The sequence below is a fragment of the Azospirillum sp. HJ39 genome (assembly GCF_041507355.1).
GTDB classification, from domain to species: Bacteria; Pseudomonadota; Alphaproteobacteria; order Azospirillales; family Azospirillaceae; genus Azospirillum; species Azospirillum thiophilum.
In genome coordinates this window covers 505,993-730,808 of sequence record NZ_CP167913.1, presented here as the reverse complement: position 1 = coordinate 730,808, position 224,816 = coordinate 505,993, and the positions used below count along the sequence as shown (strand labels likewise).

Annotated in this window: 213 protein-coding genes, 1 tRNA gene and 1 riboswitch (2 of these 215 only partly in view); of the genes, 100 read left to right on the top strand and 114 right to left on the bottom strand. The window is 66.5% G+C overall.

Features of this window, described 5'->3' with window-relative positions:
• On the top strand, positions 1 to 228 hold the end of the coding sequence (locus tag ABMY26_RS34790) for a DedA family protein (RefSeq protein WP_372400005.1). Its footprint begins 390 nt before the window's first position; only the last 228 of its 618 coding nucleotides appear in the window; its start codon lies off the left edge, out of view; its stop codon occupies positions 226 to 228.
• A gap of 107 nt (positions 229 to 335) precedes the next feature.
• Positions 336 to 1,022: an alpha/beta fold hydrolase gene (locus tag ABMY26_RS34785; RefSeq protein ID WP_372400004.1), complete on the top strand. Its 687-nt coding sequence runs from the start codon at positions 336 to 338 to the stop codon at positions 1,020 to 1,022.
• On the opposite strand, the gene ABMY26_RS34780 is transcribed toward ABMY26_RS34785, so the two are convergent.
• The 4 genes from ABMY26_RS34780 to ABMY26_RS34765 all read right to left on the bottom strand — a co-directional run bounded on the left by ABMY26_RS34780 (position 1,019) and on the right by ABMY26_RS34765 (position 3,712).
• Positions 1,019 to 1,786: an AraC family transcriptional regulator gene (locus ABMY26_RS34780; RefSeq protein WP_372400003.1), complete on the bottom strand. Its 768-nt coding sequence runs from the start codon at positions 1,784 to 1,786 to the stop codon at positions 1,019 to 1,021. The genes ABMY26_RS34785 and ABMY26_RS34780 overlap by 4 nt on opposite strands.
• 240 nt (positions 1,787 to 2,026) lie before the next feature.
• A complete protein-coding gene (locus ABMY26_RS34775) occupies positions 2,027 to 2,401 on the bottom strand; it encodes a hypothetical protein (RefSeq protein ID WP_372400002.1) in 375 nt (124 codons plus the stop codon).
• A 98-nt stretch (positions 2,402 to 2,499) separates the two neighbouring features.
• Complete coding sequence (locus ABMY26_RS34770; RefSeq protein WP_372400001.1) at positions 2,500 to 3,333, bottom strand: hypothetical protein; 834 nt, start codon at positions 3,331 to 3,333, stop codon at positions 2,500 to 2,502.
• The gene (locus ABMY26_RS34765; protein WP_372400000.1) at positions 3,326 to 3,712 is read right to left on the bottom strand and encodes a hypothetical protein; all 387 of its coding nucleotides are present in this window, start codon (positions 3,710 to 3,712) and stop codon (positions 3,326 to 3,328) included. Before ABMY26_RS34765 ends, ABMY26_RS34770 begins: the two co-directional genes overlap by 8 nt.
• Positions 3,713 to 4,066: 354 nt before the next feature.
• On the opposite strand from ABMY26_RS34765, the gene ABMY26_RS34760 reads away from it, so the two are divergent.
• The gene (locus tag ABMY26_RS34760; RefSeq protein WP_372399999.1) at positions 4,067 to 4,984 is read left to right on the top strand and encodes a DMT family transporter; all 918 of its coding nucleotides are present in this window, start codon (positions 4,067 to 4,069) and stop codon (positions 4,982 to 4,984) included.
• Between the two features lies 1 nt (position 4,985).
• On the opposite strand, the gene ABMY26_RS34755 is transcribed toward ABMY26_RS34760, so the two are convergent.
• Positions 4,986 to 6,362, bottom strand: a complete 1,377-nt coding sequence (locus ABMY26_RS34755) for a nucleobase:cation symporter-2 family protein (protein WP_372399998.1) — start codon at positions 6,360 to 6,362, stop codon at positions 4,986 to 4,988.
• Between the two features lie 279 nt (positions 6,363 to 6,641).
• Between ABMY26_RS34755 and ABMY26_RS34750 the strand changes: the two genes are divergently transcribed.
• Both ABMY26_RS34750 and ABMY26_RS34745 read left to right on the top strand, forming a co-directional pair.
• The gene (locus tag ABMY26_RS34750) at positions 6,642 to 6,980 is read left to right on the top strand and encodes an acyl carrier protein (RefSeq protein WP_372399997.1); all 339 of its coding nucleotides are present in this window, start codon (positions 6,642 to 6,644) and stop codon (positions 6,978 to 6,980) included.
• Position 6,981: 1 nt separating this feature from the next.
• Positions 6,982 to 8,346 (top strand): GH1 family beta-glucosidase, encoded by a 1,365-nt coding sequence (locus ABMY26_RS34745; RefSeq protein WP_372399996.1) that lies wholly within the window; start codon positions 6,982 to 6,984, stop codon positions 8,344 to 8,346.
• A gap of 14 nt (positions 8,347 to 8,360) precedes the next feature.
• On the opposite strand, the gene ABMY26_RS34740 is transcribed toward ABMY26_RS34745, so the two are convergent.
• From ABMY26_RS34740 to ABMY26_RS34725, 4 genes are all read right to left on the bottom strand, one after another.
• Positions 8,361 to 8,903 (bottom strand): cyclic nucleotide-binding domain-containing protein, encoded by a 543-nt coding sequence (locus tag ABMY26_RS34740; protein WP_045583464.1) that lies wholly within the window; start codon positions 8,901 to 8,903, stop codon positions 8,361 to 8,363.
• 19 nt (positions 8,904 to 8,922) lie between these two features.
• Entirely contained in the window at positions 8,923 to 11,817 is a 2,895-nt protein-coding gene (locus ABMY26_RS34735) for an NHLP bacteriocin export ABC transporter permease/ATPase subunit (protein ID WP_372399995.1), read from the bottom strand.
• Positions 11,818 to 11,881: 64 nt separating this feature from the next.
• On the bottom strand, positions 11,882 to 14,077 hold the full coding sequence (locus tag ABMY26_RS34730) for an NHLP family bacteriocin export ABC transporter peptidase/permease/ATPase subunit (RefSeq protein WP_372399994.1): 2,196 nt from the start codon (positions 14,075 to 14,077) through the stop codon (positions 11,882 to 11,884).
• 11 nt (positions 14,078 to 14,088) lie between these two features.
• Positions 14,089 to 15,369 (bottom strand): NHLP bacteriocin system secretion protein, encoded by a 1,281-nt coding sequence (locus ABMY26_RS34725; protein ID WP_372399993.1) that lies wholly within the window; start codon positions 15,367 to 15,369, stop codon positions 14,089 to 14,091.
• A 306-nt stretch (positions 15,370 to 15,675) separates the two neighbouring features.
• Here ABMY26_RS34725 and ABMY26_RS34720 point away from each other — a divergent pair, with 306 nt between their 5' ends.
• Complete coding sequence (locus tag ABMY26_RS34720; protein ID WP_372399992.1) at positions 15,676 to 16,434, top strand: GntR family transcriptional regulator; 759 nt, start codon at positions 15,676 to 15,678, stop codon at positions 16,432 to 16,434.
• Between the two features lie 30 nt (positions 16,435 to 16,464).
• Here the strand turns inward: ABMY26_RS34720 and ABMY26_RS34715 are convergent, their stop codons facing one another.
• Positions 16,465 to 16,911: a methylglyoxal synthase gene (locus ABMY26_RS34715; RefSeq protein WP_045583468.1), complete on the bottom strand. Its 447-nt coding sequence runs from the start codon at positions 16,909 to 16,911 to the stop codon at positions 16,465 to 16,467.
• Between the two features lie 302 nt (positions 16,912 to 17,213).
• On the opposite strand from ABMY26_RS34715, the gene kduI reads away from it, so the two are divergent.
• The 3 genes from kduI to ABMY26_RS34700 all read left to right on the top strand — a co-directional run bounded on the left by kduI (position 17,214) and on the right by ABMY26_RS34700 (position 19,329).
• Positions 17,214 to 18,050: a 5-dehydro-4-deoxy-D-glucuronate isomerase gene (gene kduI / locus ABMY26_RS34710; protein WP_045583469.1), complete on the top strand. Its 837-nt coding sequence runs from the start codon at positions 17,214 to 17,216 to the stop codon at positions 18,048 to 18,050.
• 59 nt (positions 18,051 to 18,109) lie between these two features.
• Positions 18,110 to 18,868: a 2-dehydro-3-deoxy-D-gluconate 5-dehydrogenase KduD gene (kduD, locus tag ABMY26_RS34705; protein WP_045583470.1), complete on the top strand. Its 759-nt coding sequence runs from the start codon at positions 18,110 to 18,112 to the stop codon at positions 18,866 to 18,868.
• 71 nt (positions 18,869 to 18,939) lie between these two features.
• Positions 18,940 to 19,329, top strand: coding sequence for a cupin domain-containing protein (locus ABMY26_RS34700; protein ID WP_372399991.1), 390 nt, complete (start codon positions 18,940 to 18,942; stop codon positions 19,327 to 19,329).
• Here ABMY26_RS34700 and ABMY26_RS34695 read toward each other — a convergent pair.
• Positions 19,299 to 20,081: a GntR family transcriptional regulator gene (locus ABMY26_RS34695; protein ID WP_372400504.1), complete on the bottom strand. Its 783-nt coding sequence runs from the start codon at positions 20,079 to 20,081 to the stop codon at positions 19,299 to 19,301. The two genes, ABMY26_RS34700 and ABMY26_RS34695, sit on opposite strands and share 31 nt — an antisense overlap.
• A 305-nt stretch (positions 20,082 to 20,386) precedes the next feature.
• Between ABMY26_RS34695 and uxaC the strand changes: the two genes are divergently transcribed.
• The 4 genes from uxaC to ABMY26_RS34675 all read left to right on the top strand — a co-directional run bounded on the left by uxaC (position 20,387) and on the right by ABMY26_RS34675 (position 25,379).
• Positions 20,387 to 21,787, top strand: coding sequence for a glucuronate isomerase (uxaC, locus tag ABMY26_RS34690; protein ID WP_372399990.1), 1,401 nt, complete (start codon positions 20,387 to 20,389; stop codon positions 21,785 to 21,787).
• A gap of 75 nt (positions 21,788 to 21,862) precedes the next feature.
• A complete protein-coding gene (locus tag ABMY26_RS34685) occupies positions 21,863 to 23,386 on the top strand; it encodes a UxaA family hydrolase (RefSeq protein WP_372399989.1) in 1,524 nt (507 codons plus the stop codon).
• 44 nt (positions 23,387 to 23,430) lie between these two features.
• Positions 23,431 to 24,417: a DMT family transporter gene (locus tag ABMY26_RS34680; RefSeq protein WP_372399988.1), complete on the top strand. Its 987-nt coding sequence runs from the start codon at positions 23,431 to 23,433 to the stop codon at positions 24,415 to 24,417.
• 41 nt (positions 24,418 to 24,458) lie between these two features.
• Positions 24,459 to 25,379, top strand: coding sequence for a sugar kinase (locus ABMY26_RS34675; protein ID WP_372399987.1), 921 nt, complete (start codon positions 24,459 to 24,461; stop codon positions 25,377 to 25,379).
• A gap of 21 nt (positions 25,380 to 25,400) precedes the next feature.
• On the opposite strand, the gene ABMY26_RS34670 is transcribed toward ABMY26_RS34675, so the two are convergent.
• Complete coding sequence (locus ABMY26_RS34670; protein WP_372399986.1) at positions 25,401 to 25,952, bottom strand: helix-turn-helix domain-containing protein; 552 nt, start codon at positions 25,950 to 25,952, stop codon at positions 25,401 to 25,403.
• A gap of 124 nt (positions 25,953 to 26,076) precedes the next feature.
• On the opposite strand from ABMY26_RS34670, the gene bdcA reads away from it, so the two are divergent.
• Entirely contained in the window at positions 26,077 to 26,790 is a 714-nt protein-coding gene (bdcA, locus tag ABMY26_RS34665) for an SDR family oxidoreductase (protein WP_372399985.1), read from the top strand.
• 15 nt (positions 26,791 to 26,805) lie between these two features.
• Here the strand turns inward: bdcA and ogt are convergent, their stop codons facing one another.
• A complete protein-coding gene (gene ogt / locus ABMY26_RS34660; protein ID WP_372399983.1) occupies positions 26,806 to 27,366 on the bottom strand; it encodes a methylated-DNA--[protein]-cysteine S-methyltransferase in 561 nt (186 codons plus the stop codon).
• A 344-nt stretch (positions 27,367 to 27,710) separates the two neighbouring features.
• Here ogt and ABMY26_RS34655 point away from each other — a divergent pair, with 344 nt between their 5' ends.
• The 5 genes from ABMY26_RS34655 (at position 27,711) to hydA (ending at position 33,873) form a co-directional block, all read left to right on the top strand.
• Complete coding sequence (locus ABMY26_RS34655) at positions 27,711 to 29,045, top strand: NAD(P)-dependent oxidoreductase (protein WP_372399982.1); 1,335 nt, start codon at positions 27,711 to 27,713, stop codon at positions 29,043 to 29,045.
• A gap of 17 nt (positions 29,046 to 29,062) precedes the next feature.
• Positions 29,063 to 30,361, top strand: coding sequence for an NAD-dependent dihydropyrimidine dehydrogenase subunit PreA (gene preA / locus ABMY26_RS34650; protein WP_372399981.1), 1,299 nt, complete (start codon positions 29,063 to 29,065; stop codon positions 30,359 to 30,361).
• 22 nt (positions 30,362 to 30,383) lie between these two features.
• Positions 30,384 to 31,634 (top strand): Zn-dependent hydrolase, encoded by a 1,251-nt coding sequence (locus ABMY26_RS34645; protein WP_372399980.1) that lies wholly within the window; start codon positions 30,384 to 30,386, stop codon positions 31,632 to 31,634.
• Between the two features lie 80 nt (positions 31,635 to 31,714).
• Positions 31,715 to 32,416: a TetR/AcrR family transcriptional regulator gene (locus tag ABMY26_RS34640; RefSeq protein ID WP_372399979.1), complete on the top strand. Its 702-nt coding sequence runs from the start codon at positions 31,715 to 31,717 to the stop codon at positions 32,414 to 32,416.
• A 14-nt stretch (positions 32,417 to 32,430) separates the two neighbouring features.
• On the top strand, positions 32,431 to 33,873 hold the full coding sequence (gene hydA / locus ABMY26_RS34635; RefSeq protein ID WP_372399978.1) for a dihydropyrimidinase: 1,443 nt from the start codon (positions 32,431 to 32,433) through the stop codon (positions 33,871 to 33,873).
• Between the two features lie 58 nt (positions 33,874 to 33,931).
• Here the strand turns inward: hydA and ABMY26_RS34630 are convergent, their stop codons facing one another.
• The 8 genes from ABMY26_RS34630 to ABMY26_RS34595 form a co-directional block, all read right to left on the bottom strand.
• Complete coding sequence (locus ABMY26_RS34630) at positions 33,932 to 36,472, bottom strand: DUF4347 domain-containing protein (protein WP_372399977.1); 2,541 nt, start codon at positions 36,470 to 36,472, stop codon at positions 33,932 to 33,934.
• A 379-nt stretch (positions 36,473 to 36,851) separates the two neighbouring features.
• Complete coding sequence (locus tag ABMY26_RS34625; protein WP_045583485.1) at positions 36,852 to 38,135, bottom strand: TRAP transporter large permease; 1,284 nt, start codon at positions 38,133 to 38,135, stop codon at positions 36,852 to 36,854.
• Positions 38,126 to 38,665, bottom strand: coding sequence for a TRAP transporter small permease (locus ABMY26_RS34620; protein WP_372399976.1), 540 nt, complete (start codon positions 38,663 to 38,665; stop codon positions 38,126 to 38,128). Before ABMY26_RS34620 ends, ABMY26_RS34625 begins: the two co-directional genes overlap by 10 nt.
• Before the next feature lie 64 nt (positions 38,666 to 38,729).
• Complete coding sequence (locus ABMY26_RS34615; RefSeq protein WP_372399975.1) at positions 38,730 to 39,734, bottom strand: TRAP transporter substrate-binding protein; 1,005 nt, start codon at positions 39,732 to 39,734, stop codon at positions 38,730 to 38,732.
• Positions 39,735 to 40,248: 514 nt separating this feature from the next.
• Positions 40,249 to 40,887 carry a TerC family protein gene (locus ABMY26_RS34610; RefSeq protein ID WP_372399974.1) on the bottom strand — a complete coding sequence of 213 codons (639 nt, stop codon included), beginning with the start codon at positions 40,885 to 40,887 and terminating at the stop codon, positions 40,249 to 40,251.
• A 318-nt stretch (positions 40,888 to 41,205) separates the two neighbouring features.
• Positions 41,206 to 42,261, bottom strand: a complete 1,056-nt coding sequence (locus ABMY26_RS34605; protein WP_372399973.1) for a Gfo/Idh/MocA family protein — start codon at positions 42,259 to 42,261, stop codon at positions 41,206 to 41,208.
• Entirely contained in the window at positions 42,261 to 43,064 is an 804-nt protein-coding gene (locus ABMY26_RS34600; protein WP_372399972.1) for a GntR family transcriptional regulator, read from the bottom strand. Before ABMY26_RS34600 ends, ABMY26_RS34605 begins: the two co-directional genes overlap by 1 nt.
• 147 nt (positions 43,065 to 43,211) lie before the next feature.
• The gene (locus ABMY26_RS34595; RefSeq protein WP_372399971.1) at positions 43,212 to 45,257 is read right to left on the bottom strand and encodes an FAD-dependent oxidoreductase; all 2,046 of its coding nucleotides are present in this window, start codon (positions 45,255 to 45,257) and stop codon (positions 43,212 to 43,214) included.
• A 303-nt stretch (positions 45,258 to 45,560) separates the two neighbouring features.
• Between ABMY26_RS34595 and hyi the strand changes: the two genes are divergently transcribed.
• The 5 genes from hyi to ABMY26_RS34570 all read left to right on the top strand — a co-directional run bounded on the left by hyi (position 45,561) and on the right by ABMY26_RS34570 (position 50,472).
• Positions 45,561 to 46,355, top strand: coding sequence for a hydroxypyruvate isomerase (hyi, locus tag ABMY26_RS34590; RefSeq protein WP_372399970.1), 795 nt, complete (start codon positions 45,561 to 45,563; stop codon positions 46,353 to 46,355).
• A gap of 36 nt (positions 46,356 to 46,391) precedes the next feature.
• Entirely contained in the window at positions 46,392 to 47,276 is an 885-nt protein-coding gene (gene glxR / locus ABMY26_RS34585) for a 2-hydroxy-3-oxopropionate reductase (protein WP_372399969.1), read from the top strand.
• Between the two features lie 235 nt (positions 47,277 to 47,511).
• The gene (locus ABMY26_RS34580; RefSeq protein ID WP_372399968.1) at positions 47,512 to 48,786 is read left to right on the top strand and encodes a glycerate kinase; all 1,275 of its coding nucleotides are present in this window, start codon (positions 47,512 to 47,514) and stop codon (positions 48,784 to 48,786) included.
• Between the two features lie 88 nt (positions 48,787 to 48,874).
• Positions 48,875 to 49,873, top strand: a complete 999-nt coding sequence (locus ABMY26_RS34575) for an aldo/keto reductase (protein ID WP_372399967.1) — start codon at positions 48,875 to 48,877, stop codon at positions 49,871 to 49,873.
• Positions 49,874 to 49,884: 11 nt separating this feature from the next.
• Entirely contained in the window at positions 49,885 to 50,472 is a 588-nt protein-coding gene (locus tag ABMY26_RS34570; RefSeq protein WP_372399966.1) for a TetR family transcriptional regulator, read from the top strand.
• Between the two features lie 13 nt (positions 50,473 to 50,485).
• Here ABMY26_RS34570 and ABMY26_RS34565 read toward each other — a convergent pair whose 3' ends face one another.
• Positions 50,486 to 51,241 (bottom strand): cyclic nucleotide-binding domain-containing protein, encoded by a 756-nt coding sequence (locus ABMY26_RS34565; protein ID WP_372399965.1) that lies wholly within the window; start codon positions 51,239 to 51,241, stop codon positions 50,486 to 50,488.
• Between the two features lie 76 nt (positions 51,242 to 51,317).
• Positions 51,318 to 51,935: a TlpA family protein disulfide reductase gene (locus ABMY26_RS34560; RefSeq protein WP_372399964.1), complete on the bottom strand. Its 618-nt coding sequence runs from the start codon at positions 51,933 to 51,935 to the stop codon at positions 51,318 to 51,320.
• Positions 51,936 to 52,024: 89 nt separating this feature from the next.
• Here ABMY26_RS34560 and argH point away from each other — a divergent pair, with 89 nt between their 5' ends.
• The 4 genes from argH to ABMY26_RS34540 all read left to right on the top strand — a co-directional run bounded on the left by argH (position 52,025) and on the right by ABMY26_RS34540 (position 56,889).
• Positions 52,025 to 53,455, top strand: a complete 1,431-nt coding sequence (gene argH / locus ABMY26_RS34555) for an argininosuccinate lyase (protein ID WP_372399963.1) — start codon at positions 52,025 to 52,027, stop codon at positions 53,453 to 53,455.
• Positions 53,452 to 53,649, top strand: coding sequence for a hypothetical protein (locus ABMY26_RS34550; protein ID WP_372399962.1), 198 nt, complete (start codon positions 53,452 to 53,454; stop codon positions 53,647 to 53,649). The genes argH and ABMY26_RS34550 overlap by 4 nt, the downstream gene beginning before the upstream one ends.
• A gap of 47 nt (positions 53,650 to 53,696) precedes the next feature.
• A complete protein-coding gene (lysA, locus tag ABMY26_RS34545; protein ID WP_045583935.1) occupies positions 53,697 to 54,956 on the top strand; it encodes a diaminopimelate decarboxylase in 1,260 nt (419 codons plus the stop codon).
• A 151-nt stretch (positions 54,957 to 55,107) separates the two neighbouring features.
• Positions 55,108 to 56,889, top strand: a complete 1,782-nt coding sequence (locus tag ABMY26_RS34540) for an ATP-binding protein (protein ID WP_372399961.1) — start codon at positions 55,108 to 55,110, stop codon at positions 56,887 to 56,889.
• Positions 56,890 to 57,024: 135 nt separating this feature from the next.
• Here the strand turns inward: ABMY26_RS34540 and ABMY26_RS34535 are convergent, their stop codons facing one another.
• Positions 57,025 to 57,450 (bottom strand): TerB family tellurite resistance protein, encoded by a 426-nt coding sequence (locus ABMY26_RS34535; protein WP_372399960.1) that lies wholly within the window; start codon positions 57,448 to 57,450, stop codon positions 57,025 to 57,027.
• Between the two features lie 241 nt (positions 57,451 to 57,691).
• Between ABMY26_RS34535 and ABMY26_RS34530 the strand changes: the two genes are divergently transcribed.
• The gene (locus ABMY26_RS34530) at positions 57,692 to 60,445 is read left to right on the top strand and encodes a response regulator (protein ID WP_372399959.1); all 2,754 of its coding nucleotides are present in this window, start codon (positions 57,692 to 57,694) and stop codon (positions 60,443 to 60,445) included.
• Positions 60,446 to 60,502: 57 nt separating this feature from the next.
• Here ABMY26_RS34530 and ABMY26_RS34525 read toward each other — a convergent pair whose 3' ends face one another.
• The 3 genes from ABMY26_RS34525 to ABMY26_RS34515 form a co-directional block, all read right to left on the bottom strand.
• Positions 60,503 to 60,817, bottom strand: coding sequence for a hypothetical protein (locus tag ABMY26_RS34525; RefSeq protein WP_372399958.1), 315 nt, complete (start codon positions 60,815 to 60,817; stop codon positions 60,503 to 60,505).
• 178 nt (positions 60,818 to 60,995) lie between these two features.
• Positions 60,996 to 62,009: an anion permease gene (locus ABMY26_RS34520; protein WP_372399957.1), complete on the bottom strand. Its 1,014-nt coding sequence runs from the start codon at positions 62,007 to 62,009 to the stop codon at positions 60,996 to 60,998.
• 10 nt (positions 62,010 to 62,019) lie between these two features.
• Entirely contained in the window at positions 62,020 to 62,664 is a 645-nt protein-coding gene (locus ABMY26_RS34515) for a DUF47 domain-containing protein (RefSeq protein WP_372399956.1), read from the bottom strand.
• A gap of 278 nt (positions 62,665 to 62,942) precedes the next feature.
• On the opposite strand from ABMY26_RS34515, the gene ABMY26_RS34510 reads away from it, so the two are divergent.
• The 3 genes from ABMY26_RS34510 to ABMY26_RS34500 all read left to right on the top strand — a co-directional run bounded on the left by ABMY26_RS34510 (position 62,943) and on the right by ABMY26_RS34500 (position 64,453).
• Entirely contained in the window at positions 62,943 to 63,476 is a 534-nt protein-coding gene (locus ABMY26_RS34510; protein ID WP_372399955.1) for a hypothetical protein, read from the top strand.
• 343 nt (positions 63,477 to 63,819) lie between these two features.
• The gene (locus ABMY26_RS34505; protein ID WP_372399954.1) at positions 63,820 to 64,068 is read left to right on the top strand and encodes a hypothetical protein; all 249 of its coding nucleotides are present in this window, start codon (positions 63,820 to 63,822) and stop codon (positions 64,066 to 64,068) included.
• Positions 64,069 to 64,162: 94 nt separating this feature from the next.
• Positions 64,163 to 64,453 carry a hypothetical protein gene (locus ABMY26_RS34500; RefSeq protein WP_045583505.1) on the top strand — a complete coding sequence of 97 codons (291 nt, stop codon included), beginning with the start codon at positions 64,163 to 64,165 and terminating at the stop codon, positions 64,451 to 64,453.
• Positions 64,454 to 64,571: 118 nt separating this feature from the next.
• Here ABMY26_RS34500 and ABMY26_RS34495 read toward each other — a convergent pair whose 3' ends face one another.
• Positions 64,572 to 64,820, bottom strand: a complete 249-nt coding sequence (locus tag ABMY26_RS34495; protein ID WP_045583506.1) for a hypothetical protein — start codon at positions 64,818 to 64,820, stop codon at positions 64,572 to 64,574.
• Between the two features lie 536 nt (positions 64,821 to 65,356).
• Between ABMY26_RS34495 and ABMY26_RS34490 the strand changes: the two genes are divergently transcribed.
• The 3 genes from ABMY26_RS34490 (at position 65,357) to ABMY26_RS34480 (ending at position 71,019) form a co-directional block, all read left to right on the top strand.
• On the top strand, positions 65,357 to 69,007 hold the full coding sequence (locus tag ABMY26_RS34490) for a PAS-domain containing protein (protein ID WP_372399953.1): 3,651 nt from the start codon (positions 65,357 to 65,359) through the stop codon (positions 69,005 to 69,007).
• Between the two features lie 52 nt (positions 69,008 to 69,059).
• A complete protein-coding gene (locus tag ABMY26_RS34485) occupies positions 69,060 to 69,740 on the top strand; it encodes a LuxR C-terminal-related transcriptional regulator (protein WP_372399952.1) in 681 nt (226 codons plus the stop codon).
• A 64-nt stretch (positions 69,741 to 69,804) separates the two neighbouring features.
• On the top strand, positions 69,805 to 71,019 hold the full coding sequence (locus ABMY26_RS34480; RefSeq protein ID WP_372399951.1) for a DNA polymerase IV: 1,215 nt from the start codon (positions 69,805 to 69,807) through the stop codon (positions 71,017 to 71,019).
• 7 nt (positions 71,020 to 71,026) lie between these two features.
• Here ABMY26_RS34480 and ABMY26_RS34475 read toward each other — a convergent pair whose 3' ends face one another.
• Positions 71,027 to 71,506 carry an Lrp/AsnC family transcriptional regulator gene (locus ABMY26_RS34475; protein WP_372399950.1) on the bottom strand — a complete coding sequence of 160 codons (480 nt, stop codon included), beginning with the start codon at positions 71,504 to 71,506 and terminating at the stop codon, positions 71,027 to 71,029.
• A 204-nt stretch (positions 71,507 to 71,710) separates the two neighbouring features.
• Here ABMY26_RS34475 and ald point away from each other — a divergent pair, with 204 nt between their 5' ends.
• The 10 genes from ald to ABMY26_RS34425 all read left to right on the top strand — a co-directional run bounded on the left by ald (position 71,711) and on the right by ABMY26_RS34425 (position 85,100).
• Positions 71,711 to 72,835, top strand: a complete 1,125-nt coding sequence (ald, locus tag ABMY26_RS34470; protein WP_372399949.1) for an alanine dehydrogenase — start codon at positions 71,711 to 71,713, stop codon at positions 72,833 to 72,835.
• A 735-nt stretch (positions 72,836 to 73,570) separates the two neighbouring features.
• Entirely contained in the window at positions 73,571 to 74,476 is a 906-nt protein-coding gene (locus ABMY26_RS34465; RefSeq protein ID WP_372399948.1) for a branched-chain amino acid ABC transporter permease LivH, read from the top strand.
• A gap of 4 nt (positions 74,477 to 74,480) precedes the next feature.
• Positions 74,481 to 75,974, top strand: coding sequence for a high-affinity branched-chain amino acid ABC transporter permease LivM (gene livM / locus ABMY26_RS34460; RefSeq protein ID WP_372399947.1), 1,494 nt, complete (start codon positions 74,481 to 74,483; stop codon positions 75,972 to 75,974).
• Positions 75,975 to 75,982: 8 nt separating this feature from the next.
• Positions 75,983 to 76,894, top strand: a complete 912-nt coding sequence (locus ABMY26_RS34455; RefSeq protein ID WP_372399946.1) for an ABC transporter ATP-binding protein — start codon at positions 75,983 to 75,985, stop codon at positions 76,892 to 76,894.
• A gap of 3 nt (positions 76,895 to 76,897) precedes the next feature.
• Entirely contained in the window at positions 76,898 to 77,608 is a 711-nt protein-coding gene (locus ABMY26_RS34450) for an ABC transporter ATP-binding protein (protein ID WP_372399945.1), read from the top strand.
• A 1-nt stretch (position 77,609) separates the two neighbouring features.
• Complete coding sequence (locus ABMY26_RS34445; RefSeq protein ID WP_372399944.1) at positions 77,610 to 77,963, top strand: DUF6867 family protein; 354 nt, start codon at positions 77,610 to 77,612, stop codon at positions 77,961 to 77,963.
• 361 nt (positions 77,964 to 78,324) lie between these two features.
• The gene (locus ABMY26_RS34440; RefSeq protein WP_372399943.1) at positions 78,325 to 79,998 is read left to right on the top strand and encodes a methyl-accepting chemotaxis protein; all 1,674 of its coding nucleotides are present in this window, start codon (positions 78,325 to 78,327) and stop codon (positions 79,996 to 79,998) included.
• A 535-nt stretch (positions 79,999 to 80,533) separates the two neighbouring features.
• The gene (locus tag ABMY26_RS34435; protein WP_372399942.1) at positions 80,534 to 81,532 is read left to right on the top strand and encodes a hypothetical protein; all 999 of its coding nucleotides are present in this window, start codon (positions 80,534 to 80,536) and stop codon (positions 81,530 to 81,532) included.
• A gap of 17 nt (positions 81,533 to 81,549) precedes the next feature.
• Complete coding sequence (locus ABMY26_RS34430) at positions 81,550 to 82,656, top strand: hypothetical protein (RefSeq protein WP_372399941.1); 1,107 nt, start codon at positions 81,550 to 81,552, stop codon at positions 82,654 to 82,656.
• A complete protein-coding gene (locus ABMY26_RS34425; RefSeq protein ID WP_372399940.1) occupies positions 82,653 to 85,100 on the top strand; it encodes a hypothetical protein in 2,448 nt (815 codons plus the stop codon). Before ABMY26_RS34430 ends, ABMY26_RS34425 begins: the two co-directional genes overlap by 4 nt.
• Before the next feature lie 227 nt (positions 85,101 to 85,327).
• Here ABMY26_RS34425 and ABMY26_RS34420 read toward each other — a convergent pair whose 3' ends face one another.
• The gene (locus ABMY26_RS34420; protein WP_372399939.1) at positions 85,328 to 86,122 is read right to left on the bottom strand and encodes a DeoR/GlpR family DNA-binding transcription regulator; all 795 of its coding nucleotides are present in this window, start codon (positions 86,120 to 86,122) and stop codon (positions 85,328 to 85,330) included.
• A 52-nt stretch (positions 86,123 to 86,174) separates the two neighbouring features.
• Here ABMY26_RS34420 and ABMY26_RS34415 point away from each other — a divergent pair, with 52 nt between their 5' ends.
• Positions 86,175 to 86,426 (top strand): hypothetical protein, encoded by a 252-nt coding sequence (locus tag ABMY26_RS34415; RefSeq protein WP_372399938.1) that lies wholly within the window; start codon positions 86,175 to 86,177, stop codon positions 86,424 to 86,426.
• A gap of 193 nt (positions 86,427 to 86,619) precedes the next feature.
• Here the strand turns inward: ABMY26_RS34415 and ABMY26_RS34410 are convergent, their stop codons facing one another.
• The 3 genes from ABMY26_RS34410 to ABMY26_RS34400 form a co-directional block, all read right to left on the bottom strand.
• Positions 86,620 to 87,114: a transposase gene (locus ABMY26_RS34410; RefSeq protein WP_372399937.1), complete on the bottom strand. Its 495-nt coding sequence runs from the start codon at positions 87,112 to 87,114 to the stop codon at positions 86,620 to 86,622.
• A 167-nt stretch (positions 87,115 to 87,281) separates the two neighbouring features.
• Positions 87,282 to 88,151, bottom strand: coding sequence for a type 1 glutamine amidotransferase domain-containing protein (locus tag ABMY26_RS34405; protein ID WP_372399936.1), 870 nt, complete (start codon positions 88,149 to 88,151; stop codon positions 87,282 to 87,284).
• Between the two features lie 71 nt (positions 88,152 to 88,222).
• The gene (locus ABMY26_RS34400) at positions 88,223 to 89,020 is read right to left on the bottom strand and encodes an SDR family NAD(P)-dependent oxidoreductase (RefSeq protein WP_372399935.1); all 798 of its coding nucleotides are present in this window, start codon (positions 89,018 to 89,020) and stop codon (positions 88,223 to 88,225) included.
• 113 nt (positions 89,021 to 89,133) lie between these two features.
• Here ABMY26_RS34400 and ABMY26_RS34395 point away from each other — a divergent pair, with 113 nt between their 5' ends.
• Positions 89,134 to 90,111, top strand: coding sequence for a GlxA family transcriptional regulator (locus ABMY26_RS34395; protein ID WP_372399934.1), 978 nt, complete (start codon positions 89,134 to 89,136; stop codon positions 90,109 to 90,111).
• Between the two features lie 109 nt (positions 90,112 to 90,220).
• Positions 90,221 to 91,312, top strand: a complete 1,092-nt coding sequence (locus tag ABMY26_RS34390; RefSeq protein ID WP_372395669.1) for an IS1595 family transposase — start codon at positions 90,221 to 90,223, stop codon at positions 91,310 to 91,312.
• A 15-nt stretch (positions 91,313 to 91,327) separates the two neighbouring features.
• Here ABMY26_RS34390 and ABMY26_RS34385 read toward each other — a convergent pair whose 3' ends face one another.
• The 9 genes from ABMY26_RS34385 to ABMY26_RS34345 all read right to left on the bottom strand — a co-directional run bounded on the left by ABMY26_RS34385 (position 91,328) and on the right by ABMY26_RS34345 (position 102,535).
• Entirely contained in the window at positions 91,328 to 94,327 is a 3,000-nt protein-coding gene (locus ABMY26_RS34385) for a Tn3 family transposase (RefSeq protein ID WP_372399932.1), read from the bottom strand.
• A gap of 299 nt (positions 94,328 to 94,626) precedes the next feature.
• A riboswitch (cobalamin riboswitch) is annotated at positions 94,627 to 94,856 on the top strand.
• 250 nt (positions 94,857 to 95,106) lie between these two features.
• Entirely contained in the window at positions 95,107 to 96,378 is a 1,272-nt protein-coding gene (locus tag ABMY26_RS34380; protein ID WP_372399931.1) for a multidrug effflux MFS transporter, read from the bottom strand.
• 2 nt (positions 96,379 to 96,380) lie between these two features.
• Positions 96,381 to 97,121, bottom strand: coding sequence for an SDR family oxidoreductase (locus ABMY26_RS34375; protein ID WP_372399930.1), 741 nt, complete (start codon positions 97,119 to 97,121; stop codon positions 96,381 to 96,383).
• 28 nt (positions 97,122 to 97,149) lie between these two features.
• Positions 97,150 to 98,139: an aldo/keto reductase gene (locus ABMY26_RS34370; protein WP_372399929.1), complete on the bottom strand. Its 990-nt coding sequence runs from the start codon at positions 98,137 to 98,139 to the stop codon at positions 97,150 to 97,152.
• Positions 98,140 to 98,207: 68 nt separating this feature from the next.
• Positions 98,208 to 98,609: a cupin domain-containing protein gene (locus ABMY26_RS34365; RefSeq protein ID WP_372399928.1), complete on the bottom strand. Its 402-nt coding sequence runs from the start codon at positions 98,607 to 98,609 to the stop codon at positions 98,208 to 98,210.
• A gap of 175 nt (positions 98,610 to 98,784) precedes the next feature.
• The gene (locus ABMY26_RS34360; protein ID WP_372399926.1) at positions 98,785 to 99,615 is read right to left on the bottom strand and encodes an SDR family oxidoreductase; all 831 of its coding nucleotides are present in this window, start codon (positions 99,613 to 99,615) and stop codon (positions 98,785 to 98,787) included.
• Positions 99,616 to 99,736: 121 nt separating this feature from the next.
• Positions 99,737 to 100,543: an SDR family oxidoreductase gene (locus tag ABMY26_RS34355; RefSeq protein ID WP_372399925.1), complete on the bottom strand. Its 807-nt coding sequence runs from the start codon at positions 100,541 to 100,543 to the stop codon at positions 99,737 to 99,739.
• 43 nt (positions 100,544 to 100,586) lie between these two features.
• The gene (locus ABMY26_RS34350) at positions 100,587 to 101,435 is read right to left on the bottom strand and encodes a formylglycine-generating enzyme family protein (RefSeq protein ID WP_372399924.1); all 849 of its coding nucleotides are present in this window, start codon (positions 101,433 to 101,435) and stop codon (positions 100,587 to 100,589) included.
• A gap of 50 nt (positions 101,436 to 101,485) precedes the next feature.
• A complete protein-coding gene (locus ABMY26_RS34345; RefSeq protein ID WP_372399923.1) occupies positions 101,486 to 102,535 on the bottom strand; it encodes an NAD(P)-dependent alcohol dehydrogenase in 1,050 nt (349 codons plus the stop codon).
• Between the two features lie 138 nt (positions 102,536 to 102,673).
• Here ABMY26_RS34345 and ABMY26_RS34340 point away from each other — a divergent pair, with 138 nt between their 5' ends.
• Positions 102,674 to 103,567 carry a LysR family transcriptional regulator gene (locus ABMY26_RS34340; RefSeq protein ID WP_372399922.1) on the top strand — a complete coding sequence of 298 codons (894 nt, stop codon included), beginning with the start codon at positions 102,674 to 102,676 and terminating at the stop codon, positions 103,565 to 103,567.
• 19 nt (positions 103,568 to 103,586) lie between these two features.
• Here ABMY26_RS34340 and ABMY26_RS34335 read toward each other — a convergent pair whose 3' ends face one another.
• The 3 genes from ABMY26_RS34335 to ABMY26_RS34325 form a co-directional block, all read right to left on the bottom strand.
• A complete protein-coding gene (locus tag ABMY26_RS34335) occupies positions 103,587 to 103,760 on the bottom strand; it encodes a hypothetical protein (RefSeq protein ID WP_372399921.1) in 174 nt (57 codons plus the stop codon).
• A 253-nt stretch (positions 103,761 to 104,013) separates the two neighbouring features.
• Entirely contained in the window at positions 104,014 to 105,459 is a 1,446-nt protein-coding gene (locus ABMY26_RS34330; RefSeq protein ID WP_372399920.1) for a sensor histidine kinase, read from the bottom strand.
• Positions 105,456 to 106,199, bottom strand: coding sequence for a response regulator (locus ABMY26_RS34325; protein ID WP_372399919.1), 744 nt, complete (start codon positions 106,197 to 106,199; stop codon positions 105,456 to 105,458). The genes ABMY26_RS34330 and ABMY26_RS34325 overlap by 4 nt, the downstream gene beginning before the upstream one ends.
• Positions 106,200 to 106,487: 288 nt before the next feature.
• On the opposite strand from ABMY26_RS34325, the gene ABMY26_RS34320 reads away from it, so the two are divergent.
• From ABMY26_RS34320 to ABMY26_RS34310, 3 genes are all read left to right on the top strand, one after another.
• Positions 106,488 to 106,730, top strand: a complete 243-nt coding sequence (locus ABMY26_RS34320; protein ID WP_372399918.1) for a hypothetical protein — start codon at positions 106,488 to 106,490, stop codon at positions 106,728 to 106,730.
• 154 nt (positions 106,731 to 106,884) lie between these two features.
• A complete protein-coding gene (locus tag ABMY26_RS34315) occupies positions 106,885 to 107,352 on the top strand; it encodes a (2Fe-2S)-binding protein (protein WP_372399917.1) in 468 nt (155 codons plus the stop codon).
• Between the two features lie 13 nt (positions 107,353 to 107,365).
• Positions 107,366 to 109,576 carry a molybdopterin cofactor-binding domain-containing protein gene (locus ABMY26_RS34310; RefSeq protein ID WP_372399916.1) on the top strand — a complete coding sequence of 737 codons (2,211 nt, stop codon included), beginning with the start codon at positions 107,366 to 107,368 and terminating at the stop codon, positions 109,574 to 109,576.
• A 230-nt stretch (positions 109,577 to 109,806) separates the two neighbouring features.
• Here ABMY26_RS34310 and ABMY26_RS34305 read toward each other — a convergent pair whose 3' ends face one another.
• Complete coding sequence (locus ABMY26_RS34305) at positions 109,807 to 110,796, bottom strand: alpha/beta hydrolase (protein ID WP_372399915.1); 990 nt, start codon at positions 110,794 to 110,796, stop codon at positions 109,807 to 109,809.
• Positions 110,797 to 110,930: 134 nt separating this feature from the next.
• Positions 110,931 to 111,923, bottom strand: a complete 993-nt coding sequence (locus tag ABMY26_RS34300) for an aldo/keto reductase (protein ID WP_372400522.1) — start codon at positions 111,921 to 111,923, stop codon at positions 110,931 to 110,933.
• A 357-nt stretch (positions 111,924 to 112,280) separates the two neighbouring features.
• Between ABMY26_RS34300 and ABMY26_RS34295 the strand changes: the two genes are divergently transcribed.
• Complete coding sequence (locus ABMY26_RS34295; protein WP_372399914.1) at positions 112,281 to 113,177, top strand: LysR family transcriptional regulator; 897 nt, start codon at positions 112,281 to 112,283, stop codon at positions 113,175 to 113,177.
• 9 nt (positions 113,178 to 113,186) lie between these two features.
• Here the strand turns inward: ABMY26_RS34295 and ABMY26_RS34290 are convergent, their stop codons facing one another.
• The 11 genes from ABMY26_RS34290 to ABMY26_RS34240 all read right to left on the bottom strand — a co-directional run bounded on the left by ABMY26_RS34290 (position 113,187) and on the right by ABMY26_RS34240 (position 124,110).
• Entirely contained in the window at positions 113,187 to 113,873 is a 687-nt protein-coding gene (locus ABMY26_RS34290) for a DUF4405 domain-containing protein (protein ID WP_372399913.1), read from the bottom strand.
• Between the two features lie 16 nt (positions 113,874 to 113,889).
• On the bottom strand, positions 113,890 to 114,375 hold the full coding sequence (locus tag ABMY26_RS34285) for a cytochrome P460 family protein (RefSeq protein WP_372399912.1): 486 nt from the start codon (positions 114,373 to 114,375) through the stop codon (positions 113,890 to 113,892).
• Positions 114,376 to 114,465: 90 nt separating this feature from the next.
• Positions 114,466 to 114,861 carry a cupin domain-containing protein gene (locus ABMY26_RS34280; protein WP_372400521.1) on the bottom strand — a complete coding sequence of 132 codons (396 nt, stop codon included), beginning with the start codon at positions 114,859 to 114,861 and terminating at the stop codon, positions 114,466 to 114,468.
• Between the two features lie 117 nt (positions 114,862 to 114,978).
• Positions 114,979 to 115,410 carry a carboxymuconolactone decarboxylase family protein gene (locus ABMY26_RS34275; RefSeq protein WP_372399911.1) on the bottom strand — a complete coding sequence of 144 codons (432 nt, stop codon included), beginning with the start codon at positions 115,408 to 115,410 and terminating at the stop codon, positions 114,979 to 114,981.
• Between the two features lie 106 nt (positions 115,411 to 115,516).
• Complete coding sequence (locus ABMY26_RS34270) at positions 115,517 to 116,536, bottom strand: alpha/beta hydrolase (protein WP_372399910.1); 1,020 nt, start codon at positions 116,534 to 116,536, stop codon at positions 115,517 to 115,519.
• Positions 116,537 to 116,695: 159 nt separating this feature from the next.
• A complete protein-coding gene (locus ABMY26_RS34265) occupies positions 116,696 to 117,778 on the bottom strand; it encodes an alpha/beta fold hydrolase (RefSeq protein ID WP_372399909.1) in 1,083 nt (360 codons plus the stop codon).
• A 284-nt stretch (positions 117,779 to 118,062) separates the two neighbouring features.
• Positions 118,063 to 118,404, bottom strand: a complete 342-nt coding sequence (locus ABMY26_RS34260; protein ID WP_372399908.1) for a hypothetical protein — start codon at positions 118,402 to 118,404, stop codon at positions 118,063 to 118,065.
• Between the two features lie 129 nt (positions 118,405 to 118,533).
• The gene (locus tag ABMY26_RS34255) at positions 118,534 to 120,192 is read right to left on the bottom strand and encodes an ISL3 family transposase (RefSeq protein ID WP_372394616.1); all 1,659 of its coding nucleotides are present in this window, start codon (positions 120,190 to 120,192) and stop codon (positions 118,534 to 118,536) included.
• Positions 120,193 to 120,686: 494 nt separating this feature from the next.
• The gene (locus tag ABMY26_RS34250) at positions 120,687 to 121,457 is read right to left on the bottom strand and encodes an SDR family NAD(P)-dependent oxidoreductase (protein ID WP_372399907.1); all 771 of its coding nucleotides are present in this window, start codon (positions 121,455 to 121,457) and stop codon (positions 120,687 to 120,689) included.
• Between the two features lie 28 nt (positions 121,458 to 121,485).
• Entirely contained in the window at positions 121,486 to 122,685 is a 1,200-nt protein-coding gene (locus ABMY26_RS34245) for an arabinose transporter (RefSeq protein ID WP_372399905.1), read from the bottom strand.
• 84 nt (positions 122,686 to 122,769) lie between these two features.
• Positions 122,770 to 124,110 carry an amidohydrolase family protein gene (locus tag ABMY26_RS34240; protein WP_372399904.1) on the bottom strand — a complete coding sequence of 447 codons (1,341 nt, stop codon included), beginning with the start codon at positions 124,108 to 124,110 and terminating at the stop codon, positions 122,770 to 122,772.
• Between the two features lie 132 nt (positions 124,111 to 124,242).
• Here ABMY26_RS34240 and ABMY26_RS34235 point away from each other — a divergent pair, with 132 nt between their 5' ends.
• On the top strand, positions 124,243 to 125,148 hold the full coding sequence (locus ABMY26_RS34235; protein ID WP_372399903.1) for a LysR family transcriptional regulator: 906 nt from the start codon (positions 124,243 to 124,245) through the stop codon (positions 125,146 to 125,148).
• 365 nt (positions 125,149 to 125,513) lie between these two features.
• Here ABMY26_RS34235 and ABMY26_RS34230 read toward each other — a convergent pair whose 3' ends face one another.
• From ABMY26_RS34230 to ABMY26_RS34220, 3 genes are all read right to left on the bottom strand, one after another.
• Positions 125,514 to 126,335 carry an ABC transporter substrate-binding protein gene (locus tag ABMY26_RS34230; RefSeq protein WP_372399902.1) on the bottom strand — a complete coding sequence of 274 codons (822 nt, stop codon included), beginning with the start codon at positions 126,333 to 126,335 and terminating at the stop codon, positions 125,514 to 125,516.
• Positions 126,336 to 126,568: 233 nt separating this feature from the next.
• Positions 126,569 to 126,691 (bottom strand): hypothetical protein, encoded by a 123-nt coding sequence (locus ABMY26_RS34225; protein ID WP_372399901.1) that lies wholly within the window; start codon positions 126,689 to 126,691, stop codon positions 126,569 to 126,571.
• A 120-nt stretch (positions 126,692 to 126,811) separates the two neighbouring features.
• Entirely contained in the window at positions 126,812 to 126,991 is a 180-nt protein-coding gene (locus ABMY26_RS34220; protein ID WP_045583528.1) for a DUF3553 domain-containing protein, read from the bottom strand.
• A gap of 125 nt (positions 126,992 to 127,116) precedes the next feature.
• On the opposite strand from ABMY26_RS34220, the gene ABMY26_RS34215 reads away from it, so the two are divergent.
• Positions 127,117 to 127,809: a histidine phosphotransferase family protein gene (locus tag ABMY26_RS34215; RefSeq protein ID WP_372399900.1), complete on the top strand. Its 693-nt coding sequence runs from the start codon at positions 127,117 to 127,119 to the stop codon at positions 127,807 to 127,809.
• A gap of 21 nt (positions 127,810 to 127,830) precedes the next feature.
• On the opposite strand, the gene ABMY26_RS34210 is transcribed toward ABMY26_RS34215, so the two are convergent.
• Entirely contained in the window at positions 127,831 to 128,004 is a 174-nt protein-coding gene (locus ABMY26_RS34210) for a hypothetical protein (protein WP_167543404.1), read from the bottom strand.
• 203 nt (positions 128,005 to 128,207) lie between these two features.
• Between ABMY26_RS34210 and ABMY26_RS34205 the strand changes: the two genes are divergently transcribed.
• From ABMY26_RS34205 to ABMY26_RS34185, 5 genes are all read left to right on the top strand, one after another.
• Positions 128,208 to 131,018: a chemotaxis protein CheW gene (locus tag ABMY26_RS34205; protein ID WP_372399899.1), complete on the top strand. Its 2,811-nt coding sequence runs from the start codon at positions 128,208 to 128,210 to the stop codon at positions 131,016 to 131,018.
• Positions 131,015 to 131,515: a chemotaxis protein CheW gene (locus ABMY26_RS34200; protein ID WP_045583531.1), complete on the top strand. Its 501-nt coding sequence runs from the start codon at positions 131,015 to 131,017 to the stop codon at positions 131,513 to 131,515. The genes ABMY26_RS34205 and ABMY26_RS34200 overlap by 4 nt, the downstream gene beginning before the upstream one ends.
• 76 nt (positions 131,516 to 131,591) lie before the next feature.
• On the top strand, positions 131,592 to 131,957 hold the full coding sequence (locus ABMY26_RS34195) for a PleD family two-component system response regulator (RefSeq protein WP_045583532.1): 366 nt from the start codon (positions 131,592 to 131,594) through the stop codon (positions 131,955 to 131,957).
• Positions 131,958 to 132,062: 105 nt separating this feature from the next.
• Positions 132,063 to 133,226 (top strand): chemotaxis response regulator protein-glutamate methylesterase, encoded by a 1,164-nt coding sequence (locus ABMY26_RS34190; RefSeq protein WP_372399898.1) that lies wholly within the window; start codon positions 132,063 to 132,065, stop codon positions 133,224 to 133,226.
• A complete protein-coding gene (locus ABMY26_RS34185) occupies positions 133,223 to 134,062 on the top strand; it encodes a protein-glutamate O-methyltransferase CheR (protein ID WP_045583534.1) in 840 nt (279 codons plus the stop codon). Before ABMY26_RS34190 ends, ABMY26_RS34185 begins: the two co-directional genes overlap by 4 nt.
• A 132-nt stretch (positions 134,063 to 134,194) precedes the next feature.
• On the opposite strand, the gene ABMY26_RS34180 is transcribed toward ABMY26_RS34185, so the two are convergent.
• The 4 genes from ABMY26_RS34180 to ctrA all read right to left on the bottom strand — a co-directional run bounded on the left by ABMY26_RS34180 (position 134,195) and on the right by ctrA (position 135,944).
• Entirely contained in the window at positions 134,195 to 134,419 is a 225-nt protein-coding gene (locus tag ABMY26_RS34180) for a hypothetical protein (protein ID WP_045583535.1), read from the bottom strand.
• 35 nt (positions 134,420 to 134,454) lie between these two features.
• Positions 134,455 to 134,646: a hypothetical protein gene (locus ABMY26_RS34175; RefSeq protein ID WP_045583536.1), complete on the bottom strand. Its 192-nt coding sequence runs from the start codon at positions 134,644 to 134,646 to the stop codon at positions 134,455 to 134,457.
• Positions 134,647 to 134,775: 129 nt separating this feature from the next.
• The gene (locus ABMY26_RS34170) at positions 134,776 to 134,985 is read right to left on the bottom strand and encodes a cold-shock protein (protein WP_045583537.1); all 210 of its coding nucleotides are present in this window, start codon (positions 134,983 to 134,985) and stop codon (positions 134,776 to 134,778) included.
• A gap of 221 nt (positions 134,986 to 135,206) precedes the next feature.
• Positions 135,207 to 135,944, bottom strand: a complete 738-nt coding sequence (gene ctrA, locus ABMY26_RS34165; RefSeq protein ID WP_372399897.1) for a response regulator transcription factor CtrA — start codon at positions 135,942 to 135,944, stop codon at positions 135,207 to 135,209.
• Positions 135,945 to 136,195: 251 nt separating this feature from the next.
• Here ctrA and fliI point away from each other — a divergent pair, with 251 nt between their 5' ends.
• Entirely contained in the window at positions 136,196 to 137,533 is a 1,338-nt protein-coding gene (gene fliI / locus ABMY26_RS34160; protein WP_372399896.1) for a flagellar protein export ATPase FliI, read from the top strand.
• Positions 137,530 to 137,964: a flagellar export protein FliJ gene (locus ABMY26_RS34155; RefSeq protein WP_372399895.1), complete on the top strand. Its 435-nt coding sequence runs from the start codon at positions 137,530 to 137,532 to the stop codon at positions 137,962 to 137,964. The genes fliI and ABMY26_RS34155 overlap by 4 nt, the downstream gene beginning before the upstream one ends.
• 40 nt (positions 137,965 to 138,004) lie before the next feature.
• Here ABMY26_RS34155 and ABMY26_RS34150 read toward each other — a convergent pair whose 3' ends face one another.
• The 3 genes from ABMY26_RS34150 to ABMY26_RS34140 form a co-directional block, all read right to left on the bottom strand.
• Positions 138,005 to 138,580: a hypothetical protein gene (locus ABMY26_RS34150; protein ID WP_372399894.1), complete on the bottom strand. Its 576-nt coding sequence runs from the start codon at positions 138,578 to 138,580 to the stop codon at positions 138,005 to 138,007.
• A gap of 75 nt (positions 138,581 to 138,655) precedes the next feature.
• Positions 138,656 to 138,880, bottom strand: a complete 225-nt coding sequence (locus tag ABMY26_RS34145; RefSeq protein WP_372399893.1) for a hypothetical protein — start codon at positions 138,878 to 138,880, stop codon at positions 138,656 to 138,658.
• A gap of 209 nt (positions 138,881 to 139,089) precedes the next feature.
• Complete coding sequence (locus ABMY26_RS34140) at positions 139,090 to 140,082, bottom strand: LysR substrate-binding domain-containing protein (RefSeq protein WP_372399892.1); 993 nt, start codon at positions 140,080 to 140,082, stop codon at positions 139,090 to 139,092.
• A 168-nt stretch (positions 140,083 to 140,250) separates the two neighbouring features.
• Between ABMY26_RS34140 and ABMY26_RS34135 the strand changes: the two genes are divergently transcribed.
• From ABMY26_RS34135 to ABMY26_RS34120, 4 genes are all read left to right on the top strand, one after another.
• Positions 140,251 to 141,423, top strand: a complete 1,173-nt coding sequence (locus tag ABMY26_RS34135) for a mandelate racemase/muconate lactonizing enzyme family protein (RefSeq protein WP_372399891.1) — start codon at positions 140,251 to 140,253, stop codon at positions 141,421 to 141,423.
• A gap of 121 nt (positions 141,424 to 141,544) precedes the next feature.
• Positions 141,545 to 141,724, top strand: a complete 180-nt coding sequence (locus ABMY26_RS34130) for a hypothetical protein (protein ID WP_372399890.1) — start codon at positions 141,545 to 141,547, stop codon at positions 141,722 to 141,724.
• 260 nt (positions 141,725 to 141,984) lie between these two features.
• Positions 141,985 to 142,058, top strand: a tRNA-Gln gene (locus ABMY26_RS34125).
• Positions 142,059 to 142,149: 91 nt separating this feature from the next.
• The gene (locus ABMY26_RS34120) at positions 142,150 to 143,754 is read left to right on the top strand and encodes a DUF6538 domain-containing protein (protein ID WP_372399889.1); all 1,605 of its coding nucleotides are present in this window, start codon (positions 142,150 to 142,152) and stop codon (positions 143,752 to 143,754) included.
• A 1,009-nt stretch (positions 143,755 to 144,763) separates the two neighbouring features.
• On the opposite strand, the gene ABMY26_RS34115 is transcribed toward ABMY26_RS34120, so the two are convergent.
• The gene (locus ABMY26_RS34115) at positions 144,764 to 145,318 is read right to left on the bottom strand and encodes a hypothetical protein (RefSeq protein WP_372399888.1); all 555 of its coding nucleotides are present in this window, start codon (positions 145,316 to 145,318) and stop codon (positions 144,764 to 144,766) included.
• Between the two features lie 290 nt (positions 145,319 to 145,608).
• On the opposite strand from ABMY26_RS34115, the gene ABMY26_RS34110 reads away from it, so the two are divergent.
• The gene (locus ABMY26_RS34110; protein ID WP_372399887.1) at positions 145,609 to 145,989 is read left to right on the top strand and encodes a hypothetical protein; all 381 of its coding nucleotides are present in this window, start codon (positions 145,609 to 145,611) and stop codon (positions 145,987 to 145,989) included.
• 48 nt (positions 145,990 to 146,037) lie between these two features.
• Here ABMY26_RS34110 and ABMY26_RS34105 read toward each other — a convergent pair whose 3' ends face one another.
• From ABMY26_RS34105 to ABMY26_RS34095, 3 genes are all read right to left on the bottom strand, one after another.
• Positions 146,038 to 146,463 carry a hypothetical protein gene (locus tag ABMY26_RS34105; RefSeq protein ID WP_372399886.1) on the bottom strand — a complete coding sequence of 142 codons (426 nt, stop codon included), beginning with the start codon at positions 146,461 to 146,463 and terminating at the stop codon, positions 146,038 to 146,040.
• Positions 146,464 to 146,545: 82 nt separating this feature from the next.
• Positions 146,546 to 146,950, bottom strand: coding sequence for a hypothetical protein (locus ABMY26_RS34100; protein ID WP_372399885.1), 405 nt, complete (start codon positions 146,948 to 146,950; stop codon positions 146,546 to 146,548).
• A gap of 563 nt (positions 146,951 to 147,513) precedes the next feature.
• Complete coding sequence (locus ABMY26_RS34095; protein WP_372399884.1) at positions 147,514 to 148,566, bottom strand: hypothetical protein; 1,053 nt, start codon at positions 148,564 to 148,566, stop codon at positions 147,514 to 147,516.
• A gap of 746 nt (positions 148,567 to 149,312) precedes the next feature.
• Here ABMY26_RS34095 and ABMY26_RS34090 point away from each other — a divergent pair.
• The 3 genes from ABMY26_RS34090 to ABMY26_RS34080 all read left to right on the top strand — a co-directional run bounded on the left by ABMY26_RS34090 (position 149,313) and on the right by ABMY26_RS34080 (position 151,030).
• On the top strand, positions 149,313 to 149,615 hold the full coding sequence (locus ABMY26_RS34090; RefSeq protein ID WP_372399883.1) for a hypothetical protein: 303 nt from the start codon (positions 149,313 to 149,315) through the stop codon (positions 149,613 to 149,615).
• Between the two features lie 78 nt (positions 149,616 to 149,693).
• Positions 149,694 to 150,479, top strand: coding sequence for a hypothetical protein (locus ABMY26_RS34085; RefSeq protein WP_372399882.1), 786 nt, complete (start codon positions 149,694 to 149,696; stop codon positions 150,477 to 150,479).
• A gap of 137 nt (positions 150,480 to 150,616) precedes the next feature.
• Positions 150,617 to 151,030, top strand: a complete 414-nt coding sequence (locus tag ABMY26_RS34080) for a hypothetical protein (RefSeq protein WP_372399881.1) — start codon at positions 150,617 to 150,619, stop codon at positions 151,028 to 151,030.
• A gap of 18 nt (positions 151,031 to 151,048) precedes the next feature.
• Here ABMY26_RS34080 and ABMY26_RS34075 read toward each other — a convergent pair whose 3' ends face one another.
• From ABMY26_RS34075 to ABMY26_RS34065, 3 genes are all read right to left on the bottom strand, one after another.
• Positions 151,049 to 152,053, bottom strand: coding sequence for a hypothetical protein (locus tag ABMY26_RS34075; RefSeq protein ID WP_372399880.1), 1,005 nt, complete (start codon positions 152,051 to 152,053; stop codon positions 151,049 to 151,051).
• A gap of 108 nt (positions 152,054 to 152,161) precedes the next feature.
• Positions 152,162 to 153,040 carry a hypothetical protein gene (locus ABMY26_RS34070; RefSeq protein WP_372399879.1) on the bottom strand — a complete coding sequence of 293 codons (879 nt, stop codon included), beginning with the start codon at positions 153,038 to 153,040 and terminating at the stop codon, positions 152,162 to 152,164.
• Positions 153,041 to 153,144: 104 nt separating this feature from the next.
• Positions 153,145 to 153,399 (bottom strand): multiprotein-bridging factor 1 family protein, encoded by a 255-nt coding sequence (locus tag ABMY26_RS34065; protein WP_372399878.1) that lies wholly within the window; start codon positions 153,397 to 153,399, stop codon positions 153,145 to 153,147.
• Between the two features lie 238 nt (positions 153,400 to 153,637).
• Between ABMY26_RS34065 and ABMY26_RS34060 the strand changes: the two genes are divergently transcribed.
• Positions 153,638 to 155,116 (top strand): AAA family ATPase, encoded by a 1,479-nt coding sequence (locus ABMY26_RS34060; RefSeq protein ID WP_372399877.1) that lies wholly within the window; start codon positions 153,638 to 153,640, stop codon positions 155,114 to 155,116.
• A gap of 406 nt (positions 155,117 to 155,522) precedes the next feature.
• On the opposite strand, the gene ABMY26_RS34055 is transcribed toward ABMY26_RS34060, so the two are convergent.
• The 3 genes from ABMY26_RS34055 to ABMY26_RS34045 form a co-directional block, all read right to left on the bottom strand.
• The gene (locus ABMY26_RS34055) at positions 155,523 to 157,136 is read right to left on the bottom strand and encodes a hypothetical protein (RefSeq protein ID WP_372399876.1); all 1,614 of its coding nucleotides are present in this window, start codon (positions 157,134 to 157,136) and stop codon (positions 155,523 to 155,525) included.
• A gap of 1 nt (position 157,137) precedes the next feature.
• A complete protein-coding gene (locus ABMY26_RS34050) occupies positions 157,138 to 157,488 on the bottom strand; it encodes a hypothetical protein (RefSeq protein WP_372399875.1) in 351 nt (116 codons plus the stop codon).
• Positions 157,489 to 157,677: 189 nt separating this feature from the next.
• Positions 157,678 to 158,547 carry an alpha/beta fold hydrolase gene (locus ABMY26_RS34045; RefSeq protein WP_372399873.1) on the bottom strand — a complete coding sequence of 290 codons (870 nt, stop codon included), beginning with the start codon at positions 158,545 to 158,547 and terminating at the stop codon, positions 157,678 to 157,680.
• Positions 158,548 to 158,768: 221 nt separating this feature from the next.
• On the opposite strand from ABMY26_RS34045, the gene ABMY26_RS34040 reads away from it, so the two are divergent.
• Positions 158,769 to 159,899: a Na+/H+ antiporter gene (locus tag ABMY26_RS34040; protein WP_372399872.1), complete on the top strand. Its 1,131-nt coding sequence runs from the start codon at positions 158,769 to 158,771 to the stop codon at positions 159,897 to 159,899.
• Positions 159,833 to 160,405: a hypothetical protein gene (locus tag ABMY26_RS34035; RefSeq protein WP_372399871.1), complete on the top strand. Its 573-nt coding sequence runs from the start codon at positions 159,833 to 159,835 to the stop codon at positions 160,403 to 160,405. The genes ABMY26_RS34040 and ABMY26_RS34035 overlap by 67 nt, the downstream gene beginning before the upstream one ends.
• Before the next feature lie 265 nt (positions 160,406 to 160,670).
• On the opposite strand, the gene ABMY26_RS34030 is transcribed toward ABMY26_RS34035, so the two are convergent.
• A complete protein-coding gene (locus ABMY26_RS34030) occupies positions 160,671 to 162,854 on the bottom strand; it encodes an ATP-dependent RecD-like DNA helicase (RefSeq protein ID WP_372399870.1) in 2,184 nt (727 codons plus the stop codon).
• Between the two features lie 54 nt (positions 162,855 to 162,908).
• A complete protein-coding gene (locus ABMY26_RS34025) occupies positions 162,909 to 163,646 on the bottom strand; it encodes an SDR family oxidoreductase (RefSeq protein ID WP_372399869.1) in 738 nt (245 codons plus the stop codon).
• A gap of 99 nt (positions 163,647 to 163,745) precedes the next feature.
• Here ABMY26_RS34025 and ABMY26_RS34020 point away from each other — a divergent pair, with 99 nt between their 5' ends.
• Positions 163,746 to 164,651, top strand: coding sequence for an AraC family transcriptional regulator (locus ABMY26_RS34020; RefSeq protein WP_372399868.1), 906 nt, complete (start codon positions 163,746 to 163,748; stop codon positions 164,649 to 164,651).
• Between the two features lie 46 nt (positions 164,652 to 164,697).
• Here ABMY26_RS34020 and ABMY26_RS34015 read toward each other — a convergent pair whose 3' ends face one another.
• Both ABMY26_RS34015 and ABMY26_RS34010 read right to left on the bottom strand, forming a co-directional pair.
• The gene (locus ABMY26_RS34015) at positions 164,698 to 165,084 is read right to left on the bottom strand and encodes a VOC family protein (protein WP_372399867.1); all 387 of its coding nucleotides are present in this window, start codon (positions 165,082 to 165,084) and stop codon (positions 164,698 to 164,700) included.
• 100 nt (positions 165,085 to 165,184) lie between these two features.
• Complete coding sequence (locus ABMY26_RS34010; protein ID WP_372399866.1) at positions 165,185 to 166,183, bottom strand: trans-acting enoyl reductase family protein; 999 nt, start codon at positions 166,181 to 166,183, stop codon at positions 165,185 to 165,187.
• A 141-nt stretch (positions 166,184 to 166,324) separates the two neighbouring features.
• Here ABMY26_RS34010 and ABMY26_RS34005 point away from each other — a divergent pair, with 141 nt between their 5' ends.
• The 3 genes from ABMY26_RS34005 (at position 166,325) to ABMY26_RS33995 (ending at position 168,466) form a co-directional block, all read left to right on the top strand.
• Positions 166,325 to 167,206 carry an AraC family transcriptional regulator N-terminal domain-containing protein gene (locus tag ABMY26_RS34005; RefSeq protein ID WP_372399865.1) on the top strand — a complete coding sequence of 294 codons (882 nt, stop codon included), beginning with the start codon at positions 166,325 to 166,327 and terminating at the stop codon, positions 167,204 to 167,206.
• Between the two features lie 105 nt (positions 167,207 to 167,311).
• Positions 167,312 to 168,055, top strand: coding sequence for an SDR family NAD(P)-dependent oxidoreductase (locus tag ABMY26_RS34000; protein WP_372399864.1), 744 nt, complete (start codon positions 167,312 to 167,314; stop codon positions 168,053 to 168,055).
• A 9-nt stretch (positions 168,056 to 168,064) separates the two neighbouring features.
• Positions 168,065 to 168,466 carry a VOC family protein gene (locus ABMY26_RS33995; RefSeq protein ID WP_372399863.1) on the top strand — a complete coding sequence of 134 codons (402 nt, stop codon included), beginning with the start codon at positions 168,065 to 168,067 and terminating at the stop codon, positions 168,464 to 168,466.
• 45 nt (positions 168,467 to 168,511) lie between these two features.
• On the opposite strand, the gene ABMY26_RS33990 is transcribed toward ABMY26_RS33995, so the two are convergent.
• Positions 168,512 to 169,369, bottom strand: a complete 858-nt coding sequence (locus ABMY26_RS33990; RefSeq protein WP_372399862.1) for a restriction endonuclease — start codon at positions 169,367 to 169,369, stop codon at positions 168,512 to 168,514.
• On the opposite strand from ABMY26_RS33990, the gene ABMY26_RS33985 reads away from it, so the two are divergent.
• The gene (locus tag ABMY26_RS33985) at positions 169,368 to 169,685 is read left to right on the top strand and encodes a hypothetical protein (RefSeq protein WP_372399861.1); all 318 of its coding nucleotides are present in this window, start codon (positions 169,368 to 169,370) and stop codon (positions 169,683 to 169,685) included. The genes ABMY26_RS33990 and ABMY26_RS33985 overlap by 2 nt on opposite strands.
• A 35-nt stretch (positions 169,686 to 169,720) precedes the next feature.
• Here ABMY26_RS33985 and ABMY26_RS33980 read toward each other — a convergent pair whose 3' ends face one another.
• From ABMY26_RS33980 to ABMY26_RS33965, 4 genes are all read right to left on the bottom strand, one after another.
• The gene (locus ABMY26_RS33980) at positions 169,721 to 169,855 is read right to left on the bottom strand and encodes a hypothetical protein (protein ID WP_372399860.1); all 135 of its coding nucleotides are present in this window, start codon (positions 169,853 to 169,855) and stop codon (positions 169,721 to 169,723) included.
• Positions 169,856 to 169,986: 131 nt separating this feature from the next.
• Complete coding sequence (locus ABMY26_RS33975; RefSeq protein ID WP_372399859.1) at positions 169,987 to 170,670, bottom strand: hypothetical protein; 684 nt, start codon at positions 170,668 to 170,670, stop codon at positions 169,987 to 169,989.
• A 60-nt stretch (positions 170,671 to 170,730) separates the two neighbouring features.
• Positions 170,731 to 173,019 carry a Mov34/MPN/PAD-1 family protein gene (locus tag ABMY26_RS33970; RefSeq protein ID WP_372399858.1) on the bottom strand — a complete coding sequence of 763 codons (2,289 nt, stop codon included), beginning with the start codon at positions 173,017 to 173,019 and terminating at the stop codon, positions 170,731 to 170,733.
• A complete protein-coding gene (locus tag ABMY26_RS33965) occupies positions 173,016 to 174,188 on the bottom strand; it encodes a metallohydrolase (RefSeq protein WP_372399857.1) in 1,173 nt (390 codons plus the stop codon). Before ABMY26_RS33965 ends, ABMY26_RS33970 begins: the two co-directional genes overlap by 4 nt.
• Positions 174,189 to 174,510: 322 nt before the next feature.
• Here ABMY26_RS33965 and ABMY26_RS33960 point away from each other — a divergent pair, with 322 nt between their 5' ends.
• Both ABMY26_RS33960 and ABMY26_RS33955 read left to right on the top strand, forming a co-directional pair.
• Complete coding sequence (locus tag ABMY26_RS33960) at positions 174,511 to 174,687, top strand: hypothetical protein (protein WP_372399856.1); 177 nt, start codon at positions 174,511 to 174,513, stop codon at positions 174,685 to 174,687.
• A 476-nt stretch (positions 174,688 to 175,163) separates the two neighbouring features.
• Positions 175,164 to 175,877 (top strand): hypothetical protein, encoded by a 714-nt coding sequence (locus ABMY26_RS33955; protein ID WP_372399855.1) that lies wholly within the window; start codon positions 175,164 to 175,166, stop codon positions 175,875 to 175,877.
• Positions 175,878 to 175,970: 93 nt separating this feature from the next.
• On the opposite strand, the gene ABMY26_RS33950 is transcribed toward ABMY26_RS33955, so the two are convergent.
• The 4 genes from ABMY26_RS33950 to ABMY26_RS33935 form a co-directional block, all read right to left on the bottom strand.
• Complete coding sequence (locus ABMY26_RS33950; protein WP_372399854.1) at positions 175,971 to 176,582, bottom strand: hypothetical protein; 612 nt, start codon at positions 176,580 to 176,582, stop codon at positions 175,971 to 175,973.
• A 277-nt stretch (positions 176,583 to 176,859) separates the two neighbouring features.
• On the bottom strand, positions 176,860 to 178,842 hold the full coding sequence (locus tag ABMY26_RS33945; protein ID WP_372399853.1) for a replication initiation protein: 1,983 nt from the start codon (positions 178,840 to 178,842) through the stop codon (positions 176,860 to 176,862).
• Positions 178,843 to 179,141: 299 nt separating this feature from the next.
• Positions 179,142 to 180,059 carry an SRPBCC family protein gene (locus ABMY26_RS33940; RefSeq protein ID WP_372399852.1) on the bottom strand — a complete coding sequence of 306 codons (918 nt, stop codon included), beginning with the start codon at positions 180,057 to 180,059 and terminating at the stop codon, positions 179,142 to 179,144.
• The gene (locus ABMY26_RS33935) at positions 180,056 to 180,397 is read right to left on the bottom strand and encodes an ArsR/SmtB family transcription factor (protein WP_372399851.1); all 342 of its coding nucleotides are present in this window, start codon (positions 180,395 to 180,397) and stop codon (positions 180,056 to 180,058) included. The genes ABMY26_RS33940 and ABMY26_RS33935 overlap by 4 nt, the downstream gene beginning before the upstream one ends.
• Positions 180,398 to 180,887: 490 nt before the next feature.
• Between ABMY26_RS33935 and ABMY26_RS33930 the strand changes: the two genes are divergently transcribed.
• On the top strand, positions 180,888 to 181,259 hold the full coding sequence (locus ABMY26_RS33930) for a hypothetical protein (protein ID WP_372399850.1): 372 nt from the start codon (positions 180,888 to 180,890) through the stop codon (positions 181,257 to 181,259).
• Between the two features lie 62 nt (positions 181,260 to 181,321).
• Here the strand turns inward: ABMY26_RS33930 and ABMY26_RS33925 are convergent, their stop codons facing one another.
• The gene (locus ABMY26_RS33925; RefSeq protein WP_372399849.1) at positions 181,322 to 184,321 is read right to left on the bottom strand and encodes a DotA/TraY family protein; all 3,000 of its coding nucleotides are present in this window, start codon (positions 184,319 to 184,321) and stop codon (positions 181,322 to 181,324) included.
• A gap of 605 nt (positions 184,322 to 184,926) precedes the next feature.
• Between ABMY26_RS33925 and ABMY26_RS33920 the strand changes: the two genes are divergently transcribed.
• A complete protein-coding gene (locus ABMY26_RS33920; RefSeq protein WP_372399848.1) occupies positions 184,927 to 186,618 on the top strand; it encodes a hypothetical protein in 1,692 nt (563 codons plus the stop codon).
• Complete coding sequence (locus ABMY26_RS33915) at positions 186,593 to 186,910, top strand: hypothetical protein (RefSeq protein WP_372399847.1); 318 nt, start codon at positions 186,593 to 186,595, stop codon at positions 186,908 to 186,910. The genes ABMY26_RS33920 and ABMY26_RS33915 overlap by 26 nt, the downstream gene beginning before the upstream one ends.
• Positions 186,911 to 186,984: 74 nt before the next feature.
• On the opposite strand, the gene ABMY26_RS33910 is transcribed toward ABMY26_RS33915, so the two are convergent.
• Complete coding sequence (locus ABMY26_RS33910; RefSeq protein WP_372399846.1) at positions 186,985 to 189,297, bottom strand: hypothetical protein; 2,313 nt, start codon at positions 189,295 to 189,297, stop codon at positions 186,985 to 186,987.
• Between the two features lie 54 nt (positions 189,298 to 189,351).
• Positions 189,352 to 189,852 (bottom strand): hypothetical protein, encoded by a 501-nt coding sequence (locus tag ABMY26_RS33905; protein WP_372399845.1) that lies wholly within the window; start codon positions 189,850 to 189,852, stop codon positions 189,352 to 189,354.
• A 563-nt stretch (positions 189,853 to 190,415) separates the two neighbouring features.
• On the opposite strand from ABMY26_RS33905, the gene ABMY26_RS33900 reads away from it, so the two are divergent.
• Positions 190,416 to 190,748, top strand: coding sequence for a hypothetical protein (locus ABMY26_RS33900; protein ID WP_372399844.1), 333 nt, complete (start codon positions 190,416 to 190,418; stop codon positions 190,746 to 190,748).
• Positions 190,749 to 190,904: 156 nt separating this feature from the next.
• On the opposite strand, the gene ABMY26_RS33895 is transcribed toward ABMY26_RS33900, so the two are convergent.
• Positions 190,905 to 191,234, bottom strand: coding sequence for a helix-turn-helix domain-containing protein (locus tag ABMY26_RS33895; RefSeq protein ID WP_372399843.1), 330 nt, complete (start codon positions 191,232 to 191,234; stop codon positions 190,905 to 190,907).
• 131 nt (positions 191,235 to 191,365) lie between these two features.
• On the opposite strand from ABMY26_RS33895, the gene ABMY26_RS33890 reads away from it, so the two are divergent.
• From ABMY26_RS33890 to ABMY26_RS33855, 8 genes are all read left to right on the top strand, one after another.
• Entirely contained in the window at positions 191,366 to 191,671 is a 306-nt protein-coding gene (locus tag ABMY26_RS33890; RefSeq protein WP_372399842.1) for an SH3 domain-containing protein, read from the top strand.
• Positions 191,672 to 191,716: 45 nt separating this feature from the next.
• The gene (locus ABMY26_RS33885) at positions 191,717 to 192,112 is read left to right on the top strand and encodes a hypothetical protein (protein ID WP_372399841.1); all 396 of its coding nucleotides are present in this window, start codon (positions 191,717 to 191,719) and stop codon (positions 192,110 to 192,112) included.
• Positions 192,113 to 192,273: 161 nt separating this feature from the next.
• The gene (locus ABMY26_RS33880) at positions 192,274 to 192,705 is read left to right on the top strand and encodes a hypothetical protein (RefSeq protein WP_372399840.1); all 432 of its coding nucleotides are present in this window, start codon (positions 192,274 to 192,276) and stop codon (positions 192,703 to 192,705) included.
• A 749-nt stretch (positions 192,706 to 193,454) separates the two neighbouring features.
• A complete protein-coding gene (locus tag ABMY26_RS33875; protein ID WP_372399839.1) occupies positions 193,455 to 193,922 on the top strand; it encodes a MucR family transcriptional regulator in 468 nt (155 codons plus the stop codon).
• 396 nt (positions 193,923 to 194,318) lie between these two features.
• Positions 194,319 to 195,116, top strand: a complete 798-nt coding sequence (locus ABMY26_RS33870) for an ImuA family protein (protein WP_372399838.1) — start codon at positions 194,319 to 194,321, stop codon at positions 195,114 to 195,116.
• Entirely contained in the window at positions 195,004 to 196,581 is a 1,578-nt protein-coding gene (locus tag ABMY26_RS33865) for a DNA polymerase Y family protein (RefSeq protein WP_372399837.1), read from the top strand. Before ABMY26_RS33870 ends, ABMY26_RS33865 begins: the two co-directional genes overlap by 113 nt.
• Positions 196,578 to 199,838: an error-prone DNA polymerase gene (locus ABMY26_RS33860; protein ID WP_372399836.1), complete on the top strand. Its 3,261-nt coding sequence runs from the start codon at positions 196,578 to 196,580 to the stop codon at positions 199,836 to 199,838. The genes ABMY26_RS33865 and ABMY26_RS33860 overlap by 4 nt, the downstream gene beginning before the upstream one ends.
• 195 nt (positions 199,839 to 200,033) lie before the next feature.
• The gene (locus tag ABMY26_RS33855) at positions 200,034 to 201,026 is read left to right on the top strand and encodes a helix-turn-helix transcriptional regulator (protein ID WP_372399835.1); all 993 of its coding nucleotides are present in this window, start codon (positions 200,034 to 200,036) and stop codon (positions 201,024 to 201,026) included.
• A 46-nt stretch (positions 201,027 to 201,072) separates the two neighbouring features.
• Here the strand turns inward: ABMY26_RS33855 and ABMY26_RS33850 are convergent, their stop codons facing one another.
• The 5 genes from ABMY26_RS33850 to ABMY26_RS33830 form a co-directional block, all read right to left on the bottom strand.
• Entirely contained in the window at positions 201,073 to 201,336 is a 264-nt protein-coding gene (locus ABMY26_RS33850; RefSeq protein WP_372399834.1) for a DUF3892 domain-containing protein, read from the bottom strand.
• A gap of 51 nt (positions 201,337 to 201,387) precedes the next feature.
• Positions 201,388 to 201,942, bottom strand: a complete 555-nt coding sequence (locus ABMY26_RS33845) for a DedA family protein (protein WP_372400520.1) — start codon at positions 201,940 to 201,942, stop codon at positions 201,388 to 201,390.
• Positions 201,943 to 202,266: 324 nt separating this feature from the next.
• Positions 202,267 to 203,235: a zinc metalloprotease HtpX gene (locus ABMY26_RS33840; protein WP_372399833.1), complete on the bottom strand. Its 969-nt coding sequence runs from the start codon at positions 203,233 to 203,235 to the stop codon at positions 202,267 to 202,269.
• A gap of 330 nt (positions 203,236 to 203,565) precedes the next feature.
• Positions 203,566 to 204,063: a ferritin-like domain-containing protein gene (locus tag ABMY26_RS33835; protein WP_372399832.1), complete on the bottom strand. Its 498-nt coding sequence runs from the start codon at positions 204,061 to 204,063 to the stop codon at positions 203,566 to 203,568.
• 273 nt (positions 204,064 to 204,336) lie between these two features.
• Positions 204,337 to 205,371: an aldo/keto reductase gene (locus tag ABMY26_RS33830; protein WP_372399830.1), complete on the bottom strand. Its 1,035-nt coding sequence runs from the start codon at positions 205,369 to 205,371 to the stop codon at positions 204,337 to 204,339.
• Between the two features lie 140 nt (positions 205,372 to 205,511).
• On the opposite strand from ABMY26_RS33830, the gene ABMY26_RS33825 reads away from it, so the two are divergent.
• Positions 205,512 to 206,414 (top strand): LysR family transcriptional regulator, encoded by a 903-nt coding sequence (locus ABMY26_RS33825; protein ID WP_372400519.1) that lies wholly within the window; start codon positions 205,512 to 205,514, stop codon positions 206,412 to 206,414.
• A gap of 100 nt (positions 206,415 to 206,514) precedes the next feature.
• Here ABMY26_RS33825 and ABMY26_RS33820 read toward each other — a convergent pair whose 3' ends face one another.
• Positions 206,515 to 207,003 (bottom strand): hypothetical protein, encoded by a 489-nt coding sequence (locus ABMY26_RS33820; RefSeq protein ID WP_372399829.1) that lies wholly within the window; start codon positions 207,001 to 207,003, stop codon positions 206,515 to 206,517.
• Positions 207,004 to 207,161: 158 nt separating this feature from the next.
• Between ABMY26_RS33820 and ABMY26_RS33815 the strand changes: the two genes are divergently transcribed.
• Positions 207,162 to 207,905, top strand: a complete 744-nt coding sequence (locus ABMY26_RS33815; protein WP_372399828.1) for a GNAT family N-acetyltransferase — start codon at positions 207,162 to 207,164, stop codon at positions 207,903 to 207,905.
• A gap of 17 nt (positions 207,906 to 207,922) precedes the next feature.
• On the opposite strand, the gene ABMY26_RS33810 is transcribed toward ABMY26_RS33815, so the two are convergent.
• Positions 207,923 to 208,993: an IS630 family transposase gene (locus ABMY26_RS33810; protein WP_372399827.1), complete on the bottom strand. Its 1,071-nt coding sequence runs from the start codon at positions 208,991 to 208,993 to the stop codon at positions 207,923 to 207,925.
• 131 nt (positions 208,994 to 209,124) lie between these two features.
• Here ABMY26_RS33810 and ABMY26_RS33805 point away from each other — a divergent pair.
• Positions 209,125 to 209,882 (top strand): IS5 family transposase gene (locus ABMY26_RS33805; RefSeq protein ID WP_372399826.1). Its coding sequence is split into 2 segments (ribosomal slippage): positions 209,125 to 209,458 and positions 209,458 to 209,882, totalling 759 coding nucleotides; the frame shifts between segments, so codons are not numbered across the junction.
• 70 nt (positions 209,883 to 209,952) lie between these two features.
• Here the strand turns inward: ABMY26_RS33805 and ABMY26_RS33800 are convergent.
• The 7 genes from ABMY26_RS33800 to ABMY26_RS33770 all read right to left on the bottom strand — a co-directional run bounded on the left by ABMY26_RS33800 (position 209,953) and on the right by ABMY26_RS33770 (position 216,197).
• Positions 209,953 to 210,789, bottom strand: a complete 837-nt coding sequence (locus ABMY26_RS33800) for a hypothetical protein (RefSeq protein ID WP_372399825.1) — start codon at positions 210,787 to 210,789, stop codon at positions 209,953 to 209,955.
• Positions 210,789 to 211,655 carry a hypothetical protein gene (locus tag ABMY26_RS33795; RefSeq protein ID WP_372399824.1) on the bottom strand — a complete coding sequence of 289 codons (867 nt, stop codon included), beginning with the start codon at positions 211,653 to 211,655 and terminating at the stop codon, positions 210,789 to 210,791. The genes ABMY26_RS33800 and ABMY26_RS33795 overlap by 1 nt, the downstream gene beginning before the upstream one ends.
• 101 nt (positions 211,656 to 211,756) lie before the next feature.
• Positions 211,757 to 212,422 (bottom strand): His-Xaa-Ser repeat protein HxsA, encoded by a 666-nt coding sequence (gene hxsA, locus ABMY26_RS33790; RefSeq protein ID WP_372399823.1) that lies wholly within the window; start codon positions 212,420 to 212,422, stop codon positions 211,757 to 211,759.
• On the bottom strand, positions 212,419 to 213,606 hold the full coding sequence (gene hxsC / locus ABMY26_RS33785) for a His-Xaa-Ser system radical SAM maturase HxsC (protein ID WP_372399822.1): 1,188 nt from the start codon (positions 213,604 to 213,606) through the stop codon (positions 212,419 to 212,421). The genes hxsA and hxsC overlap by 4 nt, the downstream gene beginning before the upstream one ends.
• The gene (gene hxsB, locus ABMY26_RS33780; protein WP_372399821.1) at positions 213,606 to 215,114 is read right to left on the bottom strand and encodes a His-Xaa-Ser system radical SAM maturase HxsB; all 1,509 of its coding nucleotides are present in this window, start codon (positions 215,112 to 215,114) and stop codon (positions 213,606 to 213,608) included. Before hxsB ends, hxsC begins: the two co-directional genes overlap by 1 nt.
• 9 nt (positions 215,115 to 215,123) lie before the next feature.
• On the bottom strand, positions 215,124 to 215,483 hold the full coding sequence (hxsD, locus tag ABMY26_RS33775) for a His-Xaa-Ser system protein HxsD (protein ID WP_372399820.1): 360 nt from the start codon (positions 215,481 to 215,483) through the stop codon (positions 215,124 to 215,126).
• Positions 215,484 to 215,627: 144 nt separating this feature from the next.
• Complete coding sequence (locus tag ABMY26_RS33770; RefSeq protein ID WP_372399819.1) at positions 215,628 to 216,197, bottom strand: hypothetical protein; 570 nt, start codon at positions 216,195 to 216,197, stop codon at positions 215,628 to 215,630.
• Positions 216,198 to 216,550: 353 nt separating this feature from the next.
• Between ABMY26_RS33770 and ABMY26_RS33765 the strand changes: the two genes are divergently transcribed.
• The 3 genes from ABMY26_RS33765 to ABMY26_RS33755 all read left to right on the top strand — a co-directional run bounded on the left by ABMY26_RS33765 (position 216,551) and on the right by ABMY26_RS33755 (position 218,984).
• The gene (locus ABMY26_RS33765) at positions 216,551 to 217,405 is read left to right on the top strand and encodes an HNH endonuclease (protein WP_372399818.1); all 855 of its coding nucleotides are present in this window, start codon (positions 216,551 to 216,553) and stop codon (positions 217,403 to 217,405) included.
• A gap of 175 nt (positions 217,406 to 217,580) precedes the next feature.
• On the top strand, positions 217,581 to 218,249 hold the full coding sequence (locus ABMY26_RS33760; protein ID WP_372399817.1) for a hypothetical protein: 669 nt from the start codon (positions 217,581 to 217,583) through the stop codon (positions 218,247 to 218,249).
• A 63-nt stretch (positions 218,250 to 218,312) separates the two neighbouring features.
• Positions 218,313 to 218,984 (top strand): hypothetical protein, encoded by a 672-nt coding sequence (locus ABMY26_RS33755; protein WP_372399816.1) that lies wholly within the window; start codon positions 218,313 to 218,315, stop codon positions 218,982 to 218,984.
• On the opposite strand, the gene ABMY26_RS33750 is transcribed toward ABMY26_RS33755, so the two are convergent.
• The 3 genes from ABMY26_RS33750 to ABMY26_RS33740 form a co-directional block, all read right to left on the bottom strand.
• On the bottom strand, positions 218,896 to 220,653 hold the full coding sequence (locus ABMY26_RS33750) for a class I SAM-dependent methyltransferase (RefSeq protein ID WP_372399815.1): 1,758 nt from the start codon (positions 220,651 to 220,653) through the stop codon (positions 218,896 to 218,898). The two genes, ABMY26_RS33755 and ABMY26_RS33750, sit on opposite strands and share 89 nt — an antisense overlap.
• Positions 220,654 to 220,718: 65 nt before the next feature.
• A complete protein-coding gene (locus ABMY26_RS33745) occupies positions 220,719 to 221,648 on the bottom strand; it encodes an HNH endonuclease (RefSeq protein ID WP_372399814.1) in 930 nt (309 codons plus the stop codon).
• 201 nt (positions 221,649 to 221,849) lie between these two features.
• Positions 221,850 to 222,707 (bottom strand): LysR family transcriptional regulator, encoded by an 858-nt coding sequence (locus ABMY26_RS33740; RefSeq protein WP_372399813.1) that lies wholly within the window; start codon positions 222,705 to 222,707, stop codon positions 221,850 to 221,852.
• A 94-nt stretch (positions 222,708 to 222,801) separates the two neighbouring features.
• Here ABMY26_RS33740 and ABMY26_RS33735 point away from each other — a divergent pair, with 94 nt between their 5' ends.
• On the top strand, positions 222,802 to 223,182 hold the full coding sequence (locus ABMY26_RS33735) for a tautomerase family protein (RefSeq protein WP_372399812.1): 381 nt from the start codon (positions 222,802 to 222,804) through the stop codon (positions 223,180 to 223,182).
• Positions 223,183 to 223,436: 254 nt separating this feature from the next.
• Here ABMY26_RS33735 and ABMY26_RS33730 read toward each other — a convergent pair whose 3' ends face one another.
• A complete protein-coding gene (locus ABMY26_RS33730) occupies positions 223,437 to 223,649 on the bottom strand; it encodes a DUF4287 domain-containing protein (RefSeq protein ID WP_109096119.1) in 213 nt (70 codons plus the stop codon).
• Positions 223,650 to 224,002: 353 nt separating this feature from the next.
• Between ABMY26_RS33730 and ABMY26_RS33725 the strand changes: the two genes are divergently transcribed.
• Positions 224,003 to 224,816: the 5' portion of an alpha/beta fold hydrolase gene (locus ABMY26_RS33725; protein WP_372399811.1), read on the top strand. The gene runs 56 nt beyond the window's last position; only the first 814 of its 870 coding nucleotides appear in the window; its start codon is at positions 224,003 to 224,005; the stop codon falls past the right edge of the window.

The following is a 224,816-nucleotide window of genomic DNA, read 5'->3' as shown; positions in this document are numbered from 1 at the left end:
GGCGTGTCGGGGATGCCGCTGGTCCCCTTCCTGCTCTACACCACGGCCGGAACGGCGATCTGGACCACCCTGCTGGCCGGCGCCGGCTATCTGCTGGAGGACGGCTACCAGCAGGTCTCCGGCTGGCTGAACCCGCTCTCCAACATCGTCGTCGCCGGCATGGCCCTCTGGTACCTCTACCGCGTCGCGACCTTCGGCCGGCGCACCGCCGGGCAGCCGGCGGAATGAGGCGCGGGCCGGTTTCCGCCAAGAGGAAAACTTCGCCGTCCCGGCTGGACGGATCGGCCACCCGCATGCACTGACCGGAGCGTCATGCCGCCAGCGGGAGCCGCTCCATGGGTACCAACGCCACCGTCATCCTCGTCCACGGCGCCTTCGCCGACGGCTCGTCCTGGAGCCGGGTGATCCCCCGCCTGCAGGCGGCAGGCTTGCTGGCGGTCGCGGTGCAGAATCCGCTGGTGTCGCTCGACGACGACGTCGCCCATGTCCAGCGCGCCATCGACCGCACGAAAGGGCCGCTGGTGCTGGTCGGCCATTCCTGGGGCGGGGCGGTCATCACCCAGCTGGGCGACCAGGACCGGGTGACGGCGCTGGTCTATGTCGCCGCCTTCGCCCCCGACATCGGCCAGTCGCCGAACGACACGCTGAAATCCTTCCCGCCATCCGCCGGCCTGTCGGGCGTCTCGGTCGACAAGGGCCGCTTCCTGACCCTGACGCCCGAGGGGATGGCCCGCAATTTCGCCCAGGATCTGCCGGCGGAGGAGGCGGCGCTGCTGGCCGCCACCCAGGGGCCGGTCGCGGCCTCCTGCTTCGCGACGAAGGTGAGCGCCGCCGCCTGGAAGGCCAAGCCCGCCTGGTATGTCGTCGCCGCCAAGGACCGCATGCTGCCGCCCGACTTCCTGCGCGCCACCGCGTCGCGCATCGGCGCCCGCAGCGTGGAGGTCGACAGCGGCCATGCCCCGCACCTGTCGCGGCCCGACGCCGTGGCGGCGGTGATCGTCGAGGCGGCGCGGACGGCCTAACCCCCGTTGCGGACCGCCCCCGGCGTCGTGCCGCGCTGCCGCCGCAGGCTACGGGTCAGCGCGCTCTGGTCGGAGAAGCCGACCGCCAGCGCCACCTCGGCCAGCGGCAGGGTGCCGGCGCGCAGCAACGCCTCCGCCCGGTCCAGCCGCAGGTCGGCCAGCCGCCGCGCCGGGGTGGTGCCGGTGCGGATGCGGAAAAGCTCGTGGAAGCGGCTGGGCGCCAGCCCGACCGCGGCGGCAAGCTCGGCCACGGTCGGCGCCTCCTCGCAGCGCTCGGCCATCAATGCCAGGGCGCGCTCGATGGGGTCGTCCGGGGGGTCGTCCGGGGGGGCGGCGGCCTGCCGGCCGGTTCCCCGATGGCGGGCTTCCAGGGCGCGCAGCAGCAGCCCGGCCGCATGGTGGGCCAGCACCGGGTCGAGCGGCCGGTCGGCCGCCTCCGCCGCCAGATAGCGCACCAGCCCGTCCAGCGCATCGTCGATGGCGAAGAAGGCGCCCGTTCCCCGGATCGCCGCCTCGGGCAGCGGCCCGCCGGCCGGCAGGTCGAGCACGACGAAGCGGTTGGCCCCGCCGCTGCGGAAGCTGTGCGGCGCTCCCTCCGCCACCAGCACCCCGCAGCCGGCGCCCACCCGCCCGCAGGCCCCGCCGACCTCCATGTCGAGGCCCCCGGCGACCGGCAGGACGATCTGGTGATGCTCGTGCGCGTGCCGCCGTTCGTGCCCGTCATAACTGCGGGTGCTGACGGTCGGCCGATGCGGGGACGCCACGCGGCGGACTCCTAAGGGGTGGGATTTGGAGATGGAAAAGCCATGCTACGCTCGCGGTCCCGACACGTACAGGCGCACGTATGATTTTCTTCCCCGGAGAGGCGACGGACCGGACCGGCAAGGGAAAGCGCCTTGGCCGGCTTGCCGCCTGCTCCGAAGGGCGTGCCGTACCCATCCCCCGACGGCCGATTTTCCCGCAGTCGGCGATGTTGCCGCCGATTCAGTATTCGGACTGTACTGTCAGCGCATGAGGAGTACACGCGGGGTTTCCGTCTCGAACACCCCCCCCACCTTCCGGACAGCGAAAACCGGTTTGCCGGTCGGCATGCTCCTGGAAACGATCGGTCCCCACGTGCCTTGCAGCCATAGGCGGCAAGGATAGGCCTGGCAAATGCTCATCAGATGCATGGGAAGATCAAGGGAGAGCGCCCCGGTATCGAGACGTATCTCGATACCGCCCTGCCTGGAAATCAGATGGGTTGACTTTATGATAAGTGGCTGCCCATCTATCTCGACAGGAAGATAGATCACGCGATTCCCGATATTCTTATCCAGCCACTCGATGATGCCGTGTCCTGTTTCCGGTCCCATGTCGACATTTTCCGGAATCACCATCGGTCTCCATGCTGTGTTGTCTTGGGATTGAGCCGGGCTTCCGATCCTGCCCGTTGCGAAAAATTTACGAGCGGCCCCGCCGGTGCGAGTTTTATCGCTTACGGCGGCCCCGTTCCACCGCTGGATGTCTGATAATCATATGGGGTGATGGCCGTCGCCGGATGGTTCCAGACCCAGTGGTCTGCAATCCCCTGCTCGATTTTCCTGGCTGTCTCGGTCGGGCTCAATGAAAGTTTGGTTTGCGCTTGACCGGCTTCAGTCAACGAAAGACCGGCATTCAGCATTTCTTGTTTGTAGTCCCTCGCATCGCCCTGGGAGCTGGAAATATTCAGGATTGGACTTTCTTTGGAATATGGAAAGGCAAAATGGTCCTCCCACAAGACAGGCGTCGGATTCGTCGGCCACGCATCGGCGATGACCACCTTGTCTGCGCCCTCTTTGGTCGGATCTCCAATCATCACAAACGCATGATCGAAATCCTTGACTTGAGTAATTTGGATATATTCATCTGGAAACTTCTTTCTTAGATAATCATAAACGACAAAAGCATGTTCTCCGCAATTTCCACCCTGCGCCAGCTCCGCCTTTGCAGCGATATACGAAGAAATGCTCTGAGATTTCAGCTTTTCGATTTCCGGATTTGTTGTAAAATATCCATCGTCACGTGCAACCTGCATGCGGAAATAGGAATTGAAATTGCTACTATCCAGGGATGGCTTCTGGTTTCCAGCACCATAGGACAGTTTATTCTTTGCATATGCAATGGCTTCTTGAGCAGCATCAAGTCTATCCTTGACCTTGTCAGAAACCGTCTTGCAGTTACCCCCAGCCAACGGACAGGACGCGACCGGCGAGCCGACTGGCGTATCTGAAAACAAGCCATGAACACGCTGCCAGGCAGCAGCCAAGCCAGTTCGCAGTGACTCAAGCATGGTCGCGGCCTGTCATTGGAGACATGTTACGCTGCTCATTTCCCATCAGGGTTTGATAGACAGCTTCCAGCCTGTCTTCCGCCGTCCGCCGCTTGTCGGTAAGCAGTGACCGTGCCCAGGCCATGTTGGGATCGGTATCGAATTTAGGGTGCAATGCAATCATAAGAGTTGCAAATTTTGCGACGTCCCGTTCCAGAACAATGTCATAAGTACGGGATTTTGCGATCGCAAAGCTAGCGAACTTGCGCATGGTCTGATCGTCGGCTTGCTCACAACGCATTGGAAAGGAATCGCGCAAATATTTTGCCAGGCGGCTCTCGAAGATTTCCTGTCTTGATTTTCCAAGAGAGGCCAATACGGCATTTGACAGTTGAAACATTCCCCCCTCCCCAAAAAATTCTCGCAAAAATAGATTTATTGCAACGAAACCGTTTAAATGAGGGTTCCTTCCATATTTGTACCACTTTCAGAGACATGCAGAAAGAAGGGTTGCCGTATGTCATGCCAACGGCTTTTGACGGTGCCCCATCGAAAGCCGTTTTCTCGAACGCCGGCGCGGGCGGCCGCCGGGCCACTGGATTTATTGGGCTATCGACGGCATCTGCGGGCAGGTCGTCCTTGGCAAAGGGCCAGCCCCGGAGTTCCGGTCAATCCGCACCGGAGTCCCGGTCAAGACAGCGCCCGGCCCGCCGGCTATGGTCGCGCCCTCCGTGTCAACCGACCGATCCGCACCATGACCGTCTCGTCCCCCGCTTGCCCCCGCCGCTCCGTCAACCGCGCGACCGCGGTCGGCTTCACCGCCATCCTGATGTGGGCGACGCTGGCCCCGCTGGCGACGCTGGCCTCGGTGGTGCCGCCGTTCCAGCTGGTGGCGACCTCCTTCCTGCTGGCCTTCCTGGTCGGCAGCGGCTGGACCGCGCTGCGCGGCGACAACCCGTTGCGCTATTTCCGCCAGCCGCCTGCCGCCTGGGCGCTCGGGGTCGGCGGGCTGTTCGGCTTCCACTTCCTCTATTTCATGGCCCTCCAGGCGGCGCCGCCGGTCGAGGCCAACCTGATCAACTATCTGTGGCCGCTGCTGATCGTGCTGTTCTCCGCCCTGCTGCCGGGGGAAAAGCTGCGGGCATGGCATGTCGGCGGCGCGCTTGCCGGGCTGGCCGGCACCGTCCTGCTGATCGCGCGGGGCGGCAGCGGCGGCCTGTCGGTGGATCCGGCGCATCTGCCGGGCTATGCCGCGGCGCTGGGCAGTGCCGTCACCTGGGCCGGCTATTCGGTGCTGCGCCGCCGGCTCGGCCAGATCGGCGAGGCGCCGACCGATGCGGTCAGCGCCTTCTGCCTCGTCACCGCGCTCCTGTCGCTGCTCTGCCATCTGGCGCTGGAGCGGACGGTGTGGCCTTCGGGCGCCGCCGGCTGGGGGGCGATGCTGCTGCTCGGGCTGGGGCCGGTGGGGGCCGCCTTCTTCGTCTGGGACCATGGCGTCCGCCACGGCGACATCCGGGCGCTGGGGGCGCTGTCCTATCTGGCGCCGCTGCTGTCGACCCTGCTGCTGGTCCTGTTCGGCCTCGCCCCCAACCAGGGCATCATCTGGGTGGCCTGCGCGCTGATCGCCGGCGGGTCCGTGCTGGCCAGCAAGGATCTGCTGCTGCGGAAGTGACTCACGCCTCCGCCCCATGCGCCGAGGCGGCGGCGTCGCTGCGGGCGCGCTCGCCGCCCTGGAGGCCGTTGAAGTACCAGTTCAGCGCGACCGCGGTCAGGGTGCCGAGCAGGATGCCGCTGTGCAGCAGCGGCGACAGGAAGGCCGGCATCTGCGAGAAGAACTTGTCCGACACCAGCGGGATCAGCCCGACGCCGATGCTGACCGCCACCACGATCAGGTTCTCGCGCCGGTTGGCGTAATCGACCTGCGACAGGATCCTCACCCCGGTCGCCGCCACCATGCCGAACATCACCAGCCCGGCCCCGCCCAGCACGAAGGCGGGGACCGAGGCCACCACATGGGCCAGCTTCGGCAGCAGCCCGAGCAGCAGCAGGATCAGCCCGCCCGCGGCGCAGACCCAGCGGCTGCGCACGCCGGTCACGCCGACCAGCCCGACATTCTGCGAGAAGGAGGTGTAGGGAAAGGTGTTGAAGACGCCGCCGATCAGCGTGCCGAGCCCGTCGGTGCGCAGGCCGCGCACCAGATCCTCCCGCGTCACCGGACGGCCCACCATGTCGCCGACGGCCAGGAACATGCCGGTCGATTCGATCATCACCACGATCATCACCAGCGACATGGTCAGGATGGCGACCGGATCGAACACCGGCAGGCCGAACTGGAAGGGCCGGACCAGCGCCACCCACGGCGCCTCGTCGAGGCCGGCGAAGCTGACCATGCCCAGCGCCATCGCCAGCAGCATGCCGGCCACCAGCCCCAGCAGCACCGCGACGTTGCGGACGAAACCCCGCCCGTGCTTCATCAGCGCCAGGATCGCCAGCAGCACGAAGGCCGCCACCCCCAGGAAGGCCGGGTCGCCGAAGCGCGGGTTGCCCACCCCGCCGCCGGCCCAGCCCACCCCAACCCGCATCAGCGAGATGCCGATGATGGCGATCACGCTGCCCGTCACCACCGGCGGGAACAGCGGCAGCAGCCGGCCAACCAGCGGGGCCGCCAGCATGGCGAAGATGCCCGACCCGATCACCGCGCCATAGATGCCCAGCAGCCCGAGCGACGGGTTGCCCGCCATCGCCACCATCGGCCCGACCGCGGCGAAGGTCACCCCCATCATGATCGGCAGCCGGATGCCGAAGCGCCAGACGCCCACCGCCTGGATCAGCGTGACCACGCCGCAGGCGAACAGGTCGGCGTTGATCAGCATGGCGATCTGGTCCTTGGGCAGCTTCAGGGCCCCGCCGACGATCAGCGGCACCGCGATGGCCCCGGCATACATCACCAGCACATGCTGCAACCCAAGCGCCAGCAGCCGCCAGGGCGGCAGCAGCGCGTCGACTGGATGGGACTCGGTTCCGGGTGCGGCGGATGTGGCGGGTGTCATGGCGAAAGCCTCGCTGTCCAGTCTTGCGCCGACGCTTTGCATAGCCCGTGCCGCGCTTGCCTCCCCACCAACGGCACCGCCGGCCGGCCGCTCCTGCACAGGATTTGGGCAGAGCCGGCCGGTCATGCCCGCGGAGGTGGCAACCCTTTGTGGAATTCCGCGCGTTTTTTTGCCGCGCCTGGGTGGAGACCATGAGCGGGGCTGCGTTATTCTTTAACGATCCGTCCGTACAGTCCCATTCGCCATACCCCTTTCGCGCAACCTGAACCGAGCGTCGCGATGAGCAAGTCGATCGAGGGTGTATCCAACTGGATGCACATGTTCCGCTGGATCGTTAAGCTGATCCGCGACGAATACGGGGTCGACGAGGCTCTGCTGACCCGCAACGCGACGCTGGAAACCGATATCCAGCTGTCGATCGACCAGGTCGAGCAGGTGCTGGAATACATCTCCGAAAGCTTCGGCGTCCGCTTCCCCGACGGGACGCTGGACGAGCTGGTGAAGCTGGAGGAGCTCTGCCTGCTGGCGAGCTGGATCAAAGGCTATTACAAGCGCCCGGAATTCATCTCCGACGCCTTCGAGGCCCGTTGCCGAAGCATCAACCAGATCGCGGCGTGAGATGACCGTCCCGGCCTCCCCCCATCCGCCAGGCGTCACGTATCCCCCCGGCTTCACCTGGGGCGTCTCCACCTCCGCCTACCAGATCGAGGGGGCGGCGGCCGCGGACGGGCGCGGTCCCAGCATCTGGGACGTGCGCTGCCGCACCCTGGGCGGCGTGGTGAACGGCGACAGCGGCGATGTCGCCTGTGACCATTATCACCGGATGCCGGAGGATGTGGCGCTGATGCGGGGGCTGGGCGTCGACGCCTACCGCTTCTCCGTCTCCTGGCCGCGGGTGATGCCGCGGGGCAAGGGGGCGGTCAACCAGCCCGGCCTGGATTTCTACGACCGGCTGGTCGACCGGCTGCTGGAGGCGGGGATCGAGCCCTGGCTGTGCCTCTACCATTGGGATCTGCCGCAGGCGCTCCAGGATCTGGGCGGCTGGGCGGACCGCGACTGCGCCGGCTGGTATGCCGACTACGCCGCGCTCTGCGCCCGGCGCTACGGCGACCGGGTGAAGCGCTGGATCACCTTCAACGAATTCTCGGTCTTCACCCTGTTCGGCTACGCCATTCCCTGGGCCGCCCCCGGGATCGTCGACCGGGCGCAGCATCTGCGCGCCATCCACCATGTCAACCTCGCCCATGGCGCGGGCGTCGACGTGCTGCGCGATCTGGTGCCGGGGGCCTCCATCGGCGCGATCCACAACCGGCAGGTCGTGATCCCGGAAACCGACACGCCGGAGAACCGCGCCGCCGCGGCGCTGCTGGACGAGCATTGGAACCTCGTCTTCTGCGATCCCCAGATCCTTGGCCATTATCCGCCGCAGACCGCAGCCGCGATCGAGCCCTATGTCCAGGCCGGCGACATGGCGCGCATCGCGCGGCCGGTCGACTGGTTCGGGCTGAACCATTACGGCCCGATCTTCGCCAAGGCCGACCCGGCACGGGCCTGGGGCTATGGCTGGGGCGACGCGCCGCCCGATTCGCCGACGCACGGGGTCGGCTGGGCGATCTTCCCCGACGCCTTCCGCGACGAGCTGCTGACCATCCAGCAGCGCTACCGCCTGCCCATCGTGGTGACGGAGAACGGTTGCGGCGGCAGCGACAGCGTCGGCCCCGACGGCGCCGTCGTCGACCCGCACCGCATCGCCTACCTGACCATCTACAACGCCGCCATGCGCGAGGCGATGGCCCGGGGGGCCGACGTGCGCGGCTATTTCGTCTGGTCGCTGCTGGACAATTTCGAATGGGGCAGCGGCTATGGCCAGCGCTTCGGCATCGTCCATGTCGATTTCCAGACGCTGGCCCGCACCCCGAAGGACTCGGCACGCTGGTACGCCGACCTGATCAGGGCGGCGAAGACGGATATCGCCGCCGCATGAGCGCCTGACGGTCCCTAACCCCGCGCGGACATCAGGGTCCGCAGCATCCGCTCGAACCGCGCGCCGGCCAGCGAGACCTGATCGAGCAGCCCCTCGTCCAGTTCGTCCTCCATGATCCGGCCGGCGTCCATCGCCTGGCCCTTGCCGAATTTCAGCCGGTCGACGGTGCCGCGCAGGCGGTCGGCAAGGAAGATCGCCAGCGCCTTGTAGAAGCGGCCGGCGAAGCCGCCGTCGCTGCGCAGCCGCGCCTCGATCTCCCGCTTGGCCAGCGCCAGCACGATGCAGCGGCCGTCGGCCGATACGGTGGCCGACGGCGGGGCGCTGTCGACGAAGGACACCTCGCCGATCACCTCGCCGCTGCCGAGCCGGGCGACGGTGCCGACCCCGGCGACATCCACAGTGGCGTGGCCCTCCAGCACGATGTAGAGCGAGTCCGCCGGCTCCCCCTGGCGCACCAGCACCTGCCCGCCGGCCAGATCGAGCCGCCGGCCGGCGCGGGCCATCCATTCGACGTCCTCGTCGGTGAGATTGCCCAGGATGTACAGCACCTTGCGCATGGCTTTTCCCTTTGAATTCCTAAAGCAGCTGCCGGCTGGCGATGGTGCGGAACGGCCCGTCCACCGCCATCAGATCCTCGTAGCGCCCGGACTGCACCAGCCGCCCGCCCTCCAGCACCAGGATGCGGTCGACGTCGCGGATGGTGCTGAGCCGGTGGGCGATCACCACGCGGGTGACGCTGAGCTTGGCGAGCGACGCCGTCACCACCGCCTGGGTGCGGTTGTCGAGCGCGCTGGTCGCCTCGTCCAGCAGCAGCACGCGCGGGCGGTGGACCAGGGCGCGGGCGATCATCAGCCGCTGGCGCTGGCCGCCCGACAGGGTGCCGCCGCCGTCCATCAGCACGGTGTGCATGCCCATCGGCATCTGTTCGATGTCCTGGTCCAGCCCGACCAGCCGCGCCGCGTGCCAGGCGTCGTCCAGCCCGAGCGGCGCGGTGCCGACGATGTTCTGGAACAGGCTGCCCGAGGTGATGCGCCCGTTCTGCAGCACCACGCCGATCTGCCGGCGCACCGCGGCGAGGTCGAGCCGCTCGGCGGCCCGGCCGTCGAAGAACACCTCGCCCTGCTCCGGCCGCTCGAACCCGAGCAGCAGCCGCATCACCGTGGATTTGCCGCTGCCCGACGAGCCGACGATGGCGACGAACTCGCCCGGCTCGATCGACAGGCTGAGGTCGTGCAGCACCCGCGGCGCGTCGGGGGCATAGCGGAAGCCGACCCGGCTCAGCGCGATGCCGCCCTGCAACGCGCCCGGCGCGTCGCGGCCGGCCGGCACTTCGGGCGCCGTCTCCAGGATCGGGCGGGCGCGCTCCAGCAGCGGCAGCACGGTCAGGCTCTTGGTCAGGGCGTGCGCCATCTCGGTCAGCGCCGCCAGCAGCTGGCCGAAGGCGGTGATGAAGGCCAGGAAGCTGCCGGTGGTGAAGGCCGCCGCCGCCTCGTCCCCCGGCGTGGCCGCCAGCGCCTGGAGCGCCTGCTGCTTGGCGTCATGCTCCATCAGCAGCGCCACCGCCAGGAACACCGCGATGGTCGCCAGCGTCGGGAAGGCGGCGTGGAAGGTCTCCAGCGCGTTGCCGAAGCGCTGGGCGGCCACCGCGCGCGACTTCTGCCCGGCGAAGCCGCGCGCCCATTCCGCCATCGCCCGCGGCTCGGCCCCGGCGACGCGCAGCTTGCCGATGCCGACGATCAGCTGCAGGACCAGCCCGTCGAGCCGGCCCTGCCGCCGGATATGCTCGCGCTCGTGGCGCAGCTGGCCCCAGGACAGCGCCGCCGTGACCAGCGCCGACAGCAGCGCCAGCCCGGTGGCGACCAGCGCGAGGCGCCAGTCGTAGATGGCGAGCAGCCCCAGGCTGACCGACCCGAACAGGGCGCCCAGCAGGCCGGTCATCGTGCTGGCGGCCAGGATCTCGCGCACGGTCTGCAGCCCGAGCGCCCGGTCGGCGAGGTCGCCGGCGGTGTAGCGGCGGAAGAAGCCGACCGGCAATGCCAGCAGCCGGTCGATGAAGGCCGCCTGCATCACCCCGTCGATCCGGCTTTCCAGCCGCAGCACCGCCATCACCTTGACCAGATCGAACACCGCGCCGCCGATGGCGGCGGCGACCAGCCCGGCGACGATGAAGACCAGCTGGCCGGTGTCGGCGCGCGGAATGGCGCTGTCGAACAGGAAGCCGGTGGCGACCGGCACCAGCAGCCCAAGCACCGCCGCCGCCAGCCCGCACAGCCCAAGCCGCAGGCCGTCGCCGCCCAGGCCGCGCAGGGGAAAGCGGATCGCCTCCACCGCCGACAGCGCGCGGGCCGGCAGCGGGCGGTAGAGGTGCAGGCCGTCCGCCGCCAGCCGGTCGGCCAGATCCTGGGTGACGCGGCGCCGGCCCGCCGCATCCAGCATGTCGAAGCCGGACGGCGTCGGCAGCAGCGCCACCGGCAGCCGCCCCTCCTCCAGCCAGCCGAGCATCGGCGCGCCCTCGCCATGCCACCAGCCGTCGCGCAGGATCACCTTGCGCCCGCGCAGGCGGGCGGCGGCCAGCAGCGTGTCGAGCATCTCCGGCGGCGCCTTGCCGGCGGCGTCGATGCGTGGCAGCGCCTCCTCCATCCCCATATGCGCCATCAGGGCGGCAAGGGCGGCCGACAGCGGATCGGCGGCGGCCGGCAAGGCTGCTCCGGCGGCACGGCTCCCGGCGGAACGATGATCGACGAGATCGGACAGGCCGCCCAGCGCCTGGGCCAGCGCCGCCTCGGCCGATTGCCGGCTGCGTTCGGCACGCTGCGCCTCGCCTTCCGCCTGCCGGGCGAAGCGGGCGCCGATGCGGTCGAGCGCCAGCGCATGGAAGCGGTCGAAGGCCGGCCACAGCAGGCCGCCGTCGGGCCAGGCCTCCGTCACGCTCACCGCAACCGGCGCGTCACCGGCCGCCCCGATCCACGCCCGGTCGGCCAGCGGCAGCGGCGGTTCGCCCGCCGGTGTCGCCGGGCCGCCCAGCCAAGCGGCCGCCCCCTCCTCCACCGTCAGCCACAGCGGGCGGCGCGGGTCGGCATGGAGCCGCTCGCCGGGGCCGAGCCGGCGCTCGCCCGGCTCGGCCACCCGGTCGGGCCACACCGCCTCGCCGCCGGTCGCCGCGTCGGTCAGCCGCAGGATCCAGGCTTCGGCGCGCGGCAGGAAATCGGCATCCCCGGCCAGTTCCTCCCGCTCCACCCCGCGCAGGCGCGAGCCGATGGAGCCGACCGCGACCAGCTCCGCACCGCCCGTCCGCTCCACTCCGAACAGCAGAGCCCCGGCTTCCGCCCGGAACAGGTGGCGGCGCCGGCCGCTGCCGGCCGCAAGGTGGAAGAGGTCGACATAGCCGTCCTCGACCCGCCAGCCCAGCCGGGACTCGTCCAGCGTCAGCGGGCGATGGTTGCCGCCCTCCACCAGGAGGGGAGCCGGCATGGGAGCCGGCATGGGAACCGCCGGGGCCGGCACCGTCGCTGGACTGTCGAGAAGGTCCATCGCCTCACCCCGCCGCGATCAGCGAGGCGTATTCGCCGCCGCGCGCCAGAAGCTCTTCATGGCTGCCACGCTCCACCACCCGGCCGCGGTTCAGCACGATGATCTCGTCGCAGTCGCGGATCGTGCTCAGCCGGTGGGCGATGATGATGCAGGTGCAGCCGCGCCGCCGCAGATTGTCGTCGATCAGCTTCTCGGTCGCCACGTCCAGCGCCGCCGTCGCCTCGTCCAGCACCAGGATCGACGGGTTGCCGGACAGCGCGCGGGCGATCTCCAGCCGCTGGCGCTGGCCACCGCTGAAATTCACCCCGCCCTCGGCCACCGGCGCGTCGAGCTGGCCGGCGCGGCCGGCGACCTCGCCCAGGATGGCGGCATCCTCCAGCGCGCGGGTCAATGCCGCCTCGGGCACCGTGCGGTCCCACAGGGTCAGGTTGTCGCGCACCGATCCGTCGAACAGGAAGACATCCTGGTCGACATAGGCGATGGAGGCGGCGCGCAGGGACACCGGGATCTCGTCCGGCGGCTGCCCGTCGAACAGGATCCGCCCCGACCAGGGCTGGGCGAGGCCGCAGATCAGCCGGCCGACGGTGGATTTCCCGCTGCCCGAGCCGCCGACCAGCGCCACCCGCATGCCGGGGGCCAGCGACAGCGACAGCCCGTCGATCAGCGGCGGGTCGAGCACGCTGTAGCCGAAGGAGACATCGGCCAGCTCCACCGCCCCGCTCAGCCGCACCGGCTCCCCGGCGCCGAGAGCCGCCACATCCCCCGCCGCGGAATCGGCGAGGCCGGATTGCGGGTCGGGCGCATGGTCCAGCGTGTCGTTCAGCCGTTGCAGGTCGGCCTTCACCCGTTGCAGCGTGCCGCCCATGCCGACCAGCTTGGCGACCGGGGCGGAGAAGCTGGATGCCAGGCTCTGGAACGCCACCAGCGCGCCGACGGTCAGCGCACCGTCCATCACCCGCACCGCGCCCAGCCCCAGGATCGCCGCGGTGCCGAGCGCGTTGAGGAAGGTCGGCGCCACCGTCAGCAGCGCGGAATGCACCCCCAGGATCTGGCGCACCGTCAGCAGCCGCGCCTGATATCCCGCCCAGCGCTCGAAGGCCTGCCCCTCCAGCCCGGCGGACTTCAGCGTCTCGATCGCCTGGATGCTGCCGACAGTGACGGCGCCCAGCTTGGCCTGTTCCGACAGCAGGCGGCGCCCGGCATCCTCACGCCCGCGCGAGGCGCCGCGCAGGAACAGCATGTTGCCCAGCACCAGCAGGATGGTCACCGCCGCCAGCGCCGGGTCGTAGGTCAGCATGACCAGCCCGAAGAAGACGATTGTCAGCAGGCTCATCGCCGCGGTCGCCATCTCGCCCGACAGCAGCCGCGCCACCCGGTCGTTGGCGGCGACCCGGCCGGCGATGTCGCCGGGATGGCGCTGGCCGAAGAAGGGCACCGGCAGTTGCAGCAGCCGCCAGACATAGCGGCTGGCCATCACCATGGCGAATTTGGTTTCCAGCTTCAGCAGCGCCGATTGCTGGAGCGCGGTCAGCAGCCCGCGGACCAGCGCCGTGGCCGCCATCCCCAGCAGCAGCGGCACCAGCCAATTGCGCTGGCCGCCGATCAGCACCTCGTCGACGAAGGCCTTGGTGAAGGCCGGCAGCGCGATGCCCGGCAGCACCAGCGCCAGGCTGGCGGCGAGCGCGAAGCCGACCGCGGCGTGCGAGCGCTTCAGCTGCCGTCCCAGCATGCCGGCGAGGCCGGGCGGCCTCGCTCCGGCAACGAACTCCGGCCCTTTCTCGAAGGCCAGGGCCACGCCGGTGAAGGCTTCGGAGAACTCGGCTCGGGTGACGCGGCGCGGGCCGGTGACCGGGTCGTTCAGATAGGCATGGTCGCCCTTGAAGCCCTCGAAGACCAGATAATGGTTGAAGTTCCAATGGACGATCATCGGCCAGGGCATGGCGGCCAGCGCGTCCGGCTCCTTCTTGAAGCCCTTGGCGACGAGGCCGTAGCGGCGTGCGGCGCGCAGCAGGTTGCTGGCCTTGCTGCCGTCGCGCGACACGCCGCAGGCGGCGCGCAGCTCCTCCAGCGGCACCCAGCGGCCGAAATGGGCGAGGATGATGCCGAGCGAGGCGGCCCCGCACTCCACCGCCTCCATCTGGAGCAGGGTCGGCGTGCGGACGCGGGCCTGCCGGCGCTTCCCGGTCGCCTTCGCGCTCACCGGCGTTGCACTCACAGGCCGGTCGCCTTGCGCAGGGCCGGGATGACGAAGGCCAGCGGCGGCTGTTCGCGCACCGTCACCTCGCCTTCGGCCGGGGTGCCGCTGGTGACGGTCATCGCCGGCCCGCCGCCCGACGACCAGCGGTAGCCCGACGGGGTGCCGGCCTCCGGGATCAGGTCGACGCGCACGGCGAAGGGCGGGCCCTTGGCCGAGAACTGCGTCACCAGCCGGTCGTTCTGCAACACCGCCTGCATGCCCTGGGGGGTGGAGGGGAAGTCCGACACCTCGGCGACGCGGCCGACCAGCGTGCCGTATTCCTCCTTGCGCACCGTCGACGGCGCGATGCGGACATCCATGCCCGGCTTCAGCTTCTTGCCATGCTCCGGCGGGACGTAGAGCACCAGCTGCAACCCGCGCGAGCCGCTTTCGATGCTGACCACCGGCGTCCCGGCGCCGACGCGGGCGCCGTCCGCCAGCTTCCATTCGGTGACCCGCCCGTCGGTCGGGCTCAGGATGCGGGTGTCCTGCTCAAGCTGCAGCGTCAGCTCGTCGACCCGGCGGCGGGCGTCGGCGATGCGGTCGCGCGCGCCGGTCAGCGTCTGCTCGGCGCGGCTGGCCATGTCCAGTTCCTCGGTGTCGATCTGGAGAAGCTGGCTCCTGGCGTCGCTCACCTTCTGGCGGGCGGCGGCCAGCTCCTGGCGCGTGTCCTCGACCCGCTGGCGGGTGGTGAAGCCGCGGCTGGCGATGTCCTCCTGCCCGCGCAGCATGGTGTCGAGGAACTGCACCCGCGTCTCCGCCGCTGCGACCACCTGCCGCAGGGCAGCGCGGCGGGCGGTGAAGTTGGCGCGGCGGGCCTGCGCCTCGCGCTCCAGCTGGGCGGCCCGGCGGGCGAGGTCGTCCTCGCGCTCCCCCACCACCGCCTTCGCATGATCCAGGGTCTGCTCCAGCTCCGCCTTGTCGATGCGGGCCAGCAGCTGGCCGGCGGTCACCGTATCGCCCGGCTTCACCAGCGGGGCGACCAGCGTGCCGGACGCGGTGGCGACGGCGTCGAACACCCGGCCGCCGCTGCTGACCAGCAGGCCGGGGCCGGTCACCCGCGTCTGAATGGTGCCGATCACGCTCCAGGCCAGCGCCAGCGCCAGCAGCCCCAGCACCGCCGCCAGCGCCAGCCAGCCGCGCGGCGTGGTCAGCACGACCAGCCGGTCCAGCTCCTCCGGCGAGGACAGGCGGTCCAGCGCCGCCTTGCGGAACAGGCGCTCCGACGGCGATGAGGTGGTCGGCGCGGCAGTCATGGACGCAACATCGGCGAAGGGGGCTCCGGTTCGGCTCCGTCCCGCGGTCCCCGGCCGGGGGCTCGCAATGGGCAGTGCATCGGGGGGTATACGAATGGGCAGGTTGTGCAGAGTGGTACAGGCAGCCGGGACAAGGCAACCCTCCAGTCCGTCCGGCAGCCACTTGACACGGGGCTGGGTTGAAATTCCGGCGGCGAAAGTCGTTCCGCTCATGGAGTCACAGCGATATATTAGTAAGCACGGCGTCACACTGTTGAAATGCAGCCGAATTGCCGCCGAATTGCCGATGACATGAACGGAACGACCATGGACTCCGACGCGGGCGAAACGAACATGGTGGCCGTGGCCGCACCGGCCCGCCGCCGCCGCCGCCGGCCCGCCAGCGCCACCGCAAGGCCCGCCCACCGCGGCGCCACCGTGTCGGGCACCATCTACCGCGACCTGCGCGACGACATCGTCTCTCTGCGCCGCAAGCCGGGCGACCCGGTGATCGAGAAGGAGGTGGCGGACAGCTATGGCGTCAGCCGCACGCCGGTCCGCGAGGCCATGCTGAAGCTGGCTGACGAGGGGCTGGTGGAGGTGTTCCCGCAGTCCGGCACCTTCGTCGCCCGCATTCCCCTGAGCGCCCTGCCGGAAGCCATCGCCATCCGCCGCGCGCTGGAGGAGGCGACGGTGCGCTATGCCGCCGAACAGGCGACCGGCAGCCAGATCGCCCGGCTGCGCGCCAACCTGGAGCTTCAGCGCGAGATGCAGGAGGCCGGCAACCTGGACGGCTTCCACGATGCCGACGAGGATTTCCACGCACTGCTCGCCGAGATCTCAGGCTATCCCGGCTTCTGGACCGTCACGCAGCAGGTCAAGCGGCAGGTCGACCGCTACCGCCACCTGACGCTTCCGGTCGTCGGCCGGATGAACAAGGCGCTTGCCGAACATGGCGCCATCGTCGAGGCCGTCGCCGCGCGCGACCCCGACCGCGCGGTCGCCCAACTGCGCCACCACCTGACCGACCTGCAACTCGGCATCGCCGACGTCCAGCGCGCCAATCCGCATTACTTCACCAGTTGAGAGGACGGTGCCCGGAAGGGCGGCCGCTCCTCAGACCTTGCGCGTCTCGTAGCCGCTGAAATTCGCCGCGCGCGGGGTGTAGCCGCCGGCGAAATGGGGCGAGGACACGATCATGTCGGCGGTCGCCTCGTTGCAGGCCATCGGGATGTTGTAGAGCGTCGCCAGACGGGTCAGCGCCTTGACGTCGACATCGTGCGGCTGGGCGGTCATCGGGTCGACGAAGAAAACCAGCAGGTCGATCCGTCCCTCGGCGATCATCGCGCCGATCTGCTGGTCGCCGCCGAGCGGCCCGCTCTTCAGCGGTGTCACCTCCAGTCCGGGATGGGCGTCGCGCACCTTCTGGCCGGTGGTGCCGGTCGCCCAATAGGCATGGCCGTCGAGCGCGCCGATGTTCGCCCCGATCCAGGCGATGAGGTCGGCCTTGCGGGCGTCGTGGGCGACGAGGGCGATGCGCTTGCGCGGCGGCTGGCTGGTCATGGACGTGGTCTCCGAAGGATGTCCCCTCACTAATATATTACCACGGGGACCGGCGCAACGCGGGCGCCCCGTCTCCGCGGTTTCCGGCCTCCGCCACGCGATTTTGCCGCGCATTCTCCGCCCGGTGAAATGTCCGGAACTCCATCATTAGAGCTTGCCCGTCGTACTAGTATATTAGTATGATGGCTGCGAACCGACCATCCGGCCGCTGCCGGGAGGATCGCCATCGTCTTATCCAGGCGCGACCCGCGGGACCGTTCCGCCGGATCGCCGGCCGCCCAGACGCCGAAGGATCTCCCACCATGAAAATCTCCGTCCGCCACGCTTCCCACCCCGACGCGGTGCGCAACTTCGATTCCGAGACGCTGCGCGACCATTTCCTGGTCCCCACCCTGTTCGAGGCGGACGAGACCGTCTTCACCTACAGCCATGTCGACCGCTTCGTCGTCGGCGGCGCCATGCCGGTGGCCGGACCGGTCAAGCTGGAATCGGCCAAGGAGATCGGTTCGCCCAACTTCCTCGACCGCCGCGAGCTGGGCGTGGTCAATGTCGGCGGCCCGGGCCGCGTCACCGTCGACGGCGCGGTGTACGAGCTGGCGCCGCGCGACGCCCTCTATGTCGCGATGGGCAGCAAGGACGTCGTCTTCGAGAGCCTGGACCGCCGCGAGCCGGCCAAGTTCTACCTGAACAGCACCCCGGCCCATGCCCGGTTCGAGACGATGAAGATCTCGATCGGCCAGGCCAAGGCGGTGCATCTCGGCGACCCGTCTCAGTCGAACGAGCGCACCATCTACCAGATGATCCACCCGGACGTGGTGCGCACCGCGCAGCTGGTGCTGGGCATGACGGTGCTGAAGCCGAACAACATGTGGAACACGATGCCGTGCCACACCCATGACCGGCGCTGCGAGATCTATTTCTACTTCGACCTGCCGAGCGACGCCCGCGTCATCCACCTGATGGGCGAGCCGGAGCAGACCCGCCACATCGTGGTCGCCAACGAGCAGGCGGTGATCTCCCCGCCCTGGTCGATCCATTCCGGCGTCGGCACCCGCAACTACACCTTCATCTGGGCGATGGGCGGCGACAACCAGGACTTCACCGACATGGACTTCGTCGCCATGGACCGCCTGCGCTGACACCCGCCGGACAAGACGCCCGACAGACAAGAACCAACCGACAAGAACGGGATCCGACCATGAGCAATTCGTTCGACCTGAGCGGCAAGGTGGCGCTGGTCACCGGCGCCAACACCGGGATCGGCCAGGGCATCGCCGTGGCGCTGGCCAATGCCGGCGCCGACATCGCCGCCGTCGACGTCGTGTCGCTCGACGAGACCAAGGGGCTGGTCGAGGCGACAGGGCGCAAGTTCCACGCCATCCACGCCGATTTGACCAGCATCGCCCCGGTGGCGGGCCTCGTCGAGGAGACGGTGGGCACGCTCGGCCAGCTCGATATCCTGGTCAACAATGCCGGGACCATCCGCCGCGCCGACGCCGTCGACTTCAGCGAAGCCGACTGGGATCTGGTGATGAACCTCAACCTCAAGACGGTGTTCTTCCTCTGCCAGGCCTTCGGCCGCTATGCCATCGGGCAGGGCCGCAAGGGCAAGATCGTCAACATCGCCTCGATGCTGTCCTTCCAGGGCGGCATCCGCGTGCCGTCCTACACCGCGTCCAAGAGCGGCGTCGCCGGCATCACCAAGCTGCTGGCCTGCGAGTGGGCGTCGAAGGGCATCAACGTCAACGCCATCGCGCCCGGCTACGTCGCCACCAACAACACCGCGGCGCTGCGCGCCGACGAGAACCGCAGCGCCGAGATCCTCGGCCGCATCCCGGCCGGGCGCTGGAGCCTGCCGTCGGACATCGGCGGCCCGGCGGTGTTCCTGTCCTCCGACGCCGCCGACTACATCCACGGCACCATCCTGCCGGTCGACGGCGGCTGGCTGGCCCGCTGACTGACGCAGCCCCGTCCCGCCGCCGGAATGCTGTCGGCGGGACGGGGCATCCGATGGGAGGAAACCAGACGATGACGACCCAAACGAAGGCGACCGACGTGTTCGTGACCGCGGGCGACATCCCGTGGCAGGATCTCGGCGACGGGGTGCGCCGCAAGATCCTCGGCTACAACGACGCCATGATGATGGTGCGGGTCGAGTTCGAGGCCGGCGCCATCGGAGCCCAGCACCGCCACCCGCATGTGCAGTGCGCCGTGGTCGAGAAGGGATCCTTCGACGTCACCATCGACGGCCGAACCCAGCGCCTGAACACCGGCGACGGCTATATGGTGCCGTCCAACATCCTGCATGGCGTGGTGGCGTTGGAGCCGGGCGTGCTGCTCGACATCTTCACGCCGATCCGCGAGGATTTTCTGGGCGAGCCGGTGGCCTACGCGGCATCTCCGGGTGCGGTGAAGTAACGCGGGAAGTCCCTGCGGATGTCGGCCACCGAGATCTGCAGATCGTCCAGATGGTTGTCGAGCGCGCGGATGGCGGCCGCCGGATCGTTGGCCGCCACCGCATCGACGATGGCGCTGTGCTCGGCGATGACCTCGGCGACGCGGCCCAGCACCGGCAGGGTCAGCAACCGGTAGCGGTCGATCTGCACCTTGGTCTGCTGGATCAGCGTCCAGAATCCCGGATAGCCGGCGATGTCGGCGATCAGCGCGTGGAACGCCTCGTCGGCCTGATGGAACCCTTCGTAATTGGCGGTTTCCTGCATCTCCCGCTGCAGTTCCAGGTTGGCGCGCAGGGCCGCGATCTGGCTGCGGGTGGCACGTGCAGCGGCATAGCGCACGGTCGCCTCCTCCAGCGCCTTGCGGATGGCGAAGGCTTCCGGCAGGGCGCCCAGCGGGATGCGCGACACGAAGGTGCCGGATTGCGGGAAGATCTCGATCAGTCCCTCGTCGGCCAGCTTCAGCACCGCCTCGCGGACGGGCGTGCGGCTGACGCCGTAGGTTTCGGCGATCTGCTTCTCGGCGATGGGGTCGCCCGGCTTGCGCTTCAGCGACACGATTTCGGACCGCAAATCGCGGTAGATGCGCGATGCCACCGTCGCGGCACGGCGGGGCGGGCGTACCGCCGCCACTGGAACCGCGGCACGGCGCGTCGCTGCGGAGGCCAGGCCGCCTTCATCCTGTGTCGTCGCGACCTTCTTCAACGCTGGCTCCATTCCGGCAGGCGTGACAGGGGGCGGCATTCGGCCACCCGCGGGCATTTCCTCATGACCTGCAATCTACCCGTCCCGCTTCGCCAAGGTCAAACCCATCTCCGGTCCCGGTCCCGATCCGGGACCCACGGGCCGATGGGGTGCGGCGACTGGGCGCATGCGATACGGGGACAACCCTGCGATTGGGCTTGCAATCCAATCTGATATATTAATATTATACGACCAGCCGGTAGGGACGGTCCCCCGCACGGACCCCGCCTTCTCCCCACCCTGCTTTTGTCCTTACTCTTGCAGCGTAGAGGCTTCCAATGCTTCACCCCGACCGTCTCTTCCCGAGCGACCCGACGCAGCGCGACATCGCGCGGCGCCTGTACGGCGAAGTCAGCGCCCTGCCGATCATCAGCCCGCACGGCCACACCGACCCGTCCTGGTTCGCCAAGGACGAGCCGTTCCCGGACCCGGCGAGCCTGTTCGTCAAGCCCGACCATTACGCCTTCCGCATGCTCTACAGCCAGGGAATTCCGCTGGAGCAGCTGGGCGTGCCGCGCAAGGACGGCGGGGAGACCTCGTCCGACAACCGCGCCATCTGGCGCCTGCTGGCCTCCAACTGGCACCTGTTCCGCGGCACGCCCACCTCGATGTGGCTGACCCATGCCTTCGAGACGGTGTTCGGCGTCACCGAGCGCCTGAGCGCGGCCAGCGCCGACCGCATCTACGACCGGATCGAAGAGTGCCTGGGCAAGCCGGAGTTCCGCCCGCGCGCCCTGTTCGAGCGCTTCAACCTCGAGCTGCTGGCCACCACCGAATCGCCGCTCGACCCGCTGGAACACCACAAGGCGATCCGCGAGAGCGGCTGGAAGGGCCGGGTCATCACCGCCTTCCGTCCCGACCCGGTCGTCGATCCGGAGTTCGAGGGCTTCCACCGGAACCTCGCCGAGCTGGGCCGCATCACCGGCCAGGACACCGCGACCTGGGACGGCTATCTCGCCGCCCTGGCCGACCGCCGCCAGTATTTCAAGAGCTTCGGCGCCACCTCGACCGACCATGGCCACCCGACGGCGGCGACCGCCGACCTGCCGCGCGCCGAAGCCGAGACTCTGTTCGACATCGTGCGCCGCGGCGGCGCCACGGCCGTGGAAGCCGAGCTGTTCCGCGCCCAGATGCTGACCGAGATGGCGCGCATGAGCCTTGAGGACGGTCTGGTCATGCAGATCCATCCCGGCTCCTTCCGCAACCACAACAATCTCCTGTTCGAGCGCTTCGGCCGCGACAAGGGCGCCGACATTCCGGTCGGCACCGAATATGTGCGGGCGCTGAAGCCGCTGCTCGACCGTTTCGGCAACGAGCGCGACCTGACCATCATCCTGTTCACGCTGGACGAGGACAGCTATTCCCGCGAGCTGGCGCCGCTGGCCGGCCATTACCCTGCGCTGCGCGTCGGCCCGGCCTGGTGGTTCCACGACAGCCCCGAGGGCATGCGCCGCTACCGCGAGATGATCACGGAGACCGCCGGCTTCTACAACACGGTCGGCTTCAACGACGACACCCGCGCCTTCTGCTCGATCCCGGCCCGCCACGACGTGTCGCGCCGCGTCGATTGCAGCTTCCTCGCCCGGCTGGTGGCCGAACACCGGATGGACGAGGACGAGGCCGCGGATCTGGCGGTCGACCTCGCCTACCGTCTGGCCAAGAACGCCTACAAGCTGTGATCGGCAAATCTTGATTGCCCGGCCGCGCCGGACCCGTTCCGGCGCGGCCCAGCTTCCCCATCAAGGACATCCTCCATGGCATCGCTGACCATCCGCCTGCACCCCGCCGACAACGTCGTCGTCGCCGGCGCCGACCTGGAGCCCGGCATCCTTCTGCCCGGCACCGATGTCGCGACCACCGGGCCGGTGCCGGCCGGACACAAGGTCGCGGTGCGCGCCATCGCGCCCGGCGAGCCGGTGCGCAAATACAACCAGGTCATCGGCTTCGCCTCCACGGCGATCCGGCCGGGCGAGCATGTCCATGTCCACAACATGGGCATGGGCAGCGAGTTCGAGCGCGATTACGCCTTCGGCGCCGACGTCCACCCGGTCGAGATGATTCCGGAGGCCGAGCGCGCCACCTTCCAGGGCATCCTGCGCCCCGACGGCCGCGTCGCCACCCGCAACTACATCGGCGTGCTGACCTCGGTGAACTGTTCCGCCACCGCGGCGCGGATGATCGCCGACCATTTCCGCGGGCCCGCCCTCGCCGCCTATCCCAACGTCGACGGCGTCGTAGCACTCACCCACGGCTACGGCTGCGGCATGGCCGGCAGCGGCGAGGTGATGGAGACGCTGCAACGCACCATCGCCGGCTATGCCCGCCATCCGAACTTCGCCGCGGTGATCCTGCTCGGCCTCGGCTGCGAGGTGAACCAGATCGACAAGCTGATGGAGGCCACCGGCCTGGAAGCCGGTGCCCGCGTCATCCCCATCGGCATCCAGGACATGGGCGGCACCGCCGCGGCGGCCCGCGAGGGCATCCGCCGGATCGAGGCGCTGCTGCCCGAGATCGACGACGTCACCCGCCAGACCCTGCCGGCCAGCCACCTGACGCTGGCGCTGCAATGCGGCGGCTCGGACGGCTATTCGGGCATCACCGCCAACCCGGCGCTGGGCCATGCCGTCGACCTGCTGGTGCGCAACGGCGGCACCGCCGTGCTGAGCGAGACGCCGGAGGTCTATGGCGCCGAGCATCTGCTGACCCGCCGCGCAATCCGCCGCGAGGTCGGCGAGGCGCTGGTCTCCCGCATCGGCTGGTGGGAGGAATACACCGGCCGCACCGGCGGCGAGATGAACAACAACCCGTCGCCCGGCAACAAGAAGGGCGGCCTGACCACCATCCTGGAAAAGTCGCTGGGCGCGGTCGCCAAGGGCGGCACCACCCCGCTGACCGCGGTCTACCGCTATGCCGAGCCGATCACCGACAAGGGCTTCGTCTTCATGGACACCCCCGGCTACGACCCGGTGTCGGCGACGGGACAGGTGGCGGGCGGCGCCAACGTGCTGTGCTTCACCACCGGCCGCGGTTCGGTCTTCGGCTGCAAGCCGACGCCAAGCCTGAAGCTGGCGACCAACAGCGCGCTGTTCCGCAAGATGCCGGACGACATGGACATCGATTGCGGCGCCATCGCCAGCGGCGACGCCTCGATCGAGGAGGTCGGCCGCGCGATCTTCCAGCTCGTGCTCGACACCGCATCCGGCCGCAAGTCCAAGAGCGAGGAACTCGGCGTCGGCGCCGATGAATTCGCTCCCTGGCAGATGGGAGCGGTTATGTAAGGGGGCCGTCCCTCTTTTCCCGTGACCGATGACGAGCCGGCGCCATGCCAGACAATTCCATCCCCCGCACCGCTGCCGAAACCGGCCCCGTGCCGGCGAACGCCCCCCAGATGCCGATCCAGCCGGCCCCGCCGGGCGGCCCGGCACCGAACGGGACGGAGCCGATGCGGGCGATCCTGCTGGTGGTGCTGGGGGTGGCCTGCCTGTCCTGCTCCGACGCCACGGCGAAGTATCTTGCCCGGACCCTGCCGCCGGCCGAGATCGTCTGGCTGCGCTACCTCGTCTTCACCGCCCTGGTGATGCCGCTGGCCCTGCGCGGCGGCTCGCTGCGGGTGCTGAAGACGACGCGGCCGGGGCTGCAGGTGCTGCGCGGCCTGGGAATGCTGGGGTCGGCCCTGTTCTTCATCATGGCGATGCAGCATCTGCCGCTGGCCGAAGCGGCGGCGATCAGCTTCGTCTCGCCCGCCTTCGTCACCGTGCTGTCGATCCTGCTGCTGGGCGAGACGGTCGGCATCCGCCGCTGGGCGGCGCTGCTGGTCGGGCTGGCCGGTGTGGCGATCGTCATCAGGCCGGGGGCCGACGGCTTCCAGCCGGCCGCGCTGCTGCCGGTGCTGACCGCCTTCTGCTGGGCGCTGGGGCTGGTGGCGACGCGCAAGATGACGGTGCAGGAAAACCCGCTGACCACCATGGTGTGGAGCGCGCTGACCGGCCTGATCGTGCTGACCGCGCTGCTTCCGATGCACGCGGCGTGGCCGACGCCGTGGGAGATGCTGCTGGGCGTCTTCATCGGTCTGGTCTACACGGCGGCGCAATGGCTGCTGATCCTGGCCTACCGCCAGGGCGAGGCGTCGGTATTGGCGCCCTTCACCTATGTGCAGCTGATCTGGTCCACGGCCCTGGGCTTCCTCGTCTTCGGCGCGGTGCCCGACCGTTGGACCTTCGCGGGCATGGGCGTGATCATCGCCAGCGGCCTCTACACCGCGCACCGCGAACGGATGCGGGCGCGCGAAAGCCGGCTCGCGGCAGCATGAGAGTTTCGCCGGGGAGGAAACCCGGCCAGTGGAGAGGAAACATGACCGACACGCCCAACCGCATCGCCGCGCTCGGCGAATGCATGATCGAGATGTTCCGGCGGCCGGACGGGTCGCTGACCATGGGCTTCGGCGGCGACACGCTGAACACCGCGGTCTATCTGGCGCGGCTGGGCACCCCGGTCGACTATGTCACGGCGCTCGGCGACGACAGCATCAGCCAGGACATGGTCGCCGCCTGGGAGGCCGAGGGCGTCGGCACCTCCCACGTCCTGCGCGTGCCGAACCGCCTGCCCGGCCTCTACCTGATCGAAACCGACACCAGCGGCGAGCGCCGCTTCCTCTACTGGCGCGACAAGGCCCCGGCGCGCGAGCTGTTCGCCCTGCCGCAGACGCCGGAGCTGTGCACCGCGCTGGAGGGCTACGGCGTCGTCTATCTGTCCGGCATCAGCATCGCCATCCTGGGCGAGCAGGGCCGCGAGCGGCTGTTCGAATTGCTGGGACGGGTGCGGGCGCGCGGCGGCAAGGTCGCCTTCGACACCAACTGGCGCCCGCGCCTGTGGCCGGACATCGAGACCGCCCGCACCGCCTTCGACCGCATGCTGCGCCTCACCGACATCGCGCTGCCCGGCGTGACCGACCTGCGCGACCTCTATGGCGACGCCGATGCCGACGCCGTGCTGGCCCGCGTCCGGGCCGCCGGCGTGTCCGAGATCGTGCTGAAGCTGGAACAGCCCGGCTGCGTGGTGATCGAGGACGGCAAGGCCGTCGAGGTGCCGGCGCAGACGGTCGCCACGGTGGTCGACACCACGGCGGCCGGCGACAGCTTCAGCGCCGGCTATCTCGCCGCCCGCCTGCGCGGCGAAGGCCCGGCCGATGCCGCGCGCGCCGCCCACAAGCTGGCCGCCGCCGTCATCCAGCACCGCGGCGCCATCATCCCGCGCGAGGCCATGCCGGCCTGACCGCCGGCTCAGCTGCCCAAATCAGCCTTCCGCCGCCAGTTCGCGGCGGAAGGCGCCACTCGCCATCGCCGCGAAGGCGGTGAGCGTGGCCTCGTCGGCTCCATCGCGCGCCGCCGCCGACATCCCCCGCATCGCGATCGCCACGAAGTCTCCCAGCGCACCGGCCCGCTCCGGCGCCTCCCCGGCGATGAAGTCGCGGATCGCCGATATTCCGGTCCGTCTCAACGCCTCGGCCAGAGCGCACGCCTCCGGGTCGGCGCTGTTGCGGGCGCCATCGAGCACAAGACAGCCGGCCACCCCGTTCCGCTCCGGATAGATCCGCGCCGCCAGCATCAGCGTGCGCTCGATCACCGCGGCAACGCCGCCGCCTTCGGCCTGCGCCCGGGCGAAGATGTTCGCCTCCCCCGCCGCATAGCGGTGAAGCGCCCGCTCGAACAGCCCGGCCTTGCTGCCGAAGGCCGCATAGAAGCTTGGCGGCTTGATCCCCAGTTCGGCCCCAAGCTCGGCGACGCCCACCGCGTCGTAGCCGCGGGCGTGGAACAGCCTTATCGCGGTTTCGACCGCCTCGTCCATGTCGAAGGACCGCCGCCTGCCCCGCGGTCCGGACAATTTTGTAGCAACCACTATATTTTCTCCTTGCGCAAGCCCCGCCGCCGCATTTATATAGCGCTCACTACATTTTCTCAAGGAGCGCATCATGGGTGAGTTCACCGGCCGCAAGATCCTGGTCCTCGGCGGCAGCCGCGGCATCGGCAAGGCCATCGTCCGCCGCTTCGCCAAGGCGGGTGCCGCCGTCGCCTTCACCTATGCCGGGTCGAAGGACGCCGCCGAAGCTCTGGCCGCCGAAAGCAACGCGGAGGCCATCCACACCGACAGCGCCGACCGCGATGCGCTGATCGCCACCGTGGCGGGCCGCGGCGCGCTCGACATTCTGGTCGTCAATGCCGGCACGGCGATCATCGGCGATCCGCTCACCTTCGATCCCGACGCCGTCGACCGGATGATCGACATCAATGTCCGCGCGCCCTACCACGCCGCGGTCGAAGCGGCACGGCGCATGAAGGACGGGGGCCGCATCATCGTCATCGGCTCGGTGAACGGCGACCGCATGCCCTTTGCCGGCGGGGCCGCCTACGCCCTGACCAAATCGGCGGTCCAGGGCATGGTGCGCGGCCTCGCCCGCGATTTCGGCGACCGGGGCATCACCGTGAACGCCATCCAGCCGGGCCCGACCGACAGCGACATGAATCCGGCCGACGGGCCGATGGCGCCTGCCATGCATGGCTTCATGGCGATCAAGCGCCACATCCATGCCGACGAGGTCGCCGAACTGACGGCCTACATCGCCGGCCCGCATGCCGCGATGATCACCGGCTCGTTCCAGACCATCGACGGCGGCTTCGGCGCCTGACGGCGGACGGTCGCGTCAGTCCGGAGAGCGATACGGGAAGCGGTTTGGGGGGCGGCCCGGGCGAGGCGCCCCCTCATGGTCCAGCAGCCAGCCCTTGCGCTCGATTCCACCGCCATAGCCGGTCAACGCCCCGGCCGACCCGATGACGCGATGGCAGGGCACCACGATGCTGACGGGGTTGGCGCCGTTGGCATGCCCCGCCGCCCGCACCGCCGCCGGGCGCCCGGCCAATGCCGCCAGTTCGCGATAGGTGACGGTGCTGCCGCAGGGAATGCCGCGCAGCGCCGCCCACACCGCGCGTTGGAAATCCGTACCGCCGGTTCGCACCGGCAGCCGGTCGATGACCGCGAGCTCACCGGCGAAATAGGCGTCCATCGCCCGCGTCAGCCCGCCCGGATCGGTCGCCGGCCGCAGGTCGCAACCGCCTGGATGGTGCAGGCGCAGCAAGCGGTGCAACCGGTCCTCATGGTCGGTCCAGTCGATGGCGTGCAAGGCGCCATCATCATCCGCGACGAGGAGCAACTCGCCGATCGGAGTGGCCGTGCGGTCGATCAGCAGGCTGGACGGAGCGGACATGGCGACACCCCCTATCCCTGTTGCATAGGCGCGCTGCCGAAATCGAAGGCAGCGGCCTTGCTCCGCAACTCTTTGATAGGGTGTAATTTCCGGTTTCCGATCCCTGCATTTCAAGGAGTTTTCCTACGTTCCGCCGCCAAAAGAGGCGCCAAAAGGCCGAGTTGCGTGCAATCCGCATGGCTGGCATGATCGGACCATGCCTGTCCATCTCGTCAGTTCTTGACCGAACAGTCAGCTTTTTGGCCGTGTGCGCCCGTCTTCGTTGCCGGTTGGATCGTTTGGCACACGGGTTGCTGACACTTCGGTCGCCACGCCGCTCTGCGACCGAAGGGAAGCCATCCGCCATGACCCTGATCGCTACGCTCGCCACCGCCCCGAAACCCGACGCGGACCGTCCGGCATCCCCCTATGCCGACCTGACGCCGCCGATGACGCCGGTCCAGGCGCTCGCCGAATCGAACCGCTGCCTGTTCTGCTTTGATGCGCCCTGCATCCGGGCCTGCCCGACCGGGATCGACATCCCGGCCTTCATCCGCTCCCTCGCCACCGGCAACCTGAAGGGCGCCGCGACGACGATCCTGGCGGAGAACATCATGGGCGGCACCTGCGGCCGCGTCTGCCCGACCGAGACGCTGTGCGAGCAATCCTGCGTCCGCAACCGGGCGGAGGACCGGCCGGTCGCCATCGGCCGGCTGCAGCGCCACGCCACTGACCGCCTCATTGCCAAAGACTCCGAGGGCGAGCCGGCCCACCCCTTCGCCCGCGCCGCCGCCACCGGCAAGCGGGTCGCCGTGGTCGGGGCCGGACCGGCGGGCCTGTCCTGCGCCCATCGCCTCGCCACGCTCGGCCATGAGGTGACGGTGTTCGAGGCCAAGGCGAAGTCCGGCGGCCTCAACGAATACGGCCTCGCCCCCTACAAGATGGCCGACGATTTCGCCCAGCGCGAGGTCGCCTTCATCCTCGGCGTCGGCGGCATCGCGGTGGAGCATGGCCGCAGGCTGGGCGCCGGCCTGTCGCTGGACGGCCTGCGCGCCGATTTCGATGCGGTGTTCCTCGGCGTCGGCCTCGGGGCCAACAACCGGCTCGGCATCCCCGGCGAGGAGCGCGCGGGCGTCGAGGACGCCACCGCCTTCATCGAGCGGGTGCGGCAGGCGCCGCCGGACCGGCCGCCGGCCGTCGGCCGCAGCGTGGTGGTGATCGGCGGCGGCAACACGGCGGTGGACGCCGCCATCCAGGCGAAAAGGCTGGGCGCGGAGGACGTGACGCTGGTCTACCGCCGCGGCCGCGCCCAGATGGGCGCCACCCCCTGGGAGCAGGAGTTGGCGCAGACCGAAGGCGTCGTCCTGAAGACCTTCGCCGCGCCGAAAGAGATCGGCAACGCCTCCATCACCTTCGAGCGCACCCGGCTGGCCGACGGCACGCTGGCCGGCACCGGCGAGACCTTCACCCTCCGGGCCGACATGGTGCTGAAGGCGGTGGGGCAGACATTGTCGGCCGACCCGCTGTCCGGCCTGGAGATCGCCGGCGGCAAGATCGCCGTCGACGCCGCCTACCGCACCACGCTTGCAAAGGTCTGGGCCGGCGGCGATTGCGTCGCCACGGGAGAGGATCTGACGGTCCAGTCGGTGCAGGACGGCAAGCTGGCCGCCCTGTCGATCCACAGCCACCTGACCGCTTGAGGAAAGGGAGCCACATCATGGCCGATCTCAGCAGCACCATCGCCGGCATCCGCTCCCCCAACCCGTTCTGGCTGGCCTCGGCCCCGCCGACCGACAAGGCGTACAACGTCGTGCGCGCCTTCAAGGCCGGCTGGGGCGGCGTGGTGTGGAAGACGCTGGGCGAGGATCCGCCGGTGGTCAACGTCTCCAGCCGCTACGGCGCCCATCTCGACACCGACCGCCGGATGATCGGCTTCAACAACATCGAGCTGATCTCCGACCGGCCGCTCGCCGTGAACCTGCAGGAGATCATCGAGGTCAAGCGCGACTGGCCCGACCGCGCCATGGTCGTCTCGCTGATGGCGACGATGTCGGAGGCCGCCTGGGCCGGGCTGGCCCGCCGCATCGCCGCGACCGGGGCGGCGGACGGGCTGGAGCTCAACCTCGGCTGCCCGCACGGCATGTGCGAGCGCGGCATGGGCTCCGCCATCGGGCAGGTGCCGGAGATGGTGGAGCAGGTGACGCGCTGGGTGAAGAACGCCGTCGACCTGCCGGTGATCGTCAAGCTGACCCCCAACATCACCAACATCCTGTGGTCGGCGGAAGCCGCCAGGCGCGGCGGCGCCGACGCGATCTCGCTGATCAACACGGTGAATTCCATCGTCGCGGTGGACCTCGACGCCATGGCCCCGACCCCGGTGGTCGACGGCAAGGGCAGCCACGGCGGCTATTGCGGCCCGGCGGTGAAGCCCATCGCCCTCAACATGGTGGCGGAGATCGCCCGCAACCCCGACACCCGCGGCATGCCGGTCAGCGGCATCGGCGGCATCACCAACTGGCGCGACGCGGCGGAGTTCCTGGCGCTGGGGGCCACCAACGTCCAGGTCTGCACCGCCGCGATGACCTACGGCTTCAAGATCGTCGAGGACATGATCGGCGGCCTGTCCAACTGGATGGACGGGAAGGGATACCGCAGCCTGGACGAGGTGACCGGCCGCGCGGTGCGCAACGTCGTCAACTGGAACGACCTGAACATGAACTTCTCGACCAAGGCGGTGATCGACCCGGCCTTGTGCATCGATTGCGGCCGCTGCCACATCGTCTGCGAGGACACCTCGCACCAGGCCATCCGCATCGATTGGGAGAAGGCGCCGGGGGAAGGCCGCCGCCTCTTCACCGTGGTCGACGAGGAGTGCGTCGGCTGCAACCTGTGCAGCCATGTCTGCCCGGTGCCCGACTGCATCGCCATGGTGCCGGAGCGGAACGATCTGCCCTACGTCACCTGGCCCAACGACGCCCGCAACCCGATGCGCGTTCCCGAAGCGGCTGCCGAATAACGACATTCAGGAGAGAGCAATCATGTCCACCCCGCAGAATGTCGCCGTGAACGGCTCGCGCCTGTGGCAGAGCCTGATGGACATGGCGCAGATCGGCGCCACGCCCAAGGGCGGCGTGTGCCGGCTGGCGCTGACCGACCTCGACCGGCAGAGCCGCGACCTGTTCGTGCGCTGGTGCGAGGAGGCCGGCTGCACCGTCTCGGTCGACCGGATGGGCAACATCTTCGCCCGCCGTCCCGGCCGCGACGACAGCCTGCCCCCGGTCATCATGGGCAGCCATCTCGACAGCCAGCCGACCGGCGGCAAGTATGACGGCGTCTATGGCGTCCTGGCCGGGCTGGAGGTGGTGCGCAGCCTGAACGACATGAACTACGTCACCGAGGCGCCGGTCGAGGTGGCGGTCTGGACCAACGAGGAGGGCTCGCGCTTCGCCCCGGCCATGGTGTCGTCCGGCGTCTTCGCCGGGGTGTTCGACCTCGAGTACGGCCTGTCGCGCACCGACCTCGACGGCAGGACGATGGGCGAGGAGCTGGCCCGCATCGGCTATGCCGGCGACCGCGAGGTTGGCAGCCGCAAGGTCGGCGCCTATTTCGAGGCCCATATCGAGCAGGGGCCGATCCTGGAGGCCGAGGGCAAGACCATCGGCGTCGTCACCGACTGCCAGGGCCAGCGCTGGTACGAGATCACCTTCACCGGCCAGGAGGCCCATGCCGGCCCGACCCCGATGCTCCGCCGCCGGGACGCGCTGCTGGGGGCCGCCCGCGTGGTCGACGCGGTCAACCGCATCGGGCTGAAATACGGCCCGCTGGCCTGCGCGACGGTGGGGCTGATGCAGATCCACCCCAACAGCCGCAACGTCATCCCCGGCCGGGTCTTCTTCACCGTCGATTTCCGCCATCCCGACGACGGCATCCTCAAAGCCATGGACGGCGAGCTGCGCGCCGAGGTGGAGCGCATCGCCGGGGAGATCGGGCTGGAAAGCGATTTCCAGCAGATCTGGTACTACGCCCCCATCGCCTTCGACGCGACTTGCGTCGCCGCCGTCCGCAAGGGGGTGGAGCGCACCGGCCACAGCTTCCGCGACATCGTGTCGGGCGCCGGGCACGACGCCTGCTACCTGTCCAAGGTGGCGCCCACGGCGATGGTCTTCATCCCCTGCATCGACGGCATCAGCCACAACGAGGTGGAGGAGACGACGCCCGAATGGTCGACCGCCGGCTGCGAGGTGCTGCTGCACGCCGTGCTCGACCGCGCCAACGCCATGGCAGGATGATACTCTCCCTCTCCCGCCCCGGGAGAGGGCACTGAACAACAGCACTGGCAAAAACAATGGCGCAAACGGCGGCCGACACCGTGGAAACCACTCCGCCCCAGGGACGCATCCGGCGTGAAAACGTCGAGCGCATCCTGAAGGCGGCAGAGCGCGTCTTCGCCGAGGCGGGATTCGCCGGCGCCACCATGGCCGACATCGCCGAGCGGGCCGGCCTGCCCAAGGCCAACCTGCATTATTATTTCGGCACCAAGGACGATCTCTACCGGGCGGTGCTGGACAACATCCTGCGGCTGTGGCTGGCGCCGATCGCCTCCTTCACCCCCGACGCCGACCCGTCTGCGACGCTGAGCGCCTATGTCACCGCCAAGATGGAGGCCTCGCGGACGCGGCCGCACGCCTCCAAGGTCTTCGCCAACGAGATCCTACATGGCGGAACCCAGGTCGAACGCTTCCTGGCCGAAGACCTGAGATCGCTGGTCGACGCCAAGGCCGCGGTCATCGACGGCTGGGTGGCCGCCGGCCGCATGGCCCCGGTCGATGCCCGCCAGTTCCTGTTCATGATCTGGGCGGTGACGCAGCATTACGCCGATTTCGACGTGCAGATCCGCAAGGTGCTGGGCCGCCGCAGCCTGACCCGCCAGGACTTCGCCACGATGACGGCGGAGGTCCTGCGCATGGTCCTGCGCGCCGCCGGCCTGTCCGAAGTCCAAGCGGCCGAACCGCAGACACCAGCACCGCAAGCCCCCACACCGCTTCAGCCCGAATCCCCACCCATTCCCTGAGGGAGCGCCCGAGCATGTCCACCATCCTGATCCGCGGCGGCACCGTCGTCACCGCCGAGCGCACGCACCGCGCCGACGTCCTCTGCCAGGACGGACTCATCACGGCGGTCGGCGACACGCTGGACGCGCCGGCCGGCGCGGAGCTGGTGGATGCCGGCGGCTGCTACGTCATGCCGGGCGGCATCGATCCGCACACCCACATGGAATTGCCCTTCATGGGCACGGTGACGACGGAGGATTTCTTCAGCGGCACCGCCGCCGGCTTTGCCGGGGGGACGACGACGATCATCGATTTCGTCATCCCCAACCCGAAGCAGAGCCTGATGGAAGCCTATCGTACATGGCGCGGCTGGGCGGAGAAGGCGGCCGGCGACTACAGCTTTCACGTCGCGGTGACATGGTGGGACGACAGCGTCTCCCGCGACATGGGCACGCTGGTCGCCGAGCATGGCGTGAACAGCTTCAAGCATTTCATGGCCTACAAGAACGCCATCATGGCCGACGACGAGACGCTGGTGAACAGCTTCCAGCGCTGCCTGGAGCTGGGCGCCATCCCCACCGTCCATGCCGAGAACGGCGAGCTGGTCTTCCAGCTCCAGAAGAAACTGCTGGCCCAGGGACTGACCGGACCGGAGGCCCATCCGCTGTCCCGCCCGCCGGAGGTGGAGGGCGAGGCGGCCAACCGCGCCATCCAGGTCGCCAAGGTGTTCGGCGTCCCGGTCTACATCGTCCATGTCTCCGCCAAGGAGGCGCTGGAGGCGATCAAGCGCGGCCAGGACGGCGGCCAGCGCGTGTTCGGCGAGGTGCTGGCCGGCCATCTGCTGGTCGACGACGGGGTGTACCGCAACCCCGACTGGGACTTCGCCGCCGGCCATGTCATGAGCCCGCCCTTCCGCCCGAAGGAGCATCAGGAGGCGTTGTGGCGCGGTCTGCAGGCGGGGCACCTGCACACCACCGCCACCGACCATTGCTGCTTCTGCGCCGAGCAGAAGGCGATGGGCCGCACCGACTTCACGAAGATCCCCAACGGCACCGCCGGCATCGAGGACCGCATGACCGCGCTGTGGACCCACGGCGTCAACAGCGGCCGACTGACGATGAACGAGTTCGTCGCCGTCACCTCCGCCAACGCCGCCAAAATCTTCAACCTCTATCCGCGCAAGGGTTCGGTCTCGGTCGGCGCCGACGCCGATCTGGTGGTGTGGGATCCGAAGGCGACGAAGACCATCTCGGCCGCGACCCAGATGCAGAAGGTCGGCCTGAACATCTTCGAGGGCATGACCGTCACCGGCACCCCGGCCTACACGCTGAGCCAGGGCCGCATCGTCCATGCGCTGGGCGAGAGCCGCGCGGTGCGCGGCGCCGGCCGCTACGTCGACCGCCCGGCCTTCCCGCCGGTCTACGAGGCGGTGGCGAAGCGCAACGCCCTGAACGTCCCGGTGGCGGTGGAACGGTAGGAGGACAAAACTCCCTCTCCCGTGACGGGAGAGGGAGTGGTCAGCTCCCTCCCCCCGATCACACCACCGGACTGGCAAACAGGAAATTGTCAGCCGTCAGGGTGTTGCGGTCGACCCCCATCAGCTTGATCGAGCTGATGCCGCCGAAGTCAATGGACAGGTCGGCGCCCTCCTGTGAGGAGTGGGTCAGCACGTCGTTGAGGCTGGCGAACCCGGCGATGCTGCGGATATCGACCACGTCGCCGCCGCTGCCGGCCTGGAAGTCGCCGATGACGTCCCAGCCGTCACTGGCATGCTGGACGAAGGTATCCCGCCCGGCGCCGCCGATCATGTAGTCGTTGCCGGCATTGCCGGTGATGGTGTCGTTGCCGCTGCCGCCGGCCAGATACTCCCCGGCCGAGGTGCCGGTGATCGTCTGGCCCGGAGTGCCGCCAGTCGAACCGCCCGTGGAGCCGCCCGTGGAGCCGCCCGTGGAGCCGTCGATCGCCGTGAAGGAGAAATTGGCCGCGGTCAGGCTGCTGCGGGTGACATTGGCCAGGATGGCGCTGTTGCCGGCGTCGAAATTGACGACGGTGTTGGTACCGTCCTGGACGATGACGGCCATCACCGAAGCGAAGTCCTTCAGACCGCTCCAGCCGCCGACATTCAGCACGTCGCCGCCGCTGCCGGCCTGGAAGTCGCCGACGTAGTCCCAACCGTCGCCCGGCTTGAAGACGAAGACGTCGCTGCCGGCGCCGCCGGTCATGTAGTCGTCGCCGGCGTTGCTGATGATGGTGTCGTTGCCGTTGCCGCCGGCCAGATAATCGCGGGCATCGGTGCCGGTCAGCGTCAGGCCGCCCGTATCGCCGCCGCCGGTGCCGCCGCCAGTATTGCCGCCGCCGGATCCGGCCTGGCCCAGCGAGATGGTGTTGCCGGATAGAAGGATGTCCGACGCGGCGAAGCTGCCGGCGATGCGCAGCGTGGTGTCGGCGCCCGCGGTCGCATCGAGCCCGACATGGACCAGGGTGACGCCGTTCACCGTCTCCGCCTGGACTTGGCCCGCCAGCAGCGTGCCGCCGGTGCCGGTGCCCACCGTGCCCGACAGCGCCGCCCCGGCGATGGCGAAGGCGTCGCCGTTGGCCGCGCCGGTGATGCTGCCGAAGCCGTCGGCCTGGGCGGCAGTCATCGTCACGCTGTGGTGCTGGCTGCCGGTCAGGGCCAGCGTCTCGACGCCGGTCAGCGTCATGCCGCTGATGTCGATCGTCGGCGAGGCGACGTCGGTGTAATATTCCAGATTGTAGCCGTTGTAGCTGGTCAGGTTGTCCGACCGCAGCTCCAGCGTGTCGGTCCCGGCGCCGCCGTCGAAGCTGACGGTTCCCGCGTCATACTGGCTGACGACGATGTAGCGGTCGTTGCCGCCCTCGCCATAGATCAGGTCGGACTGGGTCTGGGTGTAGCTGCCAGCTGTGACGATGCCGGCCAGGATGGTGTCGTCGCCGTCGCCGCCATGGACGGTGTCGCGCTCCCAATCGCCCTTCAGCAGGTCGTTGCCGGCGTCGCCGTAGATCAGGTCGGCACCGCCGCCGCCGGCCACCGTGTCGTTGCCGAGTTCGCCATGCAACTGGTCGTTGTCGGCGCGGCCATAGATCAGGTCGGCACCGCCGCCGCCGAACACGCTGTCGTTGCCGTCGCCGGCCTCCAGCGTGTCGTTGTAGGCGCTGCCATGCTCCACGTCGTTGCCGCCATGGCCCCAGAACCACACCGCGCCATCGCCCGCCGTCAGGCTGTCGTCGTGCTCCGAGCCGATCCAGCGCTGGATGTTGACGAAGGTGTCGCCGGCGGCCTCGCCGGTGTTGCCGGCTCCGTTCGTCAGGTCCAGCGTGATGCCGGTGGTGGCGTTCTCGTAGGTGACGATGTTGAAGCCGCTGCCGCCGACATAATGGTCGCCGCCAAGTCCGCCATTCATCGTATCGCCGGCCGACTGGCCGCCGTTGCCGCCACCGACCAGCGTATCGTCGCCGACGCCGCCGATCAGGCTGTCATTGCCCGTTCCGCCGACGATGCTGTCGTTGCCGGCCAGCCCGTCGATGGTGGTGCCGGCATTGTCCCCGATCAGCGTGTCGTTGCCGCTGGTCGCCTTGCCGCTGTAGGCCAGCCGGTGCGGCCAGGCGCCCGCTCCGGCGAAGGCGCTCGCCGCGGCGATCGGTCCGGACACGACGTCGAGATCCCACGAGCCGCCCCGATCCGGATGGCCGACCGGGTGGCTCGCGGCGGCAACGCGGGCACCGGTGACGGCGGCCAGACACTCGACGAAGCGGCGGCCCTCGGCCCCGGCTCCGACGTCGCAGGCATGGATCAGGATTTCGCTGCCGCCCGCGTCCGGCCAGCGGCGGTCGAGCAGGGCATCGGTGTCGAGCGGCGTCGCTCCAAGCCGCACCACCCCCGGCGCCCCGTGGGCGATCAGGTGGACCGCCTCCGGACCGGTCTCCAGGGCGTCGGAGAGCAGCCCGATGGCGTCCTCGTCGTCGGCGACCCGGATCACCGTCACGTCCGGCGCGTGCCGACCGATCAGCGTGTCGAGATCGGCCAGAGCGGCGTCGGCAAGAATGATCCCGTACATGAAAGCCCCTTTCTGGGGAGTTGTTGGAAGTCGTCTGCGCGTTCCGTCATGTACGGGTTCATAGCGATCCGGCAACGCCCAATAAGATCATCACTCCATGGGAAGATCCGCTCCCGGCCGGGCGACCTGTTTTCTCCACGGGAGCGAAATGAGTACGGATGCGACCGATTTCGGTTCCCCCCGGCTGCCCCGGTCCCTTGAACAGGCTTGCCACTCTTTTGCACCCGAAACGCCGCGCGGCGTCATCTACCTCCTATTCGGTGGCAGCCTTCGGGCCCGCCGGACCGCGGTCCCCGCAAAGAAAAATGGGCCATCGGGGATGTCCCGATGGCCCAGTCCAGGAGAGATGTCGTCGAGGGGAGCGGGCTCCCGGCGATCCTCAGTTCATCAGCAGCCGCGGCAGCCACAGCGAGAAGCCCGGGACGTAGGTGACCAGCAGCAGCGCCACGAACAGGGCCCCGTAGAACGGCGCGATGGAGCGCATCACCTCGCCCACCGACACGCCGCCGATGGCGCAGCCGATGAACTGGGTGGTGCCGACCGGCGGGGTGTTCAGGCCGAGCGCGCAGTTGATCAGCATGACGATGCCGAACTGCACCGGGTCCATGCCGTAGGTCATGGCGATGGGCAGGAAGATCGGCGTGCAGATCAGGATCGTGCTGGCCATGTCCATGAAGGTGCCCAGCAGGAACAAGATGATGTTGATCAGCAGGAAAATGACCAGCGGGTTGGTCGACACGCCGGCCAGCATCTCGCCGGTCATGTCCGCCACCTCGTAGAGACCCATGAGGTACTGGAACATCGTCGACACGCCGATCAGCAGCAGCACGACGCCGGTGGTCTTCACCGTCTTGCCCGCCGCCGCCAGGAAGCGGTCGAGCGTCATGGTCCGGTAGACGAAGATGGTCAGCAGCAGCGCGTAGATCACCGCGATGGAGGCGGATTCGGTGGCGGTGAACACGCCGGTGGTGATGCCGGCCAGGATGATGACGACGATCAGCAGGCCCGGCGCCGCGGCGGCGAAGGTGTGCCCCAGGATGCTCCAGCCGGGGAAGGTCCCCTTGGGATAGCCACGCTTCACGGCGACGAAATAGGCCGCCGCCAGGTTGCAGACCATCAGCAGCAGCGCCGGAGCCAGGCCGGCGGCGATCAGCGAACCGATCGACGCCTTGCCGCCTGCGGCCAGCGCATAGATGATCATGTTGTGGCTGGTCGGCATCAGCGCGCCGACCAGCGCGGCATGGGTGGTGACGTTGACCGCATAGTCGGCGTGGTAGCCTTCCCGCTTCATCATCGGGATCATCACGGCGCCCATGGCCGACACGTCGGCGACCGGCGATCCGGCGACGCCGCCGAACAGGGTGCAGGCCACCACGTTGGACATGCCCAGCCCGCCGCGGATGTGGCCGACCATGCTCTTGGCTGCGGCGACGATCTTGTCGGCGACGCCGCCATGCAGCATCAGCTCGCCCGAGAAGACGAAGAACGGGATCGCCAGGAACGAGAAGACGTTCATGCCCGACATCATCTGCTGGAAGACCACCGCGACCGGCAGGCCCTCGTACAGGATGGTACACAGCGCCGACAGGCCGATGGCGAAGGCGACCGGGATCCCCATGATGAGGAAGCCGAAGAACGTGACAGAGAGAATGGTCAGTTCCATGACGGCTTGACCTCCTCGCCGCGCAGGATGGCGACGATATGCTCGATGGAGAACAGGACGATCAGCACACCCGACAGCACCAGCGGCAGGTAACGGAATGCCTCGGAGATGTGCAGGTTGGGGATCAGGTAGGACGCGACCGAACTGCCAAGCAGCCAGCCATTGTAGGCCATGCAGCCGCCGAAGATCCCGACCAGCGCGTAGATCACGATGTCCATCTTGCGGCGCGCATTGTCGGACAGCATCACCAGCAGGGATTCGAGCCCGATATGGCCGGCGTCGCGGACGCCGACGGCGGCGCCGATCAGCGTGACGTACAACACCAGCAGGATGGCCAGGCTTTCCGCCCAGGTGGGCGAATCGTTCAGCACATAGCGGCCGAACACCTGAAAGAACACGACGCAGACGATCATCATCAATCCGACGATGGCGACATACATGCCGGTCCTGGCCAGCGTCGCATTCATCCGGGTCAGCCAGCCGCTTGCATGCGGCGGGCTGGCGTCCATTGCTTGCAGCTCGATATCCATGCTGCGGCTCCCCTTGCGAGGCGCGGACCGCCCCACCGGGGACGGCCCGCGCGTCACCCCTTGCTTACTTGGTTTCCTGGACGCGCTGCACGAGGCCCTGGAGCTTCGGCGTGTCGGCGAACTTGGCGTAGACCGGCTTCATCGCATCGATGAATTCCTGCTTGTTCGACACTTCGACGATCTGGGCGCCGGCCTTGGTGACGATGTCCTTGGACTTCATCTCGCGCTCGTCCCACAGCTTGCGCATGTAGGGCACCGAGTCCTTGGCGGCCTGACGGACCATCGCCTGGTCGTCCTTCGACAGGCGGTCCCAGGCGACCTTCGAGAAGACCAGCACTTCCGGCGCCATCGCATGCTCGGTCAGCGTGAAGTACTTGGCCGCCTCGAAGTGGCGCGAGGACTCGTAGGAGGGATAGTTGTTCTCGGCGGCGTCGACGATGCCGGTCTTCAGCGCGGTGTAGACCTCGCCGAACGGCATCGGCGTGGCGTTGGCGCCCAGCGCCTGGATCATGGCGACGAACAGGTCGGACTGCTGGACGCGGATCTTGGCGCCCTTCAGGTCGGCCAGCGTCTTGTAGGGCTTGGCGGCCGAATACATGCTGCGCGAGCCGCTGTCGTAGAAGGCGAGGCCGATCATGCCCTGGCTTTCCATCGCGCCCAGGATCTCGTCGCCGATGGCGCCGTCCAGCACGCGGCGCATATGGCCGGTGTCGCGGAAGATGAAGGGCAGCGCGGTGACCATCGTCTCGGGCACCACGTTGTTCAGCGGCGCCACGTTGATGCGCATCATCTCGAGCGCGCCGATCTTCAGCTGCTCGATGGTGTCCTTCTCGGTGCCGAGCGCGCCGTTCGGGAACACCTTGATGCCGAGGCGGCCGTTGGAGCGTTCCGCCAGCAGCTTGTTGACGTAACGCACCGCCTCGACGGTCGGGTAGTCGGTCGGGTGGATGTCGGCGGACCGGAAGTCGCGCGCCGCCGCCGGGGTCGCCAGCATGGGGGCCGCCAGCATGCTGCAGACCGCACAGGCGGCCAACAGAGCGCTACGAACCGAGGTCAGAGCAAATTTCATGGGTTCTCCTCCTGAGCGCTGGGCCGGTGTCTGATGCCGGCCCGCCTCTCTTGTTCTGGTGTTTTCCGGATTGTCCGGGTGGCGAAGCGCCGCCCGCCTGGGGACGGGCGATGCAAGACTGGTCGATGCGAGAACCGCCGGTGACGGGCCGGCGGTGACGGGTCCGGACAGCAGGCGATCCGCCCAAGGGCCCGGCCGCGCATCGCGCGGCCCGGATTGGCGCGTGCCCGGCAACCGGATTGGCCCCTGCACTCATTCAGCCCCCGCTGACCGACGGCGCCGTCCCCTGCCGCCGCATCGTCGCTTTCACGGTTCTTAGGATATTAGTATATCAATCCGCGCGCAACCCTGAAAGTTCAAGGTGGCAACAACTGTGTAGAGTCTACCGGACTTTTGCTGACGGAAAATCGGGCTTGCGGCAAGCGTTTCAGCCGGTTGCGAGGGGCCGGGCGGGCCCTGGCGGGCTGCTGCGGCATTCCGCCCCAGCCCTGCCGCTCCCCCCTCGCGACGGAGGTCAGGCGTGTCCGTTCACCAGCGGCCACACTTCCAGCGTGCCGCGGTAGATCATGTCGAGCGCGACGTAGAGGATGATGACCAGGCCGACATAGGCCAGCCAGCGATGCTTCTGCAGCACGCGGGCGATGACGCTGGCGGCGAGGCCCATCAGGGCGATGGACAGGGTCAGGCCGATGACCAGCACCCCCAGATGCTCGCGCGCGGCGCCGGCGACCGCCAGCACGTTGTCGAGCGACATCGACAGGTCGGCGATCACGATCTGCCCCACCGCCTGCCTCAGCGTCTTGCGCGGTCCGGAATCGGCTCCGCCGTCATCCTCCAGCGCCTCGACCGCCTCATCTTCCTCGTGGGCCATGCGCAACTCGCGCCACATCTTCCAGCACACCCACAGCAGCAGCACGCCGCCGGCCAGCAGAAGCCCGATGATCTGGAGCAGCTGGGTCGTCACGGCGGCGAAGGCGATGCGCAGGACCGTGGCGGCCAGGATGCCGATCAGGATGGCCTTGCCGCGCTGTTCCCGCGGCAGACCGGCGGCGGCGAGGCCGATGACGATCGCATTGTCGCCGGCCAGCACCAGGTCGATCATGATGACCTGGAGAAGCGCGAACAGCGCCTCGGTGGTAAAAAGCTCGGTCATTTGAGCGGGTGTCCTCGCATCACGATGAATGTGGGAGGAGAGGCCGCGCGGGTCTGTGCCGACCGCAACCGGCGGCGCCGGAGGCGCCGGCCCCCATGGCACCGGAGGCGCTGGGCCTGTCGGCGCTGGCGGGGGGCTGGGCGGGGGGCACGGGGCGGGCCGCTCCTTGTCGATCCCAGTCCGACATCGCAACCGGTTACGGTTGCCAGAGGGGCCCGGCCTGGTGCTGGCGCTTTACGCCAAAGTGGTGGAAACCGCAAGATCGCGCGCTGCGCCGCACTGCCGCAGGCGGCAGGCGGGCGCGGCGGCGGAAGACCGTCAGCCGGTGCCGACCTCCACGCTGGTGCCGCCGTCCGACGCGCGCAGGATTGCCTCGATCAGCCGGTGGACCTTCAGCGCCTCCCGCCCGTCGACCCGCGGCGGCCGTCCCTCGTCCAGCGCATCGAGGAAGTCGGACAGCACGGCGCGGTGATGCAGGTGGGAGAAGGCCATCGGATCGGCGCCGCCGCCCAGCGTGGCGCCGTCCCGGCCCACCTCGATGCGGTCGCCGCCGACCAGCTGCACCTCCAGCCGGTCGCCGGTCAGCACCGCCGAGCCGCCGGTGCCGGCGATCTCGATCCGCTCCGGATAGCCGGGATAGGCCGCGGTCGTGGCGTCGATGGTCGCCAGCATGCCGTCGCCGTAGCGCAGCGCCGCGGCGACCGTGTCCTCCGTGTCGATCCGCCGCAGCGCGCTGGTGGCGGCGAAGCCGGCGACCCGGTCGGGCAGGCCGAGCAGGCCGACGAAGACGTCCAGCGTGTGGATCGCCTGGGTCAGCAGCACGCCGCCGCCGTCGCGCGCCTTCATGCCGCGGCCGGGCTGTCCGTAATAGGCGGCGTCGCGCCACCAGCGCACCGCCACCGCCGCCGACAGCGGCCGGCCCAGCGTGCCGTCGCGCATCAGACCGGCTAGCCGCTCGACCGAGGCGCGGAAGCGGTGCTGCAGCATGACGCCCAGCGTCAGCCCGGCCCCCTCCATCGCCGCGACCACCGCCCGTGCACCGGCCGGCGTGGCGTCCAGCGGCTTTTCCAGCAGCACATGCTTGCCGGCGGCGGCGCAGCGCGCCACCAGTTCGGCATGGGTGTCGGGCGGGGTCAGCAGCAGGATGGCCGAAAGATCGGGATCGTCCAGCAGCGCGTCCAGGCTGTCGACCACCGGCAGGCCGAAGCGGGCGGCGAAGCCGGCCCGGCGCTCCGCCGACGGGCTGAAGCCGCCCGCCACCTCCACCCGGTCCCGGAGGTCGATCAGGCTCTGCGCATGCGGGGCCGACGCCATCCCCAGCCCGATCACGCCGACGCGGCGGCGTTCGGCCGGATGTCCTGCGGTCGCGGTCATCAACGCGGTCCCCCTGCCAGGGCGGCCGGATCCTCGATCAGGCTGCCGGAGAAATAGAGCGGAGCGGCGTTGCGCACGTCGTCCACGGTGATCTGGAGATTGTCGAGATGGCGGACCAGGCTGCGTTCCGCCGCGTCGGGGTCGTGGCCGGCGATGGCCTCGACGATGGCCTCATGCTCGGCGATCACCGTGCGCATGCGGCCGGGCACCGGCAGGGTCAGGCGGCGGCAGCGGTCGAGCTGGACCTTGGCCTGCTGGATGATCGTCCAGAATCCCGGATAGCCGGCCATCTCGGTGATCTGGGCATGGAAGGCCTCGTCGGCCTGATGGAAGCCGTCGGCGTCGCCGGTCGCGTCGACCTCGCGCTGGCGCTCCAGCCCGGCGCGCAGCGCCGCGATCTGGCTGCGGGTGGCGCGCTCCGCGGCGAAGCGCACCGTCGCCCGCTCCAGCACCTTGCGGATGACGCCGGCCTCCGGCAGGGCGCCCAGCGGGATGCGCGACACGAAGGTGCCGGATTGCGGGAAGATCTCGATCAGCCCCTCGTCGGCAAGCCGCAGCACCGCCTCGCGGACGGGCGTACGGCTGACGCCATAGGCCTCGGCGATCTGCTTCTCGGCGATGGGGTCGCCCGGCTTGCGCTTCAGCGACACGATCTCCGCCCGCAGGTCGCGGTGGATGGCGTCGGCCGCCGTCGGGCCGCGCCGCACGTCGCGGCGGGCCGGCGGCCGGATCTGGAGCGGGGCGGCCTTCGGTGGAGAAGCCAAGGTTGAACCGGTTTTGGCCGGCGGGTTGCCCGATGGCATGGCGTCCAGCCTCCTCAGGAGCGAATGCCCCAAGAATACTAATATATCAGCTGGAGGGGCAAGCAATTTCTGATCCCCTCCCATGCGGGTTTGCATGGGAGGGGCGATTCTCCCGCCCTGGCTGTGGAGGGAGGGGCCGGCGATCCCCTACAGCGCCGCCGCCAGCCGGGTGCCCTGGTCGATGGCGCGCTTGGCGTCCAGCTCGGCGGCGACGTCGGCACCGCCGATCAGGTGGACGGCGATGCCGGCCGCCTCCAGCGGAGCCTGCAGCTCGCGCAGCGGCTCCTGGCCGGTGCACAGGACGATGCTGTCGACCGCCAGCGTCTGCACCCGCTCGCGCGCCTCGCCAAAACTGATGGTCAGCCCGTCGTCGTCGATGCGTTCGTAATTCACCCCGGCCAGCGCCTGGATGTTCTTCATCTTCAGCTGCGCCCGGTGGATCCAGCCGGTGCTCTTGCCAAGACCGGCGCCGGGCTTGGTCGCCTTGCGCTGGAGCAGCACAATCTCCCGCGTCGCCGGCGCCGGCCGCGGGCGGATGCCGGCGACGCCGCCGCGCGCGTCGGCCGGGTCGGCGACCCCCCATTCGGCCCGCCACAGCGCCGGGTCGAGGCTGGGGGACGGCCCCTCCTCCCCGTGGGCCAGGAACTCGGCCATGTCGAAGCCGATGCCGCCGGCCCCGACCACGGCGACGCGGCGGCCGACCGGCCTCGCTCCGCGCAGCACGTCGATGTAGGTCAGCACCTTCGGGTGCTCCTGGCCTGGAATCTTCGGGTCGCGCGGCACCACGCCGGTCGCCAGCACCACCGCATCGAAGCCGCCGCCGGTCAGCTCCGCCGGCGACACCCGCCGGCCGAGATGCAGCGCCACCCCGGTTTCCGCCAGCCGATGGCGGAAATAGCGCAGCGTCTCGGCGAACTCCTCCTTGCCGGGGATCCGCTTGGCCATGTTGAACTGGCCGCCGATCTCGTCCGCGGCCTCGAACAGATGGACCTCGTGGCCGCGCTCCGCCGCGGTGGTGGCGCAGGCCAGCCCGGCCGGGCCGGCACCGACCACGGCGACGCGCCTGCGCGTGGCTGCCGGGACGATGGTCAGCTCGGTTTCGTGGCAGGCGCGCGGGTTGACCAGGCAGCTCGCCGTCCTGCCGGAGAAGACATGGTCGAGGCAGGCCTGGTTGCAGGCGATGCAGGTGTTGATCGTCTCGGCCCTGCCCGCCGCCGCCTTGGCGACGAAATCGGGATCGGCCAGGAAGGGGCGGGCCATCGACACCATGTCGGCCAGCCCGTCGCCGATCGCCGCGTCCGCCATCTCGGGCGTGTTGATGCGGTTGGTGGTGCAGAGCGGGATCGACACCGCCTGCTTCAGCTTGCCGGTGACCCAGGCGAAGTTGGCGCGCGGCACGCTGGTGGCGATGGTCGGCACCCGCGCCTCGTGCCAGCCGATGCCGGTGTTGATGATGGTGGCGCCGGCCCGCTCGACGGCTTGTGCGAGCTGCACCACCTCCTCCCAGCTGCTGCCGTCGGGGATCAGGTCCAGCATCGACAGGCGATAGACGATGATGAAGTCGCGCCCCACCGCCTCGCGCATGCGCGACAGGATCTCCACCGGGAAGCGCATGCGGTTCTCGTAGGTGCCGCCCCACCGGTCGGTGCGCCGGTTGGTGTGGGTGACCAGGAACTGGTTGATCAGGTAGCCTTCCGACCCCATCACCTCCACCCCGTCATAGCCGGCCTCGCGCGCCAGTTCGGCGCAGCGGACATAGGCGCGGATCTGCCGCTCCACCCCGCGGGCGGTCAGCGCGCGCGGGGTGAAGGGGGTGATCGGCGACTTGATGCGCGACGGCGCCACCGACAGCGGGCTGTGGGCGTAGCGGCCGGCATGCAGGATCTGCAGCACGATCCTGCCGCCTTCGGCATGGACGGCGTCGGTGACGACCCGGTGCGCCCGTGCCGTGCCGTGCCGCGCCAGGGTCGAGCCGAAGGGCGACAGCCAGCCCTCGACGTTCGGGGCGAAGCCGCCGGTCACCATCAGGCCGGCCCCGCCGCGCGCCCGTTCGGCGAAATAGGCGGCCAGCCGCGGGAAATGGCGGCGCCGGTCCTCCAGCCCGGTGTGCATCGACCCCATCAGCACCCGGTTCTTCAGCACCGTGAAGCCGAGGTCGAGGGGGGCGAGCAGATGCGGATAGGGCTGGGTCACGGGATGCTTCCTCCGGCGGTGACGACCGCCGCGTCTGATGGCGCTGGGAACACGGACGATCCGTGACGCGGAGCCTAGTTCAGGTTGACGTAAGCGTCAACCCGGTTCCGCCGGGCCTCACTCTCCGCCTCCGCCCATCGTTCGCCCACCCCGCTTTCCGCTCCGTGAAAAAGCCGTCCGGCGAACTGGCTCAAGGGCCTGCACGGCGGCCAAGCTCCCGACCCAAGGGCCGCCCCTCCATCCGCGGCGGCCGATCACGCAACCCAAACCGCGCAATCCATTCGCGCAGCCGGGAGTTCGGCCATGGTGCAATTCGCCGCCAACCTGACGATGCTCTACAACGAGCATGCCTTTCTCGACCGATTCGCCGCGGCGGCCGACGCCGGCTTCCGGGGCGTGGAGTATCTGTTCCCCTACGACTTCCCCGCCGACGCGCTGGCCGAGAAACTCCGCCAGCACGGGTTGACCCAGGTCCTGCACAATCTGCCGGCCGGCAACTGGGGCGGCGGCGAGCGCGGCATCGCCATCCTGCCCGACCGCGTGCAGGAGTTCCGCGACGGCGTCGCCCGCGCCATCGACTATGCCGGCACGCTGGGCTGCAATCAGGTCAACTGCCTCGTCGGCATCCTGCCGCAGGGCTCCGACGCCGACGCCGCCGAAAGCACGCTGGTCGCCAACCTCGCCTATGCCGCCGACGCGCTGGCCGGGGCCGGCATCAAGCTGCTGGTCGAGCCGATCAACACCCGCGACATCCCGGGCTTCTACCTGACCCGGACGAAGCAGGCGCTCGGCCTGATCGACAAGGTGGGATCAGGCAATCTGTACGTGCAGTACGACATCTACCACATGCAGATCATGGAAGGCGACCTGGCCCGGACCATCGAGGCCAACCTCTCCCGCATCGCCCATGTCCAGCTGGCCGACAATCCCGGCCGCAACGAGCCCGGCACCGGCGAGATCAATTATCCCTTCCTGTTCAAGCACCTGGACGCCATCGGCTACGACGGCTGGGTCGGCTGCGAATACAAGCCGAAGACGGCGACGGACGAGGGGCTCGGCTGGTTCGCCCCCTACAGGACGGAACCGGCGAACGCCTGAGGCACCCCTTACATCACGCGAGAAAGGATCATCGTCATGAAGGTCGGATTCATCGGTCTCGGCATCATGGGCACCCCGATGGCGGGGCATCTGCTGGACGCCGGTCACACCCTCTACGTCCACGACATCAAGCCGGTCCCGGCCGACCTGACCGCCAAGGGCGCCATCCCCTGCCCGAGCGGCGCCGAGGTTGCCGCGGCGGCCGAGGTCGTCATCACCATGGTCCCCGACACCCCCCATGTCGGCGCCGCCCTGTTCGGCGAGAACGGCGTGGCCGCCGGCCTGTCGGCGGGCAAGATCGTGGTCGACATGTCCTCGATCTCTCCCATCGAGACCAAGGAATACGCCAAGCGCATCAACGATCTCGGCTGCTCCTACCTGGATGCGCCGGTGTCGGGCGGCGAGGTCGGGGCCAAGGCGGCGTCGCTGACCATCATGGTCGGCGGCCCGCAGGAGGCCTTCGACACGGTCAAGCCGCTGTTCGACAAGATGGGCAAGAACGTCACGCTGGTCGGCGGCAACGGCGACGGCCAGACCACCAAGGTCGCCAACCAGATCATCGTCGCCCTGACCATCGAGGCGGTGGCCGAGGCGCTGCTGTTCGCCTCCAAGGCCGGCGCCGATCCGGCCAAGGTCCGCCAGGCGCTGATGGGCGGCTTCGCCTCCTCGCGCATCCTGGAGGTCCATGGCGAGCGGATGATCAACCGCAACTTCAACCCCGGCTTCCGCATCGAGCTGCACCAGAAGGACCTGAACCTCGCCCTGAGCGGGGCCAAGGCGCTGAACCTGTCGCTGCCGCACACCGCGAGCTGCCAGCAGCTGTTCAACGCCTGCGTGGCGCAGGGCGGCGGCGCCTGGGACCATTCCGGCATGCTGCGCGCGCTGGAGCTGCTGGCCGGGCACGAGGTCGGGGCGAAGTGAGGGGATGGGGGCGTCGTCGGCTGCCGATGCCCCCACCTGACCTCCCCCGCTCTCAGCGGACCTACGGTCCGCCTGCCGCGTCAGCACAAAGCGTAGCTTTGTGCGAGAGCTGGGCGGGGGAGGGTTGGGGTGGGGGCAACAGGCGCTACCCAGACACCACCCCACCCAAACCATTGGCCCACCCCTCATTTGTGTGCATTCTACCCGCCCAGCCATCCACCAAGCCCGAGCGACCATGACCACCGCCACGAATGCCGACGCCCTGCTCCACGACCTGTTCCAGGCGGCCCTGACCGCGGTGACCGCCGAGACCCGGCTGCCGGCGGCCCTGCCGCAGCCGCCCAAGGGACGCACCGTCGTGATCGGCGCCGGCAAGGCGGCGGCAGCCATGGCGAAGACGGTGGAGGACCATTGGCCGGGACCGCTCACCGGCCTTGTCGTCACCCGCTACGACCATGACCTGCCGACCGGGCGGATCGAGGTGGTGCAGGCATCGCACCCGGTGCCCGACGCCGCCGGCCAGGATGCAGCACGCCGCATCGTCGAACTGGTTCAGGGACTGACCGCCGACGACCTCGTGCTCTGCCTGATCTCCGGCGGCGGCTCCGCCCTGCTGGCCCTGCCGGCTCCCGGCATCGCGCTGGAGGACAAGCGGACGGTCGCCAAGGCGCTGCTGAAGAGCGGCGCCGACATCGGCGAGATGAACTGCGTGCGCAAGCACCTGTCGGCGGTCAAGGGCGGGCGGCTGGCCGCGATGGCCCATCCGGCCCGCGTGGTCTCGCTGCTGGTCTCCGACGTGCCGGGCGACGATCCGTCGGTGATCGCCAGCGGCCCGACCGTGCCCGACCCGACCAGCTTCGCCGACGCCCGCGCCATCCTGGCGAAATACGGCATCACCCCGCCGCCGGCCGTGGCCGCCTTCCTGGAGGCGGCGGCCGACGAGACACCGAAGCCCGGCGACCCGCGGCTGGCCGGCGCCGTCACCACCATCGTCGCCACCCCCCAGGACGCGCTGGAGGCCGCGGCGGCGCTCGCCCGCGACCGCGGCTACAGCCCGGTCATCCTCGGCGACGCCATCGAGGGCGAAGCGCGCGAGGTCGCCAAGGTCCATGCCGGCATCGCCCGGCAGGTCGCCCGCCACGGCCAGCCGGCGCCGGTCCCGGCGGTGATCCTCTCCGGCGGCGAAACCACGGTGACGGTGCGCGGCCAGGGCCGCGGCGGCCGCAACGTCGAGTTCCTGCTGGCGCTGGCGGTGGCGCTGGACGGCCATCCCGGCATCCGGGCCGCCGCCTTCGACACCGACGGCATCGACGGGACGGAGGACAATGCCGGCGCCGTCCTGCGCCCCGACACGCTGAAACGGGCCGAGGCGCTGGGGCTGGATGCCAAGGTCTTCCTCGCGAACAACGACGGCTACAGCTTCTTCAAGGCGCTGGGCGATCTGGTGGTCACCGGGCCGACGCGGACCAACGTCAACGACTTCCGGGCGATCGTGATCGATCCCGCCTGACGTCTCCTGGATAATATCGACTGACAGATATTGACATCTGTCAGTCGATAGCCGATAACCCCTCCATCACGCATCGATGGAGGGACAGATGGACACGCGCACTCTCGGAACCACCGGCCCGGCCGTCTCCGCGCTCGGCCTCGGCTGCATGGGCATGTCGGGCATGTACGGCCCGGCCGACCGGGCGGAGGGCATCGCCACCATCCATGCGGCGCTCGACGCCGGGGTGACGCTGCTCGACACCGGCGATTTCTACGGCATGGGCCACAACGAGATGCTGATCGGCGAGGCGCTGCGCGGCATCCCGCGCGACCGCTTCCAGGTCAGCGTCAAGTTCGGCGCGCTGCGGGGGCCGGACGGCGCTTGGCTCGGCTACGATGCCCGGCCGGCGGCGGTGAAGAACTTCCTGGCCCACACGCTGACCCGGCTCGGGCTGGACCATATCGACGTCTACCGCCCGTCTCGCCTCGACCCGGCCGTGCCGATCGAGGACACCGTCGGCGCCATCGCCGACATGGTGAAGGCGGGCTATGTCCGCCACATCGGCCTGTCGGAGATGGGGGCCGACACCATCCGCCGGGCCGCCGCCACCCACCCGATCAGCGACCTGCAGATCGAATATTCGCTGATCTCCCGCGGGATCGAGGACGCCATCCTGCCGGCCTGCCGCGATCTCGGCATCGGCATCACCGCCTATGGCGTGCTGTCGCGCGGCCTGATCAGCGGCCATTGGACGAAGGACAGCGCCGGGACGGGAAGCGACTTCCGCGCCCACAGCCCGCGCTTCCAGGGCGGCAACCTGGACCGCAACCTGGCGCTGGTCGAGGAGCTGCGCCGGGTCGCCGGGGCCAAGGGGGTCAGCGTCGCCCAGATCGCGATTGCCTGGGTGCTGTCGCGCGGTTCGGATATTGTGCCGCTGGTCGGCGCGCGGCGGCGCGACCGGCTGACCGAAGCGCTGGGAGCCCTGGACGTTGACCTCACCCCCGAAGACCTCGCCGCGATCGAACGGGCTGTGCCCCCCGGCGCCGCAGCCGGCGACCGCTACGCCCCCCAACAGATGGCGATGCTCGACAGCGAGCGGCGCTGAGGGACGGCGTCATGGCTGAGGCGGTGCTGACCCCGGACCGTATCCTGGAAACGGCGGAGGAGGTGCTGCGCCGCTACGGTCCCGCCAAGGCCACGGTGGTGGACGTCGCCCGCGCGCTGGGCGTCAGCCACGGCAGCGTCTACCGCCATTTCCCCAGCAAGGCCGCCCTGCGCGACGCGGTGACGGAACGCTGGCTGGCCCGGGTCTCCGACCCGCTGGCGGTCATCGCCGAGGAGGACGGCCCGGCGCCGGCCCGCCTGCGCCGCTGGCTCGATGCGCTGATCCGGGCCAAGCACAGCAAGGCCGGCGACGATCCGGAGCTGTTCGCGACCTACATGGCGCTCGCCGCCGAAGCACGCGAGGTGGTGGCGGAGCATGTGGCGCATCTGAACGGCCAGCTCGCCCGCATCGTCGCCGACGGCATGGCCGACGGCAGCTTCGCTCGCGGCGACGCCACGTCGGCCGCCCGCGCCCTGTTCGACGCGACGGCCCGCTTCCACAATCCGGCCCACGCCGCCGAATGGGCCTCCCCCGACACCGCCCCGGCCTTCGAGGCGGTGTGGGCGCTGGTCATGCGCGGGCTGGAGGCGCGGGGGTGACGGTTTCCTCCCCCTACCCCGCCTTCTTCATCAGCTGCGAGATGTAGATCCGCGTCAGCGACTTCAGGATCGGCGGCATCGCCATCACCGCGTCGTCGAAGCTGCGGCGGTCGATGACCTCGCAGATGCCGCCGGTGACGGCGACGGCGGTGACGTCGGGCAGGCCGCCGGTCAGCAGATAGATCTCGCCGAACAGGCTGCCCGGCCCGAAGCTGGCGATGTCCTCGCCCAGCGTGCCGCGTCCGGGACGCAGCACGACGCGGCCGGACTGGATCAGGTAGGCGGCGTTCACCGGCTCGTTCGGGCCGAAGAAGACATGCCCCTCGCGGATCATGCGGCGGTCGACCACCTTCTGGAACGAGGTGGTGGAACGGAAATCGACGGCGTTGCCGACCCGCTCGGTCGGCGGCAGGCCATAGCCGCGGCGGATGGCGGAAATCAGGCTCTGCAACAGGTAGGAAGCCAGCGGCGGGCTGCGCTTCAGCAGCCCGCGGAAGGCCTCCCGCGTCACCTCGACGCAAGCGACCTCGGTCAGCGAGCGCACGGTGGCGCTGCGCTCGCCATCGTCGATCAGCGCCATCTCGCCGACCACCGCGCCCTTGCCGACCACCCCCAGCCGGCGGGTGCCGCCGTCGGGCGCCGTCAACAGCACCTCCAGCTCCCCCGATTCGATCAGCCACGCACGGTCGGCATGCTCGCCCTGCCGCATCATCACGGTGCCGGGACCGATGGCGTAGCGCTTGGGACCGGAAGCGGCGGGCTGTGTCATTGGGGCGGCTCGGAGGCAGGCGGGACAGGGCAGGCGATGTGGCAGAACTCCAGTCTACTGTATCGCCGCAAAAGCGTCAGCCTCCCGTCTTCATCACCCCGCGGTCGCGCGCCGGACCGCCGCCATGGCCAAGGAACTGGCGCAGGAAGGCGACCACCTCCGGCGAATCCCATTCGACCGCCCCCTCGACCCGACCCAGCTCCCGCCCCTCCGGATCGACCAGGATCGTGGTCGGCAGGCCGCGCAACGACAGCGTCTTCATCGACTCCGACGCCGGATCGAGGAACAGGGCCAGATGCTCCACCCCCGTCTTCCTGTAGAACGGCTCCACCGCCGTCCGCCCGCCGCGGTCGAGCGACAGCGCCACCACCTGGAAGGCGTCGCCGCCCAACTGCGCCTGGAGCCGGTCGAGCGACGGCATCTCCTTGACGCAAGGGCCGCACCAGGTCGCCCACAGGTTCAGCAGGACGACGCGGTCCTTGAAGTCGGCCAGATCGACCCGCCGACCGTCGGCATCGACGAAGGACAGCGGCGGCATCGGCTTGGGCTCCGCCCCCTTGAACTTCTCCAGCTTGTCCGCGCCGGTGGAGGCCGCAGGCGTGACCGCGGCAGACGCGTCCGGCGTGCCGAGCCGCACCACCTCCGGCGCAGCCGGCGCCGCACCGGCGGTCCACCACAGGCCGGCTCCGGCCATGCACACACAAACCGTTGCGACCGCCGCCAAAGTCCGCATACTCACGCTTCCTCGCTTCCCTTCACCCGCATGCCCCGGTTACCGCCCCCATGAGCGCCGATCAGACCCCGCAGACCAGCCCCGCTGCCGCCACCGCCCCCGCCGCCAGCCAGATGTGGGGCGGCCGCTTCGCGCGCGGTCCCGCCGCCATCATGGAGAAGATCAACGCCTCCATCGGCTTCGACAAGCGGCTGGCCGACCAGGATATCGCCGGGTCGAAGGCCCATGCCGCGATGCTGGCCAAGCAGGGCATCATAACCCAGGCCGACGCCGACGCCATCATCGGCGGCCTCGACCGCGTGAAGGCAGAGATTGATGCCGGCGGCTTCACCTTCAAGGTGGAGCTGGAGGACATCCACATGAATGTCGAGGCCCGGCTGGCCGAACTGATCGGCGAGCCGGCCAAGCGGCTGCACACCGGCCGCTCGCGCAACGACCAGGTGGCGACCGACTTCAAGCTGTGGGTGCGCGACGCCATCGACCGGACCATCGGCGGGCTGACCGCGCTGCAGGCGGCGCTGATCGACCTCGCCGAGCAGCACAGCGGCACGGTGATGCCCGGCTTCACCCATCTGCAGGCGGCACAGCCGATCAGCTTCGCCCATCACCTGCTGGCCTATGTCGAGATGTTCGGGCGCGACCGCAGCCGTTTCCGCGACGCGCGGTGCCGGCTGAACGAATGCCCGCTGGGCTCGGCGGCGCTGGCCGGCACCCCCTACCCGATCGACCGCTTCATGACGGCGGAGGCGCTGGGCTTCAACCGGCCAACCGCCAACTCGCTGGACGCGGTGTCCGACCGCGACTTCGCGCTGGAATACCTGTCGGCGGCGTCGATCTGCGCCATGCACCTGTCGCGCTTCGCCGAGGAGATCGTGATCTGGTGCTCGGCCCAGTTCCGCTTCATCAGGCTGTCGGACGCCTTCACCACCGGCTCGTCGATCATGCCGCAGAAGAAGAACCCCGACGCGGCGGAGCTGGTGCGCGCCAAGGCCGGCCGGGTGATCGGCTCGCTCAACAGCCTGCTGATCGCGATGAAGGGGCTGCCGCTGGCCTACTCCAAGGACATGCAGGAGGACAAGGAGCCGGTGTTCGAGGCCGACGACACGCTGGCGCTCTGCATCGCCGCCATGGAGGGCATGGTGCGCGACATGCAGCCGAACGTCCCGGCGATGCGCGAGGCGGCAGACCGCGGCTTCCTCAACGCCACCGACCTCGCCGACTGGCTGGTGCGGGAGCTGGACATGCCCTTCCGCGAGGCGCACCACGTCACCGGCCGCGCCGTGAAGGCGGCGGAGGACCGGCGCGTCGGCCTGACCGACCTGACGCTGGAGGAACTCCAGGCGATCGAGCCGCGCATCACCGCGGCCGTCTACCCGGCGCTCAGCATCGAGGCCTCGCTGAACAGCCGGACCAGCTTCGGCGGCCCGGCCCCGGTCCGCGTCAAAGAGGCGGTGAAGGCCGCCCGGGAGCGTTTCCTGTGAGCAGCCGTACCGTCACCCTGACGATCCTCGCCCTGGCCGGCGCGTTGGCGCTGGCCGGCTGCGGCAAGAAGCCGAGCTTCGTCGACAGCCCGCGCCCGGAAGGCCAGCCCGACCCGTTCCCGCGCAGCTATCCCAACCCAGACCTCGATCCGAAGCCCGGCAAGCCGGCCGGGTCCGGAGTGCAGTTCCCATGACCGCCCGCACCGGTTCCCCGCATGGTTCGCCCCCCAACGGCTCGGCGATGAGCGTCTTCGCCTATCGCGACGGCGTGCTGCACGCCGAATCGGTGTCGCTGGCGGATGTGGCGCGCGAGGTGGGAACGCCCTTCTACCTCTATTCCACCGCAGCGCTCGAATCCCACTACAACGCCTATGCAGGCGCCTTCGCCGGCCAGGATGCCGGCGTCTGCTATGCGCTGAAGGCAAACTCCAACCTCGCCGTCATCCGCACGCTGGCCCGGCTCGGGGCCGGCGGCGACGTGGTGTCGGTCGGCGAGATGACGCGGGCGCTGGCCGGCGGCATTCCGCCCGAGCGCATCGTCTTCTCCGGCGTCGGCAAGACCCGCGACGACCTGCGCGCCGCGCTGGAGGCCGGCATCCACCAGATCAACGTCGAATCGGTGCCGGAGCTGGAGGCGCTGAGCGAGGTGGCCTCGTCACTGGGCGTGGAGGCTCCCATCGCCTTCCGTGTCAACCCGGACGTCGACGCCAAGACCCATGCCAAGATCGCCACCGGCAAGAAGGAGAACAAGTTCGGCATCGATTACGACCACGCGCGCGAGATCTACCGCCGCGCGGCGGCGCTGCCGGGCATCAAGCCGGTGGCCATCGCGGTCCATATCGGCTCGCAGCTGACCGACCTCGCCCCCTTCCGCGCCGCCTACGAGCGGGTGGCGGCCCTGCTCCACCAGCTGCGCGAGGACGGGCACGACATCCAGCGCCTCGACCTCGGCGGCGGGCTCGGCATCACCTACAGGAACGAGGCACCGCCCGACCTGGCCGACTATGCCGCGATGGTGCGCTCCATCACCGGCAACCTCGGCTGCCGCATCACGCTGGAGCCGGGCCGCTCGCTGGTCGGCAACGCCGGCATCCTGGTCAGCCGCGTCATCTATGTGAAGCAGGGGCTGCACCGCCGCTTCGCCATCATCGACGCGGCGATGAACGACCTGATCCGCCCGTCGCTCTACGACGCCTACCACGGCATCGTCCCGGTCGCCGAGCCGGCCCCCGATGCCGGGCAGGAGCCCTACGACGTGGTCGGCCCGGTGTGCGAGAGCGGCGACACCTTCGCCGTGCAGCGCCCGCTGCCGCCGCTGGCCGACGACGATCTGGTCGCCCTGCTGTCGGCCGGCGCCTATGGCGCGGTGATGGCCTCGACCTACAACACCCGGCCGCTGGTGCCGGAGGTGCTGGTCAACGGCGACCGCTTCTCGGTCATCCGCCCCCGCCCGACGGTGGAGGAGATGCTGGCGGCGGAACGGATTCCCGACTGGCTGTAATACCGGCGGTCATCGATGATGACCGCCGGTATCCGTGGCATAAGGCCCGGGTCGAGGGAATGAAACGCAGCGCCGTCTGTTGCTGCCCCATCGGCCGCTGTGCGAGACTGCGGATCCGGACTGCCGATGGGGCCAACGACGGAATGGCGAATTGAGTCTCCGGACACCGCAAGAGCAGGGAGCCGCCTTCTGGCAGGGCGGCGGCGGAATGGGCGAGCGGGTGCGCGCCCATGACTGGAGCGCCACGCCGCTGGGCGATCCCGGCCACTGGCCACCGGCCCTGCGCACCACGGTCAGCATCGTCCTGAACTCGCAGTTTCCCAAGGCCCTGGTCTGGGGTCCGGGCCTGGTCACCTTTTACAACGACGCCTTCCGCCCGATCCTCGGAGCCAAGCCGGAGGCGCTCGGCCGCTCCTTCCGCGACGTCTGGGCCGAGGCCTGGGACAGCATCGGCCCGCTCGCCGACCGCGCCTTCGCCGGAGAGGCGACCTTCATCGAGGATTTCCCTCTCGTCCTCGACCGCAACGGCGAGCCCGAGCGGGCCTGGTTCACCTTCTGCTACAGCCCGGTGCGGGACGAAAGCGGTGCGGTGGTCGGCATGATCGACACCGTGATCGAGACGACGCGGACCGTGTTGGCCCACCGGACGGCAGCCGAGTTGAATCAACGGCTGGAAGCCGAGGTCGAACACCGGACGCACGAACTGACGGCGACGCAGAATGCGTTGCGCCAGAGCCAGAAGATGGAGGCGATCGGCCAGCTGGCCGGCGGCATCGCCCATGATTTCAACAACATGCTGGCCGTGGTCATCAGTGGCCTGAATCTGCTGCAGCGCCGCCTGGCCCGCGGCGACAGCAATGTCGGTGCCTATATCGACGGGGCGATGGACGGCGCGATGCGGGCGGCGGTCCTGACCCAGCGGCTGCTCGCCTTCTCCCGCCAACAGCCGCTTGCACCGGAGGTGCTCGACGCCAACGGTCTGGTGCGCGGCATGGAAGAGCTGCTGACCCGCACCCTGGGCGAAACCATCGGTATGGAGTTCGTCACCTCGGCCGGGCTGTGGGCGATCCACGCCGACCTCAACCAGTTGGAGAATGTCCTGCTGAACATGGCGGTCAACGCCCGCGACGCCATGCCGGACGGCGGCCGCCTGACCATCGAGACCGCCAACGTCCATGTCGACGACGCCTATGCGGCCGAAGCGGCGATCGAGCCCGGCCAATATGTGCTGATCGCGGTCAGCGACACCGGGGCCGGCATGACGCCGGAGGTGCTGGCGAAGGCGTTCGACCCCTTCTTCACCACCAAGGAGGTCGGCAAGGGCACCGGCCTGGGGCTGAGCCAGGCCTTCGGCTTCGCCCGCCAGTCCGGCGGCCATGTCCGCGCCTATTCGGAGGTCGGCATCGGCACGACGTTCAAGCTCTATCTGCCGCGGTTCTTCGGCGACGCGCGGAAGGCTGCCCCCGCGCCCCTGTCCCGGACGATCGTCAGCCCCACCGGCTCCCCGCGCGAGATCGTGCTGGTGGTGGAGGATGAGGAGCGGGTTCGCAACTTCACGGTCGAGACGCTGCGCGAGCTCGGCTATACCGTGCTGCACGCCTTCGACGGGCCGTCGGCGCTGGAGCTGATCGGAGGAGCGGCCGGGAATGGCCGGGGAGGCGATCCGGCGGGTGATCCTGGCGGGAACGCTCCCCGCCAGGACGTGACCCTGCTGCTGACCGACATCGTCATGCCCGGCATGACCGGGCGCCAGCTGGCCGATGCGGCAAGGACGATATTGCCGGATCTGAAGATCCTCTACACCACCGGCTACAGCCGCAACGCCGTGATCCACAACGGGGTGCTGGATCCCGGCACGAACTTCCTGTCCAAGCCCTTCGCCATCGACCAGCTGGCGGCCAAGGTGCGCAGCGTGCTCGACGCGCCGGACTGACGCCGGTTGCGTCAAATCGGGCGGCGTCAGATCAAGCGGCGGGGAGGGGCGGCGCGTCCGGCATGCCGGTGGAACCGGCCACGCGCGTCACGATGCCGCTCCTGCCGCCACCCGAATCCGCCCGGCCCTCCCCGGTCAGGCGTCCAGGACCTGCCGGCTGTTCTTGACCACCAGCGCCTGGAAATAGGGACCGAGCTTGGCGTCGTCGAAGCCGAAGGCCTGCTGGAACCGGCCGATCAGGTCGCGCTCGCCCTGCTCGGCCTCGCCGTCGGCCATGGCGCTGTCGATCATGTTCAGCAGGATGCACAGCCGCTGCTGCTCGTTCAGCCTGGGCGCGGCCTCGGCCAGGAAATTGTCAGGCGGGGTGCTGCGCGCAAATTTGAAGCAGCGGTCCAGCTCCTCCCGCGTCGCGTTGCGGCCGAGCACCGAGACCAGATGGCCGACCTCCTCCGGATCGATCTCGCCGTCCGATCCCATGCAGTAGATCAACGAGACGACCAGCGCACGCCGCGAAGTCACATCGAACGGCGCATTGCCCTTGAACACGTCGAACAGACCCATAGCAACCTCCCCAAAAGTTCGGATGCTCGCGCATTTGGGCCCATGGGATCAGGCATGCAAGATGGGGGACCGGCCGATTTTCGGCAGCGGCCCGGACAGCGAAGCGGATTGCGGAGCGGGCATCGGTACAAACCCTGAGCCACGCGCCATCGAATCGCACCACCGGCAGTGCCTGAACCATGATAGTTTGAGCCTGAAGCTATCAAGCCGCATCGCGCGCATCGTTCTCAATGGGGGATTTGTGGGACGTTTCGTCCGGGGCGCCCTGGTGGCCGCCGTTGTCGTCGCCGCCTTGGCAGGCAACGCGGCCAACAGGATCCATCACGACTACCGGGACACCCAGCAGCGCCGCTTCGCCATGGTCCGCGACATGGCGCGGCTGGTGGACGACCACGTCCACCGGACCTTGCGGACAGCCGACGTGGCGCTCGACCAGACCGCCGCGATGGTGGCGGAGGCCGGCGGACCGGCACGGGTGCGCGACCTGAAGCATTGGACGCGGCTGCGCGAATACGCCGCCCACATCGAGGGCGCCGATTCGATCTGGATTTATGACGCCGACGGGCGCGCGGTGCTGGAATCGACCAGCTTTCCCAACCGTGCCGCGGCATTCGCCGACCAGCAGGCCCTGCAGGCCCTGCGCAGCGGGACGCGGATGCACATCGGATCGGCGGTGGCCGGCCGGACGGGAAGCCAGCCGCTTGCCTTCCCGGTGGCGCGGCCCCTGCACGACGACGAGGGGCGCTTCGTCGGCGTGGCGGTCGCCTCGATCCGGGTCGACCATCTGACCGACTTCCACACCATGCTGGGATTCGAGTTCGACCCGCTGATCGGCGTCTACCAGCCCGATGGCGACATCGTCGCCCGCCGGCCGGCGACCGAGACGTCGGTCGGCCGCTCGGTCGCCGGCGGCCAGCTGTTCCAGACCAAGCTGCGCGAGGCGCCGGAGGGCCAGTTCCTGCTGCCCTCGATGCTCGACGGCGTGACGCGCGTCGTCGCCTACCGCACGGTCCGCGACTATGGGCTGGTGGTGCTGACCGGCATCGGCCGGGACGAGGCGATGGCGGAATGGCGCGGCCGCAGCATCCAGACCCTGGCGGAGGCCGTCATCGGCCTGTTGGCCATTCTGGCCGCCCTGGCCTGGGGATTGCGTTATCTCGATCGCGAGCGCAAGGCCCAGGTGGCGCTGGCCGAGGCGCGCAGCGCCGTCGAACGGACCAGCGCCGAGCGCGACGAGAGCGCCCGGCTGGCCGCCGCCCTCGACCATGCCCGCGACATGGCGGAAACCGCGCGCAAGGCCGCCGAAGCCGCCAACCGTGCCAAGGGCGAGTTCCTGGCCGGGTTGAGCCATGAACTGCGCACGCCGCTGAACGCCGTGATCGGCTTCGCCGACCTGATCGCCCGCGAGGCGGAAGGGCCGGTGGGCGCGCCGGTCTACCGCCAATATGCCGCCAACGTCCGCGATTCCGGCCAGCATGTGCTGGAGCTGATCAACGAGATCCTCGACCATGCGCGGGCGGAGTCCGGCGCGCTGCGCATCGAGGAGGAGCGCTGCGACCTGGAGGCCGCGGCGGATTTCGCCGTCCGAATGCTGACCCCGCGGGCCGAGCGGGCCGGGGTGCTGCTGTCGGCTGCCGTCGCCCCGGCGGCGCGCTACCTGCGCGGCGACGACCGGCGGCTGCGCCAGATCCTGCTGAACCTGATCGCCAACGGGGTGAAATACACGCCGTCCGGCGGGTCGGTGACCCTGGCGGCGATGCTGGAGGACGGCGCGCCGGCGATCCGCGTCATCGACACCGGGCTCGGCATCCCGGCGGAGGATCTCGACCGCGTGCTGGAGCCCTTCGCCCGGGTCGAGAGCGCCAGCCACCGCAAGATGGAGGGCGCCGGGCTGGGGTTGCCGCTGACCAAGCGGCTGGTGGAGCTGCATGGCGGCACGCTGGCCCTGCGCAGCACGCTGGGCGTGGGCACCACGGTGACGGTGCGCCTGCCCGCAAGCCGGCTGCTGCCGGCGGAGCCGCCGGAGGCCGGCGCCGCCCGGACGGAGGGCGGCACGGCAACGGCCCTGTCCGCCGCCTTCTCTCCCTCCACCCTCTCCCAGTCCATCATCGCCTCCTCCTCCGGCTTGGCCCCGGTGCCGCTCTCCATCCTGCTGGTGGACGACGACCCGACGGTGCGCGACATCGTGGCCGGGCTGCTGCGCGGCTGGGGGCACCGGGTGATCGTGGCGGCCAACGCCAACGAGGCGCTGGTTGTGCTGGACGGGCCCGAGGCGCTGGACCTGATGCTGAGCGACGTCGTCATGCCGCCGGGCATGGACGGCACCGAACTGGCGCGGCAGGCCGCGCGCATGCGCCCCGGCCTGCCGGTCCTGCTGGCGTCGGGCTTCGCCGCCCACGCCGTCGGCAACCCGGCCGCCCTCGGCCCCGACGTCGGGATGATCGCCAAGCCCTTCTCCATCGAGGAACTGCGCCTGCAGCTGTCCCGCATCGCCGGCCAGCGCCCCGCACCGAAGCCAGCCAATCCCGTGGCCAATCCGGCGGCCAATCCAGTCGCCGGCCCGGCCTCCCTTCCGGCCCCTTCCGCGCCGCGGCCGGCCGGGGCGGTGCGCCTGCTGATCGCCGAGGATCTGGCGATCAATCGCGAGCTGCTCGCCGCCCTGTTCCGCGACAGCGGCTATGACGTCGACCTGGTCGCCGACGGTGCGGCGGCGGTGGAGGCGGTGCGGACCGGCGACTACGACATGGTGCTGATGGACGTGATGATGCCGGGCGTCGACGGGCTGGAGGCCAGCCGGGCGATCCGCGCGCTGCCGCCGCCACGCGGCGACGTGCCGATCCTGGCGCTGACCGCCGGCTCGTCCGACGAGGAGCGGCGCCAGTGCCGCGAAGCCGGCATGGATGGGCACATCGGCAAGCCCTATGACCGGGAAATCCTGCTGGGCCAGATCGCCCGCCGGCTGGCCACCGACCGGAACCGGACCGGAACCGCCTGAGAGAGGCCGCCTTTTTGGAGTGCTGCCCGCCCCGCCCCGGGAGAGGCGGGCAAGCCGTCAGGGCTGTTCGAACACCTGCGGGAAATGGGCGAGCCGCCGGCCGAACAGGCCGTGCAGGCCGTCGGTCATGGCCGGCGTCGACCCGACTGGAGCCGATGCCGGCGCGGTCGCCGGCTCCATCGCCGGGACGGCGGCCAGCCCGCGCGCCGCAGCCGCACGGGCGCGGCGTTCGGCCTTCTCGGGCGGCGCATAGAAATGCAGGGTCAGCTGGCCGTCGGCTTCCGCCGCATAGGGCAAGCCGGGAACCGTCCGGCGTTCGGTGCCGGGAAGCACATACTGCTCACCTTGGTCGGTGCGTTCTATATGCGGCATGACCGGTATCCTGTCTCCACAAGATCGATCCTGCCGTTCCCGCCCTTGCGGGTCAAGGCCGCGATGACATCCGGCGGGCCGGGGACGGCGGGTTTTCCGTTCGCCCCGCGTTCGCACCGTGTTCCCCTGGGCCCTGCCCTCGCCCGACCCCCGATTCGCCGCCCCGGCAGGCGACCGCTTACGGACTGAGGATGCCCGATACCAGGAAATAGGAGAGCCAGGCGACGATGCCGGAGGCGGGAATCGTCAGCACCCAGGCCCAGACGATTCGGCCGGCCAGCCCCCAGCGCACCGCCGAGGTGCGGCGGGCGGAGCCGACGCCGACGATGGCGCCGGTGATGGTGTGGGTGGTCGATACCGGAATGCCGAGCCAGGTCGCCCCGAACAGCGTGATGGCGCCGGCGGTCTCGGCGCAGAAGCCCTGATAGGGCTTCAGGTCGGTGATGCGCGAGCCCATGGTGCGGACGATGCGCCAGCCGCCCATCATGGTGCCCAGCCCCATCGCCGCCTGACAGGCGATGATGACCCAGAAGGGAACGTGGAAGCTGTCGCCCAGCATGCCCTGGCTGAACAGCAGAACGGCGATGATGCCCATCGTCTTCTGCGCGTCGTTGCCGCCATGGCCCAGGCTGTAGAGCGCCGCCGAGACCAGCTGGAGATGGCGGAACTGCCGGTCGACCGCGAAGGGCGGGGCGCGGCGCAGCAGCCAGGACACCACCAGCATCAGCAGCAGTGCCAGCAGCAGGCCGATGCCCGGCGACAGCACGATGGCGACCGCGGTCTTGGTGAAGCCGCTGGCGATGATGGCGCCGAGCCCCGCCTTGGCGATGCCGGCCCCGGCGATGCCGCCGACCAGCGCATGGGACGAGGAGGAGGGCAGCCCAAGCCACCAGGTGATCAGGTTCCAGCCGATGGCGCCGATCAGCGCCGCCAGGATCACCGCCGGGTCCATCACCAGCGGATCGACCAGCCCGGTGCCGACCGTGGTGGCGACATGCAGGCCGAAGAACAGGAAGGCGATGAAATTGAAGAAGGCCGCCCACAGGACGGCCAGCTTGGGGGACAGCACGCGGGTCGACACCACGGTGGCGATGGAGTTCGCCGCGTCGTGCAGTCCGTTGATGAAGTCGAAGGCGAGCGCGACGAAGACGATGACGACGATCGCCGGCAGACCGAGTTGCAGGGCCTCCATTACCGCCGCCTCACACCTGGTCGAGCGTGATGCCCGCGACCAGGTCGCCGACGTCGTCGCACCGGTCGGTCACCGCCTCCAGCATCTCATACAGTTCGCGCCGGCCGAGGAAGGCGATCATGTCCGGCTTCTCCGCGATCAGCGCCTTCAGCGCATCGCGCAGCACGTCGTCGGCCTCGTCCTCCAGGTCGGACAGCCGGCCGCAGAGATGGTCGATCCGCTCCGCGTTGCGGGCGATGGCGCCCAGCAGCGGCATCAGCTCCACCAGAACGTCCGCCTGCTGGCGGATCAGCGCGACGAAACGCCGCATCGGCTCGTCGAAATCCTCGACGCCATAGAGGCCGGCATGGCGCGGCACCTCGTCCATCAGGTCGATGGCGTCGTCCAGCGCGTTGATCAGCGACAGGATGTCCGAGCGGTCGAAGGGGGTGATGAAGGCGCGGTGCAGGTCGCGCCCGGCATCCTTGGCGATGCGGTCGGCGTCCTTCTCCACCCGCTTCAGCGCCGCGACCTTCTGCGGACGCTCGTCCGGCGCGGACTCCATCACCGCTTCCAATGCGATGGCGGCTGCGGCGATGTGGCGGGCCTGCTCGACGAACTGGTCGACGAAGCGTTCCTCCTTCGGCATCAGCGAACGGAATGCGCGCAGCAGCATGGGACGGTGTCTCGCGTGGACTGTACGAAATTTCGGCTGCTCTTAGCACGCTTCGCCGGGCAGTGCAGCGGCGGCATGTCATGTAAATGCCATGAAACAGTCATCTGGTAACAAAATCGCCACAGGTCGTTGCCTGGTGCCGCGTTTTCCGGCACCGGCGGAACGGGTCCGCTCCGGGCGCTCCGCCATGGAAAGCACGGCCGCGCCACCCCAAATCCCAGCCGGATATCCGCCGGATCTCCGCCTACCGGCCCCACCCGACCGCAGGTTCCCCCGCAATGACGTGCCCGCCCCTTCCGCTACGCCGCCTTGCCTTGCCGGCTCTGCTGCCGGCCCTCTTGCTGGCCCCCCTGCTGGCAGCGGCACCGCTGCACGCCCAGACGGCCGGCGATGCCGCCGCCGGACGCTGCAGCCCCACCGTCTCGGCCGCGCTCGGCACCTGGGACGCCGGTCTTGCGACCGCTGAGCTGTTCGGCGAAAAGGCGGTGGCGCTCGCCCGTGAGAAGGGACGGGAGTATCTGCTGCCGCTGCTGGGCATCGACCCCAAGACGGCACAGCCCGATGCCAACGGCAGCGGCACCACCGACGACGTCGGCCGCGCGCTGGAGGAAAGCCGCGACGACCCCGAACGCCGCGCCGCACTCTGTGCCGCCATCACCCGCGCCGCCGACGAGGCGAAGACCACCGCCGGCGCCGGCCTCGACGCGCTGAGGCGCGCGCTCGACAACTGGCAGCTGACCCCGGCGCCGGCCACGCCCCCCGCCGCACCGGCTCCGGCACCCTCCAAGCCGGACGGGCTGATCCGGACCTGAGCCGGCCCAGCCCCCTCCGATGTGCAAAACCGCATCCCGCGCAAGAGGGGATTGCCGCGTGAGCCGGCCGGAATTTGCCGCGTCTGCCCCGCGAAACGGTCACAGGCGGAATAAACCGGTCCACCCTATGTTTACGCCCGCAGAGGCCGCCCGCGTCACGCCCCTTCTCCAGGGGCGCCGCGGGTCGAAGGGCCACCATGCGGCGGAACTGCCGGAACGCCCGTCGTGATACGAATGTCCATTTGTCACAGACGAACGTCATAGGCACCGTTGTAGCGGCCGGTCCGAAGGTCTAATCTGTCAGTGTCCCCAACCAATTCCCGAACATGGGAAGGTGCCATCCATGAATCTGAACAGTCTGGCCAGCGACATGGTGAATACCGCTCTGGCCTGTGAAAAGGCGCTCCCCGGTAGGGCGAACGCCGACGAACACGATCTCGCCCGGCACATCCTGGTCGAACCCGACCACGCCTGGCACGTTTGCGAGACCTATGCCCGCGCCGTGCGAATCCCGGTCGAACAGCTCCCGGTCAGCCAGCTGCGCGGTCTCATCAGCGACATTGTCCTGTCGAAGCTTCCCCGTTACGACTGAGTTTCTCGATCCCAGGGCCGGCCCCGTATCCGGCCGACGGCCGGAACGATCCGGGTTCTTCAAATCCCGCCAATCCCTGTTCCGTGGTGCCACCATGGCGATCGAGCTTCATTCCTTCACCGTAACGCTGGCCGTCGCGGATGCGACCGGATGCGCCAGTGCCGCCGAACACCGTGCCCGCGTCTGGAAGGCCGTGTCCGACCTGTCCGCCGCCGTCCGCAATGCCGGCATGGCGACCGAGGCCCGGTTCCGCGGCCAGGACCGCCAGGGCCATGTCCTGTTCGAGGCGACCGACACCGGTGCCGCCTTCCTGCGCGCCCTGCCCGCCATCGCCCGCGTCGACGACGCCCGCATGAATGGCGGACGCGTGCAGCTCCGTCACTGACGGAACCTCCGCCCGGCGCATGAAAAAGGCCCGCCGCTCCGATACGGGGCGGCGGGCCTTTCGTCGTCCAGTTCCCTTCTGACCTCGGCCGGTCGCCCCGGCTGCCGATGTCCCGCCTTCAGCGCGCCCGGTGGCGCAGGGGGCGGACGTTGCTTTCGGTTTCGACCTCGTCGGTCGGGCGCACCTTCTTGAGCTGCACAATGAAGCGCTCGGCACCGTTCTCCATGACGGCGATGCCGGTCAGCCCATGCGCCCAGTCGCAGGGAACGACGTGGATTTCCTTGATGGTGGCGGTGCCGGCCGCAAGCTCCGCACGGTCCAGGACCACGTCCCCGACCCGGAACCCCAAATAGGCGTCGATCAGCATTCTCTTGGGCGTCCGTCTTCCGTTTCTGGCCACGCACCGGGTCCGGCGGCGCGGCCGGACTCCCCATACGATGGACCATCTTGCCACAGATTGGGCTTCAAGCGACGCTTTCCCAGCGGCCTCGACGCAGTAAACCGATGGAGGCCCCGTTTTGTCGCGGGGGGAGCGGTGCGGAAGCGGCCGCCCCCGTCCGAGGGAGGAGACGGAAACGGCCGCTTCGGCGCGTCCCCCTGCAGGCCGGAACCCGCTTCGGGAGCCGGGAACGCCGGCCGCCGCGGCAGCGGCGACCGCGACGGCGGCGTCCGGCACCGACAAGTTAGTTCAACGAACGAATGATCCGCTCCCCCTACCTTCGTTCGGATCTGCACAGTTTTTGAGCAATGGCGGGGCGGGGCATTGTTGGCGGCGACGGCATTGGGCTAGGGTCGGGGAACCGCCCCGTCCCGCCGCCCAGTCGGCGCCGTTTGCCGGCGCCGTTTGCCGGCACCCCTTGCCGGGCGGGCGAGGGGAGCAGTTCCGCGAGAGGTCCGTCCGTCGTGCAGAGTTGGCTGGTGCTGGCCGTGTCGGCGGCCTATCTGGGGGTGCTGTTCGCCATCGCCTGGTGGGGCGACCGGCGGACGGCGGGCGGCACGCTGGTCGCGGCGTCCTCGCGCTCGGCCGGCCTCCTCTACGCCCTGACGCTGTGCATCTACAACACCAGCTGGAGCTTCTACGGCTCGGTCGGGCGGGCATCGGCCAGCGGGTTCGACTTCCTGCCGATCTATCTGGCGCCGATGATCCTGCTGCTGGTCGCCCGGCCGGTGCTGACCAAGACCATCGCCATCACCAAGGCGCAGAACGTCACCTCGATCGCCGACTTCATCGGCGCCCGCTACGGCAAGAGCCAGGCGGTGGCGGCGCTGGTGACGCTGACCGCGCTGGTCGGGGTGCTGCCCTACATCGCGTTGCAGCTGAAGGCGGTGGCGGCCAGCTTCGACGTGCTGACGGCGCCGGCCCTGTCCGGCCCGGGGGTACAGCCGCCGATCTGGGGCGACACCGCCTTCGCGGTCGCGCTGTCGATGGCGCTCTTCACCATCCTGTTCGGCGTCCGCCACATCAACGCCAGCGAGCATCACCGCGGCCTGATGCTGGCCATCGCCTTCGAGAGCCTGGTGAAGCTGACCGTCTTCCTGGCGGTGGCGGCTTTCATCGTCTGGGGCATGTTCGACGGCTACACCGACCTGATCGCGAGGCCGCAGGCCGAACCGCTGCTGTCGCCCGACTTCACCGACCCGACCTGGTGGTCGAACACGGCGATCTCGATCATCGCCTTCCTCTGCCTGCCGCAGATGTACCACGTCATGACGGTGGAGAACGACAACCCCCGCCACCTGCGCGCCGCCGCCTGGATGTATCCCACATATCTGGTGGCGCTCAGCGCGCTGATGATCCCAATCGCCGTCGCCGGGCTGGTGACGTTCGGGGAAGGCGGGGTCAACCCCGACACCTTCATGATCACCCTGCCGATCGCCGCCGGGGCCGGCGGCTTCAGCCTGCTGTCCTTCATCGGCGGCCTGTCGGCGGCCACCGGCATGGTCATCGTCGCCGCGGTGTCGCTCAGCACCATGCTGTGCAACGACGTGGCGATGCCGCTGCTGCTCAGCCGCCCGCGCTTCGCCGCCCGTGTCGGCCGGCGCGACATGGTGGGCACGCTGCTGCTGGTGCGGCGGCTGTCGGTGCTGGGCATCCTGCTGCTCGCCTATGTCATGCACCGGCTGGTCGACCGCGACTATCCGCTGACCGTCATCGGCCTGCTGTCCTTCGTCGCGGTGGCGCAGTTCGGGCCGGCCTTCTTCGGCGGGCTCTACTGGCCGCGGGCCAACCGGGTGGGGGCGCTGGCCGGGCTGGGCGCCGGGTTCCTGCTGTGGGTCTACACGCTGCTGGTGCCGTCGATGGCGCGCATCGTGCCGGTGCCGGAGGCCTTCCTCGACCACGGCCCCTGGGGCATCGGCTGGCTGCGGCCGCAGGCGCTGTTCGGGATCGAGGGGCTGGACCCGATCTCCCATGCCAGCCTGTGGAGCCTGCTCGCCAACGCGATCGCCTTCGTCGCCGGCTCCCTCCTCGCCCGCCCGAGCGCGGTGGAGCGCAGCCAGGCGGTCGCCTACACCACCGCCACCCCGGACGAGGAGGACGAGGACACCCCCAACGCCCCGGCGGGACTGGCGGATCTGCGGGCGCTGGCCATCCGCTTCGTCGGGGCGGAGCGCGGCAACGCAGCCTTCGACGCCTACACCGCCCGGAGCGGCCTGCACCCCGCCGCCGGCGGCAAGCGGCAAGCCGGCCCGGCCGACCTCGACGCCGTGCGTTTCACCGAGACGCTGATCGCCGGCGCCATCGGGGCGGCGTCGGCCCGGGTGGTGATGGCGGCCTCGCTCCAGGGGCGGTCGCCCAACGGCCGCTCACTGTCGCGCGGCGACGCCATGGCGATGCTGGACGAGGCATCGGAGGCGCTGCGCTTCAACCGAAAGCTGTTGCAGGCGACCCTGGAGAACATCGGCCAGGGCATCTGCGTGATCGACGCCGACCACCGCATCGCCGCCTGGAACCATCGCTATCTGGAGCTGCTCGACCTGCCGGCCGACATGGTGCGGGTGGGCGTGCCCTTCGCCGAGCTGATCCGCTTCAACACCGGGCGCGGCGAATACAGCGCCCACGACATGAAGGCGCTGCTGATCAACCGCGACACCGCGACCATGCAATGGCCCTACCGCTACGAACGCCGCCGGCCCGACGGCACGGTGCTGGAGATCGTCGCCAACCCGCTGCCGGAGGGCGGCTACGTCTCCACCTACACCGATGTGACCGAGCGCTACCGCGCCGCCGAGGCGCTGCGCGAGGCGAACGAAAGCCTGGAGCACCGGGTGCGGGAGCGCACCGACGACCTCCAGCAGGCGAAGGCAGAGGCCGAGGCGGCGAATGCCAGCAAGACCCGCTTCCTCGCCGCTGCCAGCCACGACCTGTTGCAGCCGCTGAACGCCGCCCGCCTGTTCGTCTCGGCGCTGGAGGAGAGCATGCGGGAACCGTTGCCGACGGCGGACCAGCGCACGGCCGAATGCGGGATGATCGACAACGCCGCCGCCTCGCTGCGCTCGACCGAGATGCTGCTGGGCGGGCTGCTCGACATCTCCTCGCTCGACGCCGGCAATGTCCGGGTGCAGCTGCGCAGCTTCGCCATCGACGAGCTGCTGGGCGGGCTGGGGGTGGAGTTCTCCGCCCTGGCGCAGGAACGCGGGCTGACGCTGAAGGTGGTCGGCTGCGGCGCGGTGGTGCGGTCCGACCCGCAGCTGCTGCGCCGGGTGCTGCAGAACTTCCTGTCCAATGCCATCCGCTACACGCCGAGCGGCCGGGTGCTGCTGGGCTGCCGGCGGCGCACCGGCGTCGAGGGCAATCCCCTGCAGGGGGACCGGCTGCGCATCGAGGTGTGGGACACCGGCCCCGGCATCCCCGAAGCCAAGCGCCGCGAGGTGTTCGAGGAGTTCCGCCGGCTGGGCGGCGAGAACGGCGCCGGCACCCCGCCGGGACGATTCGAGGACAAGGGGCTCGGCCTCGGCCTTGCCATCGTCGACCGCATCGCCCGGCTGCTCCGCCATCCGGTGACGCTCAACTCAACAGTCGGGCGCGGCACCGGCTTCTCGGTCGAGGTGCCGATGGAGCGGGCGCGGGCCGCCCCGGTCGACCGGCCCGCCGCCAGCCCGGCCGCCGCCCTGTCCGCCGGGCTGCTGGTGCTGTGCATCGACAACGAGGAGCCGATCCTGCTCGGGCTGCGCGCCCTGCTCGGCCAATGGGGCTGCCGGGTGGCGACCGCGTCCGACGTCGCCGGGGCGCTGGCGGCGCTCGCCCCCTTCGACGGCGTGCTTCCCGACGTGGTCTGCGTGGATTATCACATCGGCGTCGGGGGGGGCGGCGAGCAGACGGGGCTTGCGGTTCTGGAACGGTTGCGGGAATTGTGGGACCGTCCGGTCAAGGGGCTGCTGCTGACCGCCGACCGTTCCGAAGCGGTGCGGGCCGAGGCGGAGCGTTGCGGCTGCGGCGTGCTCTACAAGCCGGTGAAGCCGGCATCGCTGCGCCGCTTCCTGAACGGGGCGGCGCTGCAGACGTCGGCATTGCAAACGTCGGCATTTCAAACGTCGGCTGTGACCGAACGATAAGGCCGGAACCGGGCAAGAAGCCGGGCGGCCGCACAAGGGGGAAGCGGAAGCCATGGCTGGGGAAACCGCCGCAGGAGCCGCATCGGACGATGCGACCATTGTCATCGGCGACGATCATCCGCTGGTCCAGGCGGCGCTGCGCGATGCGCTGGGCCGGGCGATGCCGGGGGTGCGGGTGATCGAATGCCCGGACCTCGACTCGGTGATGACCGCGGTGGGGGAGAGGCCGGACGAGATCGACCTCGTGCTGCTCGACCTCAACATGCCCGGCACCCACGGCTTCGCCGGGCTGTTCCTGATGCTGGCCCACCACCCGACCGTGCCGGTCGCCATCCTGTCGGCACTGCAGGATTCCGACACCATCCGCCGGGCGCTGGCCTACGGCGCCTCCGGCTATATCCCGAAATCGCTGTCGATGCAGGCGATGGCCGACGCCATCCGGGCGATCCTGTCCGGCGAGACCTGGTCGCCGCCGCTGTCGGCCGCCTCATCGGAAGCCGACGAGGCCGAGGCCGCGCGCCGCTTCGCCTCCCTCTCGCCGCAGCAGCTGCGCATCCTGACCATGATCGTCGACGGCAAGCTGAACAAGCAGATCGCTGGCGATCTGAACGTGTCGGAACAGACGGTCAAGGTCCATGTCTCCAGCATCCTGCGCAAGCTGAACGTGGTCAGCCGCACCCAGGCCGCCGTCGTCGCCGGCCGGCTGGCGGTGGGCGGCGACGTGCTGCGGTAACCCGTTCTTCCTTTGTACGCATCAGCTGGCGGTTTGCCCGGCCTTTTGCTAGGCTGGCGCCATCATGATCCCCACCCAGGACAGCGTTTGCCGGGACAGCGTCTGCCGCGACTGCGCCGCCGCCCTGCCCGGCCCGATATCGGGCCCGATATCGGGTGACGTAACGCGCTGCCCGAAATGCGGCAGCCGGCGGCTGTTCCGCCATGCGGAGCTGCACAGCCTGTCCATCGGCCACATCGACTGCGACAGCTTCTACGCCACGGTGGAGAAGCGCGACCGGCCGGAGCTGGCGAGCCGGCCGGTGATCGTCGGCGGCGACGACCATCGCGGCGTCGTGGCGGCCTGCTGCTACGTGGCGCGGATATCGGGGGTGCGCTCCGCCATGACCATCCGCGAGGCGCTGGACCGCTGTCCCGACGCCACCGTCATCCGGCCGGACATCGCCAAATACCGGGCGGTCGGCCACCAGGCCCGCGCGATCATGGAGGCCTTCACCCCGCTGGTCGAGCCGATCAGCATCGACGAGGCCTATCTCGACCTGACCGGGGTCGGGGAGCGCCTCAGCATCAGCCCGGCGCAGGCGCTGGTGGAGATCGTCCGGCGGTTCGAGGGCGAGTTGCACATCACTGCCTCCATCGGCCTCAGCCACAACAAGCTGCTGGCGAAGATTGCGTCCGACCTCGACAAGCCGCGCGGCTTCTCGGTGCTGGGCCGGGCGGAGGCGGCGGCCTTCCTGGCGCCCAGGCGGGTCACCATCCTGTGGGGCGTCGGCCCGGCGCTGGAACGCAAACTGTTCGCCGACGGCATCACCCGGGTCGGCGACCTGCAGGACAAGGACGAGCATTGGCTGGTCAAGCGCTACGGCGCCATGGGCCGGGTGCTGTTCACCTACGCGCGCGGCGAAGACTCCCGCCGGGTGAGCCCCGAGTCGGTCAGCAAGAGCATCTCGTCGGAGGAAACCTTCGACTGGGACGTCACCACCCTGCCCGCCCTGGCGCAGGAGCTGCGCCCGCTGGCCGAGAAGGTCGCCCGCCGGCTGCAGCGCGAGGGGCTGCTCGGCCGCAGCGTGGTGCTGAAGCTGAAGACCAGGGATTTCCAGCAGCTCACCCGCTCCCGCCGGGTCGAGCCCACCTGTGCCGCCGACGTCATCCTGGCCGCCGGCATCGCCCTGCTGGAGCGCGAGGTCGACGGCCGTGCCTTCCGGCTGATCGGCATCGGCTGCACCGACCTGACCCACCCGGAAACCGCGCCCGACCCGGAGCTGGACCTGTTCGGCTGAGAAGAGGTCAGCCGGCCGACTGCTCCATCTCCGGCAGGCCGCCCGGCTTGACCACGCTGCGGATGGCGAAGCTCGACTGGATGCGCACCACGCCGGGCAGGCGCGACAGCGAATCCTTGTAGATGCGGTCGTAGTCGGCCGGATCCCGCGCCACCACCCGCAGCAGGTAATCCGAACTTCCCGACAGCAGGTAGCATTCCCGCACCTCCGGGCAGCGGCGGACGGCGGCGTCGAAACGGCGCAGATACTCGTCGGTCTGCCGTTCCAGCGTGATGTGGACGATGACGGTGACCGTCCGCTCCTCGTCCGCGGTCTCGATGATCGCGGTATAGCCGCGGATCACGCCGGAATGCTCCAGCATGTGCAGGCGGCGCAGGCAGGCCGATGGCGACAGCCCGACCTCCGCCGCCAGCTTGGCGTTGCTCATCCGGCCGTCCTTGCGGAGCAGGCGCAGAATCTTGTGGTCCAGGGCATCCAGGGCGTGCATGCAACTTTATTCGAAGATGTGGAGGATCGTGCGGAAGCTGCACCATATTATGGGGGATTCATGCAAGGCTTTGCAGAGATTCGCCCGGTTCGTCGGCCGTATAGTGAGGCTATCGAGACAATCCGTCTAACCGATGGTTTCATAGGATACCAGTCCGGTTCGGACGGTAACTTCACTTGGCGGTTCGGATCGGGGAGATCTGGCATGGTCACGCGCATCGGCGTTCCCAAGGAAATCAAGAACCACGAGTACCGCGTCGGCCTGACGCCGGCCTCGGTCCGCGAACTGGCCGCTGACGGCCATGCCCTGCTGGTGCAGAGCGGCGCCGGGGCCGAGATCGGCTTTTCCGACGAGGCCTACCGCGCGGCGGGGGCCAGGATCGCCGGCAGCGCCGAAGAGCTGTTCGCGGAGGCCGACCTTATCGTGAAGGTGAAGGAGCCGCAGCCGGCGGAATGTCGCAGGCTGCGGCCGGATCAGGTTCTGTTCACCTATCTGCATCTCGCCCCCGATCCCGAACAGACGCGGCTGCTGATGGACAGCGGCTGCACCGCCATCGCCTACGAGACGGTGACCGACCGGGCCGGCCGCCTGCCGTTGCTGGCGCCGATGTCGGAGATCGCCGGCCGCATGGCGATCCAGGTCGGCGCCGTGGCATTGCAGAAGAGCAACGGCGGCTCCGGCATCCTGCTGGGCGGGGTGCCCGGGGTGTTGCCGGGCAAGGTGCTGGTCATCGGCGGCGGCGTGGTCGGCGCCAACGCCGCCCGCATGGCGATGGGGCTGGGGGCCGACGTGACCATCGCCGACCGGTCGGTGCCGCGGCTGTCCCAGCTCGACGACCTGTTCGGGCCGCTGCTGAAGACCGCCTACGCGTCGGCCGACGCGCTCGACCGGCTGGTCGCCGATGCCGATCTGGTGGTCGGCGCCGTGCTGGTCCCGGGCGCCGCGGCGCCCAAGCTGGTGCGCCGCGACCAGCTGTCCGGCATGCGCCGCGGCTCGGTGCTGGTGGACGTCGCCATCGACCAGGGCGGCTGTTTCGAGACCAGCCACGCCACCACCCATTCCGACCCGACCTATGTGGTGGACGGCATCGTCCATTACTGCGTCGCCAACATGCCGGGCGCCGTCGCCCGCAGCTCGACCGAGGCGCTGAACCACTCCACCCTGCCCTTCGTCCAGGCACTGGCCGGCAAGGGCTGGAGGCGGGCGCTGGCCGAGGATCCGCATCTGCTCGCCGGGCTGAACGTCCAGGCCGGCCGGCTGACATATCGTGCGGTGGCGGAGGCCCTCGACCTGCCTTTCACCGACCCCCGGACGGCGGTCGCCGGATGATGTGAACAGCTGTTGACAAGGAACTGAACGAAATTTCATCGAATGCCGGTTCGAGGAAATTTTGACCGGAAACCCCATCGCGGACCGGAACGTTTGTTGTTTTTTTCGCCCACCGGAAAGAGAGTGTTGCGCACACGGATCAAGTTGCTTTACCTGTCTGTCACAAGAAAAAAGGTAGCATCCGCCACCGGTGCTTAAGTGCCGGGGCCAAAGATCAAGAACAGTTTTGAACAGGGTAAGGCTCGGCGCCTTGCGCCGACTGTTGCGCCGATTGGGCCGGGCCGGGCGGTCTTCCGTCCGCCCCGGCCGATTCACAACGACATGCCCGGCAGCGATGCCGGTGGGGACGCCACGGCCGCAAACCGTGCCGCGCAAGGGGGAACTGTTTTGCATGATCGATCGCCGGAAATCCGTTCGGGTGCGGGACCGCGCCCCGGCGACGTCATCGCATATGCGCTCCATGCCGGATCGGACGCGGCCGCATCCCCTGCATAGCGTTTGACCGCAGCTCCACCGGATCCGGGCCGGACCCGGCATCCGGTGGAGCTGCGGCATGGAACCGGGTGCGGCGGCGGGATTCCAAGCGTCCCCTGCCTCGGTCCTGGATGTTCTCCCCCGTTCATCCGGATCGGAACTCCGCCGCCGCACACGGCTTTAATCCTGTCCGCCAAGTTCGAGACAGTTCTTGAGCGACTGCTTATTCGGTGTACTGGGAGACTGGGAGAAGCCTGCCTGATGGATTATTTCATACAGCAATTGATCAACGGCCTGTCGCTCGGGGCGATCTACGGCCTGATCGCGATCGGGTACACGATGGTGTACGGCATCATCGGGATGATCAACTTCGCCCATGGCGAGATCTACATGATCGGCGCCTTCGTGGCGCTGATCACCTTCCTTGCGATCGGGGCGCTCGGGATCACCTGGGTTCCGCTGGCGCTGCTGGTCATGCTTGTGGCCTCGATGCTGTTCACCAGCGTCTATGGCTGGACGGTGGAGCGCATCGCCTACCGGCCGCTGCGCTCCTCGCCCCGGCTGGCGCCGCTGATCTCGGCCATCGGCATGTCGATCTTCCTGCAGAACTACATCCAGATCCTCCAGGGCGCCCGCTCCAAGCCGCTGCAGCCCATCCTGCCCGGCAACCTCACCCTGATGGACGGCGCCGTCTCGGTCAGCTACGTCCGGCTCGCCACCATCGTCATCACGCTCGTCCTGATGGTCGGCTTCACCATCCTGATCAACCGCACCTCGCTGGGCCGCGCCCAGAGGGCCTGCGAACAGGACAAGAAGATGGCGGGCCTGCTCGGCGTCAACGTCGACCGCGTCATCTCGCTGACCTTCGTCATGGGCGCCGCGCTCGCCGCCGTCGCCGGGATGATGGTGCTGCTGATCTACGGCGTCATCGACTTCTACATCGGCTTCCTCGCCGGGGTGAAGAGCTTCACCGCAGCCGTGCTCGGCGGGGTCGGCTCGCTGCCCGGCGCCATGCTCGGCGGCGTGGTCATCGGCCTGATCGAAGCCTTCTGGTCCGGCTATGTCGGCTCCGAATGGAAGGACGTCGCCACCTTCTCCATCCTCGTCCTCGTCCTGATCTTCCGCCCGACCGGCCTGCTCGGCCGGCCCGAGATCGAGAAGGTGTAAGCCCATGACCTCCCCCTCCAACACCCTCTCGCCGTCCAAGGCCGGGGCATCTGCCCGCGGCGTCGACTGGGCGGCGACGATCAAGGACGCCGCGCTCGCCGCCTTCGTCGCACTTCTGCTCACCGTGCCGCTGGTGGGGCTGCGCACCGTCGACCGCCCGACCGGGCTGGGCATCGAGGCCCGGCCGGAGGAGGTCGTCGCCTCGCTGCTCCTGGTCTTCCTCGGCCGGCTCGGGCTCGGGCTGATCCGCCAGGGCATGGCGCTGCCGGTGCTCCTCCTGGCGGTCCTTTGCGCCGGCATCGGGCTGGTGCTGCCGATGCCGACCCAGGTGCTGCGGCTGGTGCTGGTGCTGGGCGGCGGCGTGATCGCGCTGCGCGCCGCCATGACGGTCGCCACCGGCCGCTCCAAGCTGTCCCAGGCCGACCGCGACCGCCGCATGGACCGCGTCGCCGCCAAGGTGCAGCATGCCAGCCGCTACATCGGCCCGGTCGCCGTCGCCATCGCCGTCGTCCTGCCGATGACGCCGCTGGCCGACCGCATGCTGCTGGACATCGGCATCCTGCTGCTGACCTACATCATGCTGGGCTGGGGCCTGAACATCGTGGTGGGCCTGGCCGGGCTGCTCGACCTCGGCTATGTCGCCTTCTACGCCGTCGGCGCCTACAGCTACGCCCTGCTGGCCCATTATTTCGGGCTGAGCTTCTGGCTCTGCCTGCCGCTGGCGGGCGTGCTGGCCGCATTCTCGGGCGTGCTGCTGGGCTTCCCCGTCCTGCGGCTGCGCGGCGATTACTTCGCCATCGTCACGCTGGGCTTCGGCGAGATCATCCGCATCATCCTGGTCAACTGGTACCAGTTCACCGGCGGCCCCAACGGCATCTCCGGCATCCCGCGCCCGAGCTTCTTCGGCATCGCCGAGTTCTCGCGCACGCCGGCCGACGGCATGGCCGCCTTCCACGAGATGTTCGGGCTGGAATTCTCGCCGCTGCACCGCATCGTCTTCCTCTATTACCTGATCCTGGCGCTGGCGCTGGTGGTCAACGTCTTCACGCTCCGGGTGCGCAAGCTGCCGCTGGGCCGGGCGTGGGAGGCGCTGCGCGAGGACGACATCGCCTGCGCGTCGCTCGGCATCAACCGCACCAACATGAAGCTGGCGGCCTTCGCCATCGCCGCGATGTTCGGCGGCTTCGCCGGCTCCTTCTTCGCCACCCGCCAGGGCTTCATCAGCCCGGAGAGCTTCACCTTCATCGAGTTGGCGATCATCCTGGCCATCGTGGTGCTGGGCGGCATGGGCAGCCAGATCGGCGTCGTCGTGGCGACGCTGCTGGTGATCGGCCTGCCCGAGGCGTTCCGCGAGCTGGCCGACTACCGCATGCTGGCGTTCGGCGCCGGCATGGTGGTGATCATGCTGTGGCGTCCGCGCGGCCTGCTGGCCCACCGCGACCCGACCATCCTCCTGCATGGCGGCAAGACGCCCGCCGCGACGGGAGCCGCGAAATGAGCGCCGCGATGACTGAAAAGCCCCTGTTGACGGCCCCCCTGCTGACGGTCGAGCACCTGACCATGCGCTTCGGCGGCCTGGTGGCGAACAACGACGTGTCGTTCGAGGCGCGGGCGGGCGAGATCACCGCGCTGATCGGCCCGAACGGCGCCGGCAAGACCACGCTGTTCAACTGCGTCACCGGCTTCTACACCCCCACCGTGGGCCGGCTGACGCTGCGCCATCCGGAGGGCAGGGAGTTCCTGCTGGAGCGGATGCCGGGCTACCGCATCGCCCAGCTGGCGGGGGTGGCGCGCACCTTCCAGAACATCCGGCTGTTCGGCGGGATGAGCGTGCTGGAGAACCTGATCGTCGCCCAGCACAACAAGCTGATGCGGGCATCGAGCTTCGCCATCGGCGGGCTGCTCGGGCTGCCGTCCTATCGCCGGGCCGAGCATGAGGCGGTTGAGCTGGCGAAATACTGGCTGGAGCGGGTTCGGCTGACCGAGTTCGCCGACTGGGAGGCCGGCAACCTGCCCTATGGCGCCCAGCGGCGCCTGGAGATCGCGCGCGCCATGTGCACCGAGCCGGTGCTCTTGTGCCTGGACGAGCCGGCGGCGGGCCTGAACCCGCGCGAGTCGGGCGAGCTTGCCGAGATCCTGACCTTCATCCGCGACGTCCGGACGCCGCAGGGGCACCGGACCGGCGTTCTGCTGATCGAGCATGACATGAGCGTGGTGATGCGGATTTCCGACCATGTTGTGGTTCTGGATTACGGCCGGAAGATTTCCGACGGCGATCCGGAGCATGTGAAGAACGACCCGGCGGTGATCCGCGCCTATCTGGGCGAGGACGAGGACGAGGCGTTGCCGCCGGAGGTGGCGGCCGACCTGCACATGCCGCCCACCGCGGGCCAACACAGCGCGCAGAAGGGAGCCTGAGCCATGCTGAAGGTATCGGGCGTCCACACCTTCTACGGCGCGATCGAGGCGCTGAAGGGGATCGACATCGAGATCGGCTCCGGCGAGATCGTGTCGCTGATCGGGGCCAACGGGGCCGGCAAGTCGACGCTGCTGATGACGATCTGCGGCAGCCCGCGGGCACGCCAGGGCCGGGTGTTCTTCGAGGGCGAGGACATCACCGACCTGCCGACCCACGAGATCGTGCGGCGCGGCATCGCGCAAAGCCCGGAGGGGCGGCGCATCTTCCCGCGGATGACGGTGCTGGAGAACCTGCAGATGGGCTCGATCGTGGCCCAGCCCGGCAGCTTCGAGCGCGAGCTGGAACGGGTTCTGACGCTGTTCCCGCGGCTGAAGGAGCGGATCAACCAGCGGGCCGGCACGATGTCGGGCGGCGAGCAGCAGATGCTGGCGATCGGGCGGGCGCTGATGAGCCAGCCGCGGCTGCTGCTGCTGGACGAGCCGAGCCTGGGGCTGGCGCCGCTGATCGTGAAGCAGATCTTCCAGGTGATCAAGGAGATCAACCGGGAGCAGAAGATGACGGTGTTCATGGTGGAGCAGAACGCCTTCCACGCGCTGAAGCTGGCGCACCGGGCCTATGTGATGGTGACGGGGAAGATCACGATGACGGGGACGGGGGCGCAGCTGCTGGCCGATCCGGAGGTGCGCGCCGCCTATCTGGAAGGGGGGCATTGAGATGGAGACGATCCTGGGCTCGTCGGTTCCGGTGTTCGTGTTCCTGACGGTGCTGGTGTTCGGCGGCTGCGGCGTGCTGACCGGCCAGACGCTGGCGGAGGGCTGGAAGCCGGTGTCGAACGTGCTGGCCTATTCGCTGCTGCTGGGGGCGGGCGACCGCTTCCTGGCCTGGGGCCTGTTCGGCGAGCAGCTGCTGGCGCCGTGGGGCTTCATCGTCCACACCGTGGTGATCGGGCTGATCACGCTCACCGCACACCGCATCGCCATCGCACGGCGCATGGTCAACCAGTATCCATGGTTGTACGAACCCGCCGGGCCCTTCGCCTGGAGGGAACGCCAGCCGGCCCGCGGCTGAGGCATTGCCGGCAGGCTGCGGCCGTTGAGGCACAGCCTGCCGATGTCCCAGGAAAGTCGAAGAGCGGATATTCTAGCGTCCGCACATTTAATGGTTAAGAAAACCTCTCCATCCTACACTTGGCAAATGCTGGACAAGACTTTGGACCGAGGCGCATCGCTTGCCCCCATTCCAAAAGTCAGAGACGAGCGGCGTGGCGGCCTGAGCCGTGCCCTGATACGATAAGAAAAATACAATCGATTCTTTACGAAAAACCGAATGAACGCCGGTCCTGCCGGCGGCGCAGCGCCATGCCGCGACATCGCGGCCAAGCGGCGGTGCGGGCTATCCGCAGGGGCATCCGCAAGGGAAAGGCAACAGCATGGCAGCGGACAAGACGGCCGTCTCCCGGCCGCGTCGGTTCTGGAGCGTCGGACGCAAGGTGACGGCCGCCTTCGTCGCGGCCATCGTCGGCGGTTTCATCGTCATCATGGGGCTTCAGGCCAAGATGCAGTATGACGATGCGGTGCGGCTCGCCACGCACGACGCCCGTGTCAAGACCGACATGCTGGCCAACGCCACCAAGACCAGCTTCGTCGCCGGCGACGGCGCCTCCATCGAGACGGAGTTCATGCCGCTGGCCGCCAGCAACGAGGTGCAACTGGTGTCGCTGCGCGCCGCCACCGCCTCGGACCGGCTCGCCGACTTCACGAACCCGCGCTTCGCCCCGTACGACCTGAAGGCCGACCAGGATCTGGTCGAGGCGGTCCTGGCCGGCAAGGGGGCGCAGACCCGCTCGGCCAAGGGGCACATCGTGGTGACGGTGCCGGTGCTCAACGGCAGGAGCAACCGCCTGGTCGGCGCGCTCCAGATCGCCTGGAGCCTGGACCAGCAGGTCGAGGCCATCGCCACCCAGATGCGCAACCAGATCGCCATCTGCCTGATCGCGCTGGTGGTGCAGATCGCGCTGCTGAACCTGCTGCTCGGCCGCATCGTCATCCGCCCGCTGCGCGCCATGTCGGTGGCGATGGCCGGGCTGGCCGGCGGCGACACCGCGGTCGAGGTGCCCGGCACCGGCCGTTCCGACGAGATCGGCGCCATGGCCGGCTCGGTCACCGTCTTCCGCGACAATGCCCGCGCCATCGAGCGCATGCACGCCGCCCAGGCGGAGGCCGACGCCAAGGCCGAACAGGCCAAGCGGGCGGCCCTGCTCGACCTCGCCGACCGCTTCCAGGGCACGGTCAAGCGGCTGGTGGAGGGCATCGCCGACAGTGCAGCCGGCATGGCCGACAGTTCCGACCGCATGGCCGCCGTGGTGGGCGAGGCGTCGAGCCAGACCCGCAACGTCGCCCGCGAATCCGACGACATCCAGGCCAACGTCCGCTCCGCCGCGGCGGCGGCCACCGAACTGGCCAGCTCCATCGGCGGCATCTCCGATCAGGTCGGCCATTCCGCCCGCATCGCCGGAGAGGCGGTATCCCACGCCGACCGCACCAACGCCACCGTCCAGGGGCTGATCGCCAACGCCGAGCGCATCGGGCAGGTGGTCGGGCTGATCCACGCCATCGCCAAGCAGACCAACCTGCTGGCGCTGAACGCCACCATCGAGGCGGCGCGCGCCGGCGAGGCGGGCAAGGGCTTCGCCGTGGTGGCGACCGAGGTGAAGGGGCTGGCCGACCAGACCGCCAAGGCCACCGACGAGATCGCCACCCAGGTCAACGCCATGCAGTCGGTCACCCGCGAGGCGGCAAGCGCCATCGGCGCCATCGGTGCGACCATCACCGAGATCGACGGGATTTCCGGCGCCATCACCCAGTCGGTCCAGGAGCAGAACGCCGCCACGCAGGAGATCGCGCGGGCGGTGGAGATGGCGGCGCGCGGAACCCAGGACGTGTCGGCGACCATCGCGACGCTGGCCAACACGGCGGAGAGCGCCGGTGGCACGGCGCTCGGTGTCCAGGAGGCCGCCCGCGGCCTGTCCGGCCAGACCCGTGCGCTGGCCGCGGAGGTCGACCGCTTCCTGACCGAGGTGCGTCAGCAGGCGACGGGAGGCTGAAAGCCGACGTGGATGCATAAATCGGTTGGGAGTTGGCGGCATCGGGGGGCCGGGTCGAGACAGCTCCGCTGTCGGCGAGCCCCCGATGCCGTAGAAGGCCAGCGATCCCCGCCGCCCCAGGATCCCCAAGGCGTGCCGCCGCGGCGGTGAGCGACACCGGCGCGACCGCCACCCGCCCGGAAGCCCGAAGCCCGAAGCCCGAACCGCCTGCACCCTCATCGACCGGATGACCGGCCTCGCCATGCCAGCTTCCCGGAAGCCCGTCTGACGACCAGGGTCGCAGGCCCTGGGCCGCCCGCCTCCAGAATTGTGCACCGACGTCAGGCTTCATGCCCGATGCCGTCAAAGAACGGATCGTGCGAGAAACCTCCGGTGCTCATGCCTCTCGGTCGGAGACGCCGACCGCGATATGGCAGCCGGCCCCGACACACCCTTTCAGAGAGCGGAACGACCTGATTTATGCCTTGATGGTTATGTCGTTATCATGACAAGCTCCCCATAGCGTGCATTCTATTGGTAATGGAGACCCGTTCCCATGGAATTCATCCTGGAAAGTCTCGCGAAGATACCCGGTGGCGTGGCGCGTCTTTCAAACTTAGCTTCCGGCCTCAGGCTCGACCATATTCCTCCCTCGGTGTTGCGCAAACTCCTGGCAGAAACCGCCAAGGCCGGCACTGGCCCCGGAGGGATGTCATGTCACTTGGTTTATGGGCGTTTGCGCGACTGCATCGTTCGCTTGGAACAGGAGTTGTCTTTCCAGCGGCCGACCCCCCCGGTGTGCGAATCCGGCTGCGCGATCGTCCTGCCACTCGGCATTTTCAACGGCGAAGCACGCTTCCAGCTTTTCAAGCGCGACTATCTCGACCGGGCCCGCGACCTCGGCCTTTTGCCGAGAACACTGGAATCCCCCTACGATCTCGACATGCTTTTGAGTTATCTCAGGCAGGGTTTCCAAGACGGGATGCCCGAGAATGGCGGGTTGGGCAATCCTGCATTGGGGATCGTCACGTTTCTGACACCGCTCGACGATACGTGGGCAGAGTTGACGAAGCACCGCATCACCACCCTTTCGCCTCTCGATTCGATGCCGGCCGGATGCGATGTCGGGAAGATATTGGATGAATTGGGCCTTCCTTATCAGGATACCAACGGCTGGTTGATAGAATTGCGGACGTCGTTGCCACTGAATGAGATAGTAAACCATTCCGGGAAACGGGGACGATGCGCGGCGCCGACTGTAATCGAGTCCATCGAGCACGATTACTTCCGGCATTGGCCGAATCGTACCGACGATGACCGGTATGGGCGAACCCTGCATTTCCAGACACTGCGCGGCGGTTTGCCCGATGGCGCGGGGCGCCCGGAGATCATCGTCGATCATATTCCCGGCTCCGTCCTCGCCAGCGGTTTCGAAGTTTCGATCCTGGGACGAATTCCCGGACGCCAAATTCCTCCTCCCTCCACCGTGGCGACGCATCTGGTCGGCCGCCAGGACCCATATGATCTGATCAAGGAAATCTGCGCGAGATTGTAGGCCGCTTTGGGGGAACCATGAGCAGAGAGCTTGCGAAAGGCAGCGGCAACGCCCCGGATGAACTGGATGCCTCTCCGCCTTACGGCGTCGCCGGATACGAGGCATGGCTGCGCCGTGGCCTGGACGCGTATTGCCACCCCAGCAGCACGATCGGAACGCGCGACGTCGCCTTCGCGCCCCTGATCGTCAACAGCAACTCCTTTGAAGGCCTGGCCCCGCAACTCATCCGCTACGCAAGCGGCTTTCCCGCCGGCAGCGAGTATTTGCGGGAGGCCGCCGGCTTCGCGCTGGGAGCCTGGAACGGTGAAACCGAGCATGCCCCGCTTGTGCTGGCGGAACTCCTCAAACTGCTGCGCCGCCTTCCCCACCACAGCCATGTTCCCTACCTGCGCCGCCTGCTGTGTTCATCTGCATTGATGGCACGCTGTCAGGGGACGTCGCTGCCCAGGGAAGCGTTCGATGCGGTTGCGGGCCTGTTGCAGTTTCCGGCCGGCGAACGGCTTTTTCGCGATCTGCGGATGCAGGCAAATTTCTGGAATGTCCACTATGTTCCGCGTTGGTTGGAGGAGATGGTTCGGGCCAATCACCTGACTTGGCTGGAGGGGCTGCTCCTTGTCGGTGAGGAGTTGGAGCGCGCCTATCCGGACGGCACTGCACTGAGGCCGTTGATCGGCCGGTTGGCAGCCAACGCCGGTCCGCTCGATCGCGTGCTGAGCGATCTCGCCAGAGCCGGCCATCTCGGCGAGTGGCTGAAGGCTCAGCTTTTCGGCAGGAGCGGCGCGCCTTTCAGACTGATCGAACTGCCGGATCCTGTGACGGGCCGGGGCACGGTGCTGGCCCTGATCCGCGGTGCGGAGCGTCTGGTGTTCGATGAAAGTGCCGAGGGGCCGGAAGCCTATGAACACCTCTTCCAACTGTGTGGATGGATACAGTGCTTCCCATCGGAGTCCTACCCGCGCCAGGGCCGGCAGACCGCGCACGGCGGCAGGCAGGATATACGGGATAAATTCAATGATTCCATAACGAATTGGCAATCTCGCAAGTTCTCAATGGAAGCGCCTGCATCGTCCGGCACCATACCCGTTCCGGGGCGGGCGGCATCAATCAAAGGGTACTTGCAATGAACCGGGATCATTCCTCCGCCCATTCACGCAGCAATACCCACTCGCTTCTGAGCCGCTATTGCGAGGCGGTCGTCAAGTTGCGTCAGGCTGCGGCCTGGAACAGCTTCGATGAGGAGCGTCGCCGCGGTGGAATCCGCATCGTGCCGATGGTGGATGCCGATGTGGTTCGGCTCTTCATGGCTCCCGGGGCAGAGCTCCGTTACATCGACCCTTTCAATCAGGCCGACATGCAGGATGTCGAAGTGTCGGATGCGCAGGGCGACGGCGTCGTCCGCAACCGGCACGGCGCATGGCCGGAGGAGGCCTGGAACGGTCCGCTCACCCTGTTCGCGACCATCACAGCCGAATATCTGTTCCTCAATCGCGAAATCATCGTCGGCGGCAAAAGCGTTTCCAACTGGAGGGAACCGCTGCGCATCGCTCCTTCGCATCTGGAGGATGTGCAGACGATGCTGCATCAGGTCCAGTTGAAGATACAGAACACTCCCGATCTGGTCTTGAAGGAGTTGGACGACTTCGCACTGGAAAAGATCGACGACGCCCATCGCCAGGCACTCGAGCGGCATGAGGATCCCGTCCGTTCCGTGGTGGATGCCCTGCCCGGCGCCTTGCGCAAACTGTTCCTGGGACCGGTGCGCGAAGCCATGCGCTGGCTGCGGCTGGTAGAAAACAACCAGCTTCTGTCCATGGAAGGACTGAACGAAGGCACGCGAACGGTTGTTGAACCCGATTCCACTTCAGTAAGCTCCTGGCGGTCGCGGTTGCGCAGGGAGTTGAACACCTCCTTGCCGGCCTGGCTCGACTCGAGCAGCAAGATCAGAAGAGAAAAACGGCTGGAGGAACGCGCCTCCCGCGACGCCAAGGCCCTGGTTGGAGTGATGGCGCTGAACGAAGCGGGTCTGTCGCCATCCGCGGACGACCCGCCGTGGAGAGTGATTCTGGTCACCGGCGACGATCACCTGCATCGTGTCTACGCACGCTGGTTTTGGAGCGGTGAGAATTCAAACAAGGATCTCGACCATTATGTGTTGCGCCGTCCTTTGCAATTCTCACCGGTGTTGAATTTGCGCAGCATGAGCGACGATCCGGAAGCGGGCGGGATCTTCGACAATCTCGTCAAGGCGCTGGACGTGACCATCGACCTTATCTTTGGGCGTGAAACGTCCGGCACCGCCATTTTCAGACTTGAAAACAAATGGGATCGTGCGCAGCAGGAGGCGGGGCGACAGCAAACGGCCAACGACACCACCATGAAAACGCAGATCGATCGCTGTTCCCACCATTGGCTGGAGGCGATCAATCTGATCAATGCGAGAAATCATGCCTATTTCTCTCAGGAATTCACCGATATTCTGAAGAAACTCCATAGTATTCTCGATGAGGCAGATGCAAAGACGTCGATTCTGGAATGGACGTCCCGATGCGTCGATGCGCTGGACAGCGAACATCTGCGCATGTCGCTGTGGGAAACGATCTCGCGGATCGAGAAGCTGGACAGGCCGCAGCGCATGCCGGTCCAAATTTGCTGTGATTTCAGCAATCTTTTGGGAAAGGACTATACCCTTGCCCAGCTTCTGACCGGTTCGGCTGCGATCGACACGGACCGCCGCGAGATTCTCGAGAAGATCGGCCGCCGGGTTAGCGAAGAGTTGACTCCTGAGGGAATTTTCCTGATGGCTGTTCTCAGCGCCGGTGGCGGGGCCTTCGGATTGGCCCGCCATCACATACGGATGGCGCAAAGGCGGGCGAAAAAGCCACCTTCTGTATCCAAGGCTCTGGAGATGGAACTGACCTATTTCGACGCGCTGATCGACCGCTTTACCTTGGACAAAGGGGCGGAAGAACAGATGCGGCGTGCAAGAAAATCACTGGCGGATCTATATCTGCGAGCCAAGCAGGCTCCTATATCCGCAAGGGCATTCCTGCAAGCGCGGGCATTGTCGGAACAAGCCGCCCTGGTTATCGATTGGTATATCTTCGCGCCCGCCCTCCGCTGCGAATATCTGACGGAGGCCAGAAAACGGCTGAAAGAAGCGGAACAACACTTGTCGTTTCTGATGCGGCCCGATGCCCGGCCGGAAGAGCGCGAGCTTGCGACACAGATCGTCGTGAACACCATGTGCGTGCAGGTGCTCGGCAAAATCTGCGGTGAACCGGTGGACAGCATCTCTCTGGCGCGAGCGCGCGACTCTTTCGGGATGATCCATGGCGTGATGCATGGGGAACTGGATTATATTTCCGAATTGTGGAAGCTGGCGGCAGATTGGCTGCTTCAAGGTGGCGATGACAAATGCCGACGGGTTTTCACGCATTGCGAGAAAGTGCTCAATGGCAACATCGACCCGCCTCTCATCGACAGTGATCGGGTTTGTCTTGAACTGGTGCAGCAGTTCGCTGAAGGCGGCGGAACCCTCACGGTCGCCGACTGCCGGACAGGCCAGTGATCGCCATTCCTTGAATGAGGCTTGTTTATAGAAGGTATGTGCTGAATGCCTGCGAGGCAGGCCGATCCGCCGGCGGTCTCCTCATCTTCCGCGGGCATCGCAGGCATCTGGCGATGATCGTCCGGCATGACGACCAGGGCCGTTGCCCTTCATGAAAAGGCCGGTCCGGTTCAGGCGATGGAGATGTCTGGCATCCCGAAGACCGAGGTGATGCGGTGACCGGCGCCTCAGTCGGCACGGACGATCGGAACTCCACGCCGTTCATAAGGTTCCAGGACATCCGCCGGGCAGCTTTTCTCCACGACGAGCCCATCGACCTCGCCCAGGCCGATGACGTCGCAGGCGGAGACGGCGCCGAGCTTCTCCCGCGAGGCGAGGATGATGGTCTCGGCGGACCGGCGGCTGATCGCCCGCTTGATCGCCGCCTCTTCCCGGTCCCCGGTCGTCAGTCCATGTTCCGGATGGATGCCGGCGACGCCCATGAAATAGACGTCGGCGCGGATGTGGGAGATCCCTTCGATCGCCACCGCCCCCACCGCGACGTTCGAGTGCTTGTAGATACGGCCGCCGATGAGTTCCAGCTCGACGCCGGGATGGTCGAGGAGCGCGACCGCGACGTCCGGGCTGTGGGTGGCGACCGTCGCCCGCAGGTCCAGAGGCAGGGCGCGGGCCAGCGCCACGGCGCTGGTGCCGCCATCGAGAAAGAGGATCTGGCCGTTCCTGACCATGCCGGCCGCGGCCCTGGCGATCGCCGCCTTGTCGTCGACGGAGATCTTCCGGCGGGTCGGCAGGTCCGCCAGCGCCTTCGACGCAGGCAGCGCCCCGCCGTGGACGCGCTGGAGCAGCCCCTCCGCCGCCAGTTCGCGCAGATCGCGCCGGATCGTGTCCTCCGACAACCCGAGCTTCCGACTGAAGTCCTTCGCCACCACGCGGCCTTCGCGGGCGAGGGTGTCCAGGATGAGGGCTTTCCGTTCCGTCGTCAGCATGGGGATCCCCGTTCCGATCTCTGCGTCATATTGCATGATTTATCCATATCGTGCAATATCGTGTAATACTGTGCATCGGGAGGCGGGCATGACGGTATCCCACCGCGTTCGGGTCGAGGAAGTGACCACGCTGTCCGACGACTGGTACGTCCTGAAAAAGACGACCTTCAGCTTTCTGCGAGGGGACGGCGCCTGGCAGCGGCAAAGCCGGGAAACCTACGACCGCGGCAACGGCGCCACCATTCTTCTGTACGACCCGGCCCGGCGCACGGTGCTGCTGACGAGACAGTTCCGGTATCCGGCCTTCGTCAACGGCCACGACGATGTCGCTTTCTCCTGAGATTTTTCATTGACAAATTTGAGCGTCAAATAACCCAGATCACATAGCGTAAGAGGGGCCAGGCACTCTGCTAAAGTGAATGAAAACAGCTGATCATCTCCTGGGAGAGTTTTAAATTGCAAAGCTCGCCTATCCAGGTTCACTACACGAAATTGCACGGATTGATTGGGGTGTGAGTGGCTGTTCGCAGACTTCATGCGGGGGGTGCCTGGGTGACGAGCCGCTTCAGGCGGCGTGAGAGGGTCGAGATGAAGGCGATCTCGATAAAAGCGACGAGGTGCTCCTTCATCCGCTCGACAATGGCGTTCAATCTCCGGTAGCGGCTCAGCCATCCAAACGAACGCTCCACGACCCAGGCCATTCCGGTGGGAATGAACACGCAGTCGTGCCCTCGGGCGATCGGCTGAATGGTGATGCCAAGCGCCTCCCCGGCTTTGGCCAGGCGCTGGCCGCGATAGCCGAGGTCACCAATGGCCGTGCCCTGGAAACCGCGGCCGGCGATCTTCCGCAGGACCGGAACGATGCCCTTGGTGTCATGCACGTTGGTCGGCGCTGCATCGATCGCCAGCGGAATGCCGTACTTCTCCACGGCAATATGGACCTTCACGCCGCGGATCTTCTTGCCGCCGTCCACGCCACGCACGAAACAGCTCGGGGCCGAAGGGCAGGTGCGGCTGTCGATCACCACCGTGTGCTCGGCTCGGCCGTATCGCCGCAGGCCAGCCGCCCCGTGCGGCGTAGGCGGTCGAGCAAACGGCGCCACAGTCCCAGTCGGGTCCAGCCCGCATCACGGTGACGCGGAGGTTTGGCGCGCGCAGAACCTTTCGACCTGCGCGCGCCAATCACACCTGGCATTCACTTCTTCTGAGCGTTGAGCGCGGCCACAAGGGCGTCGCCGAAGGCTGGAGCCGACATCGGCTGCTGGCCGGTAATGAGCTCGCGATCGACGACCACGTTGGGATGCCAGTTGGCGATGCTCTCAACCCGTGCACCGGCTTCGGCCAGGGCGTTGACCGGATAGAACTGGACGTTGCCGCCGAGCCCGTTCGGGCCTTCAAGGACCTGCTCCTCGCCCGTCGAGAACACCGTCACGCGATAGCCGGCATAGGGCCAGCCGGCGGCCAGCGAGCTCGCCTTGCCATCGTTCGCGATCATCGAGGCCTTGAAGGCATCGGCGTTAGGCAGCGCGGAGAGCAACACGACCGGGCCGTGGCAGATAATGCCGGTCGTGCGGCCGGTGCCGTGGAAGCTCGTCAGGATCTTCCCGAGGTTCTTGTCGGTAATGAGATCCGCCATCGGCGCGTGGCCGCCCGGGATGAACAGGCCGACATATCCCTGCGTGCCTTCGGCGATCACGGACGCCAGGGTCTTCGGATGCTTGAGCTGCTCGAGGCCCTGAGCGTAGGCCAGCGCATCGACCCGGGCCGCATCGTCGCCGCCGAAGAACATGGCGTTGTTCGAGTTGGCGTCCATTACCGGCAGGTCGCCCTTCGGACTGGCGATCACCGGCTCATAGCCGGCGGCGATGAGCTTGCGGTAGGGCACGACGAACTCGTTCAGGTAATAACCGGTTGAGTAGGTCTTGCCACCCTTCAGGTCGAGTTCATGAGCGCTCGACATAACGACCAGGACTTTTCCCTTGGATTGCGCGAACGCGTCGGACATCGGGGCGGCAATTGCGATGACGACTGCCAGAATTGCGCCGCCGATGTTACGAATGGACATGATTTTTCCTTTGGTTATGACGGGAACAACCCGTTTATATCGGAGGATTTGATTATGAGAACTTTCCGTCTTCAGGAGACGGCGTAACGCGGCGCCGGCTTTGCGTTGCCGAAGTTGGCTCCGAACGCGCGGCGGTCGGCTTCCCAGCGCAGCCACTGATCGCCGTCGTGCAGCGGCGGGATCGTCACCAGCTCGCCCTGGTCGAGGCCGCTAAGGGCCGCATCGACGAGATCTTCGGCCGACATGGTGGTGGGCTTGGTCTTCTGGGGCGCGTAGCCGGCGACGTCCCAGAAATCGGTGGCGGTCGCGGCCGGAAGGACCGTCTGCACCCGGACGCCCTTGTCGGCCAGATCGCGCTGCAGCACATGGCCGAAGCTCAGAACGTAGGACTTGGACGCGCTGTAGACGCCGTTCAGGGCTTCGACGGCGATGCCGACGGCAGAGCTGATGTTGATGATGGTGCCGTTGGCGCGCGCCACGAAGGCCGGAGCGGCCGCGTAGGTCAGACGGGTGAGAGCGGTGATGTTCAGGTCGATCATCGCCTCCATGGCGTCGACGTCCGCCTGCAGAATGGACGCGACCGAGCCGACGCCGGCGTTGTTGACCAGCATGGTGATGTTCGGACCGTCACGCAGGACCGCTTCGACCTTCGCCAGATCGCCCTTGTCGTTCAGGTCGGCCGGAAGCAGGGTCACCTGGCGGCCGATCTCGCCGCGCACGCGGTCGGCGACGGTCGCGAGCCGCTCGGCATTGCGGGCCACGAGAATGAGATCGTAGCCGCGCTTGGCGAGGCGGTCGGCATAGACCGCGCCGATGCCGGACGAAGCACCGGTGATCAGGGCCACGCCCTTCTCAGAAGTATTGCTCATGATGTTCTCCATCGGTTGCCGCTCGGAATTGAGCGGTGTCGATAGAGATACCGTTGCAATACGAAGTCTCAAATGTCATATACGCATAGATTTAGGACATGGAGAGACTGGCCATGCGTGACGTCGCCTTCATCGTTTACCCCGGTTATTCCGTGATGGCATTGGCCGTCGTCACGGCGTTCGAGGTCGCCAACAGCATGTTCGGCGACCCGCCCTACGAGTTGCACTTCGTTTCTGAAAAGGGCGGCCCGATTAGGACATCGGCCGGCATGATGCTCGACACCGAGGTGTTCACGAACATGCCTTTCGACACGCTTGTGATCGGTGGCGCAACCGTTCCCGAGCCGTCAACTCCAGGGATGATCGCCTTTATGAAGGACGCGCCGAATCGGCATCGCCGCATTGCTGCGGTCTGCACCGGCGCTTTCGTGTTGGCGGAAGCGGGATTGCTCGACGGTCGCCGTGCCTCGACCCATTGGATGCATGCGCGCGACCTGCAGCGACAGTTTCCGAAGGTAAAAATGGAGGAAGACCGGATCTTCGTGAATGACGGGCCGATCTGGACCTCAGCCGGTATGACCGCCGGCCTCGACCTCTGCCTGGCGCTAATCGAAAACGACCTCGGACCTGAACTGGCAAAAGCTGTCGCCCGCAAGCTCGTCATCTATCACCGCCGCGGCGGGGGCCAGACCCAGTTCTCGACGCTTCTCGAGCTGTCGCCGAAATCCGATCGAATCCAAGCGGCCCTCACCTATGCACGCGACAATCTTCACAAGCCGCTTAGCGTACCGGACCTCGCCGAGGCCGCGCACCTAAGCCCCCGGCAGTTCAGCAGGGCATTCCACCAAGAGACAGGTCAATCACCGGCGAAGGCCATCGAGAACTTGCGCGTGGAGGCCGCGCGCAACCTCATGGAGCAAAGCCGGCATCCCATCGATGTCGTCGCGCGGCAAACCGGTTTCAGCGATCGGGACCACATGCGCCGTGCCTTCTTGCGGGCCTTCGGCCAGCCGCCACAGGTGCTCCGCCGCAACGCCCGCCTGGAGTCCGTCGACTATCAGGACTCCCCGGAAACTCACGATGAGGGGTGACGCCATAGAACGGGCAGGAATATACGCCGCCATTATCAACCAAACACAGTAAAGCGTAGCTTCTCCAGCGTTTACGTGCCACTCTCAGCCATCAAGCACGGAGGGGAGGATGGGATCGGTGCTCGAAGAGCTGACGGCCATTCGGACCGTGGCGGAGATGACCGAGGCCTTCCGCGACGAGGCGCGGTGCCGCTGGCTGGTTGAGGCGATGGTGTGGCCTAATGGACGGCTCTGCCCCGCCTGCGGCTCGCGGCGCTCGATCACCCTGGCGGGGCGCGACACGCGACGACGGTGCCGGCCGGGACTTTATCAGTGCTGCAATCCGGACTGCCGCTTCCAGTTCACCGTGACGACGCGAACCCCGCTGCATGGAACGAAGCTGCCGTTGCGGACCTGGCTCATGGGGCTGTGGTTCATCCTGCAATCGGACAAGGGCATTTCGTCCATCCGCTTGGCCGAAGCACTCGGCGTCAGCCAGCCGACGGCATGGCGGATGGGCCATGTTCTGCGGCTCCTGGTGTTGCGCGACCATCCGCTGGGCGGAACGGTGGAGATCGACGAGTTCCATTTCGGCGCCAAGCCGCGCCGGGATCACAACCCTCCCAAGTTGGGGCGTGGACGCAAGGGCCAGCCCCGCACGACGAAGACGCCAGCACTTGCGGTCGTTCAGCGGCCAAGCGGTCGGGAGCCGGGGACACCGGCGGGCGAAGCCCGTGCCGCCGTGGTTGCTGATCTGTCGCTCGACGAGGCTGAGCGGGTGCTGGAAGCCGCTGTCGATCCCGACGCGCACCTGATGAGCGACGAATGGAAGGCGTTCGTCGCCATCGGCAGCGCGTTTGCTGCGCACGATACGGTCCGCCATTCCCAGCGCGAGTATGTTCGCGGCGGCGTGCATGCCAATTCGGCCGAGGGCTTCAACGATCGTGTCCGGCGCACGATCGCTGGCGTCTTCCATCACATCAGCCCCGACCATGCTGACCTGTATTTCGGCGAGATCGGCTTCCGCTGGTCCCAGCGCACGGTGGCAGGTCAGGCCCAACGCCGAACCCGCAAAGGGCGGACGGTGATCCAAACCCTGTGGTCCCGTGTTCCCCCAGCGCTCCAGCTTCCCGCCGTCTTCCGTTATGCTGTTGGGCGCCAACTCCGGCGAACCAAGGACGGCGGGATCAGCATTCGCTCCGCCGTAGCTGTCTTTGGTTGATAATGGCGATATACGCTAAGCGGACAAAGCACGAACATCGAAGGTATTTGGCGGGCTAGGCCTTATCCTGAGCGGTCGGAAATCAGACAATTCTGGTGCGTCTTCTGGCTGCCAGATATAGTCGCCGGTGAGATTGATGTGCTGCCAGCCCAGCGGCGCCAAGTGGGCCAGCAGGTCGTTCGGAACGTTTTCTCCTTGGTTGCGCAGCGCTTCAACGGCGCGGCTCAAATAGACGGTGTTCCAGAGGATGATGGCCGCGACGACAAGGTTGAGGCCGCTGACACGATGCTGTTGGCTTTCATAGGTGTGGTCTCTGATTCGACCGAGCCGATGAAACCAGACGGCGCGAGCGAGCGCGTTGCGGGACTCCCCTTTGTTGAGTTCGGCTGTTGCCTGTCGGCGGAGCACGGGATCATCCAGCCAATCGAGCGTGAACAGGGTCCGCTCGATGCGTCCGATTTCACGAAGGGCCAGGGCAAGGCCATTCTGACGTGGATAAGACCCCAGCCGCCGCAGCATCCGCGAAGCAGGAACGGTTCCGGTTCTGACAGAAGTCGCCAACCGCAACACGTCGTTCCAATGGGAACGGATCAGCGGTTCATCAATCCGACCTGCGATGAACGGCTCCAGGACCGGCCATTGTGCGGCCGGGGCAAAGGTGTAGAGCCGACGATCGTGGAGATTGGGGATGCGCGGCGCGAAGCGGAATCCCAGCACATGGCACAGTGCAAAGATGTGATCCGAAACGCCGCCGCCATCGACATGATGAACGGCGATATCGAGGTCGGCCCCATGGTAAAGCAGGCCATCGATGACATGAGGGGCCTCGCCTTCCACCACGGAAATCACCTTTGTGTGGTAGGGGGCGTAGCGACCGGAAATATGGGTGTAGAAGGAGATCGCCGGTTCGGTCCCCTTGTGCGGATTGACGGCGCCGGTGGATTCACCGCGGCCCCCCAGTGGGAAGTGCTGGCCATCCGAACTGGACGCCGTAGCCGCGCCAAACCGGGCGGCGAGCGGTTGCGCCTGCTGCGCCTCGACGATTGCCGCCAAGGCCCGTCCGTAGGTTTCTTCCCGCAGATGCCACCCGGCTGTCCAGACGAGTTGCTTGTAGCTGGCGAGGGCGCAAGCGTCCGCCATGCGGGTGAGACCAAGATTGGTGGCGTCCGCCAACACGGCGGTGAGCACCACCCGGCGGTCGGTGGTCGGCAGGTCTGTGCGCAAATGCGTGAACTCGTCGCTGAACCCCGTCCAACCGGCTACCTCGTCAAGAAGCTCGGTGATGCGGATTTTTGGGAGAAGACCGTAGAGCCGGTCCGCCAAGGCTTCCGCCGCTTCGGGCGTCACCGCTTGAAGCGGTGTGATCTTGAGTGTCGTACCGCTGAGGCGCACATCCTCCAGCCGATCCCGCTCGGCCTTGTCAGCGATCACCGCCAGCCGCTCATTGAGAAGCGCCCGGCGCTGATCCAGATAGGCGTCGCACTCCATCGGCACCGCAACCGGCAGCGGGCCAGCCTCCTTCATGGCGGCGAACAGCGGGTGTGGGATGAGTTGGTCCTCGACCGCCCGGTACTGCCGACTGTCGGCAACCCAGACGTCTCCGGCTCGAATCCGATCACGAAGCTCGGCGAACAGACAGAGTTCATAAGCCTGGCCATCGATCTTTCCCTCCTTCATCACCGCAGGCCGCCAACCCCGACGAATGAAACTGGTCGGCAGGTCCGGCGGCAGAGTGCGCCGATTGCCGACGTAGAAGGCCCGGATCGCGTCCACCGCCCGCAGAAGACCACCCGATGGCGCCACGCCTTGGAAGTTGAAGGCATCCAAGAACACAGGGCCGATCCGGCGGAGGAATCGATGGTTTCGTTCGGCGAGAGCCAGATAATCCGGCCCGTCAGGCCGGATCAGCCCCTTCACCTCCGCGATGGTTTCGGCAAACCTGTCCCAGGGGATGATCTTGTCCATGGCGGCGAAGGCGTCTTCACCCGCTTGCCGCGCAGCCAGCAACGCGTCCCCGATCCGGGAGAACAGCCTCACCTTGTCATTGATCGCCCGGGCGTCGCTCTGAAGCGTTGCGTTGGCCCGCCGTTCGGCACGACGAAACAACTGGCCAATCAGCCGGTCGAAAACGCTGATCGCGTCGTCGGTCAGGCGCGGTATGGTTTCGAGCACCGTGACCAGCAGAACAGCGCGCCGCCGGGTGGGGGAAAGGGTTTTGAGATGCTGGGCGGTGAGCCGCGTTCCTTCTCGGGCAAGCTGTTTCACGCGGTCGGGGTGGATGGGAAGCGTCGCATCGGCGTCAAGTCCCACGCTGCGCAGACGCCGCAACTGCTCGATCAGGCGGACCAAGGACCGGTGTCCGAGCAGGTTGGGTGATTGCCGCGCCCAGGCCAGGACGCTGAGGTGATTGTCAGGGTGGTTCTCAAGGAGCGTGTCAAGAGCGATACGCTGCGTTTCAGACAAGGTTCGGACCAGCAGGTTTGCGACGTGACGTTCGGCTTGCAGCAATGCCGTGGACACCATCCTTTCGACGACGGTTGCGCCTGGCGCGGCGATTCCGCGACGCCGCAATTCGGCCATCAAGGCTTCGGCGATGGCTTTGCCGCTGACCGTCGTCAACGCGATCGGCACCAGCCATTGCGACAGATCCTGGTGGTGAGGGCGGGTGAAGCTGTCAAAGCCGTATACGGCGCGCAAGGTGTCGAGCTGCTCGTACCGGGTCGGCGCTCGCGCCGCGTAATCGGCAAGCGCTTCGGGAGCGATGTCGAGTTGCTCGCCAATAAACCGAACCACCTCCAGGGGAACCAGTTCGCCGGGCCGGATCAAGCGCCCAGGATAGCGCAGGGCGCAGAGTTGCAGCGCAAACCCGAGCCGGTTGTGCGACCGCCGCCTCCGGGCGATCACCACCACATCGTCGGGACCGAGGGTGTAATGGCGGATGAGATCGGCTTCGGCGGTCGGCAAGGCGAACAGGGCGGCAAGCTGGGCATCGGTCAGAGCGCGGCGGCGCGGCATGGCTGGTCTGGTCCATGTGAGGAAAGGCTGCCCTGGATAGCCGAAACCCACGTCCGACCCATCATCCGTCTGAGAAGGATTGCGTCGCATCGGGAGGGATGACGGCGGCTGTCGGCGCTGAAGTCGACATGTCCGGGGTCCGCTTGCCAGACGACAAACCCAAGCATGGCTGCAAACGGATGATCGTGCGGACCAGAAATCCGCCCGGAATGTTGGAGACGCCGGAGTAAAATCGGGCGGTCAGGGGGAACCTTCGCCGCCGCGCGACGCCATTGACAGGCTGGAGGCCAACCCCTATCAGTGAGTCCATCGTCAGCAGTTCCCCCTGGTGCAAGCCGGGGGATTAAAAGGGAACGACGGAAGGATCGGGCGTTCGCGTCCATGTCCAAGCCGTGGCTGTCCCCGCAACTGTGAGCGGCGAGTCGGCGCCAAACAAGCCACTGGCCTGTGGTCTTCGGACCCGGTCGGGAAGGCGGCGCCAGATGACGACCCGCGAGCCAGGAGACCTGCCGTTGACGGCGTCACTTTGCCTTCGATCGGGGTGTGTCGAGGGTGCGGAAACCCGTTGTGGTGACGCGTCCATTGGCGTTGCCGCGACCGGAGTCCGAAGTGGGCCGACCCCCTTCAAAAACCCGTCGTCAACGAATGATCCCGCACGGGCGCGTCGCGTCTGATCGCTGGCGTTCGGGCAACGTCCGTTCAACGGCCCTCTTTGGGGGCTGGGTGTGGATGCGCGTCTGGAGCGCGGGCCTGACTCGCAACACGAGGCTCCGAGCCGTTCAGTCCGCCCTGCCTCTGGCCGCTGGGCGGGCGACGAGCAGGGCGCAGGTCAGGCTGCCGATGCCGGCCAGGGCGATGACCCAGCCCATCGGCCAAGGCGTTCCATCGGCAAAGGCGCCGACGAGACCCGACCCGGCGATGCCCGTGCCGTATTGAAGGGCGCCGACCAAGGCCGACACCGCGCCGGCCTGCTCCGGGAAATCCGCCATGGCTCCGGCGATGGAGTTCGCAACGATGAATCCGGTGCAGGACACGAACAGCAGAAGCGGCGCGAACAGGCCCCACAGGCCACCCCAATCACGGAAGGCGGTGACGGCCAGCAGGATCCCGGCGAACGCCGCCGCCGCCGTTCCGCCCAGCAGGAGCCTGTCCATGCCCCAGCGACGCACCAGGCGTGTGTTGAGGAGGTTGGTTCCGACGATGCCGAGAATGCCGGCGCCGAACAGCAGGCCGTAGAAGGCGGCTGGCACGTGGTGATAGGTGATGAAGGCGAACGGCGTGCCGGCGATGTAGGCGTACATGCCGCCGTAAAAAAAGGCGCCGGCCCCGGCGTAACCGAGGATTTTGCGATTCCCGAGAAGCCTGCCGTAACGACCGAACGCCCCCATCAAAGGCGCGGTCTGCCGCCGCGCCATGGGTAGGGTCTCGGGCATCGTGAACAGCGTTGCGAGCGTTGCGAGACCGACGCCGACCAAGGTCCAAAAGATGGCCCGCCAACCGGCGGCGGCGTCGATCTGCCCGCCGAGGATCGGGCCGAGCAGCGGCGCTATGGCCATGATCGCGATCAGGGTCGAGAGCATCTGGGCGGCGCGGGGGCCCTGGTAAAGATCCCGCACCATGGCGCGGGACAAGACGACGCCAGCACAGGCGCCCAGCGCCTGCACCACCCGCCAGACGATGATCGTCCAGACGTCCCCTGACAGCGCGCACCCGGCCGAACCGATGACGAACAGAACGAGTCCCGCCGCCACCGGAAGGCGGCGGCCATAGCGGTCGCTGATGGCCCCCCAGAACAATTGCCCGAGGCTGAAGCCGATCAGGTATCCCGAGATGGTGAATTCGACGCTGCCGGTGTCCGCCTTCAGCGCGTCCGCCATGGCGGGCATCGCCGGCAGATAAAAATCCGTCGAGATCGACGCAAACCCCATCAGCGCGCTGAGAATGGCAAGCACATGCCACCGGCTCGGCGGGTGGTCCGGCGTCGCGATTGCCTCGGTGCGGAGCGACGCGTTGCCGCCAAGCGTGTCGGCGGCGGTTCCCGGATCGGCCAAGATCAAAGCTCCTGTCGGGTCGGTCTGAACAGGATCTCGTTGATGTCAACGTCGTCCGGTTGGCTCATGGCGAAGAGCACGCAGCGGGCGAAGCTCGATGCCGGAATGGCGTTCCGCTCGTAGTAGCCCTGCGTGGCCTTGGCGACCTCCGGCGCGGTGATGCTGGCCGGCAACTCCGTATCGACCGCCCCCGGCGAGAGGATCGTCGTGCGGATGTTGTAGGGCTTGACCTCTTGCCGCAACCCTTCGGAAATCGCCCGCACGGCGTGCTTGGTGGCCGCGTAGACGGTGTTGCCGGCCCGGACCTTGTGGCCGGCGACCGAGGAGACGTTGATGACATGCCCGCTCTTCTGTTCCTTCATGTAGGGAAGCGCGGAGGCGATGCCGTGGAGCACGCCCTTGACGTTGACGTCGATGACCCGGCTCCACTCCGCGATTTGCAAGAGTTCGAGCGGCGCCAGCGGCATGATGCCGGCGTTGTTGATCATCACGTCGATCCGGCCATGGAGGGCGACCGCCCGATCGACGAGGGCCTGCACCTGGGAGGGGGCGGCGACGTCGGTCCCGACGATGGCGTCCTTGCCGAGTCCAAGCTCTTCAACCAGCGCCTCCAGCCGATCGACGCGCCGCGCGCCAAGCACGACCCTGGCGCCGTTCTTCACCAGATGGCGGGCGGTTTCCGCGCCCAACCCGCTGCTGGCGCCGGTGATGACAACGACCTTGCCCTTGATGTTCCCGGTCATGACAGTCTCCATGCGGAGGGGATCGGGCTCAAAGGCCCACGGTCTTCAGAAGCTGTTCGGGATAACGCTCGCCCTCGACCGTGATGGCGGCGGAGGCGCGCTCGATCTCGGCCAGGTCGGCCTGGGTCAGAACGACATCGGCCGACGCGATGTTTTCCTCGAGGCGATGCAGCTTCGTGGTGCCGGGGATCGGCACGATCCAGGGCTTTTGCGCCAGCAGCCAGGCCAGCGCGATCTGGGCGGGGGTCGCGCCCTTCTGATTGGCGATGCGCGTCAACAGATCGATCAGCGCCTGATTCTTTTCCATCGCCTCCGGCGTGAAGCGCGGCAAAAGCTTGCGGAAGTCGTTCTCGGCGATCTTGGTGTCCTTGCCCATGGCCCCGGTCAGGAAGCCCTTGCCGAGCGGGCTGTAAGGAACAAGGCCGATGCCGAGTTCCTCGCAGGCGGCCAGGATGCCGTTGGTCTCCGGCCCGCGCGTCCAGAGGGAATATTCGTTTTGCAGGGTGGTGACCGGCTGAATTGTGTGGGCGCGGCGCAACGTCTGCGCACTGGGCTCCGACATGCCGAAATGCAGCACCTTGCCCTCGGCGATCAGATCCTTGACCGTGCCGGCGACATCCTCGATCGGCACGTTGGGATCGACGCGGTGTTGATACAGCAGGTCGATCCGTTCGATGCCGAGCCGCTTGAGCGACCCTTCCGCTGCCGCGCGGATGCGCTCGGGCCGGCTGTTCGGACCGGCCATCTTGCCGTTCTCGATGTTGAAGCCGAACTTGGTGGCGATCACCACCCGGTCGCGGAGCGGTCGCAGAGCCTCGCCGACGATCTCCTCGTTGGTGTAGGGGCCATAAATTTCCGCCGTGTCGAAAAAGGTGACACCACGGTCCACCGCCTGACGGATCAGCGTGACGCTGTCCTGGTTGCTCAGAGCGGTGCCATAGCTGAAGTTCAGCCCCATGCAGCCGAAGCCGATGGCCGACACCTCAAGGCCGCTGTTGCCGAGTGTCCGCTTTTGCATCTGTTTTCTCCTTGGAGCCGACCGGCTCGGGCACGAGTTGGGTGAATGGTTCGGCCGCCGCCGCGGGCTCAGCCCACCGGCTGGTAATCGGCGTCGGCGACCGGCTCCATCCAATCGACGGCCTTGCCGTCCTTGGATTCGGCGATGGCGACGTGGGTCATGGCGATGGTTGGCGAGGCGCCGTGCCAATGGATTTCGCCCGGTTCGATCCAGACGATGTCGCCAGGCCTAATCTCCTCGATCGGACCGTTCTTGCGCTGCACCCGGCCAAGGCCGGCGACGACGATCAGCGTTTGCCCCAGCGGGTGGGTGTGCCACACCGTGCGGGCGCCCGGCTCGAAGGTGACGGTCGCGCCGCCGACCCGGGCCGGTGCCTCCGCCTGAAACAAGCCGTCGATGCGCACGGTGCCGGTGAAATAATCAGCCGGTCCCTGCGCGGAGGGCACCGAATCCAGTCTGGTGATCTTCATCATCGTCTCCTGTTGATGGCGTCGGACGGCCTTGAGTCCATCAACAGGAGATAGGCTGAAAGTTTTGCTCTGATTAGGTCATGTATTCCGCATGAGCTTATGATCCTGCTTCATATATCTGCCGTCCCGGATCAAGGGTGGCGGGGGGTGGCCGGGGGGTGGGCATGGTCATCGATCAGGCCGTCGGCGCCAGTTCGCCGTACCAGTAGGACGCCGTCACGCCGCCATCGATGAGGATGTCGCTGCCGGTGATGAACGCGCCGTCGGCGCCCATGAGGAGGGCGCCGAGCGTGCCGATCTCGTCCGGCGTCCCGGCTCGGCCGGTCGGGCACAGATCGATCATGCGCCGGTAGCCGGCGCCTCGCGGACCGGTCAGTTCGTCCTTGGCGAGCGGGGTGATGACGATGCCGGGGCTGATCGTGTTGACCCGCGCGCCGCGCTTGCCCCACCGCACCGCCTCGGCCATGACCCGGAGCGCGTTGCAGCGCTTGGAAATCTGATAGGCGTTCAGGGGATCGGTCACCCGATCCGGGTGCAGCATGGGAAGCGCAAGCAGCTCATCGGTGGGCGTGGTCGCCAGCGCCTTGTCCTGCTCCGCTGTCAGCGCCGGCAGCCGGTGGCCGGACATCGACGCGATGACGACGCCGGATCCTCCAGGCGCGATGACCGCGCCGAACTCCTCGAGAACGACGGCGGTGCCGTACAGATCGACCTTGAGGATGACCGCCGGCGGCGCCTGGGACGGGGAGACGCCGGCGGCGTGAATGACGCCGGTCACCTCGCCGATCGCCGTGGCGGTTTCGACCAGCGCGTGGACCGACGCGCGCGAGGAGACATCGACGGTCGCGGTGCTCACCGCGAAGCCGGCTTCGCTGAGTGTCTTTGCCGCCGCGTCGGCGTTCTCCTGACGCAGATCCGCCAGCAGCACGTGCTTGCCGGCGCTCACGCGCCGCGCGATCGCCTGACCGATGGAGCCGGCCCCGATGACGACGATGACGTTGGTCATGATTGTTTCCTTTTCTCCATGTTGGCGACGGGTTTTTTCGGTGTTCATCCCTGCAACCCATCCCTGCAACCACGGGGGCGGGCGACGCCGTCCTCCCGATCATCGCGGTAACCCGTTGTCTTCAGACCGCGTCGGCCAGCCGATGGGCGGCCATTCTTGCGAGGTCGTCGCGGACACGCCGCGGTTCATCCTCAAGCGGCATGTTCGGCAAATCGTGCACGCCATCCAGGGCACCGTGGGGGTCTGCGTCGAGCGACGCGAACAGCGCGTCGAAACGCTCCGGTTCGGGGCCTTTTTCGGCAATCAGCTCGAAGGATGTGCGCAGCGCCTGATCCGACGACAGGCTGGCGACCAGAACCTGGGCGATCTGGCGGCGCGCGATCACCCCATCGCTCGGGTCGCCCGCGTGCCGCCGGTCGCCCTGGAGAAGAACGATGCGGTGCTGGTCGCGGGCGTTGTGGTCGAACCAGCCGGGGCGCACGATGGTGTAGGGCTGGCCGCTGGCGCGGAGAAGCCGCTCGGACCGGCGTTTCCAGTCGTGGGCCTCCGTGCTTTCGTTGTACCAGCCGTACCGATTGGTGATGCCGATGGCGGTCATCAGGACGATGCGGGCGCGGCGCGGCCCAAGAGCCGCCAGCACATTGCGCACGCCGCCGTAGCTGACCTGCTCGGCGCCGGTCTTGCCCTGCCCGTCGGCGCCCAGCGTCAGCACGACGGCATCGACACCATCGACGGCGGCGTCAAGCGTTTCCGGTCTGGTGACGTCACCGACCACCACCTGCGTCCGCGCGGGCAGTTGGCGGGCCTTTGCGGCGTTGCGGACCAGCGCGCGCACGGCATGGCCTTGCGCCAGCGCGTCTTCCACGACAAAGCGTCCGATGCTGCCGGTTGCGCCAACAACCAGAACGGTCAAAGGGGCAATGCTCATGATCTCTCCAATCGTCTCCCGCCGCGACGGTTTGGGTCCGGGGCTATTGCGCGGTTCGCAACAGGCGGAAGCCGATGCTGATTCCGCGATAATCGGGGTCGTAGTCGCGACGGAAAGCCGAGCGCCAGCTTGTGGCCGTCGCATGCCAGCTTCCGCCGCGCACCACACGATGCCGGCCGCTCTCCGGCCCTTGGGGGTCGATCGAGGGGCTGCTTGCGTAGGCGTTCGGATCGTACCAATCCTGCACCCATTCCCAGGCGTTGCCATGAATGTCGAAAAGACCCCAAGGGTTGGGTTCCTTCCGACCGACGGGGTGCGTGCCGCCGGTGTTGAAGTCTTCGCCGAACCAGGCATGGCGACCAAGATCGGCGTCGTCGTCGCCGAAGGAATAGCGGGATTGGGTTCCGGCGCGCGCGGCGTACTCCCATTCGGCTTCGGTCGGAAGCCGATAGCGGTCGCCGCCCTCCCTGCGGTTCAGCGCCGCGATGAACTCCTGCGCGTCGTTCCACGACACGGTTGCGGGATGGTCGGGGCGGGTGATCCGTTCCCGCATCCCCGGCAGGGTGTAGTAGGGGTTGGAGCGGTCGCGATCATAGGGGTTCTCGCCCAGCACCGCCTCCCATTGCGACTGGGTGACTTCAAAGCGGCCGAAATGGAACGGCTTGCTGATGGTGACCTCATGCTGCGGCTTCTCGAAAGCGCGCGCCTCCCGGTCGCTGTCGGGCGATCCCATCAGGAATCGGCCCGCCGGGATCGGCACGAACGCCATGCCGACGCTGTTGATGAACGTCAGTCCAACAGCCGGCGTGGTGGCCTGGGCGACGGCGGCTTTCGGACCGCCGAGCATTCCCTGGGCTCCAGCCGCGATGCCCAGCGCGGCGGCGCCGAGCATCGCGCGGCGGGACAGGGTCGGACGTCGGAGTGTCTTGTCCATCGGAATGGTCAGCCGACCTGCAGGGATGCCATGTCGATGACGAAGCGATAGCGGACGTCCGATTTCTCCATCCGCTCAAAGGCCTCGTTGATTTCGTCCATGCGAATCATCTCGCAGTCGGGCAGGATGTTCTTCTCGGCGCAGAAATCGAGCATTTCCTGTGTCTCCCGAATGCCGCCGATCGGCGATCCCGCGATCCGGCGGCGCCCCAGAATGAGGGGAACGGTGCTCAACTCGGCGACCGGGCCGATTTGCCCGACGATCACCAGCGTGCCGTCGACGTCGAGCAACGGCATGTAGGGGTTGAGGTCGTGCTTGACCGGCACGGTGTCGATGATGAGGTCGAAGCCGTTGGCGGCCTTCGCCATCGCATCGTCGTCGGTTGAAACCAGCAGCGCGGCGGCGCCGAGCGCGCGGGCGTCCTCAGCCTTGTCGGGGGAGCGGCTGAGGACCGTGACATGGGCGCCCATACCGGCGGCGAGCTTCACGGCCATATGACCAAGCCCGCCCAGGCCGATCACGCCGACGCGGCTGCCGGGGCCGGCCTTCCAGGTCTTCAGCGGCGAATAGGTGGTGATGCCGGCGCAGAGCAGCGGGGCGGCTTTCGCCAGGTCGAGGCCGTCCGGCATCCGCAGCACAAACTCCTCGCGCACGACCAGGTGCTTGGAATAGCCGCCGAGCGTGTGTTCCTTGGTGAAGCGGTCGAACCCGCCATAGGTTCCGGTGTTCCCCTCGCGGCAGAGCTGCTCCTCGTCCTTCCGGCACTGGTCGCAATGCTGGCAGCTGTCGACCATGCAGCCGACGGCGACATAATCGCCGATCTTGTATTTGGCAACATCCGGGCCGATTTCGATGACGCGACCGACGATCTCATGGCCGGGGATGGCCGGGAAAACGGTCCAACCCCAGTCGTTGCGCGCCCAATGAAGATCCGAGTGGCAGACGCCGCAGTAGAGAATCTCCATGACGATGTCGTTTGCGCGCGGCGCACGGCGTTCGAACGAGAAAGGGGCCAGCGGAGCGTGCGCGGATGTGCAGGCATAGCCGAGCGTTTTCATGATTCAACCACTTCCTGTTTGGAATTGTGATGGCCTCGACCCCGTCTCGGCCGGAGGGCTGCGAAAACCAAGATACCATTGGAAGACTGTGCGGATTGGATGGTATATTCGGTATAAGCCTATATTGTGGATTCATGAATGAAGCGGGATGAACTCGGTGACCTGATCGGCTTCCTGACGGTGGCCGAGGAGCGCAGCTTCACCCGCGCGGCGGCGCGGCTTGGCACGTCGCAATCGTCGCTGAGCCACACCATCCGGCGTCTGGAAGAGCGCATGGGGGTCAGGCTGCTGACGCGGACGACGCGCAACGTCGCGCCCACGGAAGCCGGTGAGCAGCTCGCCGAGACGCTGCGTCCGGCCTTCAACGACATCCAGACACGGCTTGATTCGATCACCGCGCTGCGCCAGAAGCCCGCCGGCAACATCCGCATCACATCGAGCCGTCATGCGACCGAGACGATCCTGATGCCCGTGGTCACGCGGCTGATGACCGCCCACCCCGACGTCAAGGTGGAGATTTCGGTCGAGCAGAAACTGACCGATCTCGTGGCCGAGCGTTACGACGCCGGCGTGCGCCTCGGCGAGCAGGTCGAAAAGGACATGATCGCCGTCAAGATCGGCCCGGAACTGCGGATGGCGGTCGCGGGGTCGCCGGCCTATTTCGCGCGGCACCCGAAGCCGGCGACCCCCCACGACCTGACGCAGCATGTCTGCATCAATCTGCGGCTGCCGACGCTGGGCGGTCTCTACGCTTGGGAGTTTGAAAAGAACGCCCGCCCCCTGAACGTGCGCGTCGATGGTCAGTTCACCTGCAACGACGTGCCGATGATCGTTCACGCCGCCGTCAACGGTCTGGGTCTTGCCTGCCTTCCCGACGATCAGTTCCGCAACCTGATTGAAGAAGGGCGGCTCGTCCGGGTTCTCGAAGACTGGTGCCCGCCGTTTTCAGGGTATCATCTTTACTACCCAAGCCGCCGCCAAGCCTCGCCCGCCTTCCAATTGCTGGTCGAAGCCTTGCGCTACCGTGAGTGATCGAAGCCCCTTGAATGGGTCAGCCCATGCGTTCCTCCCCGGACGGACGGCGCTCTTGCGCCGTGCCCCGCCTCCTCTCGAAGCGCAATGGAATCCCGGAGCCGTATCCGCTGCCCACCAGCAGAAGCACGTACACCGAGGCGGTGACGACACCGATACCGATGCAAACCATGATTTGAGTCTCCTGCCGCATGACGCGGCTTTTCCTGGTCCTCCGCACGGCGGAGGCCGGGTGTGAAACGGACGTGTCGGACGACATCCAGGTTCCGCCCGCGTCGCTCCCGGCCTCGGATGGCTGGGCCGGTCCCGCGGTGCTCAACCTGTCGGTAGAAACGAGAGATACGTCGTTTCAACCGCGTCGATTAGACGCCATGATCGGCATGAGCCTATGATTGCATGGCATGAATGCGTGGCGGCGGTCGGACCGGATGGTGGCGTTGCCGGTGTCACTTGCGCCTTTCGACCGGGCGGCCCCACGTCACCATCGGTCGTGTCAACGCACGCCTGTCCGGCCGTCCATTGCCGGGATGCATCGCCGGAAGCGTAAGGACCGCGCGCAAGCCCCCTTCCAGCCGGTTTTCCAGCCGGATGTCGCCACCATGCCCACGGACGATGGAGCGGGCGATGGACAGGCCCAGGCCAACGCCGCCGGTGCGGCGGTTGCGGGACTCCTCAAGCCGGACGAACGGCTCGAACACCCGATCGATGTCGGCCGCCGCGATGCCCGGCCCCTGGTCCTCGACCGTCACCCGGTTCTCGCCGCCGCCGGCAATCACGGCCACCCTGGCCGTGCCACCATAGGCGACGGCGTTTTCCACGAGGTTTCGGATGACCCGGCGCATCGCCGCCGGGCGACACGCCACCGGAAGCTTCGGCACCCCGTCGAAGGTCACCGGCGCGCCGAGATCGGCCATGTCCTCGCACACGCTCTCCACCAGCGAGACGAGGTCGATCATCCGTGTTTCCTCGCTTCCCTCCTCGCGCGCGAAGGACAGCATGGCCTCCGCCGTGAGCCGGAGTTCCTCGACATTGTCCAGCATGCGCTGCCTGGTTTCCCCCTCCTCCAGCAGTTCGACCCTCAGGCGCAGGTTGGTGATGGGGGTGCGCAGATCATGGCTGACCGCCGCCAGCATCCGCGTGCGATCATCGACGAAGCGCCGCAGCCGCGCGCCCATGGCGTTGAAGGCGGTCGCGGCGCGGCGGACCTCGGTCGGTCCCTTCGTCTCGTCGAGTGCCATCGTCTCCCCCCGCCCGAGCCGTTCCGCCGCCTCCCCGATCTGCCGGAGCGGACGGGAGATGCGGCGGGAGATGAAGAAGGCGACCAGCGCCACCATCGCCACGGAGGTCAGGATAGAAAAAGACAGCGAGCCGTTGGACACCGCCGGACGCGAGGGCTGGACCGTCGCGGCGTTCAGCCAACGGCCGTCGGGGAAGCGGGCGGAGACCATGAACGTCACCTGTTCCGACCCATCGGGAGCCGCGAGGGCGTTGCCGTCGGGCCGCTTGATGAGCACCATCACATCCGTGACGCTCTCCCCCACCAGCGCCTTCAGCCGGTCGCGCGCGGCCAGCGCCTCCACCGTCGGCGGCGCGGCGGCGCCGAGTTGCACGCGGTCCCACCAGAAGCTGAACTCGCGGCTGCTCACCGCCTCCAGCGCGTCCTTGTGCAGCGGGTCCGGCGCCGCCGCGATCAGCCGGATGGCCGAAGCCGTTCGGGTGATCGTGTCGTCCACGCGCAGTTGCTGCATGGCGAAGGCGCGCTCGTCCATGTAGGCGTACCAACTGCCGAGCTTCGCCACGACGACGGCGGCGGCCAGGAGCAGGACCATCTGCGTGAACAGGGTGCGCGGCACGAGATGGCGGAGCGCGGGGTGGCGGAGCAGGCCGGTCATGACAGCTCCCTCACGCCGGCGGCAAAGCAATAGCCGCCACCCCAGACGGTCTTGATCAGGCAGGGGTTGCGTGGGTCGGCCTCCACCTTGCGGCGCAGCCGGCTGACCTGGTTGTCGATGCTGCGGTCGAAGGCGTCGGCTGTGCGGCCCTTTGTCAGGTCGAGCAGTTGGTCGCGCGACAGCACGAGGCCGGGATGGCGCACGAAGGCCTCCAGCATCAGATATTCCGAGGTGCTGAGCGAGACGGCGACCCCGTCGCTGCCCGTCAGTTCCCGCCGTCCCAGATCGAGCACCCAGCCGTCGAATGCCACACGCGGGCTTGCGCCGCGCCGTCGGGCCGGGTCCACCGGCAGGCTGCGGCTGCGGCGCATCACCGCCTTGATGCGGGCCAGCAGTTCGCGCGGCTCGAAGGGCTTTGGCACGTAATCGTCGGCCCCCATCTCCAGCCCGATGATCCGGTCGGTGAACTCACCGAGGGCGGTCAGGAAGATGATCGGCACCTCGGTGGTTTCCCGCAGATGCCGGCACAGGCTGAGGCCATCCTCCCCCGGCATCATGATGTCCAGCACGACGAGGTCCGGCGCCGAACCGCGCAGCACGCGCCTTGCGGTGGCGGCGTCCTCCGCCGTGGTGACGCGCAGGCCATGGCGGTCGAGATAACGGGCGAGCGTCTCCCGGATGTCGCGGTGATCATCGACCAGCAGAAGATGAATGGAGGCGTCGTCGGTTGGAAGCGGCATGGAACACCGTGGGAACTGGAAAGGCCGGCAGCCGAAACTGTGATGCCGAAACAGTGGCACGACCGATCGGAGCGCCAAAGCGCGAATGTGTACAAATCTGTATCAGTTCCGGGGCTTTGCCACAGACCGATACACAAAGCCGGTGCGGCTGACACAGTCTTGCGACATACGCCCCCTAGACATGGATTCGTCGGCGGAAGCCCCTCCGCCGGTACCCGGTCGGCGGCGGGATCTCCATGCGTCCAACCGCCCGGCCGGGACCCCGTTTCGCCATTGGAAAGAACGACCATGAACTGTCTTGCCGTGACGGTCGTGTCGCTTTCGACGGTCCTGTCGCTGTGGCTGTTCACCGCCATGTTCATTCAGGCGCACCGCGCGCAAGCCGCTTCGGAAGCGGGTTCCTTGCCTTCCGGTTCAAGCGCGGACGCACCGTCGCTGACGATCACGCGAATCGGCTCGCCGTGGGTGTTGCCCTTGGGACGCTCTCAAGCAGAACTTTCAGGACGGCGGAGGCTTTGGCCGGCGCATTGATGAACCGGCTTCATAGGGTCATGCCACCCCCACGGCCTAATGGCCTGAGCGTCCACATGGTAACCAACAATATGCCGCGCACCGGTCCTCCGGCCTTTGGCATCGAAAAGCCGATCCACCACCACGGCCTCATCCTCAACGCTGGGAGCGCAAGATGGCGACACTCAACATCAACGGGAAACAGGTGGAACTCGACGTCGAGGAGGACACGCCGCTTCTCTGGGTTCTGCGCGAGCACGCCGGTCTGACCGGCACCAAATACGGCTGCGGCGTCGCCCAATGCGGCGCCTGCACGGTGCATGTCGATGGCGTCGCCGTGCGGTCCTGCGCGCTGCCGGTCGGCGCCGTCACCAGCGACCAGATGATCGTCACGATCGAGGGGCTGGGGTCCGAAAAGCCCCACCCGGTCCAGTTGGCCTGGGCGGAGCTGGATGTCGCGCAGTGCGGTTATTGCCAGCCCGGCATGATCATGGCCGCCTCGTCCCTGCTCGCGCAGAATCCACACCCGACCGACGCCGAGATCCGGGAACAGATCTCCAACATCTGCCGATGCGGAACCTACACCCGCGTGCTGGCCGGCGTGAAGCTCGCCGCCGAACGCATGGCGACCAACCGTGGCTGAGGGAAAAACCGAGATGACGTCACAGGCTCATCGTCCGACACCGGCTTCCGCGCCTCGCGTCTCCCGCCGTGGCTTCCTGGCTGGTGCTGGGGCGGCGGCGGGTGCCTTCACGCTTGGCTTCTCCTTCCCCCTGCCGACGCGCGCGGTGGCCCAGACGGCAACGCCGCCGACCGCGCCGGAGGTCAACGCCTGGGTGGTGATCCAACCCGACGAGTCCATCATCATCCGCATCGCCCGTGCCGAGATGGGACAGGGGTCGCTGACCGGCCTCGCCCAACTCGTCGTGGAGGAGTTGGACGGCGACTGGGACAGGGTGCGCTTCGAGCTGGTGAAGCCGGGCGAGAACCGGCGCCGCGAACGCGTCTGGCGCGACCAATCGACCGGCGGTTCGCGGGCCATTCGCGGGTCGCAGGAGTATGTGCGCATGGGCGGCGCCGCGGCCCGCGCGATGCTGGTGCAGGCGGCGGCCCAGGGCTGGAACGTGAAGCCCGAGGAGTGCAGCGTCGCCAAGGGCGTCATCACCCACAAGCCGAGCGGGCGCTCCACCACCTACGGCGCCGTCGCCGTGGCCGCGAACCGCATCGCCCCGCCCGCCACGGTCGCGCTGAAGGACCCCAAGGACTGGATCATCGCCGGCAAGCCTCTCAAGCGGCTCGACACCGCCGACAAGCTGAACGGGTCGCTGGTCTACGGCATGGATCTGTCGCTGCCCGGCATGCTGGTCGCGGTGCCCAAGGCCTGCCCGGTGCATGGCGGCAAGCTCGCGAGCTTCGACGCGACGGCGGTCAGCGCCATGCGCGGCGTGAAGCATGTGCTGCGCGTCGATGACGAGACGGTGGCGGTGGTCGCCGACACCTTCTGGCGCGCCAAGACCGCGCTCGACGCCCTGCCCATCACGTGGAACGAGGGACCGAGCGCGGCCGTCTCCAGCGCGACCATCGCCGAGACGCTGCGCGCCGGGTTGTCCGCCGACACCCCTTACATCGGCAACAAGGCGGGCGACGCCAAGGGCGTGCTGACGAAGGCCGGCCGCGTCGTCGAGGCCGACTACAGCTTCCCCTACCAGAACCACGCGCCGATGGAGGTGCTGAGCGCCACCGTACGCTGGACGCCGGAGCGTTGCGACGCCTGGGCGCCGACCCAGGTGGCCGAGGCGGCGCTGGACGCCGTGGCGGCCGCGGCGGGCCTGCCGGTGGAGGCGTGCGAAGTGCACACGATGCGCATCGGCGGCAGCTTCGGTCGGCGGCTCGTCACCGATTATGTGCGGATGGCCGTGCTGATCGCCAAGCAGGTGCCCGGCACGCCGGTCAAGATGATGTGGACCCGTGAGGAGGACATGGCGCAGGGCCGGTTCCACCCGGTCACCCAGTGCCGGCTGCGCGCTTCCCTGGACGGGTCGGGCAACGTCGAGGCGCTGCACATGCGCATTTCCGGCCAGTCGATCATGGCCTACGCCCGGCCATCGCTGATCACGGCCAACGGCGATCCCTTCATCTTCCAGGGGCTTGTCCCCGATGGGGCGGAGATGGCGATCGGCTACACGGTGCCGAACCTGCTGATCGACCACGCGATGCGCAACCCGCACGTCCGGCCCGGTGCCTGGCGCGGCGTGAACCTCAACCAGAACGCCGTCTATCTGGAATGCTTCATCGATGAACTCGCCCACGCGGCGGGGAGCGATCCCCTGGCGTTCCGCCGCAAGCTGATGGCCAACCATCCCAAACACCTCGCGGTGCTTGAGGCGGCGGCCAAGGGCATCGGCTGGGGAACCAAACCGGCGGAAGGCATCCACCGGGGCCTCGCCCAGATCATGGGCTTTGGCAGCTATGTCGCCGCCGCCGCCGAAGTGTCGGTGTCCGATGGCAAGGTGAACATCCACCGCATCGTCGCCGCCACCGACCCCGGCCACGTCGTCAACCCGCAGCAGGTCGAGGCGCAGATCGCCGGTTCCTTCGCCTACGGGCTTTCGGCCATGCTGTACGGCGAATGCACGGTGAAGGATGGGCGCATCGAGCAGCAGAATTTCGACAGCTACACGGTGCTGCGCCTGGACGAGATGCCGGCGGTCGAGGTCATCCTCATGCCGTCGGGCGGCTTCTGGGGCGGCGTCGGCGAGCCGACCATCGCCGTGGCAGCGCCGGCGGTGCTGAACGCCGTCTTCGCCGCCACCGGCAGGCGCGTGCGGAACCTGCCGCTGAAGAACGTAGATTTGCGGGTAAGCTGAGGACCCGCCGCTGGAGGATCACACCTGAGAGGGGGGTGGTGCACCCAGGCCGGGAGGAGCGGGCTTCATGCCCGCACGCCGCCCTGTCAGCAGACCGAAGCGGCGCCGGGTGTCACCATCCTCAACCGAATGATCGATCAAGCACGTCAAAACGCCGTCCGCTGCGCCTGATCAAGAGACATCTCCGGGATCAGTGCGCCCGGGCCGACCTCGATGCACCAGCGCCTCGCTCATGGGCCTTCCTCTCCTTTCTTCGCTTTTCCTTTCATGTGCTGTTCCCAGAACCGGACGGCGTCGCTGATCCAGCCAGCGGCGCTGGTGCCGGCGCCCGTCCCGAAACCATGGCCGACATTCCGGTAACGGTGGAACTCGACGGGGGTGCCGGCCCGGCGAAGGACCGCGATGCGGCTTTCCATGGACGAAGGCGGCGCGATGCCATCCTGCTCGCCGACGACCGCGAAGGTGGGCGGTTCGTCGGATGACGTGTCGGAGTGCGCGGTGTAGGCCGTCACCACGGTCGATGGCTTGGGCAGGGAATCGCCGCCGAAGGCCGCAACGCCGTGCGAACCGATGAAGGCGGCCATGCGGGCGCCGGCCGAACTGCCCCAGAGTGAATAGTTCTCGATGCCGACCTCCAGCGTTGCCGCATGCCGAAAGATGAAGGAGATGGCGACCGCCAAGTCCTCGGTTGCCGTCCTGCCGCCGTGCCCAGCGCGATATTTGAGAACGAAGGCGTTGTAGCCCCGGTTGCTGATGTCGAGCGCGTAGGGAAAGCCTTCGTGGACCGACCCGACATAGGCGAACCCACCGCCGGGTGCGATGACCGCGAAGGGGGCGCCGGGTCGCCCGCGAAAGAAGAACAGGCCGGTGTGCTCCTTGGCCGGCTGGGCCCGCTTCTGCGCCTCCGTGTGGAGGTCGTAGAACACCGTTCCGCCGCTTGCCACGTCGGCGATCAGCCGATTCAGGCCGTTGATCGCCGCGGCCACATCCACATGGCTGTGATAGGGCAGCAGCGAGCCCAGAGCGCCGAGCGGCAAGCCTTCATCGTAGGAACGGTCGTCCCAGGGCAGGACCCGCCTGGCAAATCCGGCGAAGGCCGGGTGAGTCAGGATGTCGCCGATGGTGTTGGCCGGGCCGAGCGCCGTTCCCCGCGGGTTCCCGTCACCGCGAACTCCAGGAGAGCCGTATGGCCGTTCAGCGATCCTGTCGTCGTTGCGCATGTCCTCCTCCTTCCGAGCGTCCGCCGACGCAGGTGTCAGGAGCAGCAACAGGGCCGTGCAGGCCGATTGACGTGTGAGGGGCGGCATGAGCGTCCTTGTCTCGAAGCTGATGTCGAGCGCGTCCTCCTGTATCGTCAATGCCCGGTCATCTTCAGAACGGCCTCGGGCAGCCGCTCCCCCTGGACCTCGATCTTCGATGTCTCGGCGTCGATCTCCGCGAGATCGCTCGCCGTCAGTTCCAGACTGGCCGCGCCGAGATTTTCCTCGAGGCGATGGAGCTTGGTGGTGCCGGGGATCGGCACGATCCAGGGCTTCCGGGCGAGCAGCCACGCGAGCGCGACCTGCGCGGTCGTGGCACCCTTGCGGTCCGCAACGCCTTTGATCACATCGACCAGGGCGAGGTTGGCCTTGCGGGCGTCCGGGGAGAAGCGCGGCACGAGATTGCGGAAGTCGCCGTCCTCGAATGTCGTGTCCTGGGTGATCCGGCCGGTGAGGAAGCCGGCGCCCAGCGGGCTGAACGGGACGAAGCCGATGCCGAGTTCCTCCAGAGCCGGCAGCAGATCCGCTTCCGGCCCGCGCCAGAACAGCGAATATTCGCTCTGGACCGCCGTGACGGGCTGCACCGCGTGGGCGCGCCGGATGGTCTGGACGCCGGCTTCCGAGAGACCGAAATGCTTGACCTTGCCCTCGGCGATCAGGTCCTTGACGGCACCGGCGACGTCTTCGATCGGCACGGCGCGATCGACGCGATGCTGGTAGAACAGGTCGATGCGGTCGGTCTTCAGGCGCTTGAGCGCAGCCTCCGCCACCGCCTTGATGCGCTCGGGACGGCTGTCGGTGCCGCCCCGGCGCGCGCCCGTCTCCAGGTCGATGTCGAAGCCGAACTTGGTGGCGATGACGACCTGATCGCGGATCGGTTGGAGGGCTTCGCCGACCAGTTCCTCGTTCGTGAACGGACCGTAGGCCTCGGCGGTGTCGAAGAATGTGACGCCGCGATCATGCGCGTCGTGGATGAGCTTGATCATCTGGGCCTTGTCCGTCGCCGCACCATAGACGCCCGTCATGCCCATGCAGCCCAGGCCAAGGGGTGAGACCTCAAGGCCGTTTCCAAGTGTTCTCGTGTTCATCGTTCTTTTCCAGTCAGTTCGTATCGGGTGGTGCGGCAGGTCATCCTGTTCCGGCGTCACGCACCGGGCGGGAAGCGTCGCCTCATGGGCGAGCGTGATCAGCGCCTGCGCCGCCCGTGTCGGGTCGCCCGGCTGGATGCCGTGCGTCTTGTCGTTTTCCTTGCGGCGAGGTCCGGCGGTCGGCGCGCAATCGGCGATGGCCGATTGCGCGTGTGTCGCGATGCTCATGGATGAATGTTCCTCGGCGCCCCGGTTGGGCGCGGAACCGCGCCTTCCTGTTGCCGGTGATCATTAGCGCGTGCTGGACATGGCGATTAGACGCTATAATACGCATGAGGCGATAAGATGGACTAATGAATGGCTCACGAGAACTTCAACGACCTTGCGGCCTTTGCCATCGTCGCGCAGGAGCGCAGCTTCACCCGGGCCGCGGCAAAGCTCGGCGTTTCGCAATCGGCGCTCAGCCAGACGATACGCGCGCTTGAGGAGAGGATCGGGTTGCGCCTGCTGACCCGCACGACGCGAAGCGTGGCGCCGACGGAAGCCGGCGCGCGCCTGTTGCAGACCGTCGCGCCGAGGTTCGAGGAGATCCAGGCGCAGCTCGCCGCCTTGAGCGAGCTGCGCGAAAAGCCCGCTGGCACGGTCCGCATCACGGCCGGCGAGCACCCGGCGACCTCCATCCTCCAGCCTGCCTTGAAGCGGTTCCTGCCCGATCATCCCGACATCACCGTTGAGATCATCGTCGATTACGGCCTTACCGACATCGTGTCGGAGGGGTATGACGCCGGTGTCCGCATGGGCGAGCAGGTCGCCAAGGACATGATCGCCGTGCCCATCGGGCCGGAGATGCGCATGGCCGTGGTCGCATCGCCAGCCTATTTCAAAAAGCATCCGATCCCGCTGGTGCCGCAGGATATGACCGCGCACACCTGCATCAACATGCGCCTGCCGACTTATGGCGGGCTGTTCCCCTGGGGCCTCGAGAAGGACGGGCGCGAGGTCAAGGTGCGGGGCGAGGGGCAGCTCGTCTTCAACAGTCTCGGCCTTCGCCTGAGCTCGGCGCTGGACGGACTCGGGGTCGCCTACATGCCGGAAGACCAGGTTCTCCCCCATATCGCCGAAGGGCGGCTGATCCGCGTGCTGGAAGACTGGTGTCCCTATTTTCCGGGATACCATCTCTATTACCCGAACCGGCGGCATTCTTCGCCGGCGCTGAGCTTGCTGGTGGACACGCTGCGTTACCGCGCGCCGTGATCCTCTCGATCAGGCCGTCCTGGCTGTCCGTTCGCGGCGTTGCAGCCATTTCAAGGCGTAGTGGGTCACGGCCATGCAGAGACCGGCGACCGCGACGCAGTGGATGAAGAATCCGGCGACCGATGTCTCGAAGTTCCACCAGTCGAGCGACACCTGCATGGCGAGCTTTCCGCCGAGGCCCAGCTCAAACGCACTCCAGACACCGTGGATCGCGATGGCGAGCGCGGCCAACCGCAACGCCCAGCTCCGCCCCGGGTTTGGAGCGGAGAGCCCCAGCAGACTGCGCGTCACGCCCATGATCAGCGGCCAGCGCAGACCAAGATGGACGGCGACGATGACGAGCGCCCAATAGGCCGCCAGCGTGTGGATCCGTCGCACGGTGAAGCCGCCGAACGACGACAGGATGTCGGGCAGGGCATTGGAGATCAGAACGCTGGTGACGAGCAGCATCGCCATCGCCACGAGCAAGGCCAGGATCACGGCGAGGTTGAACAGGTCCCGCGCCTCCCGTCGGGTCTTCGCGATCCTGCCGTAGAAGCGGCGGTTGAAGACGGTGTGGACGACAAGCAGCAGGAACATCGCGGTCCCGGCCAGCTCGTGGGCGGCGTTCCCGAGCCACCAGTAAGAGAGACCGAAGAGCAGAAGGGCGGCTGCGGTCAGGTCGAAGGCAAGGCGCAGAAGAAAGACGGAATTCACGGCGCGTTCCTCCGACCTATTGCACCGGCGTGCCGTTGAACCGGGGAATCCGGTCGGCGGTGTAGAGGAAGTCACTGTCCGCCTGGCTGCGATGACACGACTGGCAGCGGGCGGTGTTCTCGTCCAGGTTGACGGACTTGTCCGGCCAGAACCATTGGAATTGCCAATCGGTGGTGCGGCGGCGCTCGTCATAGTCGGCCCCGAAGCCTTCGCCCTTTTCCATGACGAAATAGCGATAGAGGGTGCCGTCGCGGTAATCCGCGAGCACAAAATGGGTGCCGGCGGGGATTGGGCCTCCGCTCTTGACCGCATCCATCGCGTCTCGCGTTGTCAGGATGTGCTCCGTCACATTGCCGCGCCGCACGGTTGTGTAATGGACAAGCTGGTCGAGGTTTTCTGGAAACCTGACCCGGTTGGTCTCGGCGTGCACCTGCCAGCCGGCGACGAAGACCGTGCCGGCGACGACGCTCGCGACGGCGAACGGCTTGGCGAATTTCAACATGAACAACCTCGCTCGGGGTTCGTGGACGGGCGATGGGCCGTGCCGTCCGGTGCAGTCGCGCGGGTCGCGGCAACGTTTGACGGAGTGCGGCTATCGCCGATACTGGTCGTCCGTCACCGTCTCCATCCACGCGACCGACCTGCCGTCGAGCGACTCCGAGAACGCGATGTGCGCCATGCCGTTGGTCGTGGTCGCGCCATGCCAGTGCTTGACGTTCGGCGGAATCCAGACGATGTCCCCCGGCCTGATCTCCTGAACGGGGCCATCCCAGGCCTGCACGAGGCCGACGCCCGCCGTGACGATCAGCGTCTGGCCGAGCGGGTGGGTGTGCCAGGCGGTGCGGGCGCCGGGCTCGAAGGTCACGATGCCGCCGCCGATGCGGGCGGGCGCGGTGCCTTGGAAGCGGGAATCGACCCGCACTGAGCCGGTGAAATTCTCGGCTGGCCCCACGGCGGACGGCTGGGCACCGGGGTGCGTGACGGTGATTGGCGGATTGCTTTGGGCCAAGGCGGCCGGGGCGCACAAGGCGATGAGAAGCGATGCTGCAACGAGGGACTTCATCTCACTCCGTCCGTTTTCCATGGCTGGGCGTGGCGCCCGCGATCAGTTCTTCTTGAAGACGTCCTTGGCGATCGCCACGGCGGACACCGCGCTCGGCCAGCCGGAGTAGAAGGCCATGTGGGTGATGGTCTCGATCAGTTCCTCCTCGGTCACACCGTTCTGGCGTGCGAGAGCGAGATGGGAGCGAAGCTGGTCGGGACGATTGAGCACGATGAGCGCCGTGACGGTCACCAGACTGCGGTCGCGCTTGGAGAGGCCCGGACGCTCCCAGACATCGCCGTAGAGAACGCCATCGGTCAGTTCGGCGAGCTTCGGCGCCGTGGCGCCCATCAGCTGCTGCGCGCGCGACGGCTGTTGGGCTGGTGCCGCGCCGGACGTGGCGGGGGGCTGGGTCTGGGCGGTCGCCATGGTGGACAATCCTGTGGGCAGAAGCAGGCCGGCTGCGACGAACAGATTTCTGGTGAGCGTCTTCACTGTGCGACTCCTCGGGGGGTGGAGGACGGCGCCCGGAAACGGAACCCGGGCGTCCTGGTGCCGAAGCCTTTTGAACGGGCGGTCGGGAAAGACGGTGCAGCCGGCGTCATGAGCGACCGGAAGCGAGGGTTCGGGCGAAGAACGGCGTCAGCTTGCCCATCGCGGCGTTCACGTACTGGGGAACCCAGTAGGTTTCGATGTGCGTCGCGCCGTCGATCCTGAACAATTCCTTGTCAGTCGTGCCGGTGGCCTTGGCGAAGGCGTCCTCGGTCATGTACAGGCTGTCGGCCTTGCTGCCGGCGATCATCAGCAGCGGCTTGTCGATGAGCTCGATCTGGTCGGTGGCATCCCAACGCATCAGGTCCAGCAGACTGCTCGTGGTGTACTTGAAGGTCGATCCGGGGTGCGCGTGCGTCTTCCAGTAATACTCGTAACCCTGCCGGTACAGATCGAACGGCAGGGCGGCGATCTGCGCATCGCTCAGATTGGCATCCCCCGAGTAGAGAACATCTCCGCTGGCCACTTCCTGGGCGCGGGCGTTTGAAGCCTGCCGCAGGCGGTCCTGGATGGTCGCGCGCTGCGAATCCGCATAACCGTTGCGGCGAACCCGTCCAGAGTTGAACATGCTCAGCGTCGCGATCGACTTGAAACGTTTGTCGGTCTTCGCCACCGCCAGCGAGTAGCCACCGCCACCGCAAATGCCGAACAGCCCCAGACGCGCGGCATCGACACCCGGATAGCGGGTGATGAAATCCGCCATGCCGTGGATGTCCTCGATGCGGAACATGGGTTTGTCCACGTTGCGCGGCGCGCCGCCGCTTCCGCCCTGGTACGCGGCATCGGCGGTGATCGTGATGTAGCCCTGTTCGGCCAGGTGCTGGGCATACAAGCCGGCGACCTGTTCCTTGACCCCGCCGTTCGGGTGGGCCAGGACGATCGCAGGGTATGTCCGGCTCGGATCGTAGTTCGCCGGGGTGTAGACGTTGGCGACGATGTCCAGGCCGTTGAGCGTGTAGGTGACCGGATGGATGTTCACCTTGCCCGGTTCGTTCTTGGTGATCGCGCCGTCATAGACCAGCGTGAACGGATTCTGCTTGTGGTCGGCGGCGACGACGGCGTTGGTCATGGCCAAAACTCCTGAGATTGCACCGGAGAGAACGAGCGCGGAGGTTCCAAGGAACACGCGTCTGCTTGTGTTGATGGCTTGGTCGGCCATTTCAGGTTCCAGTCCTTTCAAGGGGAGCGTGCGACACCCCGCGCAGCGGCGAGCGCCGTTGCAGGCGGATCAATCCAGCCTTTTCTCGGTGAGGAACCGCGAGACCTGATCCGCGATCTGGACATTGTTCAGGTCGGACATCAGGAAATGCGTGTTGCCACGAATGCCGATCTCTGGCAGCCGCACCAGCCGGGCGTCGCCGCCATGCGTGTTGATGGCATCGACCCAGAGCCGGGCCATGGCGAACCGCACACGCCAGTTGTCCTGTCCGCGCTCCGTCGTCGGCTCGACCGGGAAGTTGTCGCCGTAATAGACGATAATCGGGATGCGGGTGAGTGTCTCAAAGTCCGCGAGCGGCACCGCCTCGGGCGCCAGGGTGCCGGCTGCGCTCGGCATCGCCGGCGGCAGTTCGCCTTCGGGAAAGAGGAAGCCGCTGCCCGGCTCGAACGCGACGATCGCTTTGACGTTGGGGGTCTTGATCGCGGTCAGCCAGCCCGGACCGCCGCCCTGCGAATGGGTGAAGAGGATGGCCGGGCCGATCTTCGCAAACAGTGCCGACATCGCATCCGAGATCACGCGGGCATCGTAAGGCCCGATGTTTGGCGTGACGGAACGGAAGAACTGGTCCAGCGTCTCGGGCTTGCGGTCGAACTGGGCGTTGTCGAAGTAATTCGGCCATTTGCCGAGTCGAAACTGGTCGAAGAAGAGTTGGTCGTAGGGCGTCGGCTCGATCGTCATGGCGACGGTGCCGTTGCCCGCCCGTCCACGGCGCGGCTGATCGACCAGATAGACTGGGAAATGCCGCCGCAAGAAAATGGTCTGGAACCCGTCGCGCCCATCTGACGTGGTTTCCCAACTGCGAGCCGATTGGTAGGCACCGTGCAGCATGACGATGGGCAAAGCCTTCGGGGCCTGGGGAACCTGGTAGAAGGCGTAGAGATGGTCGCCATGGAGACTCTGTCCTTCGGCGGTCGGCGCGTTGTTGTTGTAGGTTCCGGGCGTACGCGACACCGTGCCGCCGACGGCGAAACTGCCTTGCTCTTGGATGACCAGGGGTTCGGTCCTGTTCGCCTGCTGGGCGATCGCAGCAGGGCTTGCCGCGATGCCCGCCGCGACCAACAAAGGCGCGAGACGATGCTTCCAAGAGTCCAAGGTCGTTTCCCCAATTCCTGCTGTTTCGGGCCGACCTGAATCTAACAGCTATGGGATTTCTCGATTAGATCGCTAGATGTGCATGTCGCTATAAGAAGGGCTAATAAATCGAGCGCGTGCGCAAATTCTGTCGGATCGGACATTGCTGAACGCTGTGTTGAGTTTGCCACTGCCGGGGCATCGTCAACTTGAACCGCGCCATGTCTGCCGGAGGCTGGGGGCGGTGGGACAAACGACAATGTTGGTCTTCCCAACAGCCCACCGCTCAAACGGCTGAACAACCGCTACGCGGTCTCCGCTTCCCGCACCAGCCCTTGCTCCTTGGCGCGGTCCAACAGGTTCTTCACCGACGACCGGCTCCAGCGCAGGCCGCCGCGTGGGGTACGCTGCCCCATGCCCTGAAGGCGGCGTGCGATGCCGTCCAGCGTGATGCCGGGTTCGGCACGCGTCAGCCCCGCCACCATGAACACGAGGTCGTCGCTGTCGATCCGCTTGGGAGCCGGATCGAGGACATCCGAACGGACCAAGTCCGCCACGACCAGCCGGCGCACGGCGCGGATCAGGCTGGGTGTCCACGGCTTGCGGTCCCAGGGCCGGGTCCGGCCTTGCCCTTTCAGTGCCCGCACCACTTGGTCCCAGGGCACCGTTGGGCGCAAGGCCTCGACGGTTGGCAGGAATTCCTGGGCCTGCGCGATGACCAGATCGTCGCGGGAGAGGTGGCCCCAGAAAACTGGTTCTCCCGCACTTTTCGTGGATCAGGCTGCGAGCAGGACGCGACGGCGCAGCAGATTGAAGCTGGCGCGTCCATACATCTGCCGCTTGATGAGCTTCAGCTTGTTGACTTGTCCCTCCGCCTGTCCGCTGCTCCAGGGCATGGTGAGCGCCGCCTTGACGGCTGCCTCGTCCTGCCTCACGCCGGCGGCGAAAGTTTCGACGGCTGGGATGCCGCAGGACAGCGCGTCAGTAAGCCAATTGTCCAAAATGGCGGAGGGGTTGGCAGGACGCGCATCCGATCGCACTCCACAGCGTCCGATCAGTTCAGCGAAGCGGCGAACCAAGTCGCGCCCCTTGGCGACCTCCGGGTCCTGCGAAATCCGGGCGAGGGCCTCAGTTGTGGCGGTGTCGATGCCCTGCGGCGCCTGCACCAGCCGCCATGCCAGTTGCCGGGGCGAGATCAGGGCGGGGAATGGACCGGTAGCGGAGGTTGATGCGGTTTCGGTGGGGCCGGGGCGCCACTTGTGCGGCGTGAACTTGGCAGGAGTGGTCCGCCGCTGGTTCAGCCAGCGGCGGACCTGCTTGGCCGATCCGGCAAAGCCGCGGTCTTGGAGTTCCCGCCACAGCGCCGCGGCATTCTCGTTGCCCTCGGCCAGACGGGCTTCAAGGTACTCACGATGCAGGGCGAGGATACCAAGCCCGGACTCCCGCACGGCCCGCTCAGGAAACTGCTGCGCGTGGGCGTAGCTGCGCACAGTACCGCGGGCGAGCCCCATCGTCCGGCTGATCGTCAGCAGCTTCTCGCCAGCCGCGACACGCCGCCGAACCTCCTCATACAAGGCATGTCGCCGGGCACGACTGTCCGCCGTCGCGGCGGCTTCGGCCCGACTGCGCGGATAGCCCCCAACGCGCCGTGCCACGGCTCCGCCCGAAACCGGCGGCAGGCGGCGCAAACGGCCGTAAACGCCGGCTAGCCAGCGTTCAACCATCTGCCGCAGGTTTTGGAGCAGGTGCCACCGATCAGCCACCTGAACCGCCCGGGGAGCGCCCAGGGCACTGCCGCGGGCATACTCGGTGGAACGGTCGCGGGCGATCACCGTGACCGTGCCACGGTCGTTGAGCCACTCCGTCAGCGTCTGGGCTGTGCGGTCGGGCAGCAGATCAACCACGCGGTGTGTCTCCAAATCAACCAGGATAGTGCCGTAGCTCCGCCCTTTCCTCAGCGCCCAATCATCCACGCCCAGCACGCTGGGCAGCGCGTACTCCGGCAGGGGAAGTGCGCGTACCAACCGCAGCACAGTGTCGGCGCTGCTCGGCATGCCGAGACAATGCAGCAGTCTTGCGCCGGCTTCCCCGCCACAGGTGGCGCCGACCCGCGCTTGCGCGCCGGCGAGCCGCCGGGTGCGGCGTGCTCTCGGCGACAGAAGCTCCGGCACCGGTTCAGCGAAGGTCCGGCGTGGGCAGATCGGGTTGCGGCAATAGAAACGACGAACGAGAAGGTCGATGTGGACGGCGCTCCCCAGGCTCGGAAGGTCAGCTGGATGCCGATGGTACCGGCTGTGAACGGATTGGCTCGGCTGTTGACAGGATGGACAGCATGCATGGGAGTACTTGACCTGGGCAGCCACATGAAGACCAGCCGCACCAACAGGTTCAACTGTTACGACACGGCAGTCCGGGATCACAAAAAGCTCTTGCATGCTTCATTACATGGGATCTCCGGATGGCGCCGGCTCCAACGTCATCAGCCTGATCCACGAAAAGTGCGGGAGAACCGGGAAACAGGGACCACCTCACTTCGTGACCACCGACGCCTTCCGCAACCAGTTCGGTTTGGAGAGCTTGGGCGATCTGCCCGACCTGGACAACCTGCGGGCGATGGGGCTGGCGGACACCGGTGGCTCGACGGCACCCCTGCCGGGGCGCCGGACCCATCAGAGCCTGCGGCGCGTGCGTCGCTCCCTCTGGCCCATCGACACTCCTAACCCAGCCTGCCAACTATCGACCTCACCGGGCTCTCGCCACGGTGGCCGCCACGTCGGCCCGGGTGACGGTGCGGCTCCAGGAGTTCAGGACCGAGGACGATAAGGCTCCAGGTTCCGATACACCTCAGTGATGTAGGCTGGTCACCATTGGAGTGGGCTACGGAATGGCCGCTACCCGCGGAGTAGCGGCTGTCTGCCCGGCCGTCGTGCTAGGACGGCAACATGACGCCGGAGGTTTCGGCGCAGAGGGCGATCAGCCGATTCTGAAGATCGGGATCCAGCGCCTGCGGGTTGGGGGACATGCGTTTCATGTGATAGAAATATTCGCCTGTCACATCCGCCTTGGGATCGTCGCCTGCGGCAAGCCATGCTTGGGTCAGATGCGCCTGATCCATGTCGTCGGGCGCGCCGGGGCCGCCCATCCTGGTCGGAACCCAGCCTGGCTCAAGGGAATTGCTGAAAACCTCCGGCCAGCGGCGGGCGATGGCGAAGGCCAGCATCGCGTCGTGCAGCTTGCTCTCGGCGTAAGCTTCCGAGCCGTTCCAGCGGCGCTTCTTCCACAGGATGTCGTCGAGATTGGCGTCGACACGATGGTGCATGCCCGACGACAGATAGACGAGCCGCTTCGGACGGTCGATCAGCGCCGTCAGGATGTAGGCCGACAGCGTGTTGATCGCGAAGACGTGCGGCAGACCGTCGGCCGTCAATCGATGCGCCTCGCGATAGCCGACGGCGGCATTGTGGATGACGGCATCGAACCTGCCGAGCGCATTGACCTGAGCGGCGACCTCCTTGGTGCCGGCGATGGTCGAAATGTCACCGATCACGACCGCCTCGGCCTGTGGCAAGGTTTTGCGGGCTTGCCCGGCCCGGTCGGCATTGCGGGCATGCAGGACGACCTGATGGCCTTTTTCGGTGAGCAACCCGGCTGCCATGAGGCCAAGTCCGGTCGATGAGCCGGAAATGAAGATGCGGGACATGGAAGAGCCTCCTTCAGATGGGGAGTAATCAGGATTGTGAGCCACGCGAGGCAGCGGCCAGGGCCGCGCCGGCCAATGCGCAGGCCGCACCGAACAGATACACGGCGGCATAGCCGACCTGCCCGGCGATCAGGCCCGCCACCGGCCCCGAAACACCATAGGCGATGTCGAGGAACGCGACGAAGGCGCCCATGGCGCTGCCACGATTGGCGGGCGGCACCCGTTTCAAGGCTTCCACACCGAGCGCCGGAAAGACCAGGGCGCAGCCGAGGCCGGTCACCAGAGCGCCGGCGAGCGCCATGATCTCGGTCGGCGCCGACCAGATCATCGTCTGCCCGACGGCCTCGATCACGAGCGACCACAGCGCGACGCGATAGCCGCCCGTCCGGTCTGGCAGGCTGCCGAGAATGACGCGCACCGCGATGAAACCGACGCCGAAGGCGGTCATGACCAGACCGGCGCTGTTCCAATGACGCGCCGCGAAATAGAGCGAGGCGAAGGCCGTCAGTCCCGAGAGGCCGACCCCCTGCAGCATCAGGCCGACCCCTTCGCGCCAGATCTGGCCGACCACCTTGTGGAAGGGCAGCCGCGGACCTGCGGGCGTGGCATAGGAGGTCCCGCGCAGGGCGATGGCGACGGCGGTGAGCGGCGCGACGATGCAGGCGACCATCGCCACCTCGAGACCATAGCCCTGGTAAAGCAGCATGCCGACCGGTGCACCGATGGCGAGCGCGGCGAACATGGCGATGCCGGTCCAGGACATCGACATGCCGGCGCGCTGCGGTCCGACCGAGGCGATCGACCAGGAGACGCAGCCGGTGACGAACTGGCTTTCGCCAAGACCGGCCGCCAGTCGGCCCCCCACCAGGAGCGCCAGGCTTAGCCCGGGTGACAGCCCCGGCAGGGATGCGACGAGATAGAGCAGGCCGGCGAATGCGCTGATCGCGGCACCCTGCAATGCCGAGCGCTTGCCGCCATGCTGGTCGGTGACACGGCCGGCATAGCCGCGCGTCAGCACGGTCGCCAGGAACTGGATGCCGATCACCAGTCCGACGATCAAGGTGCTGAAGCCCAGCTTGTCGTGGATGAAGAGCGGGAGCACCGGCAGCGGCAGCCCGACGGCGAGATAGCCGCAGAATAGCGCCGCGATGATGCCTGGTGCGGGGCGTGAAAGGAATTGCGGCGCGGCACCGGGCCGGCCCACATCCTTGACGGCAAGTGCCGGCATGGCAGCCTCCGTGTAGGTTCTCTGATGTGGAGGAAGACGCCGCCCGCAAGGAGGCGACGTCACCTTCGCTTGGGCCCCGTTCGCTCAGGCCGCCTTCGTGCCCGCACCGGAGCGCGCCGGCCGGTAACCGCTGACCTGGAGCAGGTGGTCGAGCGAGCCGTTCACTTCCGCCTGCAGCTTCGGCAGATCGACGCCGACGAGCGCGCCGCCGCGCTTGCGGATGCCGCCCGCCACCATGACCGTGTCGACGTTGGAGCGTTCGACCGCCTGGACGATGGTCCCGACCGCGTCGGTGACGGGGAAGACGGCAACGTCGTCGGTGCGCACCATGACGATGTCAGCCTGACAGCCGACCGCCAGCCTGCCGATCCGATCCTCAAGGCCGACGGCACGCGCGCCGTTGACAGTGGCGGACTGGAGCACGGCCTCGACGGAGATCGGTGCGGGCGCAGTCTCCTCGCCACGGAACCGGCGATAGCGCATGGCCGAGCGCTGCTGGCCGAACAGCGCATGCATCTCGCCGAACAGGTCGCTGCCGAAGGCGGTGTCGAGATCGATGCCGAGGGCAGGCGCCAGTCCGTGGTCGACCGCCTGCTGCCAGGCGAAGCCCTCGTCGTCGAAGCCGAAGAGAGCGTCGGACCGCGGATTGATGGTCACGTTGACGCTTGCGGCGGCAAGGCGCTTCCAGGTTTCCTCCGGCAGACGCGTGCAGTGATTGAAGATATTGTGGCTGCCCAGCAGGCCGGGCTCGTCGAACGCCGGTCCCAGCGTCGCCAGATCGCCGATGAATTCGGTGAGGATGCGCATGTCGAGCGCGCGGGCGGCCCGCCACCAGTCGATGTTGAACTGGCCGAACAGCCCCACCCGTACCAGCCCGTCGCCCTGGTTCCATTTGGCGGCCAGACGCTCGAGATCGGCCGGGATGTGCGCGGCCGACGCACCCTTGTCCATCGCGGCTCCGACCATATGGAGGGCGCGGATGCCGCTGCCGTCCAGCGCGTCGAGTGCGGCGTCGGTATGTTCGGGGCTGCGCGCGCTGTGGCAGGCATCGATGACCGTGGTGATGCCGGCATCGAGGCAGGCAAGTGCCGTCAGCCTCGTGCTCAGATGCATGTCGAGCGGGCGGTAATGCGCGCCCAGCCTCTCGGCGACGACATCGATATAGGCGAAGAGGTCGTCGACATCCGGCATCATCCGCCGCATTACTCCGAGCCACATGTGGTGGTGGGCGTCGATCAGACCGGGCATGACGATGCTGCCGGCGGCGTCGATGACCTGGGCGTCCGCGGCGGACAGGTTCGCCCCGATGGCGGCGATCCGGTCTCCCTCGACCAGCACGTCGCCCACCGTCGGCACAGCCGTCGCCCTGTCCATGGTGACGATCGTGCCGCCTTTGAAAAGCGTGCGGGAATTGCTCTGCGTCATGATCCGGTCCTTTCGTCGCTTGGGGCCTTGATGCCTCGCAAGCGATATCGCTCGGAACCACTCTTGAATTAAGTGAGATTGTGTCAGATCATTCCTGACAGAAAATCAGATAAGGTTAAGATGAGGCGTCGCATGCCCTTTGATGGACGGATCCTGTCCGGGGTCAGCGTGCTGACAGCTGTGGTCGAAGCGGGTAGCTTCGTCAAAGCCGCTGAACTGATCGGGCTCACCGACTCCGGGGTCAGCCGGTCGATCAGCCGGCTCGAAGCACGGCTGGGCGTTCGCCTGCTCGATCGCACGACACGGTCGGTCACGCTGACCGACGAAGGCCGCCGCTTCTACGAGGAGGCGAAACCTCATCTCGATGCCATTGAGGACGCCGCAGCATCGGCCTCCGGTGCCTCCTCGGCGGTGCGGGGGAGGCTGCGGGTCGATATCGACCCCTTCTTCCTGCCGCTGGTGCTTGCCGGACGGCTCGGCCCGTTCTGCGAGCGCCACCCTGAGCTGAGCGTTGAGTTCGTGACGCGCGACCATTTCGGCGATCTTGTGGCGGATGGCATTGACCTCGCCATCCGGTTCGGCCAGCCGCGCGGGGCAAGCTTGATTTCGCGCCTGCTGGTCGAGGCGCCGATCCTCACCGTGGCGTCACCCGCCTATCTCAGCCGGTACGGCAAGCCCGCGCATCCATCGGAACTCACCGGGCATCGCTGCCTGCAGTTCATCGATCCCTCCTCGGGACGCCCCTTCGGTTGGGAGTTCATCCGCAGCACCGAAGCGATCGAGGTGCCGACGACAGGACCGCTGACCTTCACCGATCCCAAATCGCTGTTGGAGGAGTGTCTGGCAGGCACCGGCATCGCGCAGGTGATCGGATGGGGTGTCGGTGCGCGGCTGACGTCGGGCGCGCTGATCGATCTGTTCCCCGATTGGCATGGCGAGCGCTTCCCGCTTTTCGTTTACCATCCCTCGCGCCAGCATCCGCCGGCCAAGGTCCGGGCATTCATCGACTATTGCGACGGGATCGTTCGAAGCCTCTAGAATTCATCGGAATTCCGGCTCGCCGCTTCCACGAGCGGCACGATCCCGAGCGACGAACCGGCTGGTCATCCCATCGATGGAGACACGAACGCGAGGCGAAAGCTGCGGTCTGTGCGGATGACGCAGTGACACCGGCTCCGGAAGCGGCAGCATGTCCTTGGGCGGTTCGACCAGTAGCGGGCAGGTTCCGGAACCGCTCACGGAAATCTCCGCCGTTCCGACCGTCGAACGGGCTAGACCTGGGTTTGCCGAGTGTTGACCGCAGGGCTATGAAAGCGTTCGACTGCATGAAATTTTTGAGCCGCAAGAATTTCGCTCGAGCCGTTGATTCGTCAGCATGACGTGCGTCAAACCAAGGGAGGTTTTCAGCAGAAAGCGACAGCCCCTGCCGGGTTGGGGGCACTGCGCAGGATCGCCACGCTGGCAGGCAGGAACACGCTGTCGGCCGGATAGGCGAAGCGCAGGCCGCCCGGTGCCGCCCCTTGCCCGGCCCCATGACCCAGGAAGTCGATGGCCAGCCCGATGCCGAAGCGGCCCTTGGCGACCCCCTCCACCACGCCATAGCTGCGCGCCGTCACCGTGGCGAGGTTGCCGGCGATTTCCAGCCATGTCGCCCAGCCACGCCCCCAGCCATGGAGCTTCAGCACCGTCTCCACCATCAGATGCATGGTGCCGGACCGCGACGGCGCCGTGATGCCCAGATGGCGGGCATAGACGGGCCGGCGCAGATCCTCCCAGCCGCGCGGGGCGGCCAGCCCGTGGCGGTCGAGATAGGGCTGATCCCAGACCAGCCCGTAGCCGGACAGCGCGAAGCCGAGATGGGTGCCGTCCGGATCGTCGACCGGCTGGTTGCCGACGGTCGCCGGAGCGCCGGTCGGCCGGGATGCGACGGGCGCCAGCAGCCCTGCCGCCTTCAGCACCTCGAAGACATCCGGGGCGGACGCCCAGAAGAGGTTGACCTCCTCCCCCGCACGGTCCTGCAGCTGGGTGATGGCCGCGGTGGTCTTGGTGTTGACGACGCGGAGGCGCCGGCCGGGATGCGCCTGCTCGAACGCCTCCCGCACCAGCTCAAAGAAGCTGGCCGGAAAGGAGGTGGGACGGTGACGGCCGCGGGCGTTTCCTGGTCGGCGGCCGCCGGCGCGGACGGCAGCAGCACCGCCGCAACGGCCATCGCCGCAAGCAGCCATCCGCCGCTTCGCCGGATGCCCGGGCCCAAGCGGCTCAAGCCCGCAACAACGCCCCGCCCCGCCCGTCCAGTCGCCCGCCCCGTTGCCCGCCCCGTTGCCCGCCCCGTTGCCCGCCCATGCCATCCCGCCGACAGCGATTCCCGAGCGGACAAACTCCCCACACTTGGCGCCGCTGTCCAGAGACTATGGACGGACGGATGACGAAGCCCGCTTCGAACCTGCGGACTCCCTGCTCAGAGACGCACGGCGGGGCTGGAGAACCGCTCGGCGGTCGAATGGCGGACGGCGTTCAGCGCCACGGCCGTGCCGAGCGCGATCACCGCCGCGGCGGCGAAACCCAGAATCATCGCCTTCATCCTGTCCCTCCCGAACCTTATCCGACCGAAGTGCCGGTCGTAATCCCAGTCGATGGCCCATAAGAGCAAAGCGGCGGCGCCGGCGCAATCCGCGCTTTCCCGCAGCCGGAATGCCACGGGTCAGATCGCGTCCGGGTCGACCACCGTCAGGGAGATGACGTCGGAATCGATCAGCACCTTGCCCGCATGCTCGAAATTCACGGTGATGCGGTTGCGGATCGCCGACTGCACCTGACCCAGGCCCCAGTCGGGCCGGGTCGGATGGCGCACCCAGGCGCCCGGCACCAGCGAATCGTCCATGCGGCAGCCCCATCCGTCACGCCGTTGTACATAGGAAACGCGACCGCCTGTGCGGCGGCGCCCGGACAGTATAGAATCGCCGGCACCGCGCCGTCGCCGTTCCTTTTTCCCCCGGAGACCGTCTCGTGACCGATAAGCCCGCCCATCCCGTCAGCGTCGACATCCGCGTCCTGGAACTGCTGGCGTCCAAGCTCTGCCACGATCTGGTCAGCCCGGTCGGCGCCATCCGCAACGGCCTGGAGCTGATCGAGGAGATGCAGGAGGACGAGGACGGTGATGGCGGCGCCGCGGCCATCGGCGGTTTCCTGGGCGAGGCGGTCAAGCTGATCGACCATTCCTCCGGCCAGGCCGACCGCCGGCTGCGGGTGTTCCGGCTGGCCTACGGACTTGGCGGACGCGACCAGAAGGGGTTCGGCGACGCCCGCGCCGCCGCCGCCGGCTATGTCGAGGGCAGCCGCACCCGGCTCGACTGGCCGGAGCGCGTGCCGCACGACATGACCGCCCAGCGCCGCGGCGTGGTGAAGCTGCTGCTGAACCTGATCCTGCTGGCCGACGAGGCGCTGACCCATGGCGGCCTCGTCTCCGTCGCCGCCGAGGGCGGGGAGGATCGGGGCCGCGTGACGGTGACCGCCGCCGGCCGCCCCGGCACGCTGAACCCGGAGGCCGCGGCGGCGCTGGCCGGCACGGCAGGGCCCGAGGCGCTCGGCCCCCGCACCATCCACGCCTATCTCACCGGCCGGCTGGCCGAAAGCGACGGCTTCCGCATCGCCGTCGCCACCGAGAGCAGCGAACGGCTGGTCCTCACCGCGGAATGGTGAGCCGCCCTTGCGGCTGCTTCCCTACAGCTGCTTGTAGATCCGCGTCTCCACCACGACCTGCTCCACCCCGCCGGTGGTCTGGTGGGCGGTCGTGCGCAGGGTCACCGCCAGATTCCGCCTTGCGGCCTCCGCCAGCACCGTGTTGAGGCGCTCCACCGCGTCGCGCACGGTCCGGGCGAGTTCGTCGTCGGTCATCGGTCCTCCTGTGACAATGGGTCTTTCCACCTTCCGGCGGCCTGTCCGCGCATTATCCCTATCGGAAGAGGTAAGGTTCTCTTAATCAGTGTTTGACAGGCTCCCGCTCTACCTGGACTGGAGCGCAACCGGCGGCCTTCGAAGCCGCCCGTTCGAGCCGCAGGCCGGTGCGGACCATAAACATTGGGCCTGGGGAATGCGACATGGATGATCTGCTGTCCGAATTTCTGACGGAGACCAACGAAAACCTCTCGGTGCTCGACGTCGAGTTGGTGCGGTTGGAGCAGAATCCCAACAATCCGGAGCTGCTGTCGAACATCTTCCGGCTCGTCCACACCATCAAGGGAACCTGCGGCTTCCTCGGCCTGCCCCGCCTGGAAAAGGTGGCGCACGCGTCGGAGAACGTGCTGGGCAAGTTCCGCGACGGTGAGTTGACGATCAACCCGGAAGCGGTTTCGCTGATCCTGCAGGCTCTGGACACCATCAAGAGCCTGCTGGCGGTGCTGGAAGCGACCGAGGCGGAACCGCCGGGCGACGACCTGCCGCTGATCGAGCGGCTGAACCTGTGCGCCGAAGGCAAGCTGGGCGCCCCCGCTCCGGCCGCCGCGGCCCCGCCGCCGCCGCCGCCGACCGCCCCCGCGGTCGCCGCCGCGTCGGACTCCCGTCCGGTGACCCTGGACGAGCTGGAAGCGCTGTGGAACTCCACGCCCGGCCCGAACGACGCCCCGGCCGCCCCGGCCGCGACTCCGGCGTCCGGCACGGCCGTCGCCACCCGCGCGCCCGAGCCGGCGGGCGAGCCGGCCCCGTCGCCCGCCCCGTCGCAGGATCTGGTCGTTCCCGACGCCGAACCGGCCGCCGCCAAGGTGCCGGCCCCGGTCGCCCCGATGGCAAGCGGCCAGGCCGGCGGCAATGCCGGCGGCGCCGATGCCGGGGCCGAGGCCGCGACCAAGGAATCGGCGGTCGCCGCCCAGACCATCCGCGTCAACGTCGACCTGCTCGAAAACCTGATGACCATGGTCTCGGAGCTGGTGCTGACCCGCAACCAGCTGCTGCAGATCCTGCGGTCGCAGAAGGAAAGCGAATTCGCGGCGCCGCTGCAGCGCCTGAACCATGTGACGTCGGAGCTGCAGGAAGGCGTCATGAAGACGCGCATGCAGCCGATCGGCAACGCCTGGGCCAAGCTGCCGCGCCTGGTGCGCGATCTGGCGCACGAGCTGAACAAGAAGATCGACCTCCAGATGCTCGGCGCCGATACCGAGCTGGACCGCCAGGTTCTGGAGCTGATCAAGGACCCGCTGACCCACATGGTGCGCAACAGCGCCGACCATGGGTTGGAAATCCCGGCCGAACGCCTGAAGGCGGGCAAGTCGGAGACGGGCCGCGTCACCCTGAACGCCTATCACGAAGGCGGTCACATCATCATCGAGATCCAGGACGACGGCAAAGGCCTGGCGATCGACCGGATCAAGCAGAAGGCGATCCAGAACGGGATGGCGTCGGAGATCGAGCTGGCCTCGATGACCGACCAGCAGATCATCCAGTTCATCATGAAGCCGGGCTTCTCGACCGCCGCCAAGGTCACCAACGTGTCGGGCCGCGGCGTCGGCATGGACGTGGTGAAGACCAACATCGAGAAGATCGGCGGCACGATCGAGATCAAGTCGGTCCAGGGCAAGGGCTCGACCTTCGTCATCAAGATCCCGCTGACGCTGGCCATCGTCTCCGCCCTGATCGTCGAATGCGCCGGCGAACGCTTCGCCATCCCGCAGATCAGCGTGGTCGAGCTGGTGCGCGCCGCCGCCGACAGCGAGCACACCATCGAGCGGCTGAAGGGCACCCCGGTGCTCCGCCTGCGCAACCGCCTGCTGCCGCTGGTGTCGCTGCAGGAGCTGCTGCGGCTGGACGACAGCGAAACCAGCAAGAAGACCGAGGACGAGACCTTCATCGTCGTCACCCAGGTCGGCACCTACACCTTCGGCATCATGGTCGACCGCGTGTTCGACACCGAGGAAATCGTGGTGAAGCCGGTGGCGCCGATCCTGCGCCACATCGAGATGTTCTCGGGCAACACCATCCTGGGCGACGGCTCGGTCATCATGATCCTCGACCCCAACGGCATCGCGTCGGCCACCGGCGAGATGGCGATGGGCGAGGCCGCCGGCAAGGAGGCCACCGCGGTCCAGACCCAGCGCCAGGAGGACAAGATGGCGCTGCTGCTGTTCCGCGCCGGCGAGGGGGCGCCCAAGGCGGTCCCGCTGTCGCTGGTCGCCCGCCTGGAGGACGTCGATCTGGCGACGGTCGAGCTGTCCAACGGCCTGCCGGTGGTCCAGTACCGCGGCAAGCTGATGCCGCTGGTCCCCATCGACCCGAACTTCATGCTGGGCCGCGAAGGCCGCCAGCCGGTGCTGGTGTTCGCCGACGGCGACCGCTCGATGGGCCTGATCGTCGACGAGATCGTCGACATCGTTGAAGAGAAGCTGAACGTCCAGCTGGCGGCGGAGCGTCCGGGCCTGATGGGTTCGGCCATCATCGCCGGCAAGGCGACCGAGGTCATCGACGCCGGCTTCTTCCTGACCCAGGCCTACAAGGACTGGTTCGGCTCCTCCACCCAGGACGGGTTCGAGGAGGAGAAGCTGCAGCGCGTGCTGCTGGTCGACGACAGCCCCTTCTTCCGCAACCTCCTGACGCCGCTGCTGTCGGTCGCCGGCTACGACGTGACGGCGGTGGAGAATGCCGGCGACGCGCTGGCGCTCTGCGAGGCGGGCGAGGACTTCGACGTCATCGTCTCCGACATCGAGATGCCGGGCATGAGCGGCTTCGACTTCGCCGAGGCGGTGCGCCACGGCAGCCGCTGGCAGCGCGTGCCGATGGTGGCGCTGTCCAGCCACGCCAGCGCCCGCGACCTCGACCGCGGCCGCATCGCCGGCTTCAACGACTATGTCGCCAAGTTCGACCGTGACGCGCTGCTCTTCGCGCTGCAGCAGACGCTGACCGAACAGAAAGGTGCCGCATGAGCAACGCCAAGCTGCCGTCCACCGTCCGCAAGTCGAAGGGCGACGACCTCGCCGTCTCCGGCAACCAGGACTTTGTGACCATGACGATCGCCGACCAGATGTTCGGCATCCCGGTCCTTCAGGTGCAGGACGTGCTGGGCCATCAGCGGATCACCCGCATCCCGCTGGCCCCGCCCGAGGTCGCCGGATCGCTGAACCTGCGCGGCCGCATCGTCACCGCCATCGACGTCCGCCTGCGGCTCGGCCTGACCGGTCGGCCCAAGGACAAGCCGGGCATGTCGATCGTCGTCGACCTGCGCGGCGAGCTGTACAGCCTGATGGTCGATTCCGTCGGCGAGGTGCTGAGCCTCACCAAGGAGGACTTCGAGCGGAACCCGGCGACGCTGGATCCGCGCTGGCGCGAGGTTTCCACCGGAATTTACCGGCTGAACGGCCAGTTGATGGTTGTGCTGGACGTGCCACGTCTGCTCAACTTCACGACCATCGAGACGGCCTGACGGCTCGTGGCGCCTTCGGGCGCCCCGTGCCCCGGCCGGCTTTGCCGACGAATTGATGACCTGAGGCCCTGCCGCAATGAAATCCTGTCTGGTGGTCGACGACAGCCGCGTGGTCCGCAAGGTCGCGCGCAAGATCCTGGAAGAGCTGAACTTCGCCTGCAGCGAGGCGGAGGACGGCAAACAGGCGATGGAGGCCTGCGCGGCGCAGATGCCCGACGCGATCCTGCTGGACTGGAACATGCCGGTGATGACGGGGATCGAGTTCCTGCGCCGGCTGCGGAAGATGAGCGGGGGCGAACAGCCCAAGGTCGTCTTCTGCACGACCGAGAACGACCTCGCCCATATTCAGGAAGCGCTGTCCGCCGGGGCGAACGAATACATCATGAAGCCCTTCGACAGCGACATCATCCAGACCAAGTTCGCGCAGGTCGGCCTGCTGTGACGATGGTACGGCCGCAAGGCCGGGGACCGGCCCGGGTAACGCAGCCCGGCCGGGACGATGGAGAAACAGCGTTGAACCTGTCGCGTTGAAAGGCAAACAGCCGTTATGTCGGACAGTCTTGGCAGAGGCCCCCTCACCCCCGCACGGCCGGCCAATCCGGATCCCGTCCGGGTCATGGTGGTGGACGACTCCGCCGTCATCCGCGGCCTGCTGACCCGTGCGCTGGAAGGGGACCCGGACATCCGCGTCGTCACCTCCGTCGGCGACGGCCAGATGGCGGTCAATTCGCTGCAGCGCAACTCGATCGACGTCATCGTGCTGGACATCGAGATGCCGGTGATGGACGGGCTGACCGCCATCCCGAAGCTGCTGGCGGTGGCGCCACAGGTGAAGATCATCATGGCGTCGACCCTGACGCTGCGCGGGGCCGATGTCTCCATCCGCTGCCTGTCCGCCGGGGCCGCCGACTATATCCCCAAGCCGACCTCGACCCGCGAGATCGGCGGGGCGGAGGATTTCAAGCGCGAGCTGGTCGCAAAGGTCAAGGCGCTGGGCGCCGCGGCCAAGCGCGCCGGGTCGCGCTCGCGCGGCGAGATCCGCCCGCTGACCCCGGCCCTCCCGCTTGGGCTGAAGCGCGAGGTCGGGCCGATCGTCACCCGTCCGGCCCCGGCCGGCGCCCTGGCGGCAAAGCCCGACGTGATTGCCATCGGCAGTTCCACCGGCGGCCCGCAGGCGCTGTTCGAGGTGCTGTCGCACCTGAAGGCCGGCGTCAGCCAGCCGATCCTGATCACGCAGCACATGCCGGCGACCTTCACCACCATCCTGGCCGAGCACATCTCCCGCCAATGCGGGATCGATGCCCGCGAGGCCAAGGACGGCGAGCCGATCGTCCAGAACCGCTGCTACATCGCGCCCGGCGACTTCCATATGCTGGTGGTGCAGCGTGGCGGGGCGAACGTCATCGCCCTCAGCAAGGATCCTCCGGAGAATTTCTGCCGCCCGGCGGTCGATCCGATGATGCGCTCCATCCTCAAGGCGTTCGGCGGCCGCAAGATCCTGGCCTGCATCCTGACCGGCATGGGCCAGGACGGGCTGAAAGGTTGTACCGACGTGGTGAATGGCGGCGGCACGCTGATCGCCCAGGACGAGGCGTCCAGCGTCGTCTGGGGCATGCCGGGCGCGGTGGCCCAGGCCGGCATCTGCAATGCCATTCTGCCGCTCAAGGAAATCGGTCCCCACATCCGCAAGCTAGCGTCGAGGGCAGCATGAGAGTCGAAGATTTCGACATGTTCTCCACGCTGCTCAAGCAGCGTTCCGGCCTGGTCCTGACCCGGGACAAGGCGTACCTGCTCGAATCCCGGCTGATGCCGGTGGCGCGCAAGTGGAACATGAAAGGGCTGGAAGAGCTGGCGACCACCGTCCGCACCCGCAAGGACGAGGCGCTGCTGCGCGATATCACGGAGGCGATGACGACCAACGAGTCGTCCTTCTTCCGCGACCAGAAGCCCTTCGACCAGTTCAAGCAGCTGGTCCTGCCGCGCCTGATGGAAGCGCGGGCGGCAAAGCGCTCGCTCCGCATCTGGTCGGCCGCCTGCTCGTCCGGGCAGGAGGCCTATTCGCTGTCGATGATCCTGAACGACGAGGCGGCGAAACTGGCCGGCTGGCGCATCGAGATCGTCGGCACCGACATCTCGGCGGAAATGGTGGAGCGGGCGAAGTCCGGCATCTACACCCAGTTCGAGGTGCAGCGCGGCCTGCCGATCACCCATCTGGTGAAGCATTTCAAGCAGAACGGCGACAAGTGGCAGATCAGCCAGCAGCTGCGCCAGATGGCGTCGTTCCGCGAATGGAACCTGCTGGGCGACCTGTCGGCGCTGGGACAGTTCGACATCGTCTTCTGCCGCAACGTGCTGATCTATTTCGACCAGCCGACCAAGGCCAAGGTGCTGGAGTCCATCTCCCGCCAGATGCCGCAGGACGGCGTGCTCTATCTGGGCGGCGCCGAGACGGTGCTGGGCATCACCGACAAGTTCAAGCCGGTGGAGGGCCAGCGCGGCCTCTACAGCCTGGGCGGCTTCTCCGCCGCCGGCGCCAAGGTGGCGTGACGGGCTGGGCGGCCGGGCTGGACGACCGGGTGGGGCCGGAAACGGCACTTCCGGGTGGGGGTACAGGCCGGACATCGACGGGGGCGGTCCGGCCGCCCCCTTCGGACAGGAAAGAGCTTACGGAAAAGGCGCTTATGCCGACGGCGTGATCGACTTGATCGGTCCACGCGGGTTGCCGGACATCTCGGCGATCTTGCGGTCCTGCGCCTCGAGGAAGGTGCGGATCGAAGTCTCGCGGTCGAACTGGTCGATGTCCGATGTCGGAACCTTGCGGTTCGACGTGCGGGCACCATCCTGATAGAGGACGTCGAACAGCAGGAAGCCATTGTCGACGGGTTGTTTCTTTTGACGGGCCATGGCCTGTCCTCCGTTGGTTCGCGGTCAGCCCGCGATCATCCATTGTCGGTTTCTGTACTGGTGGGATGGGCGTCATCCTGCGCATCCACCGTCTCCGCATCGGTCTGATCATCGACACGGCGGGCGGCGACCCCTTCCTCGCGGCGCTGCAGTTTTTCCTGCTTCCGCTGTTCCTTGGCCCGGTTACGCTCGGCCCGCTGCTGATTGTAGTTCGGCTTGAAAGCCATGGCGGTTCTCCTTGGGGCAGGTTCCGGCAAAGCGCGGGCCCGTCGTCCAGGGCCCCGTCATTGAGCAACACGGAAAAAGGGCACCGGTTTCCCGATGCCCCTTTTCCCGCATTTCGGCGGATAGACGGCTCAGACCGCCTTCAGATTTTCCGCAGAGGTCTTGCCGCGCTTGGGATCGCGCTGCTCCTCATAGGAAATCTTCTGGCCATCGACCAGGCTGCGCAAGCCGGCGCGCTCGACAGCGGAGATGTGAACGAACACATCCGGGCCGCCGTTGTCCGGCTGAATGAAACCAAAGCCCTTGGTGCTGTTGAACCATTTGACGGTGCCGACGGGCATCTCTGTCTCCCATAACGCGAAGGGCGCCACACCACCGGTGTAGCGCATCAGACTGGATGTGGGATTCGCCGCCTCCGGGTGCGCACAAGGCGAAAGAGGAGGGCATTGCAAGGGGGCGTTGGGGGCCCCGCAGTCCGAAGCAGAATGACAAGCTCTACATGGGAACGCCCGGCCCCGCTTTCAAGGCGAAAGTGGCCGGGCGTCGAAGACGGTCGAAAAGATCAGCCGGCCGCCTGCTGCTGCAGGCGCGGCGGCGGCGGCGGAGCGCTCTCGACGATCTCCTCCTGCGGGTCGCGCAGGACATAGCCGCGGCCCCACACCGTCTCGATGTAGTTGTCGCCCTGGGTGGCCGCGGCCAGCTTCTTGCGCAGCTTGCAGACGAAGACGTCGATGATCTTCAGTTCCGGCTCGTCCATCCCGCCATAGAGATGGTTCAGGAACATCTCCTTGGTCAGCGTCGTGCCCTTGCGCAGGCTCAGCAACTCCAGGATGCCGTATTCCTTGCCGGTCAGGTGCAGCGGCGACTGGTCGACCTCCACCGTGCGGGTGTCGAGGTTGACGGTCAGGCGGCCGGTGCGGATGATGCTGTCGGAATGGCCCTTGGACCGGCGGACGATCGCCTGGATGCGGGCGATCAGCTCGCGCTTGTCGAACGGCTTGGTCAGGTAGTCGTCGGCGCCGAACCCCAGCCCCTTGATCTTGTTGTCCATCTCGGTCAGGCCGGACAGGATCAGGATCGGCGTGGTCACGCGCGCGGCGCGCAGGCGGCGAAGGACCTCGTATCCGTCGATGTCGGGCAACATCAGGTCGAGAATGATGATGTCGTAATCGTAGAGCTTGCCGATCTCGAGCCCGTCCTCACCAAGGTCGGTAGAGTCGACGATGAATCCTTCCGTGTTCAGCATCAGCTCGATGCTTTTGGCGACGGAGGAATCGTCTTCAACCAGCAGAACCCTCATGGCGATATCCCGACGTTTGATGGCGCGCTTTCGCTACCCGACCCCGGAATGGCCCCCGATCTTTTGACCGATTTCAACCATCCCGTTTACACAAGTTAACAGACGATTCAGCTTAACGCCAGCGCCAAGCGCTTACACAACGTTAATCCTTCCATCGCAAAATGAGATCATGGTGGTTAACGGCGCCCCCGTCCACTGGACTACCACTCAATAGGAGCGCGTTCCGTCTTGGGAGCGCCGACATCCGATCCATGCCGTTCGATATCGATCAGCTGATCCGCGACATCGACCAGATTCCCGATCGCAGCCGCTACGGCCGCGTCACCGCCGTGTCCGGCCTGATGGTCGAGGTCGGCGGGATCGAGAAGGAGCTGTCGGTCGGCGGCCGCTGCATCGTGGAGACGCGCGACCGCCGCGCCGTCCCCTGCGAGGTCGTGGGATTCCGCCAGGGCCGGGCGCTCGCCATGCCCTTCGGCGCGCTGGACGGGGTCGGGCTGGGTTGCCGCGCCCTGGTGGCGGGCGACCAGCCCTCGATCTTCCCGACCGACGCCTGGCTGGGCCGCGTCGTCAACGCGCTGGGCGAGCCCGTGGACGGCAAGGGGCCGCTGGCCAAGGGTCCGCGCGGCACGCCGATCCGCAACACGCCGCCCAACGCCCACGCCCGCGCCCGGGTGGGGCAGAAGCTGGACCTCGGCATCCGCGCCATCAACGCCTTCCTGACCTGCTGCCTGGGCCAGCGCATGGGCATCTTCGCCGGCTCCGGCGTCGGCAAATCCTCGGTCATGTCGATGCTGGCCCGTTTTTCGGGCGCAGAGATCGCGGTGATCGGGCTGATCGGCGAGCGTGGTCGCGAGCTTCAGGAGTTCATCACCGAGGATTTGGGCGAACAGGGCCTCGCCCGCAGCATCGTCGTCTGCGCCACGTCCGACGAGGCGCCGCTGATGCGCCGGCAGGCCGCCTACCTGACGCTGGCGGTGGCCGAGCATTTCCGCGACGAGGGCCGCAACGTCCTGTGCATGATGGACAGCGTCACCCGCTTTGCCATGGCCCAGCGCGAGATCGGCCTGTCGGCCGGCGAACCGCCGACGACCAAGGGCTACCCGCCGACCGTCTTCGCCGAGCTGCCGCGCCTGCTGGAGCGCGCCGGGCCGGGGCTGGTCGGGTCGGGATCGATCACCGGGCTGTTCACCGTGCTGGTCGACGGCGACGACCACAACGAGCCCATCGCCGACGCGGTGCGCGGCATCCTGGACGGCCATATCGTGCTGGAGCGCCAGATCGGCGAGCGCGGGCGCTACCCGGCGATCAACATCCTGCGCAGCGTGTCGCGCACCATGCCCGGCTGCAATTCCGCCAACGAGAACGAACTGGTCGGCCATGCCCGCCGCCTGCTGTCGTCCTACGACAACATGGCGGAGATGATCCGGCTGGGCGCCTACCGCCGCGGCTCCGACCCGCAGGTCGACGAGGCGATCCATTACCAGCCGGCGCTGGAAGCCTTCCTGAAGCAGGGCAAGCGCGAGTCCACCGATCTGGAGACCAGCTACGCCATGCTGGCTGAAATCTTTGGGGTGCAGTGGCCGCAATGAGCCTGAAGACGATCATCCGCCTGCAGAAGCTGCAACTGGACGAGAAGCGTCGCGTCCTGGCGGAGCTCCACACGCTGGCCGACCGGCTGCGGGCGGAGATCGAAAGGGTCAAGCAGGAGATCGTGCACGAGCAGGAAACGGTGCGCGACGACTTCTCCGTCTCCTTCACCTATTCCAACTTCGCCCAGGCGGCGATGGAGCGCGGCCGCAAGCTGGGGGAATCGCTGGGTCAGGTGGAGATGCAGATCAACATCGCCACCGACGAGATGGCCGAAGCCTTCCAGGAGCTGAAACGCTTCGAGCTGGCGGAGGAGGAGCGGTTGAAGCGCGAGCGCGACAAGCAGAAGCGCAAGGAGGCCGCCATGCTGGACGAAACCGCCCTGGTCGGCTTCCGGCGGCGTCAGGCTGAAGAGGAAGCGGCCGGGAACTGAGGAGGCCCCAGGACGGCCTGCCCGGCCACCAGCCCGGCGGTCAGACCGTCACCGACACCAGTCCGCCCGGCGACCCGCCGAAGCTGCCGCCGGCTGCTGCGGAAGGAGCGCCGCTGCCGGTCGACGGGGTTCCGGCAGATGGCGTGCCGGCCGGTGCCGAGCCGCCCGCAACGCCGCCGGTACCGGCGAAGGACAGGCCCGTCGAACCGGAGCCGCCGGCCGCAGGGACAGCGGCCGCGCCGGCACCATTCGTCCTGATGGCGGATCCGTTGGCCGCAGCGGCGGCGCCCGTCTGCGGAGCGGACGCGATCCTGCGCTCATCCTCCTGCGACGGACGTCCGGCGGCGCGGCGATATTCCTCGACCACGCGGCGGGAAGGGATTTGGTCCTGGGTTTCGCCGGTGTCGAAATCGCGGAAATAGAGCACCGCGACCCGTGCGCCCTGGTCATAGCGCAGGAAGGGGCTGATATAGCCGGCACCGGACGCCTTTTCCGCGGCGTCCGCGGAGGCGCTGTCGTCTGCCGATGGCAATGCCGAACCGGCCGCGCCGGCCTCCGTCGGCTGAAGGGCCGTCGGGCGGACTGCCGTCGTGCTGGAAACGCCACGGATCTCCATCGGTGCCTCCCGCCTCTGTTGCCTGCCCGTCAGCCCTCCCCGCCCATCCTGCCGATCCCGAGCCTCCCGCCCGGATCAGACCGTGATGTTCAGGTTCTGCCCGCGGGTCGGGGTGGTGTTGCCGCCCGAACCGGACTGCGCGCTCTGCGCCTCCTGCTGGCGGCGGGTTCGCTCGGCCTCGTCCTCCTGGGCGGACTCGACTGGCGAGGTGGAGCGCTGTGCGGCTGCCGGACCGCTGCTGAGCGGGGTGACGTAGGGCTGCTGATAGCCGCCGACTCCGCCGATGCTGCTGACGCCCATGGTGGTTCCTCCGGTCGCTGGTGCGACGCTTCTTCGACAAGCCGGGGGAACGATTCATCCTGCGGTCTTCCGACCGTATTGCCGGGGTCCGGCTCACCCCCCGACTAGGCAAATTTTGCCCGATCGAAGGGGGTAGCGCCAGTGAAATCGACGCCCTGGAACGCGCCTTGCGCAAATGTCAACGATCAAAACGACTTAGGGCGCGATGTTCACACTTCTTTTTCCATGGACGGCTCCGCTTCGGCAACCGTGGCGGCAACCGTGGCCGCGGACTCCGGCGCCGAGTCCGCGTTGCGCCACAACGCGGCCTCCACCGCCAGCGTCCAGAAACTCTCGGCGGCCTTGCTCTGGCGCGTGCGCGGACGGACCAGCCGGATTTGGACCGGCACGGCCCAGCGCCCGTCGCCGGCGGGGACCAGGACTCCGCGCGCCAGATCCTCGGCGACCAGGCTTTCCGGCAGCCAGGCGATGCCGCGGCCGTCGCGTGCCAGCGTGCGCAGCACCGCGGCGAGATGCGAGGTGAAGACGGTGTCGAGCGCCACCGGCGCCGGCTGTGCCGCCCGCACCGCCTCCAGGATGCGGCCCATGCCGGATTCGCGGCTGTAGGACAAGTGCGGCAGCGGCCGGCCTTCGGCATCCGACAGGGCATGGCGCGGCCGGCCGGCCGCATCCGGCGCGGCGACCGCCAGCAGCCGGTCGCCGCCGACCACGACGGACCGGAAGGACTCCGCATCCAGCCGGCCGGCGGCGGCGGGATGGGCATGGCACAGCAGGAACTGCGCCTGCCCGGACAGCATCAGCCGCTCGCACGCCTCCATGCTGTCGGACGACAGGGTGATGGCGCCGAGCCGCGCCCGCGATTCAAGCGCCCGCAGCCAGGACGGGAAGAAGGTCAGCGACAGCGCATGGGTGGCGGCGAACCGCAGGGTCGCGGCCTCCGACTGGGCGGCCAGCCGCGCCTCCTCCCGCCCCTGCAGCAGGCGACGCACGGTTTCGTCGGCGAAGGGACGGAATCGGCGCCCGGCCTCGGTCAGGGTCACAGGCTGGCCGCTGCGGTCGAACAGCGGCGTGCCGGCCCAATCCTCCAGCGCGCGGATGCGGCGGCTGAAGGCAGGCTGGGTCAGGTGGCGGACGTCGGCGGCACGGGAAAAGTTGCCGCAATCCACCAGCGCCAGGAAATCGTCGAGCCAGGAAAGTTCCATCGCCCAATCTTACACCGTCAAGCAGGCCCGCCCATGCGTCAATCGCCATGCCCCAATCCCCATGCCGAACCCGCATGATGCGTTCCGACCTTGGCATTGGCCCGGCGGCCCGAACCATCCCTACAGTGCGGCCACGAAACGCGCCACCACGCAGCAAGGGGTTCCGCCATGCGCATCGTCGAAATCCGCGAGCAGACGGCCGGCATCAAGTCGGACATCGCCAACGCCTTCATCGATTTCAGCCAGATGACCTGCAGCGTCGTCGCGGTCGTCACCGACGTGGTGCGAGACGGCAAGCCGGTGATCGGCTACGGCTTCAACTCGAACGGCCGCTATGCCGCCGGCGGGCTGCTGCGCGAACGCTTCATTCCCCGGCTGATGTCCGCGGCCCCCGACAGCCTGCTGGACGACACGGGCGACAATCTGGACCCGTTCCGCATCTGGACCCGGCTGATGACCAACGAGAAGCCGGGCGGCCACGGCGAACGGTCGGTTGCGGTCGGCACCATCGACATGGCGGTGTGGGACGCGGTGGCGAAGATCGCCGGCGTGCCGCTCTACCGGCTGCTGGCCGACCGCTTCCGCGGCGGCGTCGCCGACGACAGCGTGTGGGTCTATGCCGCGGGCGGCTATTACTATCCGGGCAAGGACCTGAAGGCCCTGCAGGACGAGATGCGCAGCTACCGCGACCGCGGTTACCGGGTCGTGAAGATGAAGATAGGCGGCGCGCCTCTGGAGGAGGATCTGCGCCGCATCGACGCGGTGCTGGAAATCGTGGGCTCGGCCGGAAACCTGTGCGTCGACGCCAACGGCCGCTTCGACCTCGGCACCGCCATCGCCTATGCCGAGGCGCTGAAGCCCTACGGCCTGTTCTGGTACGAGGAGGCCGGCGACCCGCTCGACTATGCGCTGCAGGCGGAACTCGCCAGGCATTACGACCGTCCGATGGCGACCGGCGAGAACCTGTTCTCCCACCAGGATGCCCGCAACCTGATCCGCCATGGCGGCATGCGCCCCGACCGCGACTGGCTGCAGTTCGATTGCGCGCTGAGCTACGGCCTCGTCGAGTATATGCGGACGCTCGACATGTTGAAGGAGAATGGCTGGTCGAGCCGCCGGGTGGTGCCGCATGGCGGGCACCAGATGTCGCTGAACATCGCGGCCGGCCTGCATCTGGGCGGCAACGAATCCTATCCGGACGTCTTCAAGCCCTTCTGCGGCTTCGCAGACGGCATCGCGGTGGAGGATGGCCGGGTGCGCCTGCCCACCCTGCCCGGCGTCGGCTTCGAGGCGAAATCGGAGTTGTTCACGACGATGACCACCCTGCTGGAAACCCGATAGGCCGCATCGGGTTTCGGAACCCGACCTGTTCCTTTGGGAGAGCGTGTCGCCAGCCATTGACCCAGCGCAGTACTGTGGCATTCTGGAAAAGGTCGCAACGTTTCAGAAAGGAGGTGATCCAATGTCTCATGGAGCCAGTCCGGTCGTCGCCGCGGTGTTCGGTTTCGCCGTTCTCCTGACGGCGGGGATCGCCAACGCGGAGTGTTCGTCGAGCCACAGCGCGAGCGCATCGCCGCCTCCGGCCTCCGGCACCGTCGGATCGCTTGGAACTCCGGCCCCCGGCAGCACGCGCGGCGGGTGACGCCTGAACGCTGACGACTGGAAACGCCCATGCCTTCGGAGCGGGCCGCCCTTCCCTGGGGCGGCCCGTTTCCCTATGCCGGCATGCCACGGCAGGAGCGCGGCGCTTTTACGCGCTCCTGCACGGGAAAAGTCCGGCCGGAGCGCCTTCTTGAAAAAAATGTGCTTTCGGTGAAAAAAGCGCTTCACAGCCCGGCGTGGCATCGCTATAAACCCGCCCACACCACGGGGCACGGCAAACGGCCCGCCCCGGTGACGGTCTGGGGGATCGTCTAGCGGTAGGACAGCGGACTCTGACTCCGCCAGCCTAGGTTCGAATCCTAGTCCCCCAACCAATTTCCCGGATTTCCTCAAGTATTTGCTGATGACTTTGGCGATGTGGGCAACATAGCCCAAATCGCTGCCACACTTTCGAGTGGAGCGGTCATGCAGCATGTTTGTCGGCGGGCCGGTACTTACCATTTTCGCCGCCGAATTCCTCTTCGCCACCAGCCTGTGTTGGGCGGCAAGGCGGAGATTTACAGGTCGCTCGAGACATCGAGCCCGCGCGATGCCGCGATCAGGTCCCGTCTGCTTTACGTTGAAAGCGAACGCCTCTTCGCTGCCCTTGACCGGGAACCCGGACTGCCGGTCGACGCCGCCAGACAGCTGATGCGGGACTTGGTCGGCCCCGCCGCCTGGGCTCACATGAACCCGATGCTCCGGCGGTCGTTGGACCCGACTCCGCCGCCGGGCATCTCTCCGGTACCGTGCGAAGCTGGCGGGGCGGCGATGGAAATGGCAGCCGCCGTCCGTGTCGGCGTTCTCGATCCTCCAAAGCCACCGGCGGACGCCGCGCGGCAATTGGTAGCCGTGGCGGTCGAGAACCCGTCAGCGCCCGCCAATCCTCCTCCGGCCGCGCAATCCGTTGGGCCGCCCTTCGACGGCGCGCCGTCTTCGAACGCCACCCTGGCCTCTCCGCTCTTCGGCGCGCTGGCCGAAACCCACGTCGAGCACATGCTGGACACCGGTGCCTGGAGCGCCCAGCAGACCGCGCTGCAAACCCGCGCCACCTTCCGTCTGTGGATCGAGTTCCACGGCGACCGGCCCGTTGACGCCTACAGCCGACGCGATGCCTCAGCCTTCATGGAAGCCCTGCGGAAGCTGCCCCGGATGCACGGCCGGTCGCCCCTGTTCAAGGGCACGATGCGCCAGAACATCGAGGCGGCCGAGCGGATAGCGGCGAAGGGCAAGGGGCAGCCCCTGCTGACGATGAAGACGATCAGGCGTCACATGAGCGCGCTGCACGGCTACTGGGACTGGCTCCGGCAGCATGGGCATCATGAGTTCGCCTCCAATCCCTTCGCTGGCTTCGATTTCCCAAGCAGCAAACCCGCGTCCGAGCAGCGCTCGATGTGGGATGACGCCGACCTGAAGCGGCTGTTCACGTCGAGAATCTGGGTCGGCCCCAACGTGGACAGGCGGAGCGCCGCCTACTGGCTGCCGCTGATCGGCCTGCTGACCGGGATGCGGCTCGAGGAGATCGCGCAGCTGCACACCGCCGACGTCAGGCAGCGGGACGGCATCGACTTCTTCCTGGTCCATGCCGAGGATGAACGGCGGACCAAGAACGCGAACTCGGTGCGTGAGGTGCCGATCCCTGGCGCCCTCGTCGCCCTCGGCTTCATGACGCTGGTCGCTGAGAGGCGCCGCGCGAACAGCAAGCGGCTCTGGCCGGACCTGAGCGGTCAGGGGCCGGATCGGCGGCTGGGCGCTTACTACACGCGGCGCTTCACCGAGTACCGCCGCGAGATTGGGATCTACAAACCCGGCGTCGACTTCCACAGCCTGCGCGGCACCTTCGAGACGCTGGTGCTCAACGCGGGCGCCAGCCCGGTCTTCGTAAAGGCGATCATGGGCCACAGCACCTCGGACCTCCTGGGCGAGGGAAGCCGGTACCTGAAGCACGTCACGCTGAAGAACAAGCTGGAGGCGATGAACATGCTCAGGCTGGGCGTCGATCTCGGGCACCTGCTGCCATCGACGAGATGAGCGGAGCGGCGACTGCCGGGAAACGATGCCCGCACCGTACCGGCACCGCGGATTACCGGCAAAATACCGTACGGTGCCGGGCCTTTACCGGCATCATACGGTGCTCCCGCGGCCGCAGGAGCTTCTGGATGGCCTGTTTCACGGCGGGCAGAACCTGTTGCACGGCTTCGGAAAAGTGTTACACGGCCCTGTATAGGCGATTCACGTGGCGGCCAATCCGTTGTTCCGGCATCAGGATCTCATACAGCGGCTATCCAGGGCCTGGGTGAGGTCCCCAGGCGGCTCCGTGGACGGTCGATCTCGGCATCGCGTCTGCCGGGCTCTTTGAGCGGCTGATTCCGTTGACCTGGGCGTCCACATTCTATGGCGAAATTCGTGGACAGCGTGGCCGCGGCCGTCCCGGCTTGGTGGGCCGCCCGGGCGACGGCGTGGTTCACTTCGACTCCGGAGATCCCCGGGGTCGAGCGTAACGCCGCGATCCAGCCCGAGGATCCCCGGAACCGGCCCAGTGAATCACTTTTCCCCAGCCGCTGTAGCCCATTTCCTGGGCGCCGGGTGCCGATCTGGAAACTTGGAAAAAGTGATTCACGGACGGGTGTAACGTAATTCTGGATCTAGGAGTAACGGGGGGACGACGTCGCCCCGGCCCGTCGGCTATCTGGAGCCTCTCGCCATCCGGAGCAGTTCCGGCCGTGAACCGCATCCTCGGCATCGAGTTGGGAGCCTGATGGCAGCCGAGAGGAGGAATGCCGCCGGTGCATCCCTGGCCACCTGAGCGCCCCTCCCGGGCACCGGAGGCCGTTCGTCAGCCGCCCTCGGTCTGCCGATCGTGAGCGTCGACAGGAAACCCACGGCCCGGCGGCAGGATTCCGTTCTCCCGGTCATGGGAGTCGGCGAGATGGTCCTCCATGGCCGAGGCAACCATGACGGCGGCCTCAGCCACCCCCGCGCTCGCGCCCTTACTCGCCGTCGTTCAGCAGGCCCGGCCGACGATGCCGGAAGAAGGCATTCAGAGGCGATTGGCCCTGACGGCCAGGATTCGAACCGTCTCCGCCAGGCGCGCCGCGTCGTCGCCTGCGCGGTGCTGCCTCCGCCATCGGACGCTCGCCTTCACCATTGCCCGCTCGACCTCGGCGGCCCTCTCCTTATCATTGCCCGCTGTGACCTCTCGTAGGAGGTCGTCGAGCGGTTCGAGCCACGGATAGCTGTGCCCGATGACAGCCATCAGGCTGGCGAGCCACGCATCGTCGGCGCCGACCGCGTCGCTGTGCGGCAGTTGGCCGGACAGGGCGGCCATGCCCCCCTCGGCCACCTCGGCGGCCGGGCGTCCCTCGGCTGCCATCTGCTCCAGCGAGATGCCGTGCAGCGCCTCGGCGGCCGGATCCCACACCCCGCGCTCGAGCCACTCGGCGGTCGGCCGGATAAGCCAGGACATCACGCGCCCGTCGAGCCAGGCCACACCGACCTCGATGGGGTAGCTGCCGCGGCCCAGGGCGCTGGCCTCGACGTCGACCACGCAGGCGCAGGCGAGGTCGATTGGCTCGGGCTCGAAGATGCTACGCACGGCTGCCCGCTTTCCGACGATCGCCTTCGATGGCCGTATGGACGGCATGGACCACGGCACGCCGACTGCGGTCCCTGGAAACGAAGACCACCAGGGTGGTCCCTTCCATGCGCGCGAACTCGACGTGCCACCGGGATCCCGGACGATCGAAGCGCAGTGTGTAAGTCGCGCCGTGGTGCCTGATCGAACGAATGCCCATACGCTCTCCGTTCCCAACCTGCGGCCGTTGGGGCAATCTAACGGGTACAGGATGACGTGCAAGGCGCGCGGCCTGAGAAGGAGGAACGGCGGTGACCAGGGATCAGGTGATCGACATCGTCGCGCGGGCGACCGCCCAAGCCACATGGCAGCAGACCGGCGCCGTCGGCGTGCTCGTCGCGCCGGTAGCGGCCTGGGATGATCCCGATGTCAGGTCGCCGGTTGTCGTGATCGTCGGGGCCGAGGCCGCGCTCGACGGAACGCTTGCACAGCGACTGCTTGACGACGCTGCCGGTGAGGCCCGGTCCGAATGGGGCGGGACCGCGTGGCTGGCCCGAACCGTCCACCGGCTTCTGGGAAAAGGGTGGGCATGGGCTTGGGAGGCGCCGCTTGACAGCCCCGCCTACCTGCCATGGCGTGCGGGGAATCTGGCGTCGGTCAACGCCCGCCGACATCAGCCCCCGGCGGAGTGAGTGGCAGAGGCGCCGAAGCTGGAGGAGGGTGTCATGCCTCCGGCAGGGTCACGGGCCCACCTCTGTCCCCGGCGCAGGCGACAGGCAGCGGCCGAAGCCCCAGTCGACCATGGCATGCCTCATGTGGGCGACGGCCTCTTTAGACGGCTCGCCATCGGCCCGGCGGCCGAGGCCGTACAGGCCGCCGGTGCAGGTCAGCACGAGGGCAGCGTCGAGGTCGATGCCGACGATGTCGCTCGACACGAAGGGGGCATGCGGTGCCCCGCGCGTGTACCGGCCGAGCAGGCGGAGGCTTTGAGCCGAAGCCCGATCGCTGTGGACCGTCAGCCGAACGATGTGCCAGTCCTCGACCACGTCATCCGGCTCACCGAAGAGCCTGGCGCCGAGGGTTTCGATGTCCTCCTCGGTGGCGAGGGTGAGCGACATTCGGCCGCGCCACCCCAGCGCAATGATGTCGCCGAGCCGTTCATGCATCTTTGGCCGCCCTTGGGGTAGCTGACCCAGCACTACGCGCATCGTGTCGCATAAGAAGGAGGCAGTGCAGGGACAAACCTGCTTACCAGCGTCCAATCAGGTGAGCAGCATGAACCGCTCGAATGTCATTCTCGGTGGCTTGGGCAAGCGTCTCGGCGATCATGAGAGAGCGCTGGGAACATCGGAGGGCCCAACTTCCAAGGCTGTCAGGGCCATCAAGGCCATCGAGCTCCTCCTGTCGGCACCAGCCTTCGGCAGTCGAGACGTCGCGCCGCACCAGGAACGCAGCACGGGACACGGCGACCCTAAGCTCCGGGAGCGGCGTGGCGCGAAGCTGAGCCAGGGCGGCCGCCCTTCCCTTGCTGTCCTGGCCCTCGATCGAGGCACCCAGTTCACTGAAGATCACATGGAGTCTCCGGGCGGCCCGCTCCAGACCGCGATCCTTCTCGGGAGGGCTCTGGCTCTGTCGGTTCTGATCCTCGATCATCTCACGTTCCTCTGTTGCTCAGAGATGTGTCCAAACGACAAGGTCGGCGGCGATAGGGCAACATCGCGACCGCCCGGCGTCGCATGGGCCGCGAGCCATTCCTCGATGTCGACAGTGTGCGGGCAGCGGCTCTGCGCCAGACGGCCGGGATGCCGTCGGGAGCCATTTCGTGCGCTGGCTGTCTCGGTGCTGCGGGCGGCGGCCGAGGCTTCCTGTCGTCCAAATCGTGGCCTTGGCGCCCCATCAATGCGCATTTCGGTCTCGCCAGCTTATCCTGATCCCTCATGATTCTAGGCACCGTTTCCCAGAGAAATCAAGCCACTAACAACATTTTTCTCGATGCTGATCACTAATCGTATCGCGCCGACTCGCGTTCTTTTGGGAAAATTTCGATCCTCTATCTGGCGCCTGCTCCTGAGCCCACACGGTCGCAGCCATTTCCTGAGCGCAATTACCGAACCATACTTCCTCCAGCACCGTCATGACTTGCTGCGGAAGCGGGCGGTACCCGGCAAGCGAGCTTTCCCGCCTGCAAGGAACCGCTGCCGCTCTCGCATTGACCCTCACCGGATGGCGGAGATCGGCACGCTGATACCCATGATTTGCTCATCGGATGCCGAACGCCACTCCTCGACGGCATCGTTGAGCATGTGGAACGCCTCGGGGACGTCGATCTCCAGTTCCCGGTCCGGCAACGAGTCCGGCATCACTTGGAGGACGTTCCGTTGCGGCATGCATCGCTCGGCCCGCAACCGCCGACCGTCTGGGTTCACCGTAGCCCCCTGGTCGACGTGTGGGGCCGACATCCGGCATGCTACGGCAAGCGCCGCGGCCTTGAGCAGCATTCTGGTCGCCCTTTCCGGGCGGATGTCCGCACCGTCTTCCAGTTGCGGCAACGACAGGTTCAGCGTCAGCTTCGACTTGAGGTAGGCGCACCTCAAGAGGTCGGGCCGCCCCGGCAGTCGCTCGGCTCCGTCGCCCTCGCGGATCAGCAGCTGCGCGCTGATCATCCCGGCGACGACCGACGCGACCTCCCGTTCCTCGCCGCCGACGTTCACGAGCGGCAGCTTGCGGCGGTCAAGGGTTTCGTGGCACGTGCGGGATACCCATTCGGCCCGCTCCGCCGACGTGCAGACCTCGACGACGCCCGGCAGTTGCCCATGTACGTCACGGACTACAATGGGATTGGCGTCGGCGGCCTGAACGGGATACCAGACCTCGATCGCCGGGTGCGCGTTCGTTGTGATCCGCGACAGGCTGTCGAGGTCGAACGCTGGGACCGGGTCGGCGACTGGGTCGGCTTCGATGATGCACGCGGGCGGGAGGGCCAGCCGGATGATCATTTCCAGCGGCCAGGCGTCGAGGATCTCTTTTTCGAGATCCATGCGGACGCCGTGGGTCGCGAGGTGGCTCAGGAAGGCGCCTTGGTTGACCGGGCAGACGGACACTCCGCGATCCGCCATGGCGGCGACGAGCCCCGCATGGGTTCTCGCCCCGAGACCACGGGCGAGCGCCTCGGTCAGGGTCTGGCTCTTGGCGTGCCGTGCGAGCGTGTACTGCTCGAGGATGGCGCACTTGATGGAACGGAACGAATCCCGGGTGATGGCGACCTGCATCGCAGCCTCCGTATGATGAGACCGATGGCGCCCTTTCACATCGGCCCAACGCGAGGATGCGCGGGTCGGAAGAGACGAGTGACCGGGTGCTTCGCCCCGGTAGCGTATTCGACGGGCGGTCGGGCTGCGCCAAGCCCACGGGCTCGATGTCCCGCTTGGATATGATGCTTTTCTCGGCGGCAGTACGCAAGAGCATTCTGATCGACACCTAGTAAATTTTGAAAACCTCTATCCCATCCCAGATGTCCATTCGACGCTGTAGCGGTCATAAGACAAGGTCTCTTGGTGACATCAACATACCGTCTACTCTGGAAGCCCATACATTTGCCATGCACAAATCTCATTTTTCATGACGACTGCTCGGATAGAGAAGATTTTAACATGCCGTCTAAAGTCGACACGCCGACCCGGTGACCTCAACATGTCGGCGGACGCCGGAGCGCCGAATTCAACAGGTGCAAGGCTCGAACAGTGAAAAAATGCAACGACTTAGCAACCTCTCCAGCGCGCCGTCGGACGCTGAGGTGTACATACGACGGTCCGGTGACCTCAACATGTCGTCGTACCGGCGCATCGGCGTGTCGGCGTGTCGGCGTGTCGGCGCACCGACGACCTTTGAGCAGGCGATGTCTCGGCCGTCCCGCGGTCGAAGGGCGAACGTCGGCGGCACCACAGCGACCGGCGCTTGTGCGATGCCCTCACCCGGGGCATGCCCGGAAGATGGCTTGCCGAAGGGGAGGATGCACTTGGCGACCGGCATGGCGAGACAGGTCGATATCGTCCGTCGGGCCGAGGCGCTCCGCCAAATCGCAAAATGGCGCGCCATCGGAGTGGCAATCCCGGTGCCGCTGCTCGAGCGCCTCGGAGACGAGGATCTGGCCGTCTTCCTGAGGTGTCTGAACACGCGACAGGCAGCCACGCTCGCCGAGACACCAATCCAGCATGTCGTCGCCTTCCTGCTGACCGGGAGGCCGCTGGCGGGTGTGCCCGGCCTGAACGGCCGCATAGGTCGGAAGGCGTCCCGTGATGGCCTGCGCCGCCGCGGATGACAGGGTCCACCCCGACGGCATGAGTCCCTTGCATCCCTCATGGCGACACTTCCATTGAGGTTGCTGGGGAGCGCGATGATGGGACAGCAGAAGAGCGAATTTCACTGGCAAGTGGCGATGGAGGTCCGGTTGGCCTTCGAAGATGCCTTTCCGGATCACCAAGTGCACGGCGAGGCTCTCGAACGGATTTGCCATGCACTGCTGAAGCTGTCCCCGACCCCCGCCAACGCAGGCCCCTTCTCCAGGCTCGAGAAAGCGCGGACGGTAGCCGGTCATGCCCTGGACCTGATCTCGCCGAGGTTCGTCGACATCTCCGCCGCCATCCGCGACCAGATCGTAGCCTCAACTATGATCGCGGCGCTCCGTGGAACGGATCCCGGCCCCTCGGCCATCGCCAGTGCGGCTATGCGGGCGCGGCAGCGGGGCTGGCACGACGATGACCACCCGCACCTGCTCGTCAACGCGCTGCTCGATAGTCGGGTTGAATTCGCCATCCACCTGCTGAGGGCGGATGGCGGCGCATCCTATGAGCAGATCAGCCAGGCGCTTTGGTACGACTGGAGCGATTCCCTCCAGCCGGTGCTGCATTCGGCCGGAATTCGGCCGCAGCTGTGCGGCCCCCTTGGCGCCCTGATGAAAGAAGCCGCCAGGGTGCCGGTCTATGACGAACTGACGCGCTCCGACCGCCGGGCGGAACTCTCCGAGGTCCTGGCCCGGTGGGCATCCCGCGTCGATGATCCCTGGAGTTTGTCGGTCCTCCATGCCTGGGTCCCAAACCACATCGACGCGGAAGGCATCGTCGCACCGGTCGTGAACGAGAACCCGGTGTGGGAAGAATTCCTCCAACGGCGGGCCGGGCGGTGACCGGCAGCAGCAACGGGGCGGCTGCGAACTTCAGCTATTGTCACGTGCACCTGAGCCATTTTCCTGTTGCATTTCGAACAAAGCACGAACAAAATTTCGCCTGACTCGACATTCCTACCGGCAGGCGGACGACCACTATGATCAATGACGACGATCCGACCCAGACACCGGCGACGCTCCCCACGTCGCCGTTCCCGCGCGTGCAGCTTGATCGGCCGACCGATGCCGAACTCGCGTCCTTGACCGGTAGGGCGGCCGCAGATCGGGAACCGGTGGCCCGACTGGACGACTGGCACCCAGTCGTCCAGCGTTTTGCTTTCGGCGGCTCCGATGCCTTCGACATCGTCCTTGTCGGCAGGTCGGAGCAGGGCGGGATGCAGGTCACCATGCCCGTCAGCCTGCTGGACCTGGAGTGCGGCCGTGCGATCACCTTCGATGGCGTCTACGCTCTGGGCAAGCAGGGCACCGGCAGCCTACCGGAAGGGTATCTAATGCAGGTCATCTGGGGCCTCGAAATTTGCGGCTGGGACGCCGGGCGGAAAGCCGCCTGAAGCTCGCCGCCGGGAGCTTCACCGGCCACCCGGCGCCGGGCGCCGGGCCTCGATGCTTCGTTCGCGGGTTTCGCCGACCTTCCGGGCCAAGTCGAAAGCATCGATCGGGTTCCCGATGTCGATGACCACGCGATCACGGCCGAGGCGTCGCAACGCGATGGCACTCGTCTCGATGCTCCGAAGAGCCTGAACGAGATCGTCTTCTTCGCGCTGCGGCAGCCGCAGGTCAATGACGGCCTCGGCCAAGCGACGGGATTCCCAGATCATCGTGTCCACCGCGACCTCACGCCGGTCGCCCTCGCGGGCTTGGCTGGGCCGCCGGTAGGACGCCAGGATCGCCTCGGCCGCTTGGTTGGGGCGGAACTGCCGCATATCGGGCGTGGTCAGGCCGGAGCGAACCACGCGACGAGCATCGACCCAACCCGCCCCGACCACCTTGCCATCGGTGTCCAACCGAATAGCGGCCGGGCCGCCGTCCTGGCCAGCGAGGCGCCCGCCCAGGTAGCGCGACACCAACGCATCCTGGGGCCGAAGGCTGACCTGCGTCAGGTTCGGGCTGGTGGCGCGAAGTTCCTGCGCCCGCTGCGGAGAAACCGGCCGCGCCCCGACAGCTGAAAACTCGTAGTAGGCAGTAGCCCCGGGGGTCCGGCTCCAGATGCCGCTTCCAAGGTCCAACTTCGCGCGCTCTGCGATCAGTTCTCCGGCGCGGCCGAGCAGGCGGCTGAGACGCTCGCGAAGAGTGGGCATGGGGCGCCGAAGACCGCTCGAGACTTCGAGATCGCGCCTGACGCGATTCTCCCGGCGCTGCTCCAGCGCGTCCTTAACCTCATCGCCGATTGCCAGTGTCGGAAAGAGCAGCAGCCCGGCCGCCACGGGTCCCAGCGGGCCACCGAGGAGAGCGACGCCGCCGAGGACAGCCGCGGTCCCCCCGAGCAGTCCGAGTTCAGGCTTCCAGCCGCGCTGGCGCCGGTACATCTCGATCTGGCTCTCCACATCGGCGTGGGCGCGTTCGGCGTCGTGCATGGGTTCCTCCTGGGAAGCTCTCGCTCTCAAGAGGAGGGCAGAGCGCCGCAAGCCACCAGAGGGGGGCGGAACCTATCAGGGCGCCGAAGCCGAACCCGCTGCCCTTGCCTAATCCGCTGCCGGACCTCGGCGCAGGAGACGTGGCGGCAGCCGACCGGCAAGGATCAGGACGTCGACAGGATCGGCGACGTCAACCGTCAGGGTTTCGATCCCTGCTCGGCCCAGCACCATGCCGTCTTCCTCGACCGACCGCAGAGCGGCGGAAGCGCGATCCCGGTCAGCCTGCGGCAAGCTCAGGCTCCCAAGCGCCCCATGGATTCTCCGAGCCCCCTGGACCAGCGCGGTCACCTCGATCTCGCGGCAGTGGACCCGTCCGGGCTGATGCAGACCCTGGATGGATGCAGCGATAGCCGCTACGGCGACAACCGGCCGCAGAGCGCCACCGGCCAGCCAGCTGTTCAGATCTTCGCGGAACGCTTCCTTTCCGCCAAACCGACCGATGCGTCGCCCACCGACATAGCGTTCGATGATCGCACCCTCAGGGCGCAGGCCAACCTGCGTAATGGCCCGGCTGGCGCTACGGAGTTGCGCGGCCCGTATGGCGGAGATCGGCCGTGGTTTGAGGCCACGCAGGTCATAGTAGGCGGTCGGCGCCTTGCCCCAGGCATTGCTTTCCAAGTCCGCCTTGGCTCGGTCCGCGATCGCCCTCCCGGCCTCGCCAAGCACTGCATCGAGGTGCTCCCGCAGCCCGGCAGCGGTACTGGAAACACCCACATTGATGCTCGCAGCAGCAGTCCCGGCCCGCTCGTCGAAGCGGTCACCGAGCGCGCGGGTCGAGAGGACCAGAAGATCAGGGTCGAGCCGTGAGGAGGTGCCGACATTGAGCATCGCGATGGCACCAAGCATCACCTCGCCGGGGCCGAAGAACGCTGTCCCGGCGGTGACTTCGCGCTCCTGCTGAGGTCCCGATACCCCTTGGTGGGTCATGTTCCCTTCCTTCCCGGTCACCGGGGTCATGCCGGTGGCTGCGACGTGCAAGAAGGCGGGCCATAAGCCAAGCCAGGCCTTGGAACGCCTCCAGTGTCCGTTTGTCAGCCTGGCGCTTTCGACCTCGACGGCGCGCGCCGGACGCCCTCCCCGCCTTCGGCTCCCGGCGCGAGGAACAGGACGCCCTCGGCCTCGAGCACACGGCCCAGGACTTCCAGCGTCGCGGCGCGCGGGCTGCTTTGGCCGTCCTCCAGTTGCTGGACGGTCTTCTGGTTGAAGTTGGCCTTGGCCGCGAGTTCGGCTCTCGTCAGTCCGACGAGAGCACGCCCCGCTCGGATTTGGGCAGCGGATGGAATCATGCCGCAAGGATTCCCAGCCGCCTCACGGGTGCCAAGGAAATGTTGACAAGGAAAATCATAACTCTCGTCAGAGAGCTAAAACTCTTATAGGAGAGTTTTGGCTCTTGCTGACGCATCTAAAGCTCTCTAAGGTTCGGTCACCCGATGCGACTCGGGGATGCAGGTATGGCCGGTAATGAGGAGATCCGGGCGTGGAACATCATGGGAGTGAAGCCAGTCCGGCAGGCCGGAGCGGACGGTGACGACGAGGCGCCGCAAACCTCCGACAGAAGACGGTGACCTCCTCTCCATCTGGAGGACCAAGTCACCCGCCGAAGCCGCCGAGTCCCTGGACCGGCTCTCGGCAGCCCTGCTTTCACGGGCCCAGACACTGCCCGAGGGCTTGGCCCTGCCTGCCGCCGTCGTCTTACGCGCCGAGGCCCGTGATCCAATGGCGTGGATCATGCTCGCGGCCCGGCTGCCCCGTCTGCTCGAATATGCTCACCGGCCTGGGTCGGTCGGTACCAGAAACATGGACTCGATCGACATCGAAGGCTCATGTCTTTGGGTTGCCGCATCCTACCGGCTGCCTTGGGCCTGGACCGTGATGACGTTCCGTCTGCTGCGACTGGCAAAGCAAGAGGGGGGAAAAGCCGGACTCGCCTATCAGGCGCTGGCAATCCGGTGTGCCCATGTCGGTGACATCGCATCCCCCATGCCTGTCGACGCCGCCAGTGATCTCGAGATCCTGGCCGAGATCACATCACCACCGCCGAAGGCTGAAGCCAAAGCGCCTGCAATACCGGTCGCCGAGGCCGAAACCGCTTCCCCCGAGGACCGCCGCCCTACCCTGCGCGTGCTGGCGTCTGTGCCGCCCCCATCGGCGAGCAGGGAGGACAAGGCACTTATCGACCGCTACGCGGAACTCGCACGGCCGGTGGAGATGGTGCCAATGCCGGACCCAGACAGGTTGGCGGAAAGTCTGCTTGCCGAATTTCCGTGGATGCCGGAGATCGTGGACGCCATCCGCTCGGACCTCGTGCTTGCGCAGCGTCTGGGATGCGATGCGTTCCGGCTTCCGCCGCTCCTGCTGACCGGCGCGTCGGGTGTCGGCAAGAGCCGGTGCGCACGGCGGCTGGCCGCGCTGGCTGGAGTACCCGCAGGCCAGTTGATGGCCTCGGGCGCGTCCGACAACAAGGCGCTGGCGGGCACCGCCCGCGGGTGGTCATCGACGCAGCCCTGCCTGCCGGTGTTGACCATGCAGGCTCATCGACGGGCGAACCCGATCATCTTGGTCGACGGGATCGACGATGCGGGCGGTTCAGCGCGCAACGGCGCCATCGACAGGACCTTGGTTGGCATGCTTGATCCGGCGACGGCACGCGCTTGGCAGGACGATTGCTTGCTCGTGCCCGCTGACCTGTCGTGGGTGACGTGGATCCTGATTGCTCGGCGGGCGGATCGCGTTCCGGCCGACCTCCGGTCCCGTTGCCGGGTGCTCCAAACGCCATGGCCACGGCCAGAGGACTTCGAGGTCATCTTAAGCGGGGCGCTGGCCGATATCACCGCGGAGTACGGACGTGAAGTTCGAGACCTGCCGGAACTCGAACCCGAGATCGTCGATGCCCTTCGGAACGGATTCGTCAACGGCCGCCTTCAGGCCCGGCAGTTGGGGGTAGTCGTTCGACGGACCCTCGCGGCCGCTGCGGAACTGGAACGGGCAGCGCTGAGACATTGAGGGGAGTGGCCGCGGGCCACAGGTTAGCGGGTATCAAGGCCGAATCCCTGTACTTCGGCACCACGTCCCTTCGGGGATTTGCGGGGAACAGACGCGCCGCTCAAGAGGAGCTCATCCACTCAAAACACCACCCTGGCTACGGCCGTGGATCCACCACCTCTCATTCTATTCGGACCGCGAAGAGATAACGGATGTGCAACAGCGGACCCGTAATCTTCACGACCGCTACAATGATGGCGATCACTTTCGGGCCGACCCTGCCCTCAACCACCATCATCGCAATAGCAGCGGCGGCCACCCTGGGTATGCTCGCGTTCGGGATCGGATCCCTTGGTTGGCTTGGCCTGTGTTTCTGGAGGCTGTATTGGCGACGCGCTGGTCGACGGGGAACTCGCGATCCCCGCCGTTAAGCCGCCTTCGAGTGATCGTGTTGCATGACCAAGTAGCGGCGGCGTGAAATACCATTGGCCTCCGACCCCCGCCAGTGTGGCCGAACGAACTCCAGCTTGCCCATCCGGTACCTCCAGAACGCCCTGACTTGGTGGCGAGGCATCGTTCCGCTCTGAACCACTCCACCTCCCGTGCGGTGGCCCGATCCGCTGGACGCAGGTTCGTCGATGAGCAATCGAATCTCCCGAACGGTTCCGAGGGGAGCGAGGCGGCGTTCCGCGCGCACCCGGTTCGAGCGCACGCACTCCGGATGCTCCCTGATGCGCGTTTCCGTCATCCGCGGCTGGGTCAAAAACGTAAGGACCGCCACGATGAACCTGCCGAACAGCCCCTGGTCGATGGATGCGGGATCCACGCCAGCCGGAAGGTAAGCCTCTGAGAAGCTGACGATCGGTTCATCCGAATTCGAGATCCGAAGGTGAAACGGGAACCCCTGCTGCCTAGTGACGTCTTCCCACTCAAGATGTTCTCGCAGGCGCGCTGGGAAGATCATGCCTTGTGCATCGCCCCGGACGTCCTCATCAAGGGCCTCAATGAACATTCCCCAGCGCTGGCCCGGGAGGCCGCACTCGACACCCTGCCACTCCAACCAGGCTCTCGGGAAGGGTAGGGCAAGCTGTCGGCGCGCCTCCTCCATCCCGGTGCGCTCCTTAGCCGCGACGATGGCGGCACTCTCTGCCACCGAGGCTCCGAGGACGAAGGGCTCTGCGGCCTTCAGCATATCCCGACGCCCGGCGGTGACCTTCAACTTGCGGAGGCGTTCTTCAGCGCTGTTGAACCAGCTGCGGCCAGACCAGATCAGCCCCTCGTTCAGATCGAACGAATCCATGAGCTCGTCGTAGAGGAGCCCCGACCGCACGGCTCGCGGCAATACCGGTACGCCATCGCGATCAAGATCGGTCCACGGTGAGGCCATCCTGACTATCTGCATAAGCGGAGGGCCATGACGCTTTGCCGCCTTCTCGGTCACGATTTCCGTCAGCTTCGGTGCGGCGAGGATGGACAGGAGCGACAGAAGCGCGGCGGCGACCTCCAGGGCCACCGCCTTCTCCTCGTGAGACAAGCCAGCCAGGGACAGCACTTCGTCGACAGTGACCTGGTATCCGCCACCCAGACGCCGGGTAAAGCGCCAGATGAACTGTTCAACCTCGAAGGCTGTTTTAAGCTCGCCAAAACGACGCGCGGTGAAGCTGGTGCCCGGACCGGAGCCGCCCCCTTTCGTGACTAGCCAACCAACTCGCAGGAGCGACCCGCCTGAGCGACGGGCGACCTGACCGGCCTCGACGCCGACAGAATCGTGCCTCATGTCGTATTCGATCCACAGGTGGCGGCCGATCAGCTTCTCGAGGTCGACGGCGTCGAAGACGATCTGGCGAGGCTGCTCGCCCAGCCGGAGAATGAAGTTTGCAGCGGTGAAGACGGACGGCGCCACAGAGAGCGCCTTGAGCGATGCAGAGTGAACGGCATCAGAGAGCGCCATGAGGCTACGGTCATAGGAACCAGGTGCCAGTGGATCGACACCGTTGACGAGTAGCTCGACGAGGAGGGGCAGATTAGGGCGATGGGCCATCTCAATCCTCCTTCGGCGTCAGTTCGGCTGGCGCTCCCGCCGGAGCAGGAGTTGCCGCTTGCTGAGCGACGCCAGCCTGCGACACGCGGGCGACGAACTTCTCGCGCTGCTGATCGGTCATGATGTCCAACGCCTCGTGCAGCAGGTCATTGAGGCGGTTCACCATCGTATTGAGGGTCATCACCTGCTGGCGTGTAGCGGCGAGTTCACTTTCGCCCTCTTTCAGTCGTTCGCTGACCTCTTCGAACGCTGCCTTGCGGCGCGCGTTTTCTGCCCTCCAGCGATCTTGATCGCTCGCATAGATCCGGGGCCGTCCACGACCTCTCGGAGGCTTTCCGTCCTTCTGATCCATAGAGGCACCCTGTTGGCTTAATTATGCGGTACCGTGAAAATACGGCAGAGTAGTCTGGGTGTCAACAGGGCCGCTCGTCTTGATCGTATTACCGCTTACCCCTGCATCCTCCGCGATCAGCAAGCGCGGCCCCGGGAAAGCATGGCCGAAGGGCAGGAGCGCCCGCTTCCAGGCATCCGATCACTGGGTCTACGTACGATCACAAATCGGCTTTCGCATCCTCGTGTCGGTCGTGCCATGGACGAGGAAATCCGCGAGCAGCCGGTTCACCGTCTCGGCCTCCTCATGCTGCACCCAGTGGCTGGCCTGCTTGAGATGAACCACTCGGGCATCGTCGCACAGCGCGGCCGCCTCATCCGCCAGACTGCGGTCGAGGAAGGCATCCTGGTCTCCCCAGACGATCAAGGTCGGGCAGCGGATGCGGCCGGTCGGTGGCACAGGATTGCGGCGCAACGCCCGGTACCAGTTGAGCATACCGGTCAGTGCGCCCGGCCGCGCCCATGCCTCGCGGTACCGGGCGAGTTCTTCAGGCCCGAAGGTTCCCGGGCGGCTGGTGCTCGTGAGCGCGCGTTCGGCCATGCGAAACCCGCCATCGCGCATCAGACGCTCGGGCAGGCCAGGCAACTGGAAGAAGCCGACGTACCAGCTTTTCAGCAGCTGACCAGGGCGTGCGGCCATGTGCCCTCGGAGGGTCGCCGGATGCGGGGCGTTGAGGATGGCCAGCCGCTCGACCTGATCTGGATGGCTCATGGCCAACCACCATGCGACTATCCCACCCCAGTCATGGCCGACGACCGAGAACCGCCGATGCCCGACCTCGTCAGCCAGCCGGAGCACGTCGTCGACGAGGCGGTCGATACGGCAGTCCTCAATCGCGGGCGGCTTGTCGCTGAGGCCGTAGCCACGCTGGTCAGGCGCCAGGACGCGGAACCCGGCCTCGGCCAGCGGACCGATCTGATGGCGCCACCCGAAACTGAAATCCGGAAAGCCATGCAGCAAGATGACCAGCGGACCATCAGCCGGACCGGCCTCGATCGTGTGCAGCCGAACCGGCGCCATGAGATCTCCATCCCGGTGGTCATAAGCGACGACATGGCGCCCCGAGACCGTCGGGCAAGGTATCCGGTGGTGCCGCCTGCGGTTTCCGAAAGTATGGGGTTCTGCGCGCTGTTCTCCCTGCCCTCAGGAAAATCCAGCGATTTTGACGCACAAAAGGGTTTGCACCGTTCCCTGCATTCAAGATACTCGCCCTTCTATAGCAGACAGAGAGAAACCGATCATTGGACGTCATCACGATCGCACTCGTACTTTTGCTCGCCGTCGTCTTGAGCGGATTTATCTCACGTGCGCTGCCATGGTCAATTCCCCGCCCCCTTGTACAGATTTTCCTTGGTGGCGTGATAGGACTTGCGGCGGATCTCCGCGTCGAGCTTGACCCCGACATCTTTTTCCTGCTCTTCCTGCCGCCGCTGCTCTTCCTTGATGGCTGGCGGATCCCGAAGGAAAAACTGCTGAAGGACGCCAAGACGGTCCTCGAACTCGCTCTCGGGCTGGTCCTGTTCACGGTCATCGGCGTCGGCCTCTTCATCAACTGGATGATCCCGGCCATGCCGCTGCCCGTCGCCTTCGCGCTGGCCGCCGTGCTGTCGCCAACGGACCCCATCGCGGTGTCGGCCATCGCCGCCAGGGTGCCTATCCCGAAGCGGCTGATGCACATCCTCGAAGGCGAATCCCTCCTCAACGACGCCTCCGGCCTCGTCTGCCTCCGCTTCGCCATCGCAGCCACCCTCACGGGCGCCTTCTCGCTCTATGACGCCACCCTGAATTTCCTGTGGGTGGCGCTGGGCGGTATCGCCGTCGGCGTTCTCGTCACCTGGTCCATCACCCGGGCCAAGGAATGGATCGCCCGGCGATACGGCGAGGAGAGCGGCTCGCAGATCCTGATCAGCCTGCTCATTCCCTTTGCCTCATATCTTGTCGCCGAACATCTGCATTGCTCGGGCATCCTCGCAGCCGTTTCGGCAGGCGTGACGATGAGCATCGCCGAGGTGACCGGACAGACCCTGGCGGCGACCCGCATTCGCCGGAACACCGTATGGGACATGATCCAGTTCGCGCTGAACGGCATCATCTTCGTGCTGCTGGGCGAGCAGTTGCCCACCATCCTGGCGGGCGCGGTCGAAACGGTCCGGGTCACCGGCCACCACGATCCGGGGTGGCTGATCATTTACGTGCTCGCCATCAACGTCGCGCTGGCGGCGCTTCGCTTCGCCTGGGTGTGGGTATCCCTCAGCCTCACGCTGTTCCGCGCCAACCTGCGGGGCCGCACCATGAACAGACCAAGTTGGCGTCTTGTCGCCGCCACGTCGTTGGCAGGCGCACGTGGGCGATCACGCTGGCCGGTATCCTGACGCTGCCGGTCGCGCTCGACAGTGGCGCACCCTTCCCCGCCAGGGACTTGGCCATCCTGCTGGCTATGGGCGTGATCATCGTTTCCCTCATCGCCGCCAGCATCGGCTTGCCCATGCTGCTGAAAGGTCTGGAGATGCCGCCGGAGCCCTCTCACCAAGCGACGGAGGATCGGGCGCGCATCGTGGCAGCCAAGGCGGCCATCGCCGAGATCGAGCGCGTTGAGCACGACATGGCTGCGGGTCGGGACGACGCCGATCTCTATGTCGCCGCGGCCGCCCAAGTCATGGACGTCTACCGTACCCGCATCGAGGCTCTGTCCCAGGAGGGCGCTGCGGCCGACACCACGCGGCACACCGACGCCATCGGGCGGACGATCCATGTCGCCGCCCTCAAGGCCGAACGCAAGGCCCTGTTCCAATTGGTCCGGCAGCGCGAGCTCAGCGGCGAGATGGCTCGGAAGATCATCCGCGACCTCGACCTGCTGGAGGCGCGGTACGACAATTAGTAGTCTCCGCAGCAAGCATGACAACGGTGTCCTTGGCGCAACTGTCGTTCGCCAAGGTATGTCTGACTCTCGAGAGGAGTCCGAGCGTTGCCGTTTTCCATCGACCAACTGTCTAGGAACTGAGCCATCTGGCTGGACAGGGTCGTTCTGGAATTGATGGCTTACCCGAGCGCGGCGGGGACACGCGCCCTCCCCTGCTGCCTGAAGTAGACCTTTCCGGAGTGAACGCCCTCCAGTGGACAAGAAAAGGACGTTCCCGTAGCGGTCAGGCTGCTTTTGCCAATAACCATTCCTTCAGCTTTGACCACCGACGCCCCTCCTGCCGTGCCCGCACCGCCATCCCGAGCGCCTTCCGCTGGCCCACGACGACGACCAGCCTCTTCCCGCGGGTGACGCCGGTGTAGACGAGATTGCGCCTGAGCATGCTCCAGTGCTGCATCGCCAGCGGGATGACGACGGCCGGGTATTCCGAGCCTTGGCTCTTGTGGATCGTCGTCGCGTAGGCCAGCGATACCCTGTCCAGTTCGCCGAAGTCGTAGGCGACCTCCCGGCCCTCGTAGTCGATCAGCAGTTCGCTGGCTTCGGGATCGATGGCGGTGATGACGCCGAGGTCGCCGTTGTAGACCTCCTTCTCGTAGTCGTTCTCGGTCTGCATTACCTTGTCGCCGACGCAATAGGTCCAGCCGAAGCGCTCGACCCGGACATCGCCCGGCGGATTCAGGACCGCCTGAAGTTCCACGTTCAGCGACCGGGCGCCGAGGCCCCCGCGGTTCATCGGACAGAGCACCTGGATGTCGCGGACTGGGTCTAGGCCGAAGCGCTTCGGGATTCGGTTCCGAACGACCTCGATGAGCTTGCGGACACCGTCCTCGGGCTCCGCCGCCTCGACGAAGTAGAAGTCCGAGCCTTCTACGGGTGTCAGGTCCGGCATCTGGCCCTGGTTGATGCGGTGGGCATTGACGATGATTCGGCTGGTCGCCGCCTGCCGGAACACCTCGGTCAGGCGCACCACGGGCACGGCGCCGGATGCAATCACGTCGGCCAGCACCTGCCCCGGCCCCACCGAAGGCAACTGGTCAACATCGCCGACCAGGATCAGAGCCGACCTGTCGGGAACCGCCTTCAGCAGCGCATTCATCAATGGCACGTCCACCATGGACGTCTCGTCGACGACGAGCAGATCGCATTCCAGCCGGTTCTCGTCGCTGTGCTTGAAGCCTCCGGCAGCCGGATCGAAGGCGAGCATCCGGTGGATGGTCCTGGCCTCCAGCCCGGTACTCTCCGAGAGCCGCTTGGCCGCCCGGCCGGTCGGGGCGCACAGCAGGATGCGAATGTGCTTGGCAGCCAGGATCTTCAGGATGGAGTTTACCAGGGTCGTCTTACCGACGCCCGGGCCGCCGGTGATGACCATCACCTTGGATGCCAGGGCAAGCCGGACAGCCCCCCGCTGGCTCGGCGCCAGCGTCAGTCCCGTCCTTCCTTCCACCCACTCCAGCGCCTTCTCCATGTCGATGGCGGGCCAGGGCAGCGTCCCGGCCGCAAGCCCCCGCAACCGGGCGGCGATGGCCTGCTCGGCCCGGTACAGCCCGGCCAGGAAGACGCAGTCCCCGCCCTCCAGCTGGTCGGCGATCACTGCGCCATCACGAAGCTCGTCCGCTAGCGCCTCGGTCACCAAATTGGTGCCGACCTCCAGGAGTTCGCTGGCCAGCTTCTCCAGGTCCTCCACCGGCAAGCCGCAGTGCCCCTCGTCCATCGCCTCGGCCAGGGCATAGCCGATGCCCGCCCGGACGCGGACCATGGCCGTCTTCTCGATGCCCAGCTTGGCCGCGATCTGGTCGGCCGTCTTGAAGCCGATGCCGCGGATGTCCCCGGCCAACCGGTATGGGTTCTCGGTGATGAGTTGGATCGCCTCCTGCCCATAGGTCTTGTAGATGCGGACCGCCCTGGATGTCCCGACACCGTTGGCGTGCAGGAACAGCATGATCTCCCTGATCGCCCGCTGGTCGGCCCATCCTTTGACGATGCGGTCGGCCCGCCTGGGCCCGATGCCCGTGACCTCTCGCAGGCGACCGGGTTCGGCCTCGATGACGTCGAACACGGCCTCGCCGAACGCCTTAACCAGCTTCTTGGCGTAGACCGGGCCGATGCCCTTGATCATGCCGGAGCCCAGGTACTTCTCGATGCCCTCGAGCGTCGTCGGCTGGGTTGCCTTCAGGAAGGTGGCCTTGAATTGGAGGCCGTGGGTGCGATCGTTGACCCAGCCGCCGCTCGCCTGGATCCATTCCCCGGCCGAGATCATCGCCGCATGGCCGACGACGACAACCAAGTCCCGGTGACCGCGGACCTTTACCCGAAGCACGCAAAAGCCGGTCTCGGCGCTGTGAAAGGTCACGCGCTCCACCAGCCCAGCCAGGGACTCCGTCGATGACGCGATGGCTTGCCCGCTCATGCCGGGATTGTGCTGGATTCCCGGCCGCCGGGCTAGCTGCACTTGCGAAAACGATCATGCTGCCGAAGTGAGCGCCACGGCATCCGCACCGGCTGCAAGACGCATTGGACAGGATGGATCGTTCGCCACGCGCCACACAGCTTCCGCGACGTCGAGTGCCCGAGTGACCGTGGTGGACTGTTGCCACGTTGCGAAGACGCTCTGCGCCAAAGGCGCATACGGCTCGGGGATGTGGATGCGGGAACGGGCGCTTTCGCCGAACGATGTCTCCGGCGCCCGCCCCGGAAGCACCAGGTGCGCACGCACGCCGAAAGGCTCCAACTCCAACGCCAAGGACTCGGTGAAGGCGTTCACCGCGGCCTTGCTGGCGGTGTAGACCGACAGCAGGTGCAGTGGCTTGAGGGTCACGCTGGACGTGACGTTGATTATCACGCCGGACCTCCGCTCGCGGAACTGCGGCACCACCGCCTGCGTCATCGCCACCGTGCCGAAGGTGTTCGTCTCGAAGACCTTGCGTGCCGCCTCCATCGGGACGCCCTCCAGGGCACCTAGCAGGCCAATCCCCGCATTGTTGACCAGAACGTCGATCGGCCCGGCCTCGTCCACGGCACGGCGGATGCTGTCGGGATCCGTGACATCCAGGGAGACGATGCGCAGGCGCTCGGAACGGGGCAGAAGATCCTCGCGCGGCGTGCGCATGGTCGCGATGACCGTCCAGTCGCGCTCAAGGAAGTAACGTGCCGTTTCCAGGCCGAACCCGGACGAGCATCCGGTGATGAGAATGGTCTTCATGAACATGTTCCCGTCGATGAACTGATCAACCGACCATAGACGGTCACGCCCGGACTCCCTACCATCACAAGTCCAAGATTAGTTTTCAGGAGTCCGGAATTGAGCGATCCACTGGCACAGGTGGTCGGCCTGCTACAGCCACGGGCCTCCTTCTCGAAGATCGTTCAAGCGGCGGGTCCGTGGCGGGTCAGCCGCTCGGAAGCCGGGCGTCCCTTCTATTGCATGGTCCTGGACGGCTCATGCCGCCTGACGGTCCACGGAGGCGACCCCATCACCCTGGAGAAGGACGACTTCGTCCTGATCCCCGCTGCGTACGAGTTCTCCATGTCGAGCCTGGAGCCGATGGCCCCGGACGCCGACGACACCGTGCCGATCGAATTGGCCCCGGGCGAGTTCCTGCTCGGTCATGGAGACCGCCAGCCGGATGTCCGCAACCTCGTCGGATACTGCGCATTCGGTTCGACCGACGCCGCCCTTCTGGTCTCGCTTCTTCCGCAACTCATCCACATCCGCGGGGAAAAAAGGCTGACCGCGCTGGTGCAGCTGGTGAATGAGGAATCGCGTACGCACCGGCCTGCTCGGGACGTCGTTCTGGCGCGGCTGCTTGAGGTTCTGCTCATTGAGGCACTCCGCTCCTCGACGGGGGCGGGAGGGTCGCCAGGCCTGCTGCGGGGCCTCGGCGACGAGCGTGTCGCCGTTGCCCTGAGGCGGATCCACGAGCGTCCAACCTGGCCTTGGACGGTCGCGCAGTTGGCGAAGGAAGCGGCGCTCTCCCGGTCGGCGTTCTTCGACAGGTTCAGACGGACCGTGGGCATGACGCCAATGGACTATCTGCTCGACTGGCGCATGGCCTTGGCAAAGGACCTGCTGCGGCGACGGGAAGGAGGCATCGTGGACATCGCCGAGCGCGTGGGCTATGGTTCGGCGAGCGCCTTCAGCGTGGCCTTCGCCCGCCATGTCGGCGTATCGCCCACGGCGTATGCGCGCGGATTGAGCTCAGCATGAAGACCCCGTCGCTACGCGATGATGCCCCGGTCCTTCGGCGCCCTCGTCATTCAGCTTGGCAGACGCATTCGATGTTATTGCCGTCAGGATCGAGGATATAGGCAGCGTAATAGCTGGGATGATAGCGGGTCCGGATACCAGGTGCGCCGTTATCACGTCCGCCCGCAGCCAACGCAGCCACATGAAAGGCATCGACAACCGCACGATCGGCTGCGGTGAAAGCGATGTGAATGCCACCCGGTGTCGGCTCACCCCCACGGAGCCACAGGCACGGGTAGCCGTCGCGCCCGAGGCCGTGTCTGGGCGTACCGGCAGCGGACCGAGCGGCCGGGATGCTGATAACGCAGGCCACGCCCAGCGGCGCCAGGGCCGTTTCGTAGAACTGGCGCGACCGTTCCGGATCGGCCGCCGGGATCTCGATGTGATCGATCAACAAGCTCTCGTCCTCCAGGGCAAGGGCAGGGAGTTCACCGGCATCTCGGAGCAGGCAAGCCTGCGAGAGATAATGCGATGCGGGGTCGGAAAGACTGACCTCAAAGGATGATGCGGGTGCCGGGGATGAATTCGGCAAATCCTGGACCGAAGACCTGCGACGGCGTGGCGAAGCCCGGCGCCCGTGCGCCATTGAGCACGCGGAGGGCGGCCGCCGAGGCGGATAGCGGCGTGAAATCGTATCCGTTCACCGTCTCGATCCTGCCGGTGTGGACGCGGCCTTCGGCATCCGTCACCTCGACGACGGCTCGGGCTGGATGGGCGCGACGCTCCTCCTCCGAAGGCCCGTCGGGCAATGCCGACAGATCGCCAGTGGGAAAGGCGCCGTCCGGCACGTGTACGTACATCTTGATGTTGGGCGCCCCGGTCAGGTGCCAGGCCGTGACCAGGTCGCCGAAGGAGAGCGGCAGGCAGGACACCGCACCTTCACCGAAGTCGAAGGCGCGCGGAGCCGCGTCCGCTTTGTTGATCAGCCTTCCGTCCCGGCGCTCCAGCAGACCCTCAGCTGCGATCTCCCCCGCGCTGAAAGCCGAGCCGCGCGACATGCCACCCGCCACCTCCAGCGCGATACGGATATGGAGCGGCTTGCCCGAACGTGCCGCCAACCGGGCGACCAGCGCATCGGTCGGCACCACGTCCCATCCGACGCCGGGCATCAGCATGACGCCCGCCTGCGCGGCCGCCGGTGCCAGGCTGTCCGCCAACCGGTAGGTGCCGATCTCGGCGCTGATGTCGAGATAGTCCAGACCACAGGCGATCGCGGCCTGCATAAGGGGCTCAGCCGTCCTGATGAAGGGACCGGCACAGTTCAGAAGGACGGCAACCCCCGACAGGCTCTGCCGCAGATCATCGTCAGGCTGAAAAATGCGGGTCTCCAGGCCCAGTTCCCCGGCAAGTGCGTCGAGCCGGGTAAGGTCGCGACCGGCCAGAACGGGGTGTAGCCCGCGCATCACTGCGGCACGCGCCACCATGCGGCCGGTGTATCCCGATGCGCCGTAGATCATCACACGGCCGCGCAACGTTGGATTAGACTGGGTCATTCGGGGTCTCCTTGGTTCCCCGCCCAATCTATGGCCAACCGGCCGCCCCCGCCCCGCCATTGCTACCGGTTTCTTGCCCGATCCTGCTTTCCGTTGGACAAGGCATCTTGCGAGCCCGACACTCGCACAATGAGATACGAGATGGACGAACTGCTGCGCCTGACGCGGGGCGCCGAGAACCGGAAGACCGAAACCGGCATCCCGCGGGTGGCGATGGTTCAGGGGCCGGTCCCCGAGCACCAGCTGGCCGCCGTCTACGACCCGATGATCAACCTGATCCTGCAAGGGTCGAAGACCATGACCGTGGGCGATCGGGCCTTCCGCTACGACCCGGCAACCTACTTCGTGATGTCCATCGACCTTCCGGCCGTCGGCGCGGTGCATCCGGCGGCGGACGGCAGTCCCTACCGTGCCGTCTCGCTTCTTCTCGAGCCGCAGAGGATCGCCGCCCTGCTGGCCGACCTCCCATCGCCTCCGATGTCGAGTTCGTCCAGCGGGATGGCTGTGGGCGAGGTCACACCGGAGCTTCTGGACGCCTGGACACGGCTCCTTCGGCTGATGGAGTCCCCGCAGGACATTCCCGCCCTGGCCCCGGCCTACGAGCGCGAGATCCTCTACCGCGTCCTGACCGGCCGGATGGGATGGATGCTGCGCGACATCGCCACGCCCGACACGACGCTGGCGCGGGTCAACCAAGCGATCCAGTGGCTGCGGGCGCATTACCGTGAACCCGTTTCCATCCAGGAACTGGCCGACCGGGCCGCGATGTCGGTTTCGGCCTTCCATCGCCGCTTCAAGGCGGTGACCGCCCTCAGCCCGCTGCAATTCCAAAAGCGCATCCGCCTGCTCCAGGCACGGATGCTGCTGGTCTCCGGCGCGGGCAACGCCACCTCCGTCGCCTTCGAGGTCGGGTACGAAAGCGCCACCCAATTCAGCCGTGAATACACTCGCTTTTTCGGCGCTCCGCCCGCACGCGACGCGGCGCGCGTGCTGAACGAGCTTCGGGCACGCGAGGCTGCCTGACCTGGTGCAGGCAGAATTGGGCAACAATCGGGGAGGAATGCCCCAAGCCTTCGGCGACTGCGACCGCTATTCCAAGGGCATCGAGATGCTCATGGGAGACGACGGATGCAGATAACCATCATCACCGGCGGGAGCCGGGGAATCGGCCGGGCGACAGCGCGGGCCATGGCGGAGCAGGGTAACGGGATCATCCTGACCTACAATGCGAACGCGGAGGCCGCCGAGGCGGCCGTAGCCGAGATCGCCGCGGTTGGCGGGCAGGCGGTGGCGCTGCCGCTGGACGTCTCCCGGACGCAGACCTTTGGAGCGTTCCGGCAGACCGTCGAGGCCGCGCTGGAAGGCACCTTCGAGCAAGACGGTTTCGACATTCTGGTCAACAATGCCGGATACGGGCTCTTCGCCCCGATCGAAACGGTGAACGAAGCTCAGTTCGACGGGCTGTTCGGCGTCCACCTCAAGGGACCGTTCTTCCTGACGCAGGCGCTGTTGCCGCTTATGAGGACGGGTGGGCAGATCCTGAACATCTGCTCCGCCACTTCGCGGGTGGCTACGGCGGGAGTGGCGCCCTATGCCGCGTTCAAGGGCGGCCTCGAGGTGCTGACGCGCTACATGGCGAAGGAGTTCGGGCCGCGCGGGCTGCGCGCCAATGCGGTGGCGCCCGGCGCGATCCGAACGGAACTCGGCGGCGGCATCGGGCCGGAGTTCGAGGCGCTGCTCGCTGGACAGACCGCGCTTGGCCGGATCGGCGAAGCGGATGAGGTCGGTCGCATGATCGCCTCCCTGGCCTCGCCTGCGATGGGCTGGGTCAACGCCCAGACCATCGAGGTCGGTGGCGGCTACTGCATCTGAGGCATCGGCATGCTCGACCACATCTTCCTGACCGTCGGCGACCTGGACCGCTCCGTCGCCTTCTACGAGGCGGTGCTGCCCCACCTCGGCATCGGGGTCCGGCACGACTACGACGGGAAGGACGGCCCACCGGGCCATCCCGACCTGAAGGGATTCGGCGCGGGCGGCCGGGTCTTCTTCTGGCTGCGGCAGGGTATGCCTGCGCCCGGCGCCCTCCATATGGGCTTCGTCGCCCATTCCGAAGCCGAGGTGAATGCGGCTCATGCGGCCGCGCTGGCCGCCGGAGCGAAGGAGATCCATCAGCCGGGAGCCCAGCCTCATTACGACCCGCGCTATTACGCCGCGCAGGTTCGCGATCCCGACGGCTACAGCCTGGAGTTCGTGTTCAAGGATTGGCAGCACGCCGGTTAGCGTTAGACACGAGAAGCTGCGTGCTGATGCCGAACACAAGAACCTCTACACCGCCCCGAACACCTCGGGATGAACTGAGACCACCTCAACCTGCCGGGTCGACACACCGATCCTGAGGTCCTTGAGCAGATCGCATAGCCCTTCGCCATCGATGAGTTCGACCGGCGGAGCGCCATCCCGGGTGGCCTCACGGCGGGCGTCGCTGGTGAACCGGCCCGTGGTGATGAACAGCCCTTTATCAGTGCGGCCAACCATGGCGCCTCGGAAATCCCGGATCTCCCCGGCTGTGACAGAGCCCTGATAGCGTTTGCACTGGAACAGAACCTGGAAGCTGATCAGGGTGAGGCGGAGGACTCCGATGCCATCAATACCACCGTCCCCCGACTTACCTTTGACCTCGACCTTCACGAAGCCGGATTCCCGAAGGATCCGCTGAGCCAAGCGCTCAAAGGCGGCCGGGCTCATGGTGAGCAGAACACCCAAAAGCTGCGTCTTCCAATCGGCGTTAACCTCAGCCTCGACTTCCTGAACAATGGCCGCGGGAACGTCCGCAACTGGGTTTGCGATGTCGTCCTGCTCGCTCGACGCGACCAGAGCCTTGGCCTTCTTCGCCGCCTGCATGGCGCGCACCTTGGAAGGGATCTGCTTCACCTGCTCAGGCGTGAGCCCGCGGCCGATCGGCGTCAGCGCCCACACCCCATGGGAAGTCCTCTCGATCGCTCCGTACATCCTCAGGTACGTCCGAGCCCATGCCGACCGGTATGGGACCTCGTTGGTCGAGGAGGTTGGCCTGCGGTAGTTCAGGACCTCGTCCGACAGGTCCATGAGCTTCGCGATCTCCGCGTTGAGCTCGTCCGCCCTAGCCGACCCGCCCAGATTTTCGAGCGCCTGGAGCGTTGGCATGATGATCTCGTGGAAGATTGGCAGCCTCTCGGGTGTGTTCGCCGGAGAGGAGGCAGGTGCGCTGGTTTCAGACATGCGGACCGGATCGTTGGTCATTTACGAGGTGATGCTCACACAGCCGTATAGGCGCGTCTACGAGGCCCATATGGAGACCCGCAACGACGCGACGGCCGAGGCTATCGCGACCAACATCTTCCAGGAACGTGATGAAGTCGATGCCGTTCATGAACGCCAGCCTGGCCATATCGAGGCTGGAGTTCCTTGTGGTTCCAACGCGGCCGTGTATGCCCCCCCTCGGGAGCGTCGTCCAAGATGAGCTTCAGCTTCGATAGGACCAGCTTCATTTTTGTCTTATGCTTCCTCACTATCGCCGTCATCCGGTTCCGCCCCCGTCCCGTCCCATGGCATCTGCAACGCCAGGAAGAACCCGGCCACGCGCTCCGGCTCCAGCGCTCCCTTCGCCCGGTTGGCTGCCCAGGTGATCATCTGAGGGTTTTCCCACCGCACAGCGCAGGTCCACTAGTGTACGGTGGGCTGCATTGCACTAGACCAGATGCGGCGCGATCACCCCAGACAGCAGTTGCGGTCAGCCAGTCAACACGTGTTGAGGAGCCTTATTAGCCATTCGCGGATTCTGTTGCTGACCCCTGGGGCTGGGGAGTAGGAACCTCCGGGAGCCGCAGGAACTCCCGGCACATAGCCCTGGCGTAATGCACCCCAAAGCGGTGCATTCGAGATAGGGCCAGCCCGAACAGCACCAGAGCAACAAGGGTGACCCGCCAAGACGTGGGCGCCAGCACGAGATTGGTGACCGCCACCACCAGCAACCCAGCTGCGATGCCGCGGTTCAACCCGTAGTTGGCGTTGAATATCTCCGCTCGGCCATCGGCTTTGGAGGCGCGGACGTCCGCTGTCATCTGCATGAAGACCTGATGCCATTCCCCTGGAGCCATCCCGCAGATCGTGGGGATGGGAAGACCGAGACGGGAGCCGATCAGCCGCTCCAGCTTCTCGGCCTGCGAAGGCGCGATGACCGTCTGCCCGGCCTTGGCGATCCACACCGACGGCATCCCGCCGAACGGCTTCCAATAGAGCGTCTCCAGGGCGTTGCCGACGGCCGCCACCAAATGACCGGCGACATAGGACACCGTCACGAACAGACCGAAGTCCCCGAGGCCGAAGCCGTCGCGCAGGAACATCGCCTTGAGCTCCGGGGAGACGAAGAACAGTCCGAACAGGACGGTGGTGCCGGGGATGACGATCCCGACCTGCTCGTACAGGGAGAGCGTGGATGGCTTCATTTCGTTCAGCAGCCTTTGGTTGTTCCTTCGTGGCGCGGCGCCTCCGCCTCGCGGGACTCCTCAGCCTCCGGGGACGACGAGCGCGGAGTAGCCGCCCGGACGTCTGATCAGCACCACCATGGCTCTGTGCCCCCGGCCTTCGAGCGACCGCGCGGTCTTCCGGTCCGTCGGCGAAGGCCCCTGGTCGGCGAGGTGGCTGTGCCATGTCCCGAGGCACCACAGCGCTCCGGCGGCACCGGCCTCGTAGTCGGCCAGGAGCCCGTCGCGCCCCTCCACCCCCAGGACGAATTGAGCCGCTGACCTGATGCTGTCAGGCGGCGCCTCCAACACGTCGGTGACATGCACGACGCGGCGCACCGGGGACACCCGGCCAACGATGAGTCCGCCGGTCTCGACATGCGGATAGCGCGCGACGTCGTCCATGATCTTCCGGTGGGCGCGGTCGAGCACCCGGACCGTCCAGGTCGGGTCGTCCGCGACCGCGACGACGTGGGTGGGCCCTGCCTCCGTCCGCGACCACCCGACCGACATCCCGTCCTCGCCGGTCCTGCCGATGAGGAGTTCGCCGCACCCCGGTAGGTCTCCGGCGAGCAACCCGAGCGTCTTCTCCGCCACAGCCGCCGCGTGCATCGACAGCCTGCCGTCCGTCATCGTCACGGTGACGGACGAGCATCCCTGTCCGATCGGGACGGTCCGCGCGGTATGGGCAGCCCCTATGGCCCCCTTCAGCGTGCCATCACCCCTCATCTCCTCGTAGGTCAGGGCCATGAGGTCGAGCGTGTTCGGGTTCCGGTCCGGTCCTTCCAGCGAGAAGAACCCGACTCGTCCCTCGTCCAGCAAGGCCGCCTCGGCCACACGCGGCACAATCCCTGGGGCGACGGCCAAGTAATCACGCACGACGTAAGACGCCGTGGCGTTGATCACCAACTTTGTGCCGTCGGGAAACAAAGTCCCGAAATCCTTCTGGCGAGGCGATAGCGTCGTGATGTCGGCGGACACTGTGTCCGGCTTGGCACCGAACGGGGCGAGCTCCTTCGCAAGGGCGACGTCCTTGAACGGCGCGATGAACTCCTTCCCATGCGGTCCGGTCGGCAGCAGGCCGTGTCGCGCCATATGGTGGGGGTCGAGCACGCCCTTGTCGACCAGCGCCGACGGAACGAACGAGGCCCTGGATAGGTGGACGGCGATCTTCGACCCGAGGCTTCCACACCCGACCATAGTGTATCTTGGCCGCGGGATATCCGTCGGCAAACCCGACATGGAGCGCAGGAGAGGCTCTGTGATCGCGTGACGCTGCGAGACGGTGAAGACCTTTGTGGCGTCGCCGTCCGGATAGAAGCCCGGCGTGACGATGTTGAACCGGTAGGCGATGATCTCGATGTTGGACCCCGTTCCGATCACGGGATACGGCCTGCGCACGCACAGGATCACGAAGAGCGGGTAGTCGAACCTCCGAGTGTTCTCTTTCGCCCGTGCGCATTCCGCGATCCAGCGGAGGGCGCTCCGCAGGTAATCCCCGCAGCCGTACGAGTCCGCCCGGGCGAGCAGGTCGCCGACGGTGGTCACCGAATCCGGCATGTAGACGTTGCACACGCGCGGCTCGCCGGATGGCATCTTGTCCGCCCAGCAGACCACGGACAAGGTCGTCCCCGACAGGAAGACATCGTCCGAGCGAGCGTCGAAGATCCGGGTGAAATTCTTCCTGGTCGGGGTGATTGTCGTGCGCCCGACGGATCCCCACGCCATGTCGTACTGGACTTCTGAGCCGATGTACCGAATGAAGCCAGTCGGGAGCCGCTCGAACCCGCCCTTGGCGCGGACAAGCCCTGCGATGTGCGGGATGTCGAAGGCCAGCGAATCTTCGGCGGACTCCCGCCGGATCGGTTCCCAACCCTGGGCCGGGTTGATGAGTTCGTCCCGCCCGGCCTTCCGTATCCAGTCGGCCGTTTGGTCGAGGATGGCGACGAACCCGCGGCTGTGGAACACCTCGGCCAAGCTGCCGTACACGACGCACGGCGGCACGGGGGCTCCGGGGATGTGCGGGTTAACGTGAGGGAGGGCGCTGTTGAAATCCGGGCGCAACGTCACGACCGGGGCGGCGTGCGGGAATCCGGGAGGGAGATCGAAGAATGCAGTTTCGACGGGGCGAACCCCGGACGGGCTTGCACCCGCACCCATGAAGCGCGACGGAAGCTCGGCGTCGAAGTCCGCCTCGATGACGTACGAGGAACCCCGGAGGGTCAACCGAGCCTCAACGACGGACCGGTGTCCGAGCGCCGCAGCGAGCGCATCGGCAACCGGCGGCGGCACTGGATCGCCACCGGTCACCTGGGTTACAGACGCCGTCATTCTCGCCCGTGGAACAGCGGCTGGGAGCCAATGGATAACGCGCCTTCCGACGCTGGGATGGCCGACTTCTTGGAGACGGCCCGGAGTGCGGGGCCGTTCGCGGTCACGCCGAACTCCATCGGTACAGGGCCGTTCTTGTCCTTATGGTCGGCGGTATTGACGAACTTCCCTCCGACACCCTTAAGGATGGACTCGTACTCGGTCTTAGCGCGAATGCACGGCGGATCGCTGTTGTCGTCGCTGATCTCCTTGCTGCTGGCGACGATGTAGGCACCGCTGCGCGTCTGTCCGAGAGCTTTGCGGGCGTCCTTGGAAACCTCCGCGTCCTTGCCCTTCTTGCTCCAGCTGTCCCAGGACAAGGAATGCCAGGAGCAATGATGGGGCGTCTGGAGTAGGTCGTACTGGAGGTTTCCAACCGCTTTCTTGTTGTCTCGCCACAGCCGTTCCCAGATCGCGACCTCCGCGTCGCCGCCCGTCAGGAAGAGGCAGGCGTCCTTCGTCTCCTCGTGTGCAATGGAGAACCGCGTGATCACGCTCGAATGGTTCTTGACCTTCTTGTCCTCCTCCTCCGCGTCTTCAGACTTCGGCATCGGGGCAAGCACTAGGGCGCTGACGGTGCTATCGGTGCTGCCGTTCACCGTCGGGATTGTCTCACCTGGCTTGACCAGGATTGAGGTCAGGTCGTCGGTCTTCCCGTCCTCGTCCTCGCCCATGATCAGGATGCGACAGCCATCGCCGATTTCCTTGCCGTCGCGGACCAGCTGGACGCGACGCTTGGCCTCCTTGTTCCAGGCTTTGGCGTCTTCGCACAGGGTGTGGTTCTTCGACGCGCGTCGGAAGACCATCGGTGACGACCACATCTCACGGATGACGATCTTCTTCGCCTGGCCGTCTTGGGGTTTCTTGTAGTCGGCGAGTGGGCCGAGATGGAAATGCTCCACCAGCCCACGGCAGTGGTCCTGATCAGGGTGGCTGAGCAGCATGACGTCGACGTAGGGATATCCCTTCGCGTCGGTGTCCAAACGGTCGCGCAGATCCTTGGCGACATCACGAACGCCGTCCGTCACTGCGCGAATGTTGATGTCGATAAGGATCGTCCGGCCGCTCTCCAGTTGGATGAGCGTCATGTCACCGCAATCGACTGGGAAGAAAGTGATGGTGGCGGCCAAAGCGTCCTCCGGGGATTGTAGATTCGGATTCCTTGCTAGCCCACCCATGAGGGTGTGGAATACCGACGCACGCTATAGAAGATAAATAATAATACATAGACAAGAAAAATGATTAGCGAAAATTCATTGTTGTACGAATGATAGAACCGAGTGCTGACATACCAACACTGGGTGCATAATGTCTTTGCATGATCCGTGGCACCCATGACTTGTCGCCAAGCCAGACTCCACATGCACTGGGTTTGGCCTTCACGGTCCAGCGTCCGATGGGCCGCTGGTAATCGGCGATCTGCGGCATCCACTTCCGAACCGGGGAACCTTCATGAAGACGCTGATCTCGCTCGACGATGTCGAGTCCATCAAGCGCGAACTCTTCCAGATCCTGCCGGACGTCAAGTCGTCCCACCGTGTCGAGGCCATGGCGCGCGGCCTCGGTTGGGGCAGCCGCCGCCTTGCGTGCCGAGTTGGCGGCCGGTCCGCTGACGCGGTCGCCCGATAACCGGGCGTTCTCGGAATACCTGAAGGAACACGGCTTCCCGACCGCTAGGTACGACGCCCTTGAGGAGCCCGTGGTGCGGTGCAAGTTCGCCGAGGCGCGCTCAGCGGTCGAGGCCATCATGACCGCCGAGCCGAACCTGTCGATGAACGGCTACTGCACGGACGAATTCGGGAAGAGCCGACAGGAGAGACAAGGAGTTTCGGGGCCTACCTCGACATGGTCGGCGACATGGGACTCCATCCCCAGCATGGCTCTGATGCGCCCCCGGGCTTCGTCCTGGGCACGGCGCCCGGGAGCAAGGAGGTCCGCGTCCAGCCTGTACTCACGGTCGATCATGTAGTCGAAGTCGCTTGCTGGCATGGTGGAGACCGGCAGTACGCGGGTCGGCAGGTGGGACGACAGATCGCCCTCGATTTCCCGCGAGCCCGGAATATCATGCTCGCTCACAGACCAGCATCATCGAGGTAATGGTCGGCATGGCGGAGATCGGAAACGGCTACGGCAGCGAATGCCACCTTCTGCGCTTCATGGGCCGTCACCGCAGCCTGCTGAACGCTTCCGTCCTGGATGTCACGGGAGGCAGCGAGATCGAGTGGCTCGACGCGCCCTTCGACGGGAGCCGGACCTGGTTGGATGGCGAATGGAAGGGCGTGGACTTCCTGCCCGACGATGACCCGGCCCGTCCGGCTTGGGCGAGGGTCTGGCCTCGGCGGGGCAACCCACCCAACTGGGATGCCGTTGGCCGGGTGACGGTGGAAGGCCGCCGTGAATGGCTGCTGGTAGAGGCAAAAGCCAACATCGAGGAGATGCGCAGTTCCTGCAAGGCGAGCCCGCAGGGCGGTCGCCCACTCATCGAGCGGACCCTGAACCGGACCAAGGAAGCGCTGGGAGTGGCGCCGGAGCGCGATTGGCTCAACGGGCATTACCAGTTCTGCAACCGCATCGCCGTGCTGCACTTCCTGATGGAGTACGGGCACCCTGCCCGGCTGCTCTTCCTGTACTTCACCGGCGACCGCTCCGGACCAAGCCGGACCTGCCCGGCGAACGCCGACGAGTGGGCCGGGGCGCTGGCAGCGCTGGCGGCCCATGTCGGCCTGCCCGAACATCATCCCCTGGAAGGTCGCGTGCACAAGCTGATGCTCGACGTCACCGGGGAAGTCGCCGCATCCAAGGCTGGTGTCACTGCTTGAATGGAGCATCCGGCAAGAGCTCGGACGAACAACTCCAACCTCGCCTGCCAGGATGGCCGGGCTCGCCGTCCCGGCCTTAGGCATTCCTGGACCTCACGCGCCGCGCTTGCTGATGGCCGCGGGCGGAACGATGTCCCTGGCCATCGGCTCATCGCCTGCCTCCTGCCCGAGGAAGCTGGCTGCCGACCAGCGGTTGCTGGCGACCCAGTACCGCAGGGCCAGGTCACCCACCGCGATCATCGATGCGTCGTTGAGCTTTCTCACCCGCTCCACGGTTCGGGCGACGTCATTCAGCCCGCTGGCGGCACCCTCCTCGAGCAAGGCGTCGACCAGGGCCTGCCTCGCGACAGTCGGCGAGAACTCCTGATCCTGGGAGGACAGGTCTGTGGCCCGCTTGGTGGCCGACGAATCCTCATAAACCTCGGTGAGGCTCACAGGGAGCAGTCCTTGAAGGTGGAACAGCACGAACTCCCACTCATTGAGCGACAGGCGCGGCAAGGCCATGTCGAGCAGGGCCGTCGCCTGGCTCAGGACATGGCGGAGAGCGCCGCTGCGGCCCTGGGGGTACATCGCGACCCGGCTCTCCAGGGCGGCTTCCATCTCCGACGTCAGGTAGAAGGTGGCCGTTTTGGACTGGCTGCGCTTCGCCGGGTCGAGCCTCGGGCGTCCACGTCGACGGGACTGCTGCTCGGTGATCTCTGCCATGGTCTTGCCCTCTCGTTGACGCCTGAACTCACCATATATCTCTGTCAGAAGAAAATCAATATTCTCTGTCAGAGAAAATTGCGACAGGGCACCTGGAGCCTGCTTCAACCGCCAAGAGGGCAATCCCGGGCGGAGGTCGGCGGCGTCATCGACTCACTGGTTCACCAAACAAGTGGGACTCAGGCCGGTTGGGAGCGCCGTTGAGCGCGGCCGATGCCGGTGAGGCTGCTGCCAGCAGGTCCAGCCGCATGACCTGTCGGCCGTCCGGGCGCTGGCGCTATGGCCGCCCGGTCGTCCTGACGACGACGGTCGGCGACACACGAGACGTCATCGTCCTTCGCCGCACGCTCCGGACAACGATCCCGGGCCGACCGCCGCCACGGCCCTCCGGAGATGCTGTGACAGGCTCGGAGGCGCTGCCGTCGCCGACGTGTCCAAGCCGGGCTCGCGTTCCTGTGCCATTTCCATCCTCGGTGAACCATGCGTCCTGATGACGGCCCTGCTGGAGCCGTCCCTTGCCGTCCACATGTTTGGCTCCGGCACCCCGACCGTCGCCCGCTGGGAGCGGGAGATCCGGTTCGCACGTTCCGATCACCAGCTGGATCGGCGCGATCGCCATCTGCTCAGCGTCGTCGGCTGCTCCCGGCCGCTCGCCTGCGGCATTTTCCTGGCCGTCCGCAGGGATGACCTTTTTATCTAAAGGAGCGATTGTCATGCCCTCGACAGCAGGCTCCGCGTTGGCCAGAGGGACCGCCCGCATGACCTCGTCCCACCGGCGTTCGGCCGTCCGCACGCACAAGCCCGCCTCCCCGGCCACGGCCGCACGCGAAGGCTCCCTGCCGACCGCCGCCAGGCGACGGTACGCTGCCACCAGTTTCTCCACCGACGCCTCGCGCCGCCGCGCGGCCGCGTATCGGCCACCGACCGCCTTTGCCTCGGCCTCTGTCAGCCCCTTGGTCTGCGCCGCGCAGACGCCCCAATTCTGCTTCATCTTCCACCGTCCTCCATCGAAATGTCCCCAGGCGTACGTGGCCACCTTCATGGCTGTCGCCCTGGCTTGCCGTTCCGAGGCACAGCATGCGTCCGCGATCTCGTAGCCATGGGTCACGACTTCCTGCTCGAACTCTCCACGGCTCCCCGCCCCTTCACCGTCGGGATGGTGGCGGCCGACGTTGTCGAAGGCGAAGGCCCGAAGCCGCCGGAACAAGCTGTTCGATCCCTCCACCTCCGCCGCATTATCCTTCCCGGCCACCTCGGCGACAGTCACGTCTCTGGCCTCCGGCAGCCCGGCGCAGACGGCGGCCAGCGACTGATAGGGTTCCTCGGCCCAAACCGTCCGGCTCCATCTTGGTGACAGCGGATTCTTCATCTTCAGGGCGTTGGACCGTCCACCCTGGTCGGCACCGGCGGCCGCCAGCGCCACGGTCAACCGCTGCAAGGCCGACCGGAAGGCCAACTGCGGCGCTGCCCTCCCGCGGCCGGTGAAGCAGACGCTGTGCTCCAGGAGCCAGATAAGGTGCGGCGCCTGGACGGCACCGGTGACCTCGTGAACATGGGCGACCGCGATGTTCGGCATCGGCACGCCGCAGGCCAGGACGGCTTGGCGCAGTTGGTCCCAGGATGCGAAGTCGCGATCGAGTTCGACCCGGATCACCCCACGCATGTCCGCGTTGGCATGCACATAAGCATCGTCCAACGCCAACACCTTCGGCCCGCCCGCCGTCACCGCGCCCTTGTCGTTGCCCGTCAGCAGGCGCCGGGCCCGGTGCAATTTGGTGACGAACAGCCGCAGGATTGGATGCTCGGTGCTGACCAGGCCGTCATACCTGAAGGCCGACCGCCAGTAGCCCCGGCCGCCCCGGCCGGGATTACCGCTGACATAGCCGCCAAACCAGCGAAAGCCGATCCGGAAGCGAGCATCGACGCGAGCAGTGGTGTCTCGGGCGCGCTCGACGAATTGCCGCCGCTCCTCGGCCGCGGCCGGGTCCTCCTGCGGGATGAGCCGGTCGCCCCGGCCTGTCCTGCCCCGGCGCCCTGCCCGCTCGGCCGCATTGAGCTCCCGGTGGATCTCGTAGCGTTCGACAAAGCGCTCGGCCCAAGATGCGTCCGCTGGAGCGGAGAGCAGCAGGGCATCTGCCGCCGCGCGCCGCGCGAAGAAAGCCGCCCGGCGTGAAGCTGTTTGCGGAGACGAGGCAAATTTGTTGACAGGGTTGGCTGCGAGTGGCCTGCGGCTGGATCGGGGATCCGGCCGCCGGGCCATCGGCTACCGCCTACCCAGGCGGCAGCCCTTGCATTTGTCGCGTTCGCGAAACATGCGGGGCTACCTGTCGGGGAGGCCGCCTGAGCACCATCGCCCAGGCCAGCCCCCACCCTTCCATGATGCGCACGGGCTTCCATCCACCGTCAAGCGCATCACCGGTTCGCACCGCCGGTTGTTCTCAGGTGATGGCTGCCGCGCCCCTTGGCGCCCCTTGGCCGCCGATCGTCCGGAGCGCGGCGCCTTTCCAGGTCCGCCCGTCTCGACAAGCCCAGGTCGAGGCGACGGGAAGCCGCAGCGCTTCAGCGAGATGCGACGAAGCGTTCCAGTTTGCCCAGAGTTTGCTGCCCCAGTTCCTCAGCACCGAAACCCTTCGCGTCCTGGAACTCGGCAGCTGTGGTGAACACCATACCCAGCGTTACCTTCGTTGCTCCACCCAGATCCTCGAACAAGGCCCAGGCGTCGGCATGCTTCGGCCCATTCTCGCCCCAGAGAAGCGTGTAGCCGAATCTCTCCTCGGGTCGGACCTCGCCATAACGATGGTGGTTCGGGAAGACCGTTCCATCCGGCGCAATCATGTCAAACACCCATTCGCCGCCCGCTCGCAGATCAATCCGCGTCGTCCGGCAGGAGAAGCCGTCCGGCCCCCACCACTGCGGCAGAGTCTCGGGATTCATCCACGCACCCCAGACCAGGGTCCGAGGTGCCTGTATCACGCGCTCGAGCACCATGGTCCGCTCGGCCACGCCCGCGAGATTGTCCAGTCCCGCACCAAAGCCTTGCCGGTATCCAGCCTCCATGTTCTCGGCCAGCGAGGAAAGCTGCACCGTCACGGCCAACCGGCTGCGCTTGTCCGTGCCGGAGAAGTCCGCCGTCACCAGCGCGGCCGACTGCGTCACGCCCTCGGACGAAACCACCTCGTAATTCACGCTGCGCAGCGCAGGCTGCAATTCCAGCCAGCCAACCTCGCATCGGATATCCGACTGCCCCGCCACCTTGCAGAGCGAGACTTCACGTCCTCCCACCCTGCTGTCGGCCTCGAGAAACTCGACGGTGACCGAAGGCGTGGGGGCGGCCCATGCCATTCGCGCGGCCGGGGCCGTCCACGCATGCCACAGCACCGATAGCGGCGCGGTCACGTCCCGCTCGAAAGTCAGCGTCGCAAAGCGATCCTTCCTGTTTTCCGGCGCCGTGCTGGTCGTTTCCCCGTTCGACATCATTCTTTGCGCTCCTTTATGGCGTTCATCACAAATGCATCCAGCCGGTCGAGGCGGGCTTCCCATATCGCCCGGTGTTCGTCCAGCCATGTCCGCACCGGATCCAGGGCCTCCGGCACGATGGCGCAGGTCCGCGTCCGCCCATCCTTGGAGGTGGAAATCAACCCGGCCTCCTCCAGAACCGAAAGGTGCCGCATCACCGTGGGCAGACGCAGCCCGCTGGGACCAGCCAAGTCTGTCACCCGCGCGGGTTCTCCGGCGAGCCGGGTCAGGATCGACCGGCGGGTCGGATCAGCGAGCGCGTGGAAGAGCAGCGAGAGATCAGGTTCATGCTTAGCCATATAGCTAACTATCGTTGGAACTCCGCTCGTGCAAGCGGAAACTTAGTCAAGCAGCTAAGTTTTCCAACCGAGCCAAACTTCTTGAGAGGTGGCTTCCGTTGCGGGGCGGATCAGGGTCCATCGTCCCGTCCACGCGCCATGACACGGATGCTGTGGTCAATGATCGGCTGACGTGCAGTACCGGTACTGGGTTGGTGATCTTGTCCGGCCCTACGGCAGCATTCGGCGAGTGCATTCGCGTCCAACGATGCGTGGGTTCACGTGATCAGTTCAGGCCCAAGAATTGGATCGGATTCCACGCACCGCCCCCAGGAATGTCCGGGTTTGGCGTGCACATGGCTGCCGCAGATCACTGCCACAGAGCCTTCATAAAGGATTTCTGTATGTTGACAAAGATATCCTGTACATTCGGCTTGATCGTCAGAGCGTCTCGATCTAGGGTTGCGCCCAAGTGCCAAGGCATAACCTCAACGATCAAGGGGAGGGAGGGATGAGCTTCAACCTGGGTGTCGCGATCGGCCAGAGCGGGACCATCGCCGATCTCGATCGCAAGGTAGCCTCCCTGCGGCGTGCTTTGGCTGAGCGCGATGCCGAGATCCAGCGACTTACCGACTTGCTGGAGGAGAACTCCGACCAGTTGGCCCTCCACCGCGCACATGCTGCCGCGCTTGAGGTGGTCATCCAGGAGTACCAGCGCCAGCATTCCGACAGCCCGCTGCTCCGAGCGAGCGGCCAGCACTACCGCGACGCGGGTGCTCGTGGCGAGGCCAAGACGGTCGGTCGGCTGTTCTACGAGCGCGCCTTCGACGCCAAAGCTGCCGGGCTCGGAATCGAGAACCCTGCAAGCCGCCGCACGGACTGATCAGCTGCCCGTCGGCGACCTACAGGTGAAAGCGGCCTTGGCAAACGCCTCAGGCCACTTTCCTATTGCACCCCTCCGCCGATCTTACTGATTCCGCTTTTCGCGTTTGCGGGGCGCGGCTGACTGTCCTGACGCCTTTGACCTCCAGAAGGCCCAGCGCTGGTTTCCTCATCCTGGCCTCCGGAAGACGACCGGCGCGCCAACGCGGCTCCGATGGCCGTCTCGGCCACTCCGGCCCCGCGCTGCTCGAGGTTGGCGATCAGGAAGCCCGCGGTCTTCCGAGAGTCCTCGGCTTCGCCCAGCTGTTCGCCACCCTGGCCGAACCATCGGCTCACGCGGTCGGGAACCTGCGTGATCAGCCCGAAGGAGCGGATCGCGGCCTGGTAATGCAGGTAGGCGACCATGACCATCAGCGTCATCAGGCCGATGATGCCGTAGCCCTGGGTCGAGGTGACAGCCACGGCAGCGGCAATGAAGGTCTGGTGGATGAACCAAGCCAGGGCATCGAACACCAGATACGAGAAGAACAGGCCGAACATCGCGAGCGGGATGCGGAGCAGCAGGTTGAACATGATCATGTAGCCCGGCCGCTGCACCTGGTCGACGAAGTCCTGGCCGTCCATGCGGATGTGGAAGAAGGCCCAGAGCGGCGCCGCGATGACGGCCTCGACGGTCAGGATGAGCATCCCGGCGACGAAGAAGAAGTGCATGACATACGGAATCAGCGGCAGGACGAACGCATGCACCGCGCCGACGATGAGCAGGACGATGAGCGCGCTGGTCAGAAACCCTGAGATGCCCGAGATCACCTTGCTCGCGGCGCCCGCCAGGGCTGCCCCCAGCAGGCCACCCGTAGCGTTACCGGCCCCCGGCACGGCCGAGCCGCCGAGGAAACCGGCGGCCGCCCCCAGAACAGTGGCGATACCGATGCCCGCGTTCGCGGCCGCCAGGATGCCAAGGCCGATCCAGAAGGCCGTTAGCAGGGCGTGCCCGAAGGCGATGATGTGGCTGAGCGCGTTGCCTTTGGAGAGGTCCGGGCTCAGCATCTCGATCGCCGATTTGATTGCGTCGCCGCCGAGCGCGTAGTTGAGGACCTCGTCCACCGTCGAGCCCGACGGGGTGATCTTTCCGGCCGCTGCGGCCGCGCGCGAGACGCCCGGCCCTTCAAGGCCAAGGCTCCACCATTGGGCCAGCATCGGGAACACGCCCGTCGTGCCGTCCACCAGAAGACGCCGGACTTCCGTCGGCACGGCGGTCCAGTCGGCGTCGCTGCCGATCTTCACGTTGGGGCGCTCGCCTGCCGTCCGGGCGATCATCTCGTGCACGCGGGAGATCGTCACGTAATAGGTCCCCGCCGATGCCCATCCGCCCGCCTTGAGGTCTGCCCTGATCTGTTCGAGGCCGATGCCGTTGACGGCCGCCAGATAGGTCTCCGCGGCGGCCGCCATCTTGCGGTCGTAGGCGTCTCGTACCGCCAGCAGTTCCGAGAATCGCGGCATCGGCAAAACCGTTTTGACACCGGGAGGAATCCCGCTCGCCATTCTGGCGGCAAGCTCACGCAGGGCAACCCGCGCAACCTGGATGGCCTCCAGCCGAACCTCGTCGAAGGCAGCCTTCGCCGTCAGAGCGGCGTCGCCGGTGACTGCCTCGCGTTCAACCGCTGTAAGCGTGATCGAACCGCAACGGCCGTAGCTGAGACGGTGGTCACGCTCGCGCAGGACCGGCCGGGCGCCGAAGAGCCCGGCCGCACCGTTCACGGTCGACTTGAAGAGGCTGTCCTCGTCCGGCACCCAGCGCTCCGGCCAAGGGCCCACAAGTTCAGAGACACTTGGCGGCTTGGTCGTCGCGGCGGACACCACGAGCTTGGAATGGAGTTCGGCGGACAAGGTGATCGTGGCGTGGCAAGCCTCCAGCGCGATGAGATCGCGAAACAGCGGCAGGGTTTCGGGCAACCGGGGCGCCGCGATATCGTTGGTCGTGACGGCGTCGACGTAGCCGCCCCAGATGACATTGCCAAGCTGGCCCCCGGCGACCGAGATGAACAGCGCGAGCAGCTGCGCCGTGCAGTAGCCCTTGAACACCGGCGCCAGCATGCCGATGCCGATGGAGACCCGGATGGGCGCCCAGATCTGGTGCCAGCGCTGGCCGAGCACCTTGCCCTCGTGGGCGGTGTTCACCATGCCGAGCAGGACGTGCCAGGACATGAGCCCGGCGGCGATGGCCATCAGTACAGCCAGGAAGGCGCCGAACGCACCCTGGATCCCGGCGGCCGCCGTCAGGGAACCGCCAGTGGCCGGGCCGTTTCCGATAGGCCCGATGCCGGGGAAGACGTACTCGAGCAACCTGACCCACAAATCCGTCGTGGGTAGGGCAGGAAGCCCGCTGAAGCCGCTGGTACCTGCGGCGGTCGCATCTTGCGCGCCGGGGATCCCGAAGGCCAGCAGGCCGGTGGCCACGGCGCCCAGGAAGGCCGCGAGCCCGGTGCCCGCGCCCGGCGGGAACCAGTCGCCGGAGCGCAACCATTCGCGAACGGAACCCAGCCGTCGGGTTCGCATCTGCCAGCTGTAGAAGGAGACGCGGGCTGTCACTGCGAAGGCCATCAACGGCACCATGAACCGGCAGGCGATGTCGACGGCGCGGGGCAGCGAGGGGATGGCATGCGGCAGGCTGGCGATGAACGCTGCCAGCACGAGGACGGCCATGACGAAGTAGAGAGTAAAGCGCCTCGCCAGCCCCTTGATGTCAGCATCCAGGTCGGCCGCGCTGCGCCCATAGACGCGCGCCGCGATCTGGAACCGGTGGTCTGGATCGCTGTCGTACGTCGGCAGCGGCATGACCCTGTCCCGCCGCAGGATCGCCAGCTGCGCCAGATTAGCGGTCCTCCGCCAGGAACTCCCGAACCCGTGAACGATGCCGCCGAGCAATTGCCCAGGCACGTCGGCGCCGATCAGCCAGCCCAACTTGGAGCGACGCCAACCCTGGACGCCGACGAGATCCTCAGCCATTCCCCTGGTTTCGGATTCGGCGCGTTCGCGAAGCGACTTGGTCAGGTTCGCCGTCATGGCGCCCTCCTGATTGTCTGGTTGGTTGATGCTGGTGAGCCGCGGGGATGGTCGGCCTGCCCGCCTTCAAGGCAGACCGCATCCATGGCCCCTCGAACGGAGAGCGCGCAGGCAATGCGGCTGGAGCCGGAAAACCGGGCATGGGCACCTGCCTCGGGCGCGCGGCGGCCGCGTGCCGGAAGGCGACTTCCCAGGATGGTGAATTCGTTGACGGCGGTGGCTGCGTTCGACCGGCGGCTGGATTTGCTATCCGACCGCCGGGCCACCTGCTACCGCCTCTCTCGGCGGCAGCCCTTGCAAATGTCGCGTTCGCGAATCATGCTGGGACTACCTTTGGTTCGGAAAACGGCGCGGTTGCAGGGCAGCAACCCTCACGCGCCGTTTTCCTTTTCCATGATGCGCAGGCGATCTGGTTCGCCGTCAAGACAGACGGTGCCTGGGTTCCTCCGGTCATGACGATGACGCCAGCCGTCGATGAGCATCGTCCGGATTGGCCTAACCCGACATCGTTGACGCCGAGGCCCCTGCGCTGCGCACAATGAAAAATCCCCGGATCAACGCCGCGCCAACGGCTCCCCGGGGATCTTCATCGGTAGGACGACAGCATGACCCGGGACAAACCCGAGCGCAAGCCACGCAAACACGAGATGTCGGCACGCGGCCGTGCCATGATCGAAGAGCGAGCCGTCAAGGCCCGCCCTCGACAACTCGCTGAGTTGCAGGTGATTGCATGCAGCCGCGGGCGCATCACGGACCAGGAGCTCACAGCGGTCGCCGTCCTGCTGGCCCACCTTCACGATCACGATGCGTTCCCCGGGATGCTGGCCGAGTGGCTGGTTGGTGCCGGGGAGCTGCCTGCCAGGGCTGCCGCTTGGCTGGCGTCGACTGCGGGTCGGAACTGCATGGCCGAGGCGGAAGCCGAACATGAAGGCCGTCTTGTGGGGAGGCGCCGGTCGGTTGGCGTGAAGGCCCTGCTCCTGGCATGGTCCATCACCGACGAGGAGGCGGAGCGACTGGGTTTGGTGGAGCTCGTCGGCAACGCGCGCCGAATGCAACTGCGTCGGCGCGCCGAGGGAATTCGAACGACCGACGAAGTCCAGGCCGAACGGAAGGCCGCAGCCTCCGCGCCCAAGCCGTGGGAGGCTGCCGGGATTTCCAAGTCGGCCTACTACAAGAGGCTCAAGCGGGTTGCGGCCACGGCTGTAAGGGCCGCAACGGGCGAGCCGAACGAGGAACCGGAGCCATGGGTAGCCGCTGGCCTCAGCCGCGCGACCTATTTCCGCCGGATGCGGGCGGACCGTGAGACTGAAAGGGAGACTCGGCGCGACCATATAGCGGTTGAAGAGAATAGGACCGAGGGAGAGATCCCTCAGGAACCAGCCCAACCCGGGCTGCCTGCGCTGGCTCAGCCTACTTATTTTTCTTTAGGTAATATGGTCGCGCCGAGTCTCCCTCGGAGTCTCACGCAGGAGGTCCCTCCGGCCTCTGCGTTCCCAACGGCCGAAGCGCGCCGGTTCCGGGCGCTGGCGTTGCGGCTCAACCTGCCTTGGATGGGTGGGGACGATCACACCATATGGTTCGGAAACCGTCCGCGCGCCCTTTCCGCGGCGGAGCAGGAGGAAGTCGATGCGGCCGTGCGGGCCACGCTTGCGTCTCTGACGAGACGCGATGCGATCGAAATAGCCAGAGCCAGGGAAGCCGATGCCGCGGATACCCGAACTCCGGCCCAGCGCGAGGCCGACTTCCACGCGAGGCTCGCCGACAGGGAAAGGCAGCGCCGTGCCGTGAACGAGCAAGGGGAGCGCCCTGCCCGGGTTTCCAAGCACGTGTGGGACGAGGTTCCCATGGAACTCAGAACCCGCGTGACGGGGTGGGCCGGGCGGTTCTTCCTGACCGGCATCAAGCCGGACGACGCCGTGCCGCTTGCCGTCGACGCCGCCCGGCGCGAGGCGCTGATCGTTGACCAAGTGCTTGCGGCCGATCCTTCGGCAAATGTCAAAACCATTCAGCAGCTGATCGTGACCGGCCTACGAAACGGATGGTGGCAGCTTGCGACAGCGGAGGCGGTCAGCCTCGTCCTGGCCAAATTTGCCGAAGACCGGGCTGCCCTCGACGCCGCCGCGATGGCCGCGTCCGAGGTCATCGAACGCGAGCACCCTTCCCTTCCAGACGGTGAACGGCAGGCGGTGGTCGAGCAGGCAGCGCGCCTGCTGATCGGCTTTCCCGGCACATCTCCTGCCCACGCCGTCAACCAGGCCCGGGATGCAATACGTGGGGCGATTGAAGAGGACGATTGAATACCTCACCCTCGGACCTCTAACTCGATGGCGCCTGCTCCTTCAGAACGTCGATGAACGCCCTCAAGGCGGCTCCGACATGCCTGTGGCCGGGATAGTAGAGCGCGAGCCCAGGGATTGGTGGGCACCAGTCTTCAAGGACCGTCACCAGGCGACAGTCGTCGAGAAGCCCCCGTTCCGTCTCGTGCTCGGCAGCACGGCCTACACATCCATCAGCAAGGCGCTGGCCGAGCAACTGCGCGAGCTCGAAACGCAGCACGCGGTCGCATTTTCGGCGGATACCGACACTTGAGGGCGGGAGAAGGTCGTCCGACGTTGGTCGCAGTACTATTCGGTGGCCGAACTGGCGGCCTGCCGCGTCCCGGCTTATCGGGGCAACAGCCGACCGCCTTCCACGCATGCCAACTGCACCGCGGCCTGCTCGACGGCGCCACCGACCTCGACTTCCAGGTGGACACGCGAGCAGCCCTGCCCGCCCTCGGCGTGGGCAAGCACGCGGCCACCGCGCTTGCCGTCAGCGCTGCGCCAAGCCTGCTCCCGACCCGCTTCGGTGGCCGCACGGTCGGCCGCGGTCTGGAGGCGCTGGAGGTCGTCCGCGGTCAGGTTGCCTCGGGCAAGGTTCGAGAGCGGACCTGCGAGGGTACTGTCGGCAGGCAGCTTCAGCCGGTACTCGCCGTTGAGCGCGCCCTCGATGATGGTAGCGGCGCTCGCCTCCTTGTAGCGGGCCATCGCGGACGAGCTTGCGGGTGGCGCGGTCCGGAGCATCGCGTCAAGGGCCGCGCGGTCGGCCGCCGCCCACCTCCGGCCATCGATCCGCCCTTTGAAAAAGCCCAACTGCGCCAGGGCCGACCTGGCGCGGTAGGCGTCGGCCTCGGCCGTGTTGGCCGGGAGATCCGCCGGACCTGGAAGCCTGGGTTCGAGCCGCGGCTTGTCGGACGGTGGGAGACCCGAGCCCGAAAGGCCGAACAGCGCCTCAGGCGCGATCCGGATCAACTCGCCGACAATGGGAATCTCGGTCAGCGTCGGCAAGCTGGTGCCCCTGGCCGCCCTGGCCAGATCCTCGGCCGCGCGGGTGATGGCCGGGAGATTGGCCACGGCGAGATGGAGCCCGACGGCAGCGAGCGTGACGATCCAAGGCAGGCGCCCCTGACTCGGCGCCCGTCGCGCATCGGCGCCGACCACCCCGCGCACCGCCCGGCGCCCGGTCGTGGCCGCCAGCCGCCAGGCGGCGATGAGCGGCAACGCCGCGATCAGCGCTCCGGCAGCGGGACCTGCCTCGGGCGGCAGCACTCCGATCTCAAGTAGCGCCGTTGCCTCCCGGACCGCGGCGTCTCCGATGCCGAAATGCGGGACTGCCGCGGCCCAGGCGGCCGCCAGTGGGCCGCCGACGATCCATACCCGGCGTACCGGAGAGCGGCCGATAAGGTCGTAGGCTGCCCGGAGCCCATCGTAAGCGCCCGCCACCGCCCAGTCGGACACAGCGCCCTGATGGATGCGCACGACCCCGCCGACATCGACCGGCCGCCCGCTTGTGCTGACCGCTTCGAGCAAGGAACGGGTCAGCCTGGCCATCTTGGCGGCAGCAATGGCCCGCGCAGGCGCTTGATCGGCCCGCCCGACGTTCAGCAGAACCTCGGACAGCAGGTCGTCGAGGAAAGTCGGCATCTCGACGACGCGGCCGGTCTTACCGACGGCGTCGACTTCGATGTCCACATGCCCTGCCCGCATCTCCGCGCGGACGTGGGGAATCGTGCTGTCGTACTCGGCCACCACCGTCCCCAATCCGGGCTCGATCTTCACCAGCCCCGTGTCCGCGTGGAGGCCGGGCAGTTCGGTTATGGCGATCTTCTCGACGGCGCTGCGGAATTCCTGCGGAGCATCCTGGGGAAGCAGACAGCGGCGCACAGGCTTGCCGATGAGCGAGGTGGAGAACAGGCGGGTGAACCAGCCGGTTGCACCGCAGGGGGAGCAGGGAAGCCGGTCGGTACCGCCGCAGCGCATGCAGGTAACCTGACGGCTCCCGCCGCAGCCCAAGGTGCAGACGCCCCAGCGCCCTGATCCGGCGCAGGTACCACAAGTCACCATCCTGCTGTCACGGACATGCTGGTGGCCGTTCCACCAGGTGTAAGGCTCCTGGACCTGGCCGCTCCCGAAGCAGCGGAAGCATCGGGACCTCCCATCCCCGCACGAGCAAGGAACCTCGCCCCCATAGCAACTGCCGCACTTCGTCTGACCGTCGCCACCGCATTTGCCGCAGCGGTCGTGATAGTGGTAGCGGAGCGGCAGTGCCTGGACATTGAAGCCATCCGCGAGAGTCCTGAGCTTGCCGATCGGATCCTTCCGGATGACCTCGGCCAGTGCACCGGAGGCATCGGGGGACACCGCTCTCGCCCCGCACTCCTTCTCCATCCGGGCCACCATGGCGGCATGGTCCCGGCAGTGGTTGGACCCTTCCGGGTTGCGCGCGCCCGTGCTGTCCTGGCGCTCGCTGGTCCAGCGGATGCCCACCTCGAGCCGCAGCCCGATCACGCGGTCAACCCGCGTCGCCGACACCACCTCCAGATCCCGTGCCTCGGCACCGTTGCCGTCGATCAGCCCACGGATGTTGGCGATCACCCTCGTCGTCAGGGCGTCGGTAGCGATCGCCTGCTTCGGGTCCAGGACGGTGGCAATAGACATTCGTGACCCTGGCTTTTTGGGGTGGGACCATGGGGAACGGGAGCGTTGAGACGCCTACTCAGGCCGCTTCTTGCCGATGTCGGTGACGTCGGTCACCGTGATGGTGTTGTTGTTGACGTCCACTTCGGAGATCTCGAGGTAGGCGGCCGCGTAGGTCCAGGTGGTGCCGTTCTTGGAGCAGAACACCCCGTCGACGCTCGTCCTGGTCCTCAGGGGATTCTTGAGCACCATCGAGGCCACGATGCAACCCGGCATGCTCCTGATCGGCTTGTCGTCGATGCCGACCGAAATCGTCGCGCCCTTGATGCCGTCCACGACCATCTCCTGCCCGTCGGTGCTCCGGCGAAGAGACAGGTACATCGCATACCGCGCCAACGTCTTGTTGATGACCTCGTCGCTCCACTTGTGGAGGCGCATCATCTTCGTCAGGTCCGCCTGCGCTCCCTTGTCCCACTCCGCGGCGAACCTCCGCTCCCCGGCGGCGGCGGGCTGCATGAAGGCAAGAAATCCCAGCATCGCGCACGCCAGGGCGTAGCGCGTCGTCGCGCTTCCCATTCCGAACTCCCAGGAGTTGTTAAGGTTAGATCCAGGTGGGCTTCAGCCCACTGACCCTGCCGTCACGGCTAGGGCTCGCTCCCGCACCGAGAGAGATCAGCAGGCAAGCACCACAATGAGGCGAGCTCCCTGGGAGCCAAGAACTACAAGGATTTCTGTTTTTGTATCAAGGATTTCTTGTTATTGCGGGACCGATTGGCCGCCTGCGCCCAGATGGCATCTCAGCGGAAGCCGAAACTTTTCACTTTTATATCAACATGATAACGGATAAAGAGCGGTAAATCACTCCCGCTGATGAAGGAGCGATGACCGTCAGACCCGCCCACGGCCTTCATGCACCGCAGGCTGCCCCCGGCCCCCCCGCAACGATGGCGGGCGGGCCTGGCTAAACCAGCAAGACACAGGCCGTCAGCCACAACCTCTTCTCCGACACGGCTCAGGCTTGCGCGCTGTCCGAAGTTGATCGGATGATGGACGTGGCCCTCGAAGAACTCGGCAACGAAGCAGCCGGTACGTCGGAAGGCCGACTCGAACGACACCATCAGCTTGCGGAGCGCTGAACCATGACGACGTCCCCTCTCCTCCGCTGCATTGCCTGGACCGGCGGCACGTCGGCGGCCATGCTCACCGCAGCCTGGGGCACCATGCTCGTCCTCGGCTCGATGATCGCGCCGATCTTCATGCCGACCGGCCTGCCGCCCTCGCACAACGACGTCCTGTTGCTCTGCGTGATCGGGTTGGCCGGATTCCTGCTGACCCTCATCTGCGTGGGTAGGATCGCCGTCGGCGCTACGGGTTATTGGCGGTCTTGGGCCTGCCCGAAACATCCGCGGCTCGCTTGGCCAGCCGTTACTTTGGCGGCCGCGCTTGCCGTGACGGCAGCTGCTCTTCTGTAGCGGGTCGAACGGTGTTCCTGCGCTGGAGAGCGCCAGTGCCTTCAAACGGCTCCGTCGCCCTACAGGATTCCTTGTTCCCATAGCCGACACGGTCATCGAAGCCGACGGAATGTTGACAAGAACTCGTCGCAGCGCCTCGCAGAAGGGACACCCGCGTTAGCTGGGGCCGGGGTCAACCCGACGGTGCTGAACTGCCAACTCGATCTGACCGACTGCAATCTTCAGATCAGCAAGGTCCAAGGCGCGTGAGGCGGAAATCAGTCGTGTTTCCAGCGAGGCGCGCACCGGATCCAATCCTTGTTCTGCTTGGCTGCCGAGGAGAAGACTGTCGAGCGTTGCCCCCAGGGTCCTGGCAATGGTGACAAGCGTCTCCAGGTCGGGTTCGTGAGCGTCACGGACATAGTTGCCATAGCGCTGCTCGCTGAGCCCGCTTCGGCGTGCCACCTCGGCGTCGCTCAGCCCCAGCGCCTGGGCACGCGCCCGCAATCTTTGACCGAATCCTTGCATGGGACCGGTTTGCCGCGCCCCAGGCCCCTTGGTCCATACAGGTGTCCTTACGTTTCATAAAGGATTCCTGTGGTAGCAAGCTCGGGCTTGAGATCAGCCAGGAGTTAGGCGTGCGTAGGATCGTTCTTTGCGCGGCGTTGAGCGTGGTGTCCGCGCCCGTCTTCGCCTTCGACTGCCCCATCGGCAGGGGCGCCGAGATCTACGACGGGGCCCAGGGCGCGAAGCTGTATGCCGAGCCCCGGGACGGCGCGCCGGTCGTCACCAAGATCGATCCGGTCGCCGCCGTTGCCGTGCTGGAAACCAAGAAGGACTGCCGCCTGCCCAAGGGCTGGCTCCGCGCGGACCACAAGGACAAGAGCGGCTACGTCAGGGAAGCCGACCTGAGGCCGCGTGTGCGCTTCGGGATGCCCGAGTAATTTTCCATTCTCTGTTTACTAGCGATAGCTTCGAAGAGACGCACGATGCTGAAGATTAAGAAGATTTACGGTATTGTTGACAGCGTCGGAAATAGTATTATCAAAGGTAACATGACAAAATTCTATCATATATCTTTTCGAAAAGAAGACGGATCCATTGAGACTATAAATAATATCGAGGCATGCGGGCCTCCTCTTTCTTTTATCCAGCCGGGCGTCTGGGGAACATGGTACCTCTGGCGTGGAACAGTGATTGGCATGCGCTCAGAGGACGGAACCCTGCGAGACGCCGTCGGGGACGCCGTAGCCACCTACTGGCTCTGGTTCACTCTCGCATTTCTGGTTACGTCCCTGACGTTGGTGATCCCGGCCATCATGCTTGTCTGCGCACTCATAGATCGGCCGACGCCGAGCAGGGTGCGGGCGCTAATGACGGTTTAGAAGCGGCATTCTGGCTTCCCCTCACCGCTCAGGAGCCACGTTGAGGGCTGCGCATTTTCAACTTTCCATGCTGGTACTCCGCAATCGGGTAGAGGTCATTCGTGAAAAGAATTTCCGGAACTCTCGAGGGTTACGGCCCATCGGTCTCCCATCGCGGTGGGATGAAGTACAACTACATCACGCTCAGGCAGGACAACGGCAAGATAGTCAACGTCCCAGCCATCACAGCCTACCGGAACGTCGAGGCGGCGTTGTGCCGCCTCCTCCAGCGCCCGGAGGAAGGGCGCCGGGTGACGCTCCACCTCAAGGGATACCTCCTCATCTACGCGCTCGAAGAGCAGGGCGGTCCCATCCACTCGGACATCGATCTGATCCGCAGCAGTTGGCACGTCTCGCTCGGCCTCACCTTCGGCTTGCTGATTGTCGCCGCCGCGCTGATCGCGTTCTCCGTCGCCACTGGCGACAACGGATCCGCACAGGCTGGGTTCATCCTCTTCCTCGTCGGCCTCTTCCCGTTCTTCAAGTTCGGCGGCAGCGTGGCCCACTTCTGGCCGGGGCCCGGCACGGCGGCCCTCCACCGCAGGTCTCTGTAGCCCCGGCCTGCGGCAATCATCTGGTGGAAGGCGACCGTTCCACCTCGGCGCGGTCGCCCCTCCTGGCCTCTCGGCTGCCCTGTTCTGCGCCCTGCGAAATCAGCCCGTACCGTCGTCAGGCTAGACGCGCATTTGTGATTAGCTCAGATTTTCTCGTGCTTCTTCAGTCACTTAGTCAGAGAAAACCGGTAGAATCATTGACTCTAAAGGACTTCCGGGCGCCCTCGGCCCCGTGCCGGAGCGCAATACCAGCTTGCCGATGACATGATTCCCGGTCTGCCACGACCGCTCGGGGAGCACCCCCCAGGAAGCTGGCAATAATCCCATTCGACGGCTGGCGCGCGAATGCCCCGCCTGCCTTTCCTCTATGCCAAGGCATGTCCGACGGGACGCGGCCGACGGAGGGCCATGCAGCCTTGCCGTACTGGTTGAGGGGAGCACGATTTCGCAGGCTCCGGACCGAATGACGTGAACCGTTGACTGGGGCTACATCTGAGATAGGTGACGCATAGCCCCCCTACGGGACGGTATGTAGAGGTGTTCTGGGACGGCTTGCTCGGCATAATTCCAACCTATATTGTCCCGGGAAATATTCGCTTCCGCATCGGCAAATAACCTCTTGCGCTTCTCTGCGGGCTGACCGACCATAGTTACATAGACGGTCTATTGGGGTGGCCGGTGAGCGTAATCCACTGAACCCCTCGTAGCCGTCCATACTAGGCGCAAACTCTCAGTACGGGATATCGATCATGGACCAGATCAACGAGAACACGCCAGCGCCGGGCGATCTTCTGGAGATGACGTCGGCGATCGTCACCGCCTACGTCGGCAGCAACCACGTGCAGGTGCAGGAACTCCCGGACCTGGTGAAGGCCGTTCACGCCGCCCTTGCGGGGGTCGGCAAGCCGGAGCACCGCGAACCCGAAGCGCCGCTGACCCCGGCCGTCCCGGTTAGGCGATCCATCACGCCCGACTACATCGTCTGCCTCGAGGACGGCAAGAAGCTGAAGATGCTGAAGCGTCACCTGCGGTCGACCTACGGCATGTCACCCGACGAGTACCGGGCCAAATGGGGCCTGCCGTCGGATTACCCGATGGTGGCGCCGAACTACGCGGAGAGCCGCAGCAAGCTGGCACTCCAGATCGGCCTGGGACGCACGAACGGCCGGAGGCGTGGACGGGGTGTGGACGGTCAGCTGGATCAGGAAGCCGCCTGAATCATGGGAGGCCAGCCGTCGAAAAGGCGGCTGGCCTCCGGCACACGCAGGCCAAGGCCCGATCAACGCAGCCCGTCTACCCCGGTGCAATGCCCGAGTCGCTCGATACCCGGCAACCCGTCAGCGATGTTCCGCGCGCCCTCTTCGCCTTGCATCCCCGCGTCAGCTGGCTCCCCCGCATCCACCGTGGACGCCCGTTCACCGGCTTCCTGCTCGAGATCTGGCGGTTCGCGCCGGGATTCTGCTCCTGAAGCTGCCTCCATGTTCATCCCAGTGATACGGGGAAGCCTGACGCCGTTGCCTGAAATATGGACGACACAGGCTTGGCCTTGACTCATGTCCGTCTTATGAGGAACAAAAAGGGAACATAATCCTCCCCGGCCTGTCCTAAGAGACATGTATCCTGATCAGCCCCCTCGACCTGCCCTTCAGGACCTGCGTAACCGCATCCGCCAGTTGGAGCGCGGCGGGCAGCGCGTCAAGCGCGTGCTGCCGTTCGGGTTCGCTGAGGTCGACGATCGGCTGCCAAGCGGCGGGCTGGCGTTGGGGGCCATGCACGAGGTGGCCGAGGGCGGAGACCTGGGCGTGATCCACGCTGCGGCGGCCACCCTGTTCGTCGCAGGCATCCTGTCCAGGATGACGGGACCGGTGCTCTGGTGCCTGCGGGCATCGGACCTGTTCGCCCCGGCGCTCTCCCAGGTCGGCCTTAACCCAAACCGGGTCATTTACGCCGAAGCTCCGGACGAGAGGATGCTGCCTCTGCTGGTCGAGGAAGGCCTGCACCACCGCGGGCTGGCAGCCGTGGTCGGCGAGCTCGCCAAGCTGCCCATGGTGGCGTCCAGACGCATGCAGATCGCGGCGGAGCACTCTGGGGTCACAGCCATCATCCTGCGCCGGTGGCGCAGCCCAGCCGCGGCAGCAGCCGAGGTGGGCCAGCCTACGGCCGCCGTCACCCGTTGGCGGATCTCGGCCCTGCCATCCAGCCCGCTGCCAGCGCCGGGTATCGGCCGAAGGCGATGGCGGGTGGAACTGGTGAGGTGTCGTGGCGGTGGGACCGGTGAGTGGGACATGGAGGGCTGTGATGAGGAGGGTCGTCTCGGTCTACTTGCCAACCTGGCCGACGGATCGGCTTCGCGCCAGGGCACGCTCGTCGAAGAACCGCCGCGGCAGGCTGGGCTCCGGATCGGCGCCTGACGCCGACGAGCCGCCCGACAAGCCCTTCGTCATCGCGTCGACCGGCGCCCAGCGCGTCATCACGGCCGTGGACATGGCCGCCCACAGGCTCGGCCTGCGCCGGGGTATCCCGCTCGCCCATGCGCGGGCAATGGTGCCGGACCTAACGGTTGCCGATGCGGCGGATCCCGAGGCCGACGCCGAAGGACTGCACCAGCTGGCTCTGTGGGCGCTACGTTACAGCCCGATGGTTGCCGTGGACCCGCCGGACGGCCTGTGGATCGACATCACCGGCGCCAGCCATCTGGTCGGCGGCGAGCGCCCGCTGCTCGATGACCTGGTCGGCCGCCTCGCCGGAATGGGCGTCGCCTCACGGGCCGCGGTCGCCGGTACGCCGGGCGCCGCCAATGCCATCGCGCGCTTCGGCCACTGCCCGGTGTGTATAGTCGACGATGCGCTGGAGGTCGTGTCCACCCTGCCGCTGGCCGCCCTGCGGCTGCCGCCAGAGATGGCCATGGAACTACGACGCCTGGGCTTCGAGACCATCGGTGACCTGGAGGCAACACCTCGCGCGCCGCTGGCCCATCGGTTCGGCTCGCTGCCTGGCCGACGGCTGGACCAAGTCTTCGGCCGCATCGCTGAGCCGATTGTGCCTGTCGTCGCAACCGAAGCCGTCCAGGCGCGCCGCAGCCTGGTCGAACCCATCAGCACGGCTGAGGCACTCCAGGCCGTCATCGTGGCGCTGGTGACGGACCTCAGCGAGCAGCTGGAGCAACGGGGGCTGGGCGCCAGAACGCTGGACCTGCTCTGGCATCGGGTTGACGGCACGATGCAGGCCATCCGGGTCGGAACGGCCAAGCCGGTCCGCAGCGCGGCGCACCTCATCCGTCTGTTGGCCGAGCGTGTCGATAAGGTCGACCCTGGGTTCGGCATTGAGGCTGCCATCTTGACGGCCACGCTTGCCGAGCCCCTGACGGCCGAGGAGGTCGGCCGCCTGCTCGCCGCCGGAGCCGATCTCGTGCCGACCGATGACACGGCCTCCATTGCCGGGCTGGTGGATGTCCTAGGCAACCGAATCGGCCATAACCGGCTTTATCGGTGCGCACCGGTGGAGAGCGATGTCCCCGAGCGGTCGGTTATACGCATCCCGGCCCTGGCACCGCCGGTGCCGACTGGCTGGCCGACGCAATGGCCACGGCCGGGACGGCTTTTGTCGCCGCCGGAGCCCATCGAGACGCTGGCCCTGATGCCTGATCACCCGCCGATGGCCTTCACCTGGCGGGGCGTGCGACGGCTCATCAAGCGAGCCGACGGCCCAGAGCGCATCCATGGCGAATGGTGGCGACGAGATCGCGAGACGGCGGCCGCGCGCGACTACTACGCCGTCGAGGACCATGCAGGCGAGCGCTTCTGGCTCTACAGGTCCTGGGAAGGATCCCCGGACATCGGTCCGATGCGGTGGTTCATCCATGGGCTGTTCGGATGACCGGGGCGGATTGTCGTCCTGGCTCCTCGAGCGCTGCATACGCGGAGCTCCAGGTGACCACCCACTTCAGCTTCCTGCGCGGCGCCTCATCCCCGGAGGAGTTGTTCGCGCAGGCCTCGGCTTTGGGCATCCCGGCACTCGGCATCGTCGACCGGCACTCGCTGGCGGGCATCGTGCGCGCCTATGAAGCGTCCCGGCAGACCGGCGTGCGGCTGGTGGTCGGCTGCCGGGTCGATCTGACCGACGGCACGGCCCTGCTGCTGTTCCCAATGAACAGGGCTGGCTATGGACGTCTCTGCCGCCTGTTGACCGTCGGCAAGGCCCGGGCTGGCAAAGGAGCCTGCGAACTCACCTGGGAGGATCTCCCCGGATGGGCTGAGGGATTGCTTGCTATCCTGGTGCCGGACAATGCGGATGAGCACTGCGCCCGGCAGCTGGAGCGCCTGCGCCGGATCTATCCCGGCCGCTGCTACATGGCGCTGACGCTCCGACGGCGGCCGGGAGATGCCATGCGCCTGCATCTTCTGACGGCAATGGCGGCCGCGCAGCGCGTGCCGACGGTGGCGACCAACGACGTCCTGTATCACGCGCCGGAGCGCCGGATCATGCAGGACGTCGTCACCTGCATCCGCGAGGGATGCACCATCGACGATGCCGGGTTCAAGAAGGAGCGCTTCGCCGACCGCCACCTCAAGCCACCAGCCGAGATGGCGCGCCTGTTCGCCAAATACCCGGAGGCGGTGGCTCGCACGCTGGAGATCGTCGACCGCTGCCGCCTCTGCCTGTCCGAACTCCAGTACCAATATCCCGAGGAGGTCTGTTCGCCCGGCCTGACGGCGCAGCAGTCGTTGGAGCAGCTGACCTGGTCGGCCGTTGCCGACCGCTATCCCGATGGCGTGCCGGAGAAGGTCCAGGCGGTGCTCCGGCATGAGTTGCGGCTCATCGGCCAGCTGGGATACTCGCCCTACTTCCTGACCGTCCACAGCATCGTCCGGTTCGCCCGGTCGCGCAGCATCCTGTGCCAGGGGCGGGGCTCGGCGGCGAACTCGGCCGTCTGCTATGTTCTGGGCATCACCAGCATCGATCCCGAGCGCCACAACCTCCTCTTCGAACGCTTCGTATCGGCCGAACGCAGAGAGCCGCCCGACATCGACGTCGACTTCGAGCACGATCGCCGCGAGATCGTGATCCAATGGATCTACGAGACCTACGGAAGGCACCGTGCCGCCCTGACCGCCGTGGTCAGCCGGTACCGGGCTCGTGGCGCCATCCGCGACGTCGGCAAGGTCATCGGGCTCACCGAGGACGTCACGGCCGCGCTGGCCGGACAGATATGGGCCTGGTCCGATGAAGGCGTCGACGAGCAGCACGCGGCCGAACTGAAGCTGAACCTGGAGGACCGGCGTCTCAGGCTGACCCTGGAGCTTGCCCGGCAGCTGATGGGCACACCACGGCACCTGTCGCAGCACCCGGGCGGTTTCGTGTTGACCCAAGACAGGCTCGACGAACTCGTTCCTATCGAGCCCGCCGCCATGGAGGACCGGCAGGTTATCGAATGGGACAAGGACGACATCGACGTCCTCCGCATCATGAAGGTCGACGTTCTCGGGCTCGGCATGCTTGGCTGCATGCGCAGGGCCTTCGAACTCCTGGAGGAGCACAAGGGCATCCGCATGGACTTGGCAGGAATCCCGGCCGAGGACCCGGCGACCTACGCGATGATCCGGCGGGCCGACACATTGGGCGTCTTCCAGATCGAATCCCGGGCTCAGATGGCCATGCTGCCGCGGATTAAGCCGGAGACCTTCTATGACTTGGTCATCGAGGTAGCCATCGTCCGACCTGGCCCGAACCAGGGCGACATGGTGCATCCGTACCTGCGCCGTCGCGAGGGACTGGAGCCGGTGGAATACCCGAAGCCCGAACTCGAGGCCGTGCTGGGGCCGACGCTGGGGGTGCCGCTTTTCCAGGAGCAGGCGATGCGGGTTGCCATCGAATGCGCGGGCTTCACCCCCGGCGAAGCCGACAAGTTGCGCAAGTCGATGGCCACCTTCAAGTTCACTGGCGGCGTCTCGGCCTTCCGCGACAAGCTGGTCAACGGCATGGTGGCGCGCGGGTACACCCAGGAGTTCGCGGAGGGTACCTTCAAGCAGCTGGAGGGCTTCGGCAGCTACGGCTTCCCGGAAAGCCACGCGGCCTCCTTCGCCCTGATCGCCTACGCCAGCAGCTGGATGAAATGCCACCATCCCGAGGTGTTCGCCTGCGCCCTGCTGAACGCGCAGCCCATGGGATTTTACGCGCCTGCCCAGATTGTCCGGGATGCGCGCGAGCATGGTGTTGAGATCCGGCCGGTCGACATCAACGCCTCACGCTGGGACTGCATCTTGGAGCCGATGGTGGACGGCAGACTAGCTGTCCGGCTCGGCTTCAGGATGGTCAAGGGGCTGGCCAACGCCGCCGCGGCCGGGATCGTCGCCGCCCGCGAGGATCGGCCTTATGGCAGCGTCGAGGACCTGTGGCGCCGGGCAGGTGTGCCGGTGGCGGCTCTTCGCCAGTTGGCGGCCGCCGATGCCTTCGCAGGCCTTGGCCTGAGGCGCCGGGAAGCGGTTTGGGCCATCCGGGCGCTCCGGGATGAAGCCCTGCCGCTCTTCGCGGCCGCCGGGGCCGAGCGGGAGGCCGATGAGCCGGAGGTCGCCCTCAGGCCCATGAGCGCGGGCAGCGAGGTGGTAGAGGACTACTCGACGACGGGCTTGAGCCTGCGCAGCCATCCGCTGTCGTTCCTGCGCCAGGATCTCCGCCGCCAGGGCATCATTCCCTGCACCGACCTCGCTCGCACGCGCGACGGACGCCGGGTCACGGTGTCCGGCTTGGTGCTGGTCAGGCAGCGGCCGGGAAGCGCCAATGGGGTTCTGTTCGTGACGATCGAGGACGAGACGGGCGTCGCCAACGTCATCATCTGGCGACAGCTGTTCGAGCAACAGCGCCGTGTCGTCCTGGGCGCCAGCATGATGGCGGTGAAGGGCCGCGTGCAGGTCGAGGGCGAGGTCATCCACCTGATTGCTGAACGGTTGACCGACCAGACGGACCTGCTGCGGTCCATCGGCAACCGAGGGGAACCGATGCCGCTGAAACAGTGCCGGACTGATGAGGTTGGAATGGTCGCGGCTAAGCCGCAGATGCCGCAGGCAAAGGAAATGTACGACCCCAACCTGCGGCTCGGGTCCGGTATCAAGCCACAGACGAGGGATTTTCGATAGGAGCCTCTCCTGACCCTTCATCGTTTAAGGCATCCACTCCATGAACCACATGGCAGCTTAGACGGGCATCGGTTTGGACCGGGCGAGATTCTAAGCACTTTTAGATACTCCCACCATGGAATTTCAACTTTATAGAATGCGCAATCCGGATTACTCGGTATAATTTTGAGAGGGAGACAGGGATCGAGGCGAAAAATGTCATATAGAAAGGCTAGCGATCTCGTAGAAATTGCTTCCCTGGCTGCTTCCAGCCGCGGCGTTAGCCTCCTTGATATTCAGAACAGATTGGGACGCCATCGACGCACGGCTCAAAGACTAATAGTAAAGCTAGAGGAAAAATTCCCTGAACTTGAGAAGATAGAAGATGACGACGGCCGCGCGCGATGGAAATTGCCACGCCGCTCTGTGATTCAGTTGCTGGAGCCCACTGCTGACGAACTGGCCGCACTCACGCTGGCTGTCGAACAACTCCGTCGTGACGGCGCGACGAGGGAAGCTCAGGCGATCCGGTCGTTGCAAGCCAAGATCCTGGCGCGGATCCCTGACGAACTTGGGCGGCGGCTTGAACCAGATGAGGAGGCTCTGCTTGTGGCAATGGGCCATGCTGCTCGCCCAGGTCCACGGCCGGTGAGCAACGATGCGGTCGATGCAGCAATCGCGACCGCTCTGAAAGGCCCCCAACATCTGCGGATCAAATATCGTTCGTGGTCTGACAACCAAGCGCGGGAACGAATTGTCGCACCCCATGGCCTCCTTCTTGGAGTGAGACGCTATTTGGTTGCCATTGATACTGCCAAATCAGATGAAGGCATAAAGCACTTTCGGGTTGAAGACATCGAAGAGGCCAGCGTCCTTCAGACTTCATTTTCAACGCAAAAAGGCTTCGTTCTCGACGAACACGCCAGTCTAGGTTTTGGATCCTATCAGAACAATGCCGAATTCTACGATGTAATTTGGCGGTTCCCACCTCGTTCTGCGAGTCGTGCTGCAAGATTCATTTTTCACCCACGACAAAAGACGAAGAAGGAAGAGGATGGATCTCTTCTTGTTACCTTCAGCGCATCAGGTCTCTTAGAAATGTGTTGGCATCTATACATGTGGGGCGATGCTGTTGAAGTAGTTTCTCCACTCGAACTTGCCAGAATGGTGGAAGGACATCGCCGAAATGACTTTGCCTCCTTGCCCTGAGTTTGCTTTGCCAACAGGCCGAGGCGTGTCGGCGCCTCGGCCGGGTTCAGCAATCAGGAAGGTCGTCGAGGTTATTCCGCGAGGTCGCGTCGCGGTCGGTGCGTAGGTATTTGCCGTTCTGCCCGTTGACGACGTGGATCTTCGTATCCGGTTGGTACGGCCACTGAACCCAATATTCGTGAAGTCCGTACTCGATGTCAGAAATCGCGTCCGACTTGCTGCGCGGCGACCAGATCTCTCCGCTGTTGCACAGCTTGGTGATATCGCCATTCCGGTCCTTACCGGTGGCCTTGACGTAGCGTTTCGCCATCTCACTTCTCCTTGACTGTAGTGCGAGGATGCGCTTGTCCATGGGCGGTCGTTACGTACTGCCCGGTGATGGCGCTTCGATAGTGCTCGCCTGAACTCCCGCTCGAACCTCTGGTCTCGTGCACCGTTGTATGTGGGCTTGCTTTGCCGTGCTTGGCAGTAACGAAGCGCCCGCTGATCGCGCTACGGTAGCTGCCACTGCCGCTTTTTCCTTTTCCCAAAGCCATCTCCATCGCTTACTGCCGTTGAATGACATTGGCTGGAGTGTGAAGCATGGGGGCGACAAAAGCTGTCGCATGGTCGTATGAAGTTTCCGACGGGACATCGCCTTCATCCCAGCCGTCGTCGACACCGACGCACGCAGCGGGCTGATGAAGTGCGCCAGGGACACGTTTTTGCTGCCGTGCCGGAGAAAGAAGGCTTCGCTACGGCCCCACAGGTCGGGATGCCTGCTGAGGGGCCATAGTCGGAACATGCGCTCGCCGTGGCTTCGGCCCAACCAGTAGGACGTGGCGCCTCCCAGGACGGCGACGCCCGCGATCGCCAGATAGACGGACCAAAAATCGAGAGCACCTGCGGCGACAAGCGCGCCGCTCGCGGTCAGCATGACGACGCCGGGAATGAGAAGGCCGACGAGTGTCAGCCCCTCCGCAAACACCATCAGGAAGATGATGACTTCAGCCCAGTCCGCATGCGTTTCGATAAGGCCGCGAGCGCGGCTCAGTGGGCCGTGAAATCTCGAATCCCCGTCAGCACGGTGCCTGTGCCCACGTCGTCTTGCACCTCAATGGGTGCTGGCAGCCGGGGCGGGGCCGGTGCAGGTCGATCATGACGAGGGCTGGGTTCTTTCAGGGTTCAATCACTTCACGCCCGGGCCCGACGTCATGGCCGCACTGTCCGGTTTATGGCGCGGGGACGAAAAGGATGGCGGTCAATGCCAAAGCCCGGACGCACGCCAGCGCGGTCGATGGGTGGGCGGCGCAAGGTGACCAGGGAGCGTGATCGACCGTGCCTCATAAGCCGGTCGCAGGGATGCAACCTGTCGAAGCGAGAGAAGGCGCTCGATACGCTCTTCGGTAGCCGGATGGGTGCGCAGCACGGACGGGTGGGGATTCCGCCTCCCGGGAAACAGCATGCGCTCCCAGAAACCGGGATCGTACCGCTGGAGCTTGGCCAGTGCGGAGGCCAAGCCCGCAGGGTCCCCGGTGATCGCAGCCGCGTCCAGGTCGGCGTCGAACTCCCGCGTTCGGGACAGGGTGAGTTGGATGAGCGTGTTGACGGTGGGTGCCCCAAGGAGCAGGGCAATCAACAGCCAGGGGAACTCGACCTGCTCCGCCAGCATCAACGGCAGGCTGAAGAACAGCAGGATAATGCCGCTGGTCGCCATAGCTCCCGTGACCCGGCTGATGATGTCGGCCAGCCCCATGATGAACAGGTCATGGTTCCGGACATGGCTCACCTCATGGGCCAGGACGCCGACGAGTTCGCGCAGGTTCATGACCCTCAAGAGGCCGTCCGTTAGGACGATGGCGCTGCTGCTCGCGGAGCCCACGGCGAACGCATTCGGCACCGGCGTCGCGAGATAATGCAGTTCGGGGATGGTGGGCAGCCCGGCCTGCCGGGCTAATACCGCGAGGCTCTCCTGGACCTCCGGGATCTCGGATCGACGAAGGCGGCGGGCGCCGTATAGCCTCAGGATGACCTGGGGCGAGATCGATGGGGTGAATGCCAGCGCCGTTCCTATGAAGATGATGACCCACAGGATCCCTACCGGTCCGAAGAGCAACCAGCCGATGGCTGCGGCGAGAAGAGTCAGGCCTCCAACCAGCAGGATGGACTGCACCACGTTTCGGAGCTTGTGTCGACGAAGCTCCTGTTCATTGAGGTGGAGCGCGTACATGGTTGCCCGTCTTCCGGGTTTGCTATGCATGCAGATTTCGGGAAAGGCCCGCCATCCGATCAAGACAGCATGGCATCGTTTCGGCCTGTTCAACGAACGAGGCCTCGGCCCAAGTTACCCCTGGAGTCGTCACGTCGCTGCAAAATTGCAGGACATCGGCAGGAGGATGTCTGCGCGGCCGGGCGCATCACAGAGAGCGTGGATTATGGTCATCCGGCCACCGCGAGACGGACTGATCGGCTACGCGCGCACCTTTTCGCCGCCCTGCGCTGAGCGAGGCACCATGGTGGCAAGCGGCGGCCGCGCATCAGCACAGCCGCCGCCGAGCCGTCACGCCGCCTTGAAGGCGCGCTGATTGACCTCGCCCTCGGCAAGCTGGGTCAGCTTTTCATCTGTTGCCTTCTCCTCGCTGAGTGTCTCATCGAGCAGCTTGGCGATGTCCGACATCCCACATGTCTCCGCCAGCGTCCTAAGGGATCCATAGCTGGCAATCTCGTAATGCTCGACCTTCTGGGCGGCCATGATCAGGGCGACATCGAGAACCTCCGGCGAGAGGCCCTGGGCCATGATCTCCTCGGCCTCCTCGATCAGCCCCTGGGTTGCCTCGCAGGTGTTGCCCGCGGGGTCGGCCTGGAGGATCTGGAAAATCTGCTCCAAGCGCTTCACCTGCCCATCCGTCTCCTGGAGGTGGGTCTGAAATGCCTGCTTCAGCTGAGGAGATGACGCCGCGTCCGCCATCGCGGGCAGTGCCTCGAGGATCTGGGTTTCGGAACTGTATGCGTCCTGAAGCTCCTCGATGAGGAGATCCTTCAATGCTTCTTTGGACATGGGGGTGCTCCTGACGACTGTTTTCGGTAAAGGCGGTTGGCGAGGGCGCCCCAACCTCAACAGGGATGCAGCGCGTTCCTTGCGGGCAGAACCTCGGATTGGCCGTCCGTACAGCACGCACCAGTTGATCGCCATGACTGGACTGCGGGCTTCGGTGACCATCGGTGCGCTGCTGTTGGCGGCCGGAGAGCATCCGCACTGGATGTGCATCGCGGGGTCTGTGCTTGTCGGCACCGTTCCGACGGAAGACGCCGCCAGGAGCATCCCAATACCTTAGACGGGCATCGGATTGAGCCGGGCGAACCCCTCCTGCGTGCGGTACGGGTAATAGGGATAGGCAGGCATCACGTCGCTGGCCGCGTCGAGACGCGCGATCTGACCGGGTTCGAGTTTCCAGCCAACGGCACCCAGGTTGTCCCGCAACTGCGCCTCGTTGCGGGCGCCGATGATCACCGAGGAGACGGTCGGCCGCGTGAGCAGCCAAGCGATGGCCACTTGGGGAACGCTGCGCCCGGTCTCGGCCGCCACGGCGTCCAGCGCGTCAACGATGCGGTAGAGGCGCTCCTCTTCGACAGGTGGCCCCCACTGTGCAGTGTCGTGGAGGCGGCTACCCTGGGGGATTGGCTGACCACGGCGGATCTTGCCGGTCAGCCTGCCCCAGCCGAGCGGACTCCAGACGAGCGCTCCGACCTTCTGGTCGAGGCCAAGGGGCATCAACTCCCATTCGTAGTCACGCCCGGTCAGCGAATAGTAGACCTGATGCACGACATGGCGCGGCCAGCCATGGCGGTCGGCGATGGCGAGCGACTTCATCAGCTGCCAGCCCGCGAAGTTCGAGGCGCCGACATGGCGCACCTTCCCGGCATGGACGAGCGTGTCCAGCGTGTGCAGCACCTCCTCCACCGGGGTGAAGGCGTCGAAGGCGTGCAGCTGGAGCAAGTCGATGTAATCCGTCCCGAGCCGCCGGAGCGCCGCCTCCACGGCGCCGATCAGCCGGTGACGGGAGACGCCTGCATCGTTCGGCCCGTCGCCCATGGGCAACCCGGTCTTGGTCGAGATCAGCACCTTGTCGCGCCGCCCACGGATGGCGGCGCCGAGCACCTCTTCCGAGCCGCCGTCCGAATAGACGTCGGCGGTGTCGAAGAGCGTGACCCCGGCGTCGAGGCAGATGTCGACCAGCCGCCGGGCATCCTCGACGTCGCTGGTCCCCCAAGCCGAGAACAGCGGCCCCTTGCCGCCGAAGGTGCCGGTCCCAAAGCTGAGCGCGGGCACCTTGAGGCCCGAGGCGCCGAGTGTCCGGTACTCCATGTCTTGTCCTTTCGTGATCGAGGCTGTGGCGGTAGGCGATGGGGGCAGCCGCCTGCCAAGGATATAGCCGACGGAGCATCTGTGAATTAGGCTGCCGCCAGTCTCAGGACTTGTGACGCGGGGTCATCATTGTGACGCGGATGGATGTCAACCGGGCGGCCGAGATGGAGGTCTTCGCGCGGATCGTCGATCTCGGCGGATTCACCGCGGCGGCCCGTGCCTGCGGCCTTACGCCATCGGGCGTCAGCAAGCTGATCACGCGGTTGGAAACACGGCTGGGCACGCGGCTGATCCACCGGTCGACGCGACGTCTCAGCCTGACGCCGGAAGGTCAGGCCTTCCATGCCCGCGCAGTGCGGATCCTGGGAGAGATGGAGGAGGCCGAGCGGGAGGCCTCGGCCGGTGCGGTGCCGCGTGGACACCTGCGCGTCAACAGCAACGTCCCGTTCGGCATGAGCTACCTGATACCGCTGGTGTCCGAGTTCCTGGCCACCCATCCCGGCGTCACCATCGACCTCGTGCTGTCGGATGCGGTGGTCGACCTGATGGAGGAGCGGGCCGACGTCGCGATCCGTACTGGGCCGCTGCGAAATTCCAGCTTGATGATCCGCAAGCTGGGCAGCACCCGCATGGTCGTGGTCGCCTCTCCCGCCTACCTGGAGCAGCATGGAACACCGAGACACCTTGGTGACCTTGCCAGCCACAGGGGAATCGGCTGGACCTTCCCGCGGACCATCGGCGGCTGGCCCTTCCGGACCGACAACGGGATCGAGGAGCAAATGCCGCCTATCATCGCACGAGCGAGCGACGGGGAGGCCGCGCGCCTGCTCGCGCTGGGTGGCGTCGGGTTGGCGCGACTGGCACATTTCCAGGTGGACGCCGACATCGCTTCTGGTGCGCTGATGCCGGTGCTGGAGGATGTGCATCCCGGCGGCAGCGAGGACATCCATGCCGTCTATCTGGGAGGTCCAAGCCCCCTGCCTGCCCGCGTACGAGCATTCTTAGATTTTATTGGTAGCCGATGCCATCGTCCCAGCGCCTAGGATACATCCTGCCGCTGTTCTTGCCCGCCACCGGTACTCTTGCTTGCCGCTTGACCGGAAACATAGCGCCGGGAATCGTCTGTGGATTGGCACCCGACGCTCAGCCCGCGGAGCCAGGGCGGCGCAGCTTGGTCCAGCTGAGGATGATGCGTCCCGAGCACTGCCCCTTGACCCGCTTGCCGTTCCGCATCACCACCTCGGCACCAAGTCGCGCCTTCACACGGGCGCCAACCCGCTTGTTGATTCGGCCCTTGTGGGAGTTGTGCGATCCGTGGGGATCGCCGCCAACCGCCCGCGTGTAGAGCGGCAGATAGTTGTTCTCGACCTCCTCGAACACGTCGGAAGTGACGTCCTCGCCCCACGTATCTTCGGCTTCAACGCGGTCGATTATGGCCTCGATCTGGTCGAGCAGGTCGAGTTCGGCCAGGGCCCGCTCGCGCTCCTCCCCCGTCAGGCGCTTCGCGATGAACTCGGTGACGATCCGACTGGCCGCCTCCGGCGGTGCCATCTTCAAATCGGCGGCGAACAGCGTCAGTCCGGCCATGATGTCGGACGACAGTGTCGTGATGACTTGTTGGACTTCAGTCATGTCAGTCTCCTACATTGCCTGACTAATTCAGCCTAGTAATTTATTTGGCTGAGGGCAAACCCTTTTTTGACGGCACGTAGACCCGCCAAGCTGCGGAGTCTACGGCACTGTGCTATTCGTTCGGGTAACGACCGAGGGGTGGGGCGATGGACATTAGAATGGCGACCGAGGTCGATCTGGCTGAAGCCGAGCGGTGGCTGAAGGCGGAGTACGAGGACGCCGGGGAAGGCTTCTGGTGTAACTGGCGCATAATCGCGAAGGGGCAGAACGAGGGAAACCTGTACGTCGCGGTCGACGACAGCACGGACCTCCCGATCGCCCTGCTCCTAAACGGCCGCATCGGTCCCGATATTCTATCGGTGCGCGTCGACCATCGCGGCCGCGGCGCTGGGCGCAGGTTGGCCGAGTTCGCGATCGCCCTGCTCCGCGAGCAGGACGCATGCGTGGTCGAGATCGAATGCGCTCCACGCACGTCGATCCCGTTCTGGCGCCGAATGGGGTTCACACCGTACGCCGGGAACCGCGCGTACATGCTCCTCGGCAAGAGCTCCCGGTTGCCGCAAGGCGCACCCGCGGCGGACGTGCGGATTGCCTTTTACCCGGAGTCCGCCAAATGGCAGAAGGACGTGGAGCCGCTTATGGTCGCCACGCCACAGGCAGTGCGAGAGTCTGTCGTCTCTCTCGGCTTGGCCGAGCGTGTGGTCCTCTTCACCGGGGAACGTCCGGACGCAGTGGATCTCGTCGTATCCATCACGGTGGATGGGACCGAGTTGTACCGGGGCAAGGCCAAGTATCCCGAAGCGGGTGCTCTCGGGGTCATTCGTGACAGCTACGTCTTTTACATCGACGAGATTGTTGTTACCGAGGAAGAGATTGCGGCCGCACGTGCCAGGGCGGCCTGATGCGCTAGTGCACTGACTCATTCAGAAGGTGCAGGCAAACGGCTGATTTTATCGAGGATGTCCTCGGCTGGCTTGGTCCAGACGAAGGGCTTGGATGCCCTGTTATGCTCGCGGATGTAGCGGGTGATGGCGTCCTGGAGATCGGCCACGGACTTGAACACGCCGCGCCGGATGCTCCGGCGGGTGATGATGGAGAAGAAGCCCTCGACGGCGTTGATCCAGGATGCCGAGGTCGGCGTGAAGTGGAAGACCCATCGTGGATGATTGGCCAACCATTCCAGCACCTTGGGATGCTTGTGGGTGGCGTAGTTGTCGACGATGGCGTGGATCACCTTGCCGACCGGCACCACGCGCTCGACGGCGTTGAGGAACTTGATGAACTCCTTGTGGGTGTGCTTGGGCAGGCAGCGCCCGACCACAGTGCCGTCCAGGGTATTCAGCGCGGCGAACAGCGTGGTGGTGCCGTTGCGCTTGTAATCGTGCGTCATCGTCCCGCACTTGCCGGGCTTCAGCGGTAAACCCGGCTGGGTGCGGTCAAGTGCCTGGATCTGGCTCTTCTCGTCGATGGACAGCACCACCGCATGGCACGGCGGGTCCATGTAGAGGCCGACGATGTCCTCCACCTTGGCCGCAAACGCCGGATCGTCGGAGCGCTTGAAGGTGCGCAGCCGATGGGGCTGGAGGCGGTTGGCCTCCCAGATGCGCTGAACGGCACGCAGGCTGATGCCGATGATCTTGGCCACAGCTCGACCGGTCCAGTGGGTGACGGCGCCGGGCGGTTCCGAACACGTCAGCGCCAGCACCTTGGCCACGGTTGTGGTCGGCAGAGGCGCTCGGCCGGGCTTGCGTGTCTTGTCGCGCAGCAGGCCATCGACGCCTTGTTCAGCATAGCGCACCTGCCACCGCCAAACCGCCGGGCGGCTGACGTCGGCCCGACGGGCCACCTCCAGCACGGGCAGCCGCTCGCCCGAAAGCAGGACGATGTTCGCCCGTTGCGCATGTTTCTGCGGGCGATTGCGGTCGGCGAGGATCGCGGCCAAACGCGCACGATCCTCCGCTCCAATGATGACGCTGACGGTCTGGGCCATGCCGACAGAATCGCACGTCAGAAGCCCGCTGTGAATCTTATGTCTGTGTCAGTGCACTAGGATCCGGACCCATAAAGAGCCTTTCTGCCAGTGAGCCGTTGTGATTCAACGCCCTGGAAAGGGGCTATGCGATGAGCGACGGTCAGTTCTGGTTGACGGTGGAGCAGTTCGGACGGTTTGAGCCGCACCTTCCGCGCAACACCCGCGGCAAGCCGCGCGTGGATGATCGTCGTGTGATCAGCGGAATCGTCCATGTGCTGAAGTCGGGTGGGCGCTGGGCGGATGCTCCACCGGTCTACGACCCCCGCAAGACGCTCTACAACCGCTTCGTCCGCTGGGCGGCCAAGGGCATGTGGGAAGACATCTTCCATGCGTTGGCAGCGGCAGGTGGCCCACCGGCCCAGGTGATGATCGGCGCCACGGCGGTCCGCGCCCATCGGTCGGCGAGCGGCGCCAAAGGGGGGAGCGCGCCCAGGCCATCGGACAGTCCCGTGGCGGACGAACCACCAAAATCCATGCCCTGAGCGATCCGCGTGGGCGGCCACTCGCCTTCCTGCTGAAGGGAGGACAGGTCGCCGATTGCACCGCCGCCGACCGTCTGCTCGACCGGATGCCTGCCACCCATCTCCTGCACGGTGACAAGGGCTACGACAGCGCCGCCATCCGCCGCAAGATCAAGGAGGCGGGCGCTGCGCCCAACATCCCGCCGCGCGCCAACAAGCGCTGGAAAAACTGTTTCTCCCCCTACCTCTACCGGAACCGAAACGTCATCGAGCGCATGTTCGGACGCCTCAAGGATTTCCGGCGCATCGCCACACGCTATGACCGATCCGCAACCAACTTCATGGCCGCCGTCCACATCGCTGCAACCGTCGCATACTGGTTATGAGTCCGGACCCTAGCGCATCCAATCCCATTATCAATTATCGCCCACCCCATCCATAGCAAACGCTTATAGACTACTGCGGGCCTGTGAGGAACATTCTGTAATCTTCATTCAAGCGTCGTTCGTGTCGATGATATAGACCACTGGAGAATAACGGCATTGCCTCCACTGCGGAATTGTATTCTGAAAACAATAACATAAGATGATTAATTGAAGGTTCCGACTTTTTCTGAACCTGGATTTTATCTATAACTCTCTGTGTGGCAATACGAGCTTCCTGGTAACCGATAGCCGATCCAAGAAAATCGGCGGACAGTAGGCTTGCCAACACCACCATCAATATCCGCGCACCAAGCTGCAAATCAGATGATGATAGGATCACTATTGCAAAAAACAACGCCGCGATCATTAAGATAATCGCGCCAAAAAATAACAACCAAGACTCTCTTGCTGCATATTTCGCAAGATTCGTAGTCCATATTGCACTTTCTTCCATCATTTCGATAAATCTATGCGTCCCAGGCAATTTATTACTAGAAAAGTATTCTGGGTCGATCAGACGCTTTGCTTCATCTCGAGATGCAGTGCCTTCTCGAGCGAGTTCCAGTAGTTCAGCCCCTGAAATCTGAAGCCCGAGCCCGATAACCAGCATAGTTGTACGACGAAGCCGTTCCGCATGAGATCGAGAGCTCGACAATTCGCGCGATAAGTAGAACCAAAACGCCGAAAGAATGAGTGCTATAATAGTAATGGTAAAGAGCAAAACATCAGAAGACATGGGAATTGTTATAGCGCCAAGAAATGCCATTATAAGCTGCGTCACAATAATTCTTGCCCTGAGCCGGGAAGCATGATTGAATTCAGCCTTCTGACATCCAACCAAATTTACAATACCGTCATTTTGTTCCATCAGTAGCGCCCCGGAAAATTTCCAAAATAGAACTTATCCCACCATTCGAATGCCTCACTTATACGACCTTCTCTATCCGCCTCAATTGCTTTTTCTGCCCGAGAGATAGCCGTATTTATTTTTGACAGAGCCGATAGCTTTAGAGCTTCACTGCAAGGCGCTATATCGTCGCCCAATTTGAGCGGATCACTCATCGGCGAGAGGCCTGTTTCTTGGATGTATCGAAGAGATCTCAACACATCATGAGGGTACAGCACATGTGTCTCAGAAGACAGATACTCGGACACTCTCATGTCAATGTAAACACTTCGTATCTTAGCATCAGAGTAACGATTCCAGAGCTTCACCAGCCGGATAACCTGCTTAGCCTTCTTTGACAATCTATCATTCTGTGTATTGGTATAGCTTTTCAACCCTTCTGGGCTAGATCGCATCCAGCCTCCCAGCCGATTAGGCATATCATATACACGATATCCAAGGGTTTGATTTTGATAAAGAAAGTCTACCGGGGTAATTTCGTGTCGCTCCCACTTTTCAGTCCCAAAAGCCACCGACACAGCTGGGCTGTCAACATAGACAGATGTGTTTGGAAATCTCTTTGCAAGAGCCTGACACAACTCTCTCAAAGTTGCAGAGGAGTCATTTTTTAATTTTTCACGCGGTATTACTGCAAAATAATCAACATCGCTGTAACCGCGCAGGCTCGTTCCGTGACCGAAGGAACCTGTGCGGAAGAAATTATTCATTCCAAAATTAGACTTTAAGCATAACTCGATGCTCGCCCTATGTGAGGCAGCCTTTGTTGTTTCAGTTTCACTTGGTACAACCCATTTGATAAGAAGATCGAATGCTTCGTCAATCGTCATTGGCATGCCAACCTCACCTATAGAATTGCACTAAACATCACAATACTCTTATCATCACAACGCGCGGCGCTTTACTGATTTTTCTTTAAACATCTTTATCTCTACCCTGAAATTCCTAATCTCGACAACGTCACATTATCCATCACCCCCGTGACTGCCAGTCCTTCAGCCCGCTGGAAGGCCCGCAGCGCCTCCTTTGTCCCCGGTCCCATCCTCCCGTCTATCTTGCCCTTGCCCTTGTAGTAACCGAGCCTCATGAGCTCGACCTGCACCCGCATTGTCATCGCGATGGCGTCCTGCTGGCTCGCCCGAGGCGCCGCTGTTGTTCCAGACGAGTTCGAGCCAGCGGCCGGTGTGGACGGCTGGTAAGGAGCAGTCGTTTTCGACGGGCTGGACCAGGACGGTGTCGTCACCGTCGAGGGCGCGTTGTAGACCGGCGCCGGTGGTGGAGGAGGCGGGGGCGAATAGACGGGCGCCGAATAGGATGGTGATGTGTACCCGCCCGCGCTCGAATAATGCGACCGATGGCTGCTGTGGCTCCGATGGCTGGAATGGCTGCGATGACCGATGTAGATCTCCGGACCTTCCATCCGGTTCGGCATCACGAACGTCAGCGGCTGAAGCCGGGTGTTCGACGGGTGCGCCTCGGGCAACAGGACCGGCAGCGGCCCTGCCTGCGCAGGCGACCAGATGCTCGACAGGGTGGCCGCCGTCGGGGCTGTCCAGCCCAGCACCTGCTTCAGGTAGTCGGTCCAGTTCTTCTTCATTCCGCTGCCTCTTCGAACCTGAATGCCTTGATGCCTCGGCTTCGCCATGCCGGGCCATGCGACGCGAAGAACCCGCAGCAGCGCGGCCGCATCGAGCACCCATCGCAAGCCGGGTCGTAGATGTTCTTCCAATCGGAGATGCTCTGACGCGCCAACGGCCAAGCGGCCTCGGGCAGGACGCAGAGCGGGACGTTGTAGATCGACGTCGTGATGCCGCGGTCCTGGAGGTGCCAAGCCGCATCGGCCAGCGCCGGGCCATAGTCCACCGGGTCGACCCACAACAGGTCCCGGTTCACCTTGGCGAAGCCGATCGGCTCCAGCCCCATGAAGGCGACATGGCTGACGAACGGCATGTTCCGCCAGATGAACTCCGCGAAGCGCTGCATGCGCGGCAGGGTCTGCGCGTGCACGACGAAGCGGATCTCGATCGCGTGCCCGCGTTCAGCCAGATTGTAGATGCCGTTGATCGTCGCGTCAAAGGCGCCCACCGCCTGGACGACATGGTCATGGCGAGACGGCACATCAGCGTAAAGCGGGATTGCCCAGGTCGCGCACCCGGCTGCCTCATGGACGCTGTCGGCCAGGACCGGGTCGGCGAAGTTGCGCCCGTTGGTCAGGATGTGCAGGCCGGTTCGCGGCAGCGCCACCTTACAGACGCGGATGAGCTCCGGCAGCAGCGGGCCGAGCAGCGTCGGCTCGCCGCCGGTGAAACCCAGTTGCGGCAGATCGCGGTCGATGAGTGGGATGAGTTCCAGGAGCTCCCCCACGCGCCAGAGGTCGTCCTCGTCGCGCGGCGGCTGGCTGCACATCAGGCAGCGGCTGTTGCATTGCTCGGTCAGGAACAGGGAATTCGCATTCGCCCCGCGCCGGTAGAGCACGCTCAGCTGCCCGCTGTCCGGCCGCACCCGAATGACGTCGCCGGGATTCACGACGTCGGTATTGCTCAGGCCGCAGATGACCGGCAGGACATCGTCTGGGCACCTTTCGGTGGCACCCGGCCGCATCACCGCGGCGAAGCCCAGGTCGCGCAGCACGCCGGTGTCAACGTCGATACCGTCATCCAGGTGCACGGCGACCTGCTCATGAGGCACGTCTCCCCGCAACGCCTCGGCGAGGTCCAGGACCTTCAGCAGCGGCCGGGACAGGTCGCCCGAGATCACCGCCCGTGTGTGCAGCGGAAGCATCAGGCGGCCTCCGCGTCCGGCAGGCGCCAAACCGGCCGCTGGGTCACCCAGGACGTGAAGGTCCTCATGACGTGCGGGTCGGCATCGGCCAGGTAGCGGAACAGAATCCGGAACAGGCCAGTGTGCTTGACGCAGTGGGCGTTCGTTGGCCGATGGCCGACGGGGTCACCCTCGCGCGCCAAGTTGAAGACCGGGTCAGCGCCGCAGTAAGGCAGGAAGGCGCAATCGGAGCAGCCGGGCAGCGCCTCGGCGACGCCGGTGGCGAGCAGCAGCTGCATGCCCTCGGACCGCATCAGGTCGGCATGGCTGTCGTTGACGGTGCCGAGCCGCAGGCTATGGTCGCCCATCTCCGCCAGCATCCGACCTTCATCGGAGGCGTAGACGCCGCCGTCGTAATTGTAGACCCGGGCACCCAGACCGGCACCTGTCGGCGACCGTAGGTCGACGTAGCCGGTCGGAAACGGCGTCAGGATATGGCTGAGGAGGAAGCCCGTGTACGCTTCCTGGATCGCAACGCCCTTGCGGTTGAGCTCGAGGATATAGGCCAGCGCCCGTTCGTAGAAGGGCAGGAACTCCTCCATCCCGTAGCCGATCCGCTGCGCCGCCTTGGCGGCGAAACCGAACGGGCTGAGGGGCCGCAGGAAGATGGACGGAAACCCAAGGCGGACATATTCGTCCACGATGGCCTCGGGGTACTTCAGGCTCTCACGGGTGAGCGTCGTCAGGGCCGAGAGGCTGCGCTCGCCCAGAGCCTCCCGGACGCGGCCGATACCGTCCAGGGTGCGCCGGTGGGACTCCCGGCCGGGCCGGGGCCGGTTGGCATCGTGCAAGGTCTCGGGACCGTCCAGCGAGGTGGAAAGCTGGAAATCGTGGCGCCGGAGGAACTCCAGCACCTCGCCGTCGGCTTGGTGCAGGGTCGACGTCATCGAGTAGGTGATGGAGCGACCCTCGACCCGATTGCGCTCCTCGATCGCTTCCACGATCTGCCGGATGCGCGGGAACGCAAGAAGGGGTTCGCCACCCTGGAACTCGACCGTCAGGGACGGCGATGGCGTCTGGAACATCAGGTCGATGGCCGCGGCAGCCGTCTCGGCCGACATGTCGAAGCGTGCTTGGTCGGCCGTTTGCCTGGAGACTTGGCAATATCGGCAGCTGTGGTCGCATCTGAGCGTCACCACGAACACGTGAAGGGCCGGTCCACCTTTCAGAAAGGACTTCCGGGTCCGGTACTTCGCGGCGATCATCCTGAGGGTGGTCGAGGGATCGCCCTCGACCAGGAAGTGCTTCCCCTGAAGGTCCGCAAAGGCATCGGTGGCAGGGTTCAACGTCCCGGCCGCGAAAGCCCTGAAGTCTGCCTCTTCCAGGAACTCGAACTCGCCGACCTCGGACGTAACCAGCACCTTTCCGCCGACGCCAGGGATGCGCGCGAACCGGAAGGGCATCAGTTGGTAGCCCGGTTCCTTCGGACGAAAGTCAGCCAGCGGTGCAAAGGGGAGACGCCCTGCCAACCCGGCCCCCTACCGCTTCGCCGGTGCGGGTGCGCTGGCCTCGGCCAGGGCCGCGGAGACGATGGCTTCGCGGACGGCTCGTGTCTTCTCCTCGATGCTGGCGCGCAGACCGAAGTCGATCAGCGCGTTTCCGAACTCGCCCCTGATGGCATCCGGGTCAGCCGATGGGGCCTTGAGCCTGAAGCCGACCAAGATACGCGCGCCCTCCTCTGACTCGAGCCAGCAGTGGCACCGGTCGGTGAAGGCGTAGCAGGTGCGGAGGACAACTTCCCTGGGGAAGATCGCCGTGTCTACCGACACCGTGAAATCGAACGGGAACGCCGCGCCCTGCGGGACATCCGATGGTTGGGTGACGACGGAGGCTGGCATGGCTGAGAACCGTAGCTGGCGCACTATCCATTAGAGGTAGTCCAGCCTGTCAAAGCACAGACCCAGTTTCAACCTATTTTTGAGAGATTATTCGTGCCTATGTAACTTATGAGAGCATACCAGGGTATGTGCAAAGCTCAGCCTTCAGTTGGTCGGAGGAAAGAGCACCCCGGCCAGAAGCTCGTCGAAGAACTCGGCATGTGGCTCCGGCAAGGTGCCCACGACCCAGTAGGCGAAGGCATCGCAGTACCACTCCTCGGCGATGGCGTTGTGGTTGGACAGGAGCTTTCGCGATACCGGATCGGCGAGCCACCCGAGGTGGTTCATCCGGCGCAGAAAATCAGCGTGCCCGGCCTCGATACGATGGCGCGTCGCGCCGGGGCTGGATTCCCGGGCTTCCAGAAGTTCGAGGACGAAATGGGCGTATTCATGCAGGATGACGAAGGCGACTTCCCACTCGGGGGCGGTCTCTTGCTGCGCCAGTTCGGCAAGCCAAGCCAGGTTCAGCCGGACGTTGGCCGTGCCCTTGCTGTGCAGTCCGATCGCAGCGCCCGGCCGATGAAGCTCCTCAATGAAATAGCTGACGCCGCACGGCGGCAGGCCGCCCAGGCCCTTGGCATCCAACAGGCGGTTGGCCAGCGCTGCCGCGGGCGCGACGAATTCGTCAGCCACCTGCGACTGCTCGATGAACTGCGCCGACGGCAAGAACCGCATATCATGTCTCCATTCCCCGTCGAAGACAGATGGGGACGAGCAGGAGCCCACTCTATGGGGTTGCCCATCCATACGCTTCTTTGCAGGCGGCCCTCGGGGTCACCCATGGACCTGAGGCATTTTGGTTGCATGGCTTCTGCACACGGCGTGCATGACTGTGGCGCGGATCTTAGAGAGCCCTTTAACTTCGAGGTCGCCAAAAGGAACCGATGCTCTAGCGATGCCCAGGTCGGTTGCAGTATATTTCCGGCGCATGGCTTAGGGGGGATGTTTCTTGTTCCCTAATACTCGGATTCAATTGAGAGTGTTTTCACGGAAGACGGTAGGAAACAATAAGGGCTAACGGAAAACATATGCCGCTTCTCTATTATTGGCGTGGCGACAACTACGCTCGCGATCTCGACTTTGGCACCGCCTATCACTTGAACCAAGCAAACCCACTGCTCCACGAGATTGATCTCGGCGACAGTCTTTGGGCCTTCACCCGGCGACGGGACGGCGTCTACGTGCTGGTAGCCGAACTGGTCGCGTCCGCGAAGACGCTGAACCCCAAGGGCTACCGGTATGGTCCCTACCGGTTCTGGGGCGACCTGCGGCAATCCCGGTATTTCCGGGCCGACGGCCAGCCGGATGTCACGATGCTGATCCGCAGCCTGTCCATCCGGGCCGGTGGCGACGTGCTTGGCCGGGCTTTCCAGGGACATGCCGCCGTTCGCCGGATTTCGGAAGCCGATCACCAGCTGCTGACTGCCTATGCAACCAAGCTCCCACGCGAGCCGCGTGCGCGGCTGGTCCCCGAGGAACGACTTGAAGCCCTTCTGCTCGCCGGGGATGAGGAAGCCGTGGCTGTGCTCATGCGCGACGAGGAACCGGGCTTGGCCGAGGAGCGGCGACGCTACCTGACGACAGAGGCCGTCCGGCGCGATCGGCAGCATGTGGAGGCCCTGCGCGACCTGTACGATGGCAGGTGCCAGATCTGCGAATGGGCGCCCCGGGCGCGGTACGGTGCCGACATCTGCGAGGGGCACCATGTGCGCTGGCTCAGCCGCGGGGGCGATGATGCGCTGGCCAACATGGTGCTGATCTGCCCAAACCATCACAGGGCCATCCACAGGGTTGACGCTCCTTTCGATTTCGCGGCCGGTGGTTTCCTCCTAGGCGAAGGAATCGAGTGGCTGTCGCTGAACCGGCACGAGATCGCCGCGTAAGTCATTCACTCCGATGCCAAACCAATTTCGCTTCCGCCCTGCCCTCCCAACAGCGGGAAAGGCGCGTCGTCGGCTGTCCGCATCGACGTCGGATTTATCTCTCGAGACACTTGCGATCCGGAGTCCGAGCCCCGTACGCTATGTAAGCTGCTTACATACTGTGTAGGAACCTCTGATGCACCATTTCACCGAAGCTGCCGATCCAACCGTCGCCCTCGCCGACCGGAAGAACATGGTCAATGGTCTGCCCAAGACCATGCGGGAAGCCTTTGATGCCGCGCATGAGCATTCCGAGAGCGAGTTCGCCATCCGCTTTCGACGCGATCCGGATCATGGCGATCCGCTCGACGTGGACACCTGCTGGAGGCTTTTCATCGTTGAACTCGAGATGATCGAGGACAATGCCGCCGAGAACTTCGGTGAGCCTGGTGGGGAGTACGAGCACCGCATGATGGAAGCCCTCCTCGATCATTACCGCGAGATGCACGAGGAGGCGCGCCGCGAGTACATCACCGCCTTCCTGGATGAGGCGGGACTGACGCAGAAGGCTTTCGCGAGGATCCTGGGCTACACCGAGCACACGGTGATGGCCTGGAAGAAGGGCGCCTTCTCGAACAGGGACGCGGAGGTCCCAGATTGGCTGGTGGTCTGGTGCGGGATGTGGCTGGAGACGCCGGAGGAACTCCGCCGCCGGATCACCGAGCAGGCGACGAACGACCGGTGGGAACCGGAGCATAATAAGGTCTCACGAAGCTGGCTCGGGCGGTGGAGCGAGCTACTCGTGTCCCTCCCGACCGACATCCAGAAAGAAATGATGAAGCACATCCGGATGATCGTCGACTGACCGGCCCGGTCGCTTGCCTGCGGCCGAGCAACGCTTTCCCATCTGCTGAGGATGGAGATGGCGATGAACGGCCTGAACGAGATCATGGAGTGGGTGGCGAGCCGGTCGAGAGGGCATGCGACAGGCGCCTTGGCCTTCAGCGCCATCGAGGCCATCGGTGAGGTTGGCCTGCTCTCGCTGCATCCCCGACACGCCGACCCGCTCGTGCAAGACACCGTCTACCATCTGGCCGCAAGCGGCCATCTCCCTGACGAGCGGAGGGCATCCAGGGTCGTGGCAGCGGTCGTGAGGTGGATGGAAGGCAGCAGGCGATTTCCCTGGGGCGACGATCCGACCCGATACCTTGATGACTGGAAGGCTTCCTCTGCGCTCCGGGCGCTGGCCGCGGAGTTGCCAGGCACAGGGCTGATGGCCGAGGAGGTGTACGGCGTCTTGGAAAGTGGGACCTGCTGGCTGGCCTATCAGGCAGTGAGGTCGGATACGACGCTCTGGTCCGTCCTGTCCCAGGATGCGACAGACGCAATCTCCTTCGACGCCGCTCGCCATCTCGCCTCCGCCGGGAGCGGCATGTCCCCGAAGCAGCGCATGAACGCCTTGATGCTGCTTTCGAGCCTCAATCCGAAGATTCTCCCCCTAGCGGACTCCGTCAGGCAGGAAACGACGCTGGCGGTTCCTCGACGCCCTGCCGAGGAGTCAGCTGGCCATTCCACTCCGGCAGCTGCTGTGTCGCCCTGAGCATCAACCGCTTCGCGGCTACGGCCTCCAGGACTGGCCCCGAGCGAACCACGCCATCAAGTACCGCTTCTACCGGCAACGACGCGGCCGCTTCCCGACCGAACCGGCGCGCCAGGACATCGCCGTCCCGAAGATATGCCCGCTCCCACCAGTCCGTAATCCGGTCGCCGCACCGGTCCAGCAGATCGGCCGTGATGAGACGATCCGCCTTTCGGTGTCTGTTCACGCGGGCGTCGGCAGGCATCAGATTCCACAGGTCGGCATTGGGCCATGCGGAGAACGGCAGGCAATGGTCGATGTCCAGACCCTCCTGGCGCAGCTTCCGGCCGGTCCACACGCAGTAGACCGGCTGCCCGGCATCGAACATGGCGGCGGTGAGGCGCCGGACCTCGGCCGTGCCGCGCTGGGGATCGAGCCAAGCGAGAGCCTCGGCGATATGGCCTTCAGCCACGGAGCGACCTTGACGGGCAAGGTACTGCTGCATCAGCCGAGTCCACTCCATGGTGAGCGCAGGCTCGATCCAAGTGTTCAGGCGCGTCAAGGCGAACCAGACGTTCAGCGGAATCCGGAAGTCGCCAACCGACCACAGATAGGGCGCGTCCAGCACCAGCCGTTCACCGATACGCGGGCCGCGCCGGGTCACGGCTCCGAACACTTGGCGGTCGCTGCCTGGGAAAGTGATGTAATGCGCGGGCATCTCGGCAATCGTTCTCGCCGCATCCCTGATGGCTCCGGCCAGCGCCTGGCCAGCGTCGCCCAGGAACTCTGCGCCGACCCGGAGTTCGGGCGGTGCGGTGCCAGCGAGCCGTCGGAAGGGTTCCTTGACGAAGCCCAGCCCGCCCCCGCTCCGGCTGGTCGGCGTCTGCGGCAGGTCAGCCGCGACCAGCGGCAGGAACATCCTGATCCAATAGAGGGCGATAAGCCCAAGCGGGAGAACCACACCATCATCGCCATCGGCCATGGCAAGGCCGGGGGAGGCATCCGCGGCCCGTGCGACGACGCGCAGCAGGGCCAGCTTGTAGCTGCTGGATTTCGCATCATTGAGGACGATGTGCCGAATCAACGGCAATGCCCCGGTGCCGTCATCCGCCAACTGGACAACGACGGTTTCCCAGCTGACGTCCGACCGGCCGAGGCGGTCTGGCGTCTTGATGACCTGGCTGACCATTGCGCCATGCTCGGCCGCGAGACGCTCGATCTCGGCGCGGCTGACGGGGAGCATCGGGCGCTCCGGATCGCTCGGCCCATGCCGCAAGCTGACGATCATGCGGCCGCCTGGTTTCAACAGCGTCACCAGCTTCCGGAAGGCACGCCGCCGGTCGGCCGGGGGAATGTGCATCCACACGGCGGCCAGCAGGATGAGATCGAACACCATGCCGGTGCGGTGGACCCGCTCCAGGCCGGGCAACCGATCATCCATCCACTGGATCCCGGTTGCCGTGTGCCTGCGGGCGGCCTCCTCACGCATGCCCGCGGCGGGCTCGACGGCGACGACGGAATGACCACGACCTGCCAGCCAAGCAGCGTCTCGGCCCGATCCGGCACCGACGTCCAGCACGGCCGAGGGCTCGGACGGCATCAGGTCGAGGACGTCGGCGTAGAGTTCCTCGAAGGCAATGGTCTCGTACTGGGCGACGAACTCCTGGGCGCGGCGGTCGTAGGTCGCCACGGTGCCTGCGGTGGACGAGGCGGAACCTGTGTTTGGCTGCGTGTCTGGGACCATCGGGTGTGACCTCAGGCGGCCTTCTTGAACCGCTCGAACCGGACTGCGAGCCGGTCAGGATCGGGCTTCATCAGGTCCTCGCGCGGCATCCGGATCAGCTGTCCCTTCAACGCCTTCAAACCGAGCTCCAGCATCGGCCCGTCATGCTGCTCGAGCAGGCGTTCGGAGATGTGGATGCGGTGGTCGGGGTCGATGCCAATCAGATCCGCATCGTAGGCGGCATGGTGCAGCTTGCTCATGCAGATGCCATTGCGGATGTCCGGCTGCCCACGCTCGACGTCGCCGTCAGGAATGATGTGGGCGGCGTCCACCAACCGTACCTCGGGCAAGCCGGTCAGCGCACACCGACCGCCATAGGCCGCGACTACGCGCTCGCGGAACGCCGACTGATGCAGCCGCTGTTTGACCTGCCTCAGCGCGTACCGGCGTTCGTCCGGATTTGGCGGCGTCCAGAGGGTGGCGGTGTCCGCGAGAGGCTTGGGGGCGAGCTTCACGGACAGCGATCGAGGATCCCACTCCACGACGTAAGACGGAAAGATCGGCTCGTATATCGCTGGGGCGACGCCAAAGAAGTAGATGATCGGCAGTTGCCTGTCCCTGGCGTCGCGAAGAAGCCTGTTTTGCCTGCTGTCGGGATCGGTGCCGTTGAAGGCATAAGACAACCCGTCCGCCGCCATCGCCAACTTAGCTTCGGATTCAAGCTGGTCATGGTACCAGGCCCGCCGCCCGGCGCGCGGGACCACAGTTGTAACGCTCAGCACGCCTGTCATCGAAGCCGGTTTGAAGATTCCCTCGGCCTTCGTAGCGAAATGAATTCGCGCACCCTCGTGGACGAAGCCCTCGTTGACCACACTCCATGGCAACGAACCGCCATGCAGCTGCACCAACAGCCTCAGGCGCTCGAAGGCTGCAAGCCGGAAAGAGGCGTCGGGATCGTTCATCGGTCCATGGGCGTCAGTTCAGACGTCGAAGGGTAGCAGCTTCCTCGCCGCCGTACAGGCGGATTGTACTCTCTCGAGAGGGCTCCCGCGTCGGATGTGAACCGCTCCCACATCAGCGATGTATCGCAGCCCATGGCTGACCGTATGACCGAACGCTTGGCTGGCCTTTTCAACGGAACGTGCGCTGCTGTAAGGAGCCCATCAGCCTCGAACAGCGCTCTTGAAGGCTGCCGACAGGGCAGCGAGCGCGGCACGCGGTTGTCCATCTCTGACCCTGGTGTGCAGGATCACGGGCAGGCGCGGCAAGGCCGGAAGCCCCAGCCGCGGGCCGACATTGACGGCGCCGAACGGTACCATGCGCGGCGACAATGCCGCGATGCCGAGTCCGGCCATGACGGCTGCCGCCACTGCGGTCACGCCGCCACCGACGAAAATCTCCGTCCACGGCATGCCTGCGGCGTCGAGGAGTTGTCCCGCCAACGCCCGCACTCCACAAGGTTCGGCCATCGTGGCAATCGGCAACGGTTCGTCCGCCCGGTGCTGCCAGCTTGGCGCCGCGAACCAGCCGAACTGCTCCTCGGTAATGAGCTCCCCGTCGTTGCGCTCCGCATGCAAGCGGACGATCACCGTGTCGAGTTCCCGACGGTCGAAACTCTGGAGCAGGTCACCCGATGACCCAATCCGGATCTCGATCACCAACTGCGGATCCTGTGCGTTCATCCGGGCGATCAGCGCGGGGAGCTCCGGTCCCGCCACATGGTCACTGATGCCGATGGCGATGCGCTGGCGTTCCCGCGTCAGCGAGGCAAGCGCACGATCATGCGCCTCCAGCAAGTCGCGGGCATGATCAAGGAAGGCGGCGCCGCGTGCCGACAACTGCACATAGCGAGGCGTCCGCTCGAACAGGCGGCAGCCGAGCCGCTCTTCGAGGCGCTTCAGCTTCAAGCTAACCGCGGCCTGCGTCGTCCCGGTGGCCTCGGCCGCGCGCGTGAAGCTCTCCAGTTCGGCGATGCGTACGAAAGCCCGCACCGCATCAAGGTCGAGAGGCGGCCCAATCATTTCGGAACGTTATCTCAGATATTGAAACTCATAGCATATGAAAATGACTGACCCATGGCTATTGTCAAGGCGGACATAACGGAAAGAACTTACAATGCCGCTCGTTCACATCTCGCTGCGCGCTGGAAAACCGGAAGCGTATCGGCAGGCAATCTTCGATGGTCTGTACCGCGCAATGCACGAGACCTTCAACGTACCCGAAGACGATCAGTTCATGACCATCACCGATCATGACGCCGCAAACTTCCGCTATAGCGCATCTTATCTTGGGGTCGACCGAGGCGAAGACCTCGTTTACATCCAGATCACCGCGAACAACACTCGGACCGTGGAGCAGAAGAAGGCGCTGTTCCAGCGGATTATGGAACTGCTCGGCGAGGACCCCGGCATCCGGCCACAGGATGTGTTCGTGAACATCGTCGAAGTGGCAAAGGAGAATTGGTCGCTCGGGAACGGCGTCGCGCAATATGCTTGAAGCAGCGAACCTGTTCCCATCACAAGGCTGATAAAATCGAGCGCTTCGAAGACGGCCGCATCCCTGCCGGTAGCGGCGGCTAATCCTGCCCGAGGTGGCCAAATGTCGGGCGGCTGCCGTAGGCGATGCGAAGTGCCATCGGTCGAGGCCATCAAGCCCGGGTTGGCCTCCACACTCGATCCCTGGACAGTGGTCGCTCCCCTCAGACGACGAACGGCTTCAGCACGGATGATGGACCACAACCGGGCGGGCTCTTACCCCTTATCTGCGGCTAGAGTGTGCGCGACCACCGCATTCGCGTGGCCATGCCCCATCCCATGGTCATTCTTCAACATGGCAACCAGTTCCATGTGCTTTGCCGGAAGGTGCTTTCGGACAATGTCCTGCCACTCGGCAATGGGCCGACCATACTTTTTCTCGATGGATGGAAAGTAAGACGCAGGTCCTTTTATCGGTTCGTCCGCCACCGCATCACATCCTTGAAGCCCCGGAGTCCCATAACATCTTGGCTGCCCACCCCCTGATCCGCAAGAGCGGTCTGAAAGCTCCTGGTTAGCTGGAGATCGATTGCGGCTGCGCTTGGCCGCTCACTGATAAGCCGCTGGGCCGAGGAAAATAGACCGGGACGGATCGCCCTCGCCCTCCTCTCGGCCATAGACATCCTGTTCACCGCAAACCACTCACCGGGTTTCGAGGAACCTGTCCACCTGGACGTATTGGCTGCTCGCTAGTCAGTCCCAAACCGGAACGGGCCAGCTTGGTGCTTGTTCTGGGAAACAGCATCCTTTGACCCCCACGCTGTTTGCCATCGGAGACGTCGATGTTCGAAGGCTTCCGTCTCGAGATGGTGGATCTGCCGGAGGCGACCTTACGGGTGCGCCATGGTGGGAACGGCCCGCCTGTGCTGCTTCTCCATGGACATCCCCGCACCCATGCCACATGGCACCGCGTCGCCCCTCTGCTTGCGGCGAATCACACCGTCGTCTGCCCGGATCTTCGTGGCTTCGGCCAGTCGTCGAAGCCCGCCGATACGCCGGATCATGAAGGATCATCCAAGCGTGCCAAGGCCCGTGACTGCGTCGCGCTGATGCGTCATCTCGGCTTCGACCGCTTCGCCATCGTCGGGCATGACCGGGGTTCCTACACGGCCTTCCGCACGGCGATGGACCGTCCCCAGGCGATCACGCATCTGGCGGTGCTGGATGGCGTGCCCATCGCCGAGGCACTGGGACGTTGCGATGCCCGCTTCGCCCAGGCCTGGTGGCACTGGTTCTTCTACGGCCAGCCAGACAAGCCGGAGCGGGCGATCCTTGCCGATCCGGACACTTGGTACGGCGGCTCGCCTGACGTGATGGGGGCCGAAGCCTATGCCGACTACCGGGCGGCCATCCACGACCCGGAAACGATCCACGGCATGATGGAGGACTACCGCGCAGGCCTCGGCATCGACCGGGAGCATGACGAAGCGGATCGGCAGGCGGGGCGGACCCTCGCCTGCCCGACGCTCGCCTTATGGTCGCTGCGCGATGACCTCGAAGCGCTCTATGGCGATGTCCTCTCGGTCTGGCGGCCGTGGGCGCCAGATCTGCGTGGTCGAGGCCTGGACTGCGGGCACCATATGGCCGAGGAGGCGC

Excerpts from the sequence above, each read along its gene's own strand:
- ABMY26_RS34310 (WP_372399916.1), top strand. The coding sequence starts at position 107,366 with ATGACGTCACAGGCTCATCGTCCGACACCGGCTTCCGCGCCTCGCGTC.
- ABMY26_RS34510 (WP_372399955.1), top strand. The coding sequence starts at position 62,943 with ATGACGTGCCCGCCCCTTCCGCTACGCCGCCTTGCCTTGCCGGCTCTG.
- ABMY26_RS34225 (WP_372399901.1), bottom strand. The coding sequence starts at position 126,691 with ATGAAGGCGATGATTCTGGGTTTCGCCGCCGCGGCGGTGATCGCGCTC.
- ABMY26_RS34075 (WP_372399880.1), bottom strand. The coding sequence starts at position 152,053 with ATGCACGACGCCGAACGCGCCCACGCCGATGTGGAGAGCCAGATCGAG.
- ABMY26_RS33885 (WP_372399841.1), top strand. The coding sequence starts at position 191,717 with ATGCTGAAGATTAAGAAGATTTACGGTATTGTTGACAGCGTCGGAAAT.
- argH (WP_372399963.1), top strand. The coding sequence starts at position 52,025 with ATGAGCGCCGATCAGACCCCGCAGACCAGCCCCGCTGCCGCCACCGCC.
- ABMY26_RS33835 (WP_372399832.1), bottom strand. The coding sequence starts at position 204,063 with ATGTCCAAAGAAGCATTGAAGGATCTCCTCATCGAGGAGCTTCAGGAC.
- preA (WP_372399981.1), top strand. The coding sequence starts at position 29,063 with ATGGCCGATCTCAGCAGCACCATCGCCGGCATCCGCTCCCCCAACCCG.
- ABMY26_RS33975 (WP_372399859.1), bottom strand. The coding sequence starts at position 170,670 with ATGAAGCCATCCACGCTCTCCCTGTACGAGCAGGTCGGGATCGTCATC.
- hydA (WP_372399978.1), top strand. The coding sequence starts at position 32,431 with ATGTCCACCATCCTGATCCGCGGCGGCACCGTCGTCACCGCCGAGCGC.
- ABMY26_RS34325 (WP_372399919.1), bottom strand. The coding sequence starts at position 106,199 with ATGCCGCTTCCAACCGACGACGCCTCCATTCATCTTCTGCTGGTCGAT.
- ABMY26_RS34140 (WP_372399892.1), bottom strand. The coding sequence starts at position 140,082 with ATGGAACTTTCCTGGCTCGACGATTTCCTGGCGCTGGTGGATTGCGGC.
- ABMY26_RS34375 (WP_372399930.1), bottom strand. The coding sequence starts at position 97,121 with ATGACCGGGAACATCAAGGGCAAGGTCGTTGTCATCACCGGCGCCAGC.
- ABMY26_RS34405 (WP_372399936.1), bottom strand. The coding sequence starts at position 88,151 with ATGTCCATTCGTAACATCGGCGGCGCAATTCTGGCAGTCGTCATCGCA.
- ABMY26_RS34720 (WP_372399992.1), top strand. The coding sequence starts at position 15,676 with ATGGACTCCGACGCGGGCGAAACGAACATGGTGGCCGTGGCCGCACCG.
- ABMY26_RS33870 (WP_372399838.1), top strand. The coding sequence starts at position 194,319 with ATGTATCCTGATCAGCCCCCTCGACCTGCCCTTCAGGACCTGCGTAAC.
- ABMY26_RS34390 (WP_372395669.1), top strand. The coding sequence starts at position 90,221 with ATGGGATCGGTGCTCGAAGAGCTGACGGCCATTCGGACCGTGGCGGAG.
- ABMY26_RS34580 (WP_372399968.1), top strand. The coding sequence starts at position 47,512 with ATGACCACCGCCACGAATGCCGACGCCCTGCTCCACGACCTGTTCCAG.
- ABMY26_RS34190 (WP_372399898.1), top strand. The coding sequence starts at position 132,063 with ATGTCGGACAGTCTTGGCAGAGGCCCCCTCACCCCCGCACGGCCGGCC.
- ABMY26_RS34630 (WP_372399977.1), bottom strand. The coding sequence starts at position 36,472 with ATGTACGGGATCATTCTTGCCGACGCCGCTCTGGCCGATCTCGACACG.
- ABMY26_RS34270 (WP_372399910.1), bottom strand. The coding sequence starts at position 116,536 with ATGACCAACGCCGTCGTCGCCGCCGACCACAAGCAGAATCCGTTCACG.
- ABMY26_RS34655 (WP_372399982.1), top strand. The coding sequence starts at position 27,711 with ATGACCCTGATCGCTACGCTCGCCACCGCCCCGAAACCCGACGCGGAC.
- ABMY26_RS34785 (WP_372400004.1), top strand. The coding sequence starts at position 336 with ATGGGTACCAACGCCACCGTCATCCTCGTCCACGGCGCCTTCGCCGAC.
- ABMY26_RS34045 (WP_372399873.1), bottom strand. The coding sequence starts at position 158,547 with ATGGCGCCGGTTCGGCTGCACACGATCGAGGCCGGTCCGGCTGATGGT.
- ABMY26_RS34080 (WP_372399881.1), top strand. The coding sequence starts at position 150,617 with ATGATCAATGACGACGATCCGACCCAGACACCGGCGACGCTCCCCACG.
- ABMY26_RS33735 (WP_372399812.1), top strand. The coding sequence starts at position 222,802 with ATGCCGCTCGTTCACATCTCGCTGCGCGCTGGAAAACCGGAAGCGTAT.
- ABMY26_RS33970 (WP_372399858.1), bottom strand. The coding sequence starts at position 173,019 with ATGACGGCGTCTGTAACCCAGGTGACCGGTGGCGATCCAGTGCCGCCG.
- ABMY26_RS34360 (WP_372399926.1), bottom strand. The coding sequence starts at position 99,615 with ATGACCAACGTCATCGTCGTCATCGGGGCCGGCTCCATCGGTCAGGCG.
- ABMY26_RS33935 (WP_372399851.1), bottom strand. The coding sequence starts at position 180,397 with ATGGCTAAGCATGAACCTGATCTCTCGCTGCTCTTCCACGCGCTCGCT.
- bdcA (WP_372399985.1), top strand. The coding sequence starts at position 26,077 with ATGGGTGAGTTCACCGGCCGCAAGATCCTGGTCCTCGGCGGCAGCCGC.
- ABMY26_RS34610 (WP_372399974.1), bottom strand. The coding sequence starts at position 40,887 with ATGACCGAGCTTTTTACCACCGAGGCGCTGTTCGCGCTTCTCCAGGTC.
- ABMY26_RS34625 (WP_045583485.1), bottom strand. The coding sequence starts at position 38,135 with ATGGAACTGACCATTCTCTCTGTCACGTTCTTCGGCTTCCTCATCATG.
- ABMY26_RS34005 (WP_372399865.1), top strand. The coding sequence starts at position 166,325 with ATGGACGAACTGCTGCGCCTGACGCGGGGCGCCGAGAACCGGAAGACC.
- ABMY26_RS34395 (WP_372399934.1), top strand. The coding sequence starts at position 89,134 with ATGCGTGACGTCGCCTTCATCGTTTACCCCGGTTATTCCGTGATGGCA.
- ABMY26_RS34515 (WP_372399956.1), bottom strand. The coding sequence starts at position 62,664 with ATGCTGCTGCGCGCATTCCGTTCGCTGATGCCGAAGGAGGAACGCTTC.
- ABMY26_RS34070 (WP_372399879.1), bottom strand. The coding sequence starts at position 153,040 with ATGACCCACCAAGGGGTATCGGGACCTCAGCAGGAGCGCGAAGTCACC.
- ABMY26_RS34725 (WP_372399993.1), bottom strand. The coding sequence starts at position 15,369 with ATGACTGCCGCGCCGACCACCTCATCGCCGTCGGAGCGCCTGTTCCGC.
- ABMY26_RS34335 (WP_372399921.1), bottom strand. The coding sequence starts at position 103,760 with ATGCGGCAGGAGACTCAAATCATGGTTTGCATCGGTATCGGTGTCGTC.
- ABMY26_RS34385 (WP_372399932.1), bottom strand. The coding sequence starts at position 94,327 with ATGCCGCGCCGCCGCGCTCTGACCGATGCCCAGCTTGCCGCCCTGTTC.
- kduI (WP_045583469.1), top strand. The coding sequence starts at position 17,214 with ATGAAAATCTCCGTCCGCCACGCTTCCCACCCCGACGCGGTGCGCAAC.
- ABMY26_RS33810 (WP_372399827.1), bottom strand. The coding sequence starts at position 208,993 with ATGGCCCAGACCGTCAGCGTCATCATTGGAGCGGAGGATCGTGCGCGT.
- ABMY26_RS34475 (WP_372399950.1), bottom strand. The coding sequence starts at position 71,506 with ATGCACGCCCTGGATGCCCTGGACCACAAGATTCTGCGCCTGCTCCGC.
- ABMY26_RS34245 (WP_372399905.1), bottom strand. The coding sequence starts at position 122,685 with ATGCCGGCACTTGCCGTCAAGGATGTGGGCCGGCCCGGTGCCGCGCCG.
- hyi (WP_372399970.1), top strand. The coding sequence starts at position 45,561 with ATGGTGCAATTCGCCGCCAACCTGACGATGCTCTACAACGAGCATGCC.
- ABMY26_RS34000 (WP_372399864.1), top strand. The coding sequence starts at position 167,312 with ATGCAGATAACCATCATCACCGGCGGGAGCCGGGGAATCGGCCGGGCG.
- ABMY26_RS34345 (WP_372399923.1), bottom strand. The coding sequence starts at position 102,535 with ATGAAAACGCTCGGCTATGCCTGCACATCCGCGCACGCTCCGCTGGCC.
- ABMY26_RS34520 (WP_372399957.1), bottom strand. The coding sequence starts at position 62,009 with ATGGAGGCCCTGCAACTCGGTCTGCCGGCGATCGTCGTCATCGTCTTC.
- ABMY26_RS33920 (WP_372399848.1), top strand. The coding sequence starts at position 184,927 with ATGACCCGGGACAAACCCGAGCGCAAGCCACGCAAACACGAGATGTCG.
- ABMY26_RS34565 (WP_372399965.1), bottom strand. The coding sequence starts at position 51,241 with ATGACACAGCCCGCCGCTTCCGGTCCCAAGCGCTACGCCATCGGTCCC.
- ABMY26_RS34450 (WP_372399945.1), top strand. The coding sequence starts at position 76,898 with ATGCTGAAGGTATCGGGCGTCCACACCTTCTACGGCGCGATCGAGGCG.
- ABMY26_RS33770 (WP_372399819.1), bottom strand. The coding sequence starts at position 216,197 with ATGCGGTTCTTGCCGTCGGCGCAGTTCATCGAGCAGTCGCAGGTGGCT.
- ABMY26_RS34130 (WP_372399890.1), top strand. The coding sequence starts at position 141,545 with ATGTCTCATGGAGCCAGTCCGGTCGTCGCCGCGGTGTTCGGTTTCGCC.
- ABMY26_RS33985 (WP_372399861.1), top strand. The coding sequence starts at position 169,368 with ATGATGATCTCGTGGAAGATTGGCAGCCTCTCGGGTGTGTTCGCCGGA.
- ABMY26_RS33845 (WP_372400520.1), bottom strand. The coding sequence starts at position 201,942 with ATGCTGACCGCGAGCGGCGCGCTTGTCGCCGCAGGTGCTCTCGATTTT.
- ABMY26_RS33880 (WP_372399840.1), top strand. The coding sequence starts at position 192,274 with ATGAAGTACAACTACATCACGCTCAGGCAGGACAACGGCAAGATAGTC.
- ABMY26_RS34055 (WP_372399876.1), bottom strand. The coding sequence starts at position 157,136 with ATGGCCCATCGCCCTAATCTGCCCCTCCTCGTCGAGCTACTCGTCAAC.
- ABMY26_RS34195 (WP_045583532.1), top strand. The coding sequence starts at position 131,592 with ATGAAATCCTGTCTGGTGGTCGACGACAGCCGCGTGGTCCGCAAGGTC.
- ABMY26_RS34135 (WP_372399891.1), top strand. The coding sequence starts at position 140,251 with ATGCGCATCGTCGAAATCCGCGAGCAGACGGCCGGCATCAAGTCGGAC.
- ABMY26_RS34760 (WP_372399999.1), top strand. The coding sequence starts at position 4,067 with ATGACCGTCTCGTCCCCCGCTTGCCCCCGCCGCTCCGTCAACCGCGCG.
- ABMY26_RS34305 (WP_372399915.1), bottom strand. The coding sequence starts at position 110,796 with ATGCGCAACGACGACAGGATCGCTGAACGGCCATACGGCTCTCCTGGA.
- livM (WP_372399947.1), top strand. The coding sequence starts at position 74,481 with ATGACCTCCCCCTCCAACACCCTCTCGCCGTCCAAGGCCGGGGCATCT.
- ABMY26_RS33830 (WP_372399830.1), bottom strand. The coding sequence starts at position 205,371 with ATGGAGTACCGGACACTCGGCGCCTCGGGCCTCAAGGTGCCCGCGCTC.
- ABMY26_RS33740 (WP_372399813.1), bottom strand. The coding sequence starts at position 222,707 with ATGATTGGGCCGCCTCTCGACCTTGATGCGGTGCGGGCTTTCGTACGC.
- ABMY26_RS34670 (WP_372399986.1), bottom strand. The coding sequence starts at position 25,952 with ATGGACGAGGCGGTCGAAACCGCGATAAGGCTGTTCCACGCCCGCGGC.
- ABMY26_RS34365 (WP_372399928.1), bottom strand. The coding sequence starts at position 98,609 with ATGAAGATCACCAGACTGGATTCGGTGCCCTCCGCGCAGGGACCGGCT.
- ABMY26_RS34570 (WP_372399966.1), top strand. The coding sequence starts at position 49,885 with ATGGCTGAGGCGGTGCTGACCCCGGACCGTATCCTGGAAACGGCGGAG.
- ABMY26_RS34750 (WP_372399997.1), top strand. The coding sequence starts at position 6,642 with ATGAGCAAGTCGATCGAGGGTGTATCCAACTGGATGCACATGTTCCGC.
- ABMY26_RS34300 (WP_372400522.1), bottom strand. The coding sequence starts at position 111,923 with ATGAACACGAGAACACTTGGAAACGGCCTTGAGGTCTCACCCCTTGGC.
- ABMY26_RS34505 (WP_372399954.1), top strand. The coding sequence starts at position 63,820 with ATGAATCTGAACAGTCTGGCCAGCGACATGGTGAATACCGCTCTGGCC.
- ABMY26_RS34230 (WP_372399902.1), bottom strand. The coding sequence starts at position 126,335 with ATGGCTGCTTGCGGCGATGGCCGTTGCGGCGGTGCTGCTGCCGTCCGC.
- ABMY26_RS34605 (WP_372399973.1), bottom strand. The coding sequence starts at position 42,261 with ATGACCGCGACCGCAGGACATCCGGCCGAACGCCGCCGCGTCGGCGTG.
- ABMY26_RS34440 (WP_372399943.1), top strand. The coding sequence starts at position 78,325 with ATGGCAGCGGACAAGACGGCCGTCTCCCGGCCGCGTCGGTTCTGGAGC.
- ABMY26_RS33960 (WP_372399856.1), top strand. The coding sequence starts at position 174,511 with ATGAAGACGCTGATCTCGCTCGACGATGTCGAGTCCATCAAGCGCGAA.
- ABMY26_RS34220 (WP_045583528.1), bottom strand. The coding sequence starts at position 126,991 with ATGGACGATTCGCTGGTGCCGGGCGCCTGGGTGCGCCATCCGACCCGG.
- ABMY26_RS34185 (WP_045583534.1), top strand. The coding sequence starts at position 133,223 with ATGAGAGTCGAAGATTTCGACATGTTCTCCACGCTGCTCAAGCAGCGT.
- ABMY26_RS34620 (WP_372399976.1), bottom strand. The coding sequence starts at position 38,665 with ATGGATATCGAGCTGCAAGCAATGGACGCCAGCCCGCCGCATGCAAGC.
- ABMY26_RS34350 (WP_372399924.1), bottom strand. The coding sequence starts at position 101,435 with ATGCTCGGCGCCGCCGCGCTGGGCATCGCGGCTGGAGCCCAGGGAATG.
- ABMY26_RS34315 (WP_372399917.1), top strand. The coding sequence starts at position 106,885 with ATGGCGACACTCAACATCAACGGGAAACAGGTGGAACTCGACGTCGAG.
- ABMY26_RS34145 (WP_372399893.1), bottom strand. The coding sequence starts at position 138,880 with ATGGGCGTCAGCAGCATCGGCGGAGTCGGCGGCTATCAGCAGCCCTAC.
- ABMY26_RS34645 (WP_372399980.1), top strand. The coding sequence starts at position 30,384 with ATGTCCACCCCGCAGAATGTCGCCGTGAACGGCTCGCGCCTGTGGCAG.
- ABMY26_RS34775 (WP_372400002.1), bottom strand. The coding sequence starts at position 2,401 with ATGGTGATTCCGGAAAATGTCGACATGGGACCGGAAACAGGACACGGC.
- lysA (WP_045583935.1), top strand. The coding sequence starts at position 53,697 with ATGAGCGTCTTCGCCTATCGCGACGGCGTGCTGCACGCCGAATCGGTG.
- ABMY26_RS34455 (WP_372399946.1), top strand. The coding sequence starts at position 75,983 with ATGACTGAAAAGCCCCTGTTGACGGCCCCCCTGCTGACGGTCGAGCAC.
- ABMY26_RS33825 (WP_372400519.1), top strand. The coding sequence starts at position 205,512 with ATGGATGTCAACCGGGCGGCCGAGATGGAGGTCTTCGCGCGGATCGTC.
- ABMY26_RS33875 (WP_372399839.1), top strand. The coding sequence starts at position 193,455 with ATGGACCAGATCAACGAGAACACGCCAGCGCCGGGCGATCTTCTGGAG.
- ABMY26_RS34615 (WP_372399975.1), bottom strand. The coding sequence starts at position 39,734 with ATGAAATTTGCTCTGACCTCGGTTCGTAGCGCTCTGTTGGCCGCCTGT.
- ABMY26_RS34105 (WP_372399886.1), bottom strand. The coding sequence starts at position 146,463 with ATGCATGAACGGCTCGGCGACATCATTGCGCTGGGGTGGCGCGGCCGA.
- ABMY26_RS34210 (WP_167543404.1), bottom strand. The coding sequence starts at position 128,004 with ATGACCGACGACGAACTCGCCCGGACCGTGCGCGACGCGGTGGAGCGC.
- hxsC (WP_372399822.1), bottom strand. The coding sequence starts at position 213,606 with ATGCTTCCGCTGCACACACGGGCGGTGATCTCGGGCGACCTGTCCCGG.
- ABMY26_RS33815 (WP_372399828.1), top strand. The coding sequence starts at position 207,162 with ATGGCGACCGAGGTCGATCTGGCTGAAGCCGAGCGGTGGCTGAAGGCG.
- ABMY26_RS34120 (WP_372399889.1), top strand. The coding sequence starts at position 142,150 with ATGCAGCATGTTTGTCGGCGGGCCGGTACTTACCATTTTCGCCGCCGA.
- ABMY26_RS34600 (WP_372399972.1), bottom strand. The coding sequence starts at position 43,064 with ATGCCATCGGGCAACCCGCCGGCCAAAACCGGTTCAACCTTGGCTTCT.
- ABMY26_RS33990 (WP_372399862.1), bottom strand. The coding sequence starts at position 169,369 with ATGCCAACGCTCCAGGCGCTCGAAAATCTGGGCGGGTCGGCTAGGGCG.
- ABMY26_RS33925 (WP_372399849.1), bottom strand. The coding sequence starts at position 184,321 with ATGACGGCGAACCTGACCAAGTCGCTTCGCGAACGCGCCGAATCCGAA.
- ABMY26_RS34030 (WP_372399870.1), bottom strand. The coding sequence starts at position 162,854 with ATGAGCGGGCAAGCCATCGCGTCATCGACGGAGTCCCTGGCTGGGCTG.
- ABMY26_RS34085 (WP_372399882.1), top strand. The coding sequence starts at position 149,694 with ATGGGACAGCAGAAGAGCGAATTTCACTGGCAAGTGGCGATGGAGGTC.
- ABMY26_RS34415 (WP_372399938.1), top strand. The coding sequence starts at position 86,175 with ATGACGGTATCCCACCGCGTTCGGGTCGAGGAAGTGACCACGCTGTCC.
- ABMY26_RS34770 (WP_372400001.1), bottom strand. The coding sequence starts at position 3,333 with ATGCTTGAGTCACTGCGAACTGGCTTGGCTGCTGCCTGGCAGCGTGTT.
- ABMY26_RS34235 (WP_372399903.1), top strand. The coding sequence starts at position 124,243 with ATGCCCTTTGATGGACGGATCCTGTCCGGGGTCAGCGTGCTGACAGCT.
- ABMY26_RS34150 (WP_372399894.1), bottom strand. The coding sequence starts at position 138,580 with ATGGAGATCCGTGGCGTTTCCAGCACGACGGCAGTCCGCCCGACGGCC.
- ABMY26_RS34495 (WP_045583506.1), bottom strand. The coding sequence starts at position 64,820 with ATGCTGATCGACGCCTATTTGGGGTTCCGGGTCGGGGACGTGGTCCTG.
- ABMY26_RS33760 (WP_372399817.1), top strand. The coding sequence starts at position 217,581 with ATGCACCATTTCACCGAAGCTGCCGATCCAACCGTCGCCCTCGCCGAC.
- ABMY26_RS34695 (WP_372400504.1), bottom strand. The coding sequence starts at position 20,081 with ATGGAGCCAGCGTTGAAGAAGGTCGCGACGACACAGGATGAAGGCGGC.
- ABMY26_RS33755 (WP_372399816.1), top strand. The coding sequence starts at position 218,313 with ATGAACGGCCTGAACGAGATCATGGAGTGGGTGGCGAGCCGGTCGAGA.
- ald (WP_372399949.1), top strand. The coding sequence starts at position 71,711 with ATGGTCACGCGCATCGGCGTTCCCAAGGAAATCAAGAACCACGAGTAC.
- ABMY26_RS34175 (WP_045583536.1), bottom strand. The coding sequence starts at position 134,646 with ATGGCTTTCAAGCCGAACTACAATCAGCAGCGGGCCGAGCGTAACCGG.
- ABMY26_RS34100 (WP_372399885.1), bottom strand. The coding sequence starts at position 146,950 with ATGATCGAGGATCAGAACCGACAGAGCCAGAGCCCTCCCGAGAAGGAT.
- ABMY26_RS34420 (WP_372399939.1), bottom strand. The coding sequence starts at position 86,122 with ATGCAATATGACGCAGAGATCGGAACGGGGATCCCCATGCTGACGACG.
- ABMY26_RS34200 (WP_045583531.1), top strand. The coding sequence starts at position 131,015 with ATGAGCAACGCCAAGCTGCCGTCCACCGTCCGCAAGTCGAAGGGCGAC.
- ABMY26_RS34295 (WP_372399914.1), top strand. The coding sequence starts at position 112,281 with ATGGCTCACGAGAACTTCAACGACCTTGCGGCCTTTGCCATCGTCGCG.
- ABMY26_RS34675 (WP_372399987.1), top strand. The coding sequence starts at position 24,459 with ATGACCGACACGCCCAACCGCATCGCCGCGCTCGGCGAATGCATGATC.
- ABMY26_RS34755 (WP_372399998.1), bottom strand. The coding sequence starts at position 6,362 with ATGACACCCGCCACATCCGCCGCACCCGGAACCGAGTCCCATCCAGTC.
- ABMY26_RS34480 (WP_372399951.1), top strand. The coding sequence starts at position 69,805 with ATGATCCCCACCCAGGACAGCGTTTGCCGGGACAGCGTCTGCCGCGAC.
- ABMY26_RS33945 (WP_372399853.1), bottom strand. The coding sequence starts at position 178,842 with ATGGCCCGGCGGCCGGATCCCCGATCCAGCCGCAGGCCACTCGCAGCC.
- ABMY26_RS34435 (WP_372399942.1), top strand. The coding sequence starts at position 80,534 with ATGGAATTCATCCTGGAAAGTCTCGCGAAGATACCCGGTGGCGTGGCG.
- hxsD (WP_372399820.1), bottom strand. The coding sequence starts at position 215,483 with ATGCCAGCCTCCGTCGTCACCCAACCATCGGATGTCCCGCAGGGCGCG.
- ABMY26_RS34065 (WP_372399878.1), bottom strand. The coding sequence starts at position 153,399 with ATGATTCCATCCGCTGCCCAAATCCGAGCGGGGCGTGCTCTCGTCGGA.
- ABMY26_RS34010 (WP_372399866.1), bottom strand. The coding sequence starts at position 166,183 with ATGACCCAGTCTAATCCAACGTTGCGCGGCCGTGTGATGATCTACGGC.
- ABMY26_RS34330 (WP_372399920.1), bottom strand. The coding sequence starts at position 105,459 with ATGACCGGCCTGCTCCGCCACCCCGCGCTCCGCCATCTCGTGCCGCGC.
- ABMY26_RS34465 (WP_372399948.1), top strand. The coding sequence starts at position 73,571 with ATGGATTATTTCATACAGCAATTGATCAACGGCCTGTCGCTCGGGGCG.
- ABMY26_RS33910 (WP_372399846.1), bottom strand. The coding sequence starts at position 189,297 with ATGTCTATTGCCACCGTCCTGGACCCGAAGCAGGCGATCGCTACCGAC.
- ABMY26_RS34095 (WP_372399884.1), bottom strand. The coding sequence starts at position 148,566 with ATGCAGGTCGCCATCACCCGGGATTCGTTCCGTTCCATCAAGTGCGCC.
- kduD (WP_045583470.1), top strand. The coding sequence starts at position 18,110 with ATGAGCAATTCGTTCGACCTGAGCGGCAAGGTGGCGCTGGTCACCGGC.
- ABMY26_RS33930 (WP_372399850.1), top strand. The coding sequence starts at position 180,888 with ATGAGCTTCAACCTGGGTGTCGCGATCGGCCAGAGCGGGACCATCGCC.
- ABMY26_RS33980 (WP_372399860.1), bottom strand. The coding sequence starts at position 169,855 with ATGATCACCTGGGCAGCCAACCGGGCGAAGGGAGCGCTGGAGCCGGAG.
- fliI (WP_372399896.1), top strand. The coding sequence starts at position 136,196 with ATGCCGTTCGATATCGATCAGCTGATCCGCGACATCGACCAGATTCCC.
- ABMY26_RS34205 (WP_372399899.1), top strand. The coding sequence starts at position 128,208 with ATGGATGATCTGCTGTCCGAATTTCTGACGGAGACCAACGAAAACCTC.
- ABMY26_RS34320 (WP_372399918.1), top strand. The coding sequence starts at position 106,488 with ATGAACTGTCTTGCCGTGACGGTCGTGTCGCTTTCGACGGTCCTGTCG.
- glxR (WP_372399969.1), top strand. The coding sequence starts at position 46,392 with ATGAAGGTCGGATTCATCGGTCTCGGCATCATGGGCACCCCGATGGCG.
- ABMY26_RS34685 (WP_372399989.1), top strand. The coding sequence starts at position 21,863 with ATGGCATCGCTGACCATCCGCCTGCACCCCGCCGACAACGTCGTCGTC.
- ABMY26_RS34255 (WP_372394616.1), bottom strand. The coding sequence starts at position 120,192 with ATGCAAGAGCTTTTTGTGATCCCGGACTGCCGTGTCGTAACAGTTGAA.
- ABMY26_RS34425 (WP_372399940.1), top strand. The coding sequence starts at position 82,653 with ATGAACCGGGATCATTCCTCCGCCCATTCACGCAGCAATACCCACTCG.
- ABMY26_RS33820 (WP_372399829.1), bottom strand. The coding sequence starts at position 207,003 with ATGACTGAAGTCCAACAAGTCATCACGACACTGTCGTCCGACATCATG.
- hxsA (WP_372399823.1), bottom strand. The coding sequence starts at position 212,422 with ATGAAGAAGAACTGGACCGACTACCTGAAGCAGGTGCTGGGCTGGACA.
- ABMY26_RS34535 (WP_372399960.1), bottom strand. The coding sequence starts at position 57,450 with ATGGGTCTGTTCGACGTGTTCAAGGGCAATGCGCCGTTCGATGTGACT.
- ABMY26_RS33840 (WP_372399833.1), bottom strand. The coding sequence starts at position 203,235 with ATGTACGCGCTCCACCTCAATGAACAGGAGCTTCGTCGACACAAGCTC.
- ABMY26_RS34155 (WP_372399895.1), top strand. The coding sequence starts at position 137,530 with ATGAGCCTGAAGACGATCATCCGCCTGCAGAAGCTGCAACTGGACGAG.
- ABMY26_RS34050 (WP_372399875.1), bottom strand. The coding sequence starts at position 157,488 with ATGGATCAGAAGGACGGAAAGCCTCCGAGAGGTCGTGGACGGCCCCGG.
- ABMY26_RS34025 (WP_372399869.1), bottom strand. The coding sequence starts at position 163,646 with ATGAAGACCATTCTCATCACCGGATGCTCGTCCGGGTTCGGCCTGGAA.
- ABMY26_RS33905 (WP_372399845.1), bottom strand. The coding sequence starts at position 189,852 with ATGGGAAGCGCGACGACGCGCTACGCCCTGGCGTGCGCGATGCTGGGA.
- ABMY26_RS34560 (WP_372399964.1), bottom strand. The coding sequence starts at position 51,935 with ATGGCCGGAGCCGGCCTGTGGTGGACCGCCGGTGCGGCGCCGGCTGCG.
- ABMY26_RS33855 (WP_372399835.1), top strand. The coding sequence starts at position 200,034 with ATGTCATATAGAAAGGCTAGCGATCTCGTAGAAATTGCTTCCCTGGCT.
- ABMY26_RS34445 (WP_372399944.1), top strand. The coding sequence starts at position 77,610 with ATGGAGACGATCCTGGGCTCGTCGGTTCCGGTGTTCGTGTTCCTGACG.
- ABMY26_RS33865 (WP_372399837.1), top strand. The coding sequence starts at position 195,004 with ATGAGGAGGGTCGTCTCGGTCTACTTGCCAACCTGGCCGACGGATCGG.
- ABMY26_RS34430 (WP_372399941.1), top strand. The coding sequence starts at position 81,550 with ATGAGCAGAGAGCTTGCGAAAGGCAGCGGCAACGCCCCGGATGAACTG.
- ABMY26_RS34285 (WP_372399912.1), bottom strand. The coding sequence starts at position 114,375 with ATGTTGAAATTCGCCAAGCCGTTCGCCGTCGCGAGCGTCGTCGCCGGC.
- ABMY26_RS34370 (WP_372399929.1), bottom strand. The coding sequence starts at position 98,139 with ATGCAAAAGCGGACACTCGGCAACAGCGGCCTTGAGGTGTCGGCCATC.
- ABMY26_RS33940 (WP_372399852.1), bottom strand. The coding sequence starts at position 180,059 with ATGATGTCGAACGGGGAAACGACCAGCACGGCGCCGGAAAACAGGAAG.
- ABMY26_RS33795 (WP_372399824.1), bottom strand. The coding sequence starts at position 211,655 with ATGACGATTGACGAAGCATTCGATCTTCTTATCAAATGGGTTGTACCA.
- ABMY26_RS34700 (WP_372399991.1), top strand. The coding sequence starts at position 18,940 with ATGACGACCCAAACGAAGGCGACCGACGTGTTCGTGACCGCGGGCGAC.
- ABMY26_RS34170 (WP_045583537.1), bottom strand. The coding sequence starts at position 134,985 with ATGCCCGTCGGCACCGTCAAATGGTTCAACAGCACCAAGGGCTTTGGT.
- ABMY26_RS34525 (WP_372399958.1), bottom strand. The coding sequence starts at position 60,817 with ATGCCGCATATAGAACGCACCGACCAAGGTGAGCAGTATGTGCTTCCC.
- uxaC (WP_372399990.1), top strand. The coding sequence starts at position 20,387 with ATGCTTCACCCCGACCGTCTCTTCCCGAGCGACCCGACGCAGCGCGAC.
- ABMY26_RS33955 (WP_372399855.1), top strand. The coding sequence starts at position 175,164 with ATGGCGGAGATCGGAAACGGCTACGGCAGCGAATGCCACCTTCTGCGC.
- ABMY26_RS34250 (WP_372399907.1), bottom strand. The coding sequence starts at position 121,457 with ATGTCCCGCATCTTCATTTCCGGCTCATCGACCGGACTTGGCCTCATG.
- ogt (WP_372399983.1), bottom strand. The coding sequence starts at position 27,366 with ATGTCCGCTCCGTCCAGCCTGCTGATCGACCGCACGGCCACTCCGATC.
- ABMY26_RS34485 (WP_372399952.1), top strand. The coding sequence starts at position 69,060 with ATGGCTGGGGAAACCGCCGCAGGAGCCGCATCGGACGATGCGACCATT.
- ABMY26_RS34715 (WP_045583468.1), bottom strand. The coding sequence starts at position 16,911 with ATGACCAGCCAGCCGCCGCGCAAGCGCATCGCCCTCGTCGCCCACGAC.
- ctrA (WP_372399897.1), bottom strand. The coding sequence starts at position 135,944 with ATGAGGGTTCTGCTGGTTGAAGACGATTCCTCCGTCGCCAAAAGCATC.
- ABMY26_RS33900 (WP_372399844.1), top strand. The coding sequence starts at position 190,416 with ATGACGACGTCCCCTCTCCTCCGCTGCATTGCCTGGACCGGCGGCACG.
- ABMY26_RS34575 (WP_372399967.1), top strand. The coding sequence starts at position 48,875 with ATGGACACGCGCACTCTCGGAACCACCGGCCCGGCCGTCTCCGCGCTC.
- ABMY26_RS33850 (WP_372399834.1), bottom strand. The coding sequence starts at position 201,336 with ATGGCGAAACGCTACGTCAAGGCCACCGGTAAGGACCGGAATGGCGAT.
- ABMY26_RS33950 (WP_372399854.1), bottom strand. The coding sequence starts at position 176,582 with ATGGCAGAGATCACCGAGCAGCAGTCCCGTCGACGTGGACGCCCGAGG.
- ABMY26_RS33860 (WP_372399836.1), top strand. The coding sequence starts at position 196,578 with ATGACCGGGGCGGATTGTCGTCCTGGCTCCTCGAGCGCTGCATACGCG.
- ABMY26_RS34180 (WP_045583535.1), bottom strand. The coding sequence starts at position 134,419 with ATGGCCCGTCAAAAGAAACAACCCGTCGACAATGGCTTCCTGCTGTTC.
- ABMY26_RS33765 (WP_372399818.1), top strand. The coding sequence starts at position 216,551 with ATGCCGCTTCTCTATTATTGGCGTGGCGACAACTACGCTCGCGATCTC.
- ABMY26_RS33800 (WP_372399825.1), bottom strand. The coding sequence starts at position 210,789 with ATGGAACAAAATGACGGTATTGTAAATTTGGTTGGATGTCAGAAGGCT.
- ABMY26_RS34735 (WP_372399995.1), bottom strand. The coding sequence starts at position 11,817 with ATGCCGGCTCCCCTCCTGGTGGAGGGCGGCAACCATCGCCCGCTGACG.
- ABMY26_RS34765 (WP_372400000.1), bottom strand. The coding sequence starts at position 3,712 with ATGTTTCAACTGTCAAATGCCGTATTGGCCTCTCTTGGAAAATCAAGA.
- ABMY26_RS34355 (WP_372399925.1), bottom strand. The coding sequence starts at position 100,543 with ATGAGCATTGCCCCTTTGACCGTTCTGGTTGTTGGCGCAACCGGCAGC.
- ABMY26_RS34680 (WP_372399988.1), top strand. The coding sequence starts at position 23,431 with ATGCCAGACAATTCCATCCCCCGCACCGCTGCCGAAACCGGCCCCGTG.
- ABMY26_RS34740 (WP_045583464.1), bottom strand. The coding sequence starts at position 8,903 with ATGCGCAAGGTGCTGTACATCCTGGGCAATCTCACCGACGAGGACGTC.
- ABMY26_RS34240 (WP_372399904.1), bottom strand. The coding sequence starts at position 124,110 with ATGACGCAGAGCAATTCCCGCACGCTTTTCAAAGGCGGCACGATCGTC.
- ABMY26_RS34500 (WP_045583505.1), top strand. The coding sequence starts at position 64,163 with ATGGCGATCGAGCTTCATTCCTTCACCGTAACGCTGGCCGTCGCGGAT.
- ABMY26_RS34400 (WP_372399935.1), bottom strand. The coding sequence starts at position 89,020 with ATGAGCAATACTTCTGAGAAGGGCGTGGCCCTGATCACCGGTGCTTCG.
- ABMY26_RS34745 (WP_372399996.1), top strand. The coding sequence starts at position 6,982 with ATGACCGTCCCGGCCTCCCCCCATCCGCCAGGCGTCACGTATCCCCCC.
- ABMY26_RS33745 (WP_372399814.1), bottom strand. The coding sequence starts at position 221,648 with ATGAACGATCCCGACGCCTCTTTCCGGCTTGCAGCCTTCGAGCGCCTG.
- ABMY26_RS34340 (WP_372399922.1), top strand. The coding sequence starts at position 102,674 with ATGAAGCGGGATGAACTCGGTGACCTGATCGGCTTCCTGACGGTGGCC.
- ABMY26_RS33995 (WP_372399863.1), top strand. The coding sequence starts at position 168,065 with ATGCTCGACCACATCTTCCTGACCGTCGGCGACCTGGACCGCTCCGTC.